This is a genomic window from Paenibacillus sp. FSL K6-1318 (genome assembly GCF_037976905.1).
GTDB lineage: Bacteria > Bacillota > Bacilli > Paenibacillales > Paenibacillaceae > Paenibacillus > Paenibacillus amylolyticus_A.
Map to the genome: position 1 here is coordinate 3,602,715 of NZ_CP150270.1, position 230,686 is coordinate 3,833,400.

Annotated in this window: 186 protein-coding genes and 3 pseudogenes (2 of these 189 only partly in view); 71 read left to right on the forward strand and 118 right to left on the reverse strand. The window is 45.9% G+C overall.

Going from position 1 to position 230,686, the window contains the following annotated elements; translation table 11 throughout:
* The 12 genes and pseudogenes from NYE45_RS15820 to NYE45_RS15875 all read left to right on the forward strand — a co-directional run.
* Window positions 1–200 carry the final stretch of a hypothetical protein gene (locus tag NYE45_RS15820; RefSeq protein ID WP_340013085.1) on the forward strand. 502 nt of this gene lie to the left of the window's left edge, so 200 of the gene's 702 nt are visible here — the last part of the coding sequence; the start codon falls outside the window, past its left edge; its stop codon occupies window positions 198–200.
* Between the two features lie 154 nt (window positions 201–354).
* Window positions 355–636 (forward strand): annotated as a pseudogene (locus NYE45_RS15825) (glycoside hydrolase family 3 N-terminal domain-containing protein); the annotation flags it as partial.
* A 171-nt stretch (window positions 637–807) separates the two neighbouring features.
* On the forward strand, window positions 808–2,193 hold the full coding sequence (locus tag NYE45_RS15830) for a lytic polysaccharide monooxygenase (RefSeq protein WP_340013086.1): 1,386 nt from the start codon (window positions 808–810) through the stop codon (window positions 2,191–2,193).
* 197 nt (window positions 2,194–2,390) lie between these two features.
* Complete coding sequence (locus tag NYE45_RS15835) at window positions 2,391–3,179, forward strand: glucose 1-dehydrogenase (RefSeq protein ID WP_340013087.1); 789 nt, start codon at window positions 2,391–2,393, stop codon at window positions 3,177–3,179.
* 365 nt (window positions 3,180–3,544) lie between these two features.
* Window positions 3,545–4,762 carry a DNA polymerase IV gene (locus NYE45_RS15840; protein ID WP_340013088.1) on the forward strand — a complete coding sequence of 406 codons (1,218 nt, stop codon included), beginning with the start codon at window positions 3,545–3,547 and terminating at the stop codon, window positions 4,760–4,762.
* Entirely contained in the window at window positions 4,759–5,124 is a 366-nt protein-coding gene (locus NYE45_RS15845) for a YolD-like family protein (protein WP_340013089.1), read from the forward strand. Before NYE45_RS15840 ends, NYE45_RS15845 begins: the two co-directional genes overlap by 4 nt.
* On the forward strand, window positions 5,108–5,476 hold the full coding sequence (locus NYE45_RS15850; RefSeq protein ID WP_340013090.1) for a hypothetical protein: 369 nt from the start codon (window positions 5,108–5,110) through the stop codon (window positions 5,474–5,476). Before NYE45_RS15845 ends, NYE45_RS15850 begins: the two co-directional genes overlap by 17 nt.
* Before the next feature lie 822 nt (window positions 5,477–6,298).
* Entirely contained in the window at window positions 6,299–10,102 is a 3,804-nt protein-coding gene (locus NYE45_RS15855; protein WP_340013091.1) for a GH32 C-terminal domain-containing protein, read from the forward strand.
* Between the two features lie 400 nt (window positions 10,103–10,502).
* Entirely contained in the window at window positions 10,503–12,161 is a 1,659-nt protein-coding gene (locus NYE45_RS15860) for an extracellular solute-binding protein (RefSeq protein ID WP_340013093.1), read from the forward strand.
* Between the two features lie 95 nt (window positions 12,162–12,256).
* Complete coding sequence (locus NYE45_RS15865; protein WP_340013095.1) at window positions 12,257–14,074, forward strand: histidine kinase; 1,818 nt, start codon at window positions 12,257–12,259, stop codon at window positions 14,072–14,074.
* A 3-nt stretch (window positions 14,075–14,077) separates the two neighbouring features.
* On the forward strand, window positions 14,078–15,628 hold the full coding sequence (locus tag NYE45_RS15870) for a response regulator (protein WP_340013096.1): 1,551 nt from the start codon (window positions 14,078–14,080) through the stop codon (window positions 15,626–15,628).
* 200 nt (window positions 15,629–15,828) lie between these two features.
* Window positions 15,829–17,877 carry a glycoside hydrolase family 16 protein gene (locus NYE45_RS15875; RefSeq protein WP_340013097.1) on the forward strand — a complete coding sequence of 683 codons (2,049 nt, stop codon included), beginning with the start codon at window positions 15,829–15,831 and terminating at the stop codon, window positions 17,875–17,877.
* Window positions 17,878–18,007: 130 nt separating this feature from the next.
* Here the strand turns inward: NYE45_RS15875 and NYE45_RS15880 are convergent, their stop codons facing one another.
* Window positions 18,008–19,027: an alpha/beta fold hydrolase gene (locus NYE45_RS15880; protein ID WP_340013098.1), complete on the reverse strand. Its 1,020-nt coding sequence runs from the start codon at window positions 19,025–19,027 to the stop codon at window positions 18,008–18,010.
* A 145-nt stretch (window positions 19,028–19,172) separates the two neighbouring features.
* Here NYE45_RS15880 and NYE45_RS15885 point away from each other — a divergent pair, with 145 nt between their 5' ends.
* From NYE45_RS15885 to NYE45_RS15895, 3 genes are all read left to right on the forward strand, one after another.
* Window positions 19,173–20,081: a LysR family transcriptional regulator gene (locus NYE45_RS15885; RefSeq protein ID WP_340013099.1), complete on the forward strand. Its 909-nt coding sequence runs from the start codon at window positions 19,173–19,175 to the stop codon at window positions 20,079–20,081.
* Between the two features lie 66 nt (window positions 20,082–20,147).
* Window positions 20,148–20,864: a class I SAM-dependent methyltransferase gene (locus NYE45_RS15890; protein WP_340013100.1), complete on the forward strand. Its 717-nt coding sequence runs from the start codon at window positions 20,148–20,150 to the stop codon at window positions 20,862–20,864.
* A gap of 255 nt (window positions 20,865–21,119) precedes the next feature.
* A complete protein-coding gene (locus NYE45_RS15895; RefSeq protein ID WP_340013101.1) occupies window positions 21,120–23,051 on the forward strand; it encodes a fructose-1,6-bisphosphatase in 1,932 nt (643 codons plus the stop codon).
* A gap of 211 nt (window positions 23,052–23,262) precedes the next feature.
* Here the strand turns inward: NYE45_RS15895 and NYE45_RS15900 are convergent, their stop codons facing one another.
* Window positions 23,263–25,776, reverse strand: coding sequence for a tetratricopeptide repeat protein (locus NYE45_RS15900; RefSeq protein WP_340013102.1), 2,514 nt, complete (start codon window positions 25,774–25,776; stop codon window positions 23,263–23,265).
* A gap of 151 nt (window positions 25,777–25,927) precedes the next feature.
* On the opposite strand from NYE45_RS15900, the gene NYE45_RS15905 reads away from it, so the two are divergent.
* The 4 genes and pseudogenes from NYE45_RS15905 (at window position 25,928) to NYE45_RS15920 (ending at window position 28,051) form a co-directional block, all read left to right on the forward strand.
* Window positions 25,928–26,311, forward strand: a complete 384-nt coding sequence (locus tag NYE45_RS15905) for a tautomerase family protein (RefSeq protein WP_091029744.1) — start codon at window positions 25,928–25,930, stop codon at window positions 26,309–26,311.
* A gap of 38 nt (window positions 26,312–26,349) precedes the next feature.
* Window positions 26,350–26,985: an FMN-dependent NADH-azoreductase gene (locus tag NYE45_RS15910; protein ID WP_340013103.1), complete on the forward strand. Its 636-nt coding sequence runs from the start codon at window positions 26,350–26,352 to the stop codon at window positions 26,983–26,985.
* A gap of 149 nt (window positions 26,986–27,134) precedes the next feature.
* Window positions 27,135–27,305 (forward strand): annotated as a pseudogene (locus NYE45_RS15915) (MFS transporter); the annotation flags it as partial.
* Window positions 27,306–27,361: 56 nt separating this feature from the next.
* Complete coding sequence (locus NYE45_RS15920; RefSeq protein ID WP_340013104.1) at window positions 27,362–28,051, forward strand: metal-dependent hydrolase; 690 nt, start codon at window positions 27,362–27,364, stop codon at window positions 28,049–28,051.
* Between the two features lie 156 nt (window positions 28,052–28,207).
* Here the strand turns inward: NYE45_RS15920 and NYE45_RS15925 are convergent, their stop codons facing one another.
* A complete protein-coding gene (locus NYE45_RS15925; RefSeq protein WP_340013105.1) occupies window positions 28,208–29,107 on the reverse strand; it encodes a LysR family transcriptional regulator in 900 nt (299 codons plus the stop codon).
* A gap of 160 nt (window positions 29,108–29,267) precedes the next feature.
* Between NYE45_RS15925 and NYE45_RS15930 the strand changes: the two genes are divergently transcribed.
* Together NYE45_RS15930 and NYE45_RS15935 are read left to right on the forward strand one after the other, a co-directional pair.
* The gene (locus tag NYE45_RS15930; protein ID WP_340013106.1) at window positions 29,268–29,747 is read left to right on the forward strand and encodes a GNAT family N-acetyltransferase; all 480 of its coding nucleotides are present in this window, start codon (window positions 29,268–29,270) and stop codon (window positions 29,745–29,747) included.
* Between the two features lie 26 nt (window positions 29,748–29,773).
* Window positions 29,774–30,058, forward strand: coding sequence for a hypothetical protein (locus NYE45_RS15935; RefSeq protein WP_340013107.1), 285 nt, complete (start codon window positions 29,774–29,776; stop codon window positions 30,056–30,058).
* A gap of 450 nt (window positions 30,059–30,508) precedes the next feature.
* Here NYE45_RS15935 and NYE45_RS15940 read toward each other — a convergent pair whose 3' ends face one another.
* From NYE45_RS15940 to NYE45_RS15955, 4 genes are all read right to left on the reverse strand, one after another.
* Window positions 30,509–30,979, reverse strand: coding sequence for a DinB family protein (locus tag NYE45_RS15940; protein WP_340013108.1), 471 nt, complete (start codon window positions 30,977–30,979; stop codon window positions 30,509–30,511).
* Window positions 30,980–31,070: 91 nt separating this feature from the next.
* On the reverse strand, window positions 31,071–31,652 hold the full coding sequence (locus NYE45_RS15945; RefSeq protein WP_340013109.1) for a TetR/AcrR family transcriptional regulator: 582 nt from the start codon (window positions 31,650–31,652) through the stop codon (window positions 31,071–31,073).
* The gene (locus tag NYE45_RS15950) at window positions 31,649–32,110 is read right to left on the reverse strand and encodes a nuclear transport factor 2 family protein (RefSeq protein ID WP_340013110.1); all 462 of its coding nucleotides are present in this window, start codon (window positions 32,108–32,110) and stop codon (window positions 31,649–31,651) included. Before NYE45_RS15950 ends, NYE45_RS15945 begins: the two co-directional genes overlap by 4 nt.
* Window positions 32,111–32,407: 297 nt before the next feature.
* The gene (locus NYE45_RS15955) at window positions 32,408–33,244 is read right to left on the reverse strand and encodes an alpha/beta hydrolase (RefSeq protein ID WP_340013111.1); all 837 of its coding nucleotides are present in this window, start codon (window positions 33,242–33,244) and stop codon (window positions 32,408–32,410) included.
* Between the two features lie 313 nt (window positions 33,245–33,557).
* Between NYE45_RS15955 and NYE45_RS15960 the strand changes: the two genes are divergently transcribed.
* Together NYE45_RS15960 and NYE45_RS15965 are read left to right on the forward strand one after the other, a co-directional pair.
* Window positions 33,558–33,821, forward strand: coding sequence for an NAD-dependent epimerase/dehydratase family protein (locus tag NYE45_RS15960; RefSeq protein WP_340013112.1), 264 nt, complete (start codon window positions 33,558–33,560; stop codon window positions 33,819–33,821).
* Window positions 33,818–34,522 (forward strand): NAD(P)-dependent oxidoreductase, encoded by a 705-nt coding sequence (locus tag NYE45_RS15965; RefSeq protein WP_340013113.1) that lies wholly within the window; start codon window positions 33,818–33,820, stop codon window positions 34,520–34,522. The genes NYE45_RS15960 and NYE45_RS15965 overlap by 4 nt, the downstream gene beginning before the upstream one ends.
* Before the next feature lie 165 nt (window positions 34,523–34,687).
* Here the strand turns inward: NYE45_RS15965 and NYE45_RS15970 are convergent, their stop codons facing one another.
* Window positions 34,688–35,482 carry an AraC family transcriptional regulator gene (locus NYE45_RS15970; RefSeq protein WP_253436699.1) on the reverse strand — a complete coding sequence of 265 codons (795 nt, stop codon included), beginning with the start codon at window positions 35,480–35,482 and terminating at the stop codon, window positions 34,688–34,690.
* A 214-nt stretch (window positions 35,483–35,696) separates the two neighbouring features.
* On the opposite strand from NYE45_RS15970, the gene NYE45_RS15975 reads away from it, so the two are divergent.
* Entirely contained in the window at window positions 35,697–37,937 is a 2,241-nt protein-coding gene (locus NYE45_RS15975; RefSeq protein WP_340013114.1) for an AraC family transcriptional regulator, read from the forward strand.
* 129 nt (window positions 37,938–38,066) lie between these two features.
* Here the strand turns inward: NYE45_RS15975 and NYE45_RS15980 are convergent, their stop codons facing one another.
* Window positions 38,067–38,951, reverse strand: a complete 885-nt coding sequence (locus tag NYE45_RS15980; RefSeq protein ID WP_340013115.1) for a carbohydrate ABC transporter permease — start codon at window positions 38,949–38,951, stop codon at window positions 38,067–38,069.
* A 420-nt stretch (window positions 38,952–39,371) separates the two neighbouring features.
* Here NYE45_RS15980 and NYE45_RS15985 point away from each other — a divergent pair, with 420 nt between their 5' ends.
* From NYE45_RS15985 to NYE45_RS16005, 5 genes are all read left to right on the forward strand, one after another.
* A complete protein-coding gene (locus NYE45_RS15985; protein ID WP_340017384.1) occupies window positions 39,372–40,229 on the forward strand; it encodes an ABC transporter permease subunit in 858 nt (285 codons plus the stop codon).
* Window positions 40,230–40,296: 67 nt separating this feature from the next.
* A complete protein-coding gene (locus NYE45_RS15990; protein WP_340013116.1) occupies window positions 40,297–41,802 on the forward strand; it encodes an extracellular solute-binding protein in 1,506 nt (501 codons plus the stop codon).
* A gap of 33 nt (window positions 41,803–41,835) precedes the next feature.
* A complete protein-coding gene (locus tag NYE45_RS15995; protein WP_340013117.1) occupies window positions 41,836–42,978 on the forward strand; it encodes a glycoside hydrolase family 88 protein in 1,143 nt (380 codons plus the stop codon).
* Window positions 42,979–43,210: 232 nt separating this feature from the next.
* Window positions 43,211–48,295 (forward strand): pectinesterase family protein, encoded by a 5,085-nt coding sequence (locus NYE45_RS16000; RefSeq protein WP_340017385.1) that lies wholly within the window; start codon window positions 43,211–43,213, stop codon window positions 48,293–48,295.
* 34 nt (window positions 48,296–48,329) lie between these two features.
* Window positions 48,330–49,940, forward strand: coding sequence for a glycoside hydrolase family 43 protein (locus NYE45_RS16005; RefSeq protein ID WP_340013118.1), 1,611 nt, complete (start codon window positions 48,330–48,332; stop codon window positions 49,938–49,940).
* A 242-nt stretch (window positions 49,941–50,182) separates the two neighbouring features.
* On the opposite strand, the gene NYE45_RS16010 is transcribed toward NYE45_RS16005, so the two are convergent.
* Entirely contained in the window at window positions 50,183–51,247 is a 1,065-nt protein-coding gene (locus tag NYE45_RS16010) for a GntR family transcriptional regulator (RefSeq protein ID WP_340013119.1), read from the reverse strand.
* A 262-nt stretch (window positions 51,248–51,509) separates the two neighbouring features.
* On the opposite strand from NYE45_RS16010, the gene NYE45_RS16015 reads away from it, so the two are divergent.
* The 5 genes from NYE45_RS16015 (at window position 51,510) to NYE45_RS16035 (ending at window position 58,067) form a co-directional block, all read left to right on the forward strand.
* On the forward strand, window positions 51,510–52,847 hold the full coding sequence (locus tag NYE45_RS16015; RefSeq protein ID WP_340013120.1) for an extracellular solute-binding protein: 1,338 nt from the start codon (window positions 51,510–51,512) through the stop codon (window positions 52,845–52,847).
* 84 nt (window positions 52,848–52,931) lie between these two features.
* A complete protein-coding gene (locus tag NYE45_RS16020; RefSeq protein WP_340013121.1) occupies window positions 52,932–53,828 on the forward strand; it encodes a sugar ABC transporter permease in 897 nt (298 codons plus the stop codon).
* Between the two features lies 1 nt (window position 53,829).
* The gene (locus tag NYE45_RS16025) at window positions 53,830–54,678 is read left to right on the forward strand and encodes a carbohydrate ABC transporter permease (protein WP_340013122.1); all 849 of its coding nucleotides are present in this window, start codon (window positions 53,830–53,832) and stop codon (window positions 54,676–54,678) included.
* A 28-nt stretch (window positions 54,679–54,706) separates the two neighbouring features.
* Window positions 54,707–55,690: a family 43 glycosylhydrolase gene (locus tag NYE45_RS16030; RefSeq protein WP_340013124.1), complete on the forward strand. Its 984-nt coding sequence runs from the start codon at window positions 54,707–54,709 to the stop codon at window positions 55,688–55,690.
* Window positions 55,691–56,081: 391 nt separating this feature from the next.
* On the forward strand, window positions 56,082–58,067 hold the full coding sequence (locus NYE45_RS16035; RefSeq protein ID WP_340013125.1) for a beta-L-arabinofuranosidase domain-containing protein: 1,986 nt from the start codon (window positions 56,082–56,084) through the stop codon (window positions 58,065–58,067).
* Between the two features lie 127 nt (window positions 58,068–58,194).
* On the opposite strand, the gene NYE45_RS16040 is transcribed toward NYE45_RS16035, so the two are convergent.
* On the reverse strand, window positions 58,195–59,127 hold the full coding sequence (locus NYE45_RS16040; protein ID WP_340013127.1) for a helix-turn-helix transcriptional regulator: 933 nt from the start codon (window positions 59,125–59,127) through the stop codon (window positions 58,195–58,197).
* Between the two features lie 256 nt (window positions 59,128–59,383).
* Here NYE45_RS16040 and NYE45_RS16045 point away from each other — a divergent pair, with 256 nt between their 5' ends.
* Window positions 59,384–66,700 carry a DUF5695 domain-containing protein gene (locus NYE45_RS16045; RefSeq protein WP_340013129.1) on the forward strand — a complete coding sequence of 2,439 codons (7,317 nt, stop codon included), beginning with the start codon at window positions 59,384–59,386 and terminating at the stop codon, window positions 66,698–66,700.
* Between the two features lie 430 nt (window positions 66,701–67,130).
* On the opposite strand, the gene NYE45_RS16050 is transcribed toward NYE45_RS16045, so the two are convergent.
* Complete coding sequence (locus NYE45_RS16050) at window positions 67,131–68,339, reverse strand: sugar efflux transporter (RefSeq protein ID WP_340013130.1); 1,209 nt, start codon at window positions 68,337–68,339, stop codon at window positions 67,131–67,133.
* A gap of 328 nt (window positions 68,340–68,667) precedes the next feature.
* On the opposite strand from NYE45_RS16050, the gene NYE45_RS16055 reads away from it, so the two are divergent.
* From NYE45_RS16055 to NYE45_RS16075, 5 genes are all read left to right on the forward strand, one after another.
* Window positions 68,668–68,898, forward strand: coding sequence for a Beta-galactosidase C-terminal domain (locus NYE45_RS16055; RefSeq protein WP_340013131.1), 231 nt, complete (start codon window positions 68,668–68,670; stop codon window positions 68,896–68,898).
* Between the two features lie 933 nt (window positions 68,899–69,831).
* Window positions 69,832–69,960: a hypothetical protein gene (locus tag NYE45_RS16060; protein WP_340013133.1), complete on the forward strand. Its 129-nt coding sequence runs from the start codon at window positions 69,832–69,834 to the stop codon at window positions 69,958–69,960.
* A gap of 516 nt (window positions 69,961–70,476) precedes the next feature.
* The gene (locus tag NYE45_RS16065) at window positions 70,477–71,028 is read left to right on the forward strand and encodes a histidine phosphatase family protein (protein ID WP_340017386.1); all 552 of its coding nucleotides are present in this window, start codon (window positions 70,477–70,479) and stop codon (window positions 71,026–71,028) included.
* Window positions 71,029–71,259: 231 nt separating this feature from the next.
* On the forward strand, window positions 71,260–72,018 hold the full coding sequence (locus NYE45_RS16070) for an SUMF1/EgtB/PvdO family nonheme iron enzyme (protein WP_100527504.1): 759 nt from the start codon (window positions 71,260–71,262) through the stop codon (window positions 72,016–72,018).
* A 953-nt stretch (window positions 72,019–72,971) separates the two neighbouring features.
* Window positions 72,972–73,112, forward strand: coding sequence for a hypothetical protein (locus NYE45_RS16075; protein WP_340013135.1), 141 nt, complete (start codon window positions 72,972–72,974; stop codon window positions 73,110–73,112).
* Window positions 73,113–73,536: 424 nt separating this feature from the next.
* Here the strand turns inward: NYE45_RS16075 and NYE45_RS16080 are convergent, their stop codons facing one another.
* Complete coding sequence (locus tag NYE45_RS16080) at window positions 73,537–74,655, reverse strand: LacI family DNA-binding transcriptional regulator (protein ID WP_340013136.1); 1,119 nt, start codon at window positions 74,653–74,655, stop codon at window positions 73,537–73,539.
* 330 nt (window positions 74,656–74,985) lie between these two features.
* Between NYE45_RS16080 and NYE45_RS16085 the strand changes: the two genes are divergently transcribed.
* The 7 genes from NYE45_RS16085 to NYE45_RS16115 all read left to right on the forward strand — a co-directional run bounded on the left by NYE45_RS16085 (window position 74,986) and on the right by NYE45_RS16115 (window position 82,545).
* The gene (locus NYE45_RS16085) at window positions 74,986–76,587 is read left to right on the forward strand and encodes a glycoside hydrolase family 32 protein (RefSeq protein WP_340017387.1); all 1,602 of its coding nucleotides are present in this window, start codon (window positions 74,986–74,988) and stop codon (window positions 76,585–76,587) included.
* A gap of 459 nt (window positions 76,588–77,046) precedes the next feature.
* Entirely contained in the window at window positions 77,047–78,252 is a 1,206-nt protein-coding gene (locus tag NYE45_RS16090) for a sensor histidine kinase (protein ID WP_340013137.1), read from the forward strand.
* Window positions 78,253–78,269: 17 nt separating this feature from the next.
* The gene (locus NYE45_RS16095; RefSeq protein WP_340013139.1) at window positions 78,270–78,923 is read left to right on the forward strand and encodes a response regulator transcription factor; all 654 of its coding nucleotides are present in this window, start codon (window positions 78,270–78,272) and stop codon (window positions 78,921–78,923) included.
* Window positions 78,920–79,258 carry an Asp23/Gls24 family envelope stress response protein gene (locus tag NYE45_RS16100; RefSeq protein WP_340013140.1) on the forward strand — a complete coding sequence of 113 codons (339 nt, stop codon included), beginning with the start codon at window positions 78,920–78,922 and terminating at the stop codon, window positions 79,256–79,258. Before NYE45_RS16095 ends, NYE45_RS16100 begins: the two co-directional genes overlap by 4 nt.
* Window positions 79,259–79,622: 364 nt before the next feature.
* Window positions 79,623–81,794, forward strand: a complete 2,172-nt coding sequence (locus NYE45_RS16105) for an MMPL family transporter (protein WP_340013141.1) — start codon at window positions 79,623–79,625, stop codon at window positions 81,792–81,794.
* 11 nt (window positions 81,795–81,805) lie between these two features.
* Window positions 81,806–82,177 (forward strand): DegV family protein, encoded by a 372-nt coding sequence (locus NYE45_RS16110; protein WP_340013143.1) that lies wholly within the window; start codon window positions 81,806–81,808, stop codon window positions 82,175–82,177.
* A complete protein-coding gene (locus NYE45_RS16115; RefSeq protein ID WP_340013145.1) occupies window positions 82,147–82,545 on the forward strand; it encodes an RDD family protein in 399 nt (132 codons plus the stop codon). The genes NYE45_RS16110 and NYE45_RS16115 overlap by 31 nt, the downstream gene beginning before the upstream one ends.
* 482 nt (window positions 82,546–83,027) lie before the next feature.
* On the opposite strand, the gene NYE45_RS16120 is transcribed toward NYE45_RS16115, so the two are convergent.
* From NYE45_RS16120 to NYE45_RS16185, 14 genes are all read right to left on the reverse strand, one after another.
* Window positions 83,028–83,348 (reverse strand): hypothetical protein, encoded by a 321-nt coding sequence (locus NYE45_RS16120; RefSeq protein ID WP_340013146.1) that lies wholly within the window; start codon window positions 83,346–83,348, stop codon window positions 83,028–83,030.
* Window positions 83,349–83,566: 218 nt separating this feature from the next.
* Window positions 83,567–84,529, reverse strand: a complete 963-nt coding sequence (locus tag NYE45_RS16125; RefSeq protein WP_340013147.1) for an ABC transporter substrate-binding protein — start codon at window positions 84,527–84,529, stop codon at window positions 83,567–83,569.
* A 73-nt stretch (window positions 84,530–84,602) separates the two neighbouring features.
* Window positions 84,603–86,354 (reverse strand): ABC transporter ATP-binding protein, encoded by a 1,752-nt coding sequence (locus tag NYE45_RS16130; protein WP_340013148.1) that lies wholly within the window; start codon window positions 86,352–86,354, stop codon window positions 84,603–84,605.
* Entirely contained in the window at window positions 86,351–88,150 is a 1,800-nt protein-coding gene (locus NYE45_RS16135; RefSeq protein WP_340013150.1) for an ABC transporter ATP-binding protein, read from the reverse strand. Before NYE45_RS16135 ends, NYE45_RS16130 begins: the two co-directional genes overlap by 4 nt.
* Before the next feature lie 150 nt (window positions 88,151–88,300).
* Window positions 88,301–89,302, reverse strand: coding sequence for an AraC family transcriptional regulator (locus NYE45_RS16140; RefSeq protein WP_340013151.1), 1,002 nt, complete (start codon window positions 89,300–89,302; stop codon window positions 88,301–88,303).
* Between the two features lie 167 nt (window positions 89,303–89,469).
* Entirely contained in the window at window positions 89,470–90,693 is a 1,224-nt protein-coding gene (locus NYE45_RS16145) for an acyl-CoA dehydrogenase family protein (RefSeq protein ID WP_340013152.1), read from the reverse strand.
* A gap of 27 nt (window positions 90,694–90,720) precedes the next feature.
* Entirely contained in the window at window positions 90,721–92,088 is a 1,368-nt protein-coding gene (locus tag NYE45_RS16150; RefSeq protein WP_340013153.1) for an LLM class flavin-dependent oxidoreductase, read from the reverse strand.
* 182 nt (window positions 92,089–92,270) lie between these two features.
* Window positions 92,271–93,281, reverse strand: a complete 1,011-nt coding sequence (locus NYE45_RS16155) for an oligopeptide/dipeptide ABC transporter ATP-binding protein (protein WP_340013154.1) — start codon at window positions 93,279–93,281, stop codon at window positions 92,271–92,273.
* A complete protein-coding gene (locus NYE45_RS16160) occupies window positions 93,282–94,310 on the reverse strand; it encodes an ABC transporter ATP-binding protein (RefSeq protein WP_340013155.1) in 1,029 nt (342 codons plus the stop codon). It lies immediately after the preceding gene.
* 1 nt (window position 94,311) lies between these two features.
* Entirely contained in the window at window positions 94,312–95,268 is a 957-nt protein-coding gene (locus NYE45_RS16165) for an ABC transporter permease (RefSeq protein ID WP_340013156.1), read from the reverse strand.
* Between the two features lie 34 nt (window positions 95,269–95,302).
* On the reverse strand, window positions 95,303–96,250 hold the full coding sequence (locus NYE45_RS16170; protein ID WP_340013157.1) for an ABC transporter permease: 948 nt from the start codon (window positions 96,248–96,250) through the stop codon (window positions 95,303–95,305).
* 84 nt (window positions 96,251–96,334) lie between these two features.
* Window positions 96,335–97,945 (reverse strand): ABC transporter substrate-binding protein, encoded by a 1,611-nt coding sequence (locus tag NYE45_RS16175; RefSeq protein WP_340013159.1) that lies wholly within the window; start codon window positions 97,943–97,945, stop codon window positions 96,335–96,337.
* A gap of 149 nt (window positions 97,946–98,094) precedes the next feature.
* A complete protein-coding gene (locus tag NYE45_RS16180) occupies window positions 98,095–99,285 on the reverse strand; it encodes an amidohydrolase (RefSeq protein WP_340013160.1) in 1,191 nt (396 codons plus the stop codon).
* Window positions 99,286–99,353: 68 nt separating this feature from the next.
* Complete coding sequence (locus NYE45_RS16185; protein ID WP_340013162.1) at window positions 99,354–100,010, reverse strand: carboxymuconolactone decarboxylase family protein; 657 nt, start codon at window positions 100,008–100,010, stop codon at window positions 99,354–99,356.
* A gap of 153 nt (window positions 100,011–100,163) precedes the next feature.
* Between NYE45_RS16185 and NYE45_RS16190 the strand changes: the two genes are divergently transcribed.
* Window positions 100,164–101,078 carry a LysR family transcriptional regulator gene (locus tag NYE45_RS16190; RefSeq protein WP_340013164.1) on the forward strand — a complete coding sequence of 305 codons (915 nt, stop codon included), beginning with the start codon at window positions 100,164–100,166 and terminating at the stop codon, window positions 101,076–101,078.
* 196 nt (window positions 101,079–101,274) lie between these two features.
* Complete coding sequence (locus tag NYE45_RS16195; protein ID WP_340013165.1) at window positions 101,275–102,648, forward strand: LLM class flavin-dependent oxidoreductase; 1,374 nt, start codon at window positions 101,275–101,277, stop codon at window positions 102,646–102,648.
* 235 nt (window positions 102,649–102,883) lie between these two features.
* Here the strand turns inward: NYE45_RS16195 and NYE45_RS16200 are convergent, their stop codons facing one another.
* From NYE45_RS16200 to NYE45_RS16235, 8 genes and pseudogenes are all read right to left on the reverse strand, one after another.
* On the reverse strand, window positions 102,884–105,391 hold the full coding sequence (locus NYE45_RS16200; RefSeq protein WP_340013166.1) for a WG repeat-containing protein: 2,508 nt from the start codon (window positions 105,389–105,391) through the stop codon (window positions 102,884–102,886).
* A 281-nt stretch (window positions 105,392–105,672) separates the two neighbouring features.
* Entirely contained in the window at window positions 105,673–105,930 is a 258-nt protein-coding gene (locus NYE45_RS16205; protein WP_340013167.1) for a hypothetical protein, read from the reverse strand.
* 7 nt (window positions 105,931–105,937) lie between these two features.
* The gene (locus NYE45_RS16210; RefSeq protein WP_340013168.1) at window positions 105,938–107,674 is read right to left on the reverse strand and encodes a hypothetical protein; all 1,737 of its coding nucleotides are present in this window, start codon (window positions 107,672–107,674) and stop codon (window positions 105,938–105,940) included.
* Window positions 107,675–107,774: 100 nt separating this feature from the next.
* Window positions 107,775–111,332, reverse strand: coding sequence for a DUF4132 domain-containing protein (locus tag NYE45_RS16215; RefSeq protein ID WP_340013169.1), 3,558 nt, complete (start codon window positions 111,330–111,332; stop codon window positions 107,775–107,777).
* A 19-nt stretch (window positions 111,333–111,351) separates the two neighbouring features.
* Window positions 111,352–112,575, reverse strand: a complete 1,224-nt coding sequence (locus tag NYE45_RS16220; protein WP_340013170.1) for a VWA domain-containing protein — start codon at window positions 112,573–112,575, stop codon at window positions 111,352–111,354.
* Window positions 112,560–115,028 carry a DUF5682 family protein gene (locus NYE45_RS16225; protein ID WP_340013171.1) on the reverse strand — a complete coding sequence of 823 codons (2,469 nt, stop codon included), beginning with the start codon at window positions 115,026–115,028 and terminating at the stop codon, window positions 112,560–112,562. The genes NYE45_RS16220 and NYE45_RS16225 overlap by 16 nt, the downstream gene beginning before the upstream one ends.
* Window positions 115,016–116,116, reverse strand: a complete 1,101-nt coding sequence (locus NYE45_RS16230) for an AAA family ATPase (protein WP_340013172.1) — start codon at window positions 116,114–116,116, stop codon at window positions 115,016–115,018. Before NYE45_RS16230 ends, NYE45_RS16225 begins: the two co-directional genes overlap by 13 nt.
* A 408-nt stretch (window positions 116,117–116,524) precedes the next feature.
* A pseudogene (locus NYE45_RS16235) lies at window positions 116,525–117,504 on the reverse strand (aldo/keto reductase).
* Between the two features lie 188 nt (window positions 117,505–117,692).
* Here NYE45_RS16235 and NYE45_RS16240 point away from each other — a divergent pair.
* The 4 genes from NYE45_RS16240 (at window position 117,693) to NYE45_RS16255 (ending at window position 121,140) form a co-directional block, all read left to right on the forward strand.
* Window positions 117,693–118,892, forward strand: a complete 1,200-nt coding sequence (locus tag NYE45_RS16240) for a cytochrome P450 (RefSeq protein ID WP_340013174.1) — start codon at window positions 117,693–117,695, stop codon at window positions 118,890–118,892.
* A gap of 43 nt (window positions 118,893–118,935) precedes the next feature.
* Window positions 118,936–119,277 (forward strand): ribosomal protein L7/L12, encoded by a 342-nt coding sequence (locus NYE45_RS16245; protein ID WP_340013175.1) that lies wholly within the window; start codon window positions 118,936–118,938, stop codon window positions 119,275–119,277.
* A 162-nt stretch (window positions 119,278–119,439) separates the two neighbouring features.
* Window positions 119,440–119,724: a metalloregulator ArsR/SmtB family transcription factor gene (locus NYE45_RS16250; RefSeq protein ID WP_340013177.1), complete on the forward strand. Its 285-nt coding sequence runs from the start codon at window positions 119,440–119,442 to the stop codon at window positions 119,722–119,724.
* A 231-nt stretch (window positions 119,725–119,955) separates the two neighbouring features.
* Window positions 119,956–121,140 (forward strand): MFS transporter, encoded by a 1,185-nt coding sequence (locus NYE45_RS16255; protein WP_340013179.1) that lies wholly within the window; start codon window positions 119,956–119,958, stop codon window positions 121,138–121,140.
* A 106-nt stretch (window positions 121,141–121,246) separates the two neighbouring features.
* Here the strand turns inward: NYE45_RS16255 and NYE45_RS16260 are convergent, their stop codons facing one another.
* From NYE45_RS16260 to NYE45_RS16300, 9 genes are all read right to left on the reverse strand, one after another.
* Window positions 121,247–122,002, reverse strand: coding sequence for an SDR family NAD(P)-dependent oxidoreductase (locus tag NYE45_RS16260; protein ID WP_062834752.1), 756 nt, complete (start codon window positions 122,000–122,002; stop codon window positions 121,247–121,249).
* Window positions 122,003–122,323: 321 nt separating this feature from the next.
* Window positions 122,324–124,051, reverse strand: a complete 1,728-nt coding sequence (gene poxB, locus NYE45_RS16265) for a ubiquinone-dependent pyruvate dehydrogenase (protein ID WP_340013181.1) — start codon at window positions 124,049–124,051, stop codon at window positions 122,324–122,326.
* Window positions 124,052–124,308: 257 nt separating this feature from the next.
* Complete coding sequence (locus tag NYE45_RS16270) at window positions 124,309–125,070, reverse strand: SDR family oxidoreductase (RefSeq protein ID WP_340013182.1); 762 nt, start codon at window positions 125,068–125,070, stop codon at window positions 124,309–124,311.
* 149 nt (window positions 125,071–125,219) lie between these two features.
* Window positions 125,220–125,528 carry a Dabb family protein gene (locus tag NYE45_RS16275; RefSeq protein WP_340013183.1) on the reverse strand — a complete coding sequence of 103 codons (309 nt, stop codon included), beginning with the start codon at window positions 125,526–125,528 and terminating at the stop codon, window positions 125,220–125,222.
* Between the two features lie 215 nt (window positions 125,529–125,743).
* Window positions 125,744–125,995 carry a type B 50S ribosomal protein L31 gene (locus NYE45_RS16280; protein WP_062834756.1) on the reverse strand — a complete coding sequence of 84 codons (252 nt, stop codon included), beginning with the start codon at window positions 125,993–125,995 and terminating at the stop codon, window positions 125,744–125,746.
* 145 nt (window positions 125,996–126,140) lie between these two features.
* Window positions 126,141–126,407 (reverse strand): HPr family phosphocarrier protein, encoded by a 267-nt coding sequence (locus tag NYE45_RS16285; RefSeq protein ID WP_026081056.1) that lies wholly within the window; start codon window positions 126,405–126,407, stop codon window positions 126,141–126,143.
* Between the two features lie 169 nt (window positions 126,408–126,576).
* A complete protein-coding gene (locus tag NYE45_RS16290; protein ID WP_340013184.1) occupies window positions 126,577–127,644 on the reverse strand; it encodes an NAD(P)-dependent alcohol dehydrogenase in 1,068 nt (355 codons plus the stop codon).
* A gap of 105 nt (window positions 127,645–127,749) precedes the next feature.
* Window positions 127,750–129,891, reverse strand: a complete 2,142-nt coding sequence (locus NYE45_RS16295; RefSeq protein ID WP_340013185.1) for an alpha-glucuronidase family glycosyl hydrolase — start codon at window positions 129,889–129,891, stop codon at window positions 127,750–127,752.
* The gene (locus tag NYE45_RS16300) at window positions 129,888–132,077 is read right to left on the reverse strand and encodes a glycoside hydrolase family 52 protein (RefSeq protein WP_340013186.1); all 2,190 of its coding nucleotides are present in this window, start codon (window positions 132,075–132,077) and stop codon (window positions 129,888–129,890) included. The genes NYE45_RS16295 and NYE45_RS16300 overlap by 4 nt, the downstream gene beginning before the upstream one ends.
* A gap of 402 nt (window positions 132,078–132,479) precedes the next feature.
* Here NYE45_RS16300 and NYE45_RS16305 point away from each other — a divergent pair, with 402 nt between their 5' ends.
* A complete protein-coding gene (locus NYE45_RS16305) occupies window positions 132,480–133,391 on the forward strand; it encodes an AraC family transcriptional regulator (RefSeq protein ID WP_340013187.1) in 912 nt (303 codons plus the stop codon).
* Window positions 133,392–133,470: 79 nt separating this feature from the next.
* Here NYE45_RS16305 and NYE45_RS16310 read toward each other — a convergent pair whose 3' ends face one another.
* Both NYE45_RS16310 and NYE45_RS16315 read right to left on the reverse strand, forming a co-directional pair.
* A complete protein-coding gene (locus NYE45_RS16310; protein ID WP_340013188.1) occupies window positions 133,471–134,874 on the reverse strand; it encodes an aldehyde dehydrogenase in 1,404 nt (467 codons plus the stop codon).
* A gap of 90 nt (window positions 134,875–134,964) precedes the next feature.
* Entirely contained in the window at window positions 134,965–135,267 is a 303-nt protein-coding gene (locus NYE45_RS16315) for a metalloregulator ArsR/SmtB family transcription factor (RefSeq protein WP_076331658.1), read from the reverse strand.
* Window positions 135,268–135,526: 259 nt separating this feature from the next.
* Here NYE45_RS16315 and NYE45_RS16320 point away from each other — a divergent pair, with 259 nt between their 5' ends.
* The 5 genes from NYE45_RS16320 (at window position 135,527) to NYE45_RS16340 (ending at window position 139,502) form a co-directional block, all read left to right on the forward strand.
* Window positions 135,527–136,201, forward strand: a complete 675-nt coding sequence (locus NYE45_RS16320) for a GntR family transcriptional regulator (RefSeq protein ID WP_340017388.1) — start codon at window positions 135,527–135,529, stop codon at window positions 136,199–136,201.
* A gap of 40 nt (window positions 136,202–136,241) precedes the next feature.
* Window positions 136,242–137,309: a mannonate dehydratase gene (gene uxuA / locus NYE45_RS16325; protein ID WP_340013189.1), complete on the forward strand. Its 1,068-nt coding sequence runs from the start codon at window positions 136,242–136,244 to the stop codon at window positions 137,307–137,309.
* Entirely contained in the window at window positions 137,306–138,169 is an 864-nt protein-coding gene (locus tag NYE45_RS16330; RefSeq protein ID WP_340013191.1) for an SDR family oxidoreductase, read from the forward strand. Before uxuA ends, NYE45_RS16330 begins: the two co-directional genes overlap by 4 nt.
* 206 nt (window positions 138,170–138,375) lie before the next feature.
* On the forward strand, window positions 138,376–139,104 hold the full coding sequence (locus tag NYE45_RS16335) for a DUF421 domain-containing protein (RefSeq protein WP_340013192.1): 729 nt from the start codon (window positions 138,376–138,378) through the stop codon (window positions 139,102–139,104).
* Between the two features lie 26 nt (window positions 139,105–139,130).
* Window positions 139,131–139,502, forward strand: a complete 372-nt coding sequence (locus tag NYE45_RS16340) for a DUF4363 family protein (RefSeq protein ID WP_340013193.1) — start codon at window positions 139,131–139,133, stop codon at window positions 139,500–139,502.
* Window positions 139,503–139,613: 111 nt separating this feature from the next.
* Here NYE45_RS16340 and NYE45_RS16345 read toward each other — a convergent pair whose 3' ends face one another.
* The 7 genes from NYE45_RS16345 to NYE45_RS16375 all read right to left on the reverse strand — a co-directional run bounded on the left by NYE45_RS16345 (window position 139,614) and on the right by NYE45_RS16375 (window position 145,122).
* Window positions 139,614–140,315 carry a M50 family metallopeptidase gene (locus NYE45_RS16345; RefSeq protein WP_340013194.1) on the reverse strand — a complete coding sequence of 234 codons (702 nt, stop codon included), beginning with the start codon at window positions 140,313–140,315 and terminating at the stop codon, window positions 139,614–139,616.
* 43 nt (window positions 140,316–140,358) lie between these two features.
* On the reverse strand, window positions 140,359–140,841 hold the full coding sequence (locus tag NYE45_RS16350) for a hypothetical protein (protein WP_340013195.1): 483 nt from the start codon (window positions 140,839–140,841) through the stop codon (window positions 140,359–140,361).
* 164 nt (window positions 140,842–141,005) lie between these two features.
* A complete protein-coding gene (locus NYE45_RS16355; protein WP_340013196.1) occupies window positions 141,006–142,121 on the reverse strand; it encodes a zinc ABC transporter substrate-binding protein in 1,116 nt (371 codons plus the stop codon).
* Entirely contained in the window at window positions 142,108–143,001 is an 894-nt protein-coding gene (locus NYE45_RS16360) for a metal ABC transporter permease (RefSeq protein WP_340013197.1), read from the reverse strand. Before NYE45_RS16360 ends, NYE45_RS16355 begins: the two co-directional genes overlap by 14 nt.
* The gene (locus tag NYE45_RS16365) at window positions 142,947–143,654 is read right to left on the reverse strand and encodes a metal ABC transporter ATP-binding protein (RefSeq protein ID WP_340013199.1); all 708 of its coding nucleotides are present in this window, start codon (window positions 143,652–143,654) and stop codon (window positions 142,947–142,949) included. The genes NYE45_RS16360 and NYE45_RS16365 overlap by 55 nt, the downstream gene beginning before the upstream one ends.
* A 49-nt stretch (window positions 143,655–143,703) precedes the next feature.
* Window positions 143,704–143,853: a 50S ribosomal protein L33 gene (gene rpmG / locus NYE45_RS16370; RefSeq protein ID WP_036613813.1), complete on the reverse strand. Its 150-nt coding sequence runs from the start codon at window positions 143,851–143,853 to the stop codon at window positions 143,704–143,706.
* Between the two features lie 69 nt (window positions 143,854–143,922).
* On the reverse strand, window positions 143,923–145,122 hold the full coding sequence (locus NYE45_RS16375; protein WP_340013200.1) for a GTP-binding protein: 1,200 nt from the start codon (window positions 145,120–145,122) through the stop codon (window positions 143,923–143,925).
* A gap of 223 nt (window positions 145,123–145,345) precedes the next feature.
* On the opposite strand from NYE45_RS16375, the gene NYE45_RS16380 reads away from it, so the two are divergent.
* Together NYE45_RS16380 and NYE45_RS16385 are read left to right on the forward strand one after the other, a co-directional pair.
* Window positions 145,346–146,380 carry a permease gene (locus NYE45_RS16380; RefSeq protein WP_340013201.1) on the forward strand — a complete coding sequence of 345 codons (1,035 nt, stop codon included), beginning with the start codon at window positions 145,346–145,348 and terminating at the stop codon, window positions 146,378–146,380.
* 83 nt (window positions 146,381–146,463) lie between these two features.
* The gene (locus NYE45_RS16385) at window positions 146,464–147,447 is read left to right on the forward strand and encodes a TIGR03943 family protein (RefSeq protein WP_340013202.1); all 984 of its coding nucleotides are present in this window, start codon (window positions 146,464–146,466) and stop codon (window positions 147,445–147,447) included.
* 122 nt (window positions 147,448–147,569) lie between these two features.
* On the opposite strand, the gene NYE45_RS16390 is transcribed toward NYE45_RS16385, so the two are convergent.
* From NYE45_RS16390 to NYE45_RS16415, 6 genes are all read right to left on the reverse strand, one after another.
* Entirely contained in the window at window positions 147,570–148,871 is a 1,302-nt protein-coding gene (locus tag NYE45_RS16390; RefSeq protein ID WP_215077629.1) for a pyrimidine-nucleoside phosphorylase, read from the reverse strand.
* 288 nt (window positions 148,872–149,159) lie between these two features.
* A complete protein-coding gene (gene deoD / locus NYE45_RS16395; protein ID WP_056691414.1) occupies window positions 149,160–149,867 on the reverse strand; it encodes a purine-nucleoside phosphorylase in 708 nt (235 codons plus the stop codon).
* Between the two features lie 97 nt (window positions 149,868–149,964).
* Window positions 149,965–151,143, reverse strand: a complete 1,179-nt coding sequence (deoB, locus tag NYE45_RS16400; RefSeq protein WP_340013204.1) for a phosphopentomutase — start codon at window positions 151,141–151,143, stop codon at window positions 149,965–149,967.
* Between the two features lie 29 nt (window positions 151,144–151,172).
* On the reverse strand, window positions 151,173–152,363 hold the full coding sequence (locus tag NYE45_RS16405; RefSeq protein ID WP_264926759.1) for a NupC/NupG family nucleoside CNT transporter: 1,191 nt from the start codon (window positions 152,361–152,363) through the stop codon (window positions 151,173–151,175).
* Between the two features lie 225 nt (window positions 152,364–152,588).
* Window positions 152,589–153,239 (reverse strand): deoxyribose-phosphate aldolase, encoded by a 651-nt coding sequence (gene deoC / locus NYE45_RS16410; protein ID WP_340017389.1) that lies wholly within the window; start codon window positions 153,237–153,239, stop codon window positions 152,589–152,591.
* Window positions 153,240–153,448: 209 nt separating this feature from the next.
* Entirely contained in the window at window positions 153,449–154,387 is a 939-nt protein-coding gene (locus NYE45_RS16415; protein WP_062836066.1) for a sugar-binding transcriptional regulator, read from the reverse strand.
* 236 nt (window positions 154,388–154,623) lie between these two features.
* Here NYE45_RS16415 and NYE45_RS16420 point away from each other — a divergent pair, with 236 nt between their 5' ends.
* The gene (locus NYE45_RS16420; protein WP_074095370.1) at window positions 154,624–155,250 is read left to right on the forward strand and encodes an FMN-dependent NADH-azoreductase; all 627 of its coding nucleotides are present in this window, start codon (window positions 154,624–154,626) and stop codon (window positions 155,248–155,250) included.
* 113 nt (window positions 155,251–155,363) lie between these two features.
* On the opposite strand, the gene NYE45_RS16425 is transcribed toward NYE45_RS16420, so the two are convergent.
* The 13 genes from NYE45_RS16425 to NYE45_RS16485 form a co-directional block, all read right to left on the reverse strand.
* Window positions 155,364–155,714 (reverse strand): hypothetical protein, encoded by a 351-nt coding sequence (locus NYE45_RS16425; RefSeq protein WP_340013206.1) that lies wholly within the window; start codon window positions 155,712–155,714, stop codon window positions 155,364–155,366.
* 85 nt (window positions 155,715–155,799) lie between these two features.
* Window positions 155,800–157,050 carry an MFS transporter gene (locus NYE45_RS16430; RefSeq protein WP_340013207.1) on the reverse strand — a complete coding sequence of 417 codons (1,251 nt, stop codon included), beginning with the start codon at window positions 157,048–157,050 and terminating at the stop codon, window positions 155,800–155,802.
* Between the two features lie 20 nt (window positions 157,051–157,070).
* On the reverse strand, window positions 157,071–158,288 hold the full coding sequence (locus tag NYE45_RS16435) for a Xaa-Pro peptidase family protein (RefSeq protein WP_340013208.1): 1,218 nt from the start codon (window positions 158,286–158,288) through the stop codon (window positions 157,071–157,073).
* On the reverse strand, window positions 158,281–159,126 hold the full coding sequence (locus tag NYE45_RS16440) for an ABC transporter permease (protein WP_340013210.1): 846 nt from the start codon (window positions 159,124–159,126) through the stop codon (window positions 158,281–158,283). The genes NYE45_RS16435 and NYE45_RS16440 overlap by 8 nt, the downstream gene beginning before the upstream one ends.
* Window positions 159,119–160,036, reverse strand: a complete 918-nt coding sequence (locus tag NYE45_RS16445; RefSeq protein WP_340013211.1) for an ABC transporter permease — start codon at window positions 160,034–160,036, stop codon at window positions 159,119–159,121. Before NYE45_RS16445 ends, NYE45_RS16440 begins: the two co-directional genes overlap by 8 nt.
* A complete protein-coding gene (locus tag NYE45_RS16450; protein ID WP_340013212.1) occupies window positions 160,033–161,163 on the reverse strand; it encodes an ABC transporter ATP-binding protein in 1,131 nt (376 codons plus the stop codon). The genes NYE45_RS16445 and NYE45_RS16450 overlap by 4 nt, the downstream gene beginning before the upstream one ends.
* A gap of 73 nt (window positions 161,164–161,236) precedes the next feature.
* Window positions 161,237–162,373 (reverse strand): extracellular solute-binding protein, encoded by a 1,137-nt coding sequence (locus tag NYE45_RS16455; protein ID WP_340013213.1) that lies wholly within the window; start codon window positions 162,371–162,373, stop codon window positions 161,237–161,239.
* A gap of 69 nt (window positions 162,374–162,442) precedes the next feature.
* A complete protein-coding gene (locus NYE45_RS16460) occupies window positions 162,443–164,416 on the reverse strand; it encodes a hydantoinase B/oxoprolinase family protein (RefSeq protein ID WP_340013214.1) in 1,974 nt (657 codons plus the stop codon).
* Window positions 164,413–166,461, reverse strand: coding sequence for a hydantoinase/oxoprolinase family protein (locus tag NYE45_RS16465; protein ID WP_340013216.1), 2,049 nt, complete (start codon window positions 166,459–166,461; stop codon window positions 164,413–164,415). Before NYE45_RS16465 ends, NYE45_RS16460 begins: the two co-directional genes overlap by 4 nt.
* Before the next feature lie 41 nt (window positions 166,462–166,502).
* Entirely contained in the window at window positions 166,503–167,237 is a 735-nt protein-coding gene (locus NYE45_RS16470) for an FCD domain-containing protein (protein WP_235599424.1), read from the reverse strand.
* A gap of 280 nt (window positions 167,238–167,517) precedes the next feature.
* On the reverse strand, window positions 167,518–168,180 hold the full coding sequence (locus NYE45_RS16475) for a class II aldolase/adducin family protein (protein WP_340013218.1): 663 nt from the start codon (window positions 168,178–168,180) through the stop codon (window positions 167,518–167,520).
* 69 nt (window positions 168,181–168,249) lie between these two features.
* Window positions 168,250–169,740, reverse strand: coding sequence for a rhamnulokinase family protein (locus tag NYE45_RS16480; RefSeq protein ID WP_340013219.1), 1,491 nt, complete (start codon window positions 169,738–169,740; stop codon window positions 168,250–168,252).
* A 124-nt stretch (window positions 169,741–169,864) separates the two neighbouring features.
* Window positions 169,865–171,655 (reverse strand): L-fucose isomerase, encoded by a 1,791-nt coding sequence (locus NYE45_RS16485; protein ID WP_340013220.1) that lies wholly within the window; start codon window positions 171,653–171,655, stop codon window positions 169,865–169,867.
* A gap of 412 nt (window positions 171,656–172,067) precedes the next feature.
* Between NYE45_RS16485 and NYE45_RS16490 the strand changes: the two genes are divergently transcribed.
* Window positions 172,068–173,084 carry a LacI family DNA-binding transcriptional regulator gene (locus NYE45_RS16490; RefSeq protein WP_340013221.1) on the forward strand — a complete coding sequence of 339 codons (1,017 nt, stop codon included), beginning with the start codon at window positions 172,068–172,070 and terminating at the stop codon, window positions 173,082–173,084.
* 232 nt (window positions 173,085–173,316) lie between these two features.
* Here NYE45_RS16490 and NYE45_RS16495 read toward each other — a convergent pair whose 3' ends face one another.
* The 3 genes from NYE45_RS16495 to NYE45_RS16505 form a co-directional block, all read right to left on the reverse strand.
* Window positions 173,317–174,210, reverse strand: coding sequence for an NAD-dependent epimerase/dehydratase family protein (locus NYE45_RS16495; protein ID WP_340013223.1), 894 nt, complete (start codon window positions 174,208–174,210; stop codon window positions 173,317–173,319).
* 31 nt (window positions 174,211–174,241) lie between these two features.
* Window positions 174,242–174,439 carry a hypothetical protein gene (locus NYE45_RS16500; RefSeq protein ID WP_340013225.1) on the reverse strand — a complete coding sequence of 66 codons (198 nt, stop codon included), beginning with the start codon at window positions 174,437–174,439 and terminating at the stop codon, window positions 174,242–174,244.
* A gap of 140 nt (window positions 174,440–174,579) precedes the next feature.
* Window positions 174,580–175,560, reverse strand: coding sequence for a Gfo/Idh/MocA family oxidoreductase (locus NYE45_RS16505; protein ID WP_340013226.1), 981 nt, complete (start codon window positions 175,558–175,560; stop codon window positions 174,580–174,582).
* A gap of 430 nt (window positions 175,561–175,990) precedes the next feature.
* Between NYE45_RS16505 and NYE45_RS16510 the strand changes: the two genes are divergently transcribed.
* The gene (locus NYE45_RS16510) at window positions 175,991–176,575 is read left to right on the forward strand and encodes a bifunctional transcriptional activator/DNA repair enzyme AdaA (RefSeq protein WP_340013227.1); all 585 of its coding nucleotides are present in this window, start codon (window positions 175,991–175,993) and stop codon (window positions 176,573–176,575) included.
* Window positions 176,572–177,390, forward strand: a complete 819-nt coding sequence (locus NYE45_RS16515) for a radical SAM protein (protein WP_340013229.1) — start codon at window positions 176,572–176,574, stop codon at window positions 177,388–177,390. The genes NYE45_RS16510 and NYE45_RS16515 overlap by 4 nt, the downstream gene beginning before the upstream one ends.
* A 169-nt stretch (window positions 177,391–177,559) precedes the next feature.
* Here NYE45_RS16515 and NYE45_RS16520 read toward each other — a convergent pair whose 3' ends face one another.
* The 6 genes from NYE45_RS16520 to NYE45_RS16545 all read right to left on the reverse strand — a co-directional run bounded on the left by NYE45_RS16520 (window position 177,560) and on the right by NYE45_RS16545 (window position 184,300).
* On the reverse strand, window positions 177,560–178,666 hold the full coding sequence (locus NYE45_RS16520) for a Gfo/Idh/MocA family oxidoreductase (protein ID WP_340013231.1): 1,107 nt from the start codon (window positions 178,664–178,666) through the stop codon (window positions 177,560–177,562).
* A gap of 96 nt (window positions 178,667–178,762) precedes the next feature.
* Window positions 178,763–179,488 (reverse strand): ThuA domain-containing protein, encoded by a 726-nt coding sequence (locus NYE45_RS16525; protein WP_340013232.1) that lies wholly within the window; start codon window positions 179,486–179,488, stop codon window positions 178,763–178,765.
* A gap of 69 nt (window positions 179,489–179,557) precedes the next feature.
* The gene (locus NYE45_RS16530) at window positions 179,558–180,730 is read right to left on the reverse strand and encodes a Gfo/Idh/MocA family oxidoreductase (protein ID WP_340013233.1); all 1,173 of its coding nucleotides are present in this window, start codon (window positions 180,728–180,730) and stop codon (window positions 179,558–179,560) included.
* A 54-nt stretch (window positions 180,731–180,784) separates the two neighbouring features.
* Window positions 180,785–181,834: a LacI family DNA-binding transcriptional regulator gene (locus NYE45_RS16535; RefSeq protein WP_340013234.1), complete on the reverse strand. Its 1,050-nt coding sequence runs from the start codon at window positions 181,832–181,834 to the stop codon at window positions 180,785–180,787.
* A 175-nt stretch (window positions 181,835–182,009) separates the two neighbouring features.
* On the reverse strand, window positions 182,010–183,092 hold the full coding sequence (gene glpX / locus NYE45_RS16540) for a class II fructose-bisphosphatase (protein WP_340013235.1): 1,083 nt from the start codon (window positions 183,090–183,092) through the stop codon (window positions 182,010–182,012).
* A 689-nt stretch (window positions 183,093–183,781) separates the two neighbouring features.
* A complete protein-coding gene (locus tag NYE45_RS16545; RefSeq protein ID WP_340013236.1) occupies window positions 183,782–184,300 on the reverse strand; it encodes a GNAT family N-acetyltransferase in 519 nt (172 codons plus the stop codon).
* A gap of 121 nt (window positions 184,301–184,421) precedes the next feature.
* Here NYE45_RS16545 and NYE45_RS16550 point away from each other — a divergent pair, with 121 nt between their 5' ends.
* Window positions 184,422–185,066, forward strand: a complete 645-nt coding sequence (locus tag NYE45_RS16550) for a YitT family protein (RefSeq protein ID WP_340013237.1) — start codon at window positions 184,422–184,424, stop codon at window positions 185,064–185,066.
* Window positions 185,067–185,146: 80 nt separating this feature from the next.
* On the opposite strand, the gene NYE45_RS16555 is transcribed toward NYE45_RS16550, so the two are convergent.
* From NYE45_RS16555 to NYE45_RS16650, 20 genes are all read right to left on the reverse strand, one after another.
* Window positions 185,147–187,726: a X2-like carbohydrate binding domain-containing protein gene (locus NYE45_RS16555; protein WP_340013238.1), complete on the reverse strand. Its 2,580-nt coding sequence runs from the start codon at window positions 187,724–187,726 to the stop codon at window positions 185,147–185,149.
* A 362-nt stretch (window positions 187,727–188,088) separates the two neighbouring features.
* Window positions 188,089–188,607 (reverse strand): (2Fe-2S)-binding protein, encoded by a 519-nt coding sequence (locus NYE45_RS16560; RefSeq protein ID WP_340013239.1) that lies wholly within the window; start codon window positions 188,605–188,607, stop codon window positions 188,089–188,091.
* Window positions 188,604–191,042, reverse strand: a complete 2,439-nt coding sequence (locus NYE45_RS16565; RefSeq protein ID WP_340013240.1) for a molybdopterin cofactor-binding domain-containing protein — start codon at window positions 191,040–191,042, stop codon at window positions 188,604–188,606. The genes NYE45_RS16560 and NYE45_RS16565 overlap by 4 nt, the downstream gene beginning before the upstream one ends.
* Before the next feature lie 33 nt (window positions 191,043–191,075).
* Window positions 191,076–191,990, reverse strand: a complete 915-nt coding sequence (locus NYE45_RS16570; RefSeq protein ID WP_340013241.1) for an FAD binding domain-containing protein — start codon at window positions 191,988–191,990, stop codon at window positions 191,076–191,078.
* Window positions 191,938–192,150 carry a hypothetical protein gene (locus tag NYE45_RS16575; protein WP_340013242.1) on the reverse strand — a complete coding sequence of 71 codons (213 nt, stop codon included), beginning with the start codon at window positions 192,148–192,150 and terminating at the stop codon, window positions 191,938–191,940. Before NYE45_RS16575 ends, NYE45_RS16570 begins: the two co-directional genes overlap by 53 nt.
* Window positions 192,151–192,279: 129 nt before the next feature.
* The gene (locus tag NYE45_RS16580) at window positions 192,280–192,921 is read right to left on the reverse strand and encodes a nucleotidyltransferase family protein (RefSeq protein WP_340013243.1); all 642 of its coding nucleotides are present in this window, start codon (window positions 192,919–192,921) and stop codon (window positions 192,280–192,282) included.
* The gene (locus NYE45_RS16585; RefSeq protein WP_340013244.1) at window positions 192,893–194,185 is read right to left on the reverse strand and encodes an XdhC family protein; all 1,293 of its coding nucleotides are present in this window, start codon (window positions 194,183–194,185) and stop codon (window positions 192,893–192,895) included. Before NYE45_RS16585 ends, NYE45_RS16580 begins: the two co-directional genes overlap by 29 nt.
* A 30-nt stretch (window positions 194,186–194,215) precedes the next feature.
* Entirely contained in the window at window positions 194,216–195,538 is a 1,323-nt protein-coding gene (locus NYE45_RS16590; RefSeq protein ID WP_062834805.1) for a 5'-deoxyadenosine deaminase, read from the reverse strand.
* A gap of 60 nt (window positions 195,539–195,598) precedes the next feature.
* On the reverse strand, window positions 195,599–197,194 hold the full coding sequence (gene ggt / locus NYE45_RS16595; protein WP_340013245.1) for a gamma-glutamyltransferase: 1,596 nt from the start codon (window positions 197,192–197,194) through the stop codon (window positions 195,599–195,601).
* Window positions 197,188–198,429, reverse strand: coding sequence for an alanine--glyoxylate aminotransferase family protein (locus tag NYE45_RS16600; RefSeq protein ID WP_076331621.1), 1,242 nt, complete (start codon window positions 198,427–198,429; stop codon window positions 197,188–197,190). Before NYE45_RS16600 ends, ggt begins: the two co-directional genes overlap by 7 nt.
* 6 nt (window positions 198,430–198,435) lie before the next feature.
* Window positions 198,436–199,743, reverse strand: coding sequence for a Zn-dependent hydrolase (locus NYE45_RS16605; protein WP_340013246.1), 1,308 nt, complete (start codon window positions 199,741–199,743; stop codon window positions 198,436–198,438).
* A complete protein-coding gene (gene allB / locus NYE45_RS16610; protein WP_340013248.1) occupies window positions 199,740–201,143 on the reverse strand; it encodes an allantoinase AllB in 1,404 nt (467 codons plus the stop codon). Before allB ends, NYE45_RS16605 begins: the two co-directional genes overlap by 4 nt.
* A gap of 43 nt (window positions 201,144–201,186) precedes the next feature.
* The gene (uraH, locus tag NYE45_RS16615; RefSeq protein WP_340013249.1) at window positions 201,187–201,564 is read right to left on the reverse strand and encodes a hydroxyisourate hydrolase; all 378 of its coding nucleotides are present in this window, start codon (window positions 201,562–201,564) and stop codon (window positions 201,187–201,189) included.
* Window positions 201,564–203,069 (reverse strand): factor-independent urate hydroxylase, encoded by a 1,506-nt coding sequence (gene pucL, locus NYE45_RS16620; RefSeq protein WP_340013250.1) that lies wholly within the window; start codon window positions 203,067–203,069, stop codon window positions 201,564–201,566. Before pucL ends, uraH begins: the two co-directional genes overlap by 1 nt.
* 238 nt (window positions 203,070–203,307) lie before the next feature.
* On the reverse strand, window positions 203,308–204,930 hold the full coding sequence (locus tag NYE45_RS16625; protein ID WP_340013251.1) for a PucR family transcriptional regulator ligand-binding domain-containing protein: 1,623 nt from the start codon (window positions 204,928–204,930) through the stop codon (window positions 203,308–203,310).
* 220 nt (window positions 204,931–205,150) lie between these two features.
* Window positions 205,151–207,895 (reverse strand): CHASE3 domain-containing protein, encoded by a 2,745-nt coding sequence (locus NYE45_RS16630; protein WP_340013252.1) that lies wholly within the window; start codon window positions 207,893–207,895, stop codon window positions 205,151–205,153.
* 178 nt (window positions 207,896–208,073) lie between these two features.
* A complete protein-coding gene (gene fumC / locus NYE45_RS16635) occupies window positions 208,074–209,462 on the reverse strand; it encodes a class II fumarate hydratase (protein ID WP_076250332.1) in 1,389 nt (462 codons plus the stop codon).
* Window positions 209,463–209,595: 133 nt separating this feature from the next.
* The gene (locus NYE45_RS16640; RefSeq protein ID WP_340013253.1) at window positions 209,596–210,606 is read right to left on the reverse strand and encodes an aldose 1-epimerase; all 1,011 of its coding nucleotides are present in this window, start codon (window positions 210,604–210,606) and stop codon (window positions 209,596–209,598) included.
* A 179-nt stretch (window positions 210,607–210,785) separates the two neighbouring features.
* Window positions 210,786–211,595: an MBL fold metallo-hydrolase gene (locus NYE45_RS16645; protein ID WP_062834815.1), complete on the reverse strand. Its 810-nt coding sequence runs from the start codon at window positions 211,593–211,595 to the stop codon at window positions 210,786–210,788.
* 180 nt (window positions 211,596–211,775) lie between these two features.
* On the reverse strand, window positions 211,776–212,042 hold the full coding sequence (locus NYE45_RS16650; protein WP_082762783.1) for a hypothetical protein: 267 nt from the start codon (window positions 212,040–212,042) through the stop codon (window positions 211,776–211,778).
* Between the two features lie 240 nt (window positions 212,043–212,282).
* Between NYE45_RS16650 and NYE45_RS16655 the strand changes: the two genes are divergently transcribed.
* The 4 genes from NYE45_RS16655 to NYE45_RS16670 all read left to right on the forward strand — a co-directional run bounded on the left by NYE45_RS16655 (window position 212,283) and on the right by NYE45_RS16670 (window position 216,608).
* Entirely contained in the window at window positions 212,283–213,515 is a 1,233-nt protein-coding gene (locus tag NYE45_RS16655; RefSeq protein ID WP_340013256.1) for an aminopeptidase, read from the forward strand.
* 90 nt (window positions 213,516–213,605) lie between these two features.
* Window positions 213,606–214,838 carry an aminopeptidase gene (locus NYE45_RS16660; protein WP_340013257.1) on the forward strand — a complete coding sequence of 411 codons (1,233 nt, stop codon included), beginning with the start codon at window positions 213,606–213,608 and terminating at the stop codon, window positions 214,836–214,838.
* Window positions 214,839–215,086: 248 nt separating this feature from the next.
* Window positions 215,087–215,677 (forward strand): sigma-70 family RNA polymerase sigma factor, encoded by a 591-nt coding sequence (locus NYE45_RS16665; RefSeq protein WP_340013258.1) that lies wholly within the window; start codon window positions 215,087–215,089, stop codon window positions 215,675–215,677.
* Window positions 215,655–216,608 (forward strand): hypothetical protein, encoded by a 954-nt coding sequence (locus NYE45_RS16670; protein WP_340013259.1) that lies wholly within the window; start codon window positions 215,655–215,657, stop codon window positions 216,606–216,608. Before NYE45_RS16665 ends, NYE45_RS16670 begins: the two co-directional genes overlap by 23 nt.
* A 2-nt stretch (window positions 216,609–216,610) precedes the next feature.
* Here NYE45_RS16670 and NYE45_RS16675 read toward each other — a convergent pair whose 3' ends face one another.
* On the reverse strand, window positions 216,611–217,123 hold the full coding sequence (locus tag NYE45_RS16675; protein ID WP_340013260.1) for a hypothetical protein: 513 nt from the start codon (window positions 217,121–217,123) through the stop codon (window positions 216,611–216,613).
* 235 nt (window positions 217,124–217,358) lie between these two features.
* Between NYE45_RS16675 and NYE45_RS16680 the strand changes: the two genes are divergently transcribed.
* A complete protein-coding gene (locus NYE45_RS16680) occupies window positions 217,359–218,003 on the forward strand; it encodes a hypothetical protein (RefSeq protein WP_340013262.1) in 645 nt (214 codons plus the stop codon).
* A gap of 69 nt (window positions 218,004–218,072) precedes the next feature.
* Here the strand turns inward: NYE45_RS16680 and NYE45_RS16685 are convergent, their stop codons facing one another.
* The 16 genes from NYE45_RS16685 to NYE45_RS16760 all read right to left on the reverse strand — a co-directional run.
* A complete protein-coding gene (locus NYE45_RS16685; RefSeq protein WP_340013264.1) occupies window positions 218,073–219,389 on the reverse strand; it encodes a hemolysin family protein in 1,317 nt (438 codons plus the stop codon).
* Between the two features lie 364 nt (window positions 219,390–219,753).
* A complete protein-coding gene (locus tag NYE45_RS16690) occupies window positions 219,754–219,927 on the reverse strand; it encodes a hypothetical protein (protein WP_340013266.1) in 174 nt (57 codons plus the stop codon).
* A gap of 90 nt (window positions 219,928–220,017) precedes the next feature.
* Complete coding sequence (locus NYE45_RS16695) at window positions 220,018–220,542, reverse strand: hypothetical protein (protein ID WP_340013267.1); 525 nt, start codon at window positions 220,540–220,542, stop codon at window positions 220,018–220,020.
* Complete coding sequence (locus tag NYE45_RS16700) at window positions 220,532–220,954, reverse strand: MerR family transcriptional regulator (RefSeq protein ID WP_340013268.1); 423 nt, start codon at window positions 220,952–220,954, stop codon at window positions 220,532–220,534. Before NYE45_RS16700 ends, NYE45_RS16695 begins: the two co-directional genes overlap by 11 nt.
* Before the next feature lie 210 nt (window positions 220,955–221,164).
* Window positions 221,165–222,766: a sigma-70 family RNA polymerase sigma factor gene (locus tag NYE45_RS16705; protein ID WP_340013269.1), complete on the reverse strand. Its 1,602-nt coding sequence runs from the start codon at window positions 222,764–222,766 to the stop codon at window positions 221,165–221,167.
* A 221-nt stretch (window positions 222,767–222,987) separates the two neighbouring features.
* Window positions 222,988–223,386, reverse strand: a complete 399-nt coding sequence (gene gerQ / locus NYE45_RS16710) for a spore coat protein GerQ (protein ID WP_248278168.1) — start codon at window positions 223,384–223,386, stop codon at window positions 222,988–222,990.
* A gap of 135 nt (window positions 223,387–223,521) precedes the next feature.
* Window positions 223,522–223,944, reverse strand: coding sequence for a cell wall hydrolase (locus tag NYE45_RS16715; protein WP_074095421.1), 423 nt, complete (start codon window positions 223,942–223,944; stop codon window positions 223,522–223,524).
* Between the two features lie 160 nt (window positions 223,945–224,104).
* Window positions 224,105–225,790, reverse strand: coding sequence for a hypothetical protein (locus NYE45_RS16720; RefSeq protein ID WP_340013271.1), 1,686 nt, complete (start codon window positions 225,788–225,790; stop codon window positions 224,105–224,107).
* A 204-nt stretch (window positions 225,791–225,994) separates the two neighbouring features.
* Window positions 225,995–226,744 (reverse strand): glucose 1-dehydrogenase, encoded by a 750-nt coding sequence (locus NYE45_RS16725; protein ID WP_340013272.1) that lies wholly within the window; start codon window positions 226,742–226,744, stop codon window positions 225,995–225,997.
* A 147-nt stretch (window positions 226,745–226,891) separates the two neighbouring features.
* The gene (locus NYE45_RS16730) at window positions 226,892–227,284 is read right to left on the reverse strand and encodes a DUF2500 domain-containing protein (RefSeq protein WP_340013273.1); all 393 of its coding nucleotides are present in this window, start codon (window positions 227,282–227,284) and stop codon (window positions 226,892–226,894) included.
* Between the two features lie 110 nt (window positions 227,285–227,394).
* Window positions 227,395–227,988, reverse strand: coding sequence for a C39 family peptidase (locus tag NYE45_RS16735; protein ID WP_340013275.1), 594 nt, complete (start codon window positions 227,986–227,988; stop codon window positions 227,395–227,397).
* A 42-nt stretch (window positions 227,989–228,030) separates the two neighbouring features.
* On the reverse strand, window positions 228,031–228,573 hold the full coding sequence (locus tag NYE45_RS16740; RefSeq protein WP_062834828.1) for a GNAT family protein: 543 nt from the start codon (window positions 228,571–228,573) through the stop codon (window positions 228,031–228,033).
* A 44-nt stretch (window positions 228,574–228,617) separates the two neighbouring features.
* On the reverse strand, window positions 228,618–229,112 hold the full coding sequence (locus NYE45_RS16745; protein ID WP_340013277.1) for an AAA family ATPase: 495 nt from the start codon (window positions 229,110–229,112) through the stop codon (window positions 228,618–228,620).
* Between the two features lie 18 nt (window positions 229,113–229,130).
* Entirely contained in the window at window positions 229,131–229,556 is a 426-nt protein-coding gene (locus NYE45_RS16750) for an NUDIX domain-containing protein (protein WP_340013278.1), read from the reverse strand.
* A 60-nt stretch (window positions 229,557–229,616) separates the two neighbouring features.
* Window positions 229,617–230,396, reverse strand: coding sequence for a phosphotransferase (locus tag NYE45_RS16755; protein ID WP_340013279.1), 780 nt, complete (start codon window positions 230,394–230,396; stop codon window positions 229,617–229,619).
* A 71-nt stretch (window positions 230,397–230,467) separates the two neighbouring features.
* Window positions 230,468–230,686: the end of a serine hydrolase domain-containing protein gene (locus NYE45_RS16760; protein WP_340013281.1), read on the reverse strand. It continues 1,575 nt past the right edge of the window; only the last 219 of its 1,794 coding nucleotides appear in the window; the start codon falls outside the window, past its right edge — the gene reads right to left on this strand; it ends in the stop codon at window positions 230,468–230,470.

The following is a 230,686-nucleotide window of genomic DNA, read 5'->3' on the forward strand; positions in this document are numbered from 1 at the left end:
CGACAGTGCGAAACATTAAAGCAGGAGATAGTCTGGATATACTCAAAAACGCCTACCCTGAGGGGAAACTGCTTGGTAACGGAGCCCCTGATGAGGAGGATGACTTCCGTTACGAGCCATCCAATTATGTGGATGTGATGTCATTTCATATCAAGGATGCCAAGGTGGAGAGCATTCAGATCTACAGCCTTCTGGACTAATATATCGTGATCGATGATGGTAAGTCATTCATACGATTCACCTTTAATACCTGAATAACAATGAAAAGTTAACCCTCATACATCCTGAAAAGGAGCATTGAGGGTTAACGTAGTTTTAGGACTTTTAATCTAGCACTACTTGGGCAAATACAGAGGTAAAGATTTCTGGAACACCAAAGCCATCGAACACGTTGGGGTGCCGTCTATTATGATGACAGATGGCCCTCATGGACTTCGAAAACAAGAGGGGAGCGCAGACCACTTAGGCTTAAACAAAAGTATACCGGCTACCTGCTTCCCATCCGGAAGCGGAATTGCCTCTTCGTGGAATTGTGAACTTGCCCATACGATGGGGAAAACAATCGGGCAAGAAGCAGCGGCAGCGGATATTTCCATTGTTTTGGGTCCTGGCGTGAATATTAAGCGTTCCCCGCTATATGTTCAAACCAAGAACAAATACGACTTTTCTCCTGTTTTTCAACAAAACAAATATCATGAAAAGGTTTTTTTATCCAAAAGAAATTAGAACTTTGTTCTCTTACAACTCCATGAAAAATTTTATAAAATTTTCTTTGTTCACAACATCAGACTTTACAGGAGGATTATTATGTCAACTTTTATCTCACTCTCAGGTGTTAGGAAAACATCCTTGATACCGAAAACGATCTTGGTATTTGCAACGGGTATATTGTTTTTGCTGGTGTACGCAAATGTCATCTCAGCTCACGGTTACTTAGAGTCACCAGCCAGTCGTGCATACTTATGCCAACAGAAACTCAATAGCAACTGTGGTCAGGTTCAATATGAACCACAGAGTGTGGAAGCAAAAGGAAACTTTCCGGTGGGAGGCCCATCAGATGGAGAAATTACAGGTGGAGGTATTTTCCCGCAGTTATTTGCTCAAACGGCAGAACGTTGGACGAAGCTAGACATGCAAACAGGAAGCCAAACATTTACCTGGAAGTTGACAGCGCCACATGCAACAAAAGAATGGAAATATTACATAACCAAGAAAGACTGGAACCCTAATGCTCCGATTGAGCGTAAGGATTTAGAACTGTTTTGTACCTATAGTGATGGCGGGAAATTGCCAGAGAAATCGGTCTCACATTCATGTGAAATACCAGCAGACCGTACCGGTTATCATGTTATCCTCGGCGTTTGGGAAATCGCTGATACTGGCAATGCCTTTTATCAAGTGCTTGACGTAAATTTAACGAAATCGGGTAGTGGAAATGGATCAAACACCGATGAAACAGCGCCAACAGCACCAACGAATTTAAAAGCAAGCAATATCACGACAAAATCACTTACACTTAGCTGGCATCCTTCGACTGATAATGTAAGTGTAATGAGTTATGAACTTTATCAAAATGGACATAAGATTGCGACTATTCCAGGAACATCTGTATCCTATGATGTAAGTGGATTAAGTCAAGGAAAAACTTATACCTATGCGTTAAAAGCGATTGATGCCGCAGGTAATGAATCACTTCTCAGTTCGGAGATTACGGTGCAGACAACTTCTGCAACCATACCTGACACTTCAGCTCCAACGGCTCCAAGCAATCTTCACGCACATAACGTAAGTGCAGCATCAGTAAATCTGATGTGGTCCAGTTCAACGGATAATGTGGCCGTTAGTAGCTACGACATATACCAAGGTTCAGAGCGGATCGCTACTGTAAATGGAACCGTGACAAGTTATGAGGTTACTGGTTTGAAATCAAGCTCGACATATACATTTTCAATTAAAGCCAAGGATTCTGCTGGAAATGTATCTGCAGCGAGTAACGTGATTACAGTTACTACACTTGAGTCATCTCCTCCAGTTGTAGAACCGGATGTACCTAAGGCTTGGGCTAAGAATACGTCATACCACATCGGGGATCGTGTTATTTATAAAGGGGTCACTTATACTTGCCGTCAAGCTCACACATCAATATACACTTGGACTCCTTCCGAAGTCCTTGCATTGTGGTTGCCGGAATAGTCGATAGTCACTCAGGATTTGTTCCTGAGTGATTTTTTTTGATGATCACTCGTAAGGATCTAGAAACAGTTTCAATACAAATGTTTATTTTTGCTTAGTCGGGTGAACATATGAATATAAAGTGTCGTTTGAGAATTCTATTCTCATCTAAAATAGACAAATATGTCGTTAATTCACTTAATAAAGGAGCATGGATCATGAGTAAACGTTTTGAATCAAAAGTTGTTTTAATTACTGGAGCAGGCTCAGGTCTTGGACAATCAGCTGCACTTGAAATCGCAAAAGAAGGTGCCAAGCTTTCTCTCGTTGACCTTAATCAACCTGCACTTGGAGAGACCAAGAAATTGATACTTGAAGTTGCACCTGAGGCAGAAGTTCTTCTTCTTACTGCTGATGTGTCTGATGAGCAAGCTGTTCAAAAATATGTAGATGATACGGTTCAAAAGTTTGGTCGCATCGATGGCTTCTACAACAATGCGGGTATCGAAGGTACTCAGGCTCCTACAGCCGAATATAACAGTAAAGTGTTTGACAAAGTCATTGACATTAACCTTAAAGGTGTCTTTTATGGCATGAAATACGTTCTTCCCGTGATGAAAGAGCAACAATCCGGTTCCGTTGTCAATGTCGCCTCTGTTGGCGGGATTCGCGGAGTTCTGAATCAGGCAGCGTATGTCGCAAGTAAACACGCTGTATCGGGTATGACGAAAAATGCGGCAATCGAGTACGGACAATATAACCTGAGCATCAACGCTATCGCTCCAGGGGCAATTATGACTGCAATGGTTGTCGGATCCCTTAAACAAATCGGTGGCGAAGAAGGATGGGAAGAAGCCGGCAAAGAATTTGTTAGCATAAACCCTAAGAGACGTTTTGGTAAACCTGAAGAAGTAGGCCGTCTTGTTGCCTTCCTGCTATCCGGCGAATCCGAATTTATTAATGGTGCTGTCATTCCTATTGATGGCGGACAATCGAACCAGTACTAATAACTTGTTGACTCCTCTTTGGCAATGTAATGATGGAGGAAACCTACAATGAAGAATAAGAGCAGGTCATCCTAAAGATGGCTCGCTCTTTTTTGCGTAAATATCTCGAAAGTAAACGGTATTAATCTCGCCTATGACAGTTATGGCAACGAAAAGGACGAAACCATTCTACTGATTGCCGGGCTCAAGAGAAATGAACTGTAACTGGAATGACATAGTATGATTTGAATCCGTCATTTAGTCGTATACCTAATATAAATATTTACCTCTTGCATAAAGAACATGTGTTCGGTTTATAATATATACAAACATACGTTCTCAAATGTACAGGAGTGATTTCAGTGTGGACTAAGCAGCGAACCATCATGCTCATTGATATGCAGAGCTTTTATGCTTCAGTCGAAAAGGCAAAAATGCCCCAATACAAAAATAGACCACTCGCCGTTGCAGGCGATCCAGCAAGACGTTCTGGCATTATCCTTGCCGCTTGTCCATTAGCCAAAGCAAAGGGGGTATCTACCGCGGAACCACTCTGGAAGTCTCTTCAGAAGTGCCCTGAACTGATCATTGTAAAACCTCACATGCAAGAATACATTGAAGTTTCCACCCAAATCATGTCCATTATTGAGGAATTCACCGATCTGGTTGAGCCATACAGTATAGACGAATTATTCGCTGATTTTACAGGGTCTATGCATTTATTTGGTAATGATCCAATCGATTTGGCCAAACAAATTCAAGACAAAATCTACAATGAAACAGGCGTTTACGCCAGAGCGGGCATCGGTGAAAACAAAATTATCAGTAAATTGTGCTGCGATATGATTGCTAAAAAAGCAGAAGGTGGCATTTTTCACTTAAAGAAAGAGGAGTTACATCTTCACATTGGTGATAAGCCCATCCGCGATATGTGGGGGATTGGCTCAAGAATGGAAAAACATCTATGGAAGATGGGCATCCGAACCATTAAAGACCTAGCGAATACGCCTCTTTCCAAATTAAAAAGCAAGTGGGGTGTTAATGGAGAAGTCATCTGGAGAGTTGCGAATGGACTCGACAATTCACCGGTAACCGTCAACACACACAGTACACAAAAGGATATTGGAAACGGAATGACCCTGCCCAGAGATTTCACAGAAGCATGGGAGATCGAAGTGGTTATTCTCGATATCTGTACAGAAGTGTGCAGAAGAGCCCGTAAAAAGGGGCTGATGGGTAGTGTCATATCTGTGAGTGTATCGGGAGCAGATTTTGATCACCCCACTGGTTTTCACAGGCAGGTTAAACTGTCTGATCCTACAAACATAACCGTTGATGTATGCAAGATAGCCAAACGCATATTCCATCAACATTGGGATGGGCAACCTGTGCGCCGTGTAGGCGTATCCCTGTCTCAATTATCCAACGCGGATACATATCAACTATCTTTCTTTGATGATCAAGAGCAGAAAAGAGCCATTGATCAGGTGATGGACGACATTAAGGATCGATTTGGCGACATTGCCATTCTACGAGCGAGCTCCATTACGGCTGCTGGCCAAGCGATCGATCGAGCATCTAAAATTGGGGGGCATTACAAATGAGCAAAAAACTGGAGGCCAATGGATTATGGGAATCGAGCCGCATGATGCTTCCACAACATAAAGAACGAATTATACAGCATCGTACTCAAATTCATGTTCAAGCGAAACCTCTGATTCATGAAGATGAGTGGGAGATTATCGCTCAACATATAGATATGTCCCTCAACTATACTTTACAAGCCACCTTTGAAGTGTTTCATGAGTCAGGCAATCGGTATATACACGGGATCGTCACTTCAATCAGTGCCTTTGGAAAGAAAATCAAAATTGAAATGGATAATGGATTTGAATGGGTCGATTTTGATCAATTGGTCACTGTAACGTTTGAAGAAGGAGGTGTGTACGGTGAGACAAACTTCTGAGGAACTTGCACTCGTCAAGAGGTTGGTAGAGCTTCCGTATCTTTTAGGTGCTCTGGAGGTAGATAAGCATAAAATATACGCTTCAAACTTTAAGATGAAATCGGTGTATATTGATTACCTGGACGGTACCCAAAAGAAAATTGCTTTAGAGATGTACACGTCGAAACAAAGGCTAAAGGAACATCATATTAAAATCATAGATGAAAAGAGATCTGAGCTGAGTTTAACGGTAGACTATTCGGTAAGAGGTTACCTTCACAAAATGACATTATTGTGGAGCAAAGTGAAAGTGGATGTAACCTTAATGCTTACTGAACATATGAGCGTTGATATTACTGATATGCCAAGATAAACATATAGTTAGAGCAGAATACGGTATATAACGGTATAGGGTGGATATAATACAGCTATAACCATTGTTTTCTTCTCCCGATTTGGGTAAACCGACCTTTGAAATTGAAGGGTCGGTATTTTTTGTCTCAAATTTTGAGATTGGCATATTAAACCATACAAAATGAGAGAAATCACGAGGTATATACATACATATATACACATTTATCCATATTTTCGCGACTAAAAAAAGCATGTATCCTTCAGAGAAGTGGTATGAACATATCTGGATTAGCACGGCATCGTTCCGTTATCTTGACAGCCAGCAGTATTATAATACAACTTCGGCGAGCCCTGATTGATGCACATGCCCAGTGGTAAATCTATATAACGTGTAGAATTGAGGGTGCTGAAGGTTAGCGCCCTCAATTCTTTTAAAGTGGGTTCTTCAGCTATCGCGGGGAACCTTTATCATAATGTCTTGTCCCGAGCCAAGGACACTTTTGATTGTACGTACCCAACTAATGGCAACATTTGAATTCAAACTCAAGGAGATGCACTGACTCCCGAATTGGCGCTTTTCAACAACCATCTTTAATTTACATTTGTAATCATTCGATTTAAAAACAATCAAGAAATCATTAGATCAACTTAAATAAAAGTTGTTATTTTCAATTATCCAGCCATAAAATGTGCAAATGTAAACTTAAATAGATATAAACATATAAAACAATGTTCATTTATCCAAAAAAAAATTTGACAAATGAAAACGAGTGGATTATTTTGTTAAGAAGGAATACATGTTAGACATCTTTTACAATTCCATTAGAAAAGAGGGTAAGGAATGAAAGATAAATCTAGATTCACAATATGTCTTCTGATGGCAACGGGATTAGCTCTGACTTCAAACGGTATTTTTACATCTAACTCAATTGCGGCTGGTGCTGTGCTCGCTGATCAGGAAACAAATAAACAGGCAAAGGAGGAGCTTGACATTTTTGAAAGCGCATCCAAATTAAATACCAATCTGATCGGCTGGCAAGTGAAAGGAAAAGGGGGATTAGAGGATACTTCAGAAGGAATCTTGCTAACTTCGCAGCCTAAAGAAAATGTAATGGCCATCTCAGAGACGGTGTCCGATGACTTTATCTATGAAGCTGATGTCATGATCAGGGATACGAAGGCAGACGCAACATTGTTGTTTCGTTCTAATGAGGATGGCTTTAGCTCGTACATGCTGCAAATCGTTCCGGACGCAGGTCTGATTCGGTTAAGAGATGCAAGAAATGGAGATGGGAAATTAAAGGAGGAGCGTAAAGTTTCTGTTGAAATGGGTCAAATCTATCATCTCAAAGTGAAGGCAGTGGGTTCCTCGCTAAAAGTATATTGGGGCAATCAATATAAACCATTAATTGATGTTCAGGACATTTCGTATCAAAGCGGAAAGCTTGGACTCCATGTATGGGATGGATCCGCCTTGTTTTCGAACATCGTAGTGAGTGATCTGAAAGGTAATTTGGGTACGGTGCTTTCTAGCAAGGGAAAATGGCAGCCTGATATTAACGGCAAAAGAGGGACGGTAGAACAGGAGAGCAAAGCACAGCAAATCTATAATAAAAATGCGACTGATATGGTGTATGAAGGGAATATTACCCTTCATTCGGATTCTATTGCAGCTCTCGCATTTCGATCTTCAAGCGATGGATCTGAAGGATATGAAGCTACTCTTACGAAGGAAGGAGATCAGGTCCGTGTAAGTTTGACGAATACAAAAGGAACAGTAATTGTCAGTTCGCAACGTACTTATCCAAGTCAGATGGGAGCCAAACATCATGTGGAAATCAAGGCAAAGGGAGATCGAATTCAGGTCTTCCTGGACGGGTACACTACGGCCGCGATTGACGCGAAAGATACAACCTACAGGAGTGGAAGTACTGGAATCGTCGTAAAAAAGGGGACGGCGTACTTCCAGGATACTTATGTGACGGAACTGAGCCAATATTACAATGAGATATATCGTCCACAATATCACTACACGCCAATACGTGGTTCAGCGAGTGATCCGAATGGACTTGTCTACTTCGAAGGAGAATATCATCTCTTCCATCAGGATGGAGGAACATGGGCGCATGCTGTAAGTAAAGATATGCTGAACTGGAAACGGCTTCCGATTGCACTTCCCTGGAATGATCACGGACATGTCTGGTCTGGGTCGGCTGTTGCGGATATGACAAATGCATCTGGTTTATTCGGAGATTCAGGAGGCAAGGGCCTTATTGCATATTATACTTCCTTTAATCCGGATAGCCCGAATGGGAACCAGCGCATAGGTTGGGCTTACAGTAAAGACCAAGGTCGTACTTGGAAGTATTCGAAGGAACACCCGATTGTGATCGAGAACCCAGGTAAGAGCGGAAATGAAGTTGGGAATTGGGATTTCCGCGATCCGAAAGTGATCCGTGATGATGAGAATAACCGCTGGGTTATGGTTGTGTCCGGAGGAGATCATATTCGTTTCTATACGTCAACGAATTTACTTGACTGGAAATTGACAGATAATTGGGGATATGGGGATTACGTCCGCGGTGGAGTATGGGAATGCCCTGATTTGTTCCAGCTTCCGGTAGACGGAACGTCACAGAAGAAGTGGGTTATGATGATCAGTACAGGAGCGAATCCCAAAACAGGCGGATCAGATGCCGAGTATTTTATCGGTGATTTAACAGCTGATGGTAAATTCGTGAACGATAATCCGGCGGGTAAGGTGCTAAGAACAGATTTTGGTAAAGAATTTTACGCTTCGATGTCTTTCGCTAATATGCCTGATCATCGCACAGTGATGATGGCGTGGATGACGAATTGGGACTATCCGTTTGCTTTCCCAACGTCCAATTGGAAAGGTGAACTAACCATTCCGAGAGAAGTATCATTGGTAACAACCAAAGATGGAATTCGGATGGTGCAAAGTCCAATCAAAGAATTGGACTCACTGCGTAAACCTTTGTATTCTGCTTCCAACAAGTCGGTGAGCCCTTCTTCCGAGAATCTGTTAAAAGGTATTATTTCAGGTGCATACGAAATTGAAGCTGAAATTGAAATCCCTGAAACCAGCACAGCGACCGAGTTTGGCTTTAACATTCGTGAGGGTGCAAATCAGAAGACGGTCGTGGGTTATAAGGCAAGCGATAGTCATATGTTCGTGGACCGAACTGCATCCGGTGAAACGGATTTTTCTAACCTTTTCAGTAAGAAACATGAAGCGCCTACGCAAATGGAGAATAACCGGATTAAGATGCGTATCCTTGTGGATGAGTCTTCTGTTGAAGCCTTTGGTAATGACGGCAAAGTCGTCTTTTCAGATGTTATATTTCCGGATCCTGCTAGTAGAGCGATGAGTTTTTACGTGAAAGGTGGGAATGTGAACGTTGTTTCCTTGAAAGTGCATCAACTTGAATCTGTCTGGAATGGGGAAGTTCCTTCAAAAGCTCAGATCAAAATGGATACGAGGGTTCGGGAACTGGGGGTAGGCGAGTCGGATACACTGCAGGCGATGGTCGAGTACGGACCAGGTTTAGGCGTTCAACCGCTTAAGTGGAATTCCAGTAATAAGGGAGTAATAGCCATAGACTTGGTAGACAACTCACACGCAGTTATTAAGGCGAAAAAAGAAGGGGAGTCCACAGTCACCGTATCTACTCCGAATGGTAAAACTTCCACTAGTGTGCTCGTTAAAGTCATAGGTGGCGAGTTCCGGACAAACCTGAGTGGATGGACTAAAGATCTATCTGCTGCTTCATGGTTAGTTAGTGAACATGGGATTCGTGGTAAATATTTTAGCGATGCGAATTATATTGCCACAGAGAAGGCTGGGAATTTTACGTATGAAGCAGACATGATGCTCGGTGAGACAGGAGGGGCAGGTTCTATTTTGTTCAGGGCTAGCGAAGATGGTCGCAGTGGTTATTATCTGAATCTAGACCCTAACATGAAGGCAATCCGTCTGTTCTATAAAATCAATGGAGGTTTTGAAGAACGGCAGGTTCTTGCAAAAGTACCCACTTTCATTCAGCCAGGTCAAACGTATAAGGTGAAAATAGAAGCGAATGGGCCGCATATTGTAGTTTACGTGCACAATCAAAAAGTCATAGATATCATGGATGGTACTTTTGCAGAAGGCCACTTTGGACTCCATGTATTTGGCGGCTCCGCATCTTATCAGAACGTCAATGTGAGCAACGGTGAACCTGCAAACATCACCAAGTCCAGCCTTGTAAATGCCGCAACACAGAAATCCATTTATGCAGTGAACCTTGTCAACGGGGAGCCCGTTGCCTTGCAGGATTCAAGTGCAGTTTCCGTCCAGAAGTGGGTATTTGTTCCGACAGGCGACGAAGCAGGTTCGTATTCGATTCGTACTACGGCCGGTCAGACGCTTGATCTGGATATAGGGCAAAACAAACTTCAGCTATATCATTACTTAGGGTACAACAACCAGCGTTGGGTCCTTCACCAGAACAAAGACGGATCAGTTCATATTACCTCGGTTCATCATCAAAAAGCATTAGAAGTATCGGAAGATGGGACCGTACTCTTCCTAAGTGAACTAAATCCATCACTTGATCGACAAAAATGGATAGTAAAAAAATAATCAAAATTTATTCCATGATGGCGTAACTCATAAATATTCCAATTAAGTGATCTTAGAAAATGCCGCTATTAATATAGGGGATAAGAACATGGTACCAATGACGATTAGAAAGGGTATCTGTTTCATTAAGATAAATAGATTAAAGTTGAAGAGGGACTGCATTTTGCACTCCCTCTTCTTAGTGATTTTACAATTAGGAAGATATAATCTACTAGTTTTAGCCTAGTTTTTGCGAACCATTGAACCACACGGATTTGATTGACAAGGTATCTGAAATATATTCGATCACGAAAGCATTTCCATTTTAATCCAATGATAGTAAAATCGGTTGTACCACCACTAGTATGAATGCCGGTGCAGATAGGGATTGGAGATGGCACTATAGAAAGGAGGCACTTAGGTGTTCTTATTTCGAAGTCCTTTTATTTTACCCTTATTGATGATGTGTCTGATGTCAGGCTTGGCTGCTTGTTCTGAGTCAGTGCAATCGGAAGATAGGGGGTCTTCGACAAAGGCTGACTTCACGGAGCAGATACAGATCCTTAATCTGAATCTGGAAGAACCGTCATGGACGCTGGATACAACCCCTGTGAATCTAACGTGGTTCGTTGGAGCCGAATGGTACGGGCACACTTGGGGTGAGAGCCTGACTTCCAAATATGTCACCCAAAAGACAGGGGTCAATATCAAATTTGAAGTATCCACTGGTGAACCAAGCGAGATGTTATCACGGATGTTGACGACCGGTAGCCTGCCGGATTTGATAACCATCGGTTCCTGGGAGAGTGCGATTAACAAACTTCGGGAGAGCAATCTCATCTATGCCCTGGATGAGTTAGCCAACCAATATGATCCTTACTTTTACAAGGTAGCAGGAGATGGTGCTCTACAATGGTATCGGCAGGAAGACGGCCATACCTATGTCATACCCAATGATGCGTACAGTCCTGAACAGATGCGTTCAACCGGCTTGACGGGAGCGAACCAAACCTTTCTCGTACGTAAAGATCTGTATGAGTCGATGGGCAAACCGGACCTTACCACACCGAAAGGTTTTCTAAATGCATTGCAGCTGCTGAAGAATCAATATTCCGTTTATAAAGGTCAGCTCATCAGTCCATTTTGGGCACAGGGGAATGCATCCTATGGGATGACCGATTATTTGCAAAATCTCCTTGCAATCCCCCATGAACAGAACGGTAAAGTATATGACCGAATGACAGATCCCGATTATATCGAGTGGCTGAAAACATTTCGTATCGCTTACGAGCAGGGCCTGATTAATGTTGATTTTCTGGTCGACTCCAGTGCACAGGTGCAGGATAAAACCAACCATGCCCAATATTTTATGATGATTCGGGAATGGACAGACATATCGGACCTCAATTCGAAATTGGAAGTCCTTACGAATCAGAATTCATACTATATTGCTGTAGATGGACCCCGGAGCAGCAGGGGAGAATCCGCCAAACTGTTCCCCGGCAGCATGGATGGCTGGATGGTGACGATGATTAGCAGATCCACGGAAAACCCTGAACGAGCCATCCGATTTTTGACCTATCTGGCCAGCGAAGAAGGCCAAAGGGATTTATTTTTGGGCAAAGAAGGTGAAACCTGGGCGATGAAGAACGGTAAACCGCAGTTGACGGCGGCAATGGTCCAGTTGCATGAAACGGATCGGGAGCGGCTGGAAAAGGAATATGGCATTATGGATACCTACTGGATGCTGCGAAACCCTTCTTTCGTTAACAAGTGGAGACCAGAGAATGCCCCATCCATTAAGCAAATGGAGGATTTCGCCAACCAACAGGCCGATCTGGACAGCGGCATCTATAAAGGACTAGATCCTGTAGGAGATTCCGATATAGCGTTAGCCTGGTCACGTATTTCTCAGAATTGGGAAGAAGTACTGCCAGAGCTGATTACAGCGAAGGATGAAGCTGCCTTTGACAAAATTTTCGAGAATTTTCTGATACGTCGTGTGAACTACGGCTTTAACCAGGTGATGGAATATCGCCAGGCTGAACTGGAACTGCGAAAAGCCAAGATAGCCAGATAACCATTCCCTAATACATTGTTACCTACGTGATAACTAGTAATATACGGTTTAACAAAGGTGGTGAATACATCAGAATGAAATACCTGCTGACGAGATTGAGAAAGCTTTATCGCAATGCCCGTATATCCCAAAAGCTGTTTCTGGCCTTTAGCCTGATGATTGCCATTCCTGTTATTTTGATATCCTTTGTGTATATCCGCATGCAAGAAACCCAGCTATACAAGGACGCTATGGCGACAGGCAACAGCCATGTTACATGGCTGAATGAACAATTGCGCAGAAGAATGGATACAATTGAGAACGCTTCCAATACAGCCCTTACTCAAAAGTCATTTGTGGATTTTATTCATTCCAATATGCTTGTGGATGGACTGCGTCTGGTGAAGTTTAAGCAAAACCAGTTTGAGCAAATGCTCAATATCATTCAAAGCAATACGATGATCAGTGAGCTTAGCTTTTACGTCGATAACCCAAACTTGTATGAAATCTGGCCTGAAATCTATCATTATAAGAAATTTTGGCCGCAGGATTATTGGGTAAAGCTTCGGGACGAAGGTGGTGCGGCTTACCGTTTATTTTCTTTTAGGGATGGTGAACATACATTATCCTACTATCGTCTGGTTCGCCTTCAAGGGCAGGAGCAAAAACGCCCTAGTATTATGGAAGTGCGAGTCCCGCACAGCATGTTTTTCAGCGACCTGCTCCAGGAGAGCGAGGGGGACTTCTTTTCGGTGTTGATGAACGCGAGCGATCCTCCCCAGTATGTTTACAATTCCCAACATGAGTTTTCTGAGAAGTATGGGCATGGGATGGCGGAGATCCTTGGCAGTATTCATCGCCAGCTGGATATATTGCCGCAGGAAAGACCGCTTCAAGTTAAGGTGGGAGATCACAGCTTCTATGCATTGTATCGATACATCGCTCCGTTGAACACTTATGTGGTTGATATTGCTTCCCATCAGGCATTGATGAATGGGCCCCGCAGTTGGTATGCATTTGTGGTAACGATCACATTAGGTGTATTGCTGCTGATTATGCTACTCGTATCCCAAACAACGCGGCGTATTTTCCGGCGGTTGGACATCGTACTGGGTTCCATGCGTCAGGTACGGAAAGGCGAGCTGGATGCAATAATTGATACAGGCCTTGATGAGAACGAAAGAGGGGATGAAATCGATGAGGTGGCAGTGAATTACAATAAAATGTTACATGAGGTCAAACGTCTAATGACACAGGTCGTGGATAAGCAGTTAATTGCCAAAAACGCACAATTGCACTCCCTGCATTCGCAGATTAATTCTCATTTTTTATATAACGCCTTGGAATCGATCCGTATGGTGGCAGAGGTACAGCGGCAGCCTGCTATAGCCAATTCATTGGTTTCGTTGGGATCCCAGCTACGTTACAGCATGCAGTGGCGTAGCGATACCGTTGCTCTGCGTGAGGAGCTTGCCAATATCCAAAGTTATATTGAATTTATCAACTTTATGGAAGGCGGCAGTATCGTTATGAAGGCGGATCTTCCTCAGGAGATACTTCGCTACGCCATTCCCAAGATGTGTATGCAGCCCATCGTTGAAAATGCAGTTCATCACGGGGCACCTTCAGGCGGCAGGATAACTATAGAGATTACCTTTTCTGTGGAGAATGACAGTCTGCTTTTCATTAACATAAGAGATGACGGACAGGTGTTAGAGCCTGAGATGTTACACCGTCTTCAGGCATTATTGCGGAGCGAATCGGATACACCGATAGTGACTAGCAGGAGCGGACTTGGTTTGGAAAATGTGAATAAGCGGTTGCAGCTTCATTATGGCAAGAATTGCGGTCTTTGGATTGATAGTGTGCAAGGTGCATATACCTTCGTAACGATACGTTTGCCTTGGGAAAATGTAAATCTTGGAGGGTGGTAGAGCATGATTAATATCCTGATTGTGGATGATCAAAAACACATTCGTGACGGCCTGCAGGCCATGCTGCATCAATTTCCTCTGGAGCTGAGCAACATATACTGTGCCGCGAGTGGGATTGAGGCGCTGTGCCTCTTGCGGCAGCATTGCATTCACATCGTTATTACCGATATTAGGATGCCGGATATGGATGGGTTGGCACTCATGGCTCAAACCAAAGAGGAATACATGGATGTCGAATACCTCATTATCAGCGGTTATAGTGATTTTACATATGCCCAAAAAGCGATCGGGCTTGGGGCAAAGGGCTACTTGCTCAAACCTTTGAAGCGAGAGGATCTGCAACATTCTCTGGAGCATGTATGGCAAGAGATCCAGACACGGCAGGCACTTACGCATAATATGCAGCGTGTATCCCGTCTCGCCCAAGAGACCGATCGTAAAGAATTAAGAATGTTTATGCAAGGTGCGTTAAGTGATGACGCATGGATTCTTCAGATTGAGGAACAACATTATGCGTTATGGCGCAATTATCGCCTAGCCCTGCTGCGGGAAGAAGTTTGCATGAATCAGCCCGGAGCAAGCAGCACCCATAGCATGGAAGCCATTGCTTATCGCGTGTTTGGCAGACAAGGTTGTATTTGCCTGCAACATCGCCCATACCTGATTCTTGCGGTGGATGCGTCCATAGATCCAAGTGTTTTGCCTGCATCGCTCAAGGAAGAAAAGATCAGTGTCCTAACAGCCATGACTAACCCGATTCAGGGGTTAAAAGACCTACCAGACGGCTATAACCAAGTGCTTGAGCTCTATCGCCACAGTTACCTGTTTCCTGATCAGTACAGTATCTTCCCAGTCCATATTGAGCATATGGAACAGCAGTGGCAACTTCCCTATGAAGACCTATATCAACTATTCCAGTCGGTTGGAACAGATAACAGCGGAACAATTACTCAGGGTATTTCTGCAATATTTCACAAAAAGGTGCTGCAACGCTATCCTATTCGCTATACCCAACAGCTCTGCGCCGCCACCGTTCAGATGATGGAGGAATACGAACGAGTTATCCGTCCTTATATGGGGGAAGAAGTGCTGGAGCTTGAATCATTGCGTAATCTCTTTGATTATCAAGGGATGCGTGAGTATATACAAGCACTGCAACAGCAGCTGCTTCGGCTGAATCAGTTATATTATGACTACAAGTGCAGCTATCGCAATTCACAGGATCTAAATGAAGCCATTCGTTTTATACACGAGAGTTACCACAAACCGCTGGACCTTGCGATGGTATCCAATCATGTATCGCTCAATTATGCTTATTTCTCAAATCTGTTTAAGAAGAATATTGGTAAAGGTTTTGCTGAATACCTGCGAGATGTGCGTCTGGATAAAGCGCGGCGGCTTCTCGCCGAAACCGATCATAAAATTGTTGAGGTGGCTACTATGGTTGGCTATGAAAGCTACAAAAGCTTTACACGCGCGTTCCGACTTGTGATGCAGATCCAACCCACAGAGTACCGACAGATGATGCGGCAGAAGGCAGAGCACGAAGCATGAAACAGCATAATCAAACGGACAAACTCCCTTGTTAAATATGCCAATTGAATCAAAAGCCAAAAAAATGGGATACCACAAAAACAATTGTACCTTTTCAGCAAATGAACCTATTCGATAGAATAAAGATACTCCCACTTGTAAGCGTTTTCCTCATGTGCATGGATTGGGAGAAGCTATTATTCTATTAAAGGAGGGCAATTATGAAACCATCTCACTTTACGGCGAAACGGTTTATGAAAAAGGTACTTGGTTTGTTCTTAGTGGTTGTGATGCTGGCTAGTATTGGCGTACTGCCAACTTCAAAGGTCCAGGCAGCGGGAACTACTGTAACCTCAATGGAGTATTTCTCACCAGCAGACGGGCCTATTATTTCAAAATCTGGGGTTGGTAAGGCCAGCTACGGATTTGTTATGCCTAAGTTCAATGGAGGCTCCGCGACATGGAATGATGTTTACAGTGATGTAGGCGTTAATGTAAAAGTGGGCAACAACTGGGTTGATATCGACCAGGCAGGCGGTTATATCTATAACCAAAACTGGGGGCACTGGAGCGATGGCGGCTTCAATGGCTATTGGTTCACCCTCTCTGCAACTACCGAAATTCAACTGTACTCCAAAGCGAATGGTGTTAAGCTGGAGTATCAACTTGTATTCCAAAACATCAACAAAACAACCATCACAGCGATGAATCCCACACAAGGTCCACAAATCACAGCAAGTTTCACAGGCGGTGCAGGCTTTACATATCCAACGTTCAACAATAATCCTGCGGTCATTTATGAAGCTGTTGCGGATGATTTGAAGGTGTATGTCAAACCTGTAAACAGCAGCACCTGGATTGATATTGACAACAACGCAGCCAGCGGCTGGATCTACGATCAAAATTTTGGCCAATTCACGGATGGCGGCGGTGGGTACTGGTTTAACGTAACGGAGTCGATCAATGTCAAATTGGAATCAAAGACTTCTTCGGCTAATCTTGTTTATACCATTACGTTTAATGAACCTACAAGAAATTCATATGTCATTACGCCATACGAAGGAACAACCTTCACAGCAGATGCGAATGGTTCCATTGGGGTTCCGCTTCCGAAAATTGATGGGGGGACGCCAATCGCCAAGGAACTGGGTAATTTTGTATACCAAATCAACATGAATGGGCAATGGGTTGATTTGAGTAACTCCAGCCAGAGCAAATTTGCTTACTCCGGTAATGGGTATAACAATATGTCCGATGCCAACCAGTGGGGTTACTGGGCCGATTACGTCTATGGCCTTTGGTTCCAGCCGATCCAAGAGAATATGCAGATTCGTATCGGCTATCCGCTGAACGGTCAGGCGGGTGGGAATATTGGCAACAACTTCGTCAACTATACCTTCATCGGCAATCCAAATGCCCCACGTCCGGATGTATCCGACCAAGAGGATATCTCCATCGGAACGCCAACCGACCCGGCAATCGCTGGCATGAACCTCATCTGGCAGGATGAGTTTAACGGAACTACACTGGATACAAGTAAATGGAACTATGAAACAGGATATTATCTCAATAACGATCCGGCTACCTGGGGATGGGGAAATGCAGAACTGCAGCACTACACGAACAGCACCCAAAATGTGTATGTACAGGACGGAAAGCTGAATATCAAAGCCATGAACGACAGCAAATCTTTCCCGCAGGACCCAAATCGGTATGCACAGTATTCTTCGGGAAAGATTAACACCAAGGATAAACTATCCTTGAAATACGGCCGAGTCGATTTTCGTGCCAAGCTTCCTACAGGTGATGGCGTCTGGCCAGCACTGTGGATGCTTCCAAAAGATTCGGTATACGGCACTTGGGCTGCATCAGGAGAAATTGATGTTATGGAAGCGAGAGGCCGTCTGCCTGGATCAGTAAGCGGTACCATACACTTTGGTGGACAATGGCCCGGGAACCAGTATTCGGGCGGCGATTATCACTTCCCGGAAGGGCAAACTATTGCCAATGATTATCATGTATACTCGGTGGTCTGGGAAGAGGACAATATTAAATGGTATGTAGACGGCAAGTTTTACTATAAAGTCACTAACGAGCAGTGGTATTCCGCAGCTGCACCGAATAATCCGAATGCACCTTTCGATGAGCCGTTCTACCTCATTATGAACTTGGCAGTCGGCGGAAACTTTGACGGCGGCCGTACCCCGAACGCCTCCGATATCCCGGCGACCATGCAAGTGGATTATGTACGCGTGTATAAAGAACAGTAATTTGCGATTTCGGATACAGCGAATGAAGATCAGATCTCATACTCTAAAATAGGCTTACGACCGATTCCCAATATTTCTCCCTGGGAATCGGTCGTACTGGTTAACTGAATACGATGAGTCAGGTGACCATCTATACTTTTGCGCTAAGTGACAACAAGTGTTTTAGATTGTCATCAATAAATTGATTATCGGCACTGTTGATTCCACGACCGGCAAAATGGCCCCAGATCGATTGGATTGGTTTCAAGACAGCATTAGGTATACGCTTAGCTTCGTATTCATTATCGGCCGCTGTGCAGAAGAGATCCGTGCTTCCCGGCATGATACAGGCAAGAGCATTTATGCTCTGAAGTGCTTTATCAAAGTCTCCGTTATAAGAGGGGTTTGCACTGATATCTGCATGTTGGCCTGTCCATAACATGGCCAGAACATTATGCGGATCCATATTCATAAAGCTATTTTCCCAGACACCAGCTACAAAATCCTCCAATGTGTCAAATCCCATCTCGCGGTAAAGCTCTTCTCTATAAAACGCATGTGATAGTCCCCACCCTGCATACACCCGACCAACGGCACGCATGTCTCTAGAACTTAGTTGGTTTAATTTACTTGAGTCGAAGCCGACTGCAGATAGCAGCGAAGCTTTCATGCCTTCCAGGACCACAAATGTGTGAGGCCAAGGTTTGGCGATACCTCCGAAAGGTGCGATACGTTCAACCATCTCCGGGTAACTTGCCCCCCATTGAAATGCCTGAATGCCACCCATCGACCACCCGACGACAAGATCAATCTTTTGAATACCGAATTTTTCGGTCAGCAGTTGGTGCTGGAATCGAACGTTATCATAGATGGTTATCTGTGGAAAGTTAGCCCGATCGAATGGAGGAGGCGTGTTACTGGGAGAGGAAGAGAGTCCATTGCCCAGCAAATTGGGAACGATAATAAAATATTTCTCTGGGTCCAGTGCCATCCCGCTGCCAATGAGCCATTCATTCTGAATATGCTGATCTCCAAAAGCCGTTGGATAGACAATAACATTGTCTTTCTGTTCATTTAATTTTCCGTGTGTTTTGTAAGCGAGATAAGCGTTTGGTAACGTCATTCCTGATTGTAAGATGACATCACCCAAGTTAAAAATTTCATAGTCCATCGTATAATCGCTCCCTTCAAAATGAAAAACCACATGTTCACTGTGATCTCTTGTACTCAGTATAGAGCTGTGATACTGTCAATAAAAGTGAATAGAATTCATAATAGTATTCAATAAAATTGAAAGATGAAGAGGGGATCATCGGATGGAATTGCGTCAACTGAATACGTTTTGTACAGTTGCAACAACATTGAATTTCACGAGGGCAGCAGAAGCACTGAGCTACGTTCCTTCCAACGTCACGATGCAAATTAAAGCATTGGAAGATGAGCTAGGGGTTCGCCTCTTTGATCGGTTGGGCAAGCAACTCGCGCTCACAACTGCGGGTAAACGCTTTTTAACACACGCCCAAGGCGTTCTTGAAAAAATGGACGAAGCTCGTAGTGCTGTCCATGATAATGAAAAACTAAGTGGTACCTTAACGATAAGTGCAAATGAGGTTATTTGCTCCTATCGGCTTCCACCTGTCTTCCAAAGGTTTCGTTCGCTGCATCCGGGAGTTCGTCTCATCTTCCGCTCAGTGCCGAATCAAGAGCTTAAGCAAACGCTATTTGAGGGAACCACGGATATTGTTTATATGTTGGATGAACCCATTCGCTCGAGTGGACTTGCCGTGGAACCTTTGCTGGAAGAACATTTCCGATTGTTAGCTGCTCCAGATCACCCACTTGCCAAACGAACTGTGCTGCAATTGGGAGATTTTCATGAAGAAGTGTTCCTGACGAATGAGAAAGGTTGTCCATATCGAACGATGTTTGATCGTTCATTTGAGAAAGAGGGCATTGATAGCATTACATATTTAGAGTTTCAAAGTGCTGAAGCCATTAAACAATGTGCAATTTCAGGAATCGGTATTGCCTTTCTTCCTGAGATCGTCGTGGAATCTGAAGTTGAACGCGGAGAACTGGTTGTCCTCCCATGGCAAATTCCGGACTTGCAGGTATATACGCAGATGTTATGGCATAAAGACAAGTGGCTTTCACCAATCATGTTATCTTTTATAGAAGAAACCAGGAAAGTTTTTGGTTCACAGAATGAGAATAAAACCGTATAGCTTATGTATGAGACATCAAACTGTTGAGTACAGTAAAACGCTGTTGAAAGTGGGTAGACATTCTATATGATTCCAATAGTATACGACCAGATTAACCATTGGGGAAAAGACGATGAATTTTTTCTTGCATTGTTAAAGAGATTACAAGTAGAGTTTATAGCTGACCTGGGCTGTGGAACAGGAAAATGGACTACTCATCTTGATCAGTGCGGTTATAAAATTACCGCTATAGATCCCAATGAAGAAGCGATTGAATTGGCGAGAAGTAAAGATCATTCTGGAGATATAAATTGGATTATAGGTGATAGTGCGGATTTACAAACCAATACCTATGATGCGGTAATTATGACAGCGAATGTTGCACAGGTATTTCTTACAGATGATAGTTGGAAGAGAGTAATCTCAGATGTATTCCGATCCCTTAAAATGGGGGGTCACTTTATTTTTGATACAAGAAACCCTTTGGTAAACGTATGGGAAGAATGGGAGAAGGACACAACTCCTGACTTAGCTAAAGATAGACTAAGCGGAGATCCTTTAGAAATTCATACAGAATATGAAGGGTTTGAGGGAGATATTTACACTTTCTATGAAATAGTAAAAAATACAAAAACAGACGAAGTGCTAGCTCATGAAAAAATGCAGCTGAGGTTTCGAAATCAAGAAGAATTCGATGAATCGCTGAAACAAATAGGTTTTTCAAAAATTAAAACATATGGTGATTGGGATTTTAAACAAGCAAATTCTGAGAATAGATCGCTTATTTTTCATTGTGTAAAATAGCAGTTAGTAAAAAATCTCAAGGGACCAGAACTGATTGAACACAATTCTTATTTCTAAAATAACTACAGACATTGTTCATTCAATGAAATTTGTTCATATATGATCAACTGGAGTATGATGGGGGAAGGCAGGCAATGCTGATAATCACCATATAAGTATTTTTATTTTTAACCATACAGGTAAAGAGTTACCAAGGTCTAAAGCTTTTGGACCCGGCTATACAACACCATACTACCTTGAAGGGGGACATCTGTTTTGGATGAGCAGTTTCTAGATTTATTGGCCGAGAAATATGATACGGAAGAGAAAATCATAACAGAGATCATCAACCTTGAAGCGATCTCCAATCTCCCGAAGGGAACCGAGCATTTTGTCAGTGATTTGCATGGGGAGTTCCAGGCTTTTCAGCATGTACTTCGAAACGGTTCAGGTACCGTCAAAGAGAAAATCAAAGAAATATTCCGAGAGGTTTGGACGGATCAAGAAATCAATGATTTTGCGGCGTTGGTTTATTACCCGGAAGAAAAAATACAGCTGGTTATAGGGGAACTGAGTAATAAACAGGCACTAAACCAGTGGTATAGACAAACGATTGAACACATGTTGAAGCTTATTTCTTACGCTTCTTCCAAATATACGCGCTCAAAATTGCGTAAAGCTCTGCCGGAGCAATATGTATATATTGTAGAAGAACTTCTATACAAGACGGATTCGACCAACAATAAGGATCCTTATTACGAGGAAATATATCGGCAAATTATATCCTTGGGCCAGGCGGACAACCTCATTATCGGCCTTGCTTATACGACCCAGCGCCTGGTGGTTGACCATCTTCATGTGGTTGGAGATATCTATGACCGGGGGCCGTACCCCGATAAAATTATGGATACACTTATCAACTACCATTCTGTAGACATTCAGTGGGGTAACCATGATGTCCTCTGGATCGGAGCCTACGCAGGTTCTCTGGCATGCCTTGCGAATATTATTCGGATCTGCGCCAGATACGACAATCTGGACATCATTGAAGATGTATACGGAATCAATCTGCGCCCACTGCTAAACCTGGCGGAGAAATATTATGAAGACAATCCGCCCTTCAGACCTAAGCTACAGGCTGGCCATAATGTATCAGAGCAGGAAATTCTGCAGATCACCAAAATTCACCAAGCCATTGCCATGATTCAGTTTAAACTTGAAATCCCGATTATCAAGAGACGCCCATACTTTAATATGTCTGAAAGACTTTTGCTGGAGAAAATTGATTACGACAACAATGAAATCAACATCTGCGGTAAAACGTACCTGCTGGAAAACACCTGTTTCGCAACCGTAAATCCGCAGAAGCCTGAACAATTGCTGGAGGAAGAACGTCAGGTGATGGAAAAGCTGCTGTTCTCCGTTCAGCATTCCGAAAAGATGGCCAGACATATGAATTTTCTCATGAAAAAGGGTAGCCTTTATTTAAAATACAACGGGAATTTGTTAATCCACGGCTGTATTCCTTTGGATGAAGAAGGAAATATGGAAGAAATGCAGATTGAAGACAAGACATATGCGGGCCGTCAATTGCTCGATGTCTTTGAAGATAACTTACGTTACGCCTTTGCGCATCCGGAAGAGACAGAAGATCTGGCGACGGACATGGTATGGTACATCTGGACAGGGGAATGCTCCTCGCTCTTTGGAAAGAGAGAAATGACCACTTTTGAACGGTATTTCATCCAAGATAAAGAAGCACATAAGGAGAGAAAGAATCCGTACTACCATTTACGTGAAAATGAAGAGATCTGTCGAAAAATCTTACAGGAGTTTGATTTGAATCCAGATCATGGACATGTCATTAACGGCCACACGCCAGTCAAAGAAATTAGTGGAGAGAACCCTGTTAAAGCAAACGGAAAAATGATTGTGATTGACGGTGGTTTCTCCAAAGCCTATCAATCCACAACGGGTATTGCGGGATATACCTTGTTGTACAATTCCTTTGGCATGCAGCTCGTCGCTCACAAGAAATTTAATTCAAAAGAAGATGTGTTATGTAACGGAACGGACGTGTTATCTCTAAAAAGATTGGTGGACAAAGAACTGGCGCGGAAGCTGGTGAGGGAAACCAATGTCGGGGAGAAACTGCTGCAAAAAATCTCAAATTTGAAGGACCTACTAGACTATCGCTACATGAAATGAAACATTGTTACAAGTACACATCCGGATCAACCGTTTGAGTGCGATTTAACAACGTAGAGGAAATGCGAAGATGCCTGTGAATATAAGATTTTGCTTGAATAACGATTTTTTTTGTATTCATTAAAGATACTCGCCTCAACTATAAGCAAAAGTGGACGACCGTTTTCATTTTGATCTTCAGAAAACAGTCGTCACTTATATTGCTTATCACCTAAATTTCCAGTGAGTACGCAAGCGCTTGTGATCGTGTCATTGATGTGCCTTTACTCCACAATTCCTGCAATTCCTGCTCAGAAAAAACATGCTGAAGATCATAAATAACCTCTTCGTGCTCTGCGGGAAAATTGGGCATGTCCTCCCCGCCAGAGTTTTGGCGGCCTTTCTCAGCAGCTCCGAGAAGGATCGCAGCTTCGGTGAAGGCTTTCTTAGCACACAACGCAATGGCTAATCCTTCAATACCGCGCGATAGAATCCAAGAACCTCTGTAGATCTGGCTTGCGGCGATGCATTTTTTAAAATATTCAATAGAAGCCCCAATCTGCTGAAGCTTCAGGGCGGAATACCCCAGACTTTCGTACGGCCCGGATACTTCCCATTGATCCTGAACGGAATCGAAGAAATGTACACTCTCATTCAGGAGCTTAGACGCTTCAAGATAATTATTCTGCCCTAATCGGAGCTTCCCGTAAGCATGTAATGAGGAAGCTAAATTCCACAAATCGCCCTTCGTTCTAGCAATATCAACGCTCATCTGTACCAATGGTTCGGCTTCCTCAAGGCGTTTCTGTTTGATGTGAAGAAACGCGAGCAGCCGAAGGGAGGAGGCAAGGAGAGAGCTTTCTCCCAGATCGCGAGCGAGATCCACGCTTCTGATGGCTGAATTCATGGCACCTTCAACATCTCCACGGATAAATTGAATGACACCACTTCCATGTAAGGCCTTTGCGGAATCGGTGCCAGGCTGTCCTTCGTGTGTTTCGTTATCCAGAAAGCGATCCAGCCAGAACATTCCTTCCTTCAGCCTGCCTTCGTGCAGCCAAAACCAATAGAGGTTAGAGACCATGTGAAGCCCGAATGAATGGGCATGCGGATTGGAGTATGACCATTCCAGGGCAGAACGAAGATTCGCATATTCCCGCCGTACTTCATCAATACACGCTTCGCGTTCACGAGTCCTGAACTTGGGCTCCGCACGGACCAAACATTGACTGTAATAACGAACATGGCGTTCAGAAAGCTGGTGGCTCTTATGCTTGTCGGTTTCGTTTTGCAGCTTCTCACCTGCATATTCCTTGATAGCTTCCAGTATGAAATAGCGGATGAAGCGGTAATTCTCGCTGATCTCAATAGATACGAGAGACTTGTTGACCAGGCCGGATAACAGGTCGAGCACGTCTTCGCGGGCGATGCGATCTTGCTGCTCTGGCATTCCAGGCTCACAGATGCAGATCTCTTCCACCGCCTCCAAAGTAAACCCTCCCGCAAATACGCTAAGCCGCCTCAACAGCAGACGTTCCTTGCCGGTCAGCAATTCATAACTCCAATTTATTGTGGATTTGAGCGTTTGCTGCCGATCCGCAGCCGTTCGTTTGCCTGCTGTCAGCAAAGTCAACAGATTTCCCAGACGTTCCTTGATTTGTTCCAGTGTCAGCATGTTCATTCGGGCAACCGCTAACTCAATGGCTAACGGGATTCCCTCCAGCTTCTTGCAAATAGCGCCAACAAGCCTAAGATTGGGCAACGTGGGCTGAAACTGGGGCGCAGTACTATGCGCCCGCTCCAAAAACAGCTGCACGGATTCAAAGGCTATCATCTCCTGTTCAGGTATTTCCTCTAGTAAATGCTCATCCGCAGGAAAAGATAACGGAGGAAGCCGGTAGACAAGTTCCCCCGGGATATTGAGAGGTTCCCGGCTAGTGGCGAGGATTGTCAGTCCCGGCGCGAATGCAAGAAGTGATTCAACCAAAGACGCGCTTGCGTCAATGACATGTTCGCAGTTATCAAAAATAAAGAGCATTTTCTGGTCGGACAAGGCCTCCAGTATCGTTTGAAGGTCGGTCCGGTGTGCTTGGTTCTGCAGCCTTAGTGTGGACATTAGCAACTGGCCCAAGTCTTGCGGTTCTTTGATAGAGCCGAATTCAAACATCCATATCCCTTGCGGGTACGTTCCCCCGAGCGTTGAAGCCACCTGAACAACAAGAGACGTCTTGCCTATTCCCCCGGGACCCACGACAGAGACCAAGGAGTGAGTATCCAGCCGTTCCTGCAAGTCAGCCATGGCCAGACTTCGTCCAACGAAGAGTGTAGGGAGCTTTGGCAGTTGTTGTGTTGCCGCGATTGAAGCACGCGGTGTGGTAATTGTTGGTTTCGGTGTTATCCCTTCCAGAGTAACCAATGTGTCGAACCAGGCACCGTCGAAATCCGGAAACTCCCGTGAGGTCGCTGATCGTGCTTCCGAGAAGCGCTTTACAGTATCCCAGAGATCCTCCGCCTCTTGACGCGGATCCGCTTCCAAGAGAAGTCCTTCTTCGCAAAACGCTTGGATCATTCCTTTGAGACTGCCCACACTTGGAAGCCGGTCTCCATTCTCCCATTGCTGCACGGTTCGCGGATCAACGCCGATCCGCCGTGCCAAGTCCACTTGCCGCATCCGCTTGGATAAGCCGTGCCTGGCAGGTCTTGAACGAATTTTTTTGATCCATTCATGAGGCCAATCTTTTGACAATTTCCCGTCTTCCATCCTATCACCTGAATTCCATAGTTTCCGCTGCTTCACACGAACAAACCCGAACTCATGTACATTCGTGTTCTGGATTCTAACAGATATAATTAGCCATATCAACAACAACAGTAACAATAACAAGGAGGTAACATACATGCCATTGACTCGCATTACCACATTGAAAGGTCGCTCCAGCGAAGAGAAAGCCCTGATTGGCGAGGTCGTCTTGCAGACGATTGTAGACAAGCTGCACGTCCCCCAGAACGATCGCTTTCTGATTACAGAAGAACTTGACCGCGAGAATTTAAGCTTTGATCCGAATTGCCTGGATATTGATAGAAGTGACGGTTTTCTAATCGTTCAGATCACTCTAAATGCCGGTCGGTCAGCCGAAGTGAAGAAAGAGTTCTATGAGGCTTTAGCCGAGCAGCTGCATCAGCAGTGCGACATTAGAATGGAAGATGTGTTCATCAATCTGGTTGAGGTTACCAAAGAAAACTGGTCTTACGGTAACGGCATCGCTCCGTTCATCGTGTAATACACAAACTGTACTTATTTAGAGAGGAAGTTTTAATTATGTCAACTTTACTTTATATTACTGCACATCCCGGCAACCTTGAAGCATCTTACAGCCTTTCCGTCGGAGAGCAATTCGTACAAGCTTACAAAGAGAGTAATCCGGGAGATGAAGTAGTCCATGTAGACTTGTATCAACGCGACATTCCCCACATTGACGTTGACGTATGGGAAGCATGGGGAACCCTTCAGAATGGTGGTTCGTTCGATCAATTGACTGCCGCACAACAACAAAAATTGACTCAGTTGAATACATTACTTGATGAATTCGTTGCTGCAGACAAGTATGTGTTCGTAACACCTATGTGGAACTTCTCATACCCTCCAGTAATGAAGGCATACATCGATTCCTTCTGCGTCAGAGCTAAAACTTTCAAATACACAGAGAACGGTCCCGTTGGCCTGCTTGAAAACAAAAAAGCCTTCCATATCCAAGCTACCGGCGGCATTTACTCGGAAGGACCTGTGGCAGATCGGGAGAACAGCAGCCGTCATTTGAAAACCGTCCTGAACTTCGTAGGCATTACCGACTTTGATAATCTGTTTATAGAAGGCGTATCCACTGCAGGAGATCGCGCTCCACAAATCAAAGCCGATGCGATTGAGAAAGCACGCATAGCCGCCAAAAACTTTTAAGACTACATTTAGCTAACAAACTGAATATGCTTCGCAACATTTTGCCCATCCATAGCTTCCGAGATATGAGCATTGGATGGGCGCTCATGGAGGTGTTCATTTGCTTTCGTATCGAAGGCATATTTGGTGAATTCAAGGAGGGAAAGAGCATGACAGAGCTTCAGCCACAAGCAGGGCTGAAAGCAGGTACAAGAGCAGAGGTGGCGATCATATTGGGTGCCTTGGCTTCGCTCGCCCCGTTCTCCCTGGACATGTATTTGCCCGCGCTACCGACACTAGCCAGCGATTTGCAGACATCACCTTCCATGGCCCAGGTTACCTCACGTTAATCCGAAAAAAAGCCGACATCAGCAATTCGATCAAAGGGGGAATAAAAATGAAAGTATCCTATCATGGACATTCTGTTGTGAAAATCGAAACAAACGGCACTACCATCCTGATTGATCCCTTTATTACAGGCAACGCAAGTACCGATCTTGACGCGGCCAGCATACAAGCAGACGTAATCCTGTTGACCCACGGTCACGGGGATCATGTAGGAGATACGGTGGACATCGCGAAACGAAACAACGCATTGGTCGTTGCCTCGGCAGAGCTGGCAGATGTGCTCGGATGGGAAGGGGTAAGAACCCATGCCATGAGTATTGGCGGGGCGTACACCTTCGACTTTGGAAAAGTGAAGCTGACTCAGGCTTTCCATAGCTCTAGTTATATTAACCCGGAGACCCGAACCATCATCTACACGGGAATGCCTACCGGAATTCTGTTCACAGCCGAAGGTAAAACGATATACCATGCAGGTGACACGGGCCTTTTCTACGACATGAAAGTGATTGGGGAACGCAACGACATTGATCTGGCTTTTATCCCGATTGGAGACAACCATACGATGGGACCGGAAGACGCCGCCGTAGCCACAGATTGGCTTCAAGCCAAACAAGTTGTGCCGATCCACTTCAACACGTTCCCGTTCATTCAACAAGACCCGCAGTACTTCACCTCGCTCCTTAAGGAAGGAGTAGGGATCGTCCTTAAACCCGGAGAAACCATCAACCTGTCATCCTGAACATCAATAAGACATCGGAAGGAAGAAATGTACAGCCATCAACATGTATGCTTGGGAAATGGCTGTAGGATTTCTTCCTTTTATGTTAATTCATGAGGTTACATCGCATTATAAAAATAAGATACCAGTTCATCTTCATCTTGCCTTAAAAATAATTTACTCATATGACCAGTCTCTTGTGTGTTTCAATGTTATATCGATAAACTTTGATAGAGCGGGGGAGACCCACTTGTTTTTATGATAAACCATTTGTGCTGAGATCGGTTTATGATCACCTTCGCAAGGAATAACTTTTAATCTTCCATCCTTGATTTCATTATTTACAGTTATTAATGGTAAACAAGCAATACCCAGCCCACTCATTACGCAACGTTTTATTGCCTCAATACTCCAAAGTTCCATCGTGTTGGAAAGTACGATTCCTCTTTCTCGAAGATATCCTTCAAACATGGTTCGATAACTGCATTCTTTCTCATTCGTGATCAAACACTCGTTTAACTTTTGGTTTTCATAGCTTTGATCTAAAACATTCAGCGGGTTGTCATGACTTCCAACAAGGACAATAGGCTCGTCCATTAAAGAATGTACGATGAAATCTGAATCCTGAAACGTTGGCATCATAAGAAATGCAATATCTGCACTTCCATGAAGTATTGCTCTCTTGTTATCTCCGCAAGTAGCGTTACTTAAAATGATGCTCACATGGGGAAACTTATTTCTATATTCTCTTAATATAGGTTCAAGTCGATAAACCGTTAAAGATTCGGGAGCCGCAATCCTTAACTCGCCTCTTATATCATCACCATCATTTGTAATGCTTTCGATTTTCTCATAAGTATCCAGAATTTCTTGAGTATAGTGCAATAATTTCTTGCCTATATCAGTCAATCTTACCTTTCGACCCATTCGATCAAATAGAGATGCACCCAAATGTTCTTCAAGTGCTTGAATATGAGAAGTGACAGTGGATTGAGTGTAACCTAAATGTTCTGCTGCTTGTGTAAAGCTGCCCAATTGAATAACTTTTCTAAATGTAATAAAATGACGTATTTCCATCAGTTCACCAACTTTCCATGTAATTTCACTTCTATAGTATCAAAAAAATTAATGGATAACTTCTATAAATTCAATTTTACTAATCATTAGTTTCAGGTTAACCTTAAGGAAATCTGGGAAATACGGTCACTATAATAGCATTGGTTGGGGGAGTTAATAAATGATTACAGTTTACAATGATAGATATAAAGAAGAAGTCATTAAATTAATATTGCATGTACAGAATGTCGAATATGAAGTGGGTATTAGTGTTAAAGAACAACCAGACATTCTAGACATTCATTCAAATTATATAAATGATGGCGGTAATTTTTGGATAGCCTTAAATGATAACGGAGAGGTCGTAGGTTCAATTGGTTTGCAAAAGAAAAATAACGAGGTTGCTGTATTAAAGAAATTTTTTGTTTATAAAGACTACCGAGGCAAAGAATTTGGCATAGGAAAAAAGCTTTATGATGTTCTGCTTGATTTTGCTAAGGAACAAGGTTTTTCAAAGATCATTTTAGATACCCCATCTAAAGCCACTCGGTCTCACGGTTTCTATAAAAAGGTTGGATTTAAAGAGATTGATAAAGAGGATTTGCCAATTAAATATGATTATCCTGACCGCAATTCAATTATATTTTTATTAGAACTATAACAAAAGGAAGAAGGGGTACAAGACAGTTGGTATTCGGCCATGTGATCGGTGATAAGACGGATAAGAAAAGAACGGTGGAGCACATCGTCGGGGAACTAAGGAGTGCATTGAAGCAATTAAATATTAAAGGGCCCTATGTATTAATGCTACATTCTATTTCCGGAACCAAAGCCATGACGGCATGGAATGGTTACAACAAAAATATAGTTCAAGAGGCAAATGAGCTGGTTGGTAATGTAAAAAAACTGCTCATATGTCATTTCCATCAGATCTGCCCGTATTGTTCTTTACAAAAGACGATGACAGGATGAGTGAAAATGGAAGATCTCAGTTTACTTTTTTACAAACCCAGCTTACGGATCAACCTTCAAGTGCTATCATCCCTTTAAAAAGTCATCATTATCTTCATTGGACCAAATACAAGGAGATGAGCGAAGCTATCCTGAAATTCATAAAAGATATTCAAGATAAGGAATAACTATATTTTATCTGCTGTAACGATAAACCGATTAAGAACTTGTACTGATTATCGGACTTGACAAGAACATGTTCCCATACCAATTAAATAAATTCCTAACTTTAGAAATGAGCATATCTGCGAAGACCTGTATAAGATTTTTATGGAGTTGATGAATAAGAAACCGACCTTATTCCGATTTTAGTAGGATTAAAGGTCGGTTTGTTTGTTTTAGTAAATAATGTAATAAGATAACTCAAAAATTCATGGCGAGACATTGATTCAAAAAAAATTTCCACTAACCCTAACTGTCAATTATGCTCTTGATATTTTTAATTGTTGCAAAGTGCATTGCTTCATGGTAAATCAGAAAACCCAGTAATTGTTCTACATTTGTAAAGATAAGTCCTGTAGAAGACTTGTAATGAGGATTGATTTCTTCTTTCAATTTGCTTAAAAGTACCGATTCAACCCTTTCAATTTGTTCAGTTAACAAGTCGATTATTTGAGACAACGTTGGAGGCTCTATATTCCAATCAGACGGTTTAGTTCCTGAATCAAACAACTCACCAAAATTAGCAGGATATTTGGTTTCTTGCCCAGAAAGTTGGAAAGCGAACTTTTCATGTATGACATACATGTGGCCTAGATTCCATTTTATATTATTTTTCAAACCTGTTGGAATTATTTCAGAGGCAGAGTCATTTATATTCCTTACATGATCAACTGCCTGACGGCGAACAAATCCCAATTGATCTGCGACAAAATTGCTCATGATTTTGACCTCCCGTAAAGTTGCTAAAAGAAAAGATCACTTGTTTTTCGTGTGAAATAATTCCGCCAGTTTACTAAAAAACACTTTTGTGTCAGTGACCAGAATTGCTTTCAGAAACATAAGTTGAGACACGTTGTGACAGAGTTGCCAACATACGTTCAAAATAGGATTCATCATTAAGTGCTCTACTCAAAATTAATCCCCCTTGGATACTAGCAATTGTTTCCTCTGAAACTTGGTCAGCAGTCTCTTTAGAGATGCCTGTTCTAACTAGTGCCTCACTTAATGCTTCAATCCATCTTATAAAATATTGCCGAATAACAGCAGCGAATCGATCTCTTGTTTCGTCCAAAGCGAATGCACCAACAAGGCATATCCGCTGCCCTGATTGAAAATAAATATCGACCTCTTGCCACATATGATCAATGGCTGCCCGGGGTTCATTCTTTTCGAGCGGTTCAAAAATGTTCTTGATAAACCATTGATCAATATGAGCAAGAATTTCAGCAGCCATCTCATCTTTTCCACCCGGGAAGAAATAATATAAGCTTCCTTTAGATAGACGCGTACGGGCTGTAATTTTACTCAAGGATGCGCCCTCATAACCTAATTCACGAAATACCTCAGTCACGAGAGGAATGACATCGGATTTTTCAAAAACAGTGCGCGTCATAGGTTTAACTCACTGAGGCTTGGGTGTTCAGCAGGGCGCGAGCCGAGAGGCCAATGAAATTTTCGTTCTTCTTCCTTAATCGGCATATCATTAATCGAAGCAAATCTACGCTTCATCAAGCCGTCGTCACCGAATTCCCAATTCTCGTTCCCATACGATCTGAACCAACTGCCACTATCATCATGCCATTCATATGCGAATCTTACTGCAATACGGTTATCCGTAAATGACCAAAGCTCCTTGATAAGGCGGTAGTCCAGTTCTTTGGCCCATTTTCGAGTTAGTAAAGAGACAATTTCTTGTCGGCCTGTTATAAATTCGCTCCGATTTCTCCAATAACAATCCTCAGTATACACAAGTGAGACGCGCTGAGGGTCTCGGCTATTCCAGCTGTCTTCCGCCATACGAGTTTTTTGGATTGCTGTCTCACGAGTGAACGGGGGAGTTAAATTGTTCATTAAAATTTCCTCACTTTCTATACCTTTTGTATTAGTATAAACCGATCGGTTTATAAATGCAAATTTACACTCCATATTCGATACAAGTTTCGAATTAGTTCAGATTCATCATGTACCAATTAGCCATCTATCTTAAGCATAGTGGCTCTTTTTTTGTACTACCAATGATCAAGAGGGTGTTCATTCTTCATATGCAAATCCTATGAAATAATAAAAGAGCAGGACGTCTCCTAATTTAGGAGGCGTTCTACTTTTTTTAATTTGTTCTTTTAGCTAGAATCATCAGTCGAATTACATTTAACCTTGCAAAAATTCGATCAATGCTGCATTAAATTGTTCAGAATGGGTCGCATTAAATCCGTGTGGTCCACCTTCAACAACGACCAGACGGCTTCCAGGAATGGATTCATGAGTACGCTGTCCGCTTACCTCCAAAGGCACGATGGCATCTGAATCGCCATGGATAACCAGTGTCGGAATGTTGAACTTCTCCAGATCCTGACGGAAATCAGTAAGGGCAAAGGCAGCAACACAATCTAATGTACCTTTAGGTGAAGCCATAGCTGCAATATCACGGTTATAGATACGGAATGGTTCGCTCACAAGGTCTGTTCGGTCTTTAGCAGCGAAAAAGTTACTTGTAAAACCATCCAGGAATGCTAGCCGATCCGTTTTTACCCCGTTTTGGAATTCTGCAATCGTCGCATCATCCAATCCTCCTTGAGGATTGTCTTCGGTTATATAGAGATAGGGAGGAACCGCTCCCGCAAATACAGCTTTAGAAACGCGCTCTGTTCCGTAAGTTCCCACATAACGTGCAACTTCGCCGCCACCCATGGAGAATCCGACTAGTGTGGCATCGCGCAGATCAAGGTGCAGAATCAATTTATGCAAATCTGAAGCGAAAGTATCATAGTCATAACCATCCCAAGATTGGGATGACTGACCAAATCCACGACGGTCATATGTGATAACACGGTAACCCGCTTCAATCAGGGCAGGAACTTGCTTCTCCCAGGATCGTCCACTCAAAGGCCAGCCATGAATCAGGATAATTGGTTTTCCCGCACCATGATCTTCATAATACAGTTCAATTGGTTGTTCATTCTCAAAGCCTACATTTGCTTTAGACATGGAAAATACCTCCATCAGTTATTTTTTTTGTTTATACAGAAGCTATCTGGCTCAGAAACATGAAGGGGCTTATTCATATATCGCCTCACTTTCTATACCGTTTGTAATAGTATAAACTGATCGGTCTATACTTGCAAGTTCATATCTTAGTGTGGGTAAGTTAATCTTTCACATATCAGATAGCTTTAGTTGACAAACGTGTAGTCCTTAAGGTGATGCCTCTATCCAGAAACGATTCGAAATGTTCGAGCAGAGGAAAGACCTAGATTGTCACTGGGAAGATTGGCGATAAGAAAATCGGAGGGATGATATCATGAAAGTTATAGTAATTAGCGGTAGCGGCCATATTGGAACGTATTTAGTAACTAAGTTAATCAGAGCAGGACATGAGGTCATTAACATTACTCGTGGTCAAAGTAGTCCCTACAAAGCAGATCCTACATGGAAAGACATCAAACCAATAGTTCTTGATCGAGAGAAACATTCAAATGGAGATTTTGCGAAGAAAATAGCTGAATTAAATGCAGATATTGTAGTTGATCTCATTAACTTTACTTTGAAGATACAAAACTCATGACAGAAGCCCTTAAAAACACAAATTTATCTCATTATGTGTTCTGCTCTTCCATTTGGGCTCATGGGAAAGCGACAATATTTCCGATTGTAGAGGATCAGCCTAAGTTCCCGTTGGATGAGTATGGCCTTCAGAAAGCTAAAAGTGAGGAATATTTGCATCACCTTTATCGGCAAGAGAGTTTTCCGGAAACTGTTATCATGCCAGGCCAGATATCGGGTCCGGGTTGGGTGATTATGAATCCTGTTGCTAATCATGATTACATGGTTTTTATTAAAATTGCACGAGGCGAAGAAATTGCCCTACCGAATTTTGGTATGGAAACATTACATCATGTTCACGCAGACGATGTAGCCCAAGTTTTCTTTAATGCAATTAATCATCGTAAGGCAGCTTTAGGAGAGAGTTTTCATGCTGTAGGTGAAGAATCAATTACTTTACTAGGGTATGCTCAAGCTATGTACCGTTACTTTAAGCAGGAGGAAAGAATCAAGTTTCTTTCGTGGAATGAATGGTGTGAATATACAAATAATCCAGATTATATTGATAGAAGATATTATCACATTGCCGGTAGCGGAAATTTTAGCATTGAAAAGGGCAAGCGGCTTTTCGGCTATAAACCAAGGTTTACGCTGCTGGAAACCATTGAAGAAAGCGTAGCATACATGGTAGAAAATAACTGGTTTGATTCAGCGAAGAAGTAGTAGTAGATCTAAAAGTGTCGAGGGACAAGAACATATTCCTATTGAAGTCGCTATTTTAGCGGCTTTTTTAATTTATCGGTACTAGAACATGTTCCTAGTAAAATATAAACGACAACGAAATGACTTATGCATGCTGATGTTATGAAGTTTTAAAGCATAGAATCCTCATTTTAGATAGTTACTCACATTGTTCTTAAAATCTCGTGGTGTCATGCCGTAAATAGCCTGGAACACCCGATTGAACGTACGCTGACTATCGAATCCTGCATTCATCCACACCGTTGTTAGAGACGCATCTGTGGTACGAATTAACATGGAAGCATACTCAACCCGAAGCATCGATAGATAGTTTCGTAGATTCATCTTGAATCGCTTGGAGAAGATGCGAGAAATATAATATTTACTTACGTTAAACTCGGAGGCAAGAGTGTCTAAGGTGATGGGCTCGGTGAAATGTGTTGCTAAGTATTCCATCAGCTTCTTGGATAAATCCTGCACGGGGAGTTGCTGTACTTGTTCAAATTCAATTTCGCGCAATAGATGCGCGATGATGATGTGAATCCAACCAAGCTTAATGGCATAATCATCATCCCGTTTCACTTTCTCAAATGCGACTGCAACGTCTTCATGAACATATGGTTTAGTAATAGTTGGATTCTTAGGATGGAAGCGAGTCAGATCAGGAAACAGACCGCCTAAGAGCTTGGGATGGATAATAATTAACACCTCCCTCGTATAGGAATCCCCAGTTGTTTCGTAACGGTGAACCATATCAGGGAATATCATTGCTGCGTCACCTTCGTGCAAATCATACGTTTGATCATTCACTTCAATCCGTTGAGACCCTGAAATGACATATAGAATTTCAAGATATCCATGCATATGTGGAGGGAAAGAAATCTCCTTCAAATTCCGGATAACCGATAATTCATCCTTACGAATCTCATAAAAAGGTAACATCCGTCTTAACCTCCAGTGCAATTTTTGGCTAGTTTTATATTCTTTATGTCTATATTCTTGTTCATTGCCATGATAAACTCTAGTGTGACGAGATCTACAACGGCTCAACATTCTTATAGTACGGCAAAATGCAAGCGATTACATGACTGCCGTGAAGGGTTTCATGACAAATGGACTCAAGATGTACCAATTCAAACAGATGGAGGAGCAGGACATGCGAAAGAGTAAAACGTTTACGAATATCTTTGTCTCGATCCTACTCCTTAGCATTGGACTCGTTGTAGGTTTTGGGAGTTATATCTATGTTTCAACTACAAAATCGGTAATAGAGCGTGTAAGCGAGGGGCACCAAAGCTTAATTCTGCAGGTGAGAAATACACTGGAACAAAAAATTCAAACCATTGAATATGCTTTTGCCACGTATAGTACGACGCCATCGTTTCGTAAGGTCATTAACAGTCCATTAAGCGGGCAAGATTATGAAGCATATCGCGAACTGAATTCCCAGCTAGGTTATATTGCAACGATGGGGCTTGATGGCGTGCAGTATTCGCTTGTGAGTCTGAAGCAGAATTGGAGCCTGTCTAACGGATCGTTATCACGAATTACAGATGAAGAGAAGCAACAGATGCAAGCCTTATTCGCTGATCCGGAAGGCAATAATCTCTATTGGACCAAAACTAAGGAAGGTCTTCGATTGCTGCATGCGTTACCGATGTATTCGAAGGACAAAGAAGCCATTGCGATGTCGGACATCTATTTGCGAACACTGAATCAATCCCTACAGACGCAATCCGATGCTCCTATCTACATTTTGAACAAACAGGGTGAATTGCTCTATGCAGCTTTAACCGAACAAAGCCCTATATCTGCTGAGCAAATGAGCTTAATCAGCAAACAAATAGTTAATGAGCCTCCTTCAGGACAGATTACAATTCCTGCTGCATCGGGTGATTCAATTATGGGCTTGTACGCCCGTTCTACTTATAATGGATGGACTTATATCACACTTCCGAATCAAAAAGAAGTCAGCCAAGCCCTATCATCGACCCGTTTGGGTTTAATTGTAATGGGTGCCGTCATTATGGCTCTGATGATCATTCTTGCATACATTATAGCTTTACGGCTTGCTAGGCCCGTTCTTCAAATTCAGCATAGTCTTGGCGGACGTGCTGAGAGAACGGTCAGGGACGAGGTCGGTTGGATCATTCAGTCGATCCATTCTATTGTTTCAGAGAAACAACATCTCGAACAGCTTATCCATCTTGAAAAGCCCAAACTTGAAACACAATTTGTTCTAAATGTACTACAGAATAGGTTAACCAGGGAAGAGATCCATAGCTATCTTGAACGATTCGCATATACGAAGATGCACAACAAGATGTATGCAACGATGTTGATTCAGATTGACCGTCCCGGGAAAGGCTCGCTGGCTGATAAAGATACACTGCTGTTGGCCGTTAATCAGTTAGTGCAAGAGATCATTCCTCCGTCCCAACGGATGTTACCCGTCGTTTTAAATGAACGGACACAAGCAACGATATTATCCTTCGCTAGCAGTTCTTCAGACAATCGAGAAGTGATGTTGCAATATGCCAAAAGGGTTATTCAATTGTCTCGCGAGTATTGGTCCGCTTCAGTCAGTGTGGGCTTCAGTGGTCAATATGAAGACCTGATGAATACCCGGGAAGCCTGTGATATGAGTCTTGAAGCATTGTACCAGCGTCTTAAGCTAGGCAAAGAGTCCGTTATTTTCTATGAGGATATCATACGCGGTAGCAGCGGACCTACCTTACTTCACTACCCTACAGAATTGGAGAGTCGGCTGTTCGATGCCATACGTCTTGGTGACAAAGAAGAGGTGACACGTACGTTATACCCGCTGTTAGCAGATATGATGAAGCACAACCTTAATCCAATGAATCTGGAGATCACATTGATTCGATTCGTGAACAATTTGATTCAGTTGGAGCAGCTCATTGGTACGGACGTGTTGCTTACACAGAGTAACGGCACATTGTATCATCGACTGCTGCATACGCTGAATCCGGAAGAAGTTGAACACATTCTTGTTCACGAAGTCATCTATCCTATGGTAGATAGTATGCAGGAGAGAGCGAGCCAACAGTTTCGCACACTTGCAGATCGTATGGCCTCTATTGTACGCACGGAATACGATCAGGACTTGTCACTGGAATCCATAAGTGAACGATTGCATTATACGCCGAACTATCTAAGTAGCATTTTCCGTAAAGAGTACAATATGACCTTTAGTGAGTACTTAATGAATATCAGACTAGATGTAGCAAGGAAATGGTTGGTGGACACGAATATGCCCATTAAAGATATAGCCGAACGACTGGGATATCAGAATTCCCAGAACTTTATACGTACTTTTCGAAAAAAAGAGAACCTCACCCCTGGTGCATATCGAAGGTTGCGAATGGATAGCTGAGCATCCCAGTATATGTTAGCAGTATCCGATAATCCGTAAGCACCTTCGAAATTCAACTCCACTCCATGTAAGCGTAAATCCCCTCAGGTTGATCCCGAGGGGATTGTTATTTTCCATATGTGCCTCATCTCAACCTTTCACTGAACCAAGTAAAGCGCCTTTGGTAAAGTGCTTCTGCACGAAAGGATACGCGAGCAGCATCGGTAAAGTAGCCACAACGATAACACTCATCTTAATGGTCTGTGATGGAGGGACAATGTCTACAACCGAGCTGTTGCCATCCATGCCACTGGAGACAATTACAATCTGGCGGAGCAATACTTGTAGTGGCCACATCGTGGACTCGTTGAGATATAGGATCGCATTCATATATGTGTTCCAATAGGATACGCCATAGAACAGGGATAAGGTTGCGATGGAAGGTAGAGCCAGTGGGATCATAATTTGTAGCAGAATCCGAAAGTCGTTGGCACCATCAATTTTGGCAGATTCCTCTAGACTATCCGGTAGCGCCTGGAAGAAATTGCGCATGATGATCAGATTGAATGCATTGATCGCAGTAGGGATAATCATGGACCAGTACGAGTCGATTAATCCAACCGCTTTCACAACTAGGAAGGTAGGAATCATACCCCCGCTGAACAACATCGAGAAGACGACCAAGAAATTGATAAAGTTCCGTCCTAAGAGATATCTTCTGGATAACCCGTAAGCCATAAGTGCCGTCAGCGTCATACTGACAATGGTTCCTGCCAGCGTGATGAAGATGGATACGCCGAGTCCTTTGAAGATGGTAGGTGTGGAGAAGATGTAACGATAGGCATCAAGCGAGAAGGATGTCGGAAACAGAATAAACTTCTTCTGCACAATCTCCTGCGTGGAAGCGAAGGAACTGGCAACGACGTTTACGAAGGGTAATAGGCAGGCCAGGGAGAAAAGAAGCAAGAACGTATAATTTATTACATTGAATATGACGCCACCGAGTTGTTCCTTTTTAACATTGTGTTTGGACATCTGATATGTTCCTCCTTGTTAAGTAGTGATTCTCCCTTACCATAACAAGCGAAGAATATTACGTACATAATCCTGACCTACTGACTTGAAATGGAACGTTATAGTGATGTAAAAGCTTTGAAATACCATGATAATCCATATTACCAATAATAATCATGATCTACGATCTGCACCTGTTCATCTGGCCTTAAGCCGCGCTGGATGGGGATTCCTTCAACTACAATAGCTAATGATTATGTACGGAATCGCTTACATCTCATATGCTTAGGAAGCATTCAACTACACCATCCCAAACAAGGAGGTCAGCAAGCAGTGAGAGAATCTGAGCCATCAGTCGTTTCGTTGCAACACAAAGCATATCGGAATACAGGATTAGGTCACTATTTGAGAAACGCTGCATCCAACAAGCTTCTTTATTTAATGATTCTTCCCGGTTTTATCTACTTTGTGATCTTCAAGTATTTTCCGATGGGCGGACTTATTATTTCATTTCAGGATTATCAGCCGTATCTAGGAATTAGAGATAGTCCATGGGTGGGCTTCAAACATTTTGTCCGTCTGTTCACGGAACCAACCTTCGCCATGCTACTTAGTAATACATTGATCTTGTTCGCGCTTGAATTAGTGATTTTCTTCCCGATTCCGATCATCCTTGCACTCATGATGAATGAAGTACGACACAGATTATTCCGAAACTCCATTCAAACGATCGTATATATCCCACATTTCATGTCATGGGTGATTATCGTCTCCATTACGTACGTGTTTCTTAGTGTGGATGGGGGCGTCGTCAATGAAATTATAGCTGCATTGGGTGGTAGCAAGATCAGCTTCTTGACCTCACCTGAATGGCTTCGTCCGATGTATATTTTGCAGATTATATGGAAGGAAGCCGGTTGGTCAACGATCATCTACCTCGCAGCTATTACTGTTGTAGATACCCAGCTGTATGAAGCTGCCGAGATGGACGGTGCGTCTAGATTGCGCAAAATGTGGCACGTAACTTTACCCGCAATTCGCCCGGTCATTATTACATTGTTGATTCTCAAAATCGGAAACACGCTGGAACTAGGCTTTGAACATATGTACTTGTTACTGAATTCGCTTAACCGGGAGGTCGGTGAGATATTTGATACGTATATCTTCACGGCAGGTTTGAAGAATGGACAATTGAGCTTTAGTACAACGGTTGGGTTGTTCAAAGGTCTGGTAGGTTTGGTGCTGGTTATGTTCGCTAATCGTCTCGCTAAAAAATTAGGAGAAAGCGGCGTATACTAGTAGCAATCCCGAATGACAACAAGGATGTACTGGTAGAATCTAATATTGCTGAAAAGGGGATTGAACGATGAGATATAGAACTGCCAAATTGTTAGCGCTTACGTTAAGTGGAGCCTTACTGTTATCTGCCTGTGCGGGAGGAAGTGGGGATTCAGGAACCAATGCTGATGGCAAAACAACGATTAGTTGGTTGAATATTATGCATACCGCTTCACCACCTACGGATACCGTACTTAATAAAATCGAAGAGATTACGGATGTGGATATACAGTTTTCCTGGATTCCGGATGCTTCTAAAGAAGAACGGCTTAATACTTCACTTGCTTCCGGTTCTCTCGCTGACATCGTATCCTTGACGATTCTGGAGAATTCTTCGGTTCGCAATGCGCTCAAAGCAGGCGTCTTCTGGGAGGTTGGTCCGTATCTTGATGAATTCCCGAACCTGAAAGGCATTTCTCAGGATATGCGTAATTCCGCATCCATTGAGGGGAAGTTGTACGGTATACCCATGCAAAAACAGGTTGCACGTAACGGTGTCATTCTTCGCAAAGACTGGCTCGATCATGTTGGATTACCTGTACCCAAAACAACTGCCGAATTAATGGAAGTTGCCAAAGCCTTCACGGAACAAGACCCTGATGGCAATGGAACTAACGATACGACAGGATTCATTGATCGAAGCGACTTGGTATTTGGTGCGTTTAAGACCCTGGGATCATACTTTGGTACACCCAGTGGTTGGGCGATTAGTGAGGATGGCAAAGTGACACCTGAGTTTGAGTCCGAAGGTTACATTCAGGCGATGGATTATATGAAAGAGCTGTACACCAATGGATACATTAATCAGGATTTTGCAGTAACAGCCAAGAAGGATCAACAGGAAGGCTTCGCACAGGGCAAGGCAGGGATCTATGTGGGAGCTCTATTTGATAGCAAGGGGCTGTTCAATCTTGCCCAAGGAGTTCAAGATGACATGGAGCTTGTCATGGTCAATGACATTACATCCACAGGCAATGAAAGTGATCGAGCGATCTGGTCCACATCCAATGGCGTAGGTGGGTTGCTTGCTTTTCCTAAATCGGAGGTTAAGGACGAAGCTGAATTGAAACGTATTCTGAAGTTTATGGATGATCTGATGAGTGAAGAGGTATTTACCTTGATGACATATGGAATCAAAGATGTGCACTATAGCCTCGACGAGAACAATGGTGCCACCATAATTAATACCAAGTTATGGGAGCAAGAGGTACAGCCATTTTCATCTTCTCGCCCTAACGAGAACGGATATGCCATTGTGGATGCTGACCCACTCCGTATTGAATCGACACGGTTAATTGAGGAAAACACAACCTTTGCCGTGCTGAACCCAGTGTATTCACTGGAATCACCAACGTTCTCAGAACAAGGCTCTGAGTTGCAGAAGATCATCACGGATGCAACATACAAGTATATCCTGGGCAAGATGGATCGTGCCGGTTTCCAGAATGCTATTGATACTTGGAGAAAATCAGGTGGAGACAAAATCATTACCGAATATGAGGCAGCTCATCAAACCGTTTTAAACAATAAATAAACAGCAAATGCGTGCGGAGGAGGAAATCTACAGATGCTTGAAACAAAATCTGCTATGGATCTATGGGCAGCCAAAACAGCCGCATCCATCATGGAGCGAACCCCTAAGCTGTATGAAGAGAACGGGCATCACGGCAAGTGGTCTTATGATTATGGCGTAGTGCTAAAAGGATTTGAACGATTATGGCAAGCGACAGGTGATGAGCAATATGCACAATATATCCAGCATAATATGGACTATTTTATTCAAGATGATGGATCGATTCGGGGATACCGGATGGAAGAACATAATATTGATCATTTGAATAACGGCAAGTTGATGTTCGGCCTGTATGACAGGACAGGGCAAATAAAATATAAGCTTGCGGCTGGATTGCTACGTGAACAACTTGTTACTCACCCACGCACATCAGAGGGAGCTTTCTGGCACAAGCAAGTATATCCCTATCAGATCTGGTTGGACGGTCTCTATATGGGCGCGCCGTTCTATCTGGAGTACTTGCTTCGCTGGGAACCAGAAGAGGACTTGTTGAACGATGCGACTAAGCAATTTATATTGTGTGCCCAACATACCCGAGACGATGCTACAGGACTGCTCTATCACGCTTGGGATGAACATCGCATTCAGCCTTGGAGCCATTCGGTAACAGGACAATCACCAAACTTCTGGGGCAGATCTATCGGCTGGTTTGTTATGGCTTTAGTGGATGTTCTGGAGTTATTACCAAGCCATCATCCCGATTATAGCAAGTTGGTTGATATTCTCACAGATACGATGACTGCGCTGCGCACCTATCAGGATACAGCTAGCGGGGTATGGTATCAGGTGGTGAATGAGGGAGATCGCAAAGGAAATTATCTGGAAGCTTCAGCATCCAGCATGATTGTCTATGCCATGGCCAAAGGGATTCGGCTAGGATGGTTACCGCGGGAATGGGAACTGATATTGAACCATGCTTATGCAGGATTAATCTCTGAATTCGTAATGGAGACCAATCAGGGTTGGGTGAATCTCTACAAAAACTGCCAGGTTGCAGGGCTCGGTGGAGATGCAAGGCGTGACGGAAGTTACGCGTATTATATAAGTGAACCGATTATAACGAATGATCAAAAAGGAATGGGAGCTTTCTTGCTCGCATGTACCGAATACGAGTACTTGCTGCATGCCAAAGTTTAACGATCTATGACGAGACCGTTGGATAGGAAACCTAGAACGTGATCGCAGAAAGAGTACGGATAGGGTTCAGATTACAACGGGTTTTCGCATCCTTTTACTGATAACGCTTACATTACGTTGAGGAGGTGATCCCAGATCAGAGAAAGGTTTATCGCATGAGCATCTGGCTCTCAGTGAGGTAACATTCTGTACAATTACATGTAAACCGGAGGAGGAAGATTCGTTGAAAAGAATGGTATCATTCGTATTGGTCGTTGCGATGTTATTCAGTTTGCTACCAGGTATGGTTGCTGCAGAAGATGAAGCTACTCCATTATTGCCCGCATTTCCCGGTGCTGAAGGCGGCGGTAAGTACGTGACAGGTGGTAGGGGAGGGTCAGTGTATGAAGTGACCACCCTCGCCGATTCCGGCCCTGGATCACTTCGAGATGCTGTTAGTCAGAGTGATACCACCGTAGTATTCAGAGTGGGAGGAACGATTCATCTAGAATCCCCTCTGGCGATTACCGGTTCTAATATCACGATTGCTGGACAGACAGCTCCAGGAGAAGGAATCACTGTATCCGATTATTGGACCACATTCCAAGCGGACAACATTATCGTCAGGCATATGCGCTTCCGGCTTGGGGATAAGCACCCTAGTGAGGATGACGTATTTGGTGGACGATACCACAAAAACATTATGATCGACCACTCGTCGTTTACCTGGTCTGTTGACGAAGTACTGAGTATGTACGCCAACGAGAATACAACTGTGCAGTGGTCTGTCATCGCTGAGAGCATGCTGATGACTACGCATCAGAAGGGGCGGCATGGATATGCAGGTATCTGGGGAGGGAACAACACCTCCTTCCATCACAACATCATTGCTCATAACGTGAGCCGTAACCCGAGATTTGCAGGGGCTCCTGGTTTTAATACCGAGTCTTACAACAATATTGTCTACAATTGGGGGTTCTTCTCTGCTTATGGCGGTGAGGAGGGCAACTATAACCTCATGAATAACTACTATAAATACGGACCGAATACGTATCGAAATGCCCGGGGTCAGATTTTCCTTGATGTTGCACCTGATACACGATTACATGTGAGTGGCAATGTCGTGGACAGTTATCCCGATGTCACAGCGGACAACTGGTTAGGTGTGGGAGAACTTGCGAATCCAGATTCCAAACTACTCGCTCCTGTGCAGATGGCTAATCCCACATCCATGGACGATGCAGAAACAGCCTATGAGCAAGTTCTTGCAAAAGCAGGTGCAAGTCTGCCTAGACGGGACGCCATCGATGCTCGAATTGTAAATGATGTGAAAAACCGCACCGGACAACATATTAATTCACAAAAGGAAGTTGGCGGTTACCTTGAGTTCGAGGAGACAGCTTCAGCTCTGGTTGACTCTGATCATGACGGTATGCCCGACGAATGGGAGATCAGTATGGGACTCGATCCGAATGATCCTGCTGACCGTAACGAGATACATGAATCAGGTTATACCTATCTGGAGGCATACCTGAACAGCATTGCTGGCAACGGATCTATGAATCCTACGGTTACAATTCAATCACCTGCCAACCATACTGTTCAGACTGAAGGGTCTTCCGTTGAGATCACGGCTTCTGCGTCAGATATAGACGGCAGCATTGCCAAAGTGGAATTTTATCAAAATGATGTGAAACTGGGGGAAGATGATACAGCGCCTTACACTTTTACATGGGAAGATGTGCAGGATGGCACTCATTATCTCACCGTCCGAGCGATTGATGACTCAGGTACTTCAACGCAGTCCAACAATGTCACGGTACATGTTCACAAGCAGAACAGTATTGCCCCTTGGTCATCAAACGATATTGGAGAACCGGGCATTCCGGGTCATACCCAATTGGGAGCTAGTGATACTGACGTTACGGTAAAATCAGCAGGAGATATCCATGGAGAGACGGATCATTTCCACTATGCTTACCAAATCTTAGAAGGAAATGGTGAGATTGTAGCTAGAGTTGATCAGGTGACAGCTACCGACGATGGAGCCGAAGCAGGTGTTATGATTCGTAAAAGTCTGGATGCGTCATCCCCGTTTATTGCCGCCATGGTCACTTATGTAAAGGGTGGACAACAAGCGGTTAGCCTTGTTCGTGATGGAGCGGGCACCGAAGTTGTGCATCAGGAAAAAGGCAGCATGGTCACACTCCCGTATTGGGTTAAGCTTGTACGACTTGGGGATCAAGTGACTTCACTTGTATCCAAAAACGGTAACGATTGGTTTGTTATCGATTCACAATCATTCCCAGCAGACGAAACGGTCTACATCGGATTGGCAGCCGATGCTTCCAAACCGGATGATGAAGTTGATAAGCTCAATGCATCTATTTTCTCCAATGCATCCGTTCAGGAGTTGCCTGCTGATTTCCCGACAGCACCTACTGAACTTGTAGCTGAGCCGGACCTCAAGTCCATTCACTTACATTGGATTGAAGTGCAAAGCGCTGACTCTTATTCAATGTATAGAGCAGATATACCTGGTGGGCCATACACGTTGCAGCAAGAGGGGATTACGACCACGAGCTACACAGATCCCAATCTTACTGTAGGAAAAACCTATTATTACGCAGTGAAGGCTACGAATGATCATGGCACAAGCTTCTATTCCAATGAGGCTAGTGCAGCAGCGGAAGGAGAGCCCGAGACCATCTATTACGTGAATGATGACTTTGAGGATATCGAGATCAATACGACACCAGCAAGTTATACTGTACTACCTGACCCACAGACGAACGATCTTAAAGTTGTTGTTACCCAGATTCCCACAGGAACAACAGGAAACGCTTCTACTAAAGCGCTCATGCTATATGACAATGGGGCTGGGATCGCCCAATTCGTAAGATCATTTCCACCACAACAGGGAAGTTTTGTGTTTGAGGCTGATATCATGTCTCAAGGCTGGCCTGGCACATCAACCGTTCTGCAATTGCAAAATGGCACCGGCAGTCGTGCCGCACTCTCCATCGAGCTACGCAAACCTTCTGCTCCGGTAGCGGAGGATCAGTATACACTAATATACAAAAAAGACGGCAAAGATCACAAATTAATGGATGCACCGGTCAATAATCAATGGTACAACTTCAAGATTGTTGGCAATGTAGCCTCGCAAAAAGCGGATATATACGTTGATGATGTGCGCGTCGCAGATGATGTACCGTTTCAGGCCGATGTGACTGCCGATGGTGTTGCACGAATGTTTGCCAGAACACCAGGCACGGGTAAAGGCACGTTGTTCTATGACAATGTCAAACTTTATGTTGAACCGGTTAGTTCTCCTAAAGGGCTTCGTACCGAACCAGGCAATGGTATGGTGAGATTACATTGGGAGGAAGCGGACGGGGCTTCTACGTACAATGTAAAGCGTAGTATTCAGTCCGCGAACGACTATGAGTTGATTGCTTCTGAGTTAACTGAGACAACTTACATTGACGAAGAGGTCACCAATGGAACGACTTACACATATGTCGTCACGGCCGTTGGTCCATTGGGCGAGAGCGGCAATTCCAACACGTCTTCAGTGACACCCTCGGAGGATGCTGTACGACCAGAAATGCCTGAGAATCTGAAGGGTGTTGCGAGAAACGCACAAGCAGATTTAACGTGGGATGAAGTCGAAGCAGCTAACTACTACACTGTAAAACGTAGTTTGCAGGCTGAAGGCCCGTATACAGTTGTGTCGTCTCGTACAGCTGTTCCTACGTTTCGGGATGGAGGACTGGATAATGGAACGACCTACTATTACGTCGTATCTGCGACTGGTATTGGAGGAGAGGGAGCGGATTCTTCCCCGGTTGCTATAACTCCAACCATGGCTCTAACTACTCCCCAAGTCACGGTAGAGTCTCTTCCCGAATCCGTTTCTATTACGTGGGAAGCGATAGAAGGCGCTTCGACTTATGTGATCAAGCGTGCAATGTCCGTGACTGGAACTTATGATGTCATTGCTGATCAGGAATCAGGAACTTCCTATGTGGATACAGGACTCTTAAACGGTAAGCCCTATTATTACAAAGTGACCGCACTGGCTCAAGGTATACGAAGTCTTGACTCCGCAGCCGTTGGTACACGGCCAGCAGTGGATGATGGTAGACCTCAAGCTCCATCAGAGACTCGTGCTGAGCCAGGTGAAAGTACAATCACTCTTACTTGGCAAGAAGCCGAGGGGGCTGAGGAATATGCAGTGAAACGAAGTGAATCACCCGAAGGGCCATTCGTTACTGTAGCCTCCAATGTAAATGATACTTCGTTCTCTGATACACAGTTAATCAATGGCACAGCCTATTATTATGTCATTACGGCATTGAATGAAGTTGGCGAGAGTATGTCGTCCGCTCCAATATCTGAAATTCCTGCACCAATTCTAACCGTCTCATCTGATGGAAGTGCACAATATGAACAGGTTCAGGAAGCTATACATGCTGTTCCGGACAATAGCACGCTTCCTACCATCATACGAATCAAGGACGGAATTTACCGTGAGAAGCTGGACGTACCATCCAGCAAAAAACATCTGCGAATTATTGGAGAGAGTCGGGAGGGCACTGTGCTGATCTACGGTGATTCTGCCAGCTCATTGGATTCATCCGGCAATGCACTCGGTACCTCAGGTAGCTATAGCTTCCGGGTGCAGACAAATGATTTTACAGCTGAGCATCTGACGATACAAAATGATGCGGGCGACAATGCAGGTCAAGCGGTTGCTCTGCTCGCTCGTGGTGATCGTCTGGTATTCCGTGACGTTAGCCTGAAGGGGTGGCAGGACACGCTTTATGTGAATGATGGAAGGCAATATTATGTGGACAGTTATATTGAAGGTGATGTCGACTTTATCTTTGGCAATGCAACCGCATTGTTTGAGAACAGCGTCATTCACAGTTTAAGCAATGGTTACGTTACTGCAGCATCCACCGCGGAGGAGAAGTCTGGTTATGTATTCCTGAATAGCCGCATTACTGGCGATTCTAGTCTTGCTGGAACTATACCTCTTGGCAGACCGTGGAGACCTTATGCCAATGTAGTCTATATCAACAGCTATATGGATAATCACATTAGTGCATCTGGATGGAATAACTGGAGTAACCCGGATAATGAACGTACAGCACGCTTTGCCGAATTTGCCAGTTACGGGCCTGGAGCGAATCCCAAAGCACGTTTTAACTGGACGACTCAGTTGACGACGGAAGAGGCAGAGAAATATTTGCCTGCCCAGCTCTTTGCCGGAGCGGATAATTGGAATCCGGCCGCAGAACTTTCACTCGTGCATGAGAGCGCTGATTAATAATCCATAACATTTGAATGAAGGAGAACTTGACGTGAAAACATTTCGCAACCCCGTGTTGCCGGGATTCCATCCAGATCCGTCGGCCATTCGTGTAGGAGAAGACTATTATCTCGTTACGTCCAGTTTCGAATACTTTCCCGGCGTACCATTATTCCACAGTAAAGATCTGGTTCATTGGCAGCAGCTAGGTCATGTTCTAGACCGTGCTTCACAGCTTAATTTGGATGGGATTATGCCTTCTCGGGGCATTTGGGCTCCAACAATTCGGTATCATAAGGGCACATTCTATATGATTACTACATTCGTTGATAACGAAAAGAAGGAACATAACTTCTATGTAACCACTACTGATCCGTCAGGTGATTGGTCTGATCCCATCTGGTTGGACGATGCTCCAGGTATTGATCCATCGTTATTTTTCGACGAAGACGGCAGAGCATACTATACGGGAAACCGGATCCCACCTGAAGGTCAGGAATACCCGAAACATATGGATATCTGGCTTCAGGAGATCGATCTGGAGCAGGGTACGCTCATTGGTGAGAAAGTAAGTATATGGCAGGGTGCACTTAAGGTGGCTCACGCTCAAGAAGGACCGCATATCTATAAGAAGCATGATTGGTATTACTTGTTGATTGCGGAGGGAGGAACTGGCCATACTCATGCCGTGACCATCGCGCGAAGCCGTAACATCACAGGGCCTTATGAAGGGCATCGCTCCAATCCAATTTTGACGCATCGACATCTTGGAAGAGCGTATCCGATTGTTAATGTAGGTCATGCGGAACTGATTGAAACACAACAAGGTGAGTGGTGGTTACTATGTCTTGCATCCAGAACAGCCGGAGGATACTACCGAAACTTGGGTCGGGAAACATTCATGGCACCCGTACAATGGGAACAGGAGTGGCCTGTTGTTAGTCCAGGGGTCGGCAGATTGGAGCTAGAAACGAGATCACCTAACCTGCCTGAGGTGCGGTGGCCAAGTGTATCAATTCGGGACGATTTCGAAGAGAATTCTCTATCTCCGATATGGAATTTCCTGAGAACACCGCGCGGAGAATTTTGGAGCGTGACAGAACGACCAGGGCATTTGCGCATGCGATTGAAACAGGATCAGCTGACGGAACAGAGCAATCCTGCCTTTGTTGGTCGGAGGCAGCAGCACCTGATGTTCAATGCATCCACACACATGGAGTTTAATCCTCAAAATGAGGGTGAAACCGCAGGTCTGACCTTATTTCACAACCAGAATTACCACTTCCGAATGGAGCTGGCATTGGAGCAAGAAAAGCCTGTTATTCGTGTTGTCGAGAGGGAAGCAGGGGTAGATAAACTTCTGATCTCTCATCCATGGAGCGATCATCATATTCAATTGAAGGTTGTTGGACATGAACAGGAGTACAGCTTTTACTATCGTGCCAATGAGTATGCTTCGTGGGACGTGTTATTCGAAAAAGCCGATGGTCGATTGCTTAGTACTGATCGTGCTGGTGGTTTTACTGGAACCTACATCGGTTTGTACGGAAGTAAGCAAGCCAAACCAAATTCAAATGAAGCATTATATCAAAATGGTATCCATCATGATCTTCCATTTGTTGATTTTGATTGGTTCGATTATGATGAATTGCAAAAAAAGTAGAAATTTCAATTAATATATTAAACACAATATGAAAGCGAGTTAGAAGATGTTGGTCTGATAAAGATCGACATCTTTTTTTATCTCTAATTCAAAGGTCATAGAGATAAACGCCATAAAAGGATTGAAGTTTAAAAGCAAAATATAGGACTGAAATTAAATCCTCAGATCTCAGTTTAGGGCATTACAACAAACAATAAGACCTGATTTAAACATAAAAGCAAAGAGTTGAGTTTAGATTTGTGTCAAGGGAAGATGAGTTCCACGGGGATGACGGCGTTCTTAGGAGAATAAATATCTTCCATCTGTTCACATAACAGCTTTACGGCTGTTCGTGCCATTTCCTGTTCATCCTGCTGCACATAAGCTACGCCTGAAAGATGTGGATTATCGAAAGATAGTAAATCGATATTTGAGTGATCGTTCAGAAGACTGATCGCGGCGGATGTAAGGCGTGCTGTTTCTTCAGTCAAGGAGAAGACTGCCGAAATTCCACTGTGGTTCTGCAAGAAGTTGCTTACATAGTCCAATGCTTGCTCGCTGCGTAGAATGTCGAGAGGAATGTGACACCACAAGCTCTTGTCAATTGAGATGCCTTGATCTGTGTACACCTGCTCGAAGCCAAGCGTGCGGTCCTCGACGGCTGTATTGGCATTTTCAGGTGAGATGAGCGCAATCTGCTGATGACTCTTGGATAGCAAATGGGATACAGCCTTATACGCACCGCCGTAATTGTCGGATGTAATGGTGTACGTCTCAATGTTGCGCAGATAGCGGTCGATGAACACACACGGGAATTTATCGAGCGACACGCGCAGTAATGATTCGTTGTACTTCTCATCTTCTGTTGGAAAAACGATCAGCCCCTTCACACCGAGCTCCATTAGTGTACGAATGACGTTTGATTCGATAGAGGAGGACTCGCGCGTGATGCTTAGTACCATGCTGAGGCCGGCTTCTTGCAGGAAGTGTTCCGTGTAGTCAACGAGCTTCTGAATGACACGGGTTCTCATCGTCGGAATGATGAAGCCAATGAGCGGCATGGAGGACGCGCTGCATGGGGATGGCGAGAAATTGATACTAGAAACAACAAGACTAGAAGAGACGAATGAGCCTTTGCCCTGTACGCGTATAATTAATCCTTCGTCAGCGAGTAGGGTTAGGGCGTTCTTGACGGTTATTTTACTTACTCTGAATTCGTCCATTAGTTCTTGCTCAGAAGGAATGCGGTCTGTGGGCCGAAGCTGCCCTGATTTAATTTTCTGTATAATATTTTCTTGAATTTGTTTGTAGAGCGCCAGCTTTTTCAAAGAGTAGCATCTCCCCATAAACTTTATGATTTTATAATCAATTGGTTATATAAAGCTTATTTCATATATATTATAATACGGCGTGTAAAGCGCTTACAATATGAAATCTGAGAAATTTTTGCGAAGGGGTCTTTTCTTTGAAAGGTTAGAATTATGTTAAGGATGGTGGTGCCAAGGTGTACTGAAACCGCTTAAATTAACAGAACTAACTAGTCAGCCGACTTTTCAAATGCATAACAAAAAAAGAGAGGATGACGAACAAATGAAAAAACGCAGTGCTTTAATCTCCATCGTTACACTCCTTATTATGTCACTTGTTTTTACTGCATGTGGTAATCCTTCCGGTTCAAAAACAGAAACGCAGCAATTAGGCGCTAATGCCGGTGAGAATGCAACAGAATTATCATTTTGGACATTCGTAGATTTGCACGGCAAGCATTTGGATAAAATGCTGGGGTTATGGAACCAAGAGAACCCAGACAAACAGATTAAGTTGAATGTAACAGTTATGCCTTACGATGATATGCACAACAAGCTCTTATTGGCAGTTACAAGCGGAAAAGGTGCTCCTGATATCGCGGATATCGAGCTTGGTCAATTCCCTAAATTCCTGGAAGGTGACAACGTTCCACTGGAATCTTTAAATGATGTATTTGCACCATATAAAGACGTTGTTGTTCCTTCGCGTGTCGAGATTTACTCCAAAGCCGATCAGGTTTATGGCTTTGATTATCACGTAGGTGCGACGCTTGCTTTCTACAATACTGAAATTCTCGAGCAAGCAGGAGTTGACTACAAGACAATCATAACGTGGGAAGATTACAAACAAGCAGGTATCAAGGTTTATGAAAAGACTGGCAAGTACTTAGGTACTGCTGATACATCAGCTACGTGGCAAGCATCGCTGCTACTAGCTCAGCAAAACGCTGATTTTACAGATGAAAATGGTAATCCAAAAGTGAACTCGCCTGAAATGATTAAAGCCTATGAAATGTTAGTTGATCTGCAGAAGAACAATGTTATTCATACGATCCCAGGCGGACAACCCGACACAGAAGAAGCAAAAGGCGAATACAACAAAGGCAACTACGCAAGTGCATTGATGCCTGAGTGGTACATGTCCCGCTTTGTAAATGAAATGAAGGACCTTAAAGGTAAGTATGCAATTGCTCCATTGCCTGTATTTGAAGAAGGTAATCCTCGTTCCGTTGGCTTAGGCGGTACTGGCACAGTTGTTACTAAGAGCGGTAAAGACGTTCAATTGGCCAAAGAATTTGTAGCCTTTGCTAAGCTTTCGAAAGAAGCTACGACTGAAATCTGGAATACACTTGGATTTGACCCAATTAACATGGAAGTATGGAAAGATGATGCAGTTACGAAAAACCCTGATAATGAATACGTCCAATACTTTAAAACAAATGCATTTGATACTTTGAATGAAATCAAGGACGAAATTAGAGCGATCAAGTCCGTTAAAGCTTCACCGACCATCGGCAATATCTTCAATACGGTTACTTTGAACGCCATCTTTGAAGATGGTCAAGACGTGAAGGAAGCGTTGGATGAAGCACAAGCAGCAATTGAACAAGAATTAAAATAAATATGATAAGTAAATGATTTGGTTAAACCTGTCGGCAGGTATAGTAGTCGGCAGGTTTAACCTTAGTCAAGGGAGATTGAGAATATGATAAAGAAATTTGTATACTCTCAAAAAGTTGCACCTTATGTTTTTGTGTTGCCATTTATACTCATATTTTTGATATTCTGGTTTTATCCACTTGTAAATTCATTCGTAATGAGCTTTCAAGATAGGATGTTGGGACAGGATCCTAAATGGATTGGTGAAGCGAATTATTCGAAATTACTTACTGATAAAGTGTTTTTGACATCTATTAAAAATAGCGTTGTGTACATGTTAGGAACCTTAGTGCTGTTAATTCCTTTTCCAATGTTATTCGCCGTTATGATAAACAGTAAGTTAATGAAGGGAAGAGAGTTTTTTAAATCTTCGTTCTTTCTACCTGCATTGACATCTGTCGCAGTTGCGGGTACCATTTTCCGCCTTACATTCGGTGAAATGGAAGGTTCATTAATGAATAGTTTTTTAGGTCTATTTGGTATAGAACCTATTAAATTTTTGAAAGACGGAAATTGGAGTATGGCAGCACTGTTAATTCTCGCATGTTGGAGATGGACCGGTGTTAATATGCTTTATTATCTATCCGGTTTGAAAAGCATTGACAATGAATATTATGAGGCTGCTTCAATTGACGGGGCATCTGCTTGGCAGAAGTTCAGAACAATCACAATGCCATTATTGAAGCCGACCACCGTATATGTTACGACAATTAGTGTTTATGCAGGTTTAGCCATGTTTACCGAGAGCCTGATGATGTTTAACGGTAACAATTCACCCAAAAATATTGGCTTAACCATTGTTGGATATCTGTACAGACAAGGGATTGAGCAGAATAAGCTTGGTTACGCAGCTGCAGTTGGTATCGTTCTGTTAGTCATTGCTATGGTTATCAATTTAACGCAGTTGAAATTTAGTGGAATGTTCAAAAAGGAGGAGGATTAAAGTGGGCAAAAGTCAGACGAGGAGTGATTTCATCTCTAGAATAGTAATTATTTGTTTATTCATTATACTATTCGTTTTAATTATGATTCCATTCTATGCAGTGGCCCTATCTTCCTTTAAACCCGGTGAATCATTAGTTAGATATGGTCTTAACCTAAGTTTGGATTTTGAAATCATGAGTTTTAATAATTTTATCTATCTGTTTACTGGAGAACATGATTATTTTGTGTGGTTTTGGAACAGTATGATTTTAACAATCGTTCAAGTGGTTTTAACACTTTTTGTAAGCGCATTTGTTGCTTATGGTTTTGCAGCATATGATTTTAAAGGTAAGAACTTCCTTTTTATATGTGTTTTGCTCATTATGATGGTGCCTTTCGAAATACTGCTGGTTCCTTTGTACAGCCTAATTAATGATTTGGGAATGGTCAATAGCTATTCGGCAATCATTCTGCCCGGTATAGCCAATGCCGCGACGATATTTTTCTTCAGGCAGTATCTACGAAGCATACCCAAAGAGATTATTCAATCTGGGCGGGTTGATGGCGCAAACGAGTATGCGATTTATTTGAGACTAATTATGCCGATTATGAAGCCATCCTTTGCAGCAATGGCCATTCTGAATGGTATGAATAGCTGGAATAATCTATTGTGGCCATTCATGGTGCTCGGAGATCAGAGTAAGTATACACTCCCAATTGGTTTGAAAACGTTGTTAACTCCTTATGGCAATAACTATGATCTATTGATCGTAGGCTCGTTCTTCTCCATCATTCCAATTTTTATACTATTCATTGCTTTTCAGAAATATTTCATAGATGGCATGACTGCAGGCGCTGTCAAAGGGTAGTGTATATTATGATGAAACAGGTGATAAGATGGAAATCCAACAACGAGCGTTACATGACATTCAACCATTGATTGAGCAAAGAGCTGATCCTTTTATTTACCGACATTCGGACGGTTATTATTACTTCGTAGCATCCGTTCCGGAGTATGATCGGATTGAAATCCGTAGAGCCCAGAACCTTGAGGGGCTTGTTACATCAACTCCTGTAGTGATCTGGAGAAAGCGCGAGACGGGTATCCTTAGTGCTAATATTTGGGCACCAGAACTGCATTTTATTGATGACAAATGGTACGTGTATTTCGCTGCCGCACACACGACGGAAACGAATGAAGGCTTGTTCGACCATCGGATGTACGTGCTAGAGAATGAAAATGCCAATCCGCTCGAAGGCAGTTGGACGGAAAGAGGGCAGGTTCGTACCGAGTGGGAAAGCTTCGCCCTCGATGCCACTACCTTTGAGCATAATGGAAGCCGTTATTACGTATGGGCACAAAAGGATCCGAATATTGAAGGTAACTCTAATCTGTATATATCTAAAATGAGCAACCCGTGGACGTTGACTGGGCCGCAAACGATGATTTCGTTGCCGGAATATGACTGGGAGATCATTGGTTATAAAGTGAACGAAGGCGCGGCATTTCTTCGCAAGGGTAATCGGGTATTCCTCTCTTACTCGGCTAGCGCCACCGACTTCAATTATTGCATGGGCCTACTTGAAGCCGATGCGGATGCTGATTTGCTCGATGCCACCTCATGGCGCAAGTCGCAAACAGCGGTTCTCTCGACAGATGAGAGCATCTCAATGTATGGTCCCGGTCATAATTCCTTCACGGTGTCAGAGGACGACGAAGAGACGCTATTGGTGTTTCACGCAAGAACGTACAAGAACATTATAGGAGATCCGCTGTACGATCCGAATCGCCATACATTTGTGACAGAGCTTTTGTGGACGGCTGACGGCAAACCCGATTTCCGCGGCTCTGTTGCAGCACTTGCACGTTCTTTACAATGAACGAGTGTACCACAAGGTTGGTTGATGGATTTGAGTTCGTTTATCCAACTTGCCAAAGAGAGACAGTTAGAAGTCGAAGGCACCCTACTGGGTGCCTTCGACTTCGTTCAACAGATTATATATTGTAAGTTAAAAAACTCACATAACGAAACCTAGTTTCATCTGATGAAATAAAAACATTTAGTATGGGACAAACAACTCGATAAGATACAAAAACGGGCTTTGAGTCACTTACAGCGAGAGGAACTGTAACGGGCAAGTTTCTGATTTGTTACAAGGTTAGCATATATACAAGGTTGTAATTATGTAAATTTCAGTTGGAAATGATGATTTCGCCCTGATGTAATGATTTGTAAAATAAGCTTATAAAAAAGAACAAGGAGAGGTTCTCATGACAAAGCCGGACGTCCCGCACCATCCACAGACATCAGGTTATAGCCATAAAATCAATGATCCATTCTGGTCGCATTACATTGAACTGGTCCGCAACGTGGTTGTTCCTTATCAATGGGAAGCGCTCAATGACCGTATCGAAGGAGCTGAACCAAGCCGGGCTATTCGCAATTTCCACATTGCTGCTGGGGATGAAGAGGGCGTTCATTATGGCATGGTATTTCAGGATAGCGATGTTGCGAAATGGATTGAAGCAGCTTCGTACCTGCTCTCCGCGAAGCCCGACCCGGAACTGGAAGTCCTCGTGGATTCCGTTATTGAGACCATAGCTCGGGCACAGCAAGCCGATGGTTATTTGAACACGTACTTTACCCTGCGTGAACCTGGGGCGCGCTGGACGAACCTCGCCGAGTGTCATGAACTCTATTGTGCAGGACATATGATTGAGGCTGGTGTGGCGTACTATCACGCCACGGGCAAGCGCACGCTGCTGAATGTGGTTATTCGCCTGGCGGATCATATAGGCACCGTGTTTGGTACAGAGCCGGGACAATTGCCAGGTTATGATGGACATCAGGAGATTGAACTTGCACTCTTCAAATTGTATGAGACGACAAAGGAAGAGAAATATCTGGAACTGAGCCGTTATTTTCTGGATCAGCGGGGAGCGAGTCCTCATTTTTTTGTAGAAGAATGGGAGCAAAGGGGCCGTACCATACATTTTGGCGAGTTGGACATGGTTCACCGCCACACGTACTCCCAGTCCCATATACCCATTAGGGAGCAGTCGACAGCAGAAGGTCATGCGGTTCGACTGGTTTACATGTGCTCGGCTATGGCAGATGTAGCTGCGAAGACGGAGGATATACCGCTGAAAGAAGCCTGTGAAAAATTGTGGAGCAACATCGTAAGCAAGCGAATGTACATTACGGGAAGCATTGGTTCATCAGCCAAGGAAGAAGCATTTACAGGCGATTATGATCTGCCTGGAGATACTGCCTACGCAGAGACCTGTGCCTCAATTGGCCTGATCTTTTGGGCGAAGCGCATGCTGCAGATGGAGCAGGATAGCCGGTACGCAGATGTTATGGAGCGTGCCCTGTACAATACGGTGATTAGTGGAATGTCCCTGGATGGTCAACGTTTCTTCTATGTGAATCCGCTTGAGGTCGATCCGGAGATTCAACGTGTGAATCCTAATTATGCTCACGTGCGAACACGCCGGCAAGGGTGGTTTGGTTGTGCCTGCTGTCCGCCGAACATTGCTCGATTAATTGCCTCATTGGATCAATATGTATTTACCCCGGCTGTGGAACAGGCTACGTTGTATGTGCAATTGTACATCGGAGGGGAAGGGGAATTCACACTTCAGGGTAGGAGAGCAGCCCTAACCATGGACTCTGACTATACCTCCACCGGAGATGTGAAGCTGATCGTTCGGCCCGATTCCCCAGAGGGAATGCAGTTTACGATAGCTCTGAGAAAGCCGGACTGGTGCAAGATTCCCGAGCTGTGGATTAATGGGGAGAAGACCGAACAGGATGGATTTACTTTTGAATGCGGTTACATAAAGGTGACCCGTACGTGGAGAGCTGGTGATGAGATCAAGCTTCACTTCCCAATGGAGTTGCTGCGTATGAAAGGGCATGATCACATCAAAGCCACTTTCCGAAAAGTAGCCATCCAGCGGGGACCGTTTATGTACTGTCTCGAAGAAGTCGACAATGGCCGCGGATTGCATCGCATTCATCTGCCTCGGGATGCCGAGTTTCATATTGGTAGCGGGGAACAGATGCCTCTGGGGGTCCCGGCACTTACAACCATTGGGCAGAGAATCGTATCCCAAGCAGACTGGGGAATACATCTGTATCGCAGTGATGTTCACTGGGATACACAGCCTGCCGAGCTTCGGTTCATTCCTTACTTCACTTGGGCCAATCGGGATGAAGGAGAAATGAGTGTTTGGATTCGCGAAAGCGAATAAGAAGAAGTCTACTAGTGCTGCTGTAAAAAGGAAAGCACCCGATAGACCCAAAATACGCGCTATAGGATAACGTGATCTTTGGTGAGCGGACACTTTTTTTCACGGCATCAGTTCTGATTGAGTCATTTTATTTATCTGAGTTGGTAAACTTGTTGCGGAAGTTGGAAGGAGAGATGCCCTCTTTTTTCGAGAAACAGGAAGAGAAGTAGGATACATGATTGAAGCCGATCTCTTCGGCGATGCGAGCAACGGACCAGGAGGTTTGCAGCAGCAGCTTTTTGGCCTGTTCGATTCTGTAATGCAGCAGATATTCCATGGGAGTCATGCCATACACTTTCAGCATGCTGCGTGCGAGATAGTTTGGATGGTAGTTGAGTTCCTTTTGCAGGATCGGATTGGAGATCGGTAGCGGGTAATTATGGCGGATGTAGAGTTCAACTTTCTCGGCAATCCGGATGGCAGCAACGTCGGACAGTGAAGAAAGCCCAAGGTCCAGATGCTGCATAAATTGCTGGAAGGTCGCCTGTCGTTTCCAATTGCGCATGGACTGAGGCTCCTGATCGAGCTGAGAGAAATGCTCCAGCAGTTCCATATCCTTCGATGCAATGTGCATACGTTTGGGAATGAAGATGGAACAGACATCACAGTGGTTCAGATATGCGCTCACCTTATGTGTCTCGATTAATTCGGCTTGATTGGCGAGGCATTCGTCCATGTTGGCAGACTCTCTCCAGCTGCCATAGGTTTGAAAATGAATCCAGATCATTTCCGTTTCCGCCTTACAGGCTGCGCTGCCGTAATGGTGTCCATCGGGCTTAAGGATCAGTGCTTCTCCTTGGTTCAGAAGCCATTCTGTCCCATTCTCGCTAATGGCGAGCGAACCGCGTGTAACGACAATTAGATCAAAGACACCGATGTCACTGCGGCTAATGTGATATTCACCGACTTCGTAAGAAGCACGTCCGCAATCAATAAAATAGGGAATGGGCGGGGTGATGAAATGAAGGATGGGCGAGTCCAATCCGGCACCTCCGAACAGGTTGAAATATTTAAAATTCATGTTGGCATCGAGCATTTATTTTTTATGATACAGCAAGTAACATAGAAAATAAAGCGCTTACTAAACTCAGTTTTAACCTTCAACGGATTCAGGTTTAGAACCTTATCTTCACTCTTTAGAGATTCTACTTTAGACGAAAGAATGAACGTCATTTTCGATGGATCGGTCAAAGGTATTTCGTAGAAGAAACTATACTTACCGGTTTAAGAGAATTAAACCCCTAATGGATATGATCACATATATACAGGAGGTTATAATGACAATGATTTCGAAGAAGTGGAAGCCGCTTATGATCGCGCTTCTCCTGGCATTTTCAAGTCTGCCGCTGCAGGTTAGCGCTTTGCCTGGGGCCGCGAAGGCTGCGGTAAAGACCGGTATCTCCAATGCCAGCCTGTCGGCCAAAGTCGGTGACTTAGGTCAGATTGAGGAGCTCTATATCAACAATAATCCTACCAATAAACAAGGGGAGCCGATCAATTTCGTACTTCCTAACACTACATCGCCGCAGAATGGTACTCAGCACCAATGGATGGGGGAAATGATCTTTTCTTACCGTACAGGTGCCAATGGACAATTCCCTGATAACAGGGACGGCTTTGTAGAAGTTGATACCAATAAAACATTGGCTGCCGGGGGATCTACACAAGTTTCGACCATTAATCCGGATAACCCCTATATGAACAAGACCGCATCAGCAGACGGCAAGAAGGTAGAAGTCAACTTTATTGGACAGAACCTCAATTCTACAGACCAGCGGGTAATGAAGGGCTTCGATGTGAAATCCGTTTTTGATATGGAGACCGATGACGGTTCAATGCTTTGGGAAATTACGATGAAGAACAAAAGTAATCAGTATATCGAATTCGGGGATATCGGCTTACCGATGCCTTGGAATAACAAATATCAGACCTTATCCGATACCTATGATGACCGTGTGACGGTGCATAATTTCGCAGGTGCTGACAGTGGATATTCTTATGCCATCCGCACCAGTGGTGAGGGAAACTTTATGCTCTTCACTCCGGTGCCGGAAAGCGGCGCTCGAATCGAGTATGTGGATTATTGGATGCATGAAGCAGGAGAGCGACGTGCTGCGGACACCTTTAAAAACTGGACAGGAGACAGTGGCGGCTGGTATCCGGGGCTGAACGTGCTCTATATTCACTCCAAAGAAATCCAAAAAACGGGACGCGGTTACTTCACTGATGCTTCCAGCCTCGTACTGGGACCGGATGAGTCCAAGACGTATAAGTTCAAATTCTCAGCAGTTCGTGGAGGAGACAACACGCCGCAGGAAAGTGCCCAAAGCTCAAATAACAGTTCAACCTCGATGGAAGACCGTGAAGCCAATCTCCGGTCCATCCTATATAAATCAGGCATGATTGATGCCGTAGCGGTGCCGGGCTTCCAGACTGCAATCAATATGCCTGTCAAGTTAGACCTGCACTATGACGACAATATCGTTGATGTACAATCCATCGATATTCAAAATGTGGCAGAGAATGATCCGTTTGATGAAGCGCATATTCCGGATATCAAGCCTGGGAAGAGCAGAAAGGAAATGGTTGACAACTCGCGGGCCGGACGTGGACTGCCGGACGGGAACCCTGGCTACAACGAGTCGGTTGAGTTTGTGGAGACCAAGATCGTAAATGGTGAACAGCATCATATCTATTCGCTTCAGTTTGATTCGATCGGCAACAACAGTGTGCGTATCGAATATAAGCTGAAGGACGGCAACGAATGGCTGGATAAATTCACTCAATTTGAATTCAATGTTCTAGCCGAGCTGGATGCAATCTCGGATGCCCATTCCGAATTCATGGTCCAGCAAACACAGGATAAGAATCCGGAAAGTCCGACTTATGGTAACTATTTCGACTGGTACCTAACAAGTGGCATCGATCTCAATACAAGCCATTGGGGGGATGACTGGAGCCATGACAACATCAACTTCATGACGATGAAGAACTATCTGGCTCCCAATCCCGCTGAAATTCGCTCTATCGAGACATACCTGATCGACTTCATGTGGGAACGATACATGAAGAATACGCAGGATAGCTACATCGTTGCAAACTGGCTGAAAGATTCTGGAGCGTACACCGACAAAGATAAGCCTTATACACGTACGTTCTCCGAAATCATGGAAGCTACCGGATTTTTCAATATGTACCGGATTCAGAAGGCTTATCCTAATCTGATCGAGTACCGGGAATCGCCTCAGTTTTATCTGGAGAAAGCTTATAACATCTACTATAAGCGCGTTTCCACCGGGGCCATCGGATTCTATGGCGAGCAGCAAATCCCGGATATGATTGAAGCACTGAAGGAAGAGGGGATGCAGAACGAGTCAGCCAATCTGCAGAAAAAGTTCGCCCTCGACAAGGGACGGAATATGACTAGAGCCACTTATCCTTACGGGTCGGAATTTGAATATGACAATACTGGCGAAGAAGGGGCTTATGCAGCAGCGAAGGCACTGCGCACGTACTATCCAGCAGACGCACTTACAGGTGCAGCTGAGAAAAGTATGGAAATGGCCGATTGGAAAACACGTGCGATGCGCGGTATTCAGCCTACCTGGTTCCATTATTCCGTGCCCGTTTTCCGCGGCGGTGAAGGCTGGTGGAATTTCCAATATACTGCGTCTCTAGCAGGATACATTATGGATGACTGGTTAAGGTATGAGAATGATGGCAGATCGATGGAGCAGAAGGCAATTGCACAGCAGCGAAATTATGCCGCGAAGATTTCGAATTTCAATGCCGTCAATATGGGACAGATTTCGGCTAATTCAGTTGGCAGTACCTCTTGGAGATATTCGATGTATAAAGGAGGTACGGGTACGAAGGACGTATACGATGGCGGCTCACGCGTCATGAGTAACGGCTGGAATGATTTTTCAGGCGAATCGGAAGAAGGCCTCTATGGTTCCCTTCTCAGCATCAGCTCCGATATTGTTACAGATCCGATATTCGGGCTGTTCGGTTATGGAGCGCGGGTGAGTGACGAAGGAGACAGCTACAACATTACGCCGAAAGACGGTTTCGGCAAACGCATCAATCTGATCGATGAGAAAATCTATTTGGAGCTGGAAAGCGATAAAGTAGAAAGCGCGCAAATTCAAAAAAATGGCAAGGGTTTTACACTTCAGCTCCTGAATACATCAGGGAAAGAGCATACTTCACGGATTTTGTTCGATGGAGTAGGGATGGAGAATGGTTACTATACCATGAAGCTGAATGGTGCAGCTGTCGGACAGTTCTATGTTCAGAACAATGAAGGCGTTGCCATGTTTCAGATGGGTAGCGTGCAGCGTGCTGAATTGATCATTGAAAAGTCAGCCGGCGGCGAAAATGAAGCTCCGCAAATTACTGTAGAGCTGGCGACACAACATTCACAGGCGTTGATTCCATTTATGCTGAATGGGATTGTAACCGATGATGGCGCGCCGAAAGGGACTCTGTCTTATCAATGGGAAGTGGTCAGTGCCCCGGAAGGCGCCAAGCTAACCTTTACTCATCCGAAAGCAAGTATTACACAGGCTACGGGTACCAAAGCAGGCTCATATACAGTTAAGCTTAGCGCAAGTGATGGACAACTGACTGGCTCCGGCCAGGTAATATTCGAACTGGCTTCACCGCCGGATAAACAGCCTCCAGCAATTGGCCAAGTAACAGCGGTTCAGGATGTTGCCAATAACAGTATCGTAGTATTGTCCGGGGAGGCTATTCCTGACCCTGTGCATAGCGAGGCAGAAGAACCCCAGTTGAAGTACACTTGGGCCGTCAAGCAAAAGCCTGAAGGTTCAGCGGACATTTCATTTGTGGATGGTGACAAAGCAGCAGCCTATGCGCGTGTAAGTACGGCAGGCACCTACACGTTTACCTTCAGTGCGGCAGACGGAGACAAGAAGGCCAGCAAGGATATAACGATAGAGATCAAGGAAGATACCGTTGACGTTTACCGGGCACTCAGCGTTGTCACCAAGAAGGATATTGAACCAGAACTTCCTAGACAAATCTATATTCTGTCAGAGGAAGGGTATCTAGAGCAGGAAATCACTTGGGATGCTATTGATCCAAGCAGCTATGCTAGTGTAGGCCAATTTGAAGCCAGAGGAACGGTCAATGGTAGTGCTTTGGAGGTATGGGCTACCGTACATGTCGTGAATACTGAGCTGCAAAATGCGGCGCTGACAGCCAAGGCTTCCGCTAGCTTCTCTGGTGGCGACGGTTATCCGGAAGCGATGAATAACGGCATTGAACCTAAAAGCTCGGCAGATTTCTCTCCGAACCGAGGTGCCCCCAACAGTGCATGGCATAACTGGGGTAGAGAAGGAGATCCTGCATGGGTGACGTATGAATGGGATCAGCCATTCCTGGCCTCATTCATGGATGTATATGTATTTCAAGACAACGGCGGGAACTTCCGTCCGAAGGATATGCAGCTTATGCTTCGCGGCGAAGATGGGAAATGGTATACCCCGCGGGACATAAAGGGATTGGGCAATGAACTTAATAAATACAATACAACGACCTTTGAGCCCGCCTATATTACAGGTGTTCGTATGGACATGAAGCCTTCCGTTAATGGCAGCGGTATTCTGGAATGGAAGGTATACGGCTATACCGGAGCGATAGATAAGACAGAACTGATCAAGGTCTATAACTATGTAAATACATTAAATGCTTCGAACCTTACAGATCCAGGTCTTGCGCCAATCGAAGCGGCGAAGACAGAAGCATCTGCTGTGATCAAGAATATGAATGCCACAGACGAGGAAATTGCCCTGGCGCTCGAGAAGTTGCTGACGGATTTGCGTCTGCTCAGTCCGAGAGACGGCAACTGGGCCTTCCTCGCAAATGCTTCTTCCAGCTATACCTCTCCTTGGGAGAGTCTGGCTGCAGTAAACGACGGTAAGAAGGATGGCAACAACATTTCGCATTGGGGAACCTGGGGGCATGAAGGCGCAGAGGAGTGGGTGCAATATGAATGGCCGCAGGGTGCATCTATCCGAAGTTCGAATCTGGTGCTGTGGTCAGATGCCGGCGGAATCAAGCGGCCTACCCAAATCGTTTATTCCTACATCCCGGCGGATAGCGCAACTGATGAATGGGTAACAGCGGGAACGGTTACGGAGGGAATCAAAGTGATTGAACATACTCCAGCGGAATCCTCCAATCCGTACACGTTTGACTCGGTGCTGAATGTAAAGGCATTGCGGGTTACCCTAACCAAACAATCGCGGGCAGGCGATAACGGTGTAGGCTTATGGGAATGGGAAGTTCACCAGGCCATATCCAGTCCTGATCGTGAGGCTCCAGTTACACCGGCCGGTGTGGCACCGTCCATTCCTGATGGAGATGACGGCAAACTGATTGGTGTGACAACAGAAATGGAGTATAAGAAGGAAGGCGAAGAAGAATATATTGCAATTGCAGGAATTGAGGTCACAGGTCTCAGCGCTGGTAAGTATTATGTCCGGTATATGAAGACCGGTTCGCTGAGCGCCAGCCTGGATAAGGAAGTCGTTATTCCGGAAGGGCAGACACAGGAGCAGGCTGCACCAGATGCAAGTGGGTGGGTGATCTCACACGCCAATTCGGATACCGACATTAAAGGCATAATTGAGGGCTTGGATGATACGATGGAATACCGGAAGCTGGGCGAAGAGGACTACACGCCTGTTACAGGTTCAAGAATCAACGATCTGGAGCCTGGCAGCTATCAGATCCGGTATGCAGCCACAGACAGCCTAAAGGCAAGTCCGCCGGTAACCGTGGACATTCGCAATGAAGCCAAGGCAGACAGAGAGGCACCAACAGCGGAAGGACTCGTCATTACACCGCCTACAGCGGCAGGCGGGAACGATGGCAGAATTGAAAATGTGACTGTCGATATGGAGTACCGAAAGGCGGATCAAGGTGGTTACATGCCGGTTAGTGGAAACAGCATTGAAGGCCTCGAGGCCGGCAGCTACAAGCTCCGGTACTCCGGAACGGATTTGAGCAATCCAAGTCCTGCTATCCTGATCGTTGTGCCTGACGGAACCAAGCAGGAGCAAAGTCAGCCGTCCAGTGCAGAGGTCAAGGCTGTAAATGTCAGTGCAGCCGGGGCCAAGGATGGTAAGATCACTGGTGTAAGTCCTGTAATGGAATATCGGCAAGTGGGAGTGGACGCTGGCAGCTGGAATGCGATCACAGGCACAGAGGTTACAGGTCTTGGTAACGGAATCTACGAAGTAAGGTATAAAGAAACGGCAACTCATTATGCGAGTCAATCCCTTACTGTCGTTATCAGCAATCCAGCAATTAATCCGAAGCCTACGGAAACACCGCCGTCAACGGATGCACCTGTGTCAGTGACCACACCTTCACCGGCTCCTGAAAACATCAAAGTCGAAGGGAATTGGATTAAGATTGTGGCACCAAAGACGGATATCAAAACCGGTAAAGCTAAAGGAGCACCCATCCGTCAGGAAGATCTTAATAAGGCTCTGGAACATGTAAAGGCGAATAGCAGTAATATTAAAACATTCATGGTGGATATTTCGAAAGCAGAGGGAGCCCATTCCTATGCGGTTGAGCTTCCTGCAGCTGCACTAACCGCAGCGCATGCCAACATCAAGATCGAGATTAACACGGAATTTGGAACCGTTGCAGTACCTTCTAATTTGCTGAAGTATGTATCAGGTGCCAAAAATGTGGAACTGTCACTGAGCCGGCTAAATACTGTAAAACTTCATTCAGATGTAAAATCAGTGATAGGCAGCAGACCTGTTATTGCATTCGCTGTGCAATTAGATGGAGAAGAAATGGCAACCTTGAATACACCGGTTGAAATCAGACTGCCTTATACTCCTGATATTGAAGAATTGGCCAATTCCAAATACCTTACAGTTTCGTACGTGGCTGCAAATAGTACATTTGTTCAGCTACTGAATGGCAAATACGACCGTGCTCTACAAGCCATGGTTTTTCCAGCGGCAAATACAGGTCAATATGCAGTTGTTTATACGAAGAAGTTCTTCAATGATGTCATTAAGGATTCGTGGTACGCACCAGCGGTTGAAACAATGGCGTCCAAAGGATTCATCGACGGGACATCAGCAACAAGCTTTAGTCCCGGGCAAAAGGTCACAAGAGGTGAGTATCTAGCTTGGTTGGTAAGGACACTGGATCTCAAAGCAGAGTTCAAAACCACTTTCAGTGATATGAAGCGAACAGACCTCTATTATGAGGAAATCGGAATCGCCAAAGCACTCGGGATCGCCCTGGGTTCAAACGGCAGCTTCTATCCGGAAATGGAAATTTCTAGACAAGATTTGGCTGTGCTAACCATGCGGGCTTTGCGGGCAGTTGGGAAAACCGAGCAGACCCATACAGCTGAGGATCTCAAGAGATTTACAGATGCGGCAAATGTAGCAAAGTACGCAATTGATGATATGTCTTCAATGGTTAAAATGGGTTTCATAAACGGGCGAAGCAGTGTCATCTTGAGTCCTGGCGGAACGACAACCAGAGCAGAAGCTACTCAAGTTCTGTATAAGATTTTCTCGCAGCTATAATTAAAGAAACCGACCTTGGTCCTGCAGAAACAGGAAAAAGGTCGGTTTCTTTTTTAGGGAATGCTTCAAGCATGATACCTTGCCAATGTTTAAAAAAAACGTTATGTGAACCTGAGGATAATGTGAGCATATTATTGATGTTTATCTGTTTCGTTAAGCTAACGGGCAGGTGGGTTATTCTTTAGGGAGTGGGTTGTGTAATCAAGTTTATGCGCGCTTTTCAATGTTAAACAATCATATGGATTTGGTTTGAATGACAGACTCATTCTTTAAAATAGGGAGTAATGATAATTAAATTGTCGAACAAGAGCAGCTAATATATGATCGGCTGCTTTTGTTCGACTATTGTGCAGGTTAGTTTAGAATAAGTTGCCATACCCCGTAGGTGGAGAAGCTTAAAAATCTACATTATCTCATTGAATCGGCGTAGTTAGGTTGAAATTTGCGGTTCATCTACAGGCTGTCTTCCACTTACCACAAGCATAATTACAGCAACAATGATAAGTATGAAGCAGAAGATAAATGAGTATCGGTAACCCACAATGCTGGCTACTCCACCACCCACAAGACTACCAATCAGCCTGCCGATTGTGGATGAATTCGAATAGAGTGTGGAAGCATATCCCGGCATACTAGGCAGCAGGTCCTGAATGTAGCTAATTCCAATCGCTGAAATGACGGCGACAAAAACAGCGAGCAAAATTTGTGCTGCAAGCATTTGCCACATCTCGTTCGAGATAAGGATAACGAAATAATAAGCTCCTCCAAAAATAGCCCCGCAAAACACCAAGATTCGGTTACTATACTTTGCACTAAGTAGACCGAGTACAATCATAAAGGGAATTTCCAGCGCAGCACATAAACTGCTGACTAAACCGACATGACTTGTCGTTCCCCCAAGATTGTTTGTAATAAAGAGAGCCGTGTTTATACTGCTCATCCAATGAGCCGTATACATGAGTATCATAATGAGAAAAGGAATTAGAATATCCCGGTTTTGAGCCAGTCGGAAACTTTTTATATTCGCTTCAGCATTACTGCTCTTCATTTCTGTGTTTGATTTGAGAAACAGAAAAACAAGCAGAGCAACGAGTAGGAAAGCTCCGATCGTTCCCAAAAAAATCCCCTTAAATCCAATAGCAGCGAGTAATAAAGTGCCGATTAAAGGACCTGTAATAAAGCCGAGAGAGAAAGCAGAACGCAAGGTAGAATTAGCAAACGCACGCTCCGTAAAATGACTCTTTATCACTGCTTCTCTAGAAATAGCGAACAACTGGGGCATTCCTGGTGCACCAAGGGCAGTAAACACAGTCATGTAAATGAACAACATCGGAAAATCTTGAATGAACAAGTATCCACTAAAGGCCAAGACATTAGAGAGAGTAGAGAAAAGATAAACGCTCTTCCGATTCAAGCCAAGGTCAGAACGTCTCCCGATTAGCGTACTGATCCATATTCCTGCAATTAGTGTAACGGCTAGATAAAGACCAAACATACCAATAGATACGCCAAGCTGTTCCGTGAAATAAATAGATAAAAAAGGGGTACTGAGTGAAATGCCCATTCCCTGTAATGCCATACACATAAAGAGTAAAGCATACGAAGGAATGGAAAATAAGCTGATGAATCGATTGATCATAGTGTAAAATTACTCCTCAAAATTTGTTGTTGTGTGATCACCATACATGGCTGAATAGAATCAATCGTACATCTTTATTATGTACTAAATGACAACACAAACAATATAACATTCGTGCCAAATGCTTGCCTAAACCTACCATAGACTCGTGTGAGTATACAGTAAATTAAAGGCAGTTTCCCGGAAAAAGGAGGTTTCCTTTTCACTATCAACAGGTCGTTAATAAGGAAATACATAGTCATTTCTAAGACAGGGGGATGAGAGTTAAAGTTAACGCAATTAAAGACAGGCGATAGATTTAAAAAGATGAGGTTTCAAAACAAATCAGGTGTACGGCGCGCAGCAATCCAGACTTCCAGCGGGAGTCACCGCACAGCTACGAACGGATGGAGACAGCGACTATGTGTTCTTGCTTAACTTTTCAGGTGCTGTAGCAAGGGTTGAGCTTGACCAAAACGGATACGTGGATGTTGAATCAGACGAAATCGTAACAGGACAGGTTGATAATACCAAGAAAGCAGCGGCTCACACCTTTGGAGTTCTATATATACGATTCTAAACAAGAGATCCGGTTTTCTAAATCTCTTGTTTTTTTGCTAATGTGTCCGGCATGGACGATGAGTTCGTGGTGAATGTCCGCTACAGGATTGGCAGTAGGGACTGTTATCCAAGGGCAAGGATATCCGTTGCGAGGCGAAATCAGAAAATAAACTTATTTAGCATATTAAACCATATAAAATGAAAGAAAAGACGGGTGCTATAATTGCTTATAGACACATTTATCCATACAAAAAATCAAAGTAATTCATCCGATTTCCGATTAGATGTATACCTCGGAAGGATTATCTCAAATCAGCTTTAATTTTGTTTTATAAATTCCACAGATGCGAACTCCCTAAGGTATCATGATGGAGATCAAGTAATGTCGGGGTGCAAGAACATAAACCAATGAACCAACTAGCCCGTCATCATTAGATCCCAGTAGCGGGTTCTTCTAAGGAAAGGCAGTAATTCGAACTAAATGAGGAGAAGAGCAAGCCCTGTTTGGGACATAAATTCTCAAGAGATACCGAAAATTAGTAAAAGGATAAACGCAGGAATTGATCAAAACTTCTCGAATAATACCACAGTTGCTGCAAAAAGAATTAGTTACAGCAGATCTAGCAACTACTACAGAAGTTATGAGCAACGGATATCGAATTTGTGGAATAGGATGTAGCTGGTTCCCGCTATGAAGCAACCACACCTGGTGAGAACAGCATCATGGGTACTCTCGTACCAACAAGCGAATAACTAATCAAACAGGATATACAGCAACGATGAAAGTTATCGTAGCCTTGCAAACAATTACGGCAATTGATGCGATAAAGATGTTGAGGTAACGTATGAACGGCTACAGAGGATTTGAAATTTCCGTCGAGCGTGGGGATGAACTAAGTAGTGGGTTAACAGGTATCGCAAGTGTCTAATATATTTTCATGGAGGAGTAAATTTGGCAAAGTTAATTGATATTCTAACAAGGGCATTAGCTAGGTCAACAGCGAGAGAGATTGTAAGAGCATTTGATAAAAATAAAAAAAACACTCATCGGCCTTCTTTGACTGGAAAAGTTAAAGAATAAAACAGAAGAACTGAAGTTAGAACAAATACTTCAGGAAAGAAGAGAGCGATACAGTGATAAGATCAATATTGCTGATTATTACTTGAGAAAAGATTGGAGTGTAATTAGTATTTTTAAAGATCATGAACATGAGATAGCTGATGTCGAGGGACAAGAACTTGTACCGATTGCCGGAATTGACAAGAAAATAGTCCGATTGCCGATTAGATATATATCTAAACATTGATCACATGCACTTAAAACATCATTATGTACCATAACACATAAAAATGTTCACATTGTTATGGACAACTGAATAAAAGAGAGGTTAAACATGGTTGGATGGGTATTAAAAAAGCGAAATATCAGACTGAAACTAGCTGTTGAGGACAAGAACATGTTTCTGTTTCCGGTTAGACGCATAACTAATCGTCATATTGCCCTTCAATTCATTAAACTAACGGGCAGTATAGTTCCAATATGTGGTACTATTTGTTTGGGCAATGATGGGAATTTGTAGTCATCACAATAGGTCTTATTAGACATGGGGTTACTGAATGGAATAATCTTAGCAAGGCTCAAGGAATATCTGATATACCGCTAAACGAAGAAGGAATAGCGCAAGCAACTGCACTGGCAAAAAGACTTTCAAGCGAAGAATGGGATGTTATATTCTCCAGTAATCTAACGAGAGCTAGGCAAACTGCCGAAATCATTCAGCAATGTTTAGGAGTACCCGTATTCACTGATGAACGTATTAGAGAGATTAATTGCGGGCTAATTGAGGGCACTACCGAGGAAGAGCGTATCACACGTTGGGGAGCAAATTGGCGTGAGCAAAATCTTGGTATGGAAGATTTCAAAATGGTCGCAAAGCGAGGTCTAACTTTTCTAGAAAAACTGATTAAAGAATATGTTGATAAAAGAATATTAGTTATAAGTCATGGAGCATTGATTGGGCTGTCATTACAACATCTTTTGCCGCAACATTTCCAAAAAACGTATATAGATAATACTTCTATAACCATTCTTACACACACTAACAACAAGTGGGCATGCCAATTATATAACTGTACTAAACACCTTTAGCTATTGTGGACTAAGCTAACGGGAAACGTTAGCTCAATAAAACAAAAAAAGCAGCCGATCATTGTGATTGGTTGCTTTATTCAACTAACGGATAGGATACTTTCAAGATTAGACGCGGTGAACCACACTAAAAGTATCGACGAGTTTATCGTCGTTAGCAACTATTAAGCAGGATAATACAGTTTCTGGGTCGAATTTGGTTGGCGGTAAGGTAGAATGGGGGGATAAGATATGGAAAAGTACGGAAGTGACAAGGTACGTTTTCTAAAAGAAATAATGGATTTGATGGTACCCATAGAAGGCGGATCAATTGAACTACGCGATTTTCTTAATACAGATAAATGGCTTAGCACTGATTACACTTTATCTAACCCAGGAAGTAGTAAAAAGACTATAACGTGGACTGAAGCTATAGAGCCATTCCATGTAATGAAGTATCCAGTAACACAGCAGTTATATCATTTTGTCATGCATGAAGAAGAAATAGAGCCGATTGTGAGTAAGCTGCCAATTACGGAAGTTTCGTGGATGGATGCTATTGCTTTCTGTAATGAGTTATCGAGAAAGCTTGGCAGGATGGAATGTTACACAGTTACAAACGAAAGTGAGAACATAATATTTAACAAAATAGCGAATGGATTTCGATTACTGTCAGACGCTGAATGGCAGTATGCGTGCAAAGCAGGATCAAAGGGATATCGGTATGCAAGAATTGATCAAATTGCATGGTATCAAGGAAATTCCAATGGATCTGTTCATAAAGTAGGACAGTTGCTTCCTAATCCATGGGGACTTTATGATTTGATCGGTAACGTCTGGGAATGGTGCTGGGATCTATATGATGCTGAACGATATGGGAACTATAGAGTTTTCAGGGGAGGCAGTTGGGCTGAAGTGGAGAACAATTGTGGTTCTACGAGTAGAAGGAAAAGCATGCCCAATTTTAAAATAGATGATCTTGGTTTTAGAATAGCACTTACAAATCCTTGAGAAAACGACACATCGAGTATGCTCAAGTCGTTGAGCTAACGGTAGGTGTTCAACTATCCGGAAACTATAACTTACTGATGACCAGAAGGCAGCCGACGACTAAGATCGGCATAACGGCTATATAAAAGTTACAGATGCTCAGTTTGACAAAGCATTCAATTTCTGTCGAAGGACAAGAACATATTCCCATTCAAGTCGCTATTTTAGCGGCTTTTTTATTTTTATCGGTACAAGTTCTTGTCCCGAGCCAAGGACAAGAACTTGTACCGATTGCCGGAATGGACAAGAACATAGTCCGATTACCGATTAGATCTATATCTAATCATTGAACGTATCACTTAAAACCTCATTAAGTACCGTAAAACATGAAAATGTTCACATTTGTTTAGAACAACTGACACGATGAGAGGTTAAACACGAGCGGCTAGGTATTGAAAAAGCGAAATATCAGACTGAAACTAGCTGTTGAGGACAAGAACTTGTACCGATTGCCGAAATGGACAAGAACATGTTCCCATTTCCGATTAGATAAATATCTAAGTGTAGAAGTGAGTCTCTTTTGAGCGATTAACAGACTACAGGATGAATTATGTTCAAGATACCAGCTTCAACGCTAGGAGGTATTTCCACTGGAACTGTAATCCATTGAAATGGTTAAAACAAGTTCGTTAACAAGCACTTTAACAAAGAAAAGGGGAGGAAGCTGAATGTGATTTTGGATCAAGGGAAGGGAAACATATTCAAATATTGTACTTTGTGCTGATTTGTCATTGTTAGGGACAAGAACATGTTTCTATTGCAGAATAGGCGTAATCGTTATTTTGCCAATTTATTCATTAAACTAACGGGAAGGTTAGTTCTATTATGGTACTATGTAGGATTTATATTATCGGTGAGAGTCTGAAGTATTGGGGAGGTGGGGAGGGGAGGTGGGTATGGAATACAGCATACACTTGGCAGAGAAAGAAGATATCAGAGTCTTACTTGATTTGAGAAATAACAAGGATTTATTTACAACCTATTTGAACCAACAAGAACTAGTCAATTTGTTCCTTGCTATAGTGATAGCTATTCGAACAGGATTGGTTGAGTAATTTTTATATGAATACCCCATAAGATCTGAGCGAATAGTATAAAGTAAAAGAAATGACTAGCTCTAAAGATGCTAGTCATTTCTTATTTTATTTATTTTTTTCAGGTAATATCTTCAGTCAGGATATTCTCGAGAGTACACTACTTGTTTTTATGGTTTAAGGATTATCTACCATATCAAATTTACTCATCTAGGACTTAATTTAATCAGCTTTATCTTTTTTTATTTGGTTTTCTGATCTAACATGTATTAAATAAGAATTTCCAAGATTTCTACTTGAAAAGTTCGATTTTTGAAAAAGAAAAGTATCTTGCATTATTCATTCTTTGTTAAATTTATTCTGAATCTCATGTTTTTCTGCCATCGAATCTTCTTCCACACCGTTTATTTTTCTGTAAATGGGCTGACAGCTTATTGTCTCATTACTAATTCTTTTCCACTGGTCGTATCGTTTTAGAAGTCGGTGTGGGGGCAGTCGTTGATTCACCAATTAAGATAGGGGAAATCAATCGTACGAACTCGTACGGTCGGTCTGCATGTTCCATACGCCAGAGTAACTGCTCGAAGGATCGAGCACCGATCCGGTCCGCCTTGACTTCGGCTGTCGTCAGTCGAGATAGAGGTAGCGTGGAATCAGTGAGTTTACCCATCATATCAAACCCGGTAACCGACAAATCTGTTGGAACGCGAAGACCGACCGATTCAAGATAACGGATGATCTGCAACGCCACCAGGTCGTTTGCGCAAACAAATGCCGTTGGGAGTGGGTTCATAGCATCAAGTTGTCTGGAGAATTCTTGAATAGAATAATAATTTGTCTGACTAGGTTCCAAAATACAATGATTTTTATTAATGGGTAAATCCGCATCTACCATGGCATGCCTGTAACCAAGATAACGTTCCATAAAAGATCGGCTTATCGAGATGTCACCAATAAATCCAATCTCTTTATGTCCCAGTTCAATCAGATGACATGTAAGGTTTCGAGCAGCCTGTTCGTTCTCAGAAAGCACGGAATCGAACAAAACCCTACTCGTGTCCGAGTCGTAATAGCCGTCAATTAAGACTACTGGAATGCCACTTGCTGTAACGACTTCAGTGTATCGCTTGCTTGTAATGCCTGCCAGAATGATACCATCTGCAGAATGACTGGCGATCGTATCGGGTAGGCGACCTTCGTGTAAGTCCTCGTCAGTACCAAATGTGAGCACGAGTTGGTAGTTGTTCTGGCGAGCCGATTCTTCGACACCGCGAAGTACCTCGCTCCAAAACTCCTCTTGGAAGATATTTATACTTGATTTAATGAGGAATGCAACTTTTTTGGTGAATCCTTCCTCGGGTTCGCTACCTTGAAAATTATTATCAGCATCTATCGGAATTGATTTCCTACGGATATGTCGGTAGTCGAGACTTTCGGCTGTCTCAAGCACGAGTTTTCGCGTTCTTTCAGGGATACTCGGATGATTGTTTAACGCCTTAGACACGGTTGCTCGAGAAAGATTAAGCTGTTTAGCAATATCGGACGTCGTATATTTATTCTTCATAGGTCTACTCCAAACCTCAAGGTTTTAGTTTTGTGATATCGATCTACATGACAGTATAGCATATTCAGAACATTTAGCTAACAACAGGTTTTACAAAATGGGTTTTGTAATTGTCAATAATCTCATTTAAGTAAATTTGCTTGCCTCAACTTCTTATTTTGATGATTTTGACAAATATTTTGACAATAATATTTACAAAATAGCATTTTTGTAAGTTTACATATCCTCTTTGTAGCGTTACAATAATCTTGTTGTAAGCGTATTAATACAACTGATAAAGAATGGGTAGCAAAAAAAACAAAAGAAAAGATGGAGGTTTTTAATTTGAAAATGCAATGTGATTCTAAGTATCTTATTTTTCCAGCAAACCATCATGCTCAAAAAAAGCGTGTAGAATTTTATATTAATGGGATTATGGAATATGATCTTGAGGTTCAATTGGATTTCGTCAATCCTGATTATGAATTTTATTTAAATGTTGAACGATTTAAAGGCCATCAATTGGAAATAACTTGTGTTCCGGAAGTTGACTTGCAACTAAAGATGTCGGATAGAGGAGTCCCTGATCAAGAGGCTTACATCGATAAATACCGCCCGGGGTTCCATTTTACCGCCAAAAGAGGGTGGCTAAACGATGCAAATGGTTTGGTTTACTACGACAATCAATATCTAATGTTTTATCAACACAATCCTGTTGGGAACATATGGGGGAATATGCACTGGCGACATGCAGTGAGTAGTGACCTGGTTCATTGGAATGAAAAAGATATTGCTTTATATCCTGATACTACAGGAACGATGTTTTCAGGATCAGCAATCGTAGACACGAATAATGTTACTGGACTCCAAGAGAATGAAAATGAAGTGATTTTGATATTTTATACAGCAGCTGGAAACACTTCTGAAACTTCTAAGGGTCAACCCTTTACTCAATGCCTTGCGTACAGTACAGATCGAGGCGTTAGTTTCAAAAAATATAATAAAAATCCTTTGGTGCAACAAATTGTGCCTGGCAATAGGGATCCGAAAATCATTTATTATGAACAAAGTAACATTTATATCATGTCTCTTTACCTCGATAATCATCAGTTTGCATTACTCTCTTCAAAAAATCTGTTAGATTGGAAGCAAATTCAGATCATTACGCTATCTAATGAAGCCGAATGCCCTGACTTTTACCCGCTTGCGGTAGATAACGATGAACAAAAAATCAAATGGGTACTCATCGGGGCATCAGATATTTATGTTATAGGCAACTTTGATGGGAACACTTTCAAACCTGAAACGGAGTTGAAGAGACTAAACTACGGCAATAGTGGCTATGCTTCACAATCCTGGTCCAATATCAACCGAGAAGATGGAAGAAGGATCAGGATTGCTCATAGTTCTAGTACAATCCCTTCGGTGCCCTTTGGCGGCTGTATGTACTTCCCTTGTGAAATGAAACTAAAAAGCTTTCAAGATGATGTCTTTTTATGTGCCTATCCGGTTCGCGAAATTGAAGAGTTGTATATGCGTATCGATAAAGTTGAAAATATTCAGCTTGTTTCAGGTTCAGCATATACAGAGAAGTTAACAGGCAAGCTCTATGATATTGCCCTGAATCTTTCACCGGCGAGTGATGCAAATTTTAGTTTATCGATCTTTGGACTCACCATGACGTACAATGGAAGCAAACAGGAATTAAAATGCTTGGAAAGCCTCGCCCCCGCGGAATCTTACGACGGTGGCATTGAAATACGAATTCTTATTGATACAATCATAACTGAAATCTATATTAACGGTGGTAAAGTATATATGTGTATGAACCATATTCAGGATTACAATATGAACAGACTCGAGCTAAGGTCTCTGGAAGAAAGTTTAGTAGTAAACGAATTAAAAATAGTAGAACTACAAAACATCTGGAACAATGAAGCGTCAACATTGTAAAATTCTTTTTATTGTATAGTAATAAGAGTTTTGTGCGGATAAAAAACACTTTTACTATATTATTTATTGAAAAAATGGTCATATATTCTCTTAAAACCGTTGAACTTTATATCAAGGAGCAACGGTTTTTTTGTATGTCCAAGTTTCGACCTATGCAGCCAAAAAGGAAATCCAAGTTACATTGTCATAAAAAGAAGAATTGGGAGGCAGATGTTTAAATATAGGTTGCATCTCGAACAAATCATTGATTAAATCTGCTGAAATATGTCATCATGTCAAGCATTCATTTTTATTGGGTATTAATAATGAAGCAGATTATCTGTCATAAATGAGATAGTACATACACTAGAAGGCTTATTAAATAAATTCCCTAACGGACATGTACCAAAGTACATACGTTCATTCAGAATTCAATATATAATGTTAAGACAAGAGCTGAGAGGAAAAATAGGTGATCCCATGAGAAATTCGCATGAACAGTCTACATTTCTAAATTCAGGAATAGCCACGGAAGATGATAAAATTGCTTCTACACGCATTCCTGTCATTGTCTGGGTCATAATTGTAACAGTTGTTACTATCGTGTGGCAGACTATGTCCGCGCCTTCATTACTGTTAAGTATCATTTTTTCTATCTTAATGGTGCTCCATATTTTTTTGTATTGGCGTGTAAATCAAATCACAAGAAACTCCAGAATGTTATATGTAGTCATTCAAGGAGTACTGATTTTTGGTAGCGCGGTATTAGTATCCGATGGTTATCCAGCTGTCTTGATTGGCCTAATTCCTGTATTAATCGGGCAAACAATCGCCATTTTTTATGAAACAGCTAAAGTGGTTCTGGTGGCTCTTATTCTATATCTCTGTTTTGTTCTCAATATTTACTTTTTGAATGGTGCAGCAGAACTTGCCATATTGATACCACTTCTCCTGCTTATGATCATTGTTGTTGTAGCATATGCCGTTCTGTTTTATAGGCAAGTTAACGCGAGGGTAAGAACACAAACATTTTTGTTGGATTTGGAGCTCGCTCATAAAAAAGTCGAAGAACTTACGCTAGCTAATGAACGTCAGAGAATCGCTAGAGATTTGCACGATACACTTGCACAGGGTTTGGCAGGAGTGATCATGCAGTTGGAAGCAGTCGATGCCCACCTAATCAAGGGGCGTACCACCCGTGCTCATGAGATTATTATCAGGTCCATGGGACAAGCCAGAGAGACCTTGTCAGATGCTAGAAAAGCAATAGATAATCTGAGAAGCAGAGCTACTTCATCCATTGATTTTAGTGAAGCTGTGAAAGAAACCGTTCATCGGTTTGTCATTGCTATCGGCCTTAAAACAGACCTCACTTGTCAAATTCAAACCCCAATCTCAGGGTTTAAGATGGAACATGTTCTTCATATTTTGAGTGAATCTCTGATGAATGTTGCCCGTCATGCACAAGCAACTCAAGTCAAAATTGAGATTATCGAACATCGAAATGGTCAACTTCGTATGCTTATCACAGATAACGGAAGTGGGTTTAACGTTGAGAAAATCGGGAAATTATCCGGTCATTACGGATTAATAGGTATATTTGAAAGAGCCCGCCTGATTGGGGGACAAATCCATATTGAAAGTAATAGCGAAGGTACAGTCATTCACTTGACTCTGCCTTTGTAACTCAGGAGGTAACCATAATGAAAAACTCAGTTCTTATTGTAGATGACCATTGGGTTGTAAGGGAAGGCCTTAGGTTGATATTAGAGACGAACGATCATTATTCTGTCGCAGGTGAAGCAGAAGAGGGTGGAGTTGCTCTGCAACTGATGGAGGAGTTGAAACCTGATATTATTTTGCTGGATCTGAACATGCCGGGAGGTCTAAGTGGACTGGAGACCTTAAAAGAAATGCATGAGAAACACATATCGATCCCAGTTATCATTCTAACAACGTACAACGAGGACGACCTGATGATTAACGGATTAGCCCTTGGTGCTAAAGGCTATCTCCTGAAGGATACCAGTCGGGAGAATCTATTTCAGACCTTGGAATCTGCATTACGCGGTCAGACATTGTTACAACCTGAAGTCACGGCACGTGTATTTGCATTCAGAGAAATGAAACCTGCTGTTAGTACCAAATCAGAGAACAGTACGTTGTTGACCGAAAAGGAATTGATTATTCTTCAAGCTGTTGCACGTGGTCTGCGTAGTAAAGAAATAGCTTTTGACTTGGGGGTCACTGAACGGACCATTAAGGCACATCTAACGAATATATATAACAAGTTAGGTGTAGATTCTCGCTCTGAAGCTGTTGCTGTGTCCGTTGAAAAAGGAATTCTGCACTTATGAAGTCTCTACATTTAGGTAATATTCATATTTCTACAAATGCCATTTCTAATATTGTATCTATTGCAGTAAAAAAGACAGATGGAATATCTTCGATGGCTGCGGGACTCACTGAAGGGGTAGCTAAGAGCATAAGTGGGAGAAGCCTGCAGAGGGGAATAGACGTGGAGGTAAAAGAGTCATATGTAACCATTCAGTTGCGAATCATCGTAAAATACGGCTATAAAGTTCATTTCGTTTGTTGGAATTTGCAGCAAAACGTACAAAAATCTATTGAAAACTTGACAGGGCTTTATGTGAATCAAATTCAAGTTCAAGTCGTAGGTGTATCCATTTAAATTGGATAGAAATTAACATCCCCCGCGTATATTTTGTGTGATAAGAATAATAAGAAACTAAGTTTCTCAGGATGGAAGATGAACAGTACTTCTCGTTGTAATGAACGAAGAGATACTGTTTTTTTATTGAACAGATAAGTAAGCAAGAGAAGAATATTATGAAACTTACTTGATAGAATAATTGTCCAATAGGTGTACAATACTTCAATGCCTCGACTTCCCTATTGATCTTCCCAAAAGTACATCTTAGGTCATGTCCTTTTGTACGATTCTTTATTATCCCAATCCAGCTATGATGTTTTCATGAGGTTGTCCAACATGAGGATTCTCAACTTGAAGGAAGTGAAAGGGGAAATTGTTAGAAATGGCACAGTTATTATTTCGACTGGGTGAATGGTCGGTTAGAAGAAGGAAAATGGTCATTGCGGGAGGACTTGCTCTACTGATTTTGGTAGCCTCCATCGGGTTAGGAATGGGTACATCATTTACTGGAGAAATGACAATTCCGGGTACCAAATCGGAACAGGCCGGCGAAGTACTCAATGCAGAGTTCCCTCCATCAGGTGACGGAGGACAAATCAGAATAATATTCAAGACAGAAAAAGGTACTTTGGAAACAGAGTCCAACAAAAATATGATCAATCAGGCATTAAAAGAGATTCAAACGGATTCTGCCGTTAAATCGTTCATTAGTCCTTATGATGGAGGCACAATGAGTGCCGATAAGAAGATAGGCTATGCAGATGTAACTTATTCACAACCTGCGGCTGAAGTGACTGAAAGATCCAAAGAACACATACTTGAAGTAACTGAATCTTTACGCAACAAAGGCCTGCAGACAGAACTTGCAGGAAGCGTCGCATTCTCTGAGCTTGAAGTCGGGGCCGTATCTGAAGTTATTGGTATTTTGATAGCTTTCATGATTTTGGCGTTCACGTTCACATCGTTTCTTGCAGCTGGTCTGCCGATTTTGACAGCTGTCATCGGTCTTGGCATCGGACTCATGACCATCATTATTGGTTCTAATTTCGTATCGATGTCTTCCTTCTCTATTACGCTTGCGGTGATGCTTGCTCTTGCCGTGGGCATTGATTACGCGCTGTTCATCATGTCCAGATATCGTCAGCAGCTAGCTGAAGGGTACGAACGACATGTAGCAATTGCTCAAGCCAATGCTACAGCAGGAAGTTCAGTTGTATTCGCGGGTCTGACCGTCATCATCGCGCTTGTTGGATTATCCGTAGTACAAATACCATTTATTACAATGATGGGGCTGGCGGCAGCGATAAGTGTGTTTGTTGCTGTTCTGATTGCTGTAATTTTTGTTCCTGCTGTACTAGCGGTAACAGGAGAACGAATCAGCCCTGCTCGTGAGAACAAGTGGCTTCGCAGATGGTCCGGAGCTAAGAAAGAACATGGATCAGAAAATCGCTGGGGTCAAGTTGTAACACGTAAACCTTGGTTAACTTCGATCCTGTGCATTGTCATTCTATCCGTTTGTACCTTACCGTTCCTGCATATGCAGCTCGGTCTACCTGATAATGGTCTAAAATCAACAGAAACGACAGAGCGCCGTGGTTATGACCTGCTTGCCGAAGGATTTGGCGAAGGATTTAATGGACCATTAATTATTGTCGCCAAAGCAGCTAATAGCACAGATCCTCAGTCTGAAATTGCGAAAGCTACTGCATTTATTAAAGATCTTCCAGATGTAGCCAGTGTAAGTCCAATCATTCCAAGTCCTTCTGGCCAAGCTGCCATTATCACCGTATTGCCTGAAACAGGGCCACATGATATTCGAACTACAGCACTCGTACAATCCATTCGGGATCATGCAGATAATATTCTTCAAAAGGAAAACGTAGATGTTCTCATTACGGGAAGTACGTCCGTTAACATTGATATTTCAGAAAAACTCTCTGAGGCTTTACCGAAGTTCGCCTTGCTGATCGTTGGACTCGCATTTGTATTGTTGATGATGGTATTCCGATCCATTCTGGTTCCAATCAAAGCTGTACTTGGATTCTTGTTCACACTTGGCGCGACACTCGGCTTTGTGGTGTGGGTCATTCAGGATGGATATCTGGGCAATCTGTTCGGTATTCCTGAGCCGGGACCCGTCCTGAACTTCCTGCCCATCCTCGTTACAGGCATTTTGTTTGGATTAGCCATGGACTATGAGGTATTCCTCGTAAGTCGCATGCGTGAAGACTATACTCATACCGGCGATGCACGACAGTCCGTAAGAAGTGGTATCCGTCATAGTGGACCTGTAGTGGCAGCAGCGGGAATGATCATGATTGCTGTCTTTGCCAGCTTCATATTTGCAGAAGATACGATTATCAAATCGATGGGACTCGCTCTCGCCTTTGGTATTCTGATAGATGCATTCGTTGTGAGAATGACACTGGTTCCAGCAATCATGACCATCTTGGGTAAGAGTGCCTGGTATTTACCGAATTGGTTGAATCGAATCTTGCCTAATATCGATGTTGAGGGTGAGTCGGTTATGAATAGGGAGAAAAAGTCTGCATAGGAGGGGAGAACATGACTAAGGTTCGCATATTTGCAGATAGTATATCCGATATTCCACAGGAGTGGATGACGAAATATCATATTGGCATCGTACCATTGTACATTGTCTTCGAGGGACAATCATACCTTGATCGAATCGAGATGGATACCCATGAGATGTATAGAAGGGTAAAGGAATCAGGCAAGTTGCCGAAAACTGCAGCTCCCTCACCCGCCGATTTTGTCCAAACTTTCGGCCCGGTTATTGAAAATGGGGAAGACGTACTGTTTATCAGTATGTCTTCTCAGTTATCATCCACTTATCAGAATGCATTAATTGCCGCAAGGGAATTTCCACCAGGGCGGGTAACATTTTGTATAAAGCAGGTTTTTGGATTCGATTAGGAGCAAGTGTGTTGGATAGTCTTATTATTTCAATTCCGTTAGTGATTATTGCAGGTGTGCTTACAGGTAACTTTGATACGGATGAGCCGATTGCCAAACTGCTTAGTGCGTTATACTCAATTTTATTACCAGTTTACTGGTATGGTCGAACCATCGGAAAACGTATATGTGGAATTCGAATCCGTAATTACGATACACACGAACCACCAAAAATTGGTACGATGCTGATGCGAGTTGTTGTGGCTGGACTTGTGTATGTAATAACTTTGGGTATCGGAGTTATCGTGAGTGCTTTTATGGTCGGTATGCGTGAAGATCGACGTGCGATTCACGACTTTATAGCAGGAACAGAAGTAGTCTGGGATTAAGTCGGAGATTCTAAAGAATTGGCTGTACAGGGGTAAAAATCACTGTGCAGCTTTTAAATCATTAGTACTGTTTCACAAAACTCGTATTTTGTACATATGTCTGTATGGAATTTGGATATTTGTTACGAATAAACAAAAAAGATTTGTTGTGTTTTATCTTTTCAGCAATGCTTTCCTCCAAACTACAATTTTAAACTGAACGGCTAAATTACTTCACGAACTCCCTTCATAAAATATCTAACTTTATGTATACAACTCAGATAGTATAACAAAAAAATTTACCTATTTACGATATAACTCCTATTTCTTATCACTTGCACCCTTTGTGAATTTTATAACAAACTATCGAATTTCTTAACCACTGTCCGTGTTTACTACTACTTACTCTTACATTAATTTTATTTTATTAATTAAATCGGCTCCTGCCCCCCAACATAAACACAATAATAATTATGTAAACTAAAAAGGCTACTCAACTTTTGTTAAGTAGCCTTCTGTTCGTGCTGCATCTGCCCTCTTCGCCAAATCGTATTCTCTACAATAGCATAGATTAAACCGGCAATGGCAAATATCCATATCGATGTCATTCGATTCAGATGGTATCCATTCACGAAATATGGATTGTACATGAGATCAAAAACCCACAGCCCGCCCCATCCAAACCCAACCATATAGATGACGGTTCTCACCATAGGAAAGCGTACATATTTCCGCAACAGCCATGCGATCGGGCTAAGAATAACAACATAAAAAGCGAGTAAATAGTGACCGAATCCCAGGATGAGCGATAAAATATATATCAAGCCCCCTAGGTTACGTAAGCCGTAATACTCTGTCGTTGTAATTTGGTATCCTTCGATCCTTTCAAGAACGAGAAATGCCGTTAAGATTATCCCGATAAATATAAATGCTAACACCATATACCGTTGAAACGCGTTCACCAACATCAGATCACCCCAATGTCTAAACGCAGCCAGAGCCGCTCAAGTTACATGATTTCGAACAAATTATTATTCAACGACTACTTCTGATCTTCCAGAATCATCGTACCCAAACGGTCCATAAGCTCCATTCTCCCCATCGCTGTGTACGAGTAATTGTAATTATCGACATTGGAGATTTTATAGATCTTGCCATTCTTCACGGCGTTCATGTTATTCCACACTTTACTATCGACCATCTTGTTCTCACTATTCTCCATCAGCAACAGACGATCCGGATTGACCGATACCAGAGCCTCTAACGCGATCTGTTTACCGCCCCAGCCTTCTGGATCAGGGATACCGTCTGTGCGCTTCAGGCCCCATTCACCGTATAACATCTCCGCTGCCCCTTTATTGGAGTAGATGACCAGGTTGTTTGGATATGTCTCAATCACGGCAAAGGATTCACCATCTACAGCCGCCTCCAGCTTTTGTTTCCACTCTGCAGATTTCGCATCATATTTGGACAGATATTCATCTTTCTTGCTTTCTTCTCCAAACGTATCTGCCAGGAACGTCAAGCGTTCTCTCCAATCAAAGTAGGAGTATGGCAACGCAATCGTAGGCGCGATTTTGGATAAAGTTTCATACTGATCCGTGTTAAAATCCTTACCCAGGATAATCAGGTCCGGATTGGCACCCGCTATAGCTTCAATGCTTAAGGGGGAACCATACCAGCCCAGATTAACGGTTTCTGCACTCAGCTGATCCTTAATGGTTGGCGTGAGTTCCTCCGGGTTACCATAATCCGCGCTCATCGTGGCCACAGGTGTTTTCCCAATGATCAACAGCTCTTCTGTAGAGCCGGACAGATCAACAATGCGCTCTGGATTCAAAGGGATCGTAATTTCTTCTCCATTCGGGTTGGTAATCAATTTGGTCGTCGCTTGCGCTGTTGCCTCTGAGGAGCTGACCCCTTCACTGGTGGTCTGATTCGTTCCACAGGCCGCCAAAGTGAGCATACAGCATAGTGCAATCCATACAGGAATTCGTTTAAACATCATCGTCATTCTCCTTTTATGTCAGTTCATTTACCACATCAGGCTTATTTACTTCATTCATCTCATCGAACACTCATGATCCGTTCACTTTTACCTGCCAGCCTTCCGCATCCTGTTGTAATTGCCACAGACGAGCGTAGATGCCCGAGTAATCTAACAATTGCGCATGAATTCCTTGCTCTACGAGCTGACCTTGGTCCAGCACGAGAATCTGATCGGCATTCTGAATGGTCTTTAATCGATGCGCAATCAAAATAACCGTCTTATCCGCAACCAATTCATTAATCGCTTGCTGCACGGCGGCTTCGTTCTCCGGATCAAGTGAAGCAGTGGCTTCGTCAAGCAATACGATCGATGCATTTTTTAACAAGGCACGTGCAATGGAAATACGCTGTTTTTCCCCACCAGATAACGTCGATCCACCCTCGCCAACGAGCGTATCGTACCCTTGAGGCAGACTGGAGATAAACTCATGACAACAAGCTCTGCGTGCGGCCTCTTCAATCTCGAATTGCGTAGCGTCTTTCTTTCCTACACGAATGTTGTTGCCGATCGTATCCTGGAACAGATACACGTCCTGGAAGACCACAGAGATATCCTGCAACAGCTTCTCCGGGTCCATCTGATCAACGGGTCTGCCACCAATGCGAATGCTTCCTTGCTGTACATCCCAGAAACGGGCAATGAGACGTGTGACTGTACTCTTACCACTACCGGATGGCCCAACCAGCGCAGTAATGGTATGCGGCTCAATCGTAAACGACAAGTCTTTCAACACCGGCTGCTGATCATCATATCCAAAGGTCACCTGGTCAAATGAAATCGCCTGATTGGGCTGTACATCTCCCGTTCCTGCCATCGTGGCCTCCTGCTGCACATCCATAATGCGTCTTGCACTATACGCAGAGTACCGCATCTCCCCATAACTCATCAGTACAACCGTTAACGGTTCAAAGACCTTTGTCCCCACCAGCAAAAATAACAGAAATACCGGTAAGGACAGCTCACCGCCTGCAAGCAAATAACTGCCCACGAGAATCATCCATGTCATTCCTGATCGTGCAAGCAACATCGCGCCCATGATCATTGGTCCCATAATGCCTTCCAACCGAATGGAAGCTGATTTCAATTCGTCAAAAGAACGACGCAGCCGTTCAAAACGTTTGCCCCCCATATTGTGGGCCTTAATCTCACGAATACCGCTCAGATACTCCTGTAGCCGACTGGCGGCTTCGTTTTTGGCTCGAACATGGTTCTCACTCAGTCGTGCCTGAATCGAATCCGTAAGCCATAACAACGCCACACCAAAGGGAACCGCAACAAACATGGCTACGGCCATTCTCCAATCTACCAACAGAAGTCCGCCAAAAGCGAGTACCGGAAGCACAATCGCGCTGATCAGCTGCGACAGATTGTGAGAGATCGTATGCTCGACCTGACCATAATCACTCAGGATCAGGTTCGTCAGATCCCCAGGATCACGTTTTCCGAAAAATCCTAACGACAGATGGCGAATATGTTCGGCCAGCTTCAATCTTCCTGAGGCCGCGAGGCTGTATGCAGCCCGATAGGTCTTGTCATAAAGTGATGCGTAAGCCGCATATTCCACCAGAAGCCAGGCAAACAGAATGCAGCATACAATCCACATTCGGTTGATATCCAGTCCAATATCCGGATCAGCAAAAGACTTATATATCGTATTGAATATGTCCACAAGCAGCGCCGCAGGAACGATCTTTGCAATCCCGTCCAGAATCGCTGCAATTACCGAAGGAAGCAGACTACGAGGGTTACCCCCAGATATATTGGTTAAATAATTCTTCATCGCACTGCACCTCCAAGCTTCCAGGAAGCTGCACTGATATGAGCCTGCCACATGTGCTCATATACTCCGCCTAATGCACGCAATTGATCATGTGTCCCACGCTCGGCAATCATTCCCTTTCGGATCACGAGTATTTGCTCAGCTGCCCGAATCGTTGTTAGACGATGAGCAATAATCAGTACCGTTTTGCCTTGAACCAATTGGGCCAGACCTTGTTGGATCTTGTGCTCATTCTCTGCATCCGCGTAGGCTGTCGCTTCATCCAGGACCAGAATCGGAGCATTTTTGAGCAATGCCCGTGCAATCGCAATTCGCTGTGCTTCACCACCGGACAGGTACGTGCCGCCTTCTCCGATTTTGGTATCATATCCGGCGTCCAGCTTCTCGATAAATTCATGACAGCAAGCAGTTTGAGCCGCAGCTATAACGTCCTGTAGTGAAGCCGATGTATTGCCCATCCGAATATTTTCTTCAATCGTATCGTAGAACAGATGTACATCCTGAAATACAAAGGACACGGTATCCATCAGCTTCTCCGTCCCCATCTCCTGAATCGGAATCCCACCAATCGTAATCTCACCTTCCTGCACATCCCAGAAACGAAGCAATAGATTCGCAATGGTTGACTTCCCTCCACCAGAAGGTCCGACAAGTGCGGTCATCTCTCCTGCTTTGGCTACAAAATCAATCTGTTCAAGTACGGGTTTATATGCTTCGCTCTCCTTACGCTCATAAGCAAACGATACCTGCCGAAAGGCAACCTCATATGTATCCGGAACTTTAGGCAACTCAGGTTCTTGTACAACCGGCTCGGCAAACACCGATTCAATCCGTTTCTGTCCTTCCACAATCTCTCGCATCCCACTACCCAGATACATTAACTTCAATAACGGAGCAGATAGACTCGGGGTAATGATCAGAAACAGAATAAACGTGATCGCAAACGACTGATTCCCCGCATTTCCACTCGACAGCAGAATACCCACCGGAACAATGAAAGTAAATAACGAGATCATGATTACAAAAAACAGCCCGTAGGATGTTTTACACAAATCTGTTATTTTCAACGAAATATCTCGGTACCGCGTTACCGCCTGTTTAAAGGTCAGAAACGAATCGGCTGTAATCCCAAATACTTTCACTGCCGGCATACCTCTCACGTATTCAACACCCGTCGCATTCATCTCTTCGATGGCAAGTTGAAAATCACGATAAGCCTGACGGCCTTTTTCACTGCGGAAGATACGACTTTGCAGCCAGAACCCGATTCCAATCGGAACCAAAAGCGTCAGCGCCATGCGATAATCGAGCCAGAACAAGTATCCCAGCAGCATCAGTGGAATGACGATCGCACTCACCAGATCCGGCAACTGATGGGCGATAAATTTCTCGATTTTCTCCACACTGACTTCGATGATCTTCTTCAGCTCACCGGTTGCCGTCCGGGTGTGATACCCCATGGGTACTCTGGCAACATGTTCCGCAAGCCTTACTCTGAGCTGGTACAAAATGTTGAACGCAGCAATGTGTGAGCACATCCCCCCGATATAGAGCGCAATAAGCCCTGCAATCAGGGCTACGAATGCGACGATCCCCCAATAGATCAACAGATCTCTGTCCATGGCAGAGGCTTGCCCCGCATGAGTTAGCAGTTCCTCGACGATCTTGTACACCCCGATAAAAGGAACAATCTGCAGCAGACTCGACAGGGTCGAGAAGATACTTGCTGTGATCAGCAGACCTTTACGCTCCTTCGTCACTTGCATTAACCCGGACACTTCAGATGTGTTGTTCATCTCATCCCTCCTGATATTAATAATCATTCTCAATATAGCGCAGTGCTATATACGCACATTAATATCTCACAGGGACGCGGGCAACCGCTACCCCAATCCGGAGCAAAAATACCTCAATACGGATTATAAGTAAATGCCACAAGAAGGCTACTAGAAAGTTGGATTAAAATATGTGGATGGTGTCATGCCATACTTGCGTTTGAATTGCGCGGAGAAATGACTCGTTTTATTAAAACCAACCGCTGCAGCCGCCGTGGTCACATTCATCTGTCTGGTCTCCAGCAGGTAATAGGCTGCCTCTAGCCTCTGCTCAATGACATACGCATGTACAGGAAGACCGAACAATTGCTTGAATCCTTTTTTTAGCTTGAATTCATTCAGACACACTTGTCTGGAGAGCCCTTCAAGAGTTGGCGGATGTGCCAGATTCGCATCAAGAATCTGCTTCGCCTGTTGCAAGCTGGTCAGGTCCGTCCGGGACAACCCATCATGATTCGCAGGTAACTGACGCTCCAGAATGCATTCACTGAAATATACCGCGAGCAGCTCAAGTGCTTTTCCGTTTAAATACAGTTGTTTCAGTTGTCCCGAATACGGGCATTGTGTCATCTCGTTAACAATTCGAATCATCGTCGGTGTCATCTTCGCATTATAGAAACCTCCCCCGCTTCCCGCGATGGCCGTCATGAGCTGTTGTATGGGAAGCTGCTCCATCATCCCACTGATCGGTGTCTGATCCAGCTTCAACGTAAATCCCTTGAAGTGCTGCTGTAATCCAAACTCACACGTACTGCTCGTATATCGACTGCCATATGCAGAACTTTCCTGGGTATGTACATGGAATTCCCCCAGCTTGCCATCAATGTTCCACGAAATGCTCTCACCAATGCAGAAGCTTAACTTGATACTGTCATCCTGCTCCAGACTGCTCAAGGCGGTTGGACGATGGAATATCGCGTCACTATACACGAGTTCCATGGAGGGATGAATGCGATTCAACTGCCAGTAACCCTGACCAATCTCTTCAGGAATATGAATGATTCGTTCGGCAGAGCTGCTTTGGTAAAATGTATTTAATCTCGCTGCCAATGCACAGCGCTGATCTTCTTTATTTCGAATGGCGTACCATGTCTCTGACACCTTGGATTGCATCTGACTTCCCCTCTCGTTGTCTATGTTTCAGCTTATTATATAAGAAAGAAGCCATATTGGACATATGGCCTCGAAGAGATGAATACACACACTCACATATGAAAAGCGTTCTGCAACGCTATCTCAACAATAGCTTGAAAATAAGTCATAACACATACCTACTCGTACTATACGTACCGTTCCAGTTCCCGCTGACCAAGTAACTCCAGATGTTTGTCGACGGGGTCGTGCAATGTCAACGTTCTTGCATTCCGGTAATACATGTCGAAATTATTGTCCCGCGTAGCTGCCCTTGCCCCCATCACCTGAAATAAGGAACTGGTTACCTCCAATGCTGCTTTGGTCGCTATAATCTTCGCTTGGGAGGCTGCAACCTGAACGGTCTCCCGCAGTTCTGGTTGGTCATACGAGGTACCCAGCACTCGCGAAGCCTGAAGGACCAATTCACGCGCAGCGGCAATCCGGGCCGAGCATTCTCCCAATCGAACTCTGACTATAGGACTGTCCTTAGATGCTGTACCATCTGTCGACCAAGAGCGGGAACGTTCATGGACATAAGCAATAGCTTCCCGATACGCACCCATGGCAATACCGGTAAATTGTGCGGCAAAATGAATGTTGAACTGGGCGGAGAAAAAAGAATCTACAGTGCCATAACTCCCTGGCTCACCGATAAGATGTTCTGTCGGGATGTGCACGTTATTCGCCAGCACTTGTCCACTTCCGGTTCCACGCTGCCCAATGCCGTTCCAATCATCCACGATGGTGATGCCGCTGCTCGTCAGATCCACAAGTGGCATGACATATCGCTCATTCTGGCTTCCCTCCGTGTCAGCTAAGACCGATCGCCAGAACGCCCATTTTGCCCCGGGAGAGCCGGTGGCGAAGATTTTGGTTCCATTTAGTACATAACCATCCTTGTTCTGTCGTAGCTCACTTTCTAACTTGAACCGGTCTTTACCCGACTCACTTCCGAAGCTGGCGAACCAATGACCGGCACGTGCCTCATCAAAAAAGAACTCCTGCTGCTTGGCAGACCCCAACGCATGAACCAACTGAACGCCCGTATTATGCAGTGTGAATACTTGAGAAGTGGACGAGCACCAGGATGCCAGTTCCATGAGGATGAGCGGGATCATCTCAACGTCCCCAGCGTATCCTGCTCCCCAACCGCCCATTGCAGTCGGAACAGCAAGCACTGCCAGACCCGAATCCGCCAAAGCTTGCATAGACTCAAACGGATATATCCCTTCTTGGTCAATCCGCTTGGCATGTACACCAATGACCTGCTGACCCAGTTCTCTCACTTTGGCGAGCAAGTCTTGCTGGGAAGCAGAGTACAAATAACGTTCAGCATCGATCCGCGGTTCACTATATTTTCTAGCCTGCATCTTGTTTCCCTCCAGTGGACCTGTATCTTATGTCTGACGTACGCCAACTCGATAATCTGAACCTGGATGATGCTCAGGCAGGAGAGCCTGCCCTTTTCCAAATAACCGTTCACGGAAGGTTCCTTCCTCATACTCTTCTTTGAATATACCTCTTCTCTGCAGAACAGGAACGACCAGGTCCACAAAATCAACATAGGATTGGGGCAGCACATAAGGCTCCAGATTAAAACCGTCCAACCCTGTGAACTCTACCCAATGTTCGATCTGATCCGCCACATCTTCCGGCGTGCCTATGACGGTCAAGCCACGAAATCCTTTTTGCAGAAAATCATCAATTACTTCCTGTACCTTCTTCTTATCCTTGCTATGCTTCGTGAAGCGATCTGTATGTGTCTGTCCCATCTCGGTATGAATATTCTCGAAGTAATCATCCGGATCGAGCGCAGTCAGGTCTATACCTGTTACCCCCGCATAACTCGCCAGTGTCGCTTCACGGCTCTGGTAACTTAAGTACTCCTCATGTTTGCGCTGTGCTTCTTCCCTTGTAGGAGCAACAACAACAGAGAGTCCGGTAAAAATCTTGATTTGTTCCGGGTCTCTGCCAAAAGCAGCCGCCCGGCGGCGAATATCCTGTATCTGATCCCGCAGCACTTCAAGTGTCGGAGCTTTCAGGAATACTCCCTCAGCATGTTTGGCGGCAAAGGCTCTCCCCCGCTCCGAGCTTCCAGCTTGAAATAGTACTGGCGTTCGTTGCGGCGATGGCGTCGCTGCATGATAACCCGCAGAGCGGAAATACGTTCCTTCATGCTCCACCTTATGAACCTTCCCAGGATCAGCGAATACTCGGTTGTTGCGATCCACGAGCAGTGCATCCTCTTCCCAGCTTCCTTCCAGGTATTTGTAGCTTACCTCCATATATTCCTCTGCCCGGTCATATCGTTCATCATGTGGAATGAACTCGTCCTTGCCGAACAGATCGGCGGCGGAACTATTACTCGTGGTGACGATATTCCAGCCGATCCGCCCTTGGGTCAGATGATCGAGAGTGGAGAATCGGCGTGCATTTGCATAAGGGGGCTCATATGTGGTTGACGTTGTCATCGTGAAGGCCAGATGCTGGGTTGATACAGCGAGAGCGGGAATCAGCAGCATCGGATCATTGGACGGGGTGCCCGCAGCTTCGCGGAAAGCCAGCTCTTTTCCCTTTTTGGGATAACCATACGTATCGGCAAAAAACATAAAGTCGAACTTGCCGCGTTCCAGAATTCGTGCAATGTTGATCCAATAATTCACATCGTTATAGTTAACCCGATGCTGTTGCGGATGGGCCCAGATGCCTTGTGTCAGATGATTGACACCGTTGACCTCGAATACGCCCAAATGGATTTTTTTCATACTCAATCAGCTCCTTGGTAATCAAAATACGTACGGATGATGATCATCCGCCGGGAAACTTGTGGTAACACACATTTATTTAGAACTTTCGCTCAAAGCCTATTCACCTTGTCGTATTAACCTCATTGGACATCAGGATTAGTTTCTGATTTCTGATTGGCATCCGTAACCTTACATGTCATCTACTGCTCATCTATACCCTTCGCAGCATGATGGCACGCCACCCAATGTCCTCCCTTCACCACACGCTTTACTGGAACGATACTTCGGCATTGTTCATCTGCGAGCGGACAACGGGTATGAAACGCACAGCCAGATATCGTTTCAAGCGGCGAAGGCATGTCCGTATCCGTTACAACGGAAAGCCGCTTCATGGACGGATCAGGAATCGGGACGGCGGACAGCAACAGTTGGGTATAGGGATGCCGCGGCGAATGAAACAGACTCTCGGTATCGGCCTCTTCCACCAGTTTCCCGAGATACATCACACCGATTCGGTCCGAAATATGCCTGACTACGGCTATATCATGAGCAATGAACAGATAGGTCAGATCCATCTCCCGCTGAAGCTTTCGCATCAGGTTAATGATCTGTGCCTGAATAATCACATCAAGAGCCGACACGGGTTCATCACAGATCACCAGCTTGGGATTCAGAATCAAAGCACGCGCAAGTCCAATCCGCTGACGCTGCCCTCCCGATAACTGATGAGGAAGTGAGTAGTAATGCTCATCTTGCAGACCCACCGCCTGCAGCATCTTCAGCGCCGAACGAGTTCGTTCCTCAGGCTTGCCGATCCGGTGAATGACCAGCGCTTCCTCCAATGCCTCTCCCACCGTAATCCGGGGATTCAGTGATGAATAGGGGTCTTGGAAAATCATTTGTATCTCCTGCCGATACGCCCGCATTCGGCGACGGGACAATCGGTGAATCGGCTGTCCTCGATATCGAATCTCACCGTCCTGCGATGACAGGAGGCGCAACACCGTTTTGCCAAGCGTGCTTTTGCCACAACCCGATTCGCCCACCAGACCATAGGTCTCGCCTTCGTAGATGTTCAGGGATACGTCATCCACGGCTTTGACCTGTTGCTTGCGATAGCTGGTTTTGCTTTTGATTGAGTAATAGGTTCTGAGTCCTGTGATTTGAAGTAAAGGCTCTTGCGATCGTGTCTGTGAATTCAGGGTCGTCATCTATCTCACCTCCTGTAACGGAATCGTATCCGCATACCAGCAGCGTACGGAACTATCCGCATCCGCAAGCTGGCGAAGCGGTGGCATGTCCGTATGGCATTTCGCATCTGCAAACGCACAACGGGAAGCGAAACGGCAGCCGGACGGGATGTGATGGAGCGAAGGTACACTGCCTTCAATTACAGGCATGTTCTGCTTCCGATCTCCATCGATTCTTGGCAACGATTGAAGTAGTCCAATTGAATACGGATGACGAGGACGTTTGAACAAGGTAGCCACGCTAGCCGTCTCCACAATCTGACCAAGATACATCACCACAACACGATGACAGGATTCTGCAACGACTCCCAGATCGTGAGTGATTAGCATAAGTCCCATCTGTTCCTGCACACATATGTCCACAACCAATCGCATGATCTGTGCCTGAATGGTCACATCCAGAGCTGTTGTCGGTTCGTCGGCAATCAGCAGTTTAGGACGGCAGGCCAATGCCATGGCAATCATGATCCGTTGCCGCATGCCGCCTGACAGTTGATGTGGATACTGGTTCACTCGCTGCTCCGGGGATGAGATGCCCGTCATTTTCAACAATGCGATAACCCGTTCGCGGGCCTGACGCCGATCCATCTTTTGGTGCAGCTGCAATGCTTCCATAATCTGATCCCCGATCGTATACACCGGATTCAAGGAGCTGAGTGGGTCCTGAAAAATCATGGCGATGTCATTGCCGCGTACAGCCTGCATCTGCCGTTCAGAGAGCTGAAGCAGATTGGTGCCTGAGAAGCGAATCTCCCCTTCGTATTCAACCTCCCGCTTCTCATCGAACAATCGTAATACGGATTGAGCGGTAACACTTTTGCCACAACCGGATTCGCCGACCACACCTACAATTTCGCCCTTCTGCAAAGTCATGGACAACCCGTCCACCGAAGTGACCTGCCCCTGTGGCGTATGGAATCGGGTAACCAGTTCCCTGATGTCCAGCAGCGGTTCTTCTACAGAATCAACAGTCACATCAACGACATTCATATCAGACACCTCCCTTGCGAGTTGGCATCCATGCTCTGAAGCCAAACTTGTTTTTCTTCGGTTTCTTTACAGCGGCAGCGGTGTGAGGATCAAGCATGTCACGCAGGCCATCACCAAGCAGATTCATAGCCAGTACCGTCAGAATGAGCGCAAACCCAGGGAATAACGTCATCCACCAGGAATTGAAAATAAACATTTTGGCCTCGGACAATTGATTGCCCAGGCTTGGCGTAGGCGCCGGAATACCGGCACCCAGAAAACTCAATGCCGCTTCCACAATGATAGATTCCGCAAATACAAAACTCGCCTGCACCACCAATGCCGGTAGCGCATTCGGTGCCAGATGCCGCCAGATGATCCGAGTGTTCGATGCCCCAAGTACCTCCATGGCCTCGATGTATGTCTGCTCCCGAGTCACGATGGCAACTGACCGAACAATTCGTGCGACCGCCGGAATGAACACGATGATCAGACAGATCGTCAAGTTTTGCATACTTGGACCGAGTGCAGCCATAATGGCGATAGCCAGCAGAATAGCAGGAAAGGCATAGAGTGCATCCATCACACGCATCAAAATCTGATCCAACCACTTATACATGCTGGAGTACAGCCCCACGACAAGCCCGATGACTGAAGCAATCAGGGCAACCACGATTCCGATCTGAGCTGAATTCCGGGTTCCATGAACCACACGTGACAGGATATCCCGGCCAAAATTATCCGTTCCGAACCAGTGCTGCGCTCCTGGAGCCGTCAGGCGTCTGACAATATCAACCTCAAGTGGCTGGTAGGTGATAATCCACGGCCCAACCAGGCTCACGAAGAGCACAAGCAAGGTCAAGCCTATTCCCCAAACAGCCGATGCATTGGACAGAATTTGCCTGAGGGCCTGCCTGCGCCGAACAGATCGAAAATGCTGTCTTTGAAGTTTTATATGTTGAATCTCCGTATCAGCCATAGATTGCCTCCTCTCTGGTTGTTATTTGTTGTTCTTATTGTTCAAGCCGGACTCGCGGATCAACGACCGCATACAGCAAGTCGACGATCAGATTAACCAACACATAAATTAATGCAATGAACAGTACAACGCCCTGAATAACGGCATAATCCCTCCGCTCAACCGAATGAACAAGCAGCTGACCAATGCCTGGAATGTTGAAGATGGTTTCAATAACAGCTGCACCTGCCAGCAGGGTACCGAACGTTCCTCCGATGACCGTAATGACGGGAATAAGTGCATTTCGCAGAATATGCTTGTAGACCAGCCTTCTCCGGCTTACGCCTTTGGACCTCGCTGTCTTGACGTAGCCCTGATTCATGACCTCAAGAACGGATAATCGCACCATACGGGCAATAATGGACGACATGACAAGACCGATGGAGATGGCAGGCAGTACCAGATGACGCAGAAAGGGAATCATTCCGGACTGGATTGAGGCATAGCCTGACACCGGCAGCCACTTCAGTTGAACGGCGAACAACAACACCAGGAACAGACTGAGCAGAAAACCGGGAATGGTAATCCCGAGTAGCGAATAGACGGTCAACAGCTTGTCTGCCCACCCTCCACGGTTCATCGCTGCACTGATCCCCAGCGGAATGGCAATCAGTACACTGAACACCATTGCCAGAATGCTTAGGGAAAGCGTAGGTTGAATATACTCCCCGATCGCGGAAGCCACTGATTTCCCCAGAAAATAGGACTCACCCAAATTACCGGACAAGGCTCCGGATACCCAGATAACGTATTGTTCGAGTAATGGAGTATCCAGCCCCATTTGTGAGCGAAGCGCAGAGATCGTCTGTTCATCCGCACCATCGCCTAACATGACACGGGCCGGGTCACCGGGAATCAGATAGACGATTAGAAAAACAACCACGGACATGATAAACAGTGTCGGAATGAGCGCCCCAATCCTTTTGATAATGTAAATGGCCACCGATTCACCTTCTTTCGGGACAATGCATCAACCGCGGACTAGAACCTCACCAATTGAAGGCTCCATTCCGCGGTGCGCATCCGGTTATTTTTGCGATACACGGGTGTTGGCGAGATTCGGAATACCGTACAGCGTCGTTAATCCTTCGATGTTCTTCCGAATGGCACTGTATTTGTACACATCACCGATCTTAATCGCAGCAAGATAAGTCCATTCATAAGCCTGAAGTTCATCGTTGGCGGCTTGAATGTCCACATCACTCTGAGCAGCCGTAGCCTTGGAGAGGAGTTCAGCAAGCTTTGCATCGTCCGCGAATCCGTAAGTTGGATTCAGATATAACAACTGTGATGGTGTGGAGGGTACGATGAATGGTCCGAGATAGATATCCCAGGCGCCGGCATCTGCACGTTTGGTGAGCATCGTGGCATAGTCGTAGATATCGATCTGGGTCTTCACTCCAATGCTCTCCAGCTGGGATTGCAGCATTAATGTGGCACTGTAGAAGGTTCCCGTATCCTTGGTCGTGAGCAGACGTACCACTTCTCCGTTATACCCCGCATCTTGAAGCAGTTGCTTCGCCTTGTCCGGGTTGTTCTGGTTATACGCCTCACTACCCGCTTCGCTGTACCACTTGGTATTCTCTGTATACATATAGCTCGGATTCAGACGATACAACTCAGGTGTGGACGTAATACCTAACAGAATATCTTCTGCATTGATTACAGCAGCCACAGCCTCCCGATTTTTCAGATTGGAGAACAGAGGTGACTTCTTGTTGAAAACCAGATTGAAGTCTGTCGAGAGATCTTTCACCAGGCTGATCTCGGGATCATTCTCCACTTGCGGCAGGTTATCGACACCAATGTCAATATAATCAAAATCCCCAGCCAAGAAGGACGAGAAGCGCGTAGCATTATCTGTAGCCAAAGTGAAGTAAACATCATTCACCAGTGCTTCCTTATGTCCGGAGAAACCATCGGCTGGTGTGTCCACCGGCTTGAAATCTTCAAATTTGCTGACATGAACGTACTGATCCGTTTTCCATTCCACGAATTTGAACGGCCCTGTGCCAAAGTACTCTTTGACTCCCTCAGGACCTGCTGCATCCACAATCTCTTTTGGCATGATCGCAGCAAAGTTCAGCACATGGCTCAACTGGGCCAGAATATCGTTTTTAGGTTCGTTAAGCTTCAGCTGCACAGTGTAATCATCCACGACGTTAAACGTCGATTCACCGAAAGAACTCTTGGCACGCGGCGCCAGATCCTTCCAGCGATTCAGTGAAGCCGTCACGTCTTCAGCTCTCATCTCCTTGCCATTGTGGAACAGTACACCTTGGCGAAGATGGAAAGTGTAATCCTTGCCGTCCTCGCTGACCTCATAAGATTCCGCCAGATTCGGTACGGGCTCGTATTTGGAATTGAAGGCGAATAAACCTTCATAGATATTCAATCCAATAGTGGCATTACTTCCCCCCAGGGACAGATGCGGGTCCAAGGTTGGGATCGTTTGGGTGAGTGGAAATTTAAGTTCGGTTGCAGCCGCAGCGGCCGGGGTGTCTCCTGAAGCCGAGTCTGATCCGGAACCTGTCTTTGTACTGCTGCCTCCACTGTAGCAACCAGCCAGGAGCAGAACGGCAACCAGTGCCATGATCCATACTCGGTGGTGAATGCTTCTCTGAACTAACGTTTTCATGAAAATCCCCCTTTAATTTATATAACGGACTTTTCTAACAACATATATAAGTATTCTTATTCATTTAATCGGATTAAAGGCTGCTATACATCATGACAAACGTTTTGTGTACGTTCGTATGATCAGGAAGCTGTTGGATGTAAGTTGACTCAGGTTTCGTTCCACTCAAGCAGACACTCTGCAATCTTGACATACACCAGGACACCAATGGGCAGCGCTTCTTCATCAATAGCGAATTTGGGGTGATGGTGCGGGAAGACAATGTCCTGATCCACGTTGCCCGCGCCAATGTTAATGAACGTACCGGGAACGACTTGCTGATACGCTGAGAAATCCTCTCCACCCATGCCTGGCTGCACATATTCGATCGCATCCTGTCCTAGCACGCCAACAATCACATCTTCCACACGACGCGTCAGCGCTTCATCATTCACGACAGGATGATAACCCCATACATAATCCAAGGTAACCTCGGCACCATGTGCATGGGCGATACCTTCAGCGATTCGGCGAAGCTGTATTGGCGCCTCTTCGCGGATTTGTGCGTTAAAGCTACGCACCGTACCCTTGATGATCACTTGATCTGGAATAACATTATGGGATGATCCACCCGTGAATTGCGTAACTGATACAACCAGTCGTTCCAATGGATCGGTGTATCGGGACACGATGTGCTGTAGGTTCGTTACGATCTGGGCCCCGATGGAGATCGTATCTACCGAGCGATGCGGGAAGCCTGCGTGCCCACCATAGCCTTGTACGGTCAAAGTAAAATTATCTGGCGAAGCCATCATCTCCCCATAGACGATGCCCACTTTTCCAATCGGCAACAAGGAAGCCAGATGCTGTCCCACAATCCAGTCGACACCGTCCAGAACACCTGCCTCGACAAGCTCTATAGCTCCACCGGGAGGACTTTCCTCCGCATGCTGGAAGATGAAGCGAATCTCACCATGCAGCTGTTCCTTTCGTTCTGCGAAAATGCGGGCTGTAGCGAGCAGCATAGCGGTGTGGCCGTCATGGCCACAAGCATGCATCACACCTGGACGAGTCGATACATAATCACTTTCTGTCGCTTCGGTAATCGGGAGTGCGTCGATATCCGCACGCAGGGCAAGCGTTTTGCCCGGTTTGGATCCAATCAATCTGGCTACAACACTGGTCGGCGTTGGGCGACTGATCTCCAGTCCGGCAAACGTCCGAAGAGTGTCATCAATATATTGAGCCGTTTCTGCCTCCTGAAAGGATAGCTCGGGATACTGATGAAAATGCCTCCGCCATGCAATGGTCTGTTCACGTATTTCAGAAGGTAACTCTCGTAAAATATTGGATAGGGTCATCATTCATCCTCCTTCGGAATGTAAACATACTTTTTCTCTCTCAGACTCTAGCTTAGTTGTGATTCGGACTATTCCCGTTCATAGGCGGCGAGAGCATTCACACGATGTGCAATGGCTGCGCCTGCTTTGAGTGCACTGGCAACCAGAATGGTCTCCGCCAGTTCTTCGAGCGTAACACCTTCCGCCTTAGCTTTTCGTGTAAAGATCTCGATACTGTACGCATTACCGGTCACATGACTGGCCCCAACAGCGATCAGAAACTTGTCTTTCACACCAATACGTTCAGGAACGAGCGTACGATTGATATACTCCACAAAAGACGTATACAACCCTTCATTCGTTTCCTCCAGCCGCTCAATCCGTTCAATGTGGTCCAATGCATACAGTTCGGTATTCGCTTCTTCGTTATATGCATTCCATGTGTGAATTGAATTGTAAAAGGCCGAGTGTGCATTGATGGCTGCACCTACTGCAACAGCTTCGAGCAACTCTTCGAACGTAGCTTCTTGTCCTTTGGCTTTGCCGACGTGAGCTTCGATGCAATATGGGCATCCGGTAATGTGTGCTGCTGCCACAGCGATGTACTCCTTCACTTTAACGGTCAGTGCGCCTTCTGCGAATGTCTGTTTGTTAAATTCTCCAAAGGCTTGAAAAGCTTCAGGTGCATAAGCAAACAGTTTGGTAGAAGCTGCGGGAGTTGGACGTGTATACAAATTTTGAGTCATGATAAAGCCTCCTGTGACATAACGGACTCAATTAAAAGGTATTCCTACTGTTTTAATTGGATATCTGCTATAATAATTGAAAATGTCGGACATGTATAATTGAAAAACATAAATCTCTAATTTATAAATTTTAATACGAGAGGGTTGAACGCTTTGGAAATCCGGCTCATCAAGACATTTCAGGCCATCGTGAAATACGGTAATTTTCAACGCGCCGCTGAAGCTCTTCAATATTCGCAACCTACAATTACGATGCAAATCAAAAAGCTGGAGGAAGAGCTGGGCATGAAACTCTTCGAACGCGGCAAAACGATTACCCTGACCAGTGCGGGCCGGCTGCTGAACGAACGTGCAGATCTGTTATTGAGAGAATACGATGAACTCAATGTCGCCCTGACCGATTTCATGCATGGGGATGCAGGCATCATTCGGATCGGTGCATCGGAGCCTTCGGCTAGCAGCCGTCTGCCCGAGATTTTACGCCGTTTCTCCGAACAAAAGCCCAAGGTTCAGGTGCAGGTCAGAATCAGCACAACCAAAGATCTGATGCGCATGTTATTGGATGATGAGATTGATATCGCACTGTGCAATGAAGCCGAACCTCATATCCAGCTGGATTTCCAGCCCCTTCTATATGAAGACATCACGTTGCTTCTGCCCGCCTCGCATCCCCTTCAACATAAACAAGAGATTCATCTGAAAGACCTGAAGGGCGAAACCTTTCTGTTGACTCCGGGAACCTGCTCGTTCCGTATTCGGATTGAAGAGATGATCAGTAGCCAGATCGGACAATTACAGCGGAGCCCCATTCTGGTGGACGGCATCACGGTATTGAAGTATTTTGTACAGGCCAATATGGGGATCGCTCTGGCTCCGGTTGTCGCAGTCTCACCTCCCATCCCCGGCACGATCACCCGCCCGGTTCGCAATCTCATGAATGGTCCGAGACTCGGTGTGTTAACCCGGAAGAACAGCTCCACTTCAAGCAAGATCACCGAGGAACTTGTGGATGAAATCAAACGTCTACGGACGATTCCAGACGAACCTGTTATGGCTCAATCCCGTTAAATGTAATGCTGTAGCATCAGATTAACGACTAGAAAACCCGTTCTTTTCGGAACGGGTTTAATTTTGTAATTTGTTTTTGTAAATGGTGAATTTACATTTTTCAATTGTACAAAATCGGGGTATTCCTATAAGCTCACTTGAAAAGGCTCAGAACGATTGAGCCTACTTGTATGCATCGAAAGGAGTTCTTCTAATTATGAAAAAAATACATCTGGGTGTATTCGACATCCATAATCCGAATCAAATGACCCAAGGCCTATGGGCCCACCCCGCCAATCAGAGCCATCGCTATAATCGTCTGGATTTGTGGATTGAATTGGTCCAGATTCTGGAGCGTGGCAAATTCGACTTTATATTTTTTGCAGACTCTTACGGTTATCCGGAATTAAAGCCTGAACTCGCATACCGTGAAGCGGTATACACCCCTTCCAATGATCCCATGCTGGCGCTCTCCGCTCTTGCGTCACATACAAAACATCTGGGTTTTGTCACTACAGCTTCTCCCACGTATGAACAGCCCTTCCCGAATGCGAGACGCTTCTCAACACTGGACCACCTGACACAGGGGCGCATCGGATGGAATGTGGTAGCTACAGGTGGAACAAGCGGCGCCGCCGCCTTTGGCAGAGATCAGGTGCTGAACCATCAGGAGAGATATGATCAGGCCGAGGATTTCATGGAGGTGAGTTATAAACTGCTAGAAGGAAGCTGGGAAGATGATGCTGTCGTTGTGGATAAAGCCAGTCGGTTATACGCCAGAGCGGACAAAATTCATGTTGTTGATCACGAAGGTCCCTATTTCCGGCTAAAAGCCGCTCACGCAAGTGAACCCTCCATTCAGCGCACGCCCGTTCTATTCCAGGCAGGAAGTTCGGATCGGGGACGAGATTTTGCGGCCAAGCACGCCGAAGGTGTATTTCTGAAAGCACCTACGATAGAAGCACTCAAGGCACAAGTGGATGACATCAGACGTAGAGCAGTTCAACATGGAAGGCAGCCTCATCACATCAAAATATTTACCGGGCTATCGGCTATTGTTGGTCATACCAGCGAAGGGGCCAGCAAAAAGTATGAGGAGTATCGTACATACCAAAGCAGGGAAGCAGCACTGCTCACCTATCAGTCCTCGACAGGCATTGATCTCACGGCACTTGATCCGAATGCGCCATTCACCGGAATCAAAACGGAGCAAGGCCGTTCCCACACCGAACGTTACACGAAACATGCAGTGCACATTCCAACGGTAGGCCAAGTCATGGATGATTTTGCAGGCAAGGAATACAGGGGAATTGTCAGTGTGGGTACTGCTGAAGAGATTGCAGATGAGATGCAACGTTGGGTGGAGGATACGGGGATTGACGGATTTAATCTGGAGCGATACATTCTGCCTCAGACTCATCTGGATTTTGTCAATCTGGTCGTTCCAGAATTACAGAAACGCGGCATGTTCCGAACTGAATATGAAGAAGATACGCTGCGCGAACGATTATTTGGCAAAAACAACACACGACTGCCCGACGATCATCCAGGTGCTGCATACCGTTATTCCCCCGCGAATTCGAATCGATGAAGCTTTTCTTACCACTGAAAAATAGCATCAAAAAGTCTGATTTTCAGTGCCGAGAAGATGGGATGAAGCTAGTTTTTTTGAGACTTCTTCTTCGCATTGCTCTTTTTAACCATGATATTAGTTGTAAAAGGCAGCTTGCGTTGATCGCAAGCTGCCTGTTTTAGTCTCATTACACATCAAAAGCCCCTCAACTATTGTTGAGAAGCCTCGATATTATCCATCTCTTAGTGAATAATCACATGTGGAATGCTTTCCAGAACGAACCTTCTGTATCAATGATATCCTTGATCTGGGTAAAAGGAATCGTAAACGTTGGAAATCCTGCTGCATAGGGAGCAATATCATAGGGATTGAAGTAGAGATGCAGAGCATCTGCTGTAACAAAGAACGGCTGATCCGCACTAATCCCCGTATACGTGTCCGGAAACACATACGAGTATTGAGGATCATTTTTGATCTGATCCCCCACAATCTGGCTCAACACTTTTACATAGTCACTATTTGGCTTAAATAGATCCTTCAGCTCATACAACTGACCATTCGTCAGATTAATGATCGCATAGATCATCGTAGGCATACCGTGTGCAGCACCCGCGGGATAGTTATAACCTGTAAGTTGCAGTTGCAGCAATTGCTGCTGATAGAACGTAATATCAAAATCCCCTGTATACGTGTAATCCAGCTGCTGATCGGCAGGGATTGGTTTAACCTGAGACAGCTGCTTCAACTTGGCATTCAGCGCAAGCTGCTCCGCTTGGTTTGTCAATCCCTCCACCTGCGGATAATATACGAGATAATCCCTGTTCGGTTTGTACTTCTCTTCGCGTACACGGTACGGCGGATGAAGAGGAACGATTGTATTTTGACGCCAGATGATCTGTCCGGCGCGGTTCACATAAGATAAGCGCTGGTCTACATACGCCTTAATTAGATCTGGTGCCACAACTTCTAGCGTACCCGAACCTTCTACATGGGGATACCCAGTGGCAGGTCTGCCACTCAGATCCAGCAGATAGGTCTGTCTGCCATCCGATGCGGAAGCAAGGCCGTTTTTGTAATTGCCCACATCGCGATAAACAAACTCCGTAAGCCTTCTACCGTTGGTATCTGCGATCGCATACACAGAGCCGATATAAGGCTGCTCCGGATTAATTGCTTGCCCCAGCGCATAACGATGCTCGCCTAGTTCGCGGATGTCATTATAGGCAGGTTGAATGATAAATGATCCTTGCGTATTAATGACACCATAGATGGACTTGTAATCCTCCGCTGTATTGACAATTGCTTGCCCATCGCTAAAAGGAAATGCCGATGAAAACTTGGGCTGAATGCGAATATTACCCCGTTCGTCGATGTACCCATATTTGCCCGAGGCCTCTTTTTGAAAAGCGAGCAGTCCATCTCCTAACGGTCCCACATAAGCAAATGGATACGTCGCGAGCCGATGTCCATTGCGATTAATGAGCGCATATTCATTATCCTTGATCTGCACAACCGCTTTGCCATCTTGAAAATCATTCCCTGACACGAACTGTGCCGGAATCACCTCATTGCCTGAGGCATCCAGATAACCATACAGACTCACCGATCCATCTGCCTGACCAGGATTAGAATCGTAAAACAACGCTCGGCCGTCCTTCATATTCGAGATATACGAGTATGCCCGTTTGGTCAGGACCGTGCCTTGTTCATTAATCATCTTAAATCCTTGAGAATCAATCACCATCGCTCGTTCTTCAGAAAAGGAATTGATGGAATCGTATACAGGTTGAACGACATACTGCCCTTGAAGATTAATCACACCAGCATGGCCGTCCTTCACAACTACAGCCAATCCATTGGGCTGAAACGCTTGTGCGTCATCCAGAACCGGCTCTAGCCGAACATGTCCCTGCGCATCCATATACCCCCAACGTGTCCCACTCGTGGTTCGAACGGAGATCGGATATAACCATGTCGCTACCCGGGCATGACTTATAGGGACCATCGCCTGTTTAATTTTCTTTTCCAGCTCGAGCAGCGCCTCTCTGGAAGGGTACGCTTCCGGGAAGCTGAGTGCTTTTTGAACGGAAGCGAGTGCTGCCGGATACTGGCCTGCGTGGAACTGAGCATCCGCAAGGTAATACCAGTAGAAGATATAATCAGGATATTGCTGGGTTAGTTGCTCGTAATATTGCACCACTTTTGGATAATAGGTTGCATATACGTCCGGTGCAGGAACCCATTTCCCATTCTGCCATCGGATAATCTCCACACGGTAGGCTTCACCTGTGTCATGGATCCAGAGTGCAATCTCCACTTTTCCATCACGGCCATGCTGACCAGGCATATCTATAATCTCTGCAAAGCTATAGTATAGATCGTCAGGCGCCAAATCTTTGAGCCCTGATTCCGTCCACTCATATACAGCAAGCTTAGACCAAATAGAACCAATCCGCCAACCGATGATGAGATTGTTCCTTGCTGTTGAGGTTACAGGGGCTGCAGTCATTAAAGTCACCCCATACCCCAATCCCTTGATTAGTGCCATCTTGATCCAATGTCCTTGAACAAATTTCAGAATGAGCAGGTACAGCTCACCATTCAACTGGTAGACTGCAGCAATCTCCGGCATACCGTCACCAGTAAGGTCTGCCGCGTAGATCGCTGGATGTTGAACAGGTTTATCAATAGTGACGACCGTTGCACCAGCCGGAATATGTTGATTCACAATTTGCGTTAACAGCGGTTCGCTCATGGACATCTCAGTTTCCTCCCTTATGACCGCATTCGCCTAATGGTATGCGTCATAAATCGGGATATGACATCAGAACGAATATAACTGAGAACAATTGAAATTCTCATCCTTTTTCTAAACAAACATTAAATGAAGATATTTTTCGATCTGTAATACATCGAACTCCACGATAAAAAAAGATTTGCAGTGGCCTTGTCGCCTTCTGCAAATCTTCTTATATTCTATAATACATCTTATTTACTACATCATATCGCTTCATGTACCTTCGCTTGTAATACTAACCAGTATCACGCCTCTTCTTGCATACTGAGCTGTACATATTGGGTGAGACGACAATACTGAGATAACAGCAGCTCTTCATCACCTTGTCCAAGAGCCACGCTACGCCCCTCGTTAATGACGTGATTCAGCAATTCATGAAGAAAATTCTTCTGCAACCGTAAGGACTCCACTGCGAGCTGCTCAAGCACCTCAATATCTCGGATCGTAAACTGGGATAACCCGCGCAGCAGCAACTCTTCTGACCAGCCGCTAATTTTCTGCATGAACTGATTATGCTCTTCCAAGTCTCCCCATCCTTCCATTGCCAATATCCAGTTTCAGACTGAGCACCGTTTGACCCTTCAGGAAACTGATCGGGCTAATCCGTTTGGGTTCCACACGAACAAAGGCATAGAAATGTTCAAGCGATTGAGAACCATATCCTGACTCCAGTCTTTGGATCATCGTTTGCCAATCAGTTGAATACTGGAGAGTAAGTGCCAATCGTTCTCCTTCGGCATTCTCAACCGTCAGGACAAGATCCTGAGTTTGTTTGACAAAGTTATGGTCCACTATTCGAGCAACTTTGATCACAGCCAGTCGTTCTCTAGGCGCAGCAAACAAATCGAACGATCGCGATTCCTCTTGAAGTACAGACGTTACATCTTGCATGTACTTGTCCATATTCAACGTTTCCATACCTGTTCGTGGCAAAATCGTAAGCTTTGCACCTTCCCCGGAAGAGATCCGGCGTTCTTCATTCACTTTAACTGAATGGAATTGAACTTCTTCACCTACGAACTGGCGAAAGGTCAGATTAGGCAACCATGGTGTGAATGCACCATAATGCTCTGTATACGAGAACTGCTGATCATCATAATATACAGCACGTACATCACTATACGTGTAGATTTCCGCATCATCGAAACAATAGAAGTAATAGGTGATTCCACGGAAACCGGATCGTGTCTCCCACGCATCAGCTCCCAGTCCATACAGGTGAAGTGAAGGAACCGTATAGTATTTACTTCGAAAACTGCCAATGAGCTGACTCTGCTGAATGACAGATACCTTTTCTTCTTCAAGAACCTGGAGTGCAAGATACAGCTTGCTTACCCGATCCAACATGGATTGCATGGAGAAACGTATATGTCTGTTGAAAAACAACTGTAGTTCCCCTTGAATCCCTCGTAAACTGCGTTCTATGTCAGGCAGGTTGCCACTATGAGCTGCGATTGCCAAGGTCTCCAGTTGTGCCATATAGGACTGAGGAAGACGGGCCAGTCCCGTCTTCAACAATCCTGCCAGCATCACGCGACATTCCTGCGCCGTCTGCATTGAGAACTTGGCTTCGTACACCCTTCCACTTAATGCATCCGTATCATCCAGGCCTCTTAGTACCCGATATCGTAGCAAAGCTTCCAGCTTGGCCATCTTCCCGGCTGTCTGCGGCACTTTACAAAGAGCTTTTGCAAGGTTCGGTTCCTCCGTAAAAGATACCTCGATATTCTGGCTTGTCAGATGCACCGTAAGAAGTGAATCTTCGATGATCTTAATTTCTTCTGGGTATCTCAATCGGAAAACAACTTCCTCAATCATGGAAGAACTATATGACTTAATTAACACAGTAAGGTCAGACTCCGTCATCCAGCGGAAGCGAGACTCGATCTCACGTGATGCTGAATGCGGAACTTCGCTTGGATCGTCCACGTTTAATACTAAGTTTGTTACTGATTCTGTTACCGATACGTCTTTTGGTGCGTCCGACGAAGCATTATTCGATATCCCTGAGTCCTTATCCGGCACATGCTTTTCGTCTACACTCATCGAATCCTCTGACGAATGTTCCCGTTGATCATATAGAATTGCGATCAGCACATGCTTGCAGATATGTTCTGCAGGGCAGGAGCACTCCCAATGGTCCAGCGTATTTTCGAGCGTACAGTGTGTCCCGTCACTGAGCTGACAACTCACAGATGATGCATTCCATGTGTACGTTACACTTACACCATTGTCCAACTCTTTCAAAGACCTTTTGTACAACCCCTTGTTGGCGTACCGGATCAAATAATCCTCCGTACACAGCTTCGAAAAAATCCGGAATTTTCCCTTGAATCCACTCACGTCATCAACGCCCCGTTGCTCTCAGAATATCGTAGATCGTTTCACTGAACACGCGACCTGGAACGTTGCCTAGAGCAATGGGTTTGTTGTCACCATAGTAATAATATTGCTTGTTATTCGGTTTGAAGAAATGAAGGGATTCCAGTGTAATGTCATCCAATCCCTCGTAATACGTGATGCTCGTACCACTGAATTGCAATTCTGCAACAAGATCTCCGTACTCTTTATAAAATTCATGATACCAGCCGCCGTCCTGTGCCGGTCCTTTGATCCAGCCGTATTTCTCCAGTGCTTTAGGGAATGCCGTGGGCGAAAAATCGGACTCCGGCAAATGATCGTATTCATTCTTCGTTTTATCCTCATCTTCAGGCTGGTAAATCTCACGATTCAATTGTTCGAATGGCTGCTTGATCTCGTAATCCTCCAACTGCGTTGTCCAACCTTCAAGGGTAGCCTGATCCAATTCCAGCGGGTGTATAAGTCCTACCTGCGCACCTGAAGGCAGATCAACCTCATCCTCATCCACGGAATTGAATGTGCCATCCTCCATATAACGGAACGTGCTGATCAGAGCGCCATCCTCATACGTTCCCCAGATCAGACCAACAGCAAATTTCTGCATAATTACATTTTGTACAAACAGGGCTTTCCACTCATCAGCAGACCATAGACGTTGTTTGGACAATGACTCTTCCAGACGCTGTGCCTGAATACTGACCATGGATTTGAGATCTTTTTTCAGTTGCGTGAAACGCGCCTTGGATTGTGCCGCCAGTTCAGCATCATCTTTCTGTGCAGGAGCAGGCAGGCTCTTCACGGATTTGCCCGTTTCTTCATTCAAGACAACGACTTGCAAGTCTCCATTCACCTTAATCAGGAATGAGCGCTCTCCGTAACTAAGCTGCATGGTTCCTTTTTCATCAAAACCAAGTGTGGTGACCAGCCGATCCTCCAGTTGTTCCGAGGTAAGTCCCATATTATCGGCTGCAAGCTGCAACGCTTCTTCTGCTGCACCTTTCACCTGACGGTTCTTCACGCCACGTTTGATCTTGTCGATTGCCATAAGAGCAGATGGATCTTTCAAGTAAGCGAGCACTTTCACAGCATCTGCTGCAATCGCGCCGCGGCTATTTTCTGTCCATTCCTTAATTTGCGGAGCCAGGATATTTACAATCTGAATATCACCAAAGAGTGCTGATACATACATCACCCATTTCTCTTTTGCAGGAGCACCTTCCTGAATCCAGACCTGGAGCAGTTCACTTGCAAAACGAGCGAGCGATGCCTCACTTACGTAATCTCGTAATTCATTCAACCGTTCATTAGGACCGGATGTATGATCCAATGATTGGACCAAAGCATACTGCTTAATCCGGTCATCTAAAGGCTGATTGTCTTCAATACGTATCAGTGAAGGGAGATCTTTTAAGGACAACCAGCTCAGTCTCGACAACTTTTTGGCATCTGCCTGATCAGCGAGTGCAGCATGGGCATACTCTGGACTTAAATCTGCGGTATCCAGCAGAATTTGGATCAAGCTCTTCCACTCATCGGACTTCTCTTTCTTCAAAAGCTCACCGTACAGTTCCTTGCTGTTTTCCAGACTGCGGATTGCGGTCAGAGCCATTTCTTTGATTCCCACTTTTTTCTCCGAGAGGTATACGAGTGTATACAAGTCCTGATCAGGAATTCGGTTGAATTCCGCTAACGCCACGCCGTTAGCCTTTTTGGAAGAATCCTGCAATCCGGCACGAATCGCTTCGGCCATTATTTTCTTCGATAACTCATCACGCTGTTCAAAGGTAATCTCCAGAATTAAAATGCGTGTATCTGTTGGCAGTTTCTTGTACTGTGTCAGTGCATAGTCCAGATTCTGCTGAATGATTCGGCGGTATTCGTCATGCGGCATGGATTTATATCTGTAGTCGGTCATGCCATTAAGTGAGATCAGGCTGGTTAGCAATTTATCACGTTGCACCTCAGGATCTTGCCCATAACGTTGAAGCAGCTGCTCTCCACTAAACGCGTATGAATTGTACATGTCCGAGATAATATCCAGTGTCCAATCGGGATGAGTGGTCAGAATTGCGAACCTGCGCATTGCCTCCGAGTCCAAGGGCAGAAAACTAATACTGATGAGGTTGTGAACACGCTTCTTATCCCGATTCAATTGATTAAACAACCCGCGACTATTCGGGTCCTCCCAATATTCCTCCAGGGTATTTTCCCCACCTAAGTATCTTGCAATCGCAAGTCCTTGACGTCCCCCGTCCAAAGGATGCCGAAGAGCGTTAAATACCGCTTGCTCCAGTGAGCCCTCCGCATTAGGCAATGTCAATCCTTGATCCTCCATGAATTTCTGAATGCAGAGTTTCAGGAATGGCGGTTTTATAATCTCGTATGCTCGAATCGCTTGTTCAGGACGATTCGCGATTCCAGATTGTAACATGTTCCAAGATACCGTGTACGAATTAAGCTCGTCCCGCAACATTTCAACCAACTGATAAGGCTCATCCAGAGGCACAAGTCCAGCAAGCAGATCATTTGGACTCTTTGCTCTAGGGTCCATACTCAGCAAGTAACGGCGAACTTCAAGTGGATAAATCTCATGTAATTGATGTATTGTGTGAAGCAAAACATGCCCAATCTCACTATTTGTATCAAGGAACCGTTGTTTACCCCCACTAATGTTAATCAGGTACAGCAAAGCGCCACTCACCAGTACCATCGTTTGATGGAATACGGTGTTTGAACATTGCTCTTTTGAAGAGAAAGACGTATTGGGATACAGCTCAGCTATGAGCCGACTGCGCTTTTCTTTGAGGAATTCATCCTTCAATTCTTGGGATGATCCGTTATGTTTCCCTTGAATATTACCGACCACTACAGGTTCAATCAACGTATGTAGCTCGTCCCGCAACTTATCTGGATCATTAGCCATCACATGTTGAAACAACACGGGTAACGATTGAACAGAAGATTGAACCTCTGCAAGATGAGAGGCCGTGTCACTGAGTTTTGAATATAGTTGTAGCAGCATTAACGCATTGATTACATCTCGATAATCCCCCTGGGTGTCAGCCTTTTTGGAATCAAAAAGCCACTGGGCACGCTTTAATTTGCTCTTTAATTCAGCCGAAATTTCGTTCTCGCCCGCAAACTGTTTGATCTTCTCCAACCGGCCCAACAACCCAGCCATGCGATCAGCGCTTTTGCTCTTCCCGCTCAATCCGTAGGCTTCTGAATCATTTCCCATACAGACAGTAAAAGCATCCGTTCTCCATGAACTTCTTTTGGAATAATTGGATTCTAGATATATCACAATAGCCCCGGCCCGGTAAAAGATATCTCCATCGTCTTTTTTGGCGAGCTTCATAAGCAGATCAATTGTTTGATACACATAATGACTCGAATTTCCCATCATATCCGGGAACTTGTCTGTCGTTCCCAATACATAATCAATAATTTCGGAGCTTCGGTCTGTTTTTAATGAATACTCGTTTGAACAGGTCACTGCGAATTTCTCCACCAAAGTTTCTACTGCGCGGTCTGCGGTAAGCATTACACATTCCTCCTCAAATTTAAGTGATGATCTCGCCAATCCAATCTGCCAACTCGTTTGGGGTAATTGCTGCTACATGAGCGCCCATATTCGTTAAGGTCTGTGCTGCATGTTTGTTATAGACTGAATCCCCGTTAAAATCGAGTGCGGTGAGAACCAGTAGCTTGCATCCTGCATCGATGATATCTTTACAGGCTTTGTACATCTGCGCAATCGGGTAACCTTCCTCCAGATCACTGACCAGAATAAAGATGGTTTTGCCCGGATTATCGATTAGCGTCTCGCCATAACGCAACGCTTTGGTAATATGTGTTCCCCCGCCGAGCTGTACATTCATGAGCACATCTACGGGGTCTTCCAGCCTGTCGCTCAGATCAACAACCTGCGTATCAAATATAAATAATTTCGTGCGCAGCGCATTCAAGCGATAGAAGATGCTTGCCATTACCGAACTGTAGATGACTGAATCCAGCATACTGCCACTTTCGTCCACACCAATGATGATGTTCCACTTGTTATGGGGCTGTATACTCCCGTCAAAATACAGACGATCAATTACAAACCTGCGCTTGTTTTTATCGTAATTCTTCAAGTTCTTGGTGATGGTTCGCTTGAAATTCAGATTGCGCAAGGATCGTACTGAACTGGAGGTATAGCGACTGCGTTTGCCCATGATACTGGCTCGGGTCTGCGATTCCAGCTTGCTGCGCAGCTCCTCAACTACGGTTCGCACGATCTCCTTGGCGCTCTTTAACACCTCACCCTTCATCCGTCCTTTGAATTGCATAATGTTCTTGAGCAGATTCATGTTCGGTTCAAGGGATTCAAGCAACTTTTTGTCCGTTAATAATTCTGTCAGTCCATAGCGGTCAAGCGCCTGTTTCTCCAATATTTCTACTGTTGGTTTGGGAAATAGGTCCCTGACTTTGTGCAACCATTTCGGTACAGTCAGGTTAGACGCACCGCGTCCTCCCTCTTTTCGGTAACCTTGTTCTTCACCGTATTCACGGTTATACAGATAACCCAGAATCTCATCGATTTCCGTATATTGAAATTCTTCCGAAGTGTATTGGTCTGTATTACACAACCCTTCTTCGGCGGATTCACCAAGAATCAGACGCCATCGATTCAAGGTTTCAGCAGAAGAATGATCCCCTTGGTTGCTTCCATCCGGATTGAAGGTTTTGTCCGTTTCTCCGGTTTCTTTCGTTATCCGATTCGCTTCATTCATGTTAGCTTCCATGCGGCAAACTCCTTTCGAAGCGCTTCATCCCATGCTTTGGACTGGATCAGCATCTGCTCATCAACCGCAGGCCTCAACATTTCCTCTGGCTCAACCTGATGCAGACTCGCAACCCGCTCAGCAATCAAGCCCGTCTCCATTGGTGTAAAGTAGGTGAATGCCAACCGCAATTCCGGTACCATACTGATGAAATCGTCGTATGATAGCTGTTCAATCAAACCATTTAACTCGGACAACAACTGATCTTCATATAAAAAAGCGTCACGCGCTACAGAGAATACTCCCTGTAAAAAAAGTGCCGTTTGACGAGTCTGATCCGGTGTACCATGGATATATCCACGTGCACGATCAACAATCTCTTCCCTGGGCCTGTCGCCGAGCCCTGAGGAAATAGCAACACACACACCTTCCAGCTGAGCCGGAAGCTGGTGATCAGACAGAAGCTCATTCAGGTGAATTCGGAATGTCTCATCCTGAAAATGCTCCTCTGATGACTCCGCGAGCATGGCTAGCAGTTTCAATCCCTGAATAATGGCTTCATGTTCATCCGGGTTGGCTCTGGAGAGCTGTAACAGCTTGTCTACGGCGTTCCTGTAAGCCTCGGATACCAGCTCAGGGAGATGTTGCTCGTCAGATAATCCCAGTAGCCTGCGGTGCTGATGAATTCGGTTCAAGACATGCAGACTATTACATAAGGAAAGGAAATTCCCGTCGGTTCTCAGTGCTGAGCGCACCTGTTCATACAGTTTCATCGCTGTGTCCTGAAGCCCCATGAGCAGCGCTTGAAGCATTAGTCGGGCAAGTTCACCACTATGATGATCCGGTATTTCTTGCATTTGTTCTTCCATTTTGCGTGTAGCCGCTCCAACAAGCGTTCCGCCATAGAGAGAGTTCTCTATCAATCTGGCTTCAATGCGAGATGAGTACATATAAACCCAGGTTTCGCGTACGAGATTCATGTCACGTTCTGCGATCCAGTCCGGCCCGGATTGCCGTTTAGCGAATTCCGGAACCAGATACGTGATACACTGAATCAATTGACTTATCTGACGGTGCTCCGGTTTCGCATACAAATCCAGTACTTTCTTGTGCTGTCCAGTTGTACGGATCTGCAGTTTGTACCCTGTACAACGTGCCTTGAAGTCCTCCACGATAGGAATACTGAATGAATTGGGAGCCACGCTTCCAATGACGTCTCCTGTCAATAACTGCTGCAGCTCTTGCAGAGATTTATCGGTAGCCAAGGTAAGCTCCCCCTTCACAAAGGAAGAGAGTGCTGCATCCATCAACTCATAGACGCCGCCTTCCCTTTTACCCCGAAGCCCGGCAAGACCCTGAATCATGCTGTACGCCTCGATCGCATCACTCGTTGATACATGCTCGTGACCATCCCGTAATTTGCGCATCAGGCGGGATAATAAGTCCAGAGCCGTTAGATTATACGGTGTACTCTTTTTGCGAAGCAGCTGGTTCCAGATCTGATCGTAATAATTCACATAAGGCATGCCGCTCGCATATCCATTGAGCCGATCCGCTTCAGCAAAGGTATATACCATTGGGTACATTTGTTGGTGAACCGTATCTGGATCAACCGCACTTTGTTGAGACGTACCTGGATTACCTCGTCCATCCAAACGTTGGTCTGCAAGCTGTTTATCCATTTCTGGATGTTCCATTTCGGATTCATGTTTCTCTGACATCAACAGTCCATACGTATGAAATCCACCCGTAATGACAAGCACACGGTCATGCTCCTCTACTGCTTGTTTAATACGTTGTCTCATATGGGCTTCTCTTGCCAGATCACCTGAAGACTGTAATCGTTCCGTGGAATAACACATTCGGGACAGAGTACAATAGGTGAATACATCCTGTACAAACTCCCAAGTGGATTTCTCCAGACCACCAATCTCAAACACCTTTTCCCACAATTCATCAAAACTGCGACAGTTTGTTTTTTGGCACAACCGGTTAATGAAATCAGACCCCGCAAGCAAGGTTTCGTCCTGGATGGAGACTTCCTTCTGTTCTGTCTGACCGGACTTGGATGCACGAGTGGAGAAGTGACGATAGTCCAGATCAATAAACTTTGCTGGGATGTCCAGGCGTTTTGCTTCTTTCAAAGCGACATATTCAGGCGAATAACGAAGCATCGGATAATAGCAGGCTTCTCTCTCCAGTTCACTCTCATAGGTATAGTACAGACTGACAGGAGGTATGGTTGCTTCATCACTCAGCACCGAAATTAATGGATTACCACTCTCCGGTCCTTCGATCAGGATGATATCCGGCTTGTACTCCCCGATTAATCGTAACAAGTGATATGAACATGCAGGGCTATGGTGTCGTATTGGATAATAGACCGCAGGATTACTCAGGTTATACACCTGAGACTCGAACAAGGATTGTAACTGATCAACATCAGGGTCCAGTACTGCTGTTAACCGATCCATTTTCTCTCCTCATAATAGTCCTTCCACATTCCCTCTTCCCTGGAACGCTCTTTCACGACCTTGGAGAAGTAGGTTTTGAGAATGGACAGATCCTTGTCGTTTTCCTTCGCAATGGTCCCCAGCATGTTCTGCACCAACCGATCCAGCGCAATAGCCTTATCTTCGTAATAATAGGAGGTCATCGCACTCTGGACATAGACAGACACCGCTTCCGCCGTGCTCATGGATGCTTGAGGTGTGTCGAGCTTGTATCCTTCCCGTGTCATGCCGGTGCGCAGTTCCATAAATGTTGTAGCCAGCAATTCAACCACATCCGGGTTAATGTCAATATCAATTCCACTATGTAATAACAGGCTTCGTGCCTGGGATTCAATGATTTTGGCTTCCATCTTCACGTTATGAATGGGCTTGATCGTTTCAAAATTGAACCGACGCTTCAAGGCACCGCTCATTTCGTTTACACCTTTATCCCGAATATTGGCTGTAGCAATGACGTTAAATCCTGGCTGGGCAAATAGTACACCGCCATCCAGTTCAGGAATGCTCATGACCTTGTCACTGAGAATACTGATCAGACTATCCTGCGCTTCAGCGGGACAACGTGTAATCTCTTCAAAACGGGTAAGAATGCCTTTCTTCATTCCGCTATACAACGGCGATGGCACAAGCGCGGCTTCCGAAGGACCTTTATCGAGCAGCATGGCGTAATTCCATGAATACTTGATCATATCTTCCGTCGTGCCTGCTGTACCCTGAATCGTGTTTAGACTGGTTCCGGAGATCGCTGCGGTTAGCAGTTCACTAAGCATGGTCTTGGCTGTTCCGGGTTCTCCCACAAGCATTAACCCTCGATTGCCTGCCAGAGTGACCACGGCACGTTCTATTAACACGTCATTGCCATAGAATTTACGAGTAATCGGGATCTCTTCTCCATTTAATAGCGCTGGCTTATCCCTGCCTATAATAAAATCGCGCACATAGGCGGGAGATAATAGCCAGTTCGGGGGGCGTTTGCCCTGATCCTCTTCTCGCAGTGCACGTAATTCAACCTCGTATAATATCTCGGCGGGTGGTTTAAGCATCTCCATCGTCAAGGTGTCTCCTCTCACATAAACAGATCGTATGTTCTTATTCCTATCATTTTATCACAGCACTCCATCAACTACCCGGTAAAACGATAAAAATGGTTGAAACGTCCTTCTTATCAGCACTCTTCCTAAGTCCTTGGACATAGTGTATAGCACAAATATGAAGGTGAAATATCCTTACAGCCATGTCAACACACTGGTTTCCGTCGTGAATCAGGATGCTTATTACAAAAGTATTCGTATTGTGGGCCGTATGATCTTATGAATCATTACACGCTCCATATTGTGTTTCAACCAAATGAAGCTGAATATCACAAAGAAAAACACAGGCTATTAGCAGCCTGCGTCTTCTTATATGTTCAAATTTCACCCAATATCTAAACTAACCAATCTCTCAGAAGTCGCTACTTACATTCTACGCCCACACGAAGCTGAATACAGCTCGTACCACTCATATCGGGTTAGCTCAACCTTTGTCGCATCACGGCAGGCCAGAATCCGCTCTGGTCGAATTGAACCAATCACGGGCTGAATACCTGCTGGATGCTTCATTAACCAAGCCAATACGATGGATTCAGGTGTAACACCACGCTCCTTGGCCATGCGATCAACCAATTGTGCCGTATGCTCAATTTCCGGGCGTTGCCCCTCAACCACCCTCCCAGTAAATCGCCCTTGAGCAAGAGGCCCCCAAGCTTGCAATTGAATATGCTCTGCCTGACAATATTCCATCGTGCCATAGGGAAACACGTTATCTCTGGCTTGCGGTCGATTCACCGTAACACCAGCTTCCACGAATCCGATTTTATCCAGACTCATCTCCAACTGATTCACAATCAAAGGCACTTTACTGTAGAGCTGAAGGAGGCGAATCTGTTCAGAACCCATGTTGGACACACCAAAATGGCGCACTTTACCAGATTGATGCAACTCAGCCAGTGCTTCCCCAATTTCTTGTGGATGGGCGAGCGGATCAGGACGGTGCAGCAGTAAAATATCCAGATAATCGACGCCGAGTCGTTCCAGAATCCCGTCCACACTCGCCAGGATATGTGCACCTGAGGTGTCAAAACGCTGCGGTCCTTCATCATCACCTACAAGGCGTATACCACACTTGGACTGTATAATGATCTGTTCACGCAAACCAGGAGTTTCGGATAAAACTCGCCCCAAGACATGCTCTGCCTTACCACGTGTATATATATATCCGCCAGATCAAAGTGATTAATGCCTATTTCAATAGCAGCTTCTACCGCCCGATGACCTTCCACAACAAGATCTGGAGTAATGGGAAGCCCATCCCATTCACCCCCAAACCGCATACAGCCAAGAACCATTCGACTTGCCGGAATCTGGTAGTGATGCAAGGGAAGTTGTGCGTAAGACATATCAGCATTCACCTCATTTTCATTTTTACGAAGCACAATGATCAATCTTCTCTACATGTCTTCTTCTATCTTCCTCTATTTTCCTGCTCCTTCATCCGTACGGCTCAAAAACAAGGTTTCAAAAGCTTGTGTATTGAATATATAGAAGGTGCAGGTATTATGCAGGAATATGAGAGGAGATTTTGCATTTGAATCCGAATGAAACCAAAGAGTCCTCAAAGCCAGCGTTTTTCACCAAAGAATTCACGCATAACCCTTATCCGGTATATGAAAACTTAAGAAAAGAGGAGCCCGTTTTTAGAGTTATGTTTCCTCACGGGGAGTTCGGCTGGATCATTACCCGATACGAGGATGCAGTCCAGATCCTGAAAGATCCTCGCTTCACTAAGGATATCGCCAAACGTTATGGACCTGAAAATCAAAGTATCTTTGTCAATAACATGCTGTTCTCCGATCCACCAGATCATCGCCGTCTTCGGGGACTTGTACAGAAAGCATTCACCCCTAAGTTGATTGCAGACATGAGAAGCCATATTCAGGACATTGCTGATGAACTACTGGACAACCTTCCGTCACAGGAAAAAATGAATCTGATCGATGACTTCGCCTTCCCGCTGCCCATCATCGTCATTAGTGAGATTTTGGGCGTCCCTATTGAGGATCGTGACAAATTCCGCATGTGGTCCAATACGGTAATCGATGCTTCCACAGCTGAGAGCGCAGAGCTATTCGAGCAGCATGCCAGGGAGTTTACGGAATACCTGACGACTTGGTTCGCGAAAGTGCGCAAAGAACCCGGGACTGATCTGATCAGTCAACTCGTCATAGCAGAGGAATCCGGGCAGCAGTTGACTGAACAAGAACTGCTTGGCGTAGTCTCCTTGTTAATCATCGCGGGCCACGAAACGACGGTTAATCTCATCGGCAATGGAATTCTTGCCCTGCTGGAGCATCCGGAGCAACGCGAACTGCTCATTAAGCAGCCCGAGCTTATTCACAAGGCCATTGAAGAGATGTTGCGCTATAACGGGCCGGTGGAGTTCAGTACGTCCCGCTGGGCTCTGGAAGATATCGAATTTCGTGGACAGCATATCGCTCAAGGTGAACTTGTCATCGTTGCGCTTGATTCGGCTAATCGGGACGAACAGCAGTTCAAGGATGCTGATGTCTTTGACATTACCCGCGAGAAGAGTTCTCATCTGGCCTTTGGCACAGGCATTCACCTCTGCCTCGGAGCACCGCTTGCACGTCTGGAAGGCGAGATTGCAGTCAGTACACTTCTGAATCGTTTTCCCAATATGCAGCTACAGGCAGACGTGAATGAACTCGAATGGAGACCCGGCATGATTGTGCGTGGTGTCAAGGAGATCCCGGTTCAACTTAAATAATGGCTATTAAACATGAATAAATGAAAGTGAGGCACATGACATCATGGAAATGAACACCTTGGTATGGATCGTTTTGCTGCTTCTGATCTTTGTGTTACTGGTCAGAGTCACCAGCCTGCAACGCCAATTGAATGAATTGAAAAGAGATGTCGAGCGTCTGGAGAACGGTTCGACCAGCAGCGCCCGCTCTGACTTCAATTACACATTATCGCCTAAGGAAGCATCCCCTTCCCACACAAGCCAACCAGCCCCAACGGATCTGGATCAGGAGCTAATTGTACTTATACAACAAGGAAAAAAAATTATGGCAATCAAACGACTGCGTGAAGCCCGCGGTCTATCTTTAAAAGAAGCCAAGGACTATGTTGATTCCCTAGATCGCTAATCTACAACCCACATAACTCTCGAGGAAGTTATTCCAGACTTTCGGCTGTTAAATCAGAAGAAAGGTGGAACCTTCACCGAGAGTTTACTTTTTAAAAGACATATGATACTGTTATTTCTATATTACTAGAAATAATAAATAAAGACGAAAGGACAGATCATGATGCAACCAAACTCAAATGAACTCGAACAAGTCGTCAAAATTCATAAAGCACTGGGTGAGCAAACACGCTACAAAATCATTCAGATTCTATCGGGCGAAAGCAATCTGTGTCCTGCCGATCTGGAGAGCCGCCTTGTTACCGTTGCCCTATCGACTCTGTCTCATCATCTGAAGCAGTTGTCCGATTGCGGCCTACTTACATCGCAGAAGAAAGGTACGTATATTTACTACAGCCTGAACACAGAGACTGCGCAAAAGTTTGTTCCCTATCTGCTCAATAAATAAAAAAATTTGAGTTATATTTCTATATAATTAGAAATATCGAACAATGTACAATATTTGATAGTAGAACTAGGTCACATAAGTTTACGCTTATGCCAATTTTCATGATCTAGGTTGTAACATTACCACTCGCGCAAATGGGGTGCATTCACAGTATTTATGTCTTGTTCTCTTGTCTTTATTTCTATATTTCTAAAAATATAATAATTACAATCAGAAAGAGGTTATGTTTCCATGTCTTCTACGCTCAAAATCTATGTTCTTGCCTTGGTCAGCTTCCTAGTAGGAACGTCCGAATATGTCATTGCCGGCATTTTGGATCGAATTGCAGATACCATGAATATCTCTTTAATCGCTGCCGGACAGCTCATTACGATTTTTTCACTCGTATATGCGCTAGGTACACCTGTCATTATTGCACTGACTTCGCGCTGGGACCGTCGCAAGCTGTTGCTATACTTCCTCGGTCTATTCGTTGTGGCTAATGTGCTTGCCTATCTATTGCCGGGTTATGGACTGTTCGTCGCAGCACGTGTCTTGATGGCTTTAGGCGCGGGCGTTGTTGTTGTCACGACATTAACGGTCGCTTCCCAAATAGCGGCGGAGGGCAAACAAGCTAGTGCAATCGCCACAGTAATCACTGGATTTACGGCTTCTTTGATTGTTGGCGTTCCGCTCGGAAGGCTTGTGGCTGCATCTTGGGATTGGAAGCTTGTTTTTGCCGGCATAGCCGTTCTTGGCGTTCTCGCCATGTTGGTGATCGCGGCCGCCATTCCGCCTTCCAAAGCAGAAGCACCTGTTCCATTGAAGAACCAACTGTCTTTGCTCAAACAACCACGAATTGTTTTGGCACTGCTGGTGACCTTTTTCTGGTTAGGTGGGTATTCCATTGCCTACACGTATATCTCACCTTATCTTGTATCCGTCGCAGGAATGAGTGAAGCACTGCTCAGTTCAGCTTTACTTGCATTTGGCATAGCAAGTCTGATCGGTTCAAAAGTTGGAGGATTCAGTGCGGACAGATTGGGTGTCAAACGAACGCTGATCACGGGCATGACACTGCATATCGTGAGTCTGATCCTGCTGAATATAACGGCAAGCTCTCATCTTGCTGTCTTCCTTGTTCTGATTTTATGGTCTTTTGCCGCCTGGTCTTCGGGTCCAACTCAGCAATATAACCTTGTCACCATGGCTCCGGAATCCTCAGGCATCATGCTTAGTCTGAATAGTTCGGTGATGCAACTGGCGATGGCTGCCGGAGCAGGTATTGGCGGAATCGCGGTCAGCAGCGTTTCATTGTCATCGATTACCTGGATTGGAGCTGTCGGAGTCGCTGTTGCCATCATCATCGTTATAAGCTCATATCGTTTAGCATCTGCGAAAAGTACACACACCGATACATCGCATAACGCTGCCTGATATGAGTTCGTAGTACAAAAAACAAACTAAAAAGAGAGGCACTGTACGCATACAGTGGCCTCTCTTTAACCATTTTAACAGCTATTCTACCCGATAAGCAGAACTCTTATTGGGCCGTAACTGCACCATCGATCGGATATACTGCACCATTGATATATGGCGCTTCATCACCCAGCAGGAAGGAAACCAGGTTCGCGATCTCTTCCGGTCTGCCCAGACGTCCAGATGGAATGCTGTCAACGGTTGCCTTAAACACTTCAGGGTTGTCTTTACCGAACTGAACAACCATCGGTGTCTCAATCGTACCTGGCGCAATCGCATTTACACGAATGTTGTCCTTGCCATATTCAATCGCAGCTGTACGGGTCAAACCCACCACGCCATGTTTGGTTGCAGCGTAAGGTGCAACTGCGGGTACACCAACAATACCGGCTGTGGAGGCTGTGTTCAGAATGGAACCCCCACCTGTTTTGAGCATTTCTGTAATCACGTACTTCAACCCGTAGAATACACTTCTCAGGTTGATATCAATAATCTGGTCAAACTGCTCGATTGTATGTTCGATCAACTTGATCCCAGGACCTGCAATACCTGCATTATTAAAGAACATGTCGATTCGTCCGAACTCTTCGACTGCTTTTTTCACGTAATTCTCAACTTCAGGTGCTTTACTCACATCTGCTTGTACAAAAATTGCTTTACTTCCCAGCTTCTCAATCTGCTTAACCGTTTCAAGACCTGTCTCTTCGACAAGATCCACGACAACAATGGATGCGCCCTTCTCAGCCAGCTTCAATGCTGCTGCTTGGCCCAATCCACTTCCTGCTCCAGTAATAATGGCTACTTTTCCTGCGTGACTCATGTTGATCTCCTCCATGTGTGTGTGTCATCTTGTGATTGGATCGATGAATACGATATGAAACTTCGTACATGTAATGATGCAATATGTAGGTCAAAAATGGCATAAAACCTTCCTGACTTTACCTATTCTAATAGACTTTCGACATAAAAACAATTCATATAATATGGATTCATACTATATCATATATCACACATTCAGCACTGAGTTGGAGGAGTAGACAAAAATAATGACTTCTGCCTGCTCCTCCTTTGGATGTTAGACGCTATTTACGTCGATTATCTTAACAACTTCGCACGGTGCAATTTCCACTAATCAAAGCACCTATCTTAGCAAATTTGTTTTGGCCAATTCAATAATCTCGTCCCCGCGTCCATTCAGCACCGCTTTCATCATCCATAGCGTGAATCCTTCCGCCTGTTTGATATCGATCTTCGGAGGTAAGGACAATTCCTGACGATTCACCACCACGTCAATCAGCACAGGACCCTCATGCTGAAGCGCACGCTGCACAGCCCCTTCCAGTTCATCCGGATCCTCAACCCGAATACCTTCCATGCCCATGGCCTGAGCAACCATCGCAAAGTTAGGATTTACAAGCTCTGTTCCAGACTCCAGGAATCCGGCAGCTTTCATCTCCAGCTCAACAAAACCGAGTGCTCCATTATTAAAGACCACAATTTTAATCGGCAGATTATGCTGTTTCAGTGTCAACAGATCACCCATCAACATCGTAATACCACCATCACCCGACAAAGAGATGACTTGTCTGCCCGGATCAGCGACCTGAGCGCCAATCGCCTGTGGCAAAGCGTTTGCCATCGTACCGTGACTGAATGAACCGAGCAGCCTGCGATTGCGAGACATCTCGATATAACGGGCCGCCCATACTGTCGGAGTACCGACATCACAGGTGAAGATTGCATTTTCGGCTGCGGCATCACTAATGACCTTGGTCAGGTACTGCGGATGAATGGGCTTTTTACCCGGTTTGCCAACGGCAAGCTCGTCCAAATCTTTGCGTACTTTCACATAACGGTCCACACTTTTACGCAGATGTTTGTCACTGTGTTCTTCTGTCAGATAAGGAAGCAAAGTTTCAATGGTCGCTTTCACATCCCCACATACGCCATAATCCAGCTTCGTACGCCGACCCAGATGGGAAGATTGAATGTCGACCTGAAGGACTTTCGCATCTTCGGGATAGAATTGACGATATGGGAAATCCGTTCCCAGCATCAGTAGTACATCACAGTCCATCATGGCATGATAACCGGATGAATACCCGATTAGACCCGTAAGGCCTACGGAATAGGGGTTGTCATACTCCAAATATTCCTTGCCTCGTAACGCAATGACCATCGGAGATTTCAACCGATCGCAGAGCTGCATGAGGGGTTCCCGAGCGCCCGCGCAGCCTGCACCGCACAGCAACGTAATTTTTTTACCTTGATTCAGATATTCCGCCAGTTTCACGAGTTCCGGCTCAGATGGATGTACCACTGGATTGGTCGCATGATAGACATGCTCAGGGACAGGCAGATCCGCTGCTTCAAGTCCTGCTACATCCCCCGGCAATACAACGACAGACACACCTGAACGTGCGACTGCTGTCTGGATGGCCATCGTGAGGGAACGCGGCATCTGTTTCGCTGTCGTAATCACTTCACAATAATCACTGCATTCCTGGAACAGATACTCGGGATGTGTCGCCTGAAAATATTCACTGCCAATCTCATCACTTGGGATATGTGCAGCGATAGCGAGTACAGGAACACGGTTGCGGTGACAATCGTACAGACCGTTAATCAGATGCATGTTACCAGGACCACTGCTACCTGCGCAGACAGCGATACTTCCACTGACCTCAGCGTCTGCCCCAGCAGCAAAAGCCGCCACTTCTTCATGTCGTACATGAATCCACTCGATCTTGCCCGAACGACGGATGGAGTCAAGTACCGCATTCAAGGAGTCTCCCACAATGCCATATATGCGTTTGATGCCAGCGTTCAATAAGGATTCAACCAGAACGTCCGCGACTGTTTTTTTCATAAGTAGTGGGTCTCCTTTAATTGCTCATTTTGATTATGTTTCCACTCTGTTAATATACCTATTCTTATACCCCAATCTTCTGAAATCCGAACCAAATCATATGTATCTCTGGATATATAAAACGAAAAACCTGCCCCTTAAATCGTTATTACAGTGTTAGCAAAATGCCAAAAAATCCGCTTGTCGAATGACAAACGGATTACGGTTAAACTAGATTGATTCGTATTTCATGTGGATTCCTGAATCCAAATCAGACACTAGATAGCAGGCATCACATTGCCGCCACTTACCGGGATATAGGCACCCGTGATAAATGAAGACAGATCCGAGGCGAGAAAAGCCACCGCATTGGCGATTTCCTGATCTTCACCCCTGCGCTTCAGCGGCACGGTACGAGTATATGCCTCATCATGCCCAGGCTCACTGGAGCGATCACGTTCACTAATCGTCCATCCAGGTGCAACCTGGTTCACGGTAATCTGATACTCGCCAACCTCTTTGGCAAGCACCCGATATACACCATCCATTCCACGCTTACCGGCAGTGTAGGCTGATTGGTGAGCGAAATTTTGCATCGCACATTCTGTATTGATGCCAATGAAGCGACCGGCTCTGACGTTTTGCATATGAGGAATGAAAGCTTTGGCAAGATATACACTCTGCATGACACAGGATTCGAACTGGCTCAAATAATCTTCAGGCGACTGCTCCAACACCGTTGTCCATTCATACTGAATGACCGCATTGGCAACGACAATATCCACTCCGCCGAGGACAGACTGAATCTCATCACGCATCCGAAATGCCGTATCCTGCTTCGTAATATCTCCCTGTACAATAAAAGCCTGACGACCGAGTGCTTCAATCTCACCCTGAAGTTCCCGAGCCTTCGTATCATTATTTATGTAATGTAGAGCCAGATTGGCGCCACAGGCTGCCAACGTGCGGGCGATGACTCTCCCCAGTTGACCGGTTGCGCCTGTAACCAGAGCCGTTTTTCCTGTGAGATCCAATTGCATAACAGCGAAAACCTCCTTAAATTCATTTGATCGAAAACGATTTCGAATTTGTCTGTTTCTCAACACGAATTAACTTCATTTAGAGGGATATACAGCATTATTCAATGCTGTATATGTCAGTTCAAACTTATATCCTCTATGAGGGACGATTATTTATTATTATGTTGAATGAGATCAATTTCCTGGAAGCGACTGACTTCCTTTTCCCAACGCTCTTCTACATATTGACGGTGAACCGGATGATTGTTGTATGCATCATACGCAGCCTGATCGGCAAAGACCATCGAGAAGCTGTAATCGAACTCATTTTTCTCACTTACCTGTCTCAGAACCTGAAACTGCTCTACGCCAGGAATGACTGCAAGTGCATCTGAACTTTCCTTCAAAAAGGCTTCCGCCTCCGGTGTATCCTTACCTGCGTAAAGTGTAAACGTTACCATATGTGTGATGCTGCTCATCTCTATTTCCTCCTCCAATATGTTCTTACTCTGTTTCCTAGTGTACATCCGAATGTGTTGTAAGCGCAATAATTGGTTGAATTAATTTTTAATGAAATGGATATTTCTAGTCACAAATATTAATTTGAAGTGAAATTCACAAGCCTTTACCCTGAATATGTACACAAAAAAACCTCAGGACGAATCCCGAGGTTTTCTTGTAATGTATGGTCAAACTATTTGTTGATGTTGTATTTACGGTTAAATTTATCAACACGGCCACCGATATCCACGTTTCTTTGTTTACCAGTGAAGAACGGGTGGGATGCGGAACTAGTGTCCACACGAATTACTGGGTAAGAGTTACCGTCTTCCCATTCCATAGTTTCGTTAGAGAACTTCGTGGAAGAACTCAGGAATTTGAAATCAGCACTTGCATCGTAAAAAATTACGAGTTGTGTCTTTGGATGGATGTCAACTTTTGGCATAATCTATTTACACTCCTTTAATATGGGTACTTCTTTAGAATCAAACTAAATTTTATTATACTCTTTTTTTGTACAAAGTACCAGCAGGATTTGAGGAATAGCTAAAAAAATTATGATTTGTGTGATTTTTGCACCCAATCAGGTGTCACGCCGTCCCTTTCTCCAGTACATTCAGCATGTACTCCAGTGCCTCCAGCTCATCCCTGCCTCTTGTCTGTAATCTGACAACACTACCATATCGAATGGGAAGTAACGCCATTCCAAGCAGGCTTTTGACATCTACTCGATGTTCATGCTCAGACTCCATATACGACAAAATAATATCCGAGGAAAAACGTGACGCTTGAGAAGATACCGACATCAGATCATCCCGATGAAAATCAGCGTGAATCATAAATTCATGTACTCTCACAACCTTCAGTTCCTTTCGCTAAGTACTTGTTCACCTAAGAGGTGTGTATCATTTTATATATTAAAATCTTCATGAATTATACCATGTTATGGGAGCTTGTCTATCCCTTTATTTTGCGAAAAAAAAATCAAAAAAGAGTCCTGAATTCCAGGACCCTCCCAGTATGGTTCTATCTGCCGTTCGGATATACCATGACTTTAAGACTGCCACTCTTATTGTGCAAGGCACGCTCCATCGCCTGCTGTGTCTCTTCCAGAGAATAACGATCTGTAATCAGGGACATCACGTCATGCTGGCCGGAGCTCAGGAACTCAATTCCTGCCGGATACGTGTTGGCATAACGGAATATGCCATAGATATCAACTTCATTGTCTGCGATAAAGGGAACATTAAGTGCAATCTCGTCCTGTGCCGGCAGGCCAACAATCGCAAGCTTGCCTCCACGTCGAAGTGAATACAGAGCGGATTGTAGCGCCTTCGGATTCCCCGCTGTTTCCCATGCGGTATCGACACCCACACCACCGGTTAACTCACGAATCACAGCCAGCGCATCTTCATTCCGCACATTAATGGTATGAGTGGCACCCATGCGGCGAGCCGCTTCCAGCCTAACTTCCTCCAGATCCGTTACGATGATCTTCTCTACGCCAAATGATTTTGCAGCCGCAACAGCCATCAGTCCAACGGGCCCCATCCCCATAATCGCAAGAGTCGAACCCGGAGCCAGCTTGCTCCGGCGAGCCGCGTGAATCCCAACGGAGAATGGCTCGTTCATGGCCGCTTCCTCATAGGACAGATGGTCTGGTATCTTAAATACCATATCTTCACGCATCGTCATGTATTGTACAAATGCCCCGTCCACCGGAGGAGTCGCCAGAAATTGTACATCCGGACACAGATTATAGCGACCTTCCTTGCACGCCGTGCAACGTCCGCATGTGACACCAGGCTCAATGGCAACCCGATCTCCTGTCTTGAAACGTGAAACCTTCGAGCCCACAGAAGCAATAATCCCCGCACACTCATGTCCCAGAATGATTGGTTTCTCCACCACAAATCTGCCGATGCGTCCATGTTCAAAATAATGTACATCTGAGCCGCACACACCTACAGCCATCACCTGAATTAACACCTCATCCGCAGCCGGCTGCGGGACGGGTTGTTCCTCAATAATAATGTGCCCTGGCTCTGTCATGACAGCAGCTTTCATGGTCTCGGGCAATTGATGTTGTCCCATACGTATCTCCTCCTCATGTATGTCCATGCTGTCTATTGTACATCAAAGAAAACAGGGTATCTTCTTTCTTCATATCACCAAGTTCATCCGCAACTGCAATTCCACTCAATAAATTGTTCTACCCTGTTCATCCGCAATACCGCTCTTGCGATAGAAGTACGTATTGATCATGTCCCGCCATTCCTTCGCATGTTCGGCCTGATTGTATTGTAATGAAGCAACTTTGTCGAAGATAACGGGGTCCACTTTCCCCTCCAGCTGTCTCCATGTCTCGGCTAGCGCCTCTGCCTGCGCAGCACCTTCAAAGTGTGTATCATAAATATGCTGAATGACTGTCTTACCCGAATGCAGAACATGGGTGTACGGCACGTGATGGAAAAATAAGATCAACTCATCCGGACAGGTGTCCAAGGACTCATAACGATCAGCATTCTCAGGGTGATACTGCGAGGTATACCCTGTGCCGCTCTTCACGGTTCGATCTACACCAATGCCGTGACAATCGGCAAAGTGATACGTTCCCCATTTGGAATACTCATAACCATCTACATTCGGCCCATAATGATGCTCCGGGTTAACCATCCAGCCTACACCGAGAGGTGCCGTATAATTTTCATAGATATCTAGCGAATTCAAAAGCATACCCTTAACCTGCCGCACGACTTCATCTTCATGTCCAAACGTCAGCCTCACCCACTCATCGGCAATCTCTTCCGCGGACAACTCCGGATTCCACGCAAGTCTTCCATATCCATACAGATTCGCCTGCGCGAGCGGATGTCCTGTCCAGCAGGCATCTGCACCAATATTGGATACTGCAGCGAAGCCGCTATGAGGTCGTTTATACAGAGAACCGTCTGCGATTCGTTTGATTTCTGAACCTTCACCTTTGGCGTATGTGTCAAAGTCCAATACTTCTTTCCATTGGGGAACCAGATAACACAGATGACGCTGCTGCCCGGTATACTCCTGTGTAATCTGAAACTCAATGACCTGATTCGTATTTTCCATGGCGCCGAAGAGCGGGGATACTGCTTCTCTCACCTGAAAGTCCATCGGCCCGTTCTTAATCTGCAGAATGACATTATCGGCAAACCGCCCATCCAGCGGCGTAAAGTGGTCATACGCTGCCCGCGCACGATCTGTGGAGCGATCCCGCCAGTCCTGCTTGCAGTTATAGACGAAGCAACGCCAGATCACCAAGCCACCGAATGGCCGAAGCGCTTCGGCCAGCATGTTCGCACCATCCGCATGATCCCGGTTATACGTGAACGGCCCTGGACGATTCTCCGAGTCTGCCTTGATGAGGTATCCGCCAAAATCCGGAATGGCTGCATACACCTTGGCCGTTTGAATGTTCCACCATTCCCGTACCTGCTTATCCAACGGATCTGCCGTATGCAATCCACCAATCTCGATTGGACTAGCGTAGTTGGCGCTCAAGAACAGTCGAATGCCATAGGCTCTGAATTCAGCGGCAACCTTCGCCACATTACCCAAGTAACGTTCGGTCAGGAACAGACTCTCATGTCGGTGTACGTTGACGTTGTTGATCGATATGGCATTGATTCCCGTAGAAGCAAGCAACCTTGCATAATCCCGGATGCGTCCCAGGTCCTGCGTGAATTCCCCGTTATCATAGAAAATGGAATTCCCTGCGTAACCACGCTCAATGCTGCCGTCCACGTTATCCCACTGATTAATCATCCGTAGCGCATTGGTTGGCTGCTCGGCAATAAAACTCCACTTGTTTGCATCTTCTTCCGTTTCACTTGCAATTCCTGGATCAAGTGTCAGCTCCCGAAGCAGATGGAATGTACCATACAGCACACCTTGGGGAGTCTCTGATCCAATGACCAGTACACCTTCTGCCTCGTCCTTGCGAAGGATATATCCTTCCCCTTGCACAGCAGAACGCTCGGTTTCGCTAAACGAGCCTGCCACGGCATCGCTCCCTGTCCATGTACCGATCCGTATTGCAGGAGCATACTCGTTCCGCTCACTAGACTCAGAAGCAGTCAGCTGACTGACCGTGGGTTTCACGCCATACAACTTCTCCAGTCCCAGTGAAAGCTCGGTCAGAGCTGTCGTAATGATCTGATGGTTCTCTTCGGCCAAGATCAGCCTGCTCCAAAGTGGAGCCAGCTTCTTGGCAAAGCCATTCTCTCCTGACAATGTGGAGTGGTACCCCAGCCATGCATCGTATTGTGGACCGGACAGACCAGATTGAACGACAGATTGGCTCATTGTACCGCCTCCTTGCTGGCATAGATCTGCGCAAGTTGATTTCCTTTGCCTTCGAGCAGCCATAGAATGGACGTTACTCCACGAGGATAATACTTGCTGCCAACCGCCACACCAGACAGGATCTGGTCACTCCAGCACCAGTAGGATTCTTCCGGATGCAGCAGCCAGTTTACATGAGCCGCATCTGCTTCCTTGCCTGTCTCATCCCATTCCACGCCCAGCAGTTCTCTAGTAATAAATTGGGACAGATAGATTTTGCTCAGCCAGGAGTTATTGCTTGTTGAGGACAGTTTCCAGCCTCCATCTTCGAACAGACATGTTCCCGGTACAAGAACCGTTTTCAGATGGGTTTGGAGTGCCTTCAGGTAAGGTCCAAAGCGCCCATTGATATCCAGTGCTGCTTCACAGCCTGTAAAGTAAGGGAACACCAGACCTTCAATCGCCGGAATAATTCGGGAATCATTATTTTCTGCAATCACAGCCGGAATGTAGCCACCATCAGTCAACTGTGCAGCGATACTGGCAGCGCAGCGATCCGCTTGAAGCCCTGCTTGATGTGACAGATCCGCCAACTTCTCAGTTGCGAACAGCTTCTCCAATGCAACATATACCGCCCAACATTTACCCGCCAGATAGATATTATTGCGAGACTGTCCAAGTGACACATCCAGGCTGTCGTAGGTTGTAATTTCGGCTCCACCTTGGGTACGGCTGCTATCCAGGCCCATCAGACCGTTACGCTGCTCAGCGTCGGGATGGTCCCGATTAAGCATGCTTTCGAAGCAATCCTGAATAACAGGCAGCATGTTTTTCACAAAAGCCTGATCCTGTGTCTGTTCAATGTATACAGTCGCACAGCAGAGCCAGTTCACCAATTCTTCATGGCTCATCTGTGAGAAGCAGTCATCGATGCCCACTAGCTCATATGCCGAGTGTCCGGGGCGTGAGAACACATTGGCTACACCAATATCATGGGTAAAGGTAATCCCGCCTGGGTACAACTTCTCTTCCCCCGGGAAACGAACCTGATCCGTATAACTATACCGTTTTACAAACCACTCCAGCTCATTCCGCACCGTCCAGGGATTCAAGGCAAGCTCGAAGTACAACTGATCAGCCGTCAAATCAAGTGTGTTCATCATCCGATACTCCCCTTCGTTCACCACCCAGAGTGGCTCACCATCGGCATCCAGCAGTTGAGTGCTGGCATAATAGCTGTGAATGGAATGAGCAAGCATGAATGATTGATCTTCGCTCAAAGCAGCCGTTCCAAGGCGCTGTTCAACCTCTTCACAGGATGCAGTCAACTCACTGAAACGTTGAAGTGCATACTCTCCTGCGGCCTGGATATCAGCAAAATACCGCGTATACCAATACGTCGTGTCCATTCCGGTCGTCACAATACCCCCACGATAGAAACATACCGCGAATTGATATGTACGTTTCTGTCCAGCCGGAACCTCCAGCAGTAATGCCGCAGTTCCACCAAGTCCAAAAGCCAGATTCTCCCGATGCTTCTCCTGTAGCAGCTTCTCCAACGTAAACCCGCGCGCGGGCCACAGTCCGTCATCTGCTGACATAATGGCTGTAAGTCGACCTTGTCCAACACCTGTGATGGAACCACCTTCCGGTCCTCCAATCAGACGCATCGCAGAGTACGGATCATTGCCCTGATAGCCAAAGTAGGCTTTGCGAGATTGTTGACCTTGCGTGTTGTCAATCGTCATCTCGACCAATACGGCAGGTACCAGTGCATCCATTAAGGCTTCACGATCTCCACTCGTTGGATCAGGTACTGGACGTACAGGCGAGTAGATACGGAACGTCAGATCTCCCGCAATCCACGTATCCGTACCTGAGGTGAATTCACGGGTAATATCTTCATCCCGAAAAGCCGTAATAAGAGGTTGTGGAGCCTTTGATGCAGTCGTCGACGCCGTGTCCCCATTCTCCAACTTCTCTACATCATAACGGCTGCTCTCATCCTCGGAAGCTTCATAAAAAGGAAGTGCCTGATAATTCTCTCCATCGCGAGATTGTAATCCAATATATACATTCTGATCTGCCGGCTTGCCGAGTTCCAGACCCAGCCCGCCCTTGGCTCCTTTGTATCCCAGTGTAAAACTGGCAAAAGCACCAATCGGTGCGTGATGTGCATTATAAAAGATGGATTTGGATGTGCTCATGAATCATAACCCCTCTCAGAATGGTATGCATACGTTTTCATTAGCCCCATCCTAACATGTGGTTCCACCTCAGACCATGATCAAATCAATCGGATATTTACCCAAATCAAGCTGATAGACTATAATGAATTAAAGCGGTTACACAAAAGCATTCTGTTTGATATAAATTCGAGTTCAAAAAGAGTGGTTTTCAGTACCAAGAAGATGGGATGAAGTTAGAAATGGAGTAGCGGAGCGTAGATAGAGCTACGAGAACAACCGCAATGTTTCCAAAGGAAACATACTTCGTAAGCCCTACACTTATTTCGGCTGAATGCCATATTCGATGCTGATGATGCCACTAGGCATCCTACGTAATCAAAAGCGCTTTTTTTGAACAACCTCTATAAAGGGGGATCTTCCATGTCTTCAACGTTCTTGCCTCCCGATTTGGGAGAAAGTGTCCATGAAGTTTTTTACCCAGATGTGCAAACAACGGTCAATCTGTTCGCCATTCATTTGCGAAGTGTCGGTACAGACTGGGATTACCCGGCGCATGAGCACCCTCAATATGAATTGAACTATGTCACGGAAGGCGAGCAACGCATGATGGTGAACGGTACACTGTATATTCAAAAGGCTGGCGAACTGCTCCTGATTCCTCCGGGAAGCATTCATTCAAGCCAGAGTCATCATGGCAAGGGATTCACGTATTTTTGCATGCATTTTGACATAGATGATCAGTTATTCCTATCATTGCTGGCGCGTATTAAACAAGTACTTTTCAGTGTGGATAGTCCGGTGACGCAGCAGATTGAGCCCGTTTTGCGCAAATTGATGTCAGCTGCGGATGATGAAGCAGCAAGTACGATGGTGCAGCGTATGCAGTTGCAATCGGCAGTATTCGAACTATTCGGCCATCTGTGGGATGCCGTCTCACAGGAAGCCGCGCAATGGTTTACGGACGGACACGAGAAGATCGAACTCGCCCATCAGATTCGCAATCGATTGCAAGGCCTGATGAGTCAGCAATTCAAACAGGGACACGAATCGGAAGGACACTATGGCATTGATGATATTGCAGCAGAGCTGGGCATCAGTTCTTCTCACTGTAATCGTGTCTTCAAGCAGGTATTCGGTCAGTCTCCCCGCGCTGTATTGTCCCAGTTGGTTCTGCATGAAGCGAAGCTTCTTCTGGGCAATCCGAAGCTGTCTGTTCAAAATATTGCAGTCATGCTGGGGTACAAGGATATTGCCCATTTCAGTCGTCAATTCAAGCGCTGGTCCGGCATGTCGCCATCCCGTTACCGACAGGAACAGCCTGCTTTGGAATAAGGTCCAGTAGCAGGCTGTTGGGCTTGATTCAACATTTCGCTTAATTCGATTCAAGAGGTTCTCTGTATTTATATAAGGGTTATTTCAACAAACGCTTAATCAACTTCAGCTTGTTATCATACGGTGGATACAGAATCGGCAGATTCAATTTGGTGCTTTTTTTCAGAACACTTTTGAGATGGGAGAAGGTCTCGAAGCTATACTGCCCATGATACGAGCCAACACCAGAATGACCAACACCGCCAAATGGCAGACGCGGATTCGCTACATGCGTAATGGTATCGTTAATGCAGCCGCCTCCAAATGAAACTTCGTGCAGCACTTTAGCCTGGACTTGGGTGTCGGAAGTAAACAGATACAAGGCGAGCGGTTTTGGCCGTTTTACGATCTCTGTAATGGCTTCATCCAGGTTACGATAGCTGATGATCGGTAGAATCGGTCCAAAAATCTCATCTTCCATCGTCGCTGCATCCCAGGACTCCGCATCAATCAAAGTAGGTTCAATGAATCGATCTTCCTCATCCGATGCTCCCCCATATATCACTTTGGCCTGATCCCGTTCAATCAGCGTCGTCAAACGTTTAAAATGTCCCTTGTTCACGATACGCCCATAGTCCTTGTTGTGTTGGATATCTGATCCAAAGAAAGACACGATTGCTGTTTTCATCTCCGAAACTAACTGTTCCTTCACGCGCTCATGCACGAGTAAATAATCAGGTGCTATACAGGTCTGTCCTGTATTGAGCAATTTGCCCCATATGATGCGCTCCGCAGCTACTTTGATATCGGCCTGTTCATCCACGATGACTGGGCTCTTGCCGCCAAGTTCCAACGTAACGGGAACCAGATTTTTGGCAGCCGCCTCCATCACAATCTTGCCTACTGGTACACTGCCTGTAAAAAAGATATAGTCAAACGGCGCGTTAATCAGCGCTGTCGTTGTGTCTTTGGCACCGTCAAGTACCTGTACGTATGCCGGTTCGAACACGGTCGCGATCATTTCACGGACTACGGCGGACACCGCAGGTGTATTCTCTGAGGCTTTGAGCACGGCTGTGTTGCCTGCCGCAATCGCACCTACCAATGGTTCGATTAAGAGTTGAAATGGATAATTGAAAGGTCCAATGATCAGAACGGACCCATAGGGTTCAGGTATAATCACACTCTTGGAACCCAAGAGTGCCATTTGCGTTTTGACTTTAACGGGTTTCACCCATTTCTTCACTTTACGAATGGTATGTGTAATGCTGTCCATCATGAATCCGATCTCGGTCGTGTAGGATTCGAACTCACTTTTTCCCAAATCCTGATAGAGGGCTTCTGTGAGTCTGGTCTCGTACTTTTGAATCGCCTGCTTCAGTTGGGTCAGACGGGCAATTCGGGCTTCTGCCGATCGTGTGGCCCCGGAACGAAAGAATTGTCGTTGCTGCTCCAAAATCTCTTCAACTTCCTGACTGGTTATTTCCTGTATCGTCGTTGTCATATATGCATACTCCTCTATTCATTATTGATTAAACGTTTAAACTTACGAACCTATAAGGTACATGCATAAGCATGTTTGATCACCATTAATCTACAGACACTCTTCTTCCAAAGCAGCTACCAATTCCTTCAGCAGTTCCACTGAAGCATTCAATGAAGCCGAATAATAGCGCTGTGTGCCCTTCTGTTCCACAGATATAAGCCCCTTCTCTAACAACAGCTTGAGATGATGAGATATCGCTGGCCGGGATAAGCTGGATTGTTCGGTAATTTCATTCACCGTCATTCTGCCCTTCTCGGTAAGTGTCAGTAAAATGGCTTGACGATGGTTGTCACTTAATACTTGAAATAACGGGATACAGGTTTGAAAAACGCTAATCGCTTTTTGTCCCATGGTGTTCACCTCTGTACTATTCTTCGTATATTATTCTCTATTCGATGTCTGTTGGTTTAAACATTCGAACCTAATGATTGAATTGTACTCTCTACTCCTTTGAACTGCAAGTAAATCATCAAATAAATTCAATATAATGACGATAAAGCGCTTCCACACTACCATACAAGTATGGTAGTATGTCAATGAAGGAGTTGAAGTTGTGGAATATACCCCAAAGTTATCATCCAAAGCCGGCTTGTCGCCTGCTGCGAACAGTCTGTCTTCTCTGAACAAGCAATCTTACTCGACACGAGATGCCGTGTACGTCACACTGAAGCAGCTCATTTTGAACCTGAAAATGCCTCCGGGAACAGCCATTTCCGAGAAGGAAATTTCGCTGGAGTTCCAGGTCAGCCGGACCCCGGTTCGAGAAAGTTTTGTAAGGCTTGCTCAAGAAGGTCTGCTGGAAGTGTATCCACAGCGTGGCACATACGTCTCTCTGATCCAGCTCGATCTGGTTGAGGAAGCACGGTTCATGCGTGAACAGCTGGAACGAGCCGTAATCAGACTCGCCTGCGAGCATTTTCCGGACGAACAGATGATGGCACTTGAACAGAATCTTGCACGTCAACAGGAATGCAGGGTCAACCCGGATGATGAACGAATGTTCCAATTGGATGAGGAATTCCATAGCACTCTTTTTGCAGGCTGTAACAAAAGCAACACCTGGACTGTCATCCAGCAGATGAATGTACATTTGAATCGCAGTCGCATGCTTCGCCTGTCCTCGGATCACCAGTGGGATCACCTGATCGAACAGCACAGGTCCATGGTCCAGGCTATACAAGAGCATGATGCCCATACGGCAGAGCGACTGATGCAGGAACACCTGCATTTAACTGTCACCGATTTGGCTGTCCTGCAGGATACATATCCATCCTATTTTCAATGACTGAATTCTTCTTACTACTATTCATGATGAGGTGAACGTGATGAGAATGGTGTTTCGCTGGTTTGGCGAAGGCAATGATACGGTAACACTGGATCACATCCGGCAGATTCCGGGTGTTGAAGGTATTGTGTGGGCGCTGCACGATGTTCCTGCTGGCGAGGAATGGCCGATGGACAAAATACTCGCTGTCAAAGCGGCAGCAGACAAGGCCGGGTTACATCTGGATGTCGTTGAGAGTGTGAACATCCATGAGGATATCAAGTTGGGCCTGCCATCAAGGGATAAATACATTGCGAACTATATTAAAACGATGGAGAAACTGGCTCAGGTCGGTGTGAAGGTCATCTGTTACAACTTTATGCCGATCTTCGACTGGCTTCGCACGGATATGCACAAGGAAATGGAGGATGGCTCAACTGCCCTCTTCTATGAGCACAGTAAACTCGCAGATATAGAACCCCTGGAACTGGTTCGACGCATTACAGAGAACTCCGCACTCACCATGCCAGGTTGGGAACCGGAACGATTGCAGTATTTAACCGGACTGTTTGAAGCATACAAGGATGTAACTGAGGAACATATGTGGGAGCATGCGCGTTATTTCCTGCAAGAGATTATTCCTGCAGCAGAACGGCTGGGGATTCGAATGGCCATCCATCCGGATGACCCGCCATGGCCGATCTTTGGATTACCGAAGATTATTACGAGTCAGGAGAATGTTCGCAAATATCTAAATCTTTATGATAGCCCTTACAATAGCGTGACGCTGTGCAGTGGCTCCCTTGGAGCGAGTGCCGACAATGACATTATCGGAATGATTCACGAGTTCAAGGACCGGATTCCATTTGCCCATATTCGTAATGTTAAAATCTACGATAACGGCGACTTCATTGAAACCTCCCACCGCAGTCAGGATGGAAGTGTTGATATTGCAGGGGTTGTAGAGGCTTATCACGATATCGGTTATGAAGGTTATGCAAGACCCGACCATGGTCGTCATCTCTGGGGAGAACAATGCCGACCTGGCTATGGACTCTATGACCGGGCTTTGGGGATCATGTATCTCTGGGGCGTCTGGGATTCTCTGCAAAGGAGGGCAAAAGCATGAGTGAACACCAATATGAACGCTCATCTCGTCTCGAAGGCAGAACAGCTGTAATTACTGGAGGTGCTGGAGTATTATGCCGCTCCATGGCGGAAGAACTTGCTCGGCATGGTGCAAGTCTAGCCATCCTGAACCGCACCGTTTCCAAGGGTCAGGATGTTGTAGCTGCAATTGAAGCTGCTGGTGGCAGAGCGATTGCTATTGCTTGTGATGTAACCCAGACCGATAGTGTGCAGGCGGCGGCAGATGCTGTGCTGGAACAGCTTGGACCCTGTGATATTCTCATTAATGGCGCGGGTGGTAATAACGCCAGTGCCAATACCACGAATGAAATTTTCAGATTGGAAGATCTGGAACAGAGCGACGTTACTACGTTTTTCGATGTGAGTGTAGAGGGATTTCGGCAGGTCATGGATCTGAATTTTGTCGGTTCCCTCATCCCTACTCAGATCTTTGCAAAGCATATGATTGAGCGTGATGTTCCGGCAACGGTCATTAATATTTCTTCCATGAGCGCCCCATCGCCTATGACGAAAGTTCCTGCGTACAGCGCTGCGAAGGCAGCGATTAACAACTTCACGCAGTGGCTCGCCGTTCATCTGGCCGAATCCGGTATTCGTGTCAACGCCATTGCACCCGGATTCTTCTTGACTGAACAAAATCGCAATCTATTGCTGCAACCAGATGGCTCACCTACGGAACGTTCTAGTAAAATCATTGCCCATACTCCTATGCGCCGCTTCGGCAAACCGGAGGATCTGCTGGGCACATTGATGTGGCTTGCGGATGAAAGACAATCCGGCTTCGTCACAGGCACAGTCATTCCGGTAGATGGCGGATTTATGGCGTATTCTGGTGTTTAATGATTAACGTGTAAATGAATCAGTTCAACTAATATAGAGAATTTATAGAGACCGAAGCTTGGGATACATACCCAGGTTTCGGTTTTTTGCGTTCAAGCATAAGATCATCCAGCGTAGGAAAAGCTTGTTATAATGCCTGTTCAAAAGCTAACTTTTTACACAACCTCTTATAGAGCTATGGTGAAATAAAGGAAGGTGATACATATATGATGGAAGAAACATGGGTTGTTGCCGTACGGTCTATTATTGCCTTTCTAACCCTGATCATCTACACAAGGGTGTTGGGCAAGCAGCAGATGGGTAACTTGACGTATTTTGATTATATTAACGGCATTACAATCGGTTCCATTGCGGGTACGTTTGCAACTGATCTCTCCTCCAAGGCGTGGATTCATTTTGTGGCCTTGACCATATTCACAATCATTACGATCATCTTTCAGTATATTACGCTGAAGAATCGCACCATCTCCAAACTGATGGACTCTGATCCCACATTGATCATCCAGAACGGTAAAATTCTCGAACAGAACCTGAGTAAAATGCGAGTCAAATTTGACGAATTGACCATGATGCTGCGGCAGAAGGATGTATTTGATATTACGACACTGGATTACGCCATTCTGGAGCCGGATGGCAGCCTCTCGGTTGTTTTAAAACCCGAGAATCAACCGGTAACCGCGAAAGACATGCATATGCACCCGCCTAAGAGCAAGCTGATGACCGAGATTATCATTGATGGCCTGCTGATTAAGCAAAATCTGGAGGAAAGAAACAAAGATATTAACTGGCTCAGTGAGCAGCTGAAAAAGCAAAACATCACGATACAGGATATCGCTTTTGCCGCCATTTTACCCAATGACAAATTGTATGTTGACCTGTTCAAGGATAAAATCACCGAAAAAATCGATATGGGCGATTATGAAGGGCCTTTCTAAACTCTTTACATCAAGGAGGCGGTTGAATGAAAACGCGGTTCTGGCTGCTATATGTGCTTCCGATCTTCCTCATTCTTGTGTTCGTTGCAATTATGGCTAGCGGAGCTTTTCTCAAAAAGCCCTTTGGCAACGATGATCGCTTGCTTGAATCTGTACAAATGTTGGAGAAACAGGTCGAGGGCCAAAACTGGGCTGAAGCCAAGACTCAAATTAATTATGCATTGCAGGCTTGGGATAAAATCGTCAACCGCATTCAGTTCAGTGTGGAGCGTGAATCAATTTATGATATTCTCGGGACACTTGCTCGGATGAAAGGCGGCGTTGCAGCACAGGATGATAAGGCGATTATGGAAGAGATTTATTACTTTTATGTCCTATGGGATAACCTTGGTGATTAGGTTCGTTCAATAATCTGTGTTGAATACCAGATGTCAGTCCAAAAGCAAAAGGCACTCTCCTTTCATGAAGAAAGGAAGTGCCTTCTTTGCTTTTATATAACTTTATATCCATTACGCTCTTCGTAATCGCCGAGACCGTGACGATCGCGAAGTGCTTTCTTTGCGGAAAAAGAGAGTCAGTGCTCTGTTCGCACACCACAGTGAAAATAGAGCAAACAGTGTGCCCCAGAACAGCGCGGGAAGGAATGTCTGTTGAGCGAGATTCGCTGCATCCCCTGCTCGTGAAGGCTGAGTCCAGGACATAAATCCGACGTATACGCTACTCACCACTGACTCTTCCAGTGTAAGAAACGCTAGTAACAGATAGTAGAACTTCACGATCTTGGCACCAAATATCATAATGACCACATTCAGAACGATGAACCCGGTAAGCCATAACATGCCGAACTCCCCTCTTACATATAACAGGAGAGATACTAGAGCTACAGCCGTCATAATCCCAAGTCCCCACATATGCAAGCCTTTGCGGTATAAGTAGAACAACAGCCAGGCGAACAGTGATGCACTGATATATCCCGCCAGAGAAACCAGGATCGATCTGCCTGGCGTCAGCATCGACGAATAGGTCACGCCGCTATGATCAGCGTACAATTCAATCCGCAGCACTTTACCGGACAATACCAGTGTCATTAGTGCATGACCGAATTCGTGAATCATCGTATCCAGGTTACGGAACAAGGACGAGAATGGAATGAACCGTGTTAGAAAGACGGAACCTAGCAGAAACAGTATCGTTTTGACCCACTTATTCAATCGTGCCATACCTCCTTTACCTTCAAATAAACAAGCCTATCCTTTATACTACGCTTTTTTCACTCGATTCGTTTCGGCTTCCGAACTGTAAGGCACAGTGCTCCATCCACCAGCAGAAGCTTCGATTGTGTCCAATGAAAAAAGAAGACAGATCATAACGTCCCTTTTCGGCCTCTAGCGTAACGAGCAGTCGATTCCGCATCCGACGGACAGCATAGTGCACGAATTGATCTGCAACCTCACTTTGTATCAGGGTAACATAAGCATAGAGGGAATGATCGACAGGTTCATCGAGCGGACTCACCCCTGCACATGAAAATTCCGTCCTCACGCCCGCACTCTGAAGTATGGACAATGCCTTCACAAGTTCAGCATCGACTTCAACACCGTTCCAAATCACTGTTCTCTTCGCGGATACCGTATGTTTGTCACGTTCCGTCCATTGCATCAGCTCGAGCTTCCGCCGTCTCCACAGATGGGCAGGCTGTTCAGTTAACAGCACTTCATGTTCCTCATTTAAATTCATCTAATGCGTCCTCCTGTTCTCCTTGATCCGGTCACCTTATTCAACAAAGAGAGAGCACATCACTGTGCTCTCTGCTTGGCAAAAGGCAAAGGAATGGCGATCCATTCCTCAGCATGTTGTATTATTGTACCTTTTTCGGTGAGAGGCATCAAACTGATCTTTTATTATTCGTTCAGCGCCAGTTTCAGAGCCTCCAAATTTTGTCTCATCACGCTAATGTAGTCCATACCCGCCGCGATCTCTTCTTCGGTGAGTCCCTCAATCGGATTTAATACAGCCGTTTTGGCTCCCACTTCACTTGCGATCGTCTCAGACACTTTGGATGAAACCAGTGTTTCGAAGAAAATTGTCTTCACCTGATGCTCTTTCGCAAAATCAATGACAGATGCCATCTGCGCTGCTGAAGGTTCTTGCTCAGGAGACAATCCTGCGATGGGCACCTGTTGCAATCCGTATTCCTGTGCAAGGTAACCAAATGCAGCGTGTTGTGTGATGAAATCTTTGCGTTTGCTATCCGTCACAGCCGCCTTGAAGTCCTGGTCCAGTGACTCCAGTTGAGCAACGTAGGCATCTGCATTCTGCTTGAACTGTTCAGCATGTTCCGGGGCAGCCTGTGCCAATCCCGCTTCAATATTACGCACTTCCTTTACAGCCAATGCAGGTGACAGCCATACATGGGGATCGAGTCCACCGTGATCGTGATCATGTCCTGCTTCTTCTGCCTCGGCGTCATGATCATGGTCGTGTTCTTCCGTAGCCACTTCATCTGCATGATCGTGATCATGTGCTTCCCCAGCAGATTCATCCTCATGATCATGTGTATCCGTTCCATCGGAATCTTCATGACCATGGTCATGCTCATCTTCTGTGCCTTCAAGCAGGTTAATTCCATGACTCGCTTCCACTTGAATGAGCGAAGCGTTGCTCAGACTTCCGGTGACCTGATCCATCCATGATTCCATACCCGCACCGTTGTATACAAGCACGTCCGCTTTTTCAATGCTGGCAATATCTTGTGGTGTGGGCTCCCAATCATGAGGCTCCATTCCTGCTGGAACGAGGGTATGCACATCAGCCAGATCACCTGCCACATTTTTGGTGAACTCATACATCGGGTAGAAGCTGACCTGCACGTTTAATTTTGCGGTTTCCGTCTCGACTGGAACGGAAGTGCCTGTCGAAGCTGTATTTGCATCAGAAGCGGATTTTTGTCCGCAGCCTGCGACGATAAGTGTGAGACTGAACAACAATCCGAGCGTAGCTTTTTTACTGAATTTCATGTGATGTATTCCTCCTAGAATGGTTGACCAGAATGACGTGCTGTGATTTCGTTTCTTTGCGGTGACGCTTGCGGTTATATCGTGCAATCAGCTTTTGTGCTGATATTCCAGTCAATAGGATGACCAACAGGATAAGGGCAATTGTTCCTCCCGGTGGTGTATTTAGATGATAAGATGTGGTGAGTCCGCTAAAAATACCGATTAAACCTGTAATTACCGCGACAATAATCGCTGCTGTAAAACTACGAGACACTCTTAGTGCCAAGGCAGCAGGCAATACAATGAGAGCAGAAACCAGCAACACACCGACGATCGGCATGGCTGAAGCTACCGTCATTCCTGTCAGAATGGCAAATGCAAACGATAATCCTCTTACCTGAACGCCTCCAATGGAAGCAGTCTCTTCATCAAACGTAAAGCTATACAACGGTCTTCGGAGCAGGATGAAAAAAAGTAACCCTATGACACATACTCCTGCCATCATCCACAACTGTATATCGCTAACCGCGACAATAGATCCGAATAAGTATGAGCTGAATGTCTTGGACAGATTGGTTTTGAGACTCATCAACACCACAGCAAGAGCCAGCCCTGAAGTCATGATGATCGCCACAGGTACCTCGCTGTAGGTTCGGTAACTTCGCCGCAGTTGTTCAACCAGTAATGCACCGATAATTGCTATGGCGAATCCGCAAATCACCGGGTTAAGATTCATGACCGAACCGAGCGCAACCCCTGCGAGTGAGACATGGGATAACGTGTCTGCCATAAGGACCTGCCGCCTGAGCATCAGATAGACCCCGAGAATTGGAGCGATGACTCCAATCAGTCCACCTGCCAAGAAGGCACGTTGCATGAATTCGTACTCAAACACTGCCATTCCTCACTTTCTTGCCGCTCCAAAGTAATCGTTCGATCCAATCGATTCCCCATTTCTTCCAGTCCATGAGTAACCATAATAATTGTTATCCCATGAGCATCAACATAGTGGCGCATCAGATTGTAAAATCCTTCACGGCTGTGGCGGTCCATTCCCGTTGTTGGCTCATCCAGTACCAGAACCTGCGGTTGCCCAGCCATAGCTCTGGCAATACAGATCCGCTGCTTCTGTCCGCCAGACAGCTCACCGACGCGTGTATTCCGATATTCCCACATACCAACTTCCCGCAGACTGCGTTCAACGATGGCATCCTGCTCTGCTGTGAATCTGCGGAATAATCCCAGCCTGGTGTAACATCCGGACCGGACCAGTTCATTCACCGTACTGGGAAATCCACTATTGAACGATGCAACCTGCTGGGGCACATAACCGATATTGTACTTGTTCCCACGTTTCAACTGCGGATTCATATGTATCGTGCCGCTCCAGGGCTTCAATAGCCCCAGCAGCAGCTTTAACAGGGTCGTTTTGGCAGAACCATTGGGACCTGTGATGCCTATGAACTCTCCCACATGGATATCCAGCGACAGTTGATCAATGACCGGCTCTTTGCCATATCCAAATACAACATCACGCATGGAGGATAGTATCATGCCTTCCCCTCTTTTCGTAAATATTACGATTTAAAAATAACAAAAAAATTTAGCGTGTTTCCCGATGGATCGTCATTTTCTTCAGACGTGGGGAGTACTTCTTCATCTCAAGTCTCTCCGGATGGTTACGTTTGTTCTTGGTTGTTGTATAGTTGCGATCGCCGCACTCGGTGCAGGCTAAGGTTACAATGACTCTCATGGTTGTTGCCTCCTCTTTTTAATCGTAATCATTACTATTTAATGATATTAGCCTATGCTTTTTCGTTTGTCAACTCCACGCGGGAAAAGGATCTTTCAGTTCACGCCAGTTCATCCACATCTCTTCCTCCGTAAGAAGAGTCTCATCCAATGTACGTTCAATCTCCGCCCGGTCCATATCAATGCCGATAAATACTAATTTGGTTACGCGATCACCCCACTCATCATCCCAGTCCGGTATGCTTGGCAATGTATCGCCAAAATGAAGTTGCCTTTCCTCCTCACTCATCGCTCCTACCCATATTCCTGCTGGCGCAAGCTGCTTTGATGTACCTGCGTGACTGAAAGAGATCGCCATATGGTTCCTTGTTGCCAGCCACATCAGGCCTTTGGATCGCACGATGTTATCTGGCCATTTCGCAATCCAACGCAGCAACCGTTCCGGATGGAATGGACGTTTACGATGATAGACAAATGAATGAATTCCATATTCTTCAGTCTCCGGGGTATGTTCCTCTTTCATTAATTCGCGGATCCAACCCGCGGACTGGCTTGCTTTTTCAAAATCAAAACGTCCCGTATTCAATATCTCTCTCGGATCAATCTGACCATGTGTCGTGCGAATGAGCTTGGCTTCCGGTTGCATGGCGTTCAGTGCCTTTTCAAGCTTCGTCAGTTCTTCCTCCGATACCAAATCACATTTGTTCAGAATCAGCACATCACAGAATTCCACCTGATCCGTCAGCAGATGAACGATTCCGCGAACATCGTCCTCCCCGGCTTCCTGTCCGCGATCCTTCAGTGTTTCTTTGGAATAAAAATCACGCCAGAACTGGGCAGCATCGACAACCGTAACCATCGTGTCGAGACGAGTGAACTTCGTCAAATCAATGCCAAGTTCCTCATCGATATACGTAAACGTCTGCGCAACAGGTACCGGCTCACCAATACCCGTGGATTCAATCAGTATGTAGTCAAAAGAACCATCCAACGCCAGCCGCTCGACTTCTTTCAACAGATCCTCCCGCAATGTGCAGCAGATGCAACCATTGGACATCTCTACCAGCTTCTCATCAATGCGCGATAGCCCTCCACCATCTCGTATTAAACCTGCATCAATATTAACCTCACTGAGATCATTGACGATGACAGCAACCCGCATCCCCTCACGGTTATGAAGCACATGGTTGAGAAGTGTCGTTTTGCCTGCACCCAAATATCCACTAAGTACGGTGACTGGAACCCGCTGTTGAACCTGTTGATCTGACATTTCTGCTTCCTCCACTCTGTTTAAGTCGTAAATTTAATCGTAATAATTACTATTAATGACGATCAATCCGAACTATACCGCAGTTTTCTTTAGGTTGTCAACTCTAATATGATGAAAAATCCTGATTAATCGTAAAAATGTTGATTAGAACATAGGAATGATGTATGTTGCCGCACGTACAAGCATATATTTTAGCAAAGTCCTAGTTGTGGAGGTCTGTTTCATGAAAATGGCAGCCAATCTGAAGCTCCTGTCCTTGCTGATCCCTTGTGCATTTCTTGTTCCCGTGTTGATCACAATGGCTCCAGACTTGAAGGAAGCATGGAACAGTGAAGCTTTGCAAAATATGAAAACCGTATTCATAGGTATTTTCCTTGAAGCCGCACCTTTTCTGCTCATGGGTGTGTTATTGTCCTCGCTCATGCAGTGGTTTGTATCTGAAGAAATGGTCCGTAAACTCACGCCCAAGAATCCGATCGGTGGTGTGCTGGTCGCGGGACTGCTAGGTATTATTTTCCCCATCTGTGAATGTGGCATGATCCCGGTAGTGAGAAGGTTGATGCACAAAGGAATGCCAGCCTATATCGCAGTGACGTTCATCTTGAGTGGTCCCGTAGTCAATCCCATCGTATTTACGGCAACCTTGCTCGCCTTTCCCTCCCATCCTGAGATTACCATTGCCCGTATGGGACTCGCCTTTGCCGTAGCAGCTTCCATAGGCATGCTCGTGTATGTGTTTGTTCGTCGAAATCCCCTTCGGATGCCAAAGGTCGCAGTGACAGAGGTCAAGACACATCTCGGGTTTAAAATGGCGCAATCTCATGCACACGCAAATGCTCATGATCATAACCATGTGAAAAACTGGCGCAGCTTCTTCATTCATGCCGGAGACGAATTCGTCGATATGAGCAAATATCTGGTGATTGGTGCCTTGATTACAGCCTGCATCCAAACATTCATTAGCCGCAGCGATCTGATCTCACTTGGCAATGGTCCTGTTGCCTCCTACGTGTTCATGATGGGCTTTGCTTATGTACTGTCTCTCTGCTCCACTTCTGATGCTTTTGTGGCTTCTGCGTTCTCACATACGTTTGCACTAGGGCCGCTGGTATCCTTCCTCGTGCTTGGTCCAATGCTGGATTTCAAAAGCACCCTGATGCTGCTCTCGACCTTCCGTACTCGGTTTGTTATTGGGCTAAGTCTAGCGATTATCACGCTCGTCTTTGCCGGTTCGTGGCTGATTAATCTGCTGGTATAAAGGTTGGGCAATATTCTTCATGACCTGAATAGTTAATCTCATGAACTTTCATGCTGACTATTTAATAGAGATGAGGTGATGATATGAACCACACTGTCTATACGATGACAAAAGCCCCTGTTCCAAAATCACTTTTCATTCAATGGCATAACCTGATTCGTGCGGTATGGATCGGCGGGCTGGCGGTGTACATTATTCAGTTAAATTCAAGTGATTCGCTTCATTATTATTTGGCGCCTACGATGCAAAAACTGCTATTATGCTGCCCTGTTCCCTTATTGTTTATTGCCGTTATCATGGCCTGGCATGGATTGTTCGGTAGGAACGAGGTTCATTGCGACTGTGAGCATCCTCCGCCTTCCGGGTTCCTTCGTAGTTCAATGGTATATGGTCTGATCGCTATACCCTTATTGCTGGGGTTTTTGTTACCTGATCGGGCTCTCGGCAGCTCCATGGCCAGTCAGAAAGGCATGTCTCTCACCTATGCTCCTCCCGAGATTCGTCGGAAAGAACCGTTACCTGATCCGGCAACGCCATTGAATGTACAAGATCTTACACAACAACCTACGGCTGTTCAGTCTGCATCGGCCACCAAAGTACAATTCATTCCCCCAGACGAGTATAGCCGCGAATTCGCTGAACTGGCGGAGAAGTTGTATGCAGAGCAGGTCATTCGAGTCTATCCTGAAATTTTCTCTGAAACCCTCGGCACGATCGATATGTTCCAGCGACAATTTGCAGGTAAAGATATCTCCTTAACCGGGTTCGTTTATCGGGACAAAAGCATGGATCATGAATCACATTTTGCACTGGGACGATTTCTCGTCATGTGTTGCCCCGCGGATGCGGCTCCCTTTGGCGTGATGATTCACATTCCAGAAGCGGATAGCTTCCCTACAGATAGTTGGGTGCAAATCGATGGCAGCATCGGCTCAGCACAGGTGAATGGTAAGGATACGATTGAGATTCGCGCCACAAAGGTGACACCTGTAGCCGAGCCATCCACGCCTTATATTTATACCAATGCGGACTCGGTGATGGCATATGAGAAAATAAAGAGCCAGTAGTCGCTAGTAGTAGTAACTTGCACCTCAACGATAAAAAGCCCCAAAGCTATGGATTAAATAGCTTCGGGGCTTTCATGTTCAGTCAGATATGAGATTACATCTCGTCTGCTCTGATTTATTTATTATTCCGTTACGATATCATGAACCAATACAGGCGCATCGGCATGATCGGCAATCGTAATGTTTTCTTTGATCTTCGCAATGACGTCAGCTACGTCTTCACGATTGGCATGGATCGTTACGAGGGACTCACCAGCTTTGACTGGGTCACCGACTTTTTTGTTCAGCATCAGACCAACAGCGAGATCAATCTCGGATTCTTTCGTTGCACGGCCTGCGCCGAGCAGCATTGCTGCAGTTCCGATTTCGTCAGCGACGATTCCGGCAACATAGCCGTCTTTGTCTGCTGGGACTTCAACCAGGTATTTTGCTTGTGGCAAACGATCTGGATGATCCACAACCGAAGCGTCTCCGCCTTGGTTTGCCAGGAAATCTTTGAATTTTTCCAGCGCTTTACCGTTCTGGATCACTTCTTTCAATTTCTCCTCAGCATGCTCCAAGGAATCTGCTTTGCCAGCAAGGAATACCATCTGACGTCCAAGTGCCAGACACAGTTCTTCCAGATCTTTCGGACCTTTACCTTGCAGGGTGAGGATGGCTTCTTTTACTTCAAGCGCGTTACCAATCGCCAGACCCAGTGGTTGGGACATATCGGAGATAACAGCCATCGTTTTACGTCCTACATTGTTACCGATGCTTACCATGGCATGTGCCAATTCTTTAGCATCTTCTGTCGTTTTCATGAATGCACCAGCACCCGTTTTAACATCCAATACGATCGCATCTGCGCCTGCTGCAATTTTCTTACTCATGATGGAGCTGGCGATCAGTGGAATGGAGTTAACGGTAGCTGTTACGTCACGCAGTGCATAGAGCTTCTTGTCTGCAGGCGTTAGATTACCACTTTGTCCGATAACCGCAACCTTGTGTTCGTTGACGAGACGAATGAACTCTTCTTTTTCAAGCTCTACGTGGAAGCCAGCAACGGATTCCAGTTTGTCTGTTGTACCACCCGTATGACCAAGTCCACGTCCGGACATTTTGGCAACAGGAACGTCCAGCGCAGCAACGAGCGGAGCGAGTACCAGTGTTGTTGTATCGCCCACTCCTCCTGTGGAGTGCTTGTCTACTTTGATGCCTTCGATAGCGGACAGGTCGATCGTTTCACCGGAATTCACCATGGACATCGTGAGATCAGCACGTTCTTTGTCTGTCATATCCTTGAAAAATACTGCCATCGCCCATGCGCTGACTTGATAGTCCGGGATCTCTCCTTGTGTGTATCCTTGAACTACAAAATCAATCTCAGCTGTTGTCAGTTCTTTTCCGTCGCGTTTCTTGGCAATAATGTCTACCATTCTCATGATGATCTCTCCTTGTGTGTGTATTGATTGTATAGAACACTTTGTTGTTAGACCGTTGACCGTTCCGGCTCCGGATCGTTCCTCCGATCGCTGTTGTCTCCAAGTTTTTTTTGATCCATTTTGCAATGGGAAAACTCGGAGACAGCACATCCTTCCGAAGCAGCTTTCTTTCAGAAAGCTTTTAGGCGAACGCTTCGCTTCTTCAGAATCGATTCCGGGTCCTTCACTCCGTGCTTAAAACAAAAGTTGCGATTAAAATCAAATGATTATGAATATAAAATACAACAATTACAGTGTGATTGCTGTGTCCAGGGCAACTACCATCATGTCGTTGAACGTTTTTTGGCGCTCTTCGGCAGATGTTTCTTCGCCTGTCAGCAAGTGGTCACTTACCGTCAGGATGGTCAGTGCGTTAACACCGAACTTGGCAGCGATGGTGTACAATGCTGTTGTTTCCATCTCTACGCCCAGTACGCCGTGTTTCATCAACTTCTCGGTTACGGAACGGTCATCGCGATAGAAAGAATCGGAGCTGAACACGTTACCGACATGAATCTTCATGCCTTTAGCTGTTGCACGGTCATATGCTTCTTTCAGCAGGGAGAACGTAGCGATTGGCGAGAAGTCATATCCACCGAATACGTGCTTGTTCATGCTGGAATCTGTACATGCTGCTTGTGCAAGGATGACGTCACGAACACGCACATGCTCCTGCATACCGCCACAAGTACCTACACGAATCAGGTTTTTCACGCCATATTCGCTGATCAATTCATTAGCATAGATTGCGAAGGACGGAATACCCATTCCTGAACCTTGCACCGAAATCCGGTGCCCTTGATATGTACCTGTGAAACCGAGCATTCCGCGAACCTCGTTGTAACATACAACATCTTCAAGGTACGTATCTGCAATATATTTCGCGCGCAAAGGGTCTCCTGGCAAAAGGATCGTTTCTGCGATATCTCCGGGTTTTGCTCCAATATGTGTACTCATGAATGAAATTCCTCCAGTTATATATTTAATCTAATATGATGGCAGGAACCGGAGCAGCCATAGCCACTCCGTATCCCCTATCCAGTTTTCAACGAACTTACTTCAAATCTTTCAGGAAGCTAGTGCCGTATTCCGGCATTTTCACACCAAAGTTCTCGGCTACGGTTGCGCCAAGGTCAGCAAATGTGCTGCGCAGATCAAGCTTTTTACCCTCGGTGAAGCGCGGAGAGTAGGCAAGCAGTGGTACATATTCACGTGTATGGTCTGTGCCACGGTAGGTTGGATCGTTACCATGGTCAGCTGTGATAAGCAGCAGATCATCATTGGTCATTTTCGCAAAAATCTCTGGCAGCCTTGCATCATAATCTTCGAGCGCCTGAGCATAACCTTGCGGATCACGACGGTGACCGTACAGGGCATCAAAATCAACCAGGTTCAGGAAGCTGAGTCCAGTGAACTCTTCATCCATCGTTTCGGACAACTTGTCCATGCCATCCATGTTGGAGACGGTACGAACAGCCTTGGTCACACCTTCACCATCATAGATATCTGCGATTTTACCCAAGGCAATGACATCAAATCCACCATCTTGCAGTTCGTTCATAACGGTACGTCCAAACGGTTTAAGCGCATAGTCATGACGATTCGCAGTACGCTTCCAGTCACCCGATTCACCTACAAATGGACGTGCAATAATGCGGCCCAACATGTACGGATCTTCAAGCGTAATTTCACGACAGAACTCACAGATTTCGTACAGTTCTTTCAACGGAACAACGTCCTCATGTGCTGCAATTTGCAGAACCGAATCCGCAGATGTGTACACGATGAGTGCGCCAGTTTCGACATGCTCTGCACCCAGCTCATCCAGGATTTCTGTGCCGCTGGCCGGTTTGTTACCGATCACTTTGCGGCCCGTTTTCTCTTCAATGCGCTGAATCAGCTCATCGGGAAAACCGTTCTCGAACACGCGGAAAGGTGTATCAATGTATAGACCCATCAGCTCCCAGTGACCTGTCATTGTGTCTTTGCCTCTGGATGCTTCCTGCATCTTGGTGTAATACGCTTTAGGTGCATCCGCTACAGGGATACCCTCGATTTCTTTGATATTAGACAGTCCGAGACTAGCCATGTGAGGCATGTTCAGACCTCCGCGTTCACGTGCAATGTGACCGAAGGTATCCACATCAAAATCATCGAATTCTGCTGCATCCGGCGCTTCGCCGATCCCTACAGAATCCATAACAATTAAATGTACTCTTTTAAATGTTGACATAACCTAAGCACTCCTTCCAATAATCCGGTTTACAAGAACAGTCCGGCGATGATCGCCGACAATACACTGACAAGCGATGCACCGTAAAGCAGTTTCAGACCGAAGCGGGCTACCACATTACCTTGTTTCTCATGAAGTCCCTTCACCGCACCGGCAATAATACCGATGGAGGAGAAGTTGGCGAACGATACGAGGAAGACGGATACGATCCCTGTTGTTCTGGCAGACAATAAGGTCTCCTTCGCTAGAGCAAGCATGGCAACGAATTCGTTGGATACCATTTTGGTTGCCATAATACTTCCCGCCTGAATTGCTTCTTTCCAAGGAACACCCATAATAAAGGCTAATGGTGCAAACACATAACCAAGCAGCTCCTGGAACGAAATGCCAAGCACCGCGCTGAAAATTCCGTTAACAAGTGCAATCAAGGCAACAAAACCGATTAACATCGCAGCTACGATGATGGCAACTTTGAATCCATCCAGGATGTATTCGCCGAGCATTTCGAAGAAGGACTGCTTCTCCTCTTCCTGTACTTCCAATATATCTTCTTCCTCTGTAACCTCATAAGGATTCACAATGGAAGCAATGATAAAACCGCCAAACAGGTTCAGCACGAGTGCCGTAACCACATATTTCGGATCAATCATGGACATATAGGCACCGACAATCGACATCGATACCGTGGACATCGCCGAGGCACACAAGGTGTACAGCCGATGTTTTGGCAACAACCCAATTTGTTTTTTCACAGAAATGAACACTTCAGATTGCCCCAATACAGCCGAAGCAACCGCGTTATATGATTCCAGTTTGCCCATTCCGTTGATTTTGCTTAATACCAGACCAATATATTTTATAACAAAAGGTAAGATTCGGATATACTGCAATATACCAATAAGTGCAGAGATGACAACAATCGGCATCAATACGTTCAGGAAGAACGGAACACCGCCAGTTGCGTCTTCAACCTTCGTCAAATCACCGAATACAAACGCAATCCCTTCATTTGCATAATCAAGCAAACTTTTAAATACGGTCGCGAAGCCGCCAATCAGCCATGTCCCGACCCCTGTATTCAGCAAGGCATACGCCAGAATCACCTGTAAAACAACCATAACGACCAGCGGCCGGTAGCGAATCTTCTTTTTACCGTTGCTTGCGATATAAGCCAGTCCAAAAACAACGAGTAAACCAAGAAGGGCAATTAGAAATTTCATTCGATCTCTCCTTTGAAGGTAGTTAAGCCGGATGTGGAATTCAGCTCAAAGGGTACTTAAGCATTCTTGTCAGTAATCTTTCAGAAAACTTATGAAGCGCTTACAATTAATCCCGTTTTTAAAATATAAGTGTAAATTCTATTCCCTGTACCTGAGTCGAGTACCCAAGTACAGAGAATATATCATTACTTTTCACTTCATCAAGCTTGTTTAATAAGCTTTTGCTTAGTAAGAAGATGTAGACTGACCGCCCTGCATGATCTTCACGCCAGAACTTGCACCGATCCGAGTCGCACCCGCTTCGATCATTTTCTGCATATCTTCCAGACTGCGTACGCCACCGGAAGCTTTAACGCCAACATCAGGACCTACAGTACGACGCATCAAAGCGATATCTTCCGGCGTTGCCCCACCTGTGGAGAAACCTGTAGAAGTTTTAACAAAATCTGCTCCAGCTTGTACAGCTGCCTGACAAGCACGTACTTTCTCATCATCCGTCAACAGACAAGTTTCAATAATGACTTTCACCAAAGCTTTACCCGCAGCCGCTTCAACAACAGCACGAATATCCTGTTCAACGTAATCATCTTTGCCATCTTTCAAAGCACTGATGTTGATGACCATATCGACTTCAGTTGCACCTTTAGCAATCGCATCCTTGGTTTCGAAAGCTTTCGTCTCCGACGTGGATGCTCCCAGAGGGAAACCGATAACGGTGCAGATATCTACGCCAGTACCTTGCAACTGCTCAGCAGCATAAGCAACCCAGCCTGGGTTAACGCATACGGAAGCAAACTGGTACTGCTTCGCTTCTTCGGTTAACTTGGCCATTTCACTTTGCGTTGCGTCCGCACGAAGCAACGTATGGTCGATCATTTTAGCTAATTGTGGTGTAGTCAATTGAATCTCTCCCTTATCTGATACTAGTTATTTTCTATACCCTTACACTAACATGAACATATGTAAAAATCAAATTGAACTTTTGTTCACAGTTCCACTTGCGGTTCTTGCTTCGTTATATTTTCTGCCTAACAAAGCAAAACATCCGCCCTTTTTTCGTGGCAGATGTTGTCATGCATTCCAAGTTAGAATCGAAGTAATGCCTGCGCTGTGTACTGGTCCGTGACCAGAATATTGGCGTAATGACCTTTGAGCGCGGCGTGAATGGCTTCAATTTTGCGTTGCCCCCCGGCGACAAGGATTGATTTTTCCTTATTTCTCAATTCGGCCAAGTCTATTCCGACGGTTCTGCTGTTAATCTCTTCACTGATCAACTGACCTTCCGCATCAAAAAAGCGTGAACAAATGTCACCTGCACCGGAATTCATCAGTAATTGTTGCTCTTCTTCATTGAAGTAGCCGAGCCTGAACAATAATGCATCCTCCTTCACAGTACCCACGGTGAACAAAGCGATGTTGGCCTGTCTGCCAAGTTCCACGATTCTGCCGATATGCCGATCCGCTTCCACCATGTTCTTCACTTCAATATTGTCGAAAATTACGGGCAGTGGCAGATACCTTGGTACCGTGTGGAAGGCTTCAGCGAACAAATGTACAATCTCAGCCGCATACGTATTGACATGGGAGTGGCTTACGCCCCCCTTCAATTGCACGACTTCGACCCCTTTAACCTGCTTGGGACGAAGCTGGCGTGCTACGGCATGCATGGTTGTTCCCCAGGTCACCCCGATAATATCTGCATCCTGAACCGTCTCCTGAAGGTAATCTGCTGCTCGTTTGCTGATATGCTTCTGTATTTCCTCATCACTCTTCAACGGGGCAAAACACACAAGTGCCGTATCCAGATCATATTTCGACTTGAGTTCTCCGGCAATGATGTCGATATCCTCCAGCGGGTCCATAATTTCAATCCGCACGTATCCACGATCTTTGGCGTACTGAAGCAATCTTGACACCGTTGGACGCGACACACCCAAGCGAGCGGCAATATCCTGCTGGCTGTAATCGGACTGATAATACAATTTCGCTGCTTCAATGCTTAATCGTTGCTTCTCCAGATCCATTCCCATGTGCGCTCATCTCACTCATCCCTATTATCGTTGGAAAATAAATACTCGTCCTGTATATTATACATGGATTGAGTATCTGGTCACTATATAGCATCAATTCACTGCCGTGATCATTCCACTCATATCCCTTTCTGACGTATAAAACGGGGGAAACGATGCATACTACTGCGGTCGCTTCATCATTGCCAACATTGGTTCACCCCATTAATTGCACAGAGAGGAAGAACTACATGTCTACCTTATTGTATATTACTGCCCATCCTCATGATCATGAAACCTCCTTTAGCATGGCTACAGGTAAAGCATTTATCGACGCGTATCGCGAAAGTCACCCTTCTGATGAGGTTGTTCACCTCGATCTGTATCGCTCGGATATTCCCCATATTGATGCGGATGTCTTCAGTGGTTGGGGAAAACTGCAATCGGGCAGTGATCTGACTGCCGAAGAGCAGACCAAAGTAAGTCGTTTAAATGAATTGTCGGATCAATTTGCTGCTGCAGATAAATATGTTTTTGTAACCCCGATGTGGAACTTCTCATTTCCTCCAATTCTGAAGGCTTATGTCGACTCGATCTGCGTAGCTGGCAAAACATTTCGTTATACCGAACAAGGCCCTGTTGGACTGCTTTCTGATAAAAAAGCTCTGCATATTCAGGCTCGCGGCGGCATTTATTCCGAAGGCCCAGCGGCCCAGATGGAATCCGGTCACCGGTACCTGAGCATTATCATGTCATTCCTCGGCGTGCCGAAGCTTGATGGCATTTTTGTTGAGGGGCATAATCAATATAAAGATCGTGCGGATGAGATCAAGCAACAGGCTATCGAGCAAGCACGCACTTTCGCAAAACAATTTTAAGAAAGGTAGTTCAAAAAGTAGTAAAACAATCAAAACATAAACAAAACCCGCGTGCGACCTAGGGCATAATCCCAGGCAGCACGCGGGTTTTCAATGTATAATCAACCTAGAGCTTATTGCTGTCCAGCGCTGGCACGGCTCATGGTTTCAAGTTTACGTGTGATGGCATGACGGTCTACTTTCAATCCCCAGATCATCTCAATAATCTGCTCTTTCTCCTCAGGACTGTCGGCATGCTTCAATTGCATTAACAGATCATGCATCTGTTCATTAATGCCTTCAAATTGGCTCCATAGATCCTGCCTTACCTCTGTTGAATCCAGATGATGATTCGCATCGACTTCTTCCTTCAGTGCCTGCAGAATAGCATCTTTCCATTCGTCATCACCTAGCTGTTTCGCAATGTTCAGGAGATCCAGATAATCGTCAACAAGAAGTGAGTTCAATTCAGCATGTGTTTTCATCGTTTATTGCATCCCCTTTTCGTCTATTTACCAAGTATTATACTCGGTATTTCAGGATATGCAATACCTGTCGGAAAAAGTTGATTTATGTAGCCTGTCCCTTCAGCCTATGGACAAGCAAATTACACAACACAAAACCGATCAAAACATACACACCGATCATACCCACAATGCCTGTCCATCCCAGATGGCTGTAAAGCAATCCGCCCCCTGTTCCACTTACGCTTGAACCAAGGTAGTAGAAAAACAAATACAACGCATTGGCCTGTGATTTGTGCTGATTGGCCACGAGACCAACCCAGCTGCTGGCAATGGAATGACCGCCAAAGAAACCGAAGGCAAACAGGGCGAGTCCAATAATTTTGACCCAAAGCGCTGGATGAACGGTACAGACTGCACCAGCCAGAATAATTCCCAGCGCGATTCCAAGCACATGTGATCTGCCGTACCGATCGGCCAGCCTGCCCATCCAGGTGCTACTAACCGTGCCCATCAGATATACCACAAAAAGACTTCCAACAATAGACTGGCTAAGATGATAGGGTTCACCCGTTAATTCAAAACCAATATAGTTGAACAGGGTCACGAAGCCCCCCATCAGGAGAAAACCGAGTCCATACAGGCATAGCAACCGTGGATTGCGACACTGTGACCACAAAAGAGGTATTGGATTTTTGAATCCGGGTGCAGCTTTGACAAAATGACGGGATGGCGGGATGACAAGCCAAAAAATAACGGCTGCACACAAACCAAGAATACCAATGAAACCCACAGCGGCGCGCCAACTGAACCAGTCTGTCACGACACCGCTGATAAAACGACCGGCCATGCCTCCTATCGAATTCCCACTGATATATAGCCCCATGGCATATCCAAGACTTGCAGGCTCAATTTCTTCTGACAGATATGTCATGGCTATCGCTGGCAACCCCGCAAGTGCCACCCCTTGGAGAATACGAAGCAGAAGAAGCTCCGTGTATCCCGGGCTGAACGCACTTAGCAAAGCAATAACAGAAGATATTACTAGTGCCGCTGTCATAATAAAGCGTCGTCCTACAGAATCAGACAAGGAGCCGATGAACAGCATCGTCAGTGCCATGGCGATCGTTGTTACCGATAGCGTAAGACTGGCGTGTGCCGGCGTAATGGAGAATGTATCGCTAATCTCAGGCATCAGGGGCTGGAGGCTGTAGAGCAACGCAAAAGTGACAAAACCTCCGGCGAACAGTGCAAGGCTAATGTTACGAAACGTCTTAGTTCCCTGCTGAATCATGGATGTTCCAACTTTCTCGGTAAGAAAGCTTCTTGGATTGACTGTGGCCTGATCGCCGGTCACTGAAGCCTTCCATTTTATCGTTATTTGGTGAACAGTTTCCGTTCCATATGAGTCAGAAACTCATAACCATCTGGAGTTACGACAACTGTATCCTCGATTTGGAACCCACCAGCACCAAGCTCGTAATAAGGTACCTCCACACATAACACCATACCGGGCTCCAGTATGCGCTGGTCACCCGGGGAGAGGGTCATATCGTCGTACAGTTCCAAGCCGATGGCATGTCCGACATGCTGACGTCGGTAATGGGGAATTCCCTCACGCTGTACGCGAGACACTGCGGCATGGAATACTTCTGATGCCTTGACGCCAGGGCGCACCGTTTCAAGTGCCGTCTCCCATCCACTTTTAACCGCATCAAAATGCTTTTTCATCCAGGCGGTAGGCTCACCTGCAACAACCGTGCGGCCCGTATCCCCCCAGTATCCTTCCAGCTGGAGGCAGAGATCGAAACGGACCTGATCTCCAGTCTCAATCGTATGAAAATAATTTTCAATGAGTGGCAACGCACTGCGTGGTCCTGCCCCTACTGCAGTCATTGCCGGAGTTCCACCTGCTCTCATCACAGCCAGACGATAATGATCGGCAAGTTGCTTCTCATGAACACCTGCTGCAATCAGATCAATCAGCTCCTGCTCAATCCGTTCATTTAATTGAGCAGCCTGACGCAGTTGCTCGATTTCGAAAGGTGTCTTCACCAGGCGGATTTGTCGGAACAGTTTATATGCGGAAACCACCGGCCTTTCAGGAAGCTCCTCCCTGATTCTAGCCAGAATATCGGGAGCGATCCGCATCTCATCGATGCCAATCGGCTGATCTTCGATCTCAAGCTGTTTTAATGCTGCCTTGAGTGCTTCTAGAGGACCTGGATGAATAACCGTCGTTTGCAGGAGAGAATAGAACAGATCAATGTCGTCCGTGGAAGGTTTGCCTTCAATTGAACCTTCCACGAAGAAGTCACTGTAGGCAAATATGTCCACCCCCGTGATACCGAACTGAGCCACAACGCCCAACCGATTCGTCGGAATGATGATACACGGCTTAGCAGATCTGTCGGCAGGTAAAATAGCATAAATCTGCATGGTCCAGTTGCTTGCACGCAGCTGGGACCCGATGACATAGTGAATGTTCTCTGGAGTAGTTGCAATCAGGGCGCTTAGCCCCTGAGCTTTCATCACTTCTTCCGCCCGATCCCGATTCAGACCTGAGCTATGGGATAGATGGTGTGAATTATTCATTTTGATCCAGACCTCCTTTTGTTTTCCTGCGACCAAACAAACTCTCAAGTCCTGGTACAGAGCGCAAAACCAGTTTAATCGTCATAAACAGAGCCAGTGCAAAAGCGATCAACACTACAGACACAACAGCAATTGTTGGGTCCTGCCATTTCTCCATGTACAGGAATAGCTGTATTGGCAACGTGTAGCTGTCCTGACGGAGTAGCAGCAGTGCAGCCTCTACCTGATCGAAAGTGAAGACAAAAGCGATTGACCCTGACAAAAGCAGGGATAGTCGGAGCTGTGGCAGCGTAATTGTGAAAAAGATACGCATCGGCCCTGCGCCAAGGTCCGCGGCAGCTTCCCGGTGAACCGGGTGCAGATTCGCTAATGCACTGCCCACAAGAGTGAGCACGAATGGAAGCACAATGACTGCTTCACCCAAAATTAGCGCAAACAATCCGCCAGCAATATGCATTTTCGAGAATAAGATCAAATATGCGATACCCAGCGTAATTTTCGGCATAACCATCGGAGATACAAAAAATGCCCTTAAGATGCCAGAACCCGGGAAAGGATACTGCACGATCGCTAGCGCAGCAAGTGTACCCGTAATCAAAGCCAGCAGAACCGCCCCTGTCGAAGCAATGAGGCTGTTTTTGAATGCATCGAGAAACTGAGTCTGCTCACCCAGATTGGCATACCATTTCAAGGTTAGACCTTCTGGCGGGAATTTACTGGCTGAACCTGAGCCTACGGACGTTAACATAATCATGAGCAGCGGCAGCAGCAAATAAATGGCTACGGCACCCACAAAGATATAGAGCAGCAGCTTGGTACCCTTGTTGGACTTAACCATACGCCTGACCTCCCTTACGGGAACGACGGAACATCAACATTTCCGCCCCTTTATTCACAAGCAACGAGACAACAATGGAAGACACAAGTAAGAACAGGCTGGCAACCGCAGCCATTGGCCAGTTGGTGTCCAAGGTACGCTGGTATATAAATACCGGAAGTGTCATGACTCTTCCCCCGCCGATCAGCTGAGGTGTGGTGAAGGCGGTGAGACATAGCGTGAACACAATCTGTACTCCGCTTGCAATGCCTCTTGCCGATAAAGGCAGGGTAATGGTCAGGAACGTTCGCCAGCTGCCCGCCCCCAGATCCTGAGCGGCCGCCTTTAAGGAAGCATCACTTTGGGAGAGTACATTCAGGATCGGAAAGACCATAAATGGCAGGAAAATATGGACAAGCGCGACAACAACACCTGTCTCGTTGTAGATTATGCTGAATCCTTCATCGGTAAGCCCCAGCCGGATGAATAGCCAGTTCATGAAGCCCTGTTTGGAAAGCAACAGCTGCCATCCGTAAGAACGCACAACCGCGCTGACCAGTAGCGGAAGAAACGTGAGCAGCAGCAACAATTGCTTCATGCCAGGTTTCTTCAGACCCGCTATGCAATAGGCCAGCGGATAGGCAAGAAGTAGACTCCATAGCGTAACCTTGAAGGCAATGCGAAACGTTGTGCCAATTAGCTTCCAGTAGTAAGGATCAGACAGAAACGCACGATAGGCTCCCCAATCCCAGCCCCGAATAAGCTTTCCATTCTCATAAATATCAAAGCTATATCTGCCAAAGATCAGCAACCCGCCCAGATAAACGATGCCCATCAAAGCAAGTGCAGGCAACAGAAGCAGCAACCGGGTTACCCATGTGCGGTTTCCAAAGGAATACAGATTCACAATCCGTTCCGCGATCCGGCTCATATTCCTGCCCCCTGGACTTGATCATGCACGAGTTCGGTTAACAAGAGTGCGTCCTCCGGGTCAAAGCCAATTTGTATCGGCTCACCTGGACTAAAACGTGCGGCTCCCCGCTGATGCAGCACACTGGCCTGAACCAGAAAACCTTCAGCAATCTGCACACTGTATCGAATATTTGCTCCGCCATACACCGCTTCAATTACGTGTCCATCCAGCTTGTTCAGGCAATGAGTTGCATCTTCTCCAAGTCGAATATACTCATTGCGGATCGATAAGGAATGTCGTGCACCTGCTTTCGGTACTGCATTGCCATCACTGACTTTCACCAGCAATGGCTTGCCGAAGCAATCCACCCGAGTTCCATTCACATCATGTCCCAACACTTCCGTCTCAAAGAGATTGGTATCTCCAATGAACTTGGCTACGAAGCTATCTGCCGGTCTTTCATAGATTTCATCAGGGGTTGCATATTGCAACAGCTTTCCGGCGCGCATGACACCAATTCGGTCAGACATATTCATGGCTTCGCTCTGGTCATGCGTTACAAAGATAAACGTTCCGCCGAATTCGCGCTGGATGCGTTTCAGTTCTCGCTGCATATCGAGACGCAGCTGCATGTCCAATGCCGAGAGAGGTTCGTCAAGCAGCAGCACTTCCGGTCTGTTGATCAGTGCGCGAGCAATGGCGACGCGTTGGGCCTGCCCCCCGGACAGCTCGGATACCGCACGCCTGCCATAGTCTCCAAGCTGGACCAGATCAAGCATTTCACCTACCTGCCGTTGGATATCGGCTTTTGGTAACTTCTTCACCTTTAGCCCATAGGCAATGTTGTTGAATACGTCCATATGAGGGAATAGCGCAAGCTGCTGAAAAATCATATTGCTGTTGCGTCCATAGGCCGGAATGCCGGTAACATCCCGGCCTCCCAGCATAATGGTGCCCTGGTCCGGTTGCTCAAGTCCGCCAAGCATGCGCAGCAGTGTTGTTTTGCCACAGCCACTCGGACCAAGCAAGGAAACGAACTCTCCCTTTTTCACTTGGAGTGTTACTTGATCAACGGCGGCTCGTTCACCATAAGTCTTCGTGACTTCCCTTGTTTCAATGGATATGGTCTCTTGTCCACTGCTCATCTCTGATTCCCTCCCTTCCATTCCGGATTCAGAACAGAACCCGGAATCGTTGTGTGCCTGACAACAATCCTTTTTATTGAAGCTTTGTTTTCACGAGACGGTCCCATAGTTCTTTCCAAGAGGAGCTGTTCTGTGCAAGCACATCCCAGTCTGGGTTAATGCCGTTACTTTGCGTTTCGACGGAGAATGAAGGATCTTCCTTGTACTTGTCTGGAACTGCAGCTGTCGTACTGGTTACTGGCGTACCCGTTGCTTCCGCGTATTGTGACAGCGCCTCTGCGCTCAACAATTCGTTAATAATTTCGTTTGCAACACGTGTCTGCTCAGGTGTTGAGCCCTTCACGACCTGAAGTGTGTACGGGAAGGAGATGGCACCTTCACTCGGATACGCTACGGCAAGTGGAGAACCGCTATCAATCCATGTCTGTGCAACCTGTGCACTGAATGGGGCAATGAGAGCATCACCTGACTCCAGCAGAGCCTTCAGCTGATCATTGGATGAAACCAATGTGCCAATCTGGTCACTGCGATCTGCCCAGAACTGGAAGGCTGGCTCGGGATTTTCATAGGATGCACCAATCTCTTGACCTTTGGTAGCAATAAGCGGGGAGATATAGGAATAGAACATGTAGTCCCAGAGCGCAGTTTTGCCTTTGAACTCCTCGTTATCCCATAGATCGTTCCAGCTGGTAGGCGGCGTTTTCACAAGGTCTTTGTTATACACTAGGGCGAAGCTCGAAACGCCCCAAACCACACCTTTATTGTCTGGCTTGTGGAAGGACTCTGGAATATCCTTAATATTGGTCACGATGCTTGTATCCAGTGGCTCCCACATGTCATCATTTAAGCCTTTAGCCGTCGCATCTGCATTGAAGTAACCGAAGTTGACGACCGGATTGTTGGCATCAGCCTGCTTGCCAGCGACCATCTTCGGGTACATTACCGAATTGGAGGATTCCTCAAAGGTGACTTCAACGTTGGGATGTTCTTTCACATACTCGGCAACCACTTCTTTCGGAACGACGTCTTGATTGGAACCAGCCCAGATAAACATCGTCAGCTTAACTTTGTCTCCGCTTGCTCCTGAAGATCCGCTCTCTCCGGCAGTATTACTTGAGCTGCCTGCTCCACCGCAAGCGGAAAGCACCAATGTACTGGCCAGTGTCAGTGAGGCAAGGCTGAGAAAGCGTTTTTTGTTTGATTTGAACATGCGAATTCCCCCATCCATGTAGTTGGTTTTATCGATAAGACAAGAACTAAATAGTCTCCATACACTTGATCAATGAAACCCTATTTTCTCGCGTAACCCTTCCATAATGTCGGATATCTCCAATGGATCTACAGATAGGGAATCTTTAAACTTCTCCTCTACAACTCCCATGGTCTGACGCTTCAGATAGTCTCTCAATGCAAGCGGAGCACTCAGCAATGACTGATTCAGTGATACCTGCATCTCATCGCTCCATATGGTTTCAAATTGCTCCCGTGCCTTGCCATAAGCGAATTCCTCCTGCTGCCGTGGTCGCTTGGCACGCAGTTGTTCGGTGTCGCTCTCGTTCAGCTCCAGGCCGTCAATCACAACACCGTATAACTCAAGGGCTTTCTCCGGGGATACCAGCCCACTTCTTACATCCTCCAGAACCAGACGTGAATCACGCTCAAATGGATCACCATATCCGCCTCCGCCTTGCGACAGGAACGTAACCGTTTCTCCAGGCTGAAGTAGCAACTCATCAATTCTTCCCAGATGATCCTCACTTGCACGTCCAGCATTGAGAATCGCTTCTCCATGTGAACCTACGCCGCCACCGAGCCTGCCCCAGGGCTGAAACTCCATACGCTCCATGTTTCTGGCCGTCATTACGGTATCGGGTGTCAGAATTCTGACGCACAGGTCAATTCCGCTTCCACCGCGGAAGGTTCCCGCACCTGCCGAATCCGCACGAAGACCATAATGTTCGATCAACACAGGCATCTCGGATTCCACTGTTTCCGCAGGGATATTCCGAAGATGACCAACGGCAAAATCCATGCCATCAATCCCGTCTTTCATCGGCCTTGCTCCCGAACCACCGCAGATCGGCTGAATTACGCCCACCTTTTTCTTGCCATCGGATGCATCTGTCATCGCCATCATGACGATGCAGGCTTGTCCAGCTCCTGCCGCGGGAACCTTGCTGGCCTGAGCTTTCCCCAAAGCACCCGTGATGACGTCCATCAGCCGGATAAAGGTCGCAGCACGTGCCCCAACAGCTGCCATCGGCTCCGGGTTGAGTACGGAAGCAGGTGGCGCATAATTTCGTACCATTCGAATCATGCCCGAATTCCACGGAATCGTCGGATCTAGCGTACGGAAATAACGAATGAGTGCGGGCACCAGCATGTAATGTCCCTGTTGGTTGTGGGTAGGAATGTTGAATGAAGCTCTGACCTGAGGATCGGTGCCGCTAAAGTCCAGATGAATGTCACTGCCTGCAATCGTCATTCTGCAGCGCAACCGGATGGGATATCCTCCTGGGCCTTTCTCCAGGTAGTCCCAGAAGTCATAAGAACCGTCCGGAATATCCTGCACAATGGCACGAGCTTTCAGCTCGGCATATTCCAGCAAATGTTCGATGCCCTGCTCGATTTTCTCCACGCCATATCGTGCAATGAGTTCCCCAAGCCGCTGCTCTCCACGATTCAAAGCAGCCATAAGCGCTTTGAGATCACCGAGATTTTGCTCCGGAATTCGGCTGTTGTCCAGAAACATGCGCAGGATCTGCTCGTTCAGAACACCGGCTTCATACAGCTTGACTGGTGCAATTCGAATGCCTTCCATATGAATATCGTAGGCGCTGGGAGATACGCTCCCCGGTACCTTGCCGCCTACATCGGATGAATGGACAAAGCACATGCCGTAAGCGATGATTCGCCCTTCATGAAAATAAGGCTTGATGAGATGAATGTCTGGAAGGTGTGTGACCATGCCTTTGGTGGAATAAGGATCATTACATATGACGAGATCCCCTTCTTTCCAGTCTTCTATGCTGTTAATGGTCGCAGCAGCAGGAATGCCCAAGGACAGATTGTACCCTGTCTCCAGCGGCGACCCGAACGTTTCCCCGGAGGGAGATAAGAGATAGGTTCCAAAATCGCCTGTTTCTTTGACAAAAGCGGTGAAGCCTGTCCGCAAAACGACATTCGCCATTTCTTCCACGGCGGCCTGAACTCGGTTGTTGAAAATTTCAAGAAAGACCTTGTCGCCGATCATACTTCCACCTCCCCAATCACGTTGCCGTGTACATCCCGGTATACCTTGTATCCAGGCGGGATAAAGATCGTGGTATCATATTCCTCCACAATAATGGGCCCGAGAATAGGGGCATCCACCGATGGAATCTGTCCTCTTTTGACTACCTTCGCTGTCTGCTGTACATGGTCAAAAGTAATGATCCTGTATTCCACTTCACTCTCGTCGAATGGCAAATCTACCGGATCTACCGTGTTACAGGTAGGCAAAACACCAACAATGGTCGCTCTAAGACTTACAAACATAACCTCTGCCTCTGGCTGACTAATGCCAAACACGTTTTGGTAAGAGGTATGGAATTTCATCCCTGCCTTCTTGGGATCTTCAATTTCTTCCAATGTCAGCGTGACCTCCAAATCAAAGGCCTGTCCTTCATAGCGCATATCCGCACTGTATAGGCAATAAATATGATCCAGTTTGACACCACCACGGGCTTCCTCATCGACCCAGCTACGTCCTTGGTTTTCCAGTCCAGTGAAAAGAGATCTTAACTCACCAGGCTCCAGATTCTGGATGCTCTTGTGTAACGTATGAACAAAATCATTGCGAAGATTGGCAACCGTGCAACCCATGGCACACAGTGTTCCAGGAGATGGCGGGATCAGCACTCTGCCGATGCCTACCTCACGTGCCATCAGAAAAGCATGCATCGGGCCAGCTCCACCATATGCAAGCAACGTAAAATCGCGGGGATCAACGCCCTTGCGGGCCATCAGAGGGGAAAACTGGGCATACATATTGGCAGTTGCCACATCGAGAATGGCTTGCGCAGTCTGTTCGGCATTCAGTCCAAGCTTCTCTCCCAGATTGGAAAGAGTACGCTCTGCAAGTTCGGGATACAGACGCATTTGTCCGCCAAGGAAACGGTCAGCGTGCAGGATACCGAGCTGTAGATAGGCATCTGTGGTTGTCGGCTCTTCTCCACCACGCTGATAGCAGGCCGGACCGGGATTGGCTCCAGCGCTGCGCGGTCCAACTTTGAGTACGCCTACGGAATCAAGCCATGCAATTGAACCACCACCTGCCCCAATGGCTGTTACATCAACAGCAGGAATGATGACAGGAAAATCCCCAACTTTGTTCTCGGATGAATAAGCCGGTTCTTTGTCAATAAGGGCAACATCAACGCTTGTCCCACCCATATCGAATGTGATGACCTGATGAATGCCAGCTCGTTCAGCGATATGGGTCGCGGCGATTACACCGGAAGCAGGCCCGGACAGGAGCGTGCGTACCGGCTCATTAGCCGCTCTGGCAGCCGTCATAATGCCACCGTTGGACATGGTCGACAGCAAGTTGGATTTGAGACCATACTCCTGAATCCCTTCTTGCAGACGCAGGAAGTAAGACCCCATTCGTTCACCTACATAAGCATTCATGGCCGTTGCAAGTGTTCTTTCGAACTCACGCTGTTGTGGCCAGATGGCGCTGCTTCGGCTGATGAACAGTTGCGGATAACGTTCCCTGATCAGATCTTCTGCAAGCTGTTCATGAGCAGGATTCACATAAGCATGCAAGAAACTGATCGCCAAAGCAGTAACACCATCCTCCACCAGCTCATCCACCGCTTGCAGCAGCTGTTCCTGATTGAGTGGCTGGAGTATTCCCCCGCTCGCAATCACCCGTTCATCGACTTCCTTGACGCGATGTCTCGGTACCAGCGCATCGGTCTTGTCACCATACAGATTGGTTGTATCCTCAAGTCGTAACCGGCGGATTTCAAGAATGTCACGGAATCCTTTGGTCACCAGCAGACCTGTAACTGCACCATTTCGTTCGATTAACGTGTTTACGCCGAGCGTGGTACCATGCACAAACAGATCAATCTCACGAATGTTCACGCCATTTGCCTTGAGCTGATCCAGTGCGTTAAAAATCGCCTGTTCCGGAGCTGCCGCAATCGATGGCGTCTTCAGCGCCGCAATCACCTTGCCCTGATGGTCCATTACCAGCGCGTCCGTGAAAGTACCTCCGATATCTATGCCTAAACGGTAGATTGTGTCCACAAGCTCAACTCCTTTATGACCGGGTATTATTCTAAGGAATGTTATTGGTTTTGGTTTTGCATGGTGAAATAACGTTTGACATCATCGATCATTTGGTTGATATGATTCACCATTGCCGCTTCAGCCTGCTCAGGAGAGCCCGCTACAATAGCATCCAGAATCTGCTGATGATCTACAACTAATTCACTTCCTACTCTCCGGCGAATATACGCGGTCTCCAGAAAATCACGGCTTGTCTCCCATACCAGTTCAACCGCATGCAGAAGAATTTGGTTTTGCGCGGCATAAGCCAGCAATCTATGAAACTCCCGGTCCTCCTCGTATGGTATAATATTCTTGGAAAGCAATTCATGCTGGTTCGCAATCGATGCTTGCAACAGAACTATGTATTCTTTCGTGGCACGCTGTGCTGCGAGGGAAGCGATCTCCCGTTCAAGAGCCCTTCTGGCAACGAGAACATCTAACAGAGCCTTTTCCCCAGAATGGTTCAGCATCTGAATTAACTGTGAATTCACACTTTTTTGCTGCAAATCTCTCTCCAACATCTTGATTCGCTCAAGTCCCTGTTCAGTCAATGTTCTTCCCTTGCGACCTTCCAGAACCGTAAAACCTTCAACATCCATCTCCATAAGCCTTCTTCCGATGGTTGCCTGACTCAGACCATACGTTTTGCCCAAAGTATGAACCAACGTACTGGCCCCGATGGGAGCGCTCGCGTCTCGAAGCTGCTTCAGCAGTTCGTATTCCAACTCCATTTCGTTTAGCTCAGGACCCACTACATATCCCCCCTCTTCGTTATTTAATTATTATTTAATCGACTTCTTCGTAGTTGTTACTCATTGATGATTAACGATAGTATAACTTCAAACCACCGTAATTTCAATAATTCTCATCAAATTAGTGCGATTTATTTTTCCAGCTATATTCTGCGCCTTTCAAATTCAAAATAAAAATTAAAAAGAGCATTTCACATCCTTTATTCCAGCGTTTAACTGGAGGATGCAATCTGCTCTTAACATAGCAATTTTTCAAAATCACTTATGAACAAATAATGTATCAGGACTTGAGTTGTTGCAGCAACTGAACACGATAGGCTTCACTTTCAAGGGATTGGATTTCCTTATATTCTTCGGCAGTAAGCACTTTGGGCTCCCCAGCTGCCTTTGCGATCATATATACCTTCGCGCTTTCTTCCACGACTTGGGTGCGGTAGTAGGCTTCGCGGAGGTTTTTACCCGTTGTGACCAATCCGTGATTAACGAGAATGAGTGCCGTATGTTCTTCTACCTTTGCTGAGACCGCATCCGCAAGAAGTTTCGTCGTTGGTAGAACATATGGAACGAACCCGATATCGCCCACCAATGCCGACTGATCAGGGAACAAGTGTGGCAATTCATCGAAAACGAGACTGAGTGCGATCGTGTATGCCGGATGCGTATGCACAATGGCTTGGATATCAGGATTCACACGATAGCTGTACAGATGCATCAATACTTCGGAAGAAGGGCGTGTTGCTCCCGCACAAGTCTCTCCTGTCTCGATATCAATGGCGATCCATTCGTCAGGCTCCAGATCCTCAAGTGCATAACCACTCGGAGACAATAGCATCGTTCCCCCAGAGCGAGCGCTCAGATTGCCACCAGGTCCGACCACCAGTCCTTGAGCAACTGCTCTCCGGGCATACTTCGTCAACTCTTCCCTTACTTGTTGTTCAGACATGTCTTCTCCACTCCTCATCCTTTTCTTTTTAGCATTTTGCATCCATGCTCATTTCATTGAATCTGTTCATTACTTTATGATTTGATTCAGACTTTGGTAGCTTTCATAAGCTTCCTGCCACAGCTCTGTATCCTCAGGCTCATAGGTCTCGGGGGAAAAGGAAGCAGCCATGATCTCCCGAATCTCGGTCAAGCTACCCACTTCTCCATGTGCAAGGAATTGCAGCATGCAATTCCCGGCTGAAGTCGCCTCTGCCGGGCCTGCCACCACCGGGACGCCGGCTGCATTGGCTGTAAACTGGCATAGTAGACGATTGTGCACACCGCCACCAACCATATGAATCACACCAGGTCTTGTACCTGTGATCAACTGCAATTCATCCAGCGTCTGCCTGAATTCCAGTGCAAGACTTTCCAGAATGCACCGCACAATCGCTCCAGTCGTTTCGGGCACAGTCTGTCCGCTGAGGTTGCATTGTTGCCGTATTCGTTCAGCCATATTCCCTGGCGCCAAATACACCCCATCTCCCGGCGATACGTAACATTGATGCGGCGTTGCCAAGGTAGCCTGCTGGACCAGTTCTTCATGTGTAAAAAATTGATTCTCCCGCTCCCACTGTCGTTTGCATTCCTGTAACAGCCACAGGCCTGAACGATTTTTCAGAGTACGTACTTTGCCATTCACGGTCCCTTCATTAGTGAATCCCAATGCACGACTTCGGTTATCCAATACAGGAGTATCTCGCTCCACACCCATAAGAGACCAGGTTCCACAGCTGATAAAAGCAAAATCCGAATCCATCGCAGGAATCGCTGCCAAGGCAGATGCGGTATCATGTGAGCCCACTGAAACGACCTGCATCGGCCCAGTCCTTAATTCGGCGCATAAGTCATTCGTTAACTGCCCCAACACAGTACCGGGCTGAACCAGCCTTGGAAATAATGTTTCGGGTATACCGAGACGCCCGATTAGATCTTCATTCCAACGCGCCTCGCCTGCATACAACAGCCCACTAGTACTCGCAATCGTATACTCACAAGCCTGCTGACCGGATAGATAATAGTGAAATAAATCCGGCATAAATAACATGCGCACATCCGGACGCAAACCTTCGACATGCTCTCGTACACTGCCTAGCAGTTGAAATACTGTATTGATCTGCTGCGGCAGAACGCCGGACATGGCATACAGTTCTTCTTCTTTCACAATGTGTAGAACTTCTTCCATCCACTGTGCATTGCGTCGTTCCCGATAATGACGCGGGTTCGAGCATAATCTTCCTACACCATCTACCAGTCCATAATCCACTCCCCACGTATCCACTGCTATAGAACGGACCGATGGAGAGATACCTTGCGCCCCTTTCACAATGCCTTGTTTTAATTCATGAAAAAGTCGCAAGAAATCCCAATACAGTCCATCCCCCAGTTGCACGGGTTCATTGTTGAATCGATGCACTTCTTGTAACGAGAGTCTGCTTCCATCAAATGAACCCCGGACTACGCGTCCACTACCGGCGCCGTAATCGGCAGCAAGCACATGTGTTGCTTGATTGCCCATTCTTTCAAGCCTCCTTAACTCTACGCGATAAGCCGTATTCGAGTTCTGAACATGGCTTTCAAGAGAACGCCATGTTACCTCATTTCACAAGGAACATGGCGTTTGACAGGAATGGAACTTTATTTTAACGATACAATGGACCAAACACACTGCAAGCACGGTAGTCTGCGCTCTCCGGCTCACTTGTGCCGAATAATCCCCATGCACGCGGACGGAAAATCTCCGTTTCAGGTACATTATGCATATTTACCGGAATGCGAAGCATGGAAGCGAGTGTAATCAGATCTGCACCGATGTGTCCATACGAGATGGAGCCATGGTTGGCGCCCCATTGATTCATGACTTCGTATACGGAAGTAAACGCTCCTGATCCAGTTAGAACAGGCGCAAACCAGGTGGATGGCCATGTTGGATCTGTCCGCTGATCCAGCGTATCATGCACATCTTCAGGCAGATCGACCGTATAACCCTGAGCGATTTGCAGCACCGGACCCAGTCCTTTGACCAGATTCAGACGTGTCATCGTTACAGGCATGCCGCCTTTGGTCAGGAAATCCGCTGAATAGCCGCCCCCACGGAAATACTCTACGGATGCCGGTCTCCACGATGTTGCTTTCAGACAGTCCTGAACTTCCTCATCTGTAATTTCCCAGAAAGGCTTGAGTACAGGCTTGCCATCTCTGGACTGTTGTCCGGTGCCATCCAAGGCTGCGGAACCGGAGTTGATCAGATGCAGAATACCGTCCTTCGCATTTCCTTCCAACTGATGTCCCGTCACACGCTGTACCGAATCCGGACTCCAATACGTCCGCACATCAGCGAAGATCTGTGCCGTATGTGTGAGCAGCGAACCGAACAACATCGATACACCGTTCAAGCTATCATTCTCTGTTGCAACCAGATAAGGCGCACGTTTGCCGTTCCAGTCAAAGGAAGAATTCAATATCGACTCAAGAAAATCTCCGTTCGGAGAATGATCTGTCCACTGTCGTTGCCCTTGGAAGCCGGATACAATTGCATGGTGGCCCATCGATTCCTCTGTAAACCCAAGCTCTGCCAATCTGGGGTTACCCGCCATGAGGTCACGTACAATTTGGGTCATTTTCACAACGGTTTCCCATTCGTACTCTTTGCGTTTGCGATCTGTTTGCAGATGGGCAGCGTTATTGTCCGGACCTTCGCTACAATTCTCCTTCACCCAGGCCAGTGCGAGCTTATACTCCTCAGGGTCGTAGATTTCTTCTTCGATACGGCGAGTGAGTTCGCTCATATCCACGTATTCATTGCGCATGCCCAGATACTCCTGGAAAAATGAATCGTTCACAATCGAACCTGCAATCCCCATGGATACTGATCCAATAGACAGATAGGCTTGCCCTTTCAAGGTCGCGGCTGCAATACCCGCACGGCTGAATCGGAGCAATTTCTCACGCACGTCATCGGGAATCGTAGTATCCCCGCCGTCCTGCACATCCTCTCCATAGATCCCAAAGGCCGGAATCCCCTTCTGTGCATGGGCAGAGAGTACCGCTGCCAGATATACTGCACCCGGACGCTCAGTCCCGTTAAAACCCCAGATGGCTGTTGGGATGGATGGCGACATATCCATCGTTTCCGTACCATAACACCAGCATGGTGTCACGGTGATCGTTACACCAACGTTCGAACGGCTGAACAGTTCTGCTGCTGCGGCCGCCTCAGCCACTCCGCCAATACAGGTCTCAGCCACAACACACTCCACTGCGGAGCCGTCAGGATACCGTAGTTCTGCTGCAATCAGCTCGGCAACGGATGTCGCCATCCGCATCGTTTGCTCTTCCAATGACTCCCGAACACCCTTGCGTCTTCCATCAATCGTGGGACGAATACCAATCTTGGGGAAAGCCTGCTTATAACGATAATCCTGATGTGTCATACTAGAGTGTCCTCCTTCAATTCGTTTCATAGAATTTGGGTTGAATTGAGAAACCTTCTGTCTGATCCATGTGCATTGATTGGAATAAGATAATGACGGAAATACAACCGATACCCGAGTGGCACACAAGAGCTGCATACACAGATTACCAAGAGCAGTTCCACAATTGAATGCGTTTACATATTTGAAAAAATACCAATAAACCATTTCATTAATCAGCCTTGTATGTAGTTCCTCTCTTCAAGATGATGGAACGTGCATGAGCGAATTCAACGAAATAGTTTATGTAGTAAAGACGTTCAGAACCTATTAGGGTTATCGGTAACCCTAACATAGCATGAGCCTATCTTGCTGTCAATTGGCATTATCCTATAGAATGGTAAGACTATGTTGCGGAAAGGTTAGATCCCTAATGATTACCATTTACGATATTGCCAAAAAAGCCAACGTCTCCGCCATGACGGTCTCCAAGGTCATTAATCATACAGGCCGCATAAGTTCCGCGACACGCGAACGTGTGCAACAGGTGATCGAAGAACTGGGATACATCCCGAACTCCAATGCGCGCAGCCTTGTGCTTCAACGAACTCAAATGCTCTCATTGCTCATTACGGATATTACCAACCCTTTTTACACAACCCTGGCCCGTGGTGCTGAAGATGCAGCCCATCTTCGTGGGTACCGTCTTTTATTCGGCAATAGTGACGAGGATTACAATAAGGAAAAGGATTACGTGGACGCGATTCTGTCTACTCGCGTGGATGGTGTACTCTATGCCCCTGCGGGGGATCGTTCTCTTCCTCATCTGAAACAGTTGCAGGAACGTCATATTCCGTTTGTCTTTCTGGACCGAACCGTTCCTGGCATTACGTCAGATATGATTGCCGGAGATAGCCGGGAAGGAGCGATTGCTCTGATCCGATATCTGGTGCAATTGGGACACCGGCGCATTGCTCTGGTCAATGGTTCTTCGGAGGTTTCTACCGCCAGACTGCGGGAGGAAGGTTATATAGCGGGTTTACGTGAGGCCGGAGCTGATATCGATCCCGAGCTTGTGCTTCGAACCGGGTACCGGGATTTCAGCGATGAAGAGGGACTGGATCGACTACTCTCTCAACCGGATCAACCAACAGCCATTTTTGCCGCCAACAACATGCTGGCGATTGGAGTCATTCGACTTTTGCGCAAACGGGGACTACGTGTGCCAGAAGACATCTCTGTCGTGTGCTTCGACGATCTGGATCTGGCTTCGGCATTCGATCCTTTCCTGACCGTAGCTGCGCAGCCCGCATATGATTTCGGATTTCAGGGCGTACAGATGCTGATTGACCGAATTGAGGGAAAAGCCCCTTCCGAAGCCCAAACCGTCATTTTACCGTCTGAACTGCGCATACGGGCCTCGGCTGCTGCCCCACGTGAGCAAAAATAGATTTAAGCGCAAGAGTTGAAATAATATCATGCAAATGATTAGTCCCACTTATCTAGATTAGGTCCCGTTCAAATTCGAAAAATGTACAACTTAAACAGGGTGCACCGGAGATTACGCTCTGGTTGCACCCTGTTTGAAGTTCATTCGCTGAAATAATCCGTCGTTCGAGCCGTTTGGTTGGTCTGTTTCATTCAGGCTTGTCGTTTCCTTCAGTTCCATCCGAGCCGATATTCTACCGCTCCGACTGTAATGCTAGAGCGACCTCACGAACGAGTCCCGGGAACCAGTCCATCAGAGCTTCGAATGTATACCCCGCTTGTTCTGCCTTAGTCGTCTCCATCGTCCATGATTGCTCGATTCCGAATGGTGACATGTCCTCTTTTACCGTTTCCGTAAGGATCTGGGACTGCATGCCCGTGACGGTCTCGATCAGATGCATCATGGCTGACAGCGTAATCGCACCCTTGGAAGCTGCATTCACCGGACCGGTAATGGACGAATGTCCAAGCCAGGCGAGAAATCTTGCCGCTTCCGTGGAATTAATAAATCCAATCTCCGCATCCGGATTCGGCATGCCGATCGGTTTCCCTTTTTGCACATGTTCAATATGAAAATGAAGTCTTCTCGTATAATCATCGATCCCGAGTACAATGGGAATGCGCATCGCCACAACCGGGAAATCCGCTTCCTGGAAAAATACAGCCTCTGCAAGCCGTTTACCTTCTCCATACGAAAAATCCGCAGCACTCCCATACTGCAATGGATATGTATACGGGTCAAAATCCGTTTCCGCAAATCCCGGTTTGGGATCACCGTACACAGATAGTGTAGATGTTAGAACGTATCTTTTGGTGCGTCCTGCAAAAGCTTCACATGCTGATTTCGCCGCATCCGGTGAATAGCAGATATTGTCGTACACGACATCCCACATGTCTGTCTGCGCAACCTCTGCCAGAGATTCCGGGTCTTCACGATCCATCTTGATTCGATTCACTTCGGGACCGAAGTCGACATCCGTTTTACCACGAGTCGCGACTGTGATCTGAGACTTCCCTTCCCACAGCAAGTGATCCACGAGACGTTTACCAAAGAAACGTGTACCCCCAAGTATAAGTACTTTATTCATCCAAAATACCTCCTATCTTGTTCGATTATGTTTAACAATTTGAAGCATGCTCAATGTCCTGAAATCCCTTTATTTCAAGCTCGTCGATCTTGTATTCGTAGGCCATATCCACGGCCATGGGGTTGGCACCCAATTTGCGCGCCTGACTACTGAACGAACACGCTCCACCTGAACAATCCAGAATGGACTTGCCTGTAAGATCCTCCACCTTCAGGTTGAACATTTTCATATATTCTTCGAAGGTTCTTCCTATGAAAACGATCTGCGTCAGTTCCAAACCTCACTGGACTGCTGATCTTCTCTGTTGTTCTTCTGCTCTTCTCTAGTTGCTCTGCTCATCTCTTCTCAGCTTCCTTTCCTGCTCTTGAATCAATCGTTAGGGAACACAAGTCCAATCTGGTTCCGAATCTGATCCATGACTTGCATCGTAACATAAGAGCGTTCATACGTGTTCATGTCCGATTCCTTTTTGCCTTCCTGAACCAGATTCACGAACTCCTCCACTTCATAATACATCGCCGGATGGGTTTGTTCGACTGTAAGCTGCTCCACCGTACCGTCATTGTATCGTATCTCTGCATGTTCCGGTGAACCAATCTTGTCAATGATGATGCTGCCCAGTTCCCCCATGATTTCGCTTGGTAGATGAGAGTTGGAGATTTTGGAATATGTAACGACCGCATCCATCCCGTCATAATCCAGCAGCACGCTACCATGTCCATCCACGCCAGATTCAAGCATCATTGCTTGGGACTGAACCCGGTTAGGTGCACCAAACAATGTAATCAATGGGTAGAGACAATACACACCGAGATCCATTAACGCCCCATTGGCGAGTTCAGGCTTGAAGGCATTCAGGACGATCCCCTCTTTGTACTTGTCGTAACGCGAAGAATACTGAGAGTATCCTGCTACGTATTTGCGGACAGGTCCGATTTTATGCAGGTTCTTCTGCACCATTTTGAACTGGGGAACAAGGGTGGATTTCATCGCTTCCATGAGCAGAACCTCGTGTTCACGTGCTGTATCGATCATTCTCCGAACTTCGGCGCTATTCGCAGCCAGAGGTTTCTCGCACAATACATGTTTGCCGTTTCTCAGAAAAAGCTCAGCCTGCTCCGCATGAACCGTATTCGGTGTTGCAATGTAGACTGCATCGATCACATCACTTGCCGCCAACTCTGCCAGATCGGTGAAGCGGTGTTCAACATCATATTTATCTGCAAATGCGTTAGCCTTATCTTCAGTTCTTGAATACACCGCGGTCAATTTGAATCCTTCAACCTGTGCTGCAGCTTCCAGAAGCCTTTCCGTAATCCAGTTGGTACCCACTACGCCAAAACGAACCATGCCTACCTACCTCTTTCATCTATAAATTTCATTTGAATTCTATATAAGTTCAACTAAAGAATATTTACACTTACCACTCCGATGACAGAATAACCTTCCGATCGCTGTTATCCCCAGATTTTTTTCAATTCCCTTCTTCAAAGGGAAAATCCGGGGATAGCGTATGCTTCCGAAGCAGCTTTCTTTCAGAAAGCTTTTAGGCGAACGCTTCGCTTCTTCACGTTATTTCTGTCCTCTCCGTTCTCGTGTAGAAAGTTTAGTTGAACCTATATAACCTATATAACCTTTATACCATCCTGTATATTGTAGCTCATATTTCGTTCAGATTGAAGGAAGGTACTATAACCCAGATATTGATATCTTGCTTTTTAAGTTGAAACTTCGTCAATTCCTTGAAATCAGGGGTATAATTAGAGGTGAGGTGATCACCGTGGAAAGTCGAGATCAAGATCGCATACAACCCGAATCTATAGAGCAAAAATACTGGCATGCCATCATCCACAACGATAATTCTTATGATGGAACGTTCTTTTACGGTGTGCAAACAACGGGTATTTTCTGTCGACCTTCTTGTAAATCGAGAGCACCCAAAGCTGAAAATGTTCTGATATTTCATTATGTTGAAGAAGCATTAGCACGAAAGTTCAGACCCTGCAAACGTTGCAAGCCAACCGGCGAGCGGGTACCTGATCAGGAGTGGATATATGGGATCACCGATTACATTGAACATCATTATGCCGAGCCACTAACCCTAGATGTTCTTGCCACCGTAAGTCATGGCAGTCCTTATCATCTGCATCGTGTGTTTAAGCGGATTACTGGCCGCACACCCGTTCAATATATTCAGGAAAAACGAATTACCGAAGCACGAAGGTTGCTTGAAAATACAAGACTTAACATCACCGATATTGCACGCCATGTCGGTATATCCAATCCAGCTTATTTCATTACTGTATTTCGCAAACACACAGGTCTCACACCTGCACACTACCGCGAAAGGCATGACAACTCATGAAGACCAACCTTACTTACAAAGTACCCAAAACGTTACTCAACAAAGGAACAGGATTCCTTCATGGCTATACACATACGCTGAATCCTTACACTGGCTGTGCCTTCGGTTGTTCCTATTGTTATGTCAGACAGATGCCTGTCTCCTTATTTCGCAAAGAGGATTGGGGAAGTTGGGTCGATGTGAAACAGGAGGCTTCTCGAGTGTTCGCCAAAGAATTGCAGCGTGCCCTGACGAAAGGCAAAGTCACCATATTCATGTCATCCAGTACTGACCCGTATCAACCCGCCGAATACAAGGAGCGTGTCACGCGTTCATTGTTTGAAACGATGATACAGTATCCACCGGATTTCGTATTAGTTCAGACCCGCAGTCCACTGGTTACACGGGATATAGATTTGCTACAGCAGTTAGGTGACCGGGTTCGGGTCAGCATGACCGTGGAGACGGATCTGGACGATATGCGCAAGCATTTCAGTCCATCTGCTCCCCCGATTGCCGGCCGATTACGTGCACTGGAACAGTTGCGGGATGCCGGAATACCCACACAGGTTGCGATTGCTCCCGTATTACCCAGCAGTGAACAGTTTGCAGCTATTTTGAGACCTCTGGTTCAGCGTGTATGTATTGACGATTATTTCATGGGTGATGGCAGTGAGGGCAAGCGCACCCGTCGACTCGGCATGGAGTCGCTCTATCAGCAAGTGGGGATGGAGCACTGGTATCATCCAAATGCGTATAAAACTGTCGCTCAGCGGATGAAAGACTATTTTGCCGAGGATGAGATCTGGATCAGTCAGGCGGGATTTGAGCCCTAAATCGCTATATAAGTTGAACTGAAGAATATTTACACTGATCACTCCGATGACAGAACAACCTTCCGATCGCTGTTATCCCCAGATTTTTTTGGATTTAATAAAAAATAGCCCCTTTCCTTGTTTGAAGGAAAAGGGGCTATTTATCATGACATAAACAATAATGGCTATCTTACTTATCCAATGTATACAATGGCAGATCCACCGGCAATGCAGCCGGGCGCTGACACGTGCTTTTCATTTGGTAGAATGTCTGTTCATCTGATGAGTCGTGGAATGCCCACATGGCCTCAAGAACGTGGTATGCCAGCTCCCCACTTGCCCGATGTGCACGTCCGCTATGGGCTGCATAGGCCATATCTGCCACACCGATGCCGCGTGTATTCTCCTGATACCCTGGGAGAAGTGGAACTTCCGTCCATTCCTGTTCACCCAGCAAGCGGTAACGAACTGGACCGCCGAAGGTGTTGGGATCAGGTACCTGCAATGTTCCGTGCGTGCCATAGATCTCAATCGGCGGCAATGCACTTCCGCCAAATACATCAAAACTCGTAATCAGCGTGCCAATGGCTCCCTGTTCAAACTGTAACAGACCGGTAACGTGAGTTGGAATTTCAACGGGAACCGTCTGGCCTCTCTTTTTCTCACTCGTAATCGTCCGTTCTTCCATGGCTTTACCTGTCATACCCGCAATTGACTTGATCGGTCCCATCAGCTGGACCAATGCCGTGAGATAGTATGGACCCATGTCAAACATTGGCCCACCGCCTGACGCGTAATAAAACTCCGGATCAGGGTGCCAGTGCTCATGACCACGGCTCATCATAAATGCGGTCGCCGCCACCGGCTTGCCGATTACCCCTTCCTCCACCAATTGAAGCGAAGTCTGGATGCCTGAACCGAAGAACGTCTCTGGCGCACAGCCCACGAGCAGCCCTTTGCGCTTCGCTGTTTCGAGCACGGCCTGACCTTCCTCGCGGGTAACAGCGAGCGGTTTTTCTACATACACATGTTTACCTGATTCGAGCGCCCGCAAGCATACATCCGCATGAACGGAAGGAATCGTCAGGTTGATGATCAGCTCAATCTCGGGATCAGCCAAGATTTCGTCGACGCTGTATACGTTTGGCACATTATAGGCAGCAGCCTGTTCTTCGGCACGTTTCCGGTCAAGATCCGCAACAGCAACAAGCTCCAGCACCTCGAACCGGTGACAGTTTTCCATATATATTCCGCTGATTTTACCGCAGCCAATAATGCCTACTTTCATTGTTTTCATGCCTGGGGCTCCCTTCGCCGTGGATCAGAAATGGTTTATCCATTGAGGATGAATTGTTGAGAATGACTTTACGTGTGCTATCAAACTACAGTCTCTTTAGTTCTGGTTGTCCGCCATACCTGTGTATACTTCATTCACTGCACCTGTCCGGCTCTTCGCAAGCTCTTTGCCTGCTGCCGTCCATTTGAAACCACTACGCATCATTTCAGTCACGGGTTTCATGTCCACAATATCCGCATGGTGTCCCAGTGAGTTGTAGAATACCCGCCCTGCGCCCCAGCGTTTTGTCCAAACAACTGGCATATCTACGGGTCCATTCGCCGCATGCGGGCCTGTCACCACTGGAAAACGAGTCGTTGCCAGCACTTCCACTGCCGGGTCTACGTGCAGGTAGTACTGTTCGCTTTTCACCTGAAAATCTTCAATATGATCCAATAACGGGCTAGAGCCGCGCTTCATGTTCACCATATACTCCACACCATCGTTGCCTGGATGAGCAACCCATTGTCCACCCGTCATAAACTGCCAGTCCACGTTATTTCGGAAGGCATCACACATCCCACCATGAAGTCCAGCCAAGCCCACACCGCTCTGAACAGCCGCTGATACGTTATTGACCAGCTCCTGCTCAATCTGCCCCATCGTCCACAAAGGTACGATCAGATCCAGACCCAGCAACTTCTCTGCATCTGCATAAGACTCCAACGTATTCGAGACTTCAACCTCAAACTGCTCTTCCTTCAAAATACGTTCAAAAATCGCTGCTACCTGCTCCGGTTCATGTCCATCCCAGCCGCCCCATACAATCAGTGCTTTGCTCATCGTTTAATCACTCACTTTCGGATAGTTTAGTGGTATTCAACCTCATCCTGACGTCTCTGTCTTGCTTGCTCACATCTCTTCAAGCGTCACCCAACGCCGCTCCGTCACCGAACGTTCTACGGCTTCAAGTACAGCCTGACAGCCGACCCCATCGTGGAAACTCGGTGATGGTTGTCGGCCTTCAGAGATCGCAGTCACCAGCTCCAGCATTTCATGCGTGAACGTGTGCTCGAATCCAATCGTATGTCCGGCAGGCCACCAAGCTTCGGCATATTTATGTGCAGGATCGGTCGCCAGTACACGGCGGAATCCCTGTACGTCCTCTTCATCCTTAGTAAAATACACTTCCAGTTCATTCATCCGTTCAAAATCAAATCGTACACTGCCGAGACTGCCGTTAATCTCAAACGAATTCGTACTGCGATGCCCCGCCGCAAAGCGTGTAGCCTCGAAGCTGCCCAGCGCACCTCCTGCGAATCGTGCCAGGAATAGCGTAGCGTCGTCGACGGTTACTTCCCCTTTGGGTGCATCCGCATTCGAACTGCCTTTTGCACTCAGCCCAGTCATTTCGGCTGCAAGCGGTCGCTCTTTGATGAATGTTTCGCTCATGCCGATGACTTCCTGGAACTCACCAACAAGGAAACGAGCCAAGTCGATTAAGTGTGCACCCAGATCCCCATGGGAACCGGAGCCAGCTACTTCTTTTTGCAAACGCCATACCAATGGGAACGAAGGGTCCATGATCCAGTCCTGAAGGAAAAACGCACGGAAATGATAGATCTTACCCAGTCGTCCGCTCTCCACCAGATCTTTGGCTAACTGCACCGCTGGTGAGAAACGATAGTTGAACCCCACCATATGGGCGACACCAGCATCCTCTGCTGCCTGAAGCATCTCACGCGAATCCGCGAGCGACAGAGCCAGAGGCTTCTCACAAAACAGATGCTTGCCCTGACGAGCTGCTTCCAACGCAATTTCCTTATGGGCATCACTTGGCGCGTTAATATCAATCAGATCGATATCATCCCGCTTCACCAGTTCGCGCCAATCCGTTACACTTTCGGACCAACCGAACTGGCTCGCTGCCTCCTGAACTCCCTGCTCGTTACGTCCACAGATCACAGACATCTCAGGCTGTAACGGAGCAGACGGGAAAAACATCGGCAGACTGCGATAGGCGTTACTGTGGGCCTTCCCCATAAACTTGTATCCAACCATTCCGACTCGAAGACGATTTGACATGGTCATTTCCTCCTTTGGAATAATAAAAAGTCTTTCAATATGTGCACCATTAAACTATTGACGGATAGAAGAAGCACGGATGATCAGTTCGGTAGGCAACAACGCTCTTGCTGATTCAGTTACGGATACAACCGGGTTATTTGCTTCAGGTGTTCCAACCACTGACCCACGCATTAACTTCGATGCTGCAAGTTCACCCATTTCAAAAAATGGAACCCTGACGCTGCTCAGCGGTGGAACCGCCATCTCGGCGGCATCGGAGTCGTCATAACCCACGAATGCCGGAAAATCCGCAGGCCCTATTCCCCGCTCACGCAAACCATGCATAACCCCAATAGCCATTCGATCATTGGCCGCAAATACAGCGTCGATTTCATGGAGCCGATCTGCTATAATTGCTGCCGCCGCTATGCCGCTTCGTCTGCTGTAATTCCCCTCAAGCAATAGGCTCGGGTCCAGCTCCATACCTGCTTCTTGCAGGCCAAGACGGACACCTTCCATTCGCTCCTGGCTGTTGGAGTAGCTGTCCGGACCATTGAGAAAAGCGATTTTGCGATACCCCTGATCCGTAAGATGACGTATCGCAAGCCTGCTTCCTTCCACATGATCCGCGTCCACTTCCATGAACGATTGGCCCTCAAAATGCTGATTCATGACACAGAATGGGTGTCCTTCCTGATGAAGCTGCTGCATGGCCGCCAGTTCTTCGTGATCATCTCTGGCACCAAGGATAATGCATGCGTCCACTTTCTGACGCCGGAACAGATCCGTATAATTCATCACCTCACCAGGTGTCCGGAACATAACCAGCAGGTCCATGCCATTGTCTCTGGCTTTGCTTCCAATTCCACTCAGCATTTCCGAGAAAAAATACGCCGAGAACAGATGCGCCTTCGGAACATAAGGCAATACCACACCAAGGTTCCCGCTCTTACTTCTGGCAAAGCTGCGAGCAAGAGCGCTGGGCACATAGCCTAACTGTTCGGAAGCTTCGAGAACCTTGCGGCGCGTCTCTTCTTTAATAGGACCTACCCCATTGAGCACCCGGGATACCGTTGCCTCGGAAACCCCCGCAAGATCAGCCACTTCTCTACGAGATGCCATGAATTTCACCCCCTTCTAGCTCATCAATAAATGGTATAATAATTAAAAATAAATATTTATGTACGCGCGTACATTTTCTCATGCCATGTAACCGTTGTCAATGCTTTTAACACAAAAAGGATGAGGAATGGATTGCCCCCATTTCCCCATCCTTTTAACAACTACTGAAGAACAATTACAACGTCGTTGTTACGCCCTGATCAACGGAGGATTGGCTAAATTCCGCCTGTTCCATCGTTTTCACATGACCCGGAATGCGATCCGAAGGTTCTGGCGTGGATTGCAGCTGTCTTACTTTGTGCAGCACTTCTTTGTTCGGCAGGAAGTGCTGGGAACGAATAAACCGAATCGTTTTGGTTTTGGCACGCATGACAATCGAATCGGTCTCGGCCCGATCATCCGCAAGATACCGTACCCCTCCCAGAATCTCACCTGGCGTCACACCCGTTGCGGCAAAAATGACATCCTCTGTGCCGATCATATCCTGCATCGTTAACACTTTGTAAGGATTATCGATCCCCATCTGCAGGCAGCGCTGGAATTCGTCCGCGTTGGCAGGCATCAGGCGACCTTGAATCTCGCCCCCTAGGCAGGACAGGGCAGCTGCCGCCAGCACACCTTCCGGCGCTCCTCCAGACCCCACATACAGATCAATACCCGCCTCCGGGAAAGCCGGTGCCATCGCACCCGCAACATCGCCGTCACTAAGGAACTTGATCCGCACCCCAACCTTGCGCAGCGTCTTGATTGTGCTCTCATGCCGCACACGATCCAGAATCATCACAGTGAGGTCCGAGATATTTTTGTTCAAAGCAGCTGCTGCTTTCTCCAGTGTGACTTCAACGGGGTCTTCAATGCTGACCTTGCCTACAAGCGCAGGACCTACAGCCAGTTTCTCCATATACATGTCCGGAGCGTGGAGCAGGTTACCTTTTCCCGCCACTGCAATAACCGATAGAGCGTTGTTTAGTCCTTTGGCCACGATTTCTGTACCTTCGAGCGGGTCTACAGCCACGTCAACCTCAGGGCCTTCAGCGTTGCCCACTTCCTCGCCAATGTACAACATGGGTGCTTCGTCCATTTCTCCTTCACCGATTACCACCGTGCCGCGAATGGACACGGAATCGAACATGGCGCGCATGGCCAAAGTAGCCGCTTCATCTGCACTGTTCTTATCGCCTCGTCCCATCCAGGGTGCTGAAGCTAACGCAGCCAATTCTGTTACTCTGACAATTTCCAACGCCAGTTCGCGTTCCATTTTTCCCACTTCCTTTCCAATTTCCAAAAGCATAACGTGAAAGCGGTACTAAATCCATCGCAAATCCATATGAAATTGATCTATAATTAGCGTAGGAGAGCCTTTTCAGCAATTTTTACCTTATTTATCCAATTTATATTTTGATTGATTTCACTCCTTTTTCGCCGGGTTTTCAGAGTGCAATCCGTCCATTTGTTCACCTTAAATATTAATTTCAATTCCCATTTAACATGCAAAAATCCATATTGTTCAACATCGTGAACTCACATACTTATTCCTACGCAATAAGTTCTTTTAACATAAGGTATATACAACTTCTAAAGTGCTTATTAAGAACGTAACGATCTCTGACTGACTACGAACGAAAACGATTTTCGGTTGGCTCTCCAAATGCAGAAATGAACTAATAAATTGTAAAGATAATTTTTGAGAACAACCTACTCCCTTCCCTGTTATCGGGCTAAATTTTGATGCCATTTATGTATTAATCAGGGCTTTAGCTCTTACAAATGCCATAGATGCAGCTTATGATGGTCATCGAAAATAATGAGTTTACATAATATTTATTATGTATTAATTTCCTTCAATTTCTTCACTTTATGATTCATCGTTTCTGGCAAAAGATAAAAAAGCCCGAAAGAATGCTGCATTCAGCATATTTCCTCCCAGGCTTTTCCCTACATGAACCGTCACATTATCGTTTTGGTCATTATAAAATCAATCTGTTCCTCATCTCCCATAACAAAGGCATGGGCTCCGGTCTGTACAAACCCCATCTTTTCGTAAAATGCGATGGCATTTTCATTTTTCTCCCACACCCCTAACCAAATATTGCTCTTGTGATGTTCAGTTGCCATCTCTATGGCTTTATGGAGCAGCACTTTACCCAGCCCATGTTTTTGGAACTCTTTCTTAATGTACACCCGCTCGATCTCAAGGGATTCCATCCCCATCTTCTCAGACTGAGCATCATTGATATTCACCTTCATATACCCTGCCACTTTATGGTTGACATAAATAAAAAGAAATTGTGAATCTGTAACGGATAGCTCACTCTCTAATTGTTCCCGATTAAACGCCTTTTCCAGATAAGCTTTCATATTTTCGGGTGAATTTTGTGCTTTAAACGTTTCATTAAACGTCTCATAACTGATCTCCTGCAGTTCACACACCTGTTCTACGGTACATATCTCTATACGAATCGTCATCTATCATCACATTCCTTTAGCAAGTTAATTATTGTTGCAAATGCAATAAAAAAGGATTACATTGAATCTAACTTAACTTTGTTGTATTTGCAACATAATATAAAAGAAGAGGTTGAATGAATTGAAATATGTGCTTTTTGTCTCAGGTATTCTCATCTTAACGCTTGGCATTTCCCTTACCATTCAATCTGAACTGGGTACTTCACCATTTGACGCACTTCTGGTAGGACTGTCCCATCATGTAGGGCTAAGTGTAGGAAGCTGGGAAGTCATCATTGCTTTCCTGTTAATAGGATGCAATGCGCTTTTGAAGCAGCAAAAACCCGAGTTTCTGGGGCTCATCACCGCATTTATTACAGGTGTGGGGATTGATATCTGGCTTTATGTATCCGATTCCTTGATTACGCCCGAAGTTTGGTACAGCAAATTAATGACTTTTGTCATTGGTCTAGTAATCATAAGTATCGGCACCGCAATCTATTTACAGACCAATTTCGCCCCCATTCCGATTGACCGCTTAACATTAATTCTGCACGAAATCACTCGAACTCCATTATTTATATCGAGAACATTGATTTACTTTGTATTTTTGATACTGGCGTTTCTGCTTGGTGGGCCGATCGGGCTTGGAACATTGCTAACCGTATGTTGTGCAGGTCTGCTCCTTCAGTTCATCATGGGGCATACGAAAAAGATAATAGATCGCATATTAACAGACAGGGATACATCGTCACATACTGAACGTGAAAAAGAACGTTCCGTCTAACGAGTATACCTCCGACTACACAATAAAAGGCTGAATCAGAGGTTTAACCCCTGATCCAGCCCATGAAACGTGCTTGTTCCTTACGGCTCAATTCCCCATACCAACTGACCATTCACATACCCGGTAACCTTATCATGGTTTGTGAACTGACTACCGGTTGCCTTGAACGAGTAATCGTTAGTCTGAGTGTAATTCGTCCAATTGTTTTTGGAGAAGCGAGCTTGAACCTCTGCGCTCTGACCTGCATTCAGCGTTCCCGCCGCACTTGTAAAGCCCACTTCAAGATAATGATCCGCCCCGGCAACTGGAGTCGCCAGTTTAACGAAATTGCTCGTTACATTCGCACTACCCATACTGGCCCAGTCGGACCAGAAACTCTGAGCTTCTTCCCCGTCGATCGTATAGTAATACCGGAGTTTTACATCACTCAACGAAATGGCCGAACTACCAGAGTTGACCAATTTGAATTTGGGTGAGATTCCGTTGGTGGATGCACTTGTATTGCCGTTAAAAGCTTGAATCGTCAAATCCCCTGCTGGCACAGTAACCGTGCTATCTACCACGTTCACCGTAAGCACAGCGTTATTACCTCCATTGAAGTGAAAGGTCAATACATTCTGACCCAAGGGCAGCGTAGCGAGATAGGATTTGTTCAGAACAACAGCAGAGCTGGACGCTGTATAATTCTGACCTGATACAAGCGTAGCATTCCCCTTCGTGATGCTTGTAAGCTGACGGCCATTTAAGGTGAGAGATACGCTAATATCCTGCGCCGGATTCGTCGCTTTATCAAATGTTGCATTCACAGGAGAAATCGAAGCATTCGTACTCGGTGTTGAATCCACAATTTTAACTTTTAACACCGGGTCCTGACCTTGATTAAAATCCAGAACAATCGAATGCTCGCCAACTGGCAGATTTGCCAGGTAAGCTTTTTTCAGCAGCAATGTGTTTCCGTTCAAGGTATAGTCCGTCGTTGCGGTCAACGCATTGTTGCCTGCCCGAAGAGCAGTCAGCGTATTTCCGTTCGCATTTACCGTTACGACTTTGTCGCTTTGATTGGGTGTATATTTGTCAAATTCGACGTTTACAGGTGTGATGGATGCACTGGGGTTGGGATTGTTAACCTTTAGATTCGGCAGTTCATCCAACGTAATGACATAATCGCTTTGATAAAGCGTTTTCAAAGTTGCCGGGTAATTAAAAGCAGAACTCATCAGATGCTCGCCATACCAAGGGCAGAAGTACAGCCATCCTGATTTCTCCTCTGTCAGATTTTTCACGCTTGGAATCGTGTCGTTTTCCGTCATGGCAACCATTTTCGTACCGCCTGTCAACTCAACAAGCTTATAGAAAATCGAGGTAATCGCATCCTCATTGGGTACGCCGGACAAACCGTCATAACGGTTGTAGATCGTATTGTATTTATCATATCCGACAAGATCTACCTGATCATCGCCCGGATACCAGGCAGGAGAAGTACTGTATACGTAGCTGTTGTAAGTCCAAATCAGATTATGCAAGCCATATGTTTCGGTCAGTTCGGTATATAGCAGATCCCATAGCTCTTTGTACACTTCTGCGCCTGCCGAAGCCCACCAGAACCATGCGCCTTCCCCGTTCAGCCCGCCATTGCCTTCTGCTTCATGATACGGACGGAACAGCACCGGCACATCGTTATCTTGCAAAATCAGCAATTGCTCTGCCAGATCCTCGATGGTCATCATCACATATTGATACTCTTTCGTACCGGGAATTACCGCATTGGCTGTATTAAAATTCGTTTCTGTTGGTTTGTAGGTAGCTTCTTTCCAATCGACAAAGTCCCCGAGCTCATACGTATTGAAATTACGAGGCACATTGATATGCCAGGAAGCTGTTGCAATACCTTCACGGTTATTCACCCAATCAATCATGCGATCGGTTGTACCGTCCTCCCAACCATACAACGGATTATAGTTCATCAAATCAAAGCCACGGATTGCCGGATACTTTCCGGTAAGATCATGAATCCACTCGAATTCAAGCTCCGTATCTCCGTCATTTCCTCCTCCATAGATCTCTTGCTGACCAGAGATGATGTTGTTCCCGTAAACCTCTGTTAAATAATTCATCAAAATTTGAGTTTCCGGTGTAGCTTCTGGATCAGTCAGAACTGGCTGCACATTCAGGGGATCCAGATCAGCATAATCCACTGTGAACGTGTCAAAATAAGCGAAGCCCCAACCCGCCTTTAGCTCGATGGTGTTGGCACCCTGATTCAGCTTATGGAAGCCAAAATCAAAGTCCGACCAGGTTGTCGTGTAAGGCAGCATGTACGCTCCCTTGGTAACACCATTCACATTTAAATTTTGAGACCTTCCGTCAGCACTGAGCTCCTGCATATATCGTGTGGAGATCGCGTACATGCCGGTTTCCGGGACAGTAACAGTGAATGTTAATGTGCCCGAGTTCTGCATCCAGACAAATCCGGCCCCTGAGAATCCGGGCTTCGGTTGTCCATAGATTGAAGTGACCACTTGAAGATCCGGGGTGAGCTGCGCATTTTCGCTTTCGATGGTGAACAGTGGTGTGTCTGCATGAACGGGCGCTGTCATTAATCCAAGAAGTAAGGCCAATGCCAGCATCATTGCGGTTGCCTTTTTGAGCAAATTTTTCATCAATTCCATCTTCCTTCCCAAGTGAAATATGATAATGAAATGTCAATGAACCCATTCATGATGGCGCTTTCATAGTAAACATAGCATGTGCATCAATTTTTGTAAATATATGGTGAATTTAAATGTTGAAAATTCTTTTATACCAGTATTTTGAACATCAAACCTCCATTCTCTCATCCGATTTGAAAATTCACGAAAACGGTTCATTCTTTAATCAAATTAGAGTATGAAACTTCATCTCACCTTAGATGTGTACTTGGCAGAAAATCGGATAAACAACAAAAAAAGCATTCCTGTTCGGATGCTTTTTCAAGTACGTTTCTTCAATTGCCCTCGTCTATGTCTTCGGCCTGCGTCCCGGCTCAACTTGCGGTTTCCTCGGTAGATGTTTCCGTGAGCGTACAACGTTCCCCTGCTTTGCGTACCGCTCGAATAATGCCCCCGTATCCGGTACAACGACACAAATTCCCACACAGTCCTGTTTCAATCTGATCTTGTGAAGGCTCAGGATGCGCATCCAGCAATGCCTTGGTTGAGATCACCATGCCCGGAGTACAGTAGCCGCACTGGAAACCACCTTCCTCTACAAAAGCCTGTTGAATCGGATGCAGAGTGCCTATCTCTTCGCCGTGCAGACCTTCAATGGTCGTAATCTCACTGCCTTCACATTGATAAGCCATAACAAGACAGGAATTCACAGGCTCACCATCCATCAGAACCATACATGCGCCGCAGCGACCAACTTCACACGATACTTTGGTACCCGTCAGCTGCAAATGAGTCCGAAGCACATCGACAAGTCGGGTCGTTTGCGCAATCTCCAGATGTTTTTGTTCCCCATTCACAACGGCTGTCCAGTGATTCTCAAGTGGTTTACTCATGATGGACTCACTCCTTCCTGCAAAGGTACATTTAAAGGTCTGACCAGTTGTTCTCTCGGTACAGGAAGACGGTTGACCCATACGCCTGTCGCCTGATGAATTGCAGCTGTAATGGCCGGCGCAAGGGCTACGGAACCAATCTCACCAATGCCTCTCGGGCCAAACGAATCACCTTCCGGCAAGTCCTCAATAGCCTCAACCTCCAGATTGGTATGAATATCCCGAATGGTTGGGATCAGATACGTGTCGAGGTTAGTGGTTACATAGCGGCTGTCCTGCATGACCGCATCCTCGGTCAACGTAAATCCAAGGGCCATGACACTGCCGCCTTCAATCTGTCCAATGTAGCCCATAGGGTTGATGACCGGTCCTGCCGCCACAACATGGCGTGTATCCAGCAGCTTGGTTTCCCCGGTCAAGGTATTCACTTCCACCTCTGCCGCAACCGCCGCGTACGTATACAAATAATGCCCGCCTACCACGTTGTCCGGCGTAGTTGGGTAATCAAACTTTGTATCGAAAATCCATTCATCGGCTTCACCCTGCATCGCGAGTTCAGCATAAGAGACCACAAAGCCTGATGGGGCTTCCACTTTCGCCAAGAGATCAGATGAACATTCAAATTCAACATCTTGATCTACTACATTCAGCGCAAGCATTTCCTCCTTCTCGCTCTTTCCTATCTTGTGCACATCTGTTTCTACTTCTGAAGTGTCGGCAGGAAGCTGGCCTTTGTGCCATATACCACCAGGTCCTGTTACCAGTTCATCCGCCGGAATGCCTGACATTTCAGACGCGACCGTGAGAACACGGGAACGAAATGGAGTTTGCAACCGCTGCAGTGCCATCCAGGCCATGGTTGTTGAACGCGAAGCTGTGCTTGAGCCGCTGTGTGGTACACGATCCGTGTCTCCAATGATGATACTGAGGTCCGATGTACTGCATTGGAACAGATCACATAGCATAATTTCCAACGTTGCAACGAGCCCCTGACCGAATTCCTCGTAGCTGAACGCCACCTCGATCTGGCCTTCGTTATTCAGGGACAGGCGGCCTCCCGCAGGGTCTGGAATGCCATAACCCAGCCCTGCACCGTGCATGGCGATGGCTGCTCCAACTCCGCGTTTGATCCATGGAGGCAGAGCAGAATCTGCCGGAGGATGCTGATGTTTTTGCCACAATTCGGAACGATCCAATGCCTCCCAGACTTGCGATAATCCATCAGTGACTAAAATCCTTTGATTCAGCGGTCCGGGATCATTCTTTTCCCTCATATTGCGTCTACGGAACTCCCAAGGGTCCATGTTCATGATTTCTGCAAGCCGATCCATCTGGCCTTCCATCGCAAAAATCGCCTGGTTCCCGCCAAATCCACGAAACTCACCTGACAGCCCGTTATTCGTATACACAGACACCCCTTCCACATCCACATGAGGAATAGCGTAGGGTCCAAGGCAATGCTCGGTACAGAAGTTCAGCACGGGTGCACCAAGTGTGGCGTACGCTCCGGTATCTGCTGTAATGCGGACACGATGCGCCTGAATTATGCCTTCTCTACTCATGCCGGTCTGCATTTCAATTTTCATTGGGTGCCGTTTCAGACCTGCACGCACGGATTCTTTACGCGAATTATGCATTTTCACAGGACGTCCACATCTTAAGGCCAGCAATGCACCATAGGGCTGTACGTTGAGTTCATCTTTCCCACCAAATGAACCACCAATCGGTGAAGACACCACTCGGATATCTTCTTCAGGACAGCCAATAATGCGTGCAAGCTGCATCCGGTCTTTATAGCCATGTTGCGTTGCCGCGTATACATTCAGCCTTCCCTCTTCATCCGGGACAAACAGCCCACCTTCTGTCTCCATGTACGCATGCATCTGGCGAGGGGTATAATACGTCTCTGTTACGATATGATCACATGTGGCAAAGGCATGCTCGGCATCCCCACGTTTGATCTCCGTCCGATGCAGCACATTACCTGGACCATGCTCATGCAGTTCTGGTGCGCCTGGAGCCATTGCAGCATCTGTGCTATTCAGTGGCGTAAGTTCCTCATACACTACCCGGATCGCATCCAACGCAAGGGCCGCACGTTCCGGGGAATCTGCAGCAACCGCTGCAATGGCATCCCCAACATAACGAACCATATCCTCGCAGAACACAGGCTGATCCGGGGTCGCAATGCCAAAACGATTCAGTCCAGGCACATCTTTGGAAGTCAGAACCGCATAGACACCTTCCAACGCCTCAGCTTTCGAAGTATCTATAGACAATAGACGAGCATGTGGATATTCGCTTCGCAATACTCTGCCATAAATCATGTCAGGTAGCGTCATATCCGTCAGATATTGAAGCTGCCCTGTTACTTTGGGTGCCCCATCTGGCCGCAGGTGCCAGCGTTTCCCGCTCTGTTCCCGATTCAGCAGCATGATCCCTCTCCCCCTTCGTGTGATCCCATTCTTCTATTCGCGAAGAGCCTCCCATAGCCCGGCGCCAAGCATGTTGCCTGCGGTCTGCTTGCGATAATGTTCTGTTGCGAATGCATCGCCATACGTCGTAAATTCGCTAGCTACAGCAGCTGCGAGAGTCGCCGCTTGTATAACAGAAGCTTCGCTACCAAGAAGCTGTTGCTCTGACTCCAGAAGTCGCGTCGCCATGCCTGAGCCCCCGCCTGCCGCAATCGCAATCTTGCTCCAGCGGTTATCCGAATCAATCTCCCCATACAACGCAACCGTCACCAGCGATGCACTGAACGTTTCCCGTCGACCCAGCTTGCGATAAAAGGAAACTTCTCGTGCAGCAGGTCTGTACTCACTGTTCACATCAAGCATAGAAGACAGTCTCATCGGAATATGAATCGCGATTAATACGTCCCCTGGATTACGACTGCCATCCCGTCCACCTTGAAGCCATGAAGACACACTACGGATCTCGATGCCACTGTCCGTCAACCAGTGCAGCTCCGCATCACATACAAGCAAAGCAGTCAGTGTATCACCCACTCCGGATACAACATTCCCACCAATGGTTGCCACATTACGAATGGAAGGAGCAGCAATTGCATTCACCGCTTCTTGCAGGATCGGCAGTTGATGCAGCAACGCTTGTGAGGCACATTCCTTCAATCGGGTCATGGCTCCAATGACCAGCTCATCTCCACGAATAGATACACCGCTCATTTCAGGAATACGACCCAGACTAACCATGTGTTCAGGCGCTGGAATTAAGCCACCTTCCCACTGGGTTCGCAGCAATGTTCCGCCTGCCGTGAAACAACACATTCCCTTTAGTCTACTTCTCAATGTTTGCAGTTCTTGCAGGTTCTCAGGCTGCCATACCGATGGCATGGCTCCAGAACCGTATGCCGGTGTTACCATCGCTGCATCCCCTTTCTTCTCTTCCATGGGCAGGAAATTCAACCGTCTGATCCAGATAATTCTTCAAATCATATGAGAGTTCAGCAGCAACGTCAATTACCTTTACATCGTTTTGGATAAATGTATAAAACCTGCGTTCCATTTGTGCTTGATGCATCATGATCTATCGAAAGCTAACACAAGCTCTCTTTTACTACACGTTAAAAGAAGACAAACAGGCCAACCAGACTGCCTGGCTGACCTGATCATGTTATTAAATTATACATAGTTAATAATCTTCTCCTGTTATTTAGTCTGTCTGCTTCGACTCGTATACATGATTCAGAATGCGTTCCAATTCCGGTTCTGTATCCGCATCCCAGAAACTAGTCTCAGACAGTGGTACATGTACACCTGAATAGTTAGCGCTGCGCATAATCTTACGTGCCCCCTCATCTCCATGCAAGGACAACAGAGGGCCGAACATATGGGAGCGAAAAGCAACGGGCGGTTTACCTCCCTCACCGTCGGTAGCTGCAACATAGTCACTCAGCTTGTGGGTAGCAAGTGCTGAGGTCACCAGATTGATATCCTGTGCTTGTAATAAAGGCTGATCCCCTAGTAACATGAGAATGCCCTCCGGTTTGTACTCCATGGCGGACAATACGCCAGAATGGAGAGAGTTTGCCATACCGAAAGCATAGTCAGCACAGACCACAATTCGAAGTCTCGCTGTAGGATGATAGGCATACGTGGCAGAATCAAACCATTTTACAGGTAGCCATGCCAACGAATCTTCCGGTTTGACCACACAAACCACTTGATCCAACTCCGAATTCAACGCAGCTTCCAGTGACCATGCAGCCAGTGACTTCCCGTCAGGCATGACAACCGAGAGTTTATCCCGACCAAGGCGACGACTCTTACCTGCTGCCAGAACTATGCCCGTCATTCGCATGTACAACGCTCCCCTTCTGCACCTCAGAACTCAAGGAAGAGACCTTATGTTTACATGCGATTAATTCAGCAGCAATGCTGATGGCGATCTGTTCAGGACCGTCAGCTCCGATACTTAAACCAACGGGAGAGTGTACATTTTTCAAGGATGGTAAACCATCGAATAGGCGGGCCGTTCGTGTTTTGGAGCCCATGATGCCAAGGTACGCATACTCACAGTTCACTACCATCTCCAGCAGTTCACGTTCGCGTGGGAAATTGTGACTCATGAGAATCAGATAATCCCGATTGTTCACGTTTAACAGAGGCATAATCTCACGTGGGAAACCAAGTACAAGTTCAGCTTCAGGGAATCGTTCCGAGGTACATAAGGACTCTCGCCAATCGGCTACAACTACTCGGAATCCTGCAGATCGGGCGAGTCTGGCAACAGGAATAACATCATTCCCGGCTCCGATGATAATCAGGCGAGGTTTAGGCGTGTATAGCGAAGTAAGTTGCTGCGGAAGCTCCCAGGGATTCGTTGAAACAGTGTTATTTGTCGCTATTTCAGCATCAGCATCAGAGATATGTTGTGAATTAGCGGATAGATGGGAAGAGTGTGATCCGTTTGACGTAGCAGATGCCACTTCAGGCACAAGCATAAGGCGAGGTATATCGGGAGAATGTTGTGTTGATGTTGTATGTTCATGCTTGGTATTTCCACTGCTATGTTGCACATCAACCTGCAATGGCGATCGATTATGATTCGCCACAACATCATGAGGAGGGACGAGCGAAGGACGCAAAATTGACTTTTGCCCCGTTTCCATAGACTCAACCCGTTTCCAGCCATATTGAACCTTCGTATAATCATCTTGGAACATTCGCGTTAATGCTGTTGTAGCCCCGGATTGCAGACACTCATGCATCTTCTGCAAAGTATGTCGGAGTTCACCACACACAGGTTCAAGCAACACAACAACGAGTCCACCGCAGCCGATCGTCTCGCCCCAAGACACATCATCCTCGGGACGCATGTCGTATTCCGCGAATTCGATCTGCTTCGTATCCAGCACATGGCTCACCCGGGCCTGAAGATCACTCTCCAGGCATCCCGGACTGATACTGCCATACATTTTGCCATCCTCGGTCAACAGCATAGAGACTCCCTGCTTACGGTAAGCATGACCCTCTACCTTGATCGCTGTTGCGAGCACGCAGCGCGTTTTACGGGCTGCGATTGCACACAGATCATGCATCTCCATATCGGTCTCCATCCTTTCTGGAATCGCATAAGCTTCCTTCGATCAGATGCGCTTCATTAACCTCGCAATGCTCTTATCCGACTCACGCAGCACAATGCCACGATCGATCGTCTGAATCTTGCGATTCTTGAGGACAATGCTGCCATCGATAATCACCGTGTCCACACAGCTTCGTGTTGCAGAATACACTACGCGGGAATAGACATCCGTCTCATAGGAAGGATACGTGTGGAAATCATCCAGATCCAGCAGCAGCATATCTGCCTTTTTGCCCACTTCGAGACTGCCGATTTCCTTGGACAAGCCGAGCACCTCTGCACCACCCATAGTAGCCATGCGCAATACGGTCCGGGCATCCATCACCGTTGGGCCATGAGGAATCTTCTGCATCAGCGCTGTGAGGCGCATCTCCTGAAACATATCCAGATTGTTGTTGCACGCGGCACCATCGGCCCCGATCCCAACCGCGATCTGACGATTCAGCAGATCCGGAATATCCGCTACCCCGGAGGAAAGTTTCATATTCGACCCAGGACAGTGAGTGACTTTGACACCGCGCTTGCGGATGATCTCCTTCTCTTCCTCACTCAGCCATACACAGTGGGCCAGCACCAATCTCGGGGTAGCCAAACCGATATGATCAAGGTATACGATGTTGCGCATTCCGCGTTCGTGTTCTACCAGCTCGATCTCTCCGCGATTCTCGGAGGCATGGGTATGGACTTTGACATGATATTTATTGGACAGATCGCGCACCTCTACCAGCAATTCTTCGGTACACGATACTACGAAGCGTGGACAGAAAGCATATTGAATACGACCTCCGCCAAAACCATTCCATTTCTCCAGCAAATCTACACTCTGTTGCAACGAAGTCGCTGTATTCTCACGCAGGGGTTCGGGAACCTCGTCTCCATGATCCATCATCACCTTGCCGGAAATGACCCGGATGCCGCTCTGTGCCATCGCCTGAAACGCCGAGTCTGTGTGATGTACCGTCTCCATATCCAGAATGGTCGTGGTTCCACTGGAGATCAATTCCCCGAGTCCAAGCATTGCCGAATAATAGACGGACTCCTCATCATGCGCTGCTTCCAGCGGCCAGATGCGTTGACGGAGCCAATCCATCAGTTCCAGATCATCCGCACGTCCACGGAACAAGGTCTGACACAGATGAATATGCGTCTGGATAAAACCTGGCAACAGCACTTTACCACGAGCATCAATGACCTGATCAGCCTGAACGTCGATGTGGGCTGCAATCTCCTTGATTTTGTTATCCTCGATCAATAGATCTCCGATGAACACTTCCTCTTCTGCATTCATCGTCACAAGCTGTGCGCCCTTTAGCAGGATCGTTCCCATGCCAATCTCCCCTATCTGTGTCTGTCTGTATAGTTAAACTTAAAAGTGTTCAGCTAGCCGTTACCATCCAATAGCCATACCGTCGCCCCTAGGGTCTGCTGCGCCACTAATCATGCCGTCCTCACGAATGACAATGCCTTGTGACTGTCCCATAATCCCATCCCACGGCGCTCTGGCTTCAACGTTATGTCCCCACTGGGCAAGGGTTGCACACACGTCATCATGATATCGGTTCTCCACACGCATCGTATCGCCTTCTTCACCCCAGGTACGTCCGTACACCCAACGCGGCAGGCTGATCGCTTCCTGGATGTTAAGCCCGTAATCAAGTACTCCGGTAAGCACGGATAATTGCGTCTGTGGCTGACCTTCGCCTCCCTGCGTACCCACGAGCATATAAGGTTTGCCATCTCGTGTAACGAGGCCCGGCATGAGGGTATGGAATGAGCGTTTACTCGGTTCCAGTACGTTGGCATCTCTCGGATCTAAGGAGAAAAACGACCCCCGGTTCTGCATGATAACCCCCGTATCCCCCGGAACATACGCCGCACCGAAGTCAAAATACAGGCTTTGGATGAAGGAAACGGCATTGCCTTCGCTATCGACAACCGCTGCATACGCCGTGTCCTGACCTATCGTTTTGGACAAAAACGGCTGTGCCACAGGTGGAGCAGACTGAATCTCATTCCACAATTGGTCTCCGTATTCTTTAGATAACAGATGATCCAGCGGAATGTCCCTGAAATCCGGGTCCGTCAGATAACGATCACGATCCCGAAACGCCTTTTTCACCACTTCCGCCATCAGATGATAGAATTCCGGTGAGGTCCGTGCTACAGAGGACAGATCCGTATGCTCCAGCATATTTAACATCATCAGCATGGAGAATCCCTGCGAGTTGGGCGGCATCTGATGAACTTCATAGCCACGATACCCCGTACTAACCGGTTTCACCCACTCACCCCGATGACCCGCAAAGTCCGCTGGTGCAAGCATGCCCCCATCCTCACGAATAGCCGAAGCCATACGATCCGCAAGCTCCCCTGTATAAAAAGCATCTCGCCCTCCCGTCTGAATCAGACGAATGGAGTTAGCAAGTTCAGACTGGATCAGCAGCTCGCCTTCCTGCAAAAGTGTACCCGAAGGGGCAAATACCGCTCGCAGCGGTGTATGACCCAGTATGAAATCTTCATCCCTTTCCATCCACAGGCGGAGATTTCGGGATACAGGGCATCCTTTTTCCGCATACATCGCGGCAGGTTCAAGCAATTGCTCCCACGGTAACTTTCCGTACCGGGACCAGACTTCCCACCAGGCATCCACCATTCCCGGAACCGTTATGGCACTAAGCACACCGCGCTGAGGGATGGCATTCATGCCCATCGCTTTGAACGTATCGGCATGAATGCCTGCGGCTGATCGACCACTCCCGTTATAGGCGGTAATCTCACCGCTCGTTCCATCATGAATCAGGAAGAAGGCGTCCCCGCCAAGTCCGGTCATATGCGGATATACCACACCCAGTGCTGCACTGACCGCAATAGCGGCATCATAAGCATTCCCGCCTTGCTGGAGGATGGAGCTTCCTACTGCACTCGCCAGGTAATGAGGAGTGGTGACCATGACCTCTCTGGAGATTGGCATTTGGTTTAACATAAGGCGCCCTCCTTCCCTGCATACACATCCATCGCTGCCTGCACCGCTTCACCTGCTGGTAACACATGACGATGACGGAGAAGAACAGCTTCCAATGCTCCGAGCACATGAAGTACATTTTTGCGTTGGCAGCTGAATCCCATCGTACCGATCCGCCAGATTTGTCCTTTCAACGGTCCGAATGAACTGGCAATCTCAATGCTGAAATCGTTCAGCAACATGCTGCGCACCGACTCGCCATCGATCCCCTCAGGAATCGTGATACAAGTGACCACCGGAAGTTTACTGGACATATCCCCATACAACTGCAATCCCATTCCCTGAATTCCGGCGACCAACGCACGTTCATTCACCCGATGTCTCTGGAACCTGGCCTCCAACCCTTCTTGCAGCAGAATGCGCAACCCTTCGTGAAGACCGTAGAGCATGGAGGTGGCCTCCGTATGGTGGTTCAACCGTGCGGAACTCCAGTAATCCTGCAATTGGCTCAAGTCAAAATAATTGCTGGCAATGGTGCGGCCTTCTGCCCGCGCACTGGTTGCATCTCGCAGTCCGCGTTCAACGGTTTTGCGGCTCATCAGTTTCTGCTCCACACGACTGTTGTACGTGAGAGGTGCCATCCCTGAAGGAACGGACAGGCATTTCTGCGTGCCGCCCATCACCGCATCCAGATGCCATGCATCCGTCTCCACTGGTGTGCCGCCAATGGTTGCCACAGCATCTACAACGAGTAAAATATCAAGCTCGCGACAGGCTTTGCCAATCTCGGCAAGGGGCTGCATCTGTCCGGTGGAAGTTTCACCGTGAACCATCGCAACCAGACTCGGTTTATGGGTATGAATCGCCTTGATCACCTCTTCGGGATCAAATACCGTTCCCCATTCCGTTTCAAAAAAGACAACCTCGGCACCACAGCGTTCCGAGATTTCAACCAGCAGATGTCCGAATCGACCGTAGATTGGGACGAGAACTTTGTCACCTGGCTGGATCAGACTGACCAATACAGCTTCAATGCCTGAACGGGATGTACCATCTACCGGATAACACCACTCGTTGTCTGTCATATATAACTCACGCAGCATCGCCATCGTCTCGTTCATCAAGGATGTGAACTCCGGGTCAAACTGACCCAGGATCGGAAAGGATAATGCTCTGAGTACGCGTGGATCAACCTCAACGGGTCCCGGGGTCATAATGGTCCGCAAGGACGGAGATAACTCTTTATAGTTGGACATCTGCATTCAACTCCCGTAACCGTATTTATAGAGTAGCCGGACCAGAACCTGAAAACCGTGCATCAAGTCTGCTTCAGCTGTATATTCAAGTGGATTATGACTAATACCGTCCTGGCTCGGCACAAAGATCATGGCCGTCGGACAAGCCGGCTGAAAAATCTGCGAATCATGTCCCGCCCCACTTGGCATTGGCCAATAGGACAATTGCTCCTGCTCACAGATATCTTGAATGTCTGCGATCATCTCTGCATTCATAGGAATGGGCGTCACCGACAGATGTTCTTCCCAGTCCAGTCCGAGCTGCTGCTCGGCTGCGATACGACTAAAAGCCTGAAGCATATCCTGCCAGCAGCGATCAATACTCTCCTGCCGGATATGGCGGATATCCAGTGAAAACACCGCCCGGGCAGCAACCACGTTCCCAACACCCGGATCGGCTGTGATTCGCCCAACCGTGGCTACCAGCGGTTCTCCTACTTCCAATGCGATATTCCTTACCGCAGCAATCATCTCGGCTGCTCCGGCAAGTGCGTCCTTGCGCCAGGACATCGGCGTCGTTCCCGCGTGATTTGCTTCTCCGCTGACGGTAATACTGAACCGCTTCTGACCTACAATGTCGGATACGACTCCAATCGAATGTCCGAGACGTTCCAAAACCTGACCTTGCTCAATGTGAAGCTCTATAAAGGCACCATAATTTTTAGTAGCAGGTCTATATACACTATCAGGTCCAAAGCCCGCATCCCGGATCGCTTGTGCAAATGTAACGCCGTCTTGATCCTTCAAATGCTCTACGTCTTCCAGAGCCGTTATGCCTGTTATACTGCGTGAACCCCAATACGCGAAAGGAAAGCGACTCCCCTCTTCTTCACATAGCGATACCACTTGAAGTGTGCGCTTCGGTGCTCCGAAATGCTTCTGTAAATACTCCAATGCCAGGACTCCCGCTACCACACCGTAAGCACCATCATACTTGCCACCATACACGACAGAATCAATATGTGAACCGGTCACAATTGGTAATACCTCTGCACCAGTTGTTGATTCCTCACCCTCGGCTTTGAGTGTTCCATACAGATTACCGGACTGGTCAAATTCGGGAGGCAGCCCTTTCTCCTGCATTTTGGCTGCAAGGGCACCCTGTGCTTCACACCAAGCCGAGTCATACAACAGTCGTGTAACGCCACCCTGTGCATCAGCACCATATGTCGACAGCCAGTCAAGCATGGCTTGCAGCTCCACCTGTTCCACATTCGGCAAAGGAATAGGTGGATTATTCGTACCGGATGACCGGTATACTCCAGATTCTGTCATGGCGTCTCCCCCGTTCTCGCCTCAATGGGACTAGAGGAGTGGGCTGCAATGTGCCGCCCAATAGGTTCAGGAGATAATCCGGATTCCGAGTTATATACCCGTTGTCCACGACAGAATACATCTGCAATGCGACAGTTAAATGTACGTCCCACATAAGGGCTCTGTTGATGTGTATAGAGCAGATCCTCCGTGTTCAGGGTTGTGCTTTTCTCCCAGTCAATCATGACGAGATCGGCATCCATGCCAATTGCAATCTCTCCTTTGCTCTCCAGACCAAGCCTTCTGGCAGGTTGCAGGGAGAGCACTCTTCCGAGCAACGGGAGGTCGATATTACGCTGAAGATGTCCGTCCTCCAGCATGATCAGCAGTGTGCTTTGCGCTCCGGATATACCGCCCCAGATTTCAAAAAAGTTATCGGATTGTTTCATGGATGGCGGGCATGGAGAATGGTCCGAAGCAATAACATCAATTAATCCGGACGTCAGTGCATCCCATAACTGCTCCTGCTCAGATGTGCTGCGAAGCGGTGGAGCGCATTTTGCTACAGCACCTAATCGAACCACATCCTGATCAATCAGCGTCAGATAGTGAGGGCATGTCTCCGAAGTGACATCCTGCCCACGCCGTTTGGCTTCTGCAATCAGATCCAGTGCTTCCCGGGTGCTGATATGCACAAAATGAAGCGCACAACCGGTCTGTTCACCATACTTCAACGCCCGGGCAACCGCGACGACTTCGGCTTCAACAGGACGGGACCCGACATAGTCCATTGGTCCAGTCTTTCCCTCCGCAATGCTTTTCGCGCCGAGTTCAGCAACCATGCCTTCGTCCTCTGCATGAAGTGCCAGCACCCGGTTTAATTTTGCAATTTCATGCATCCCGTCCAGTAGCGTATGGTCATCGGCTCTGGCAAAGATATCTTCCCCTTCTCCACCCGGCTCGGACATAAATGCCTTGAATCCGGCAGCACCCAACCGTGACAGTGGAGCCAGTTCCTCACGATTGCCGGGAACCAAGCCTCCCCAGAAGGCATAATCAACATACGATTGGTTTACGGCTGCTTTCTTTTTCATCTCCCATGCTTCCGTCCTTGTAGTTGGCGGTACGCCGTTAAGCGGCATATCGACATAGGTTGTGATTCCCCCTGCGGCAAGGGATGCCGATCCAGACCGGAACCCCTCCCAACTGGCGAGTCCGGGTTCATTGAAGTGTACATGAATGTCCACTACGCCCGGCATCACCGTAAGGCCTTCAGCTTCTATAAGCCTAGTCGCTTCGCCAGCGGCCAGCCGTGTGGAAATGTCTGTTATTTTTTCACCAGTAATGCCAATATCCAGTTGCTCTACCCGATCTTTCAGCACCACCCGGGCCCCCCGGATGATGGTATCAAATGTTGTCATATGGACGACCCTCCCCCTGAATCAGAACCGGATGTGTGCATATTCAGCTTCCCCGGTATGTACTGTAACCTCCTGGAGCAATCAATAATGGAATGTGGTAATGGCTTGAGGCATCAGATACCGCAAAACGAATCGGAACAATTGTCCATAGCGCCTGCCCCAGCTTCTCCAATGAACGCTGTGCGTAATAACTCTCGACATGGAATTGAAGCTCATATATCGCTTGCTCCAGCTTGCCGCCATCCAGCAGTGGTGTATCCAAACGTCCATCCGCATTTGTCACCGACTCCGCAACTTTTGTCTTGCTTTCCTGCTCTCCATCCCTTTTCAAGGTATACAGCTCGATCCGAACACCTGCAGCAGGCACGCCTTTGGATGTATCCAGCACATGTGTTGTAATTCGTCCTTCAGACATCGACATTAGACATCACCTGCTTTCCCGGACTCACGGCCGTCTGTTCCCAGATCATCCCTAGTCATCGAGAAACCCTGGAATCCATATGGCGGTCTCGGCTCGGTAAACACTTTGCCTTCCCCCTCTTTCACTTCCTCCAGCACCGTCTCCCAGGTCCGATTGTTGGATTCAAATGAAACCTCACTCAGTTGCTCAAATCGACTTAACAACCTTCGTCCAATCTGGTAGATCAGATGTTGAATGGATGCAGAGCGACACTCATGAAATACCGCCGCAGCCAAATCCCTGACCTGTTCCGCCGCTACATACCGTCCACGCTGATCATCTATACCGTCTCTCGGGTCCTCATAACGCCAATTAATATTCAGAAAAATAAACAGCGGTCGATCCCATGTCTCTGGAAGAGTCGTATATTCATCCTGCATAAAGCCGGCAAATTCACTGCCTTTGACCTTGATCAGTCTGAGATCGGCTACACCACTGAAATGGTTGCTTAGTTCAATTGAGTTTCCTGTTCGTTCTGCTTCCACGGCAGCTGTCGCACGATCATTCTGCGAATAACGAAATACGAGCGCACTCGGTCGATAACTTCCTTCCAATCCAATCGGTATATCTTCAAAAGGAATCTGGTCCGCTGTCATCTGAACCTTGCTCATCTGCGGATACGTCTCCAGGAAACGCCGACTTACCAACGCAAGAAACCCTTCCACCGTCGCCCCTGTGTAATCCGCTGCATGTCTAAGAATGAAATTCTTCATCGAATCGGTTGCCACCACCAGCGAATTATCCCCTTCTGCAAAAGAAGGCAAGAATTCATCGCCCTGCACAGCGACCTTAATGTTCAATCCAAACAGAATATTGCTGCGTCCCATAAACGGAGATTCCGGAATGGACTGTATACCCGTCAACGGCTTGGCGTAGGAACGGTACATCCACACATCGCCTTTGCCGTAATACATGGTCCGCTGCTGTACAGCGGCTGGCTTGCTTACAAACTCATGTTCATGACCGATCTGTGCGAGCCATTGCCCCAAGCGAATGCCCGCAATTTTGAATACCTCCTTCAAAGCAGTCTCGAATTCTTCTTCCCTGCCTCGGCGATGACGTTGCCTCATGGATTCGAGGATCGAGCTTGCGGTATGGCCTTTCACGGCCAATATGAATGGAAAGCCAAATTGGCTTGTATATGCTTTGTTCAATTGTTGAAGTTCGTTGTATTGCTCCTGTGACAGTGAATCAAGCCCTGCACCAGCCTGCTCCTGAACGGAGTTGCTGCTCATGCTAATTCGCGCTCCAAGATCCGGGTGATTTCGAAGCAGTTGCAATTTCACCTGGTCATTCGATGATTGAACCACGTTCTTCATCACATTCATCATCTGTTCAAATGAATCGAAAGGTCGTGAAAGCCCGGAACGCTCAGCCACCCATGGTGATTCCTCGAATAAGCCGCCAAACGTATGCACGAACTGCGTGATAGACCAGTTGTTAACAAGTTTAATTAAGTCGCTCATGTTAGAACCTCCGGTCTGTTGTAGATTATTGTTCTTAATTCTAAGTGTCGTTCAATGCCGCGACAACAATATTTACGCAATTTTGTAATATAACATAACATCAGAGTTGTGATTTGTTTGCTGTGCACGGGAAAATCAGCTTTCGTTATCCTCCAACACAAAGAAACCGCACTCCATCAAGGGAATGCGGTTCTTGGGGTCTGGCCCGGTAGTATTGTCATGTTGCACAATTTGCGCTCTAGAGTTGAACATTTTGCGGTCTTGCAGCTGCTTTGTCCCGCACAAACTTGCGGAAGGTGAATACCAGCTTTAACTTAAGCAGATCATTGGTCTTTTTAAAGTCCATTTGCAGCAAGCTGCCGACTTTCTCCATCCGATAGGTGACCGTGTTCCGGTGCACAAACAGCTGCTTGGCAGCTTCATTGATCAGTCCGTCATTCTCGATAAAGGACTCCAATGTATTCATCAGCACCTGATTGGGATCACCATCCCTGGCAAGTAACGGTTCAAGCACTTTGTTGCAGTAGTTCTCCATGATGTTATCCGGTACATGTTGAAAAACGTAGGCAAATTCAAGCATTTCAAATTGCAGCGCACGGTCTTTCATGCCGAACCGACGAGCCAATTGTCGAGTATCCAAACACTCCTGGTACGCTTCACGGAGCGATTTGGGCTCATGCTTCATTTTGCTGATCCAGAATCGCGGAGCCGGTGCTCCTTTCGCTTCTTGTGCTGCCAGAACGTCACCGAACCGGTTCAACAGAAAACCTGACAGCTCCTCTCCGTAATCTCGCCCTGTTGGACAGGTATAGATGGACAGAATGCCATCTTCGATCTGAAAATGCTGCGAGGCCGTGAACTGCATAAGCGGATTGTATTGCAACTCACGATGAATCTGTTTCAGCAGCTTACCCTCGGCAAACAGAGTCGGCTCAAGCGTGATCAGCACGCACTGATAGGTTCCCTGGAACAGATGTACACCTTTGTTTTCACTCAAAGTGGTCAATTCCTGAACAGTCATTTTGTTATCCAGATACTGTGAAAGCAATGTACGCATCTCATCTTGTACGGTCGGATTAATATGCTCACGATAGGTCATATCCATATAGAATGCCAGTACATCGGCAGCCTGTTGGAACAGCTCTTCCTCTGCCCGAAGCGACAAAGCGGAATCCGTAAACACAAGCAACGACCCGTATTCTTCATCATTTTGCTTAATCGGTACGCGGTGACAGCTTCCCTGATTCCATTTCACTCTATGCATGACGGATTTCCAAGGCCAGCCCTGTGTTACCGCATTTCCCGCAATGCCTTCACTGCCATAGAGCACATGCCCACGAGAACCAATGACTGCAAGCGGATAGTTCAGTACCGTGGCTAGTTCTGCAAACACATTCCGGTGTGGCTGCTGTTGCAGCGCAAACTGCATTAATTTCTTCTGCTTCTGCACGACCTCATGCAGCAATCGATTACTGCGTTCATGTTCAGCCTTGAACAAGGCATTCATCTGGTCGGAGAAGGTGAATTGAAAAGGAAGTTCAAGCAGCGGCAAACGAAGTCGATCGGCTTCCTCGACAATACCTTGGGGAATGGACTGCCAGAAACGCCCCAGCTTGATGCCGAGTCCTGCACAGCCACGTTCATTCAAGCGCCGCATCAAACGCAGTGCATCCGTCTCGCTGTCTTTCATAATAAAAGCGGTGGTGAACAACATTTCTCCGGATTTGATCCAATCCGCGATATCAGGAGCGTCCATGACATTAACGGATTTCATCATCCGTGAAGTCCCTTCTCCACCCGCAACCAGTTTGGCCTCTGACAACGGGTATACTTGTAAAGCCTCTTTGACCGTAAGTTGCATGGACACTACCTCCCATATATATAACACATAAATGTGTTATTCTCGTTCCTACATCTTCATTCTGGATTATATTTCTAATTAAATATATATTCATCCATTTAACTCGGTTTGTTGTTAAGTATTATAACATCAAATTCCGGAATAAAGCTTACACGGCAAAAAAATAAAACCTATGACCTAATTACAGCGCACTCTCCTGTAATCGGCATAGGTTTTCAGATCAGATTTCTAATGTTTCGTGATTCATCCATAACTTCATACGTGATAATACTTCTTTGATATTCAGCGGTTTGCTGAGATAGTCCGAAGCACCTGCTGCAATACATTTCTCCCGATCCTCTTTCATGGCCTTGGCAGTCAGCGCAATAATCGGAAGCTGAGTCAGACCAAGTCGTTCACGGATCTGGCGAGTTGTCTCGTAGCCATCCAGTTCAGGCATCATGATATCCATCATGATGATATCAGGTTTAACTCCTCCACGCTCCAACAATTCCAGACACTCGTACCCGTTCTGCGCTGAAATGACATTCATACCGTATTGCTCAAGGGCGTTAGCCAGGGCATATACATTACGTATATCATCATCAACGACAAGTACTTGGCGTCCGCTGAGCAACGCTTCTTCCAGAGGTGTTAATAACACGTCCGATGGAGCTGCGGTCAATGAAGGAAGTTTGTTAATCTCTGGTGTGGTACTAGCCACCTCATTCAGGAACAGCCTAGATGCTTGCATCGTCTCAGGTTCATCTCTTCGCAGCGGCAGGAACAGCGTGAACACACTGCCATGTCCTTCGCGGCTTGTTGCCGAGATTGAACCACCCAGCAGGGTCGCAAGCGATTGAGAGATGGACAAGCCCAGCCCAGTCCCCCCGTATTTACGTGCTGTAGCTCCGTCTGCCTGTTTGAATGCATCGAAGATCTGCACGAGTTTGTCATCTGCAATCCCGATCCCTGTATCACTGACGGAGAAAGCAATCACGTCGGTCTCTTGGCCGTTCGCTTCTGGGTTCGCCAGACTCATTCTGGAGATGGTTAAGGCTACTTCACCCTCACTGGTGAATTTGAATGCGTTCGAGAGCAGATTTCGGAGAATCTGATGCAATCTCATTTCATCCGTCACGATCGTTTCCGGCAAAGGACTTTGGAGCTGAATACGGAAATCTATTTTTTTCTGTTCCGCCGTTTTCAGGAAATACTGGTTCATGACTTCAGGAACACTGCCCAGATAGACATCATCGAAATCCACTTCCATCTGTCCGGCTTCCACCTTGGATAGATCCAGAATATCATTGATCAGGTTCAGCAGGTCTTTACCTGATTTGTGAATGACTGAAGCATAGTTTTGCTCTTCACTATTCAGGTGTTGATTTTTATTCTCAGACAATATTTCAGATAAAATCAACATGCTGTTGAGCGGTGTCCGCAGTTCATGGGACATGTTCGCCAAGAATTCGGATTTGTACCCCGAGCTCGTTCGTAACTGATCTGCCACAACCGAAAGTTCATTGGCTGATGTCTCTGCAGCGCTCTTCTGTACTTCCAGACGATCGTTCAGCATATGAAGCTCTTCGGTCTGCATCTGCAGTTCCTCCGTTTGAGACAGCATTTCTTCGGTCTGAGCCTGAAGTTTCTCCGATTGCGCCTGTAATTCTTCATTCAGAACTTGTGATTCATCATATAGTTGTTGTAACTCCATACGAGTGACGGTGGAGTGTAGTGAAACACCGAAAATCTCTGTCAGTTCTTGCATGAGCTTCATGTCACTCTCCTGCAGCGGCTTCATTGAAGCAAGCTCGATTACCGCAATCGTTCTGCCTTCGAAGAGGACCGGTACTACGGTAAGTGATGTGGCCGATGCATACCCAAGACCCGAAGAGATTCGAATATAATTTTGGGGCAGATCATTCATGCGCAAGACTCGCTTCTCGACAGCACTTTGACCTACAAGCCCCTCACCCGGGGCAAGCGACACTTTACCGAGTGAACGTTCTTTCTCTCCATCCGCAGCATATGCAGCCACACGCAGCAGTCGATTATCTTTCCAGTAATACAAGACGCTATAAGGAACTTCAAACAGCATGGCAAGCTCGTTTAGGAACAAGCGTGACAATCCCTCCAGCGTAGTTGGGTTCTGCAAAAGTGTGGCAATACCCGTGATTTGGTCCTTGATCCGATTCTGTTCCTGGACTTCATCCAGCAACTTGTTCGTTTCATTCCCCAGATCACCCACTTCATCACGTGTTCGCACCTGAATTCGCTGTTTCAGGTTACCACCTTTGGAAATATCACTGATCGTGTGCATGACATCTCGTAACGTTTTGACGATATTCCCTGAGATTACAATCGCAGCGGTGATTGATAATGCTGCAATAACACCCCAGAGCGTATACATAATCGTCAGCAATGTGGAGCTGCGTGCGGCAAGATCGGTTACCCTTGCTTCCGTCAGCGCAATTTCGGTGTTGCGGAAGGTCGCGAGCTGGGTTCTCAGCAGATCGATTTCGGTTTTACCCGGATCAGACTCGAAGAAAGCAATTACCTTTGCTTGATCCCCTTGCTTTTTCAAGTTTACCGACGGTTCCCCAGCGATCTCGATCCAGCGTGTAATATGTGATTTGATATTCTGCAGACTCTGCTGCTGTGAAGGATTGTCACTAATGAGAGCATTTAGCTGATCATAGTTGGTATTCCACTGCGAGAGGCCTTGGGAATAAGGCTCCAGGTAACTTTCATTGCCTGTAATCATGAATCCACGCTGTCCTGTTTCCATGTTCAAGACATTTTTTTCAATCGCGTTGGTCAGATTATGCACTTCCAGATCATGATGGCTGATAAAATCATTTTCCTTCTGTAACACATTGATTTGGGCCGTAAGAACTAGCAAAACAGCACCAAATAAAACTACAACCACAAGATAGCCCAATAGAATTTTGGAGCGTATCGTAAATCTTCTCGTTTTTGACAACGCGGAAACCTCCAAATATATACGAATCCCATTCACGTACATTAAAACTGTTGCATATGTAGTTTATATGTATACGTATAGTCTGACAAGCTTTAAGTTCATCCATCTGCATTAGAAAAACGACCTGCTTCCGCAGGTCGTCATCTTCATCGATCTATATTCCTCATTTAGGCTGATTTTAGGCCTTTGGAGCGATCATTTTGGCTGGATCTACATATTGATCAAATTGCTCTTCCGTAAGCAGGCCCGTTTGTAACGTCGCCTGTTTCAAAGACAAGCCTTCTTTATGCGCAAGCTTTGCAATTTTGGCTGCATTCTCATATCCAATATGCGGGTTGAGCGCTGTAACGAGCATAAGTGAGTTGTTCAGATTATGTTCAATCTGATCCAGGTTAGGCTCGATGCCTACAGCACACTTGTCATTAAACGCAATAATGGAGTCCGCCAACAGTTGCACAGATTGCAGGAAGTTATAGATGATAACCGGTTTGAATACATTCAGTTCAAAATTACCCTGACTCGCTGCGAATCCAATTGCTGCATCATTCCCCATGACCTGCGTAACCACCATGGTGATGGCTTCGCTCTGAGTTGGGTTGACTTTACCTGGCATAATGGAGCTGCCTGGCTCATTCTCCGGAATACGGATTTCTCCCAATCCACTACGCGGGCCACTGGCTAACCAGCGGACGTCATTGGCGATTTTCATCAGGTCAGCTGCAAGCGCTTTAACCGCACCGTGCGCATACACCACCTCATCATGACTCGTAAGTGCATGGAATTTGTTTGGTGCAGATACAAAATCTTTGCCTGTATGCTTGCCAATCTCCTTGGCAGTAAAGTCTCCAAAGTCCGGATGCGCATTAATGCCCGTTCCGACAGCTGTACCGCCGATCGCGAGCTCCTTCAGGTACTGCACACTTTCACGAATCATGCGCTCGCTCTTGCCCAGCATGGCTTCCCAACCACTGATCTCCTGACCGAGCGTAATCGGTGTTGCATCCTGAAGATGGGTACGTCCAATTTTGATAATATCCTTGAATGCATCCGACTTGTCTGCAAAAGTGGCTTTCAATACCGCAATTGCCGGCAAAAGTTGATCCTCAACAGCCAGAACACCTGCGACATGCAGAGCCGTTGGGAATGTGTCGTTAGAGCTCTGGGACATGTTCACGTCATCATTCGGATGCAGACGCTCTTCCTTGCCCTTTTGCTCCAGCAATTGGTTCCCCAGATTGGCAATCACTTCGTTGACGTTCATGTTGGATTGTGTTCCGCTTCCTGTCTGCCACACAACCAGTGGGAAATGGTCGTCAATTCGGCCTGCAATAATCTCGTCTGCTGCATAAGCAATGGCATCGGACTTGGCCGCAGATAATTTACCTAATTTATGGTTACTGGCCGCAGCACTTTTTTTCAAAATGGCAAGGGCACGTATAACTTCCATCGGCATATGTTCACTACCAATCGGAAAGTTCTCCTTGCTGCGCTGCGTCTGAGCTCCCCACAGCCTGTCGGCTGGTACTTTCATTTCGCCTAACGTATCTCTCTCAATGCGGTATTCCACTTGCTTGTCCTCCTCCAAAAAGATGGTTTGGGTCTCTACAAAGCTTGTGTATCTCGTCATATTATACATGATTTACGAGCAGGTTTTCACCTTTTCGACAAAAATGTAAGCGTAGCGCAAAATGAGCGTGAATTTATTTTTGTGACGCAATGGGATACAACCGGCTAGTTTGTTCGAACAGTTCACCTGGCTCTAGACCGATCAATCCGATTTCTTCCGCCGGGATGCCTTCAACATTCGGGGCATTAACCAGGTTCATCTGTGGTTCAGGACAGAAGAATTCGCCACCCATGTTATTGTTCCAGATCATCCAATGCTTGTACGATGTACCCACATCATATACCAGTTTGTCTCCAGTACGATGATCCGTAAGTTCCATATAGTTACGCCCATTCTGAGGTTCTGCGGTGTAATGATTATCCATAGCTGCAAAGAACGGACTAACTCCGTCTTTCTTCAATTGTTCTTCCTCAGGTGTAAGCGGTTGAAATTGTCCCGTTGGCAACGAACGCTCATTCAATTCACGGCGTTGTCCAATCGTAATTTTGGCCGTGTAGTCCGAGGCTTGGCTGTCTGGTGCGAACGGTACAGCGATCGCCGTGTGGAATGCAAACAGGTTAGGCATGTATTCCTTACCGTTATTGCGCACGATCAATTGCTGCTGAAGTCCTTGGCTACTCAAAGAGTAACGAAGCGTTACCGTGAACGTAAACGGCAGGTACTGATGGAATGTATGTCCCTCTTTCACGTCCTGGCTAAGCAGCACATAACTCTCCAATTGGTCAGAACCATATCCCTCAACCTTCCACTCAGCATCATGCAAAAATCCATGCAGATGGTTACCTGTAGCCGGTTCGTTCACAGGCAATTGATAGACTTTACCATTCCAGGGGAAGCGACCATCCTCATAACGGTTCGGCGGAGAAAGAATTGGAATTCCATAGACCGCAGGTGCAGCCATAAACTCATCCATCTGATCCTGATTCGGCTCTCTCAAGTAACGGAATCCCTTTTCGGTATCCCGGAAAGCGACGAGGTTGGCACCCACGCTTGGAATAACTGCCGCTTCAAATTGATTAAAACGAAGCCAGACGGCCGGAATCCCTCCAAATTGTTCTTCGAATGCTGCATTTTGCTGTGTCATCGTTATATGTACCTCCTGCATACTAAGGTTATATTATACGGCTCGACTATATCATGCCCGGGCACAAAATACCAATCTATGATAGAGAACAAATTCATGATTGAGCCTCAAAAAAGACATGAAAAAGACAGCTGCAAACGGCTGCGGCTGTCTCTGTCACCATTCTTATTATGGTTCAATTAATCTACATATTTGCCGTGATCCGGCACCGTGCTCTCTTCAAAGTCCAGATCAAGCTGCTTGAGGGATTCACTTAGCATATCTCCGCTCAAGGCATGCCCATGCCCAGTAATGGCAAGTTTCGGCTCCAGATGCCTTATATGCTGAACAGATTGATGTGCAGCCTGCCAATCGGTTGTGAAATAGGACGGCGGGCCATGCAACTGTTTGTCCTGAAGTAACACACTCCACAGCGATTCCTGCTTCACCGTAATGATCGCGTCCCCTGCAATCAGCAAACGATCCGCTTCCCGAAACAGTGACACATGTCCAGGTGTGTGACCTGGCGTGTGCACCCATTCCCATCCCGATACACCTGGAACGGAATGATCTTTCGGCAGACTGAATATCCGATCATCCAGATTGATTGCCTCATTGGGATAAGCGAATGACAATCTGGACATTAGACCTCCACCTACAGAAGGGTCCGCCGGCGGGTAATCTTTCAATCCCGTCAAATATGGAATTTCAAGCGGGTGCGCATACACAGGTACACCCCAGAATTGTTCCAGTTCAATAACGGTTCCTACATGGTCGAAGTGACCATGTGTCAATATGATCGCAGATGGCGGACCTTGAAAACGTTCGCTTGCAACCTGAACAATATGATCCGTGAACCTCGCCATTCCGGTGTCCACGAGGACCCAGTTCCTGCTTCCTGGCTCTCCGATGAACACGACATTAACGAATAGTGTACGCAGACTGAGAATATCGGGCGCGACTTCTTCAAGCCCCGTCAACCCTTCTGTAATCAGATTGTCAGATGCCATTCACGGTTACCTCCCATTAGGCGGATTGTCTCTCTGGTTCCATTCATCTCGTAGACTTCCCTTTTCTGGATCATCTATTCAACATTTCCAATAAAATAGACGGTATACACCCTGTTTCGGGCATACACCGTCTAGTATAGTCATCGACACGACACAATAGAACAAGAATATCTCAGCCAGTTAAGCCGGATAAGCCTCCAAAGCGGCATCGAGCAATTGATTGTACAGATCGTCATCATTCTCAAGCAGCTCGTCCATACGAAGCAACTCATCTTCATCTCCGGATTGCTCGGTGAAATGCAAGCTATAGTCCCAGTCTTTTCCGTTCTTGCTCATGAAGGTAATCTCATATACTGACTTTTCGCCTTCTGTGCGGTAAACGGTATTTCCCACGTATCCTTTTTCACCTTCACGGCGCATTTCAGCACTTATAATTTCAATATTCACAATCATTCTCTCCTTTAATCTTTCATTTACAGCAGGTCTCCAACATTTCTGGTAAACCTAGTTTGGTAATTATTATTGGTTAATTGTACAATATATATCGTAGCAACGTATACCTTATTCAATGAAGGAACCATTCTGAGTCCTTACATCGTTGTAATGAGGGTTATAATACGTGTTTGAACAACATCTATAATAGCCAACAAGCTACGATATTATTATCACATTGGAGGAAAAAATAGCATGAATACTTTTGAAACGAATCTGCAGCAATATGCTGAACTGGCTGTTCAAGTCGGTGTTAATGTCCATCCTGGACAGACACTCGTGGTTAACGCTCCAATCTCGGCAGCGCATTTTGTACGACTGATTGTCAAAGCAGCTTACGGTAAAGGTGCCAAACTGGTCAAAGTAAACTGGAGCGACGAAACCGTTACACGTCTTCATTACGATCTTGCACCTGATGAAGCCTTCTCTATTGAGCCGAAATGGTTTGCAGCTGAAATGACGGAACTCGTTGAAGAAGGTGCCGCTATTCTGCACGTCATCGCTGAAAATCCGGATTTGCTGAACGGAGTAGCTCAGGAACGGATTATTACTAGCCAAAAAGTGCGCGGTAAAGCGCTCGAAAAATATCGTTCTTATCAGATGGCTGACAAATTCAGCTGGTCTATCGTAGCCGTTCCTTCTCCTGAATGGGCAGCTAAAGTGTTCCCGGATCTGCCGGAAGCACAACAAGTGGATCGCCTGTGGGATGTCATTTTCAAAACAGTACGGATCGGGGAACAGGATGCTGTTGCCGAATGGAAAACCCATTTGCAAAATCTCGATTCCCGCGCCGATCTGCTGAACAACAAAAAATACAAAAAGCTCCACTACACAGCTCCAGGCACAGACCTGACCATCGAACTTCCAGAAGGCCATATCTGGGTATCCGGTGGAAGTGTGAATGAGCAAGGACATGTCTTTATTGCCAATATGCCTACGGAAGAAGTATTCACGGCTCCACTGAAAACGGGTGTTAACGGCACAGTCCGCAGCACGAAACCATTGAGCTACGGCGGCAACCTGATTGACGGATTCTCCCTTACATTTGAGAACGGTCGAATCGTAGATTACACCGCAGAGCAGGGATTGGATGCACTCAAAAACCTGATCGAGATGGATGAAGGTGCACACTATCTGGGTGAAGTAGCCCTCGTTCCACATCAGTCCCCAATTTCCGATACGAATATTTTGTTCTACAATACACTCTTTGACGAAAATGCCTCCAACCACTTGGCGATCGGTAATGCCTATGCCTTCTGTCTAGAAGGTGGTAAAACGATGTCCAAGGATGAGTTGATTGAACGTGGCATGAACTCCAGTCTCACTCATGTAGACTTCATGATTGGATCTGGCGAAATGAACATCCACGGCGTGACCTCCGAAGGCGCGGAAGAGCCGATCTTCCTGCAAGGAAACTGGGCATTTTAATCCCGTTTGATGTGAATTAGAAGAGAGGAGATTACTCCTCTCTTTTCCTGCGTCAACAGATCTAAAATTCTATTATTGGAGGGATCGCATATGTTAAGTTTTGAACAAAAACTGGATCGTTACGCTGAACTTGCTGTAAGAGTAGGCGCAAACGTGCAACCAGGGCAAGTATTTGTCATCAGTGCGATGATTGATACCGCTGAATTCGTACGCTTGCTGGTGCGCAAAGGATACGAAGCTGGCGCCAAGCAGGTTATTGTAAAATACGGAGATGAAACCGTCAATCGATTGCGGTTTGAGATGGCCCCTGAGGAATCATTCCAAGAGCCACCGAAATGGCATGCGGCGGAGCTTGAAGAACTGGCGGCCAATAATGCAGCCTTCCTGACCGTATTGTCATCCAGCCCAGACCTGATGAAAGGTATTGACCCGGAGCGGATCTCGACCCATCAGCGTACATTTGGTCAGGCGATGGCCAAGTACCGTCAGTATCAACAAGCAGATAAAATGAGCTGGACGGGTGTGGCTTGTCCTTCCCCCGATTGGGCAGCCAAAGTATTCCCGGATTTGCCGGCAGCTGAGCAGGTTAGCCAGCTATGGGAAGCCATTTTCGCTGCGGTAAGAGCTGATCTGGAGGACCCTGTAGCGGCTTGGGAACAGCATATTGAACGACTGGAAACCAAGGCCGTTGCATTGAACAGCAAGAAGTATCAAGCATTGCACTTCCTCTCCCCGGGAACGGATCTGACGGTTGAGCTTCCAGAAGGACATATCTGGGCGCAGGCAGGTAGCGTGAATGAGCAAGGTACTCCGTTTGTCGCCAATATCCCGACAGAGGAAGTATTCACCGCTCCAGCCAAGCACGGCGTTAACGGCAAGGTATCCAGCACCAAACCACTCAGCTATGGCGGCAGTATCATTGATCGTTTTTCACTCACATTCGAGAATGGACGTATCGTTGATTTTCATGCTGAAGAAGGACAGGATACGCTGGAGAGACTCATTTCCATGGATGAAGGGTCACATTACCTTGGCGAAGTCGCTTTGGTTCCCTTCCATTCCCCGATCTCCGAGAGTGGCATTCTGTATTACACTACATTGTATGATGAGAATGCATCATGCCATCTAGCGATTGGCAGTTCCTATGCATTCAATATCGAAGGTGGAAAAACGATGTCTCCTGAGGAGCTTGCAGCCCGTGGCATGAACACCAGCATCACCCATGTGGACTTCATGATGGGCTCTCCCGAGACGGACATCTACGGTATCACGGCAAACGGCGAACGTGAAGCCATCTTCCTTAAGGGAGATTGGGCATTCTAACAGTTACGGATGAGAGTTCTCCCCAGTAATGTATTTGCACTAAACAGTAGCAAAGGCTGTCTTCCAACCATGTATTCATGGTTGGCGAGACAGCCTTTTATTAATTTTCAGCAAACTGTTCCGGAGGCTTCATGCACTCTCCCCATCTGGTTTTCTCGGACCAACCTCCCATTGTATCGTTTCCATATTATGTTGTAAAATGTAATGATACCAATGTTTGTGGATTGTTCACCAGAAAGGAGAACAACATGGCCAATCGGCTTCAGTTACTATTAGCCTCAGATTTCCATAATTTAGGCTCAGCACTTCAGGAAGAAGTGTATTATGAATATTATAATATGGTACATGGTCTTATCGTTTATATCATCAAGGAGCGTGCTGCTGCAGAAGATATTATTCAGGAAGCTTTTATCAAAATCATTAAAAACAAACCCCTTTTCGAAGACGAGGTCAAACTGAAAGCTTGGCTCAAGGTCGTCACGCGGAACACAGCTATTAATTATCTGAGAAAAAATAAAAATAACCGTAACCAAGTGGATACGGATAGTGTTTTTATAGATATGGAGACGATGAATCAGACGGCAGCTTCCGTGGAAAGCATGGTAGAAACGCAGATGATGCAAGAGTCCATTGAAAATTATCTCGGACAGCTCAAACCCGAATATCGTGTGCTGGTGGAGTTACGGTGGAAAGAAGGTCTCTCTTACCGAGAGATGGCCGAGCTGCTGAATACCTCCGAAGACATTGTGAAGCAACGCTTGTTCAGAGCCCGCGGCAGTATCAAGAAGAAATTACATAAGGAATGGGGTGGAAGCATTGAGCAAAGGCAAGTCCGATAAGCATGTGGAGCAATTCGATTCAGACCTGGAAGACGAATATTTCGATGCTGCGTTTGATCTGGCTTTTGATGAAGCTTTCCATCAGGCCGTCTCTGCCCCTTCCGCCTCCCATACCGAATCCATGCAGCAATCCTGGCAGAAGGTGCACAGGGAAATTAACAGAATCGGTTTACGTAAAAAAAGAATACGTACCTTGCGACTTTCCGTTGTCGTAGCAGCATCCGTGACCATCGGGGCCGTTATTTTCAGCCTGCCGTCCGGTACGCAAGCGGTATCCCCTTTTGTGCAATCCATCAAGGATTGGGGCAATGGCATGAAATCCATTATCATCGAGGATCGCACGACCCAACTGGGGGCTGATCCGTCAACAGCCAAAACGCCTCCACCACCGGAAACGAGCTTAGATGATATTCTTAAAGTACAAGAAGAAGAGGCTCTTAATACACCTTCGTATGAGTTATCAAGCCACCTGCTTCGTCCAGTACTTGTTACGGAAGAGATCGCACGCGAAGGGTTCATGGGTGACTTTCTGTTATCCAAGGCCATTCCCGAGCGATTCAACAAGGTCAAATTTGAACTCGTGCTCGATACTGAAAACCCTGTGAATCCAGACGATTATTATGAGTCCACACAAATGAGAGTTCAATATACCAGTGAAGGCAAGAGCATAGAGGATGAGATCATCCAGTTTGATTATGTCTATGTCATGCCTGGGGAAAAAATTGAAGGGGCCATGCTTCGTGATATGAGCTCCGTAAAGCTCGCGGACGGCACGGAAGCACTGATGTATATCGGCCCACCCTATAACTCCTTTCAGTGGATGATGGGTTCCAACAATATGAGTCTGTTTGGCACCCTTTCGGAAGAAGAAATGACTGCTATTGCCAACGATTTTCAAGAGCAGAAGTTTCCAGGCAGCACCGGCCGATGAGATCAAAATAACACGGTGCCAGAGACATGTCTGCTTGTATCCGTGGTACTTCCATCATAAGCTGTATGAACACTGGTAACGCGATAATAATATCCAGGCATAACGGTCCAATCCGATGTGGCATTCAGTAAGTTTGTTTTCGTTGCAGTGTTGGAGTTGGTTTTGAAAATTACCCATGCTGTTCCTGTCCAGCGCTCAAGTCGGTAATCTACCGATAGAGTTTTCACTTCCACATATGTCGCGGTCTTCGTATTGACGATGGCAGAAAGTCCTCCCCCAGGGATGAGTGCACCGACCGCCTGATAGATATGTCCTCGTTCCTGAGTAGTAGCAAGCGAATTGATGGATGGTTCGGGTGGCGGTGGAGCTGTAAGTGCACCGGAGGACACGTTGATCATTGGGCTTGCAACGGCTGTTTCGGTCACAGGTACAGCAAGGATCGTTGGCACCAGTAGCAAGGCTGCAAGGGTTATTTTTAGTATAGATGTTGCACTCTTATTATTCGTTTTTCGCATATTGATCCATCCTCCGCTTCCATATTTGATTTTGTGTAAGGGTATAAACGGACGGATTGGGTGACAGGTTTCAAAAAAAAAATTAGACGCTCCGATGTTTCTGTCGGTAGCGTCTTTTGTCTTTGCATGTATCACCAGCATGGTTGAAACCTAAATTATTCCATTCCGTATGTATTGGGTAATGAATGTACGGAACCATGTTTAACAAACGAGATTTGCAAATGAGGTGTATAACTTGAGTAAACTTCAATCCAAATCCAGAAGGCATCGTCACAGCTCCAATCCGAATGAACTACATATCGAAGTTTCCGGCTCGTTCAAACGTGTTCTTCTTATCTTGGTGGGTGTGCTTACCCTCGGGACCTTAATATATTTTTTGGCTACAGCCCGTGAAAGCTGGATAAGCATGGGTCTGGACCGCTATGTATTACCCTTTATGATCTGGGGACTTGTACTTTCCCCCATCCTTGCTTTTCTTTTCATCAAGCAGAGCGGTCGAACCCTCTCCCATGTCAAATTTTTACGTGTTTTCGGGATTACTTTCTGCCTTCTGCCGCTGGTACTTCTGTTTTATGTGTTACCCGTAACATTTGGCATGGTGAATGATCACCTAACCCAGTATAAGCAAAATCCGGTGCTATCCACTACTAAGGTGGGGGACTACAATTCTTACGAGGTTACTTTCGTCGATATGTACGACATCATTACCATTAAGACACCGACAACAACCAAATCCACTCGAAAAAAGCTGAATATCCAGCATGATCTCGCTCCTGGAGAGAATGTTTACGTCACTTATAAGCGAATTTATATCAAAAATAGCTTTGTCACGGAAAATCGTTACGCCGATGTTGTCATTCATGCACCCAAAGAATCATGAGTATGCAAAGAAGCTGTACGATGACCATTGCGTCACCATACAGCTTCATTCGTTACAATTTTGATCTGGCTACGCGCCTTCTTCTTCAACTAACAGTTCCAGCTTAATCACATTCACTCGGGAGATCCGCTTATGCTCTGTCTCTTGAATGACAAATACATACCCTCCATACTCAACCGATTGACCGACCTCAGGTGGTATGGCATCTACTCTGGAGTATAGCCAGCCCCCGATGGTATCGTAATCGGCACGATCCATCTCCAGTCCAAATCGTTCGCTGACTTCTTCAATCAGCATCAATCCATCAATAGAGTATTCCATCTCATCCACTTGCTCAATGGCAGGACGTTCCTGGTCGAATTCATCCTGAATCTCGCCTACGATCTCTTCCATGATATCTTCAAGCGTGACAAGCCCGGAGGTTCCCCCATATTCATCAATTAGAATCGCAATCTGTGTCTTGCTACGCTGCATACGCTTGAGTAGATCACTGATCAGTGTGGTATCTGGTACAGCCAGGATCGGCCGGATTACGGAGATGGTATCCGTAAGTTGGGATCGCATCAGATCCTTAATGTGAATAAAGCCGATAATATGGTCCTTGTCTCCGTTATACACCGGATACCTTGTTCGCATACTCTCACTGGCAATCTCCAGATTTTCCAGCATGGACTCATTGGCGTTCAGACAAATCATTTCCGTCCGCGGAATCATAATTTCACGGGCAGTTGTATCCGTAAAATCAAATATATTATCAACAAGTGCTAATTCAGTGTTATCAATTAAACCGCTCTTATTGCTTTCTTTCATCAGAATACGTATTTCATCTTCGCTATGTGCGGAGTCGATCTCCGAAGCTGGTGCCATCCGGAATAGTCTCAACAAGCCGTTAGCCATACCGTTCAGTGCCCATATGAATGGGTACATTAACTTGTAGAAGAACGTTAGCAAGGCTGCAGACCACAACGTGATCGTTTCAGATTTTCGAATTGCCATCGTTTTGGGAGCAAGTTCCCCCAGTACAATATGCAGGATCGTTATAATTACAAATGCAATGGCAATAGAGATTCCATGAACGTAAACCGGTCCCAGTCCAAATGCGGTAAACATGGGCTCTAACAGATGTGCAATTGCCGGTTCTCCCAACCATCCAAGTCCCAGTGAAGCCAGCGTTATACCTAGTTGGCAAGCTGACAGATATGCGTCCATATTGCGTACGATATTGGAAGCATATATTGCATTTTTGTTGCCCGTTTCCACCAAAGCCTCAATCCGACTTCCACGAACTTTCACCATCGCGAATTCCGCCGACACAAAGAAACCATTCATTAATACAAGTAAACCAATTAACAATAAATTTAATATACTCGGTAAGGGGTCACTCAAATTGTCATCCTATTCGCCGTCATTCTTCGGCAAATAGGTCCACCTCCTTCGAAAATGTAGGATATTAGCCATTCTGCCGTTCATATGCAATTTCAACTTCCCAATGCTTCCACCTCCACCCGGTTCTGTCGAATAACAAAGATATGCTTCTTTTATTATATAATTCTACACTACACAGTCAATCCGTGTCCTATGACAACGAAATGGCACAAACGCCTTATTTCTTTTACAAAAGTAACGATTACGCTGTTTCCCGGAAATAATTTTTTCTAAATACGCCGTTATGATTCTTATTTTTACATTGAATCCTCTGCAATGTGTGTATTTGTATTGATAAATGATTAAATTCCAGATCATCAGATAGTTATTCCTTTTCATTTTCTGTAATACGAGTGACTGCTCGAACTACAACATCAGGGTAGTTATTTTGAATGATAATTTTAGCTTCAGCTATACTTTCAGCTCTCAATTCTCGAGTGTATATGATTCCATAAGAATCTTGGAATTCTACGGAATATTCGTTTACCTCTCGGTCCATTTTTAATCACCTGCCCTTTGTTATTGTGCTTTACAATCACATTATCAATAAGTTTACGCATTCGTAAAATACGTTGAGCGCTCCCTTCCACTAGTAGTTTATTCGATAGTCCTTTTCAAGATAAGCATATTCACTGTCCCTTGTTTGATAAGTTCTTGGTCTGATAACTAATAATTCCTTATCTGATCCAGCCTTGTTAGACGAATTAATTTCGAGTTTCATCACTCGTTCAATGACTTGTTGGTCGATATGCTCATCTTCTACATCTTCTTCGTCTACAAAGCGAACTGTTATGCCCTGTTTTATTGCTTTCCAATTATGATGACTACTTTGATAACATAATTCCACATTAATCAATGCCTCATCACAATCTATTCTGGACTGTGTGTAAAACTCAATAAATACGTCTTTATCTTGTGACACTAATTTTATTTCATCTGTTTCTGTTTCAAAATTCCCATTCAAATTCAACCCTCGATAAAGGCCTTTTGGGAGATGAATACGTAATAATGCATTTTCAGTTAAATTATTGGCATAGGTGAGCTCAATCCATAAATGATTCATTCCTTCTTCTTTTTCCATCTTTTTTTTAGCCAGCCGTAGATTAAACATCATTAGATTCCCCCCTTAAAACCTGTGAAACAGAATCAATGACCTTCTGTTTTAATTCGGCAGAAACTCGAGGACTTAATGTAATTGAAACATCATCTGTTATTGTCAGAGTTTCGTTTTCCAAGACACGGTCTGGACTATATAAACTCATCAACTGGCCGATTTTTTCCACTTCATTTAAAGAAAGAGAATTTAATTTTTCTTGGATGGATGCTAAGTTCTCACCAGTTCTTGATAAAGTTATAATTGCTCGAAAATAATGAATGTGTTTATCGGTATATACTCTTTTATTTCCTACCAACTCTAACGGAGGAACCATGCCTATTTGTGTATAGTACCTAACCGTCCTCAGATTCATCTTAATATCATCTTCTTGAAGAATCTCTGAGATACGCTTTGCAGTGTACTGATTCATAGCCTCACTCCTTTACACTTTAGTTTATACCTGTACAGTAAACTGTAATATGTACAGTTTACTGTACAGGTATACATCTAGTCAAACAACTATTAAAAAAGGAGAAAATCATTTTGAGAATCACAACTAATTCCTAAGCAAACCAAAGAGAGCATCCTCGCTCATGCTTCGACATGGCTGGATACTCTCTTTTTGCAATACTTTATTTTCTCAGATTCTATCCTCTATTTCCGATGTCGACTCAATCTCCACTACGGTTTCCGAAGCGGGGTTCCAGCGCCACTTGGCTTTTCTTCCGCTTGCGTTATGCAGACCGCCGATCCAGAATTCATCCTGCTTCAGCAGCGCCCAATCGGCCTCTCCATTCAACACCTGAATTCCAAGTTCCGTTAGCGACAGGATTGCGTCACCGAATTTTTCATCATGTTGCCTGAAGTTAGGGAAATTTAATGCACCATTCAACTGAAGCAGCGCATAAGGTCCTTCTGTCATCCGTTTCAGATGTGCCCAATATTCAAGATCACCCATCCCGAGAATATGCAGATTGTCCCCTACCTCTCGAAATAATGGATACGGACGCTCCACACCTGCTCTAATGGTCTCTAGTGTTGTCTGCTCAATGAGCCCCAAACCGTTCGATACAGATGGCAGACGAGACAAGTGAGCTTTGAACGCAGCGTTCGCAAAGGGGAGCGCAGAAGTGTCTGCCTGCAAGTAATCTAGATGATGACGGATATCAGGTGACGTATAGGCTTCCCAAAACTGTGCACCTGCCTGTAGCTCGTCCGTATCAATCACATGCCAACTGCCTGACAGCCGTTCGATCTGTGTGGAGGTCAGTTGACCCAGTCCCCTAAAATGCTCGATTTCTGGATACGAGTCAATACAGAGCAGATTCAGTTTCGTATTCTGGAGTGCTTGTCCTTTGAAATAATGTAATAGGTACGATAACATCGTCTGATCATAGAGATCATATTCGAACCATAAGACAATCTCTTTATATTGTTGAAACGAATGCAACTTGCGTTCAAGCTCCTCGATCTGCAAGTATTCCTTCTGTGGAATGCCCAACTCCCGCTCTAACACGGATGCCCGATTCTTCCGCTCCTTTACATCTCCCATATTTTTGGCTACTGGCCCGAACGTGTACAATTCTCTCCATACGAGAATATCTCCCTCGATTCCACTCTCTCTTAAACGATTGGCAGCGTGATCCCCGTTCATAATGTGTAACAATCCTTTTCCTCCTTCATACAAGTCACTGAACACCGATACTAGGTCCCTCACTGGCATAGAGCGCTTGAGTTTGGATCGGGCATCGAACAATCTTTTCTTTAATGCAGGTACCTTGACCCCGAGGAAATCCGATATTTCCTTGAGTGAGTATCCATCCAAATAAAACAGTTCAACAGCAATCCGCATTGATGATGGCAGTATTGCAATCGAATCACGCAACGTTCGATGCATTTCGTTTTGTACCGCTTGTTCTTCTGGATTATGCGACTGATCCGCTTCATGGAAAACATGCTCCAGCTCCTGAACGGGAATCAGGGTATGCTGCTTGCGTCTTAGCCAGCGATAACACTGCCTCTCCACGATCACCTTGAACCACCCAGGAAAAGCCTCAGGAGCTTCCAGCTTGGACAGATTGCCAAAGGCTTCAGTAAACGCTTCCTGTACGACATCTTCTGCCCAAAATGTATCCCCCAGTCGGTGGTAGGCAACAGCAAGTGCCATCCCGCGATATTGAGACATCAGTTGTACGAATGCTTCGTCTTCGCCTTTCATCGCTCCTTCAATCCATGAATTCAATGCTATGGACTCCCTTCATATAGGCATGTTGCTTGTTCTGTTCATATATAAGTGCCATGTTTTTATCAAAAGGTTACGTCTGACTAGATCATATGTGATTGTTTTGCACGAATGCTTATGTAAAAAGCTGTCCCGTCTGCGGATATCCACATTCAGGACAGCATGTAATTCAGTATGTGTTATTCATATCAAATATCAATCAAAATGATGAGGGCCAATGATTATCTGCTTGGAGCTTGTGGGTAGTTACCTACTACGCCAGGATATTGATACAGTAACGGCTCATCAAATGTAGCATAGTCGAAGTTGACCATCAACAGCATGATCCGTCTTCCTGTCTTCGGGTCGCTAATGATAATATGGTCACGGCCCGCTGCTTCAATGATACCTTGGAATATGCGAGCGTTCCATTCTTTGTTACCTTCGTATGTCATGTAGAACGTGCCGAATTTCCCGAGGTTCAGACGCAAAATATTTTCAATGTACGACTGCTCAAACTGTGGAGCCGTGGTAGTGATGACTGCACCTGTTGGTGTCATTGGGCTTCCGCTGGATACGAGTGGGGGGACACTTGTGGAGCTTGGTGATACCATACCTGGTGTTACTGACATGGCAGGCATTCCGTTACCGATTTTGTAAGACGTACCTTGAACCTGAGAATTGGCTTGTTGACCTAACACGGAATTCGCTTGCTGACCCAATGTTTGAGTCGTTGGTTGATAAGGCTGATTAATCATAGTGATTCCTCCCAAAATTTAATATACTTCCGGACAGTCATCACCTGTCGGACTGAAGAAACAATGCGCTTTGAAACGTCCTGTATTTTGCTGGTCATACCACGTTGGTGGGCAGTCGCCCACAGGTCGGAAAAACCACAATGAATTGCTCGCTGGCCAGATGCGCTCTCCATTGATCACCCGTTGTGCGAGACGAATCTCGGACTGTCTTGCCCGCTGGTAAAAGTACCCCTTCTGAGTGGACTCGTAGCCTCCTGGATTCTGGAAGACCATACGATTGATATCGCGAATATCCTTAAAGTCCAGACAATCCACCAGCACCCGGTTCACACCTACATTGCCCACAAGCAACATGCCCTGTTCGCCGTCACCTTCAGCCTCTGCCCTCATTAGCCTAGCCAGCAGCTTGACGTCCTCTGAGTTGGCTTTAATAACAGCCATATTCTGTTTCCTCCCTTGTTTCAGCTGTTCATCACCGTACATCGTATTGTGCAGGAGCCCATTCGGTGACACGATTCCATCTTTTTTCCATAAAAAAAAGCCCGGAACCTCACCCAAGGTGAAGTCCCAAAGCCATTTATTTCTTATATTATTCGCCTGTTCAAGGCTTGGCTTCAATCCAATAATCATAGGCATGTACAATATTGCCCTGGTACGCCTGATATTCGGCCAGCAGATCGGGAAGCTTGGCAAGCTGAAGTTCCATCTCCGCTGCCCCTTTCTCATAAAATGAAATATGAGGACCTTCGTGATTCTCCTTCATTTCTACCGAAATCATTAACCTTTTGCCCAAACGATCCGCGATCTCCATCTCCTGACTCACAACAGCAGCAATGCCATTGGAACCTTCCGCTTTGTTACGGAAAGCCATCATCGACACATGATCGAGTGTATCAATCATAAACTCTGTCACAGACATATCTTTGCCCGGCAACGGGAAGGTATCCAGCCAGACAGCAAGATCTGCGCTTGTTTCGAGATCACTATCCTTCTTCGTCTCTTCCTGGAAAAAAGTAATGTTGGCAGCCCATTCGGTCAACAGGGTATTCCGGTTGCTCTCCCACTCCGGCAAGGTATAAGGCTCTATATCCAGATGGATGCCTTCAAATTGTTCGTCCGGTTCGGATTCAGCATTATAATTTTTCACATAATCAATCAAGCGTTGTATCCGTGGACGATTTTCCTTCTTGCCCCAGATCGGGTGTCCACCCATCGCATGGATTTCAATGCCCTGCGCTTTGGCCCGTTTTACAAAACTTCGGTAACTGGAATAGGGTTGATCCAGATCCAGACGGACATATAACCAGTTAATGTTCTGTTCTCTCGCAAACGCTAGGATGTGCTCGCCTCCGTCATTCGTCACCTGAGAGGCCTCCCAAATATATGTTCCCCGAATCTCTGGCTGGTTGGGTGGAATCTCCGGTGATGGCAGTTCCGACGGCTCCAGTTGTCCCCAGTATACAATATCATGTACAGCAGAACCGGCGTAGGAAGTATGTTCGCTGAATGCAGAGGCAACTTCTTCAATAACACTTTCCAGCTGCGCCGCCCCTTTACCGGCAAATGTCGTGAACTCCTCGCCAGGCATGGGCTTGGTGTTCAACCCAACCGTGATGCTCGCATTGCTGGCATCAGCCCAGTTCAGTTCCTGTTCAATTAAACGTATAATGCCATTGTTGCCTTGCGCGTTATCACGGTAAGCGAGTAAAGTGACATGGTCCACTTGTTCAATAAACCAACGTGACAATGGTTCGTTATCCGCATCCTCAGAAGTTCTAGTCCCTGTAACGGTGTACGAATCCAGCCAAAATGGCAGGTCAACATTCACAGCAACTGCGCCATCCTGTCTCACTTGCTCAAATAACAGATTCATATTGGTCACCCAGGATTGAACCAGTGGCTTGGCATCTTCTTTCCAGGCTGGTAACACGTAGGGCTTAATATCCAGATGTATGGCATCAAATCGCTCATTGGGCTCGGCATCCAGATTATAATCACTTACCCACGAGGCTAACCTGAGCATGGGACCTTCACGGCCACTGACCGCCCAGGATGGATCGCCGCCTAGTGCTTCAACCGCAATACCCGCACGGCTTGCTTTGGCTATAAACGTCTGGTATACCTCCTTGGATAGCGTCATGTCTACATTCACGTATAGTCTGTTTATCTTATGTTTAGCTGCATTGGTCAGCAGCTCATCTCCGTTGCTAACAGACTGTGCCTGCCATACCCAGGCCGCCCGTATATCCGCGCCGTCTGCTTCAGCAGGTGACTCATTCCCTATCATTATCATCCCTCCGATCAGCAGTAACAGCCAAAATACCTTCCGGGATTGTTTCCCGAACATATACTCCCTCCATTCCTCTACTGTTGTAAAATCACATTTATTATAGCAACCGAGTTATTAAAAACAAATAAGCCCAAGTGCTTAACTTGGGCTTATCACTCTAATGTTGGGATATTATGAGACTCGCCCGACTCTATCCCGGTTCTAGTCCTCATATATCATTTTTCGGGTCATGCCTCCATCAATAACGAGGTTGGTCCCTGTGACAAAGGTATTGCTTGGATCAGATAAATATAGACAAGCACGGGAGATATCCGAAGGAACACCTACACGACCGGATGGATGCTGTTCATGATCCTCCTTTTTCAGTTTCTCCACGTCTCCTGTCTCAATCCATCCCGGACTGATACAATTTACCCGAATTTGGTCTTTGCCCAGTGAGACTGCCAGCGCATGCGTCAGAGCCACAATTGCCCCTTTGGAGGCAGCATAGGCTTCGGTATCCGGCTCAGACATTAGTGCACGGGTAGAAGCCATGTTGATAATGGCACCCCCGTTTTCGTTGCTTTTCATATATTTGGCTGCTTCCCGACTCGCCAAAAAACAACTTCTCACATTGGTATTGAGTACATCGTCCCATTCTTCCAGCGTTAGCTCATAGGGTGACTTCCATTTTGCAAGCCCTGCATTATTCACCAGAACATCGATTTTCTTAAATTCTTCCACGGTGGTCCGAAAAAGATTCGTAATATCCTGCTCGCTCCGAACATCACATTGAACAAAGATGGCTTCGCCGCCTTCATTACGAATGGAAGCTGCGGCTGCCGCACCCTCTGCTTCCTTGTTGTCGGCAAGTACAACTTTGGCCCCAGCGACCGCATAAGCCTCAACCACACTGCGTCCAATTCCCTGAGCAGCACCGGTTACAACAACGACCTGATCTGTAAATGACATGTTCATTTCCTCCTCTATGGTAATGATCCTGTGATCATAATCTGATTAAGCCTCTTCTTATATAAAAACACGTTAGGCCTATTAAGAAACGCTTGTCCAGTAAATAATCAAAAAAAGCTCACGCCATCCTGGCGCAAGCTGCTCGGTTTAACCGCGTAGGCGTTCGGAATATAAGCGATTATATCGCTCGAAGCCTATGTAACGCGTTCCTTTGAACGAGAGCCGTCCTTCATCCCCCTCAGCGCACAAACCATACTCTTCGCCATTGACTTTGAATTCAAGCCGATCTCCACTCTCTACCTCAAAGGTGACGTAATATAAGGTTCGTGCTGTACTGCCTGGTTCGGATTGCGACTGACTCATCTTCATCCGTCTGCTGGTGATTCGTGAAGGTACGGTCAGCAGTGGCTCTGAGTTGTTACGCCCCCACCTCCATACCTCTTTTCCCATCGACAGAAGGACTATACCTATAAGCAGAACAAATACAACCGGAAAGACGGTTCCAAACAAATCAAACATCCAGGATGATTCAATGCCCATGTCTCTCCCTCCGTTCATACAACTTAGGACAGCCGGAGTCTTGACCCGTCTCCTGTAATGTATATGCGGACGTACACAGAACTTGTTAACCCGATTAAATATTTGAGCAATTAAATCTGCACTGGATGTACCACGATATATGAGTTTTGACAGAAAGGTAACCATGATCTCCATAACGCGTTCAGTTCACTAATGCTGATTTTTCGATTGTAATATTCTTCATCACAATTCATCTTGTGATCTAACGATTCGGCCAAATAAAAATGCGTTTCATCATAGCCAACGACGGGAACAAAATGCAAATAACGTTGTTTAGGATGTACTCTAATAAATAAAATAACGGGCACCCCTTGGCTAATCTGCTTCTTCAATGTATTCACATTTCCACGTAAGTACATTGCCTGGTATCCAAGCTTTCTGAAAAAAACAACGACCGCTTTGGGATATACCGTCCCATCCAGTAATTTGCGAGGATAGGTTTCATAGAGCTTTGTCCCGCTGGACTCCACCCCGAAATGTCTCAAGACGAACGCACTGGAAAATGCAGCGCATTCGTAGTTTTTCTGAATATCCATTCGATTGGGAGATTGAATATAGCAAGTGCTTGGCACGTTGACGGTGTACATGCGATCTTTCTTGGGAAAACTGAAATAAAGGGAGATCACCCAGAGGATAATCAACCAAAGTAATACATTGAGAAACAATTCGTGACCTCCTTCGTCTCATCAGACGATGTACTCTACCTTTTAAGTATGCCATTCACTAGACAGCAGACTATACGTCACAATATTCTCATAATGATCGTAGACCCATTGAGCTTCTCTGGATGTACCTTCATTTGAAAATCCCATTTTCTCAGGTATAGCTCTGCTTTTAAAGTTGTTTTCTGCACATTGAATGATCACACGATTTAACTTCAACTCTTTAAAGAGATATTTAAGCAATTGTTCTATTGATTTGGTAATGATTCCTTTGCCCTGTGCTGACTCTGCTAAAAAATATCCAATACTCGTCGCTCTATTATTCCAATCAATATAGTGCAGTCCTAACATCCCGACCAATTGTTCATTGCACCATATTCCGGAATCAAAACCGTTCCTCTCTTCATAATGATGTGCCCATACATCTATTACAGAATCCAAGTCTTTGGGCGATTGTCGTTTATCGACCCAGAGTAACCACGCTCTCAAGTACTTTCTATTCTCATCAATTAATGCATACAACTCATCTCTATCTCGAGATTGGATCAGCCGTAAAACAATAGATTCATTCACTTGAAAAGGTAGCATCAGGTTCCTCCCACTCAATCTAACTATGAGCTTATTTTAGATGTTCATTCCTTACGCCAGTTGCTTAGCACCCATTCTTTAATCTGTTTAGCTACTCCCTCTGCTGTAAGTTCTGTCGTATCAATTGTTGGCATTTCCGGGTCAAATGCAGTTTTCGAATTTTGGAGTAGCCAATTTGCAAAATTTTTGTGATCTTCGATCGAGTTCTCATCCCACCCCCGTGATTTCAACCTCGTCTCACGTGTGACATCATTACAATGTAAGTTCATATAAAGAATCCGCTCAAATCGATTTATGTAATCGGAGGATGCAATGTTTTCGGGCACCATCGTTCCACATAAAACAGTCCCTCGTCCACTTAAAGAAATGCTATACGCAATCCTTAACCAATTCTCTTTGGCAACCTGCCAATCCACATTATTGATGATATCCATTTCAAAGACGTCAAACTCGGGAAGTTGCTTGCGAACAAGCGAAGAGATCGTGGTTTTTCCTGTTCCACTTGCGCCTGTCACTATAAATAAAGGTAATTTGTTCATTTCACTCCTCCTAAGCTTTTAAATATTGTTCCGATCACTAAACTCAATACAAAAAGGTTGCATCTCAGGTTTTAAGCAATACTCTATTCTTTCTCTGAAGTTTTTCCATTCGACTTTTAAAATGGCTTCATCGATCGGAAAGAAACCAGACTCTAAGCTCTCCAATGATGTGATTAATTCTCCTCCTATTGGTCTTGCTAGAAATAATGTGTTACAGATTGAATTTTCAACATTTTGAAATATTCCACAAAATTTGATGATTTCAATGTCGATTCCGGACTCCTCTTTCGTTTCTCTGATGGCAGCTTGACTTAGAGATTCTCCTTCTTCCACTTGACCACCTGGCATTTCCCATCCTCTTCGGGGTCCTCTAATAAGTAATAATTCATTTTTGTCGTTTATGACGATTGCAGCGGCAGATACGATATGTTTTGGAGGGCTCATTTATTCGACTCCTTCTAAAGGGATTGGATGTTCGCTTGAAGAGCATGATTTAAAGCCAAACTAAAAGAAGTTATATATCCCATCTTCAAAATAATTGTATTCTTCATCCGTTATTCTTAACTTTCCATAACCGTTATAAAATATTTCTCTATCTCTTTCATTATCAAAAGCATTATGTTTCGGTCTAATGGCTAATGCTACATCATATCTTGGATCGCCATACGCTGCTCCTGCCCAATCAATAACTCCAACAATATTGCAATCATTAACTAGCACATTATCTATAGTAAAATCTCCATGAATGAAAGTGTTATCTGTTGTTTTGGGTCTTCCTTCTTTCAACTGTTGAAGTAGTTCTGCCGATCCATCTACAGTAAAGTGAGTTAGATTATATTCTGCTTTCCTAAGCATTGTATCTAACCAAGGAATGTCATCGTTCAATAGTTCAACAGGACAAGAGCAATCATGTATTTTCTTTAAACAGAGCCCAAAGTTAAAAATCGCTTTTTCTTTACTTTGAAGATCAGGCATCATAGAGAGAAATTCTCTTAAACTTATTCCATCAATATAATCCATCAAAAGCCATCTCGATGTATCCTCAACATGAAATGAATATGTCTTCGGAACAGGAAGTCCAGTATGGTATAGGTATTGAAGCACCTTATATTCATCGGATAACCATTCATTATAGAGATCGTTTTCTGTCTTCTTGATGATGTACTTTTTATCGAGCGTATCCAGAATTGCTACAGTAGAAGTATGACCTTGCTTAGGAAAAGTGATGTTCTGGACTTGCCCTATCTGTTCTATTATCTCAATTGGGAGATCCTGAATATTCATGGTTTCATCCTTTCTACTATTTCATGTTCTTTCAGGCAACGTTCCCGTTGAAAATATCAGCATTTACCGCTCTAAAAGTACAAATCCCACCCCACAACAAAAGCAGCAAAGAGGAAAGCAGATATGCCAGACATGATGTATACCGCCTTTTGCTTTTTACTGTAACTCCTCTTCAGCAGTTTGTAGAACATCAAGACAAGGTACGCCACAGCTAAAATGACATAAACCAGGTTTAAGATGAGATGTATCCGTAATGAAGAATAGGGGGCAAAGCCTAAGGCACGCATGAA

What these genes read in the sequence shown, in the direction of transcription:
- NYE45_RS16745 (WP_340013277.1), bottom strand. Translation starts at nt 229,112, where the DNA reads ATGAACAAATTACCTTTATTTATAGTGACAGGCGCAAGTGGAACAGGA.
- NYE45_RS16440 (WP_340013210.1), bottom strand. Translation starts at nt 159,126, where the DNA reads ATGGTTAAGTCCAACAAGGGTACCAAGCTGCTGCTCTATATCTTTGTG.
- NYE45_RS16200 (WP_340013166.1), bottom strand. Translation starts at nt 105,391, where the DNA reads ATGTCCATGAGCGAACCGCTGTTAACGCAAATTGTGAATCAACATATT.
- NYE45_RS16335 (WP_340013192.1), top strand. Translation starts at nt 138,376, where the DNA reads ATGATGGAAGAAACATGGGTTGTTGCCGTACGGTCTATTATTGCCTTT.
- allB (WP_340013248.1), bottom strand. Translation starts at nt 201,143, where the DNA reads ATGACAACATTTGATACCATCATCCGGGGGGCCCGGGTGGTGCTGAAA.
- NYE45_RS16085 (WP_340017387.1), top strand. Translation starts at nt 74,986, where the DNA reads ATGCAATGTGATTCTAAGTATCTTATTTTTCCAGCAAACCATCATGCT.
- NYE45_RS16415 (WP_062836066.1), bottom strand. Translation starts at nt 154,387, where the DNA reads ATGGATCTGGAGAAGCAACGATTAAGCATTGAAGCAGCGAAATTGTAT.
- NYE45_RS16290 (WP_340013184.1), bottom strand. Translation starts at nt 127,644, where the DNA reads ATGGGACAACATCAATTGCCCGAGACCATGAAAGCTGCTGTCATGACA.
- NYE45_RS16520 (WP_340013231.1), bottom strand. Translation starts at nt 178,666, where the DNA reads ATGAAAACAATGAAAGTAGGCATTATTGGCTGCGGTAAAATCAGCGGA.
- NYE45_RS16165 (WP_340013156.1), bottom strand. Translation starts at nt 95,268, where the DNA reads ATGGCTGATACGGAGATTCAACATATAAAACTTCAAAGACAGCATTTT.
- NYE45_RS16570 (WP_340013241.1), bottom strand. Translation starts at nt 191,990, where the DNA reads ATGGTAACACCGGCATACGGTTCTGGAGCCATGCCATCGGTATGGCAG.
- NYE45_RS16140 (WP_340013151.1), bottom strand. Translation starts at nt 89,302, where the DNA reads ATGCAATCCAAGGTGTCAGAGACATGGTACGCCATTCGAAATAAAGAA.
- NYE45_RS16050 (WP_340013130.1), bottom strand. Translation starts at nt 68,339, where the DNA reads ATGATCAATCGATTCATCAGCTTATTTTCCATTCCTTCGTATGCTTTA.
- NYE45_RS16255 (WP_340013179.1), top strand. Translation starts at nt 119,956, where the DNA reads ATGTCTTCTACGCTCAAAATCTATGTTCTTGCCTTGGTCAGCTTCCTA.
- NYE45_RS16040 (WP_340013127.1), bottom strand. Translation starts at nt 59,127, where the DNA reads ATGAATTTTAAATATTTCAACCTGTTCGGAGGTGCCGGATTGGACTCG.
- rpmG (WP_036613813.1), bottom strand. Translation starts at nt 143,853, where the DNA reads ATGAGAGTCATTGTAACCTTAGCCTGCACCGAGTGCGGCGATCGCAAC.
- gerQ (WP_248278168.1), bottom strand. Translation starts at nt 223,386, where the DNA reads ATGCCTGCCATGTCAGTAACACCAGGTATGGTATCACCAAGCTCCACA.
- NYE45_RS16450 (WP_340013212.1), bottom strand. Translation starts at nt 161,163, where the DNA reads ATGAGCAGTGGACAAGAGACCATATCCATTGAAACAAGGGAAGTCACG.
- NYE45_RS16020 (WP_340013121.1), top strand. Translation starts at nt 52,932, where the DNA reads ATGATAAAGAAATTTGTATACTCTCAAAAAGTTGCACCTTATGTTTTT.
- NYE45_RS16500 (WP_340013225.1), bottom strand. Translation starts at nt 174,439, where the DNA reads ATGAAAATGTTCAACCTGAAGGTGGAGGATCTTACAGGCAAGTCCATT.
- NYE45_RS16295 (WP_340013185.1), bottom strand. Translation starts at nt 129,891, where the DNA reads ATGAGCCAATCTGTCGTTCAATCTGGTCTGTCCGGTCCACAATACGAT.
- NYE45_RS16030 (WP_340013124.1), top strand. Translation starts at nt 54,707, where the DNA reads ATGGAAATCCAACAACGAGCGTTACATGACATTCAACCATTGATTGAG.
- NYE45_RS16505 (WP_340013226.1), bottom strand. Translation starts at nt 175,560, where the DNA reads ATGGTTCGTTTTGGCGTAGTGGGTACCAACTGGATTACGGAAAGGCTT.
- NYE45_RS16340 (WP_340013193.1), top strand. Translation starts at nt 139,131, where the DNA reads ATGAAAACGCGGTTCTGGCTGCTATATGTGCTTCCGATCTTCCTCATT.
- NYE45_RS16690 (WP_340013266.1), bottom strand. Translation starts at nt 219,927, where the DNA reads ATGGACCGAGAGGTAAACGAATATTCCGTAGAATTCCAAGATTCTTAT.
- NYE45_RS16110 (WP_340013143.1), top strand. Translation starts at nt 81,806, where the DNA reads ATGACTAAGGTTCGCATATTTGCAGATAGTATATCCGATATTCCACAG.
- NYE45_RS15855 (WP_340013091.1), top strand. Translation starts at nt 6,299, where the DNA reads ATGAAAGATAAATCTAGATTCACAATATGTCTTCTGATGGCAACGGGA.
- NYE45_RS16455 (WP_340013213.1), bottom strand. Translation starts at nt 162,373, where the DNA reads ATGTTCAAATCAAACAAAAAACGCTTTCTCAGCCTTGCCTCACTGACA.
- NYE45_RS15920 (WP_340013104.1), top strand. Translation starts at nt 27,362, where the DNA reads ATGAAAGTATCCTATCATGGACATTCTGTTGTGAAAATCGAAACAAAC.
- NYE45_RS15940 (WP_340013108.1), bottom strand. Translation starts at nt 30,979, where the DNA reads ATGAGCAATTTTGTCGCAGATCAATTGGGATTTGTTCGCCGTCAGGCA.
- NYE45_RS16380 (WP_340013201.1), top strand. Translation starts at nt 145,346, where the DNA reads ATGAAAATGGCAGCCAATCTGAAGCTCCTGTCCTTGCTGATCCCTTGT.
- NYE45_RS16495 (WP_340013223.1), bottom strand. Translation starts at nt 174,210, where the DNA reads ATGAATAAAGTACTTATACTTGGGGGTACACGTTTCTTTGGTAAACGT.
- NYE45_RS16275 (WP_340013183.1), bottom strand. Translation starts at nt 125,528, where the DNA reads ATGAGCAGCATCACACATATGGTAACGTTTACACTTTACGCAGGTAAG.
- NYE45_RS15875 (WP_340013097.1), top strand. Translation starts at nt 15,829, where the DNA reads ATGAAACCATCTCACTTTACGGCGAAACGGTTTATGAAAAAGGTACTT.
- NYE45_RS16035 (WP_340013125.1), top strand. Translation starts at nt 56,082, where the DNA reads ATGACAAAGCCGGACGTCCCGCACCATCCACAGACATCAGGTTATAGC.
- NYE45_RS15925 (WP_340013105.1), bottom strand. Translation starts at nt 29,107, where the DNA reads ATGGAAATACGTCATTTTATTACATTTAGAAAAGTTATTCAATTGGGC.
- NYE45_RS16155 (WP_340013154.1), bottom strand. Translation starts at nt 93,281, where the DNA reads ATGACGACCCTGAATTCACAGACACGATCGCAAGAGCCTTTACTTCAA.
- NYE45_RS16220 (WP_340013170.1), bottom strand. Translation starts at nt 112,575, where the DNA reads ATGGAAGCTAACATGAATGAAGCGAATCGGATAACGAAAGAAACCGGA.
- NYE45_RS16015 (WP_340013120.1), top strand. Translation starts at nt 51,510, where the DNA reads ATGAAAAAACGCAGTGCTTTAATCTCCATCGTTACACTCCTTATTATG.
- NYE45_RS15995 (WP_340013117.1), top strand. Translation starts at nt 41,836, where the DNA reads ATGCTTGAAACAAAATCTGCTATGGATCTATGGGCAGCCAAAACAGCC.
- NYE45_RS16600 (WP_076331621.1), bottom strand. Translation starts at nt 198,429, where the DNA reads ATGTCCAACTATAAAGAGTTATCTCCGTCCTTGCGGACCATTATGACC.
- NYE45_RS16740 (WP_062834828.1), bottom strand. Translation starts at nt 228,573, where the DNA reads ATGCTACCTTTTCAAGTGAATGAATCTATTGTTTTACGGCTGATCCAA.
- NYE45_RS16185 (WP_340013162.1), bottom strand. Translation starts at nt 100,010, where the DNA reads ATGACTCAAAATTTGTATACACGTCCAACTCCCGCAGCTTCTACCAAA.
- NYE45_RS16080 (WP_340013136.1), bottom strand. Translation starts at nt 74,655, where the DNA reads ATGAAGAATAAATATACGACGTCCGATATTGCTAAACAGCTTAATCTT.
- NYE45_RS15985 (WP_340017384.1), top strand. Translation starts at nt 39,372, where the DNA reads ATGATTCTTCCCGGTTTTATCTACTTTGTGATCTTCAAGTATTTTCCG.
- NYE45_RS15965 (WP_340013113.1), top strand. Translation starts at nt 33,818, where the DNA reads ATGACAGAAGCCCTTAAAAACACAAATTTATCTCATTATGTGTTCTGC.
- NYE45_RS16090 (WP_340013137.1), top strand. Translation starts at nt 77,047, where the DNA reads ATGAGAAATTCGCATGAACAGTCTACATTTCTAAATTCAGGAATAGCC.
- NYE45_RS16280 (WP_062834756.1), bottom strand. Translation starts at nt 125,995, where the DNA reads ATGCCAAAAGTTGACATCCATCCAAAGACACAACTCGTAATTTTTTAC.
- ggt (WP_340013245.1), bottom strand. Translation starts at nt 197,194, where the DNA reads ATGTTAAACCAAATGCCAATCTCCAGAGAGGTCATGGTCACCACTCCT.
- NYE45_RS15930 (WP_340013106.1), top strand. Translation starts at nt 29,268, where the DNA reads ATGATTACAGTTTACAATGATAGATATAAAGAAGAAGTCATTAAATTA.
- uxuA (WP_340013189.1), top strand. Translation starts at nt 136,242, where the DNA reads ATGAGAATGGTGTTTCGCTGGTTTGGCGAAGGCAATGATACGGTAACA.
- NYE45_RS16665 (WP_340013258.1), top strand. Translation starts at nt 215,087, where the DNA reads ATGGCCAATCGGCTTCAGTTACTATTAGCCTCAGATTTCCATAATTTA.
- NYE45_RS16225 (WP_340013171.1), bottom strand. Translation starts at nt 115,028, where the DNA reads ATGGATCGGTTAACAGCAGTACTGGACCCTGATGTTGATCAGTTACAA.
- NYE45_RS16330 (WP_340013191.1), top strand. Translation starts at nt 137,306, where the DNA reads ATGAGTGAACACCAATATGAACGCTCATCTCGTCTCGAAGGCAGAACA.
- NYE45_RS16435 (WP_340013208.1), bottom strand. Translation starts at nt 158,288, where the DNA reads ATGAATAATTCACACCATCTATCCCATAGCTCAGGTCTGAATCGGGAT.
- pucL (WP_340013250.1), bottom strand. Translation starts at nt 203,069, where the DNA reads ATGAGCGACTTAATTAAACTTGTTAACAACTGGTCTATCACGCAGTTC.
- NYE45_RS15970 (WP_253436699.1), bottom strand. Translation starts at nt 35,482, where the DNA reads ATGTTACCTTTTTATGAGATTCGTAAGGATGAATTATCGGTTATCCGG.
- NYE45_RS16195 (WP_340013165.1), top strand. Translation starts at nt 101,275, where the DNA reads ATGAAAAAAATACATCTGGGTGTATTCGACATCCATAATCCGAATCAA.
- NYE45_RS15910 (WP_340013103.1), top strand. Translation starts at nt 26,350, where the DNA reads ATGTCAACTTTACTTTATATTACTGCACATCCCGGCAACCTTGAAGCA.
- NYE45_RS16405 (WP_264926759.1), bottom strand. Translation starts at nt 152,363, where the DNA reads ATGAAATTTCTAATTGCCCTTCTTGGTTTACTCGTTGTTTTTGGACTG.
- NYE45_RS15955 (WP_340013111.1), bottom strand. Translation starts at nt 33,244, where the DNA reads ATGTCTAAAGCAAATGTAGGCTTTGAGAATGAACAACCAATTGAACTG.
- NYE45_RS16475 (WP_340013218.1), bottom strand. Translation starts at nt 168,180, where the DNA reads ATGTCTGAACAACAAGTAAGGGAAGAGTTGACGAAGTATGCCCGGAGA.
- NYE45_RS16725 (WP_340013272.1), bottom strand. Translation starts at nt 226,744, where the DNA reads ATGTCATTTACAGATCAGGTCGTTGTTGTAACCGGTGCTGCTCAGGGA.
- NYE45_RS16180 (WP_340013160.1), bottom strand. Translation starts at nt 99,285, where the DNA reads ATGACCCTATCCAATATTTTACGAGAGTTACCTTCTGAAATACGTGAA.
- uraH (WP_340013249.1), bottom strand. Translation starts at nt 201,564, where the DNA reads ATGTCGATGTCTGAAGGACGAATTACAACACATGTGCTGGATACATCC.
- NYE45_RS15880 (WP_340013098.1), bottom strand. Translation starts at nt 19,027, where the DNA reads ATGGACTATGAAATTTTTAACTTGGGTGATGTCATCTTACAATCAGGA.
- NYE45_RS16390 (WP_215077629.1), bottom strand. Translation starts at nt 148,871, where the DNA reads ATGAGAATGGTAGACATTATTGCCAAGAAACGCGACGGAAAAGAACTG.
- NYE45_RS16145 (WP_340013152.1), bottom strand. Translation starts at nt 90,693, where the DNA reads ATGCAGGCTAGAAAATATAGTGAACCGCGGATCGATGCTGAACGTTAT.
- NYE45_RS16640 (WP_340013253.1), bottom strand. Translation starts at nt 210,606, where the DNA reads ATGACACAGCAAAATGCAGCATTCGAAGAACAATTTGGAGGGATTCCG.
- NYE45_RS16355 (WP_340013196.1), bottom strand. Translation starts at nt 142,121, where the DNA reads ATGAAATTCAGTAAAAAAGCTACGCTCGGATTGTTGTTCAGTCTCACA.
- NYE45_RS16175 (WP_340013159.1), bottom strand. Translation starts at nt 97,945, where the DNA reads ATGAAAACGTTAGTTCAGAGAAGCATTCACCACCGAGTATGGATCATG.
- NYE45_RS16375 (WP_340013200.1), bottom strand. Translation starts at nt 145,122, where the DNA reads ATGTCAGATCAACAGGTTCAACAGCGGGTTCCAGTCACCGTACTTAGT.
- NYE45_RS16585 (WP_340013244.1), bottom strand. Translation starts at nt 194,185, where the DNA reads ATGGAGACCGATATGGAGATGCATGATCTGTGTGCAATCGCAGCCCGT.
- NYE45_RS16575 (WP_340013242.1), bottom strand. Translation starts at nt 192,150, where the DNA reads ATGATGCATCAAGCACAAATGGAACGCAGGTTTTATACATTTATCCAA.
- NYE45_RS16420 (WP_074095370.1), top strand. Translation starts at nt 154,624, where the DNA reads ATGTCTACCTTATTGTATATTACTGCCCATCCTCATGATCATGAAACC.
- NYE45_RS16095 (WP_340013139.1), top strand. Translation starts at nt 78,270, where the DNA reads ATGAAAAACTCAGTTCTTATTGTAGATGACCATTGGGTTGTAAGGGAA.
- NYE45_RS16125 (WP_340013147.1), bottom strand. Translation starts at nt 84,529, where the DNA reads ATGTTTAAACGAATTCCTGTATGGATTGCACTATGCTGTATGCTCACT.
- NYE45_RS15905 (WP_091029744.1), top strand. Translation starts at nt 25,928, where the DNA reads ATGCCATTGACTCGCATTACCACATTGAAAGGTCGCTCCAGCGAAGAG.
- NYE45_RS16590 (WP_062834805.1), bottom strand. Translation starts at nt 195,538, where the DNA reads ATGGGAACGATCCTGCTAAAGGGCGCACAGCTTGTGACGATGAATGCA.
- NYE45_RS16750 (WP_340013278.1), bottom strand. Translation starts at nt 229,556, where the DNA reads ATGAGCCCTCCAAAACATATCGTATCTGCCGCTGCAATCGTCATAAAC.
- poxB (WP_340013181.1), bottom strand. Translation starts at nt 124,051, where the DNA reads ATGAAAAAAACAGTCGCGGACGTTCTGGTTGAATCCTTATTGAACGCT.
- NYE45_RS16515 (WP_340013229.1), top strand. Translation starts at nt 176,572, where the DNA reads ATGAAGACCAACCTTACTTACAAAGTACCCAAAACGTTACTCAACAAA.
- NYE45_RS16485 (WP_340013220.1), bottom strand. Translation starts at nt 171,655, where the DNA reads ATGACACATCAGGATTATCGTTATAAGCAGGCTTTCCCCAAGATTGGT.
- NYE45_RS16385 (WP_340013202.1), top strand. Translation starts at nt 146,464, where the DNA reads ATGAACCACACTGTCTATACGATGACAAAAGCCCCTGTTCCAAAATCA.
- NYE45_RS16230 (WP_340013172.1), bottom strand. Translation starts at nt 116,116, where the DNA reads ATGGAGATGCTTAAACCACCCGCCGAGATATTATACGAGGTTGAATTA.
- NYE45_RS16070 (WP_100527504.1), top strand. Translation starts at nt 71,260, where the DNA reads ATGGAAAAGTACGGAAGTGACAAGGTACGTTTTCTAAAAGAAATAATG.
- NYE45_RS16245 (WP_340013175.1), top strand. Translation starts at nt 118,936, where the DNA reads ATGGAAATGAACACCTTGGTATGGATCGTTTTGCTGCTTCTGATCTTT.
- NYE45_RS16490 (WP_340013221.1), top strand. Translation starts at nt 172,068, where the DNA reads ATGATTACCATTTACGATATTGCCAAAAAAGCCAACGTCTCCGCCATG.
- NYE45_RS16730 (WP_340013273.1), bottom strand. Translation starts at nt 227,284, where the DNA reads ATGGGCATTGAATCATCCTGGATGTTTGATTTGTTTGGAACCGTCTTT.
- NYE45_RS16135 (WP_340013150.1), bottom strand. Translation starts at nt 88,150, where the DNA reads ATGAACAACACATCTGAAGTGTCCGGGTTAATGCAAGTGACGAAGGAG.
- NYE45_RS16545 (WP_340013236.1), bottom strand. Translation starts at nt 184,300, where the DNA reads ATGACGATTCGTATAGAGATATGTACCGTAGAACAGGTGTGTGAACTG.
- NYE45_RS16715 (WP_074095421.1), bottom strand. Translation starts at nt 223,944, where the DNA reads ATGGCTGTTATTAAAGCCAACTCAGAGGACGTCAAGCTGCTGGCTAGG.
- NYE45_RS15945 (WP_340013109.1), bottom strand. Translation starts at nt 31,652, where the DNA reads ATGACGCGCACTGTTTTTGAAAAATCCGATGTCATTCCTCTCGTGACT.
- NYE45_RS16525 (WP_340013232.1), bottom strand. Translation starts at nt 179,488, where the DNA reads ATGAGCAAAGCACTGATTGTATGGGGCGGCTGGGATGGACATGAACCG.
- NYE45_RS16150 (WP_340013153.1), bottom strand. Translation starts at nt 92,088, where the DNA reads ATGAAAAAAATCCATTTGGGCGTATTCGAGGTCAACGGTGTCAATCAT.
- NYE45_RS16755 (WP_340013279.1), bottom strand. Translation starts at nt 230,396, where the DNA reads ATGAATATTCAGGATCTCCCAATTGAGATAATAGAACAGATAGGGCAA.
- NYE45_RS16445 (WP_340013211.1), bottom strand. Translation starts at nt 160,036, where the DNA reads ATGAGCCGGATCGCGGAACGGATTGTGAATCTGTATTCCTTTGGAAAC.
- NYE45_RS16000 (WP_340017385.1), top strand. Translation starts at nt 43,211, where the DNA reads ATGGTATCATTCGTATTGGTCGTTGCGATGTTATTCAGTTTGCTACCA.
- NYE45_RS16160 (WP_340013155.1), bottom strand. Translation starts at nt 94,310, where the DNA reads ATGAATGTCGTTGATGTGACTGTTGATTCTGTAGAAGAACCGCTGCTG.
- NYE45_RS16460 (WP_340013214.1), bottom strand. Translation starts at nt 164,416, where the DNA reads ATGATCGGCGACAAGGTCTTTCTTGAAATTTTCAACAACCGAGTTCAG.
- NYE45_RS16365 (WP_340013199.1), bottom strand. Translation starts at nt 143,654, where the DNA reads ATGATACTATCCTCCATGCGTGATGTTGTATTTGGATATGGCAAAGAG.
- NYE45_RS16315 (WP_076331658.1), bottom strand. Translation starts at nt 135,267, where the DNA reads ATGGGACAAAAAGCGATTAGCGTTTTTCAAACCTGTATCCCGTTATTT.
- NYE45_RS16350 (WP_340013195.1), bottom strand. Translation starts at nt 140,841, where the DNA reads ATGAATTTAAATGAGGAACATGAAGTGCTGTTAACTGAACAGCCTGCC.
- NYE45_RS16565 (WP_340013240.1), bottom strand. Translation starts at nt 191,042, where the DNA reads ATGCTGCTGAATCGGGAACAGAGCGGGAAACGCTGGCACCTGCGGCCA.
- NYE45_RS15840 (WP_340013088.1), top strand. Translation starts at nt 3,545, where the DNA reads ATGCTCATTGATATGCAGAGCTTTTATGCTTCAGTCGAAAAGGCAAAA.
- NYE45_RS16580 (WP_340013243.1), bottom strand. Translation starts at nt 192,921, where the DNA reads ATGACGGGCATAGTTCTGGCAGCAGGTAAGAGTCGTCGCCTTGGTCGG.
- NYE45_RS16480 (WP_340013219.1), bottom strand. Translation starts at nt 169,740, where the DNA reads ATGGGCAATCAAGCAACACATGTGCTTGCTGCCGATTACGGCGCCGGT.
- NYE45_RS15890 (WP_340013100.1), top strand. Translation starts at nt 20,148, where the DNA reads ATGATTCCAATAGTATACGACCAGATTAACCATTGGGGAAAAGACGAT.
- NYE45_RS16530 (WP_340013233.1), bottom strand. Translation starts at nt 180,730, where the DNA reads ATGTCAAATCGTCTTCGAGTCGGAATGGTTGGATACAAGTTTATGGGG.
- NYE45_RS15885 (WP_340013099.1), top strand. Translation starts at nt 19,173, where the DNA reads ATGGAATTGCGTCAACTGAATACGTTTTGTACAGTTGCAACAACATTG.
- NYE45_RS16270 (WP_340013182.1), bottom strand. Translation starts at nt 125,070, where the DNA reads ATGCAATTGGATCTCACAGGAAAAACGGCTCTGGTTACAGGCGCAACC.
- NYE45_RS16535 (WP_340013234.1), bottom strand. Translation starts at nt 181,834, where the DNA reads ATGGCATCTCGTAGAGAAGTGGCTGATCTTGCGGGGGTTTCCGAGGCA.
- NYE45_RS16215 (WP_340013169.1), bottom strand. Translation starts at nt 111,332, where the DNA reads ATGCTTACCGCAGACCGCGCAGTAGAAACTTTGGTGGAGAAATTCGCA.
- NYE45_RS16100 (WP_340013140.1), top strand. Translation starts at nt 78,920, where the DNA reads ATGAAGTCTCTACATTTAGGTAATATTCATATTTCTACAAATGCCATT.
- NYE45_RS16700 (WP_340013268.1), bottom strand. Translation starts at nt 220,954, where the DNA reads ATGAATCAGTACACTGCAAAGCGTATCTCAGAGATTCTTCAAGAAGAT.
- NYE45_RS16425 (WP_340013206.1), bottom strand. Translation starts at nt 155,714, where the DNA reads ATGAAAACACATGCTGAATTGAACTCACTTCTTGTTGACGATTATCTG.
- NYE45_RS15950 (WP_340013110.1), bottom strand. Translation starts at nt 32,110, where the DNA reads ATGAACAATTTAACTCCCCCGTTCACTCGTGAGACAGCAATCCAAAAA.
- NYE45_RS16205 (WP_340013167.1), bottom strand. Translation starts at nt 105,930, where the DNA reads ATGCAGAAAATTAGCGGCTGGTCAGAAGAGTTGCTGCTGCGCGGGTTA.
- NYE45_RS16360 (WP_340013197.1), bottom strand. Translation starts at nt 143,001, where the DNA reads ATGGCAGTGTTTGAGTACGAATTCATGCAACGTGCCTTCTTGGCAGGT.
- NYE45_RS16310 (WP_340013188.1), bottom strand. Translation starts at nt 134,874, where the DNA reads ATGACAACGACGATACAGGAAATAACCAGTCAGGAAGTTGAAGAGATT.
- NYE45_RS15960 (WP_340013112.1), top strand. Translation starts at nt 33,558, where the DNA reads ATGAAAGTTATAGTAATTAGCGGTAGCGGCCATATTGGAACGTATTTA.
- NYE45_RS16130 (WP_340013148.1), bottom strand. Translation starts at nt 86,354, where the DNA reads ATGAAGAATTATTTAACCAATATATCTGGGGGTAACCCTCGTAGTCTG.
- NYE45_RS16555 (WP_340013238.1), bottom strand. Translation starts at nt 187,726, where the DNA reads ATGAAAAATTTGCTCAAAAAGGCAACCGCAATGATGCTGGCATTGGCC.
- deoD (WP_056691414.1), bottom strand. Translation starts at nt 149,867, where the DNA reads ATGAGTACACATATTGGAGCAAAACCCGGAGATATCGCAGAAACGATC.
- NYE45_RS16605 (WP_340013246.1), bottom strand. Translation starts at nt 199,743, where the DNA reads ATGACAGAATCTGGAGTATACCGGTCATCCGGTACGAATAATCCACCT.
- NYE45_RS15835 (WP_340013087.1), top strand. Translation starts at nt 2,391, where the DNA reads ATGAGTAAACGTTTTGAATCAAAAGTTGTTTTAATTACTGGAGCAGGC.
- NYE45_RS16300 (WP_340013186.1), bottom strand. Translation starts at nt 132,077, where the DNA reads ATGAGCACATCCAAATCCATCTTTTATAATGCACATCACGCACCGATT.
- NYE45_RS16660 (WP_340013257.1), top strand. Translation starts at nt 213,606, where the DNA reads ATGTTAAGTTTTGAACAAAAACTGGATCGTTACGCTGAACTTGCTGTA.
- NYE45_RS16675 (WP_340013260.1), bottom strand. Translation starts at nt 217,123, where the DNA reads ATGCGAAAAACGAATAATAAGAGTGCAACATCTATACTAAAAATAACC.
- NYE45_RS16305 (WP_340013187.1), top strand. Translation starts at nt 132,480, where the DNA reads ATGTCTTCAACGTTCTTGCCTCCCGATTTGGGAGAAAGTGTCCATGAA.
- NYE45_RS15870 (WP_340013096.1), top strand. Translation starts at nt 14,078, where the DNA reads ATGATTAATATCCTGATTGTGGATGATCAAAAACACATTCGTGACGGC.
- NYE45_RS15830 (WP_340013086.1), top strand. Translation starts at nt 808, where the DNA reads ATGTCAACTTTTATCTCACTCTCAGGTGTTAGGAAAACATCCTTGATA.
- deoB (WP_340013204.1), bottom strand. Translation starts at nt 151,143, where the DNA reads ATGTCAACATTTAAAAGAGTACATTTAATTGTTATGGATTCTGTAGGG.
- NYE45_RS15845 (WP_340013089.1), top strand. Translation starts at nt 4,759, where the DNA reads ATGAGCAAAAAACTGGAGGCCAATGGATTATGGGAATCGAGCCGCATG.
- NYE45_RS16625 (WP_340013251.1), bottom strand. Translation starts at nt 204,930, where the DNA reads ATGCAACTTACGGTCAAAGAGGCTTTACAAGTATACCCGTTGTCAGAG.
- glpX (WP_340013235.1), bottom strand. Translation starts at nt 183,092, where the DNA reads ATGGAACGCGAACTGGCGTTGGAAATTGTCAGAGTAACAGAATTGGCT.
- NYE45_RS16560 (WP_340013239.1), bottom strand. Translation starts at nt 188,607, where the DNA reads ATGAGTAAACCACTTGAGAATCACTGGACAGCCGTTGTGAATGGGGAA.
- NYE45_RS16645 (WP_062834815.1), bottom strand. Translation starts at nt 211,595, where the DNA reads ATGGCATCTGACAATCTGATTACAGAAGGGTTGACGGGGCTTGAAGAA.
- NYE45_RS16695 (WP_340013267.1), bottom strand. Translation starts at nt 220,542, where the DNA reads ATGATGTTTAATCTACGGCTGGCTAAAAAAAAGATGGAAAAAGAAGAA.
- NYE45_RS16655 (WP_340013256.1), top strand. Translation starts at nt 212,283, where the DNA reads ATGAATACTTTTGAAACGAATCTGCAGCAATATGCTGAACTGGCTGTT.
- NYE45_RS15975 (WP_340013114.1), top strand. Translation starts at nt 35,697, where the DNA reads ATGCGAAAGAGTAAAACGTTTACGAATATCTTTGTCTCGATCCTACTC.
- deoC (WP_340017389.1), bottom strand. Translation starts at nt 153,239, where the DNA reads ATGATCGACCATACGTTGCTTCGTGCGGACGCAACGCAAAGTGAAATG.
- NYE45_RS16250 (WP_340013177.1), top strand. Translation starts at nt 119,440, where the DNA reads ATGCAACCAAACTCAAATGAACTCGAACAAGTCGTCAAAATTCATAAA.
- NYE45_RS15990 (WP_340013116.1), top strand. Translation starts at nt 40,297, where the DNA reads ATGAGATATAGAACTGCCAAATTGTTAGCGCTTACGTTAAGTGGAGCC.
- NYE45_RS15980 (WP_340013115.1), bottom strand. Translation starts at nt 38,951, where the DNA reads ATGTCCAAACACAATGTTAAAAAGGAACAACTCGGTGGCGTCATATTC.
- NYE45_RS16720 (WP_340013271.1), bottom strand. Translation starts at nt 225,790, where the DNA reads ATGATAGGGAATGAGTCACCTGCTGAAGCAGACGGCGCGGATATACGG.
- NYE45_RS16260 (WP_062834752.1), bottom strand. Translation starts at nt 122,002, where the DNA reads ATGAGTCACGCAGGAAAAGTAGCCATTATTACTGGAGCAGGAAGTGGA.
- NYE45_RS16045 (WP_340013129.1), top strand. Translation starts at nt 59,384, where the DNA reads ATGACAATGATTTCGAAGAAGTGGAAGCCGCTTATGATCGCGCTTCTC.
- NYE45_RS16105 (WP_340013141.1), top strand. Translation starts at nt 79,623, where the DNA reads ATGGCACAGTTATTATTTCGACTGGGTGAATGGTCGGTTAGAAGAAGG.